The 221,267-nt window shown below is 69.3% G+C and carries 232 protein-coding genes, 5 tRNA genes and 1 riboswitch (2 of these 238 cut by a window edge); of the genes, 144 read left to right on the top strand and 93 right to left on the bottom strand.

Going from position 1 to position 221,267, the window contains the following annotated elements; genetic code table 11:
- Positions 1-182: the final stretch of a helix-turn-helix transcriptional regulator gene (locus tag Q5716_RS09230; protein WP_305002780.1), read on the top strand. 799 nt of this gene lie to the left of the window's left edge; only the last 182 of its 981 coding nucleotides appear in the window; the start codon falls outside the window, past its left edge; the stop codon is at positions 180-182.
- Here the strand turns inward: Q5716_RS09230 and Q5716_RS09225 are convergent.
- Together Q5716_RS09225 and Q5716_RS09220 are read right to left on the bottom strand one after the other, a co-directional pair.
- Positions 166-660 (bottom strand): FBP domain-containing protein, encoded by a 495-nt coding sequence (locus Q5716_RS09225; protein WP_305002779.1) that lies wholly within the window; start codon positions 658-660, stop codon positions 166-168. The genes Q5716_RS09230 and Q5716_RS09225 overlap by 17 nt on opposite strands.
- 13 nt (positions 661-673) lie before the next feature.
- Positions 674-1,324, bottom strand: coding sequence for a TetR/AcrR family transcriptional regulator (locus Q5716_RS09220; protein ID WP_305002778.1), 651 nt, complete (start codon positions 1,322-1,324; stop codon positions 674-676).
- 68 nt (positions 1,325-1,392) lie between these two features.
- Here Q5716_RS09220 and Q5716_RS09215 point away from each other — a divergent pair, with 68 nt between their 5' ends.
- Both Q5716_RS09215 and Q5716_RS09210 read left to right on the top strand, forming a co-directional pair.
- The gene (locus Q5716_RS09215; RefSeq protein ID WP_305002777.1) at positions 1,393-1,779 is read left to right on the top strand and encodes a VOC family protein; all 387 of its coding nucleotides are present in this window, start codon (positions 1,393-1,395) and stop codon (positions 1,777-1,779) included.
- Positions 1,780-1,791: 12 nt separating this feature from the next.
- Positions 1,792-3,267 (top strand): DUF7059 domain-containing protein, encoded by a 1,476-nt coding sequence (locus Q5716_RS09210; RefSeq protein WP_305002776.1) that lies wholly within the window; start codon positions 1,792-1,794, stop codon positions 3,265-3,267.
- Here the strand turns inward: Q5716_RS09210 and Q5716_RS09205 are convergent.
- Positions 3,245-4,012, bottom strand: a complete 768-nt coding sequence (locus Q5716_RS09205) for an NAD(P)H-binding protein (protein WP_305002775.1) — start codon at positions 4,010-4,012, stop codon at positions 3,245-3,247. The genes Q5716_RS09210 and Q5716_RS09205 overlap by 23 nt on opposite strands.
- A 198-nt stretch (positions 4,013-4,210) precedes the next feature.
- Here Q5716_RS09205 and Q5716_RS09200 point away from each other — a divergent pair, with 198 nt between their 5' ends.
- The 9 genes from Q5716_RS09200 (at position 4,211) to Q5716_RS09160 (ending at position 12,168) form a co-directional block, all read left to right on the top strand.
- A complete protein-coding gene (locus tag Q5716_RS09200) occupies positions 4,211-5,626 on the top strand; it encodes a sugar porter family MFS transporter (protein ID WP_305002774.1) in 1,416 nt (471 codons plus the stop codon).
- A 32-nt stretch (positions 5,627-5,658) separates the two neighbouring features.
- Positions 5,659-7,389 carry an alkaline phosphatase family protein gene (locus tag Q5716_RS09195; protein ID WP_305002773.1) on the top strand — a complete coding sequence of 577 codons (1,731 nt, stop codon included), beginning with the start codon at positions 5,659-5,661 and terminating at the stop codon, positions 7,387-7,389.
- 95 nt (positions 7,390-7,484) lie between these two features.
- Positions 7,485-7,874, top strand: coding sequence for a VanZ family protein (locus tag Q5716_RS09190; protein WP_305002772.1), 390 nt, complete (start codon positions 7,485-7,487; stop codon positions 7,872-7,874).
- Between the two features lie 157 nt (positions 7,875-8,031).
- The gene (locus Q5716_RS09185) at positions 8,032-8,712 is read left to right on the top strand and encodes a M23 family metallopeptidase (RefSeq protein WP_305002771.1); all 681 of its coding nucleotides are present in this window, start codon (positions 8,032-8,034) and stop codon (positions 8,710-8,712) included.
- Positions 8,713-8,773: 61 nt separating this feature from the next.
- Positions 8,774-9,358: a hypothetical protein gene (locus tag Q5716_RS09180; protein ID WP_305002770.1), complete on the top strand. Its 585-nt coding sequence runs from the start codon at positions 8,774-8,776 to the stop codon at positions 9,356-9,358.
- Between the two features lie 91 nt (positions 9,359-9,449).
- Positions 9,450-10,244, top strand: a complete 795-nt coding sequence (locus Q5716_RS09175; RefSeq protein WP_305002995.1) for a DUF3097 domain-containing protein — start codon at positions 9,450-9,452, stop codon at positions 10,242-10,244.
- A gap of 14 nt (positions 10,245-10,258) precedes the next feature.
- Complete coding sequence (locus Q5716_RS09170; RefSeq protein WP_305002769.1) at positions 10,259-10,753, top strand: PaaI family thioesterase; 495 nt, start codon at positions 10,259-10,261, stop codon at positions 10,751-10,753.
- 59 nt (positions 10,754-10,812) lie between these two features.
- A complete protein-coding gene (locus Q5716_RS09165) occupies positions 10,813-11,043 on the top strand; it encodes a PspC domain-containing protein (RefSeq protein ID WP_305002768.1) in 231 nt (76 codons plus the stop codon).
- A 9-nt stretch (positions 11,044-11,052) separates the two neighbouring features.
- Entirely contained in the window at positions 11,053-12,168 is a 1,116-nt protein-coding gene (locus Q5716_RS09160) for a M20/M25/M40 family metallo-hydrolase (RefSeq protein WP_305002767.1), read from the top strand.
- Between the two features lie 9 nt (positions 12,169-12,177).
- Here Q5716_RS09160 and Q5716_RS09155 read toward each other — a convergent pair whose 3' ends face one another.
- On the bottom strand, positions 12,178-13,014 hold the full coding sequence (locus tag Q5716_RS09155) for a polysaccharide deacetylase family protein (protein WP_305002766.1): 837 nt from the start codon (positions 13,012-13,014) through the stop codon (positions 12,178-12,180).
- Positions 13,015-13,085: 71 nt separating this feature from the next.
- Here Q5716_RS09155 and Q5716_RS09150 point away from each other — a divergent pair, with 71 nt between their 5' ends.
- Positions 13,086-13,889 carry a glycosyltransferase family 2 protein gene (locus Q5716_RS09150; RefSeq protein WP_305002765.1) on the top strand — a complete coding sequence of 268 codons (804 nt, stop codon included), beginning with the start codon at positions 13,086-13,088 and terminating at the stop codon, positions 13,887-13,889.
- Between the two features lie 12 nt (positions 13,890-13,901).
- Here the strand turns inward: Q5716_RS09150 and Q5716_RS09145 are convergent, their stop codons facing one another.
- Both Q5716_RS09145 and Q5716_RS09140 read right to left on the bottom strand, forming a co-directional pair.
- Positions 13,902-14,624 (bottom strand): cache domain-containing protein, encoded by a 723-nt coding sequence (locus tag Q5716_RS09145; RefSeq protein ID WP_305002764.1) that lies wholly within the window; start codon positions 14,622-14,624, stop codon positions 13,902-13,904.
- The gene (locus tag Q5716_RS09140; RefSeq protein WP_305002763.1) at positions 14,621-15,370 is read right to left on the bottom strand and encodes a FadR/GntR family transcriptional regulator; all 750 of its coding nucleotides are present in this window, start codon (positions 15,368-15,370) and stop codon (positions 14,621-14,623) included. The genes Q5716_RS09145 and Q5716_RS09140 overlap by 4 nt, the downstream gene beginning before the upstream one ends.
- Positions 15,371-15,476: 106 nt before the next feature.
- On the opposite strand from Q5716_RS09140, the gene Q5716_RS09135 reads away from it, so the two are divergent.
- The 4 genes from Q5716_RS09135 to Q5716_RS09120 are packed head-to-tail and all read left to right on the top strand — an operon-like array spanning position 15,477 to position 19,449.
- Positions 15,477-16,529, top strand: a complete 1,053-nt coding sequence (locus tag Q5716_RS09135) for an ABC transporter ATP-binding protein (RefSeq protein ID WP_305002762.1) — start codon at positions 15,477-15,479, stop codon at positions 16,527-16,529.
- 10 nt (positions 16,530-16,539) lie between these two features.
- Positions 16,540-17,709: an extracellular solute-binding protein gene (locus Q5716_RS09130; protein ID WP_305002761.1), complete on the top strand. Its 1,170-nt coding sequence runs from the start codon at positions 16,540-16,542 to the stop codon at positions 17,707-17,709.
- A 34-nt stretch (positions 17,710-17,743) separates the two neighbouring features.
- Positions 17,744-18,640, top strand: a complete 897-nt coding sequence (locus tag Q5716_RS09125; protein WP_305002760.1) for an ABC transporter permease — start codon at positions 17,744-17,746, stop codon at positions 18,638-18,640.
- Positions 18,641-18,648: 8 nt separating this feature from the next.
- A complete protein-coding gene (locus Q5716_RS09120) occupies positions 18,649-19,449 on the top strand; it encodes an ABC transporter permease (protein WP_305002759.1) in 801 nt (266 codons plus the stop codon).
- Between the two features lie 84 nt (positions 19,450-19,533).
- Here Q5716_RS09120 and Q5716_RS09115 read toward each other — a convergent pair whose 3' ends face one another.
- Genes Q5716_RS09115 through Q5716_RS09105 form a run of 3 tightly spaced genes read right to left on the bottom strand, consistent with a single transcriptional unit; the run spans position 19,534 to position 21,229 of the window.
- On the bottom strand, positions 19,534-19,773 hold the full coding sequence (locus tag Q5716_RS09115) for a hypothetical protein (protein ID WP_305002758.1): 240 nt from the start codon (positions 19,771-19,773) through the stop codon (positions 19,534-19,536).
- On the bottom strand, positions 19,774-20,286 hold the full coding sequence (locus Q5716_RS09110) for an EXPERA domain-containing protein (protein WP_305002757.1): 513 nt from the start codon (positions 20,284-20,286) through the stop codon (positions 19,774-19,776).
- 19 nt (positions 20,287-20,305) lie between these two features.
- Positions 20,306-21,229: an LLM class F420-dependent oxidoreductase gene (locus tag Q5716_RS09105; RefSeq protein ID WP_305002756.1), complete on the bottom strand. Its 924-nt coding sequence runs from the start codon at positions 21,227-21,229 to the stop codon at positions 20,306-20,308.
- Positions 21,230-21,250: 21 nt separating this feature from the next.
- A riboswitch (TPP riboswitch) is annotated at positions 21,251-21,358 on the top strand.
- 112 nt (positions 21,359-21,470) lie between these two features.
- Here Q5716_RS09105 and Q5716_RS09100 point away from each other — a divergent pair.
- From Q5716_RS09100 to Q5716_RS09075, 6 genes are read left to right on the top strand one after another with little or no spacing between them, the layout of a single operon-like run.
- Positions 21,471-22,073 (top strand): ECF transporter S component, encoded by a 603-nt coding sequence (locus Q5716_RS09100; RefSeq protein ID WP_305002755.1) that lies wholly within the window; start codon positions 21,471-21,473, stop codon positions 22,071-22,073.
- 5 nt (positions 22,074-22,078) lie between these two features.
- On the top strand, positions 22,079-23,572 hold the full coding sequence (locus Q5716_RS09095) for an ABC transporter ATP-binding protein (protein WP_434056610.1): 1,494 nt from the start codon (positions 22,079-22,081) through the stop codon (positions 23,570-23,572).
- Complete coding sequence (locus Q5716_RS09090; RefSeq protein WP_305002753.1) at positions 23,569-24,351, top strand: energy-coupling factor transporter transmembrane component T family protein; 783 nt, start codon at positions 23,569-23,571, stop codon at positions 24,349-24,351. Before Q5716_RS09095 ends, Q5716_RS09090 begins: the two co-directional genes overlap by 4 nt.
- A complete protein-coding gene (locus Q5716_RS09085; RefSeq protein WP_305002752.1) occupies positions 24,338-24,856 on the top strand; it encodes an AAA family ATPase in 519 nt (172 codons plus the stop codon). The genes Q5716_RS09090 and Q5716_RS09085 overlap by 14 nt, the downstream gene beginning before the upstream one ends.
- A 53-nt stretch (positions 24,857-24,909) precedes the next feature.
- The gene (locus tag Q5716_RS09080) at positions 24,910-25,815 is read left to right on the top strand and encodes an ABC transporter substrate-binding protein (RefSeq protein ID WP_305002751.1); all 906 of its coding nucleotides are present in this window, start codon (positions 24,910-24,912) and stop codon (positions 25,813-25,815) included.
- The gene (locus Q5716_RS09075) at positions 25,812-26,696 is read left to right on the top strand and encodes a sulfurtransferase (RefSeq protein ID WP_305002750.1); all 885 of its coding nucleotides are present in this window, start codon (positions 25,812-25,814) and stop codon (positions 26,694-26,696) included. The genes Q5716_RS09080 and Q5716_RS09075 overlap by 4 nt, the downstream gene beginning before the upstream one ends.
- Before the next feature lie 19 nt (positions 26,697-26,715).
- On the opposite strand, the gene Q5716_RS09070 is transcribed toward Q5716_RS09075, so the two are convergent.
- The 7 genes from Q5716_RS09070 to Q5716_RS09040 all read right to left on the bottom strand — a co-directional run bounded on the left by Q5716_RS09070 (position 26,716) and on the right by Q5716_RS09040 (position 30,066).
- Positions 26,716-27,297, bottom strand: coding sequence for a hypothetical protein (locus Q5716_RS09070; RefSeq protein WP_305002749.1), 582 nt, complete (start codon positions 27,295-27,297; stop codon positions 26,716-26,718).
- 91 nt (positions 27,298-27,388) lie between these two features.
- Positions 27,389-27,739 (bottom strand): metallopeptidase family protein, encoded by a 351-nt coding sequence (locus tag Q5716_RS09065; RefSeq protein WP_305002748.1) that lies wholly within the window; start codon positions 27,737-27,739, stop codon positions 27,389-27,391.
- The gene (locus Q5716_RS09060) at positions 27,739-28,191 is read right to left on the bottom strand and encodes a DUF2017 family protein (protein ID WP_305002747.1); all 453 of its coding nucleotides are present in this window, start codon (positions 28,189-28,191) and stop codon (positions 27,739-27,741) included. The genes Q5716_RS09065 and Q5716_RS09060 overlap by 1 nt, the downstream gene beginning before the upstream one ends.
- Positions 28,188-28,472: an ATP-dependent Clp protease adapter ClpS gene (clpS, locus tag Q5716_RS09055; protein ID WP_305002746.1), complete on the bottom strand. Its 285-nt coding sequence runs from the start codon at positions 28,470-28,472 to the stop codon at positions 28,188-28,190. Before clpS ends, Q5716_RS09060 begins: the two co-directional genes overlap by 4 nt.
- 61 nt (positions 28,473-28,533) lie before the next feature.
- A tRNA-His gene (locus Q5716_RS09050) sits at positions 28,534-28,609 on the bottom strand.
- 38 nt (positions 28,610-28,647) lie between these two features.
- Entirely contained in the window at positions 28,648-29,268 is a 621-nt protein-coding gene (gene orn, locus Q5716_RS09045) for an oligoribonuclease (RefSeq protein ID WP_305002745.1), read from the bottom strand.
- Positions 29,269-29,277: 9 nt separating this feature from the next.
- Positions 29,278-30,066 carry an SGNH/GDSL hydrolase family protein gene (locus Q5716_RS09040; RefSeq protein ID WP_305002744.1) on the bottom strand — a complete coding sequence of 263 codons (789 nt, stop codon included), beginning with the start codon at positions 30,064-30,066 and terminating at the stop codon, positions 29,278-29,280.
- Between the two features lie 128 nt (positions 30,067-30,194).
- Between Q5716_RS09040 and Q5716_RS09035 the strand changes: the two genes are divergently transcribed.
- The 4 genes from Q5716_RS09035 (at position 30,195) to Q5716_RS09020 (ending at position 31,785) form a co-directional block, all read left to right on the top strand.
- Complete coding sequence (locus Q5716_RS09035; RefSeq protein ID WP_305002743.1) at positions 30,195-30,467, top strand: oligoribonuclease; 273 nt, start codon at positions 30,195-30,197, stop codon at positions 30,465-30,467.
- Positions 30,468-30,504: 37 nt separating this feature from the next.
- Positions 30,505-30,765 (top strand): thioredoxin domain-containing protein, encoded by a 261-nt coding sequence (locus Q5716_RS09030; protein WP_305002742.1) that lies wholly within the window; start codon positions 30,505-30,507, stop codon positions 30,763-30,765.
- 28 nt (positions 30,766-30,793) lie between these two features.
- Positions 30,794-30,866 (top strand) — tRNA-Arg (locus tag Q5716_RS09025).
- A 514-nt stretch (positions 30,867-31,380) separates the two neighbouring features.
- Positions 31,381-31,785: a BP74-related protein gene (locus Q5716_RS09020; protein WP_305002741.1), complete on the top strand. Its 405-nt coding sequence runs from the start codon at positions 31,381-31,383 to the stop codon at positions 31,783-31,785.
- On the opposite strand, the gene Q5716_RS09015 is transcribed toward Q5716_RS09020, so the two are convergent.
- The 4 genes from Q5716_RS09015 to Q5716_RS09000 form a co-directional block, all read right to left on the bottom strand.
- On the bottom strand, positions 31,782-32,369 hold the full coding sequence (locus Q5716_RS09015) for a hypothetical protein (protein ID WP_305002740.1): 588 nt from the start codon (positions 32,367-32,369) through the stop codon (positions 31,782-31,784). The two genes, Q5716_RS09020 and Q5716_RS09015, sit on opposite strands and share 4 nt — an antisense overlap.
- A 47-nt stretch (positions 32,370-32,416) precedes the next feature.
- Entirely contained in the window at positions 32,417-32,659 is a 243-nt protein-coding gene (locus Q5716_RS09010) for a hypothetical protein (RefSeq protein WP_305002739.1), read from the bottom strand.
- Positions 32,660-32,722: 63 nt separating this feature from the next.
- Positions 32,723-33,664, bottom strand: coding sequence for a DMT family transporter (locus tag Q5716_RS09005; RefSeq protein ID WP_305002738.1), 942 nt, complete (start codon positions 33,662-33,664; stop codon positions 32,723-32,725).
- Between the two features lie 2 nt (positions 33,665-33,666).
- The gene (locus Q5716_RS09000) at positions 33,667-34,674 is read right to left on the bottom strand and encodes an aldo/keto reductase (protein ID WP_305002737.1); all 1,008 of its coding nucleotides are present in this window, start codon (positions 34,672-34,674) and stop codon (positions 33,667-33,669) included.
- A gap of 191 nt (positions 34,675-34,865) precedes the next feature.
- Here Q5716_RS09000 and Q5716_RS08995 point away from each other — a divergent pair, with 191 nt between their 5' ends.
- From Q5716_RS08995 to Q5716_RS08980, 4 genes are all read left to right on the top strand, one after another.
- Positions 34,866-35,363 (top strand): single-stranded DNA-binding protein, encoded by a 498-nt coding sequence (locus Q5716_RS08995; protein ID WP_305002736.1) that lies wholly within the window; start codon positions 34,866-34,868, stop codon positions 35,361-35,363.
- 71 nt (positions 35,364-35,434) lie between these two features.
- Positions 35,435-35,908, top strand: coding sequence for a DUF6993 domain-containing protein (locus tag Q5716_RS08990; protein ID WP_305002735.1), 474 nt, complete (start codon positions 35,435-35,437; stop codon positions 35,906-35,908).
- 67 nt (positions 35,909-35,975) lie between these two features.
- Positions 35,976-37,658: an energy-dependent translational throttle protein EttA gene (ettA, locus tag Q5716_RS08985; protein ID WP_305002734.1), complete on the top strand. Its 1,683-nt coding sequence runs from the start codon at positions 35,976-35,978 to the stop codon at positions 37,656-37,658.
- Between the two features lie 78 nt (positions 37,659-37,736).
- Positions 37,737-38,213 carry an acyl-CoA thioesterase gene (locus tag Q5716_RS08980; RefSeq protein WP_305002733.1) on the top strand — a complete coding sequence of 159 codons (477 nt, stop codon included), beginning with the start codon at positions 37,737-37,739 and terminating at the stop codon, positions 38,211-38,213.
- A gap of 5 nt (positions 38,214-38,218) precedes the next feature.
- On the opposite strand, the gene Q5716_RS08975 is transcribed toward Q5716_RS08980, so the two are convergent.
- Together Q5716_RS08975 and Q5716_RS08970 are read right to left on the bottom strand one after the other, a co-directional pair.
- Entirely contained in the window at positions 38,219-38,971 is a 753-nt protein-coding gene (locus Q5716_RS08975; RefSeq protein WP_305002732.1) for an SDR family NAD(P)-dependent oxidoreductase, read from the bottom strand.
- Positions 38,968-39,846 (bottom strand): acyl-CoA thioesterase, encoded by an 879-nt coding sequence (locus tag Q5716_RS08970; protein WP_305002731.1) that lies wholly within the window; start codon positions 39,844-39,846, stop codon positions 38,968-38,970. The genes Q5716_RS08975 and Q5716_RS08970 overlap by 4 nt, the downstream gene beginning before the upstream one ends.
- 21 nt (positions 39,847-39,867) lie before the next feature.
- On the opposite strand from Q5716_RS08970, the gene Q5716_RS08965 reads away from it, so the two are divergent.
- Positions 39,868-40,551 carry a DUF8185 domain-containing protein gene (locus Q5716_RS08965; RefSeq protein ID WP_305002730.1) on the top strand — a complete coding sequence of 228 codons (684 nt, stop codon included), beginning with the start codon at positions 39,868-39,870 and terminating at the stop codon, positions 40,549-40,551.
- 16 nt (positions 40,552-40,567) lie between these two features.
- Here Q5716_RS08965 and Q5716_RS08960 read toward each other — a convergent pair whose 3' ends face one another.
- The 4 genes from Q5716_RS08960 to Q5716_RS08945 form a co-directional block, all read right to left on the bottom strand.
- Positions 40,568-41,116 (bottom strand): DUF2510 domain-containing protein, encoded by a 549-nt coding sequence (locus tag Q5716_RS08960; RefSeq protein WP_305002729.1) that lies wholly within the window; start codon positions 41,114-41,116, stop codon positions 40,568-40,570.
- Complete coding sequence (locus Q5716_RS08955) at positions 41,116-41,742, bottom strand: DUF2510 domain-containing protein (RefSeq protein ID WP_305002728.1); 627 nt, start codon at positions 41,740-41,742, stop codon at positions 41,116-41,118. The genes Q5716_RS08960 and Q5716_RS08955 overlap by 1 nt, the downstream gene beginning before the upstream one ends.
- 37 nt (positions 41,743-41,779) lie before the next feature.
- Positions 41,780-43,444 (bottom strand): FAD-binding dehydrogenase, encoded by a 1,665-nt coding sequence (locus tag Q5716_RS08950; RefSeq protein ID WP_305002994.1) that lies wholly within the window; start codon positions 43,442-43,444, stop codon positions 41,780-41,782.
- 108 nt (positions 43,445-43,552) lie between these two features.
- Positions 43,553-43,915 carry a winged helix-turn-helix transcriptional regulator gene (locus Q5716_RS08945; protein WP_305002727.1) on the bottom strand — a complete coding sequence of 121 codons (363 nt, stop codon included), beginning with the start codon at positions 43,913-43,915 and terminating at the stop codon, positions 43,553-43,555.
- Positions 43,916-44,010: 95 nt separating this feature from the next.
- Between Q5716_RS08945 and Q5716_RS08940 the strand changes: the two genes are divergently transcribed.
- The gene (locus Q5716_RS08940) at positions 44,011-44,868 is read left to right on the top strand and encodes an SDR family oxidoreductase (protein ID WP_305002726.1); all 858 of its coding nucleotides are present in this window, start codon (positions 44,011-44,013) and stop codon (positions 44,866-44,868) included.
- A 3-nt stretch (positions 44,869-44,871) separates the two neighbouring features.
- On the opposite strand, the gene Q5716_RS08935 is transcribed toward Q5716_RS08940, so the two are convergent.
- Genes Q5716_RS08935 through Q5716_RS08920 form a run of 4 tightly spaced genes read right to left on the bottom strand, consistent with a single transcriptional unit; the run spans position 44,872 to position 49,560 of the window.
- The gene (locus Q5716_RS08935) at positions 44,872-45,309 is read right to left on the bottom strand and encodes a globin (RefSeq protein WP_305002725.1); all 438 of its coding nucleotides are present in this window, start codon (positions 45,307-45,309) and stop codon (positions 44,872-44,874) included.
- A complete protein-coding gene (locus Q5716_RS08930) occupies positions 45,306-46,319 on the bottom strand; it encodes a mechanosensitive ion channel family protein (RefSeq protein WP_305002724.1) in 1,014 nt (337 codons plus the stop codon). The genes Q5716_RS08935 and Q5716_RS08930 overlap by 4 nt, the downstream gene beginning before the upstream one ends.
- A gap of 3 nt (positions 46,320-46,322) precedes the next feature.
- Complete coding sequence (pepN, locus tag Q5716_RS08925; RefSeq protein ID WP_305002723.1) at positions 46,323-48,875, bottom strand: aminopeptidase N; 2,553 nt, start codon at positions 48,873-48,875, stop codon at positions 46,323-46,325.
- 37 nt (positions 48,876-48,912) lie between these two features.
- On the bottom strand, positions 48,913-49,560 hold the full coding sequence (locus tag Q5716_RS08920; RefSeq protein WP_305002722.1) for a hypothetical protein: 648 nt from the start codon (positions 49,558-49,560) through the stop codon (positions 48,913-48,915).
- A 94-nt stretch (positions 49,561-49,654) separates the two neighbouring features.
- On the opposite strand from Q5716_RS08920, the gene Q5716_RS08915 reads away from it, so the two are divergent.
- The 5 genes from Q5716_RS08915 to Q5716_RS08895 are packed head-to-tail and all read left to right on the top strand — an operon-like array spanning position 49,655 to position 53,927.
- Positions 49,655-50,143, top strand: coding sequence for a ribose-5-phosphate isomerase (locus Q5716_RS08915; protein ID WP_305002721.1), 489 nt, complete (start codon positions 49,655-49,657; stop codon positions 50,141-50,143).
- The gene (locus tag Q5716_RS08910; RefSeq protein WP_305002720.1) at positions 50,143-51,114 is read left to right on the top strand and encodes an Fpg/Nei family DNA glycosylase; all 972 of its coding nucleotides are present in this window, start codon (positions 50,143-50,145) and stop codon (positions 51,112-51,114) included. The genes Q5716_RS08915 and Q5716_RS08910 overlap by 1 nt, the downstream gene beginning before the upstream one ends.
- 3 nt (positions 51,115-51,117) lie before the next feature.
- The gene (locus Q5716_RS08905) at positions 51,118-51,741 is read left to right on the top strand and encodes an FMN-binding negative transcriptional regulator (protein WP_305002719.1); all 624 of its coding nucleotides are present in this window, start codon (positions 51,118-51,120) and stop codon (positions 51,739-51,741) included.
- Entirely contained in the window at positions 51,728-53,122 is a 1,395-nt protein-coding gene (locus tag Q5716_RS08900) for an amidohydrolase (protein WP_305002718.1), read from the top strand. Before Q5716_RS08905 ends, Q5716_RS08900 begins: the two co-directional genes overlap by 14 nt.
- Before the next feature lie 10 nt (positions 53,123-53,132).
- Positions 53,133-53,927: an MBL fold metallo-hydrolase gene (locus tag Q5716_RS08895; RefSeq protein WP_305002717.1), complete on the top strand. Its 795-nt coding sequence runs from the start codon at positions 53,133-53,135 to the stop codon at positions 53,925-53,927.
- Between the two features lie 3 nt (positions 53,928-53,930).
- Here the strand turns inward: Q5716_RS08895 and Q5716_RS08890 are convergent, their stop codons facing one another.
- The gene (locus Q5716_RS08890) at positions 53,931-54,416 is read right to left on the bottom strand and encodes a Dps family protein (RefSeq protein ID WP_305002716.1); all 486 of its coding nucleotides are present in this window, start codon (positions 54,414-54,416) and stop codon (positions 53,931-53,933) included.
- Positions 54,417-54,612: 196 nt separating this feature from the next.
- Between Q5716_RS08890 and Q5716_RS08885 the strand changes: the two genes are divergently transcribed.
- Together Q5716_RS08885 and Q5716_RS08880 are read left to right on the top strand one after the other, a co-directional pair.
- A complete protein-coding gene (locus Q5716_RS08885; protein ID WP_305002715.1) occupies positions 54,613-55,956 on the top strand; it encodes a sensor histidine kinase in 1,344 nt (447 codons plus the stop codon).
- Between the two features lie 59 nt (positions 55,957-56,015).
- Positions 56,016-56,669 (top strand): response regulator transcription factor, encoded by a 654-nt coding sequence (locus Q5716_RS08880; protein ID WP_305002714.1) that lies wholly within the window; start codon positions 56,016-56,018, stop codon positions 56,667-56,669.
- A gap of 13 nt (positions 56,670-56,682) precedes the next feature.
- On the opposite strand, the gene Q5716_RS08875 is transcribed toward Q5716_RS08880, so the two are convergent.
- Positions 56,683-56,844 carry a DUF2510 domain-containing protein gene (locus Q5716_RS08875; protein ID WP_305002713.1) on the bottom strand — a complete coding sequence of 54 codons (162 nt, stop codon included), beginning with the start codon at positions 56,842-56,844 and terminating at the stop codon, positions 56,683-56,685.
- Between the two features lie 145 nt (positions 56,845-56,989).
- Between Q5716_RS08875 and Q5716_RS08870 the strand changes: the two genes are divergently transcribed.
- The 5 genes from Q5716_RS08870 to Q5716_RS08850 all read left to right on the top strand — a co-directional run bounded on the left by Q5716_RS08870 (position 56,990) and on the right by Q5716_RS08850 (position 59,732).
- On the top strand, positions 56,990-57,163 hold the full coding sequence (locus tag Q5716_RS08870; RefSeq protein ID WP_305002712.1) for a hypothetical protein: 174 nt from the start codon (positions 56,990-56,992) through the stop codon (positions 57,161-57,163).
- A 9-nt stretch (positions 57,164-57,172) separates the two neighbouring features.
- Entirely contained in the window at positions 57,173-58,045 is an 873-nt protein-coding gene (locus Q5716_RS08865) for an alpha/beta hydrolase fold domain-containing protein (protein ID WP_305002711.1), read from the top strand.
- A 24-nt stretch (positions 58,046-58,069) separates the two neighbouring features.
- A complete protein-coding gene (locus tag Q5716_RS08860) occupies positions 58,070-58,450 on the top strand; it encodes a VOC family protein (protein WP_305002710.1) in 381 nt (126 codons plus the stop codon).
- An 11-nt stretch (positions 58,451-58,461) separates the two neighbouring features.
- A complete protein-coding gene (locus tag Q5716_RS08855; protein ID WP_305002709.1) occupies positions 58,462-58,806 on the top strand; it encodes a cupin domain-containing protein in 345 nt (114 codons plus the stop codon).
- Between the two features lie 341 nt (positions 58,807-59,147).
- Positions 59,148-59,732, top strand: coding sequence for a hypothetical protein (locus Q5716_RS08850; RefSeq protein WP_305002708.1), 585 nt, complete (start codon positions 59,148-59,150; stop codon positions 59,730-59,732).
- 774 nt (positions 59,733-60,506) lie between these two features.
- Here Q5716_RS08850 and Q5716_RS08845 read toward each other — a convergent pair.
- From Q5716_RS08845 to Q5716_RS08835, 3 genes are read right to left on the bottom strand one after another with little or no spacing between them, the layout of a single operon-like run.
- Entirely contained in the window at positions 60,507-61,223 is a 717-nt protein-coding gene (locus tag Q5716_RS08845) for a hypothetical protein (RefSeq protein ID WP_305002707.1), read from the bottom strand.
- Between the two features lie 39 nt (positions 61,224-61,262).
- Complete coding sequence (locus Q5716_RS08840; RefSeq protein ID WP_305002706.1) at positions 61,263-61,436, bottom strand: hypothetical protein; 174 nt, start codon at positions 61,434-61,436, stop codon at positions 61,263-61,265.
- Between the two features lie 5 nt (positions 61,437-61,441).
- Positions 61,442-62,389 (bottom strand): GAF domain-containing protein, encoded by a 948-nt coding sequence (locus tag Q5716_RS08835; RefSeq protein WP_305002705.1) that lies wholly within the window; start codon positions 62,387-62,389, stop codon positions 61,442-61,444.
- 184 nt (positions 62,390-62,573) lie between these two features.
- On the opposite strand from Q5716_RS08835, the gene Q5716_RS15940 reads away from it, so the two are divergent.
- Both Q5716_RS15940 and Q5716_RS08830 read left to right on the top strand, forming a co-directional pair.
- Positions 62,574-62,843, top strand: coding sequence for a recombinase family protein (locus Q5716_RS15940; protein WP_369523975.1), 270 nt, complete (start codon positions 62,574-62,576; stop codon positions 62,841-62,843).
- Between the two features lie 83 nt (positions 62,844-62,926).
- Positions 62,927-63,547 (top strand): hypothetical protein, encoded by a 621-nt coding sequence (locus Q5716_RS08830; protein ID WP_305002704.1) that lies wholly within the window; start codon positions 62,927-62,929, stop codon positions 63,545-63,547.
- A gap of 246 nt (positions 63,548-63,793) precedes the next feature.
- Here Q5716_RS08830 and Q5716_RS08825 read toward each other — a convergent pair.
- Positions 63,794-63,864, bottom strand: a tRNA-Gly gene (locus Q5716_RS08825).
- A 110-nt stretch (positions 63,865-63,974) separates the two neighbouring features.
- On the opposite strand from Q5716_RS08825, the gene Q5716_RS08820 reads away from it, so the two are divergent.
- The 3 genes from Q5716_RS08820 to tig all read left to right on the top strand — a co-directional run bounded on the left by Q5716_RS08820 (position 63,975) and on the right by tig (position 67,457).
- On the top strand, positions 63,975-65,864 hold the full coding sequence (locus tag Q5716_RS08820; protein ID WP_305002703.1) for a CASTOR/POLLUX-related putative ion channel: 1,890 nt from the start codon (positions 63,975-63,977) through the stop codon (positions 65,862-65,864).
- 73 nt (positions 65,865-65,937) lie between these two features.
- Positions 65,938-66,011, top strand: a tRNA-Pro gene (locus tag Q5716_RS08815).
- Positions 66,012-66,047: 36 nt separating this feature from the next.
- A complete protein-coding gene (gene tig, locus Q5716_RS08810) occupies positions 66,048-67,457 on the top strand; it encodes a trigger factor (protein WP_305002702.1) in 1,410 nt (469 codons plus the stop codon).
- 75 nt (positions 67,458-67,532) lie between these two features.
- On the opposite strand, the gene Q5716_RS08805 is transcribed toward tig, so the two are convergent.
- Together Q5716_RS08805 and Q5716_RS08800 are read right to left on the bottom strand one after the other, a co-directional pair.
- Positions 67,533-67,697, bottom strand: a complete 165-nt coding sequence (locus Q5716_RS08805) for a hypothetical protein (RefSeq protein WP_305002701.1) — start codon at positions 67,695-67,697, stop codon at positions 67,533-67,535.
- Between the two features lie 41 nt (positions 67,698-67,738).
- Positions 67,739-68,230 (bottom strand): tetratricopeptide repeat protein, encoded by a 492-nt coding sequence (locus Q5716_RS08800; protein ID WP_305002700.1) that lies wholly within the window; start codon positions 68,228-68,230, stop codon positions 67,739-67,741.
- Between the two features lie 106 nt (positions 68,231-68,336).
- Between Q5716_RS08800 and Q5716_RS08795 the strand changes: the two genes are divergently transcribed.
- A complete protein-coding gene (locus Q5716_RS08795) occupies positions 68,337-68,930 on the top strand; it encodes an ATP-dependent Clp protease proteolytic subunit (protein ID WP_305002699.1) in 594 nt (197 codons plus the stop codon).
- A 20-nt stretch (positions 68,931-68,950) separates the two neighbouring features.
- Complete coding sequence (locus Q5716_RS08790) at positions 68,951-69,613, top strand: ATP-dependent Clp protease proteolytic subunit (RefSeq protein ID WP_305002698.1); 663 nt, start codon at positions 68,951-68,953, stop codon at positions 69,611-69,613.
- Positions 69,614-69,677: 64 nt separating this feature from the next.
- Here Q5716_RS08790 and Q5716_RS08785 read toward each other — a convergent pair whose 3' ends face one another.
- From Q5716_RS08785 to Q5716_RS08775, 3 genes are all read right to left on the bottom strand, one after another.
- Positions 69,678-70,361, bottom strand: coding sequence for a copper resistance CopC family protein (locus tag Q5716_RS08785; protein WP_305002697.1), 684 nt, complete (start codon positions 70,359-70,361; stop codon positions 69,678-69,680).
- The gene (locus Q5716_RS08780) at positions 70,358-71,038 is read right to left on the bottom strand and encodes a YcnI family copper-binding membrane protein (protein WP_305002696.1); all 681 of its coding nucleotides are present in this window, start codon (positions 71,036-71,038) and stop codon (positions 70,358-70,360) included. The genes Q5716_RS08785 and Q5716_RS08780 overlap by 4 nt, the downstream gene beginning before the upstream one ends.
- 93 nt (positions 71,039-71,131) lie before the next feature.
- Complete coding sequence (locus Q5716_RS08775) at positions 71,132-71,701, bottom strand: hypothetical protein (RefSeq protein WP_305002695.1); 570 nt, start codon at positions 71,699-71,701, stop codon at positions 71,132-71,134.
- A gap of 147 nt (positions 71,702-71,848) precedes the next feature.
- Between Q5716_RS08775 and clpX the strand changes: the two genes are divergently transcribed.
- Entirely contained in the window at positions 71,849-73,126 is a 1,278-nt protein-coding gene (gene clpX / locus Q5716_RS08770; RefSeq protein WP_305002694.1) for an ATP-dependent Clp protease ATP-binding subunit ClpX, read from the top strand.
- A 14-nt stretch (positions 73,127-73,140) separates the two neighbouring features.
- Here the strand turns inward: clpX and Q5716_RS08765 are convergent, their stop codons facing one another.
- Positions 73,141-73,917 carry a hypothetical protein gene (locus tag Q5716_RS08765; RefSeq protein WP_305002693.1) on the bottom strand — a complete coding sequence of 259 codons (777 nt, stop codon included), beginning with the start codon at positions 73,915-73,917 and terminating at the stop codon, positions 73,141-73,143.
- A 93-nt stretch (positions 73,918-74,010) separates the two neighbouring features.
- Between Q5716_RS08765 and Q5716_RS08760 the strand changes: the two genes are divergently transcribed.
- The 9 genes from Q5716_RS08760 (at position 74,011) to Q5716_RS08720 (ending at position 84,648) form a co-directional block, all read left to right on the top strand.
- Positions 74,011-75,231 (top strand): ROK family transcriptional regulator, encoded by a 1,221-nt coding sequence (locus Q5716_RS08760; protein ID WP_305002692.1) that lies wholly within the window; start codon positions 74,011-74,013, stop codon positions 75,229-75,231.
- A complete protein-coding gene (locus tag Q5716_RS08755; protein WP_305002691.1) occupies positions 75,228-76,172 on the top strand; it encodes a carbohydrate ABC transporter permease in 945 nt (314 codons plus the stop codon). Before Q5716_RS08760 ends, Q5716_RS08755 begins: the two co-directional genes overlap by 4 nt.
- On the top strand, positions 76,165-77,016 hold the full coding sequence (locus Q5716_RS08750; protein ID WP_305002690.1) for a carbohydrate ABC transporter permease: 852 nt from the start codon (positions 76,165-76,167) through the stop codon (positions 77,014-77,016). The genes Q5716_RS08755 and Q5716_RS08750 overlap by 8 nt, the downstream gene beginning before the upstream one ends.
- A gap of 55 nt (positions 77,017-77,071) precedes the next feature.
- Positions 77,072-78,313: an ABC transporter substrate-binding protein gene (locus Q5716_RS08745; protein ID WP_305002689.1), complete on the top strand. Its 1,242-nt coding sequence runs from the start codon at positions 77,072-77,074 to the stop codon at positions 78,311-78,313.
- A gap of 77 nt (positions 78,314-78,390) precedes the next feature.
- The gene (locus Q5716_RS08740) at positions 78,391-79,500 is read left to right on the top strand and encodes a glycoside hydrolase family 15 protein (protein ID WP_305002688.1); all 1,110 of its coding nucleotides are present in this window, start codon (positions 78,391-78,393) and stop codon (positions 79,498-79,500) included.
- Positions 79,497-81,677, top strand: a complete 2,181-nt coding sequence (locus tag Q5716_RS08735) for a glycoside hydrolase family 31 protein (RefSeq protein WP_305002687.1) — start codon at positions 79,497-79,499, stop codon at positions 81,675-81,677. The genes Q5716_RS08740 and Q5716_RS08735 overlap by 4 nt, the downstream gene beginning before the upstream one ends.
- A 9-nt stretch (positions 81,678-81,686) precedes the next feature.
- Complete coding sequence (locus Q5716_RS08730; RefSeq protein WP_305002686.1) at positions 81,687-82,877, top strand: benzoate/H(+) symporter BenE family transporter; 1,191 nt, start codon at positions 81,687-81,689, stop codon at positions 82,875-82,877.
- 9 nt (positions 82,878-82,886) lie between these two features.
- Positions 82,887-83,624 carry a hypothetical protein gene (locus Q5716_RS08725; protein WP_305002685.1) on the top strand — a complete coding sequence of 246 codons (738 nt, stop codon included), beginning with the start codon at positions 82,887-82,889 and terminating at the stop codon, positions 83,622-83,624.
- A gap of 28 nt (positions 83,625-83,652) precedes the next feature.
- Positions 83,653-84,648: an LLM class flavin-dependent oxidoreductase gene (locus tag Q5716_RS08720; RefSeq protein WP_305002684.1), complete on the top strand. Its 996-nt coding sequence runs from the start codon at positions 83,653-83,655 to the stop codon at positions 84,646-84,648.
- On the opposite strand, the gene Q5716_RS08715 is transcribed toward Q5716_RS08720, so the two are convergent.
- Entirely contained in the window at positions 84,645-86,666 is a 2,022-nt protein-coding gene (locus Q5716_RS08715) for a M3 family metallopeptidase (RefSeq protein ID WP_305002683.1), read from the bottom strand. The genes Q5716_RS08720 and Q5716_RS08715 overlap by 4 nt on opposite strands.
- Before the next feature lie 230 nt (positions 86,667-86,896).
- On the opposite strand from Q5716_RS08715, the gene Q5716_RS08710 reads away from it, so the two are divergent.
- The 7 genes from Q5716_RS08710 to Q5716_RS08680 all read left to right on the top strand — a co-directional run bounded on the left by Q5716_RS08710 (position 86,897) and on the right by Q5716_RS08680 (position 95,376).
- Positions 86,897-88,489 carry a peptide ABC transporter substrate-binding protein gene (locus Q5716_RS08710; RefSeq protein ID WP_305002682.1) on the top strand — a complete coding sequence of 531 codons (1,593 nt, stop codon included), beginning with the start codon at positions 86,897-86,899 and terminating at the stop codon, positions 88,487-88,489.
- A gap of 20 nt (positions 88,490-88,509) precedes the next feature.
- Positions 88,510-89,913, top strand: a complete 1,404-nt coding sequence (locus tag Q5716_RS08705) for a M14 family zinc carboxypeptidase (RefSeq protein ID WP_305002681.1) — start codon at positions 88,510-88,512, stop codon at positions 89,911-89,913.
- On the top strand, positions 89,913-90,839 hold the full coding sequence (locus Q5716_RS08700) for an ABC transporter permease (RefSeq protein WP_305002680.1): 927 nt from the start codon (positions 89,913-89,915) through the stop codon (positions 90,837-90,839). Before Q5716_RS08705 ends, Q5716_RS08700 begins: the two co-directional genes overlap by 1 nt.
- Positions 90,832-91,719 carry an ABC transporter permease gene (locus tag Q5716_RS08695; protein ID WP_305002679.1) on the top strand — a complete coding sequence of 296 codons (888 nt, stop codon included), beginning with the start codon at positions 90,832-90,834 and terminating at the stop codon, positions 91,717-91,719. Before Q5716_RS08700 ends, Q5716_RS08695 begins: the two co-directional genes overlap by 8 nt.
- 19 nt (positions 91,720-91,738) lie before the next feature.
- Positions 91,739-93,148 (top strand): serine hydrolase domain-containing protein, encoded by a 1,410-nt coding sequence (locus tag Q5716_RS08690; RefSeq protein WP_305002678.1) that lies wholly within the window; start codon positions 91,739-91,741, stop codon positions 93,146-93,148.
- Between the two features lie 65 nt (positions 93,149-93,213).
- Positions 93,214-93,735, top strand: coding sequence for a GbsR/MarR family transcriptional regulator (locus Q5716_RS08685; RefSeq protein ID WP_305002677.1), 522 nt, complete (start codon positions 93,214-93,216; stop codon positions 93,733-93,735).
- A 9-nt stretch (positions 93,736-93,744) separates the two neighbouring features.
- Entirely contained in the window at positions 93,745-95,376 is a 1,632-nt protein-coding gene (locus tag Q5716_RS08680; protein ID WP_305002676.1) for a dipeptide ABC transporter ATP-binding protein, read from the top strand.
- A gap of 1 nt (position 95,377) precedes the next feature.
- Here Q5716_RS08680 and Q5716_RS08675 read toward each other — a convergent pair whose 3' ends face one another.
- Positions 95,378-95,869: a hypothetical protein gene (locus Q5716_RS08675; RefSeq protein ID WP_305002675.1), complete on the bottom strand. Its 492-nt coding sequence runs from the start codon at positions 95,867-95,869 to the stop codon at positions 95,378-95,380.
- A gap of 48 nt (positions 95,870-95,917) precedes the next feature.
- On the opposite strand from Q5716_RS08675, the gene Q5716_RS08670 reads away from it, so the two are divergent.
- The 3 genes from Q5716_RS08670 (at position 95,918) to Q5716_RS08660 (ending at position 97,697) form a co-directional block, all read left to right on the top strand.
- A complete protein-coding gene (locus Q5716_RS08670) occupies positions 95,918-96,721 on the top strand; it encodes a methyltransferase domain-containing protein (RefSeq protein WP_305002674.1) in 804 nt (267 codons plus the stop codon).
- Positions 96,722-96,800: 79 nt separating this feature from the next.
- Positions 96,801-97,433 carry an ArsR/SmtB family transcription factor gene (locus tag Q5716_RS08665; RefSeq protein WP_305002673.1) on the top strand — a complete coding sequence of 211 codons (633 nt, stop codon included), beginning with the start codon at positions 96,801-96,803 and terminating at the stop codon, positions 97,431-97,433.
- A 27-nt stretch (positions 97,434-97,460) separates the two neighbouring features.
- The gene (locus tag Q5716_RS08660) at positions 97,461-97,697 is read left to right on the top strand and encodes a hypothetical protein (protein WP_305002672.1); all 237 of its coding nucleotides are present in this window, start codon (positions 97,461-97,463) and stop codon (positions 97,695-97,697) included.
- A 104-nt stretch (positions 97,698-97,801) separates the two neighbouring features.
- On the opposite strand, the gene Q5716_RS08655 is transcribed toward Q5716_RS08660, so the two are convergent.
- The 7 genes from Q5716_RS08655 to Q5716_RS08625 form a co-directional block, all read right to left on the bottom strand.
- Positions 97,802-98,029 carry a hypothetical protein gene (locus Q5716_RS08655; protein ID WP_305002671.1) on the bottom strand — a complete coding sequence of 76 codons (228 nt, stop codon included), beginning with the start codon at positions 98,027-98,029 and terminating at the stop codon, positions 97,802-97,804.
- Positions 98,029-98,466, bottom strand: coding sequence for a GNAT family N-acetyltransferase (locus Q5716_RS08650; RefSeq protein ID WP_305002670.1), 438 nt, complete (start codon positions 98,464-98,466; stop codon positions 98,029-98,031). Before Q5716_RS08650 ends, Q5716_RS08655 begins: the two co-directional genes overlap by 1 nt.
- Positions 98,463-101,036 carry a valine--tRNA ligase gene (gene valS, locus Q5716_RS08645; protein WP_305002669.1) on the bottom strand — a complete coding sequence of 858 codons (2,574 nt, stop codon included), beginning with the start codon at positions 101,034-101,036 and terminating at the stop codon, positions 98,463-98,465. The genes Q5716_RS08650 and valS overlap by 4 nt, the downstream gene beginning before the upstream one ends.
- Positions 101,037-101,126: 90 nt before the next feature.
- A complete protein-coding gene (locus Q5716_RS08640; RefSeq protein ID WP_305002668.1) occupies positions 101,127-102,011 on the bottom strand; it encodes an aminoglycoside phosphotransferase family protein in 885 nt (294 codons plus the stop codon).
- A 10-nt stretch (positions 102,012-102,021) separates the two neighbouring features.
- On the bottom strand, positions 102,022-102,666 hold the full coding sequence (locus Q5716_RS08635; RefSeq protein ID WP_305002667.1) for a hypothetical protein: 645 nt from the start codon (positions 102,664-102,666) through the stop codon (positions 102,022-102,024).
- A gap of 95 nt (positions 102,667-102,761) precedes the next feature.
- Positions 102,762-104,051, bottom strand: coding sequence for an MFS transporter (locus tag Q5716_RS08630; protein WP_305002666.1), 1,290 nt, complete (start codon positions 104,049-104,051; stop codon positions 102,762-102,764).
- A 70-nt stretch (positions 104,052-104,121) separates the two neighbouring features.
- Entirely contained in the window at positions 104,122-105,300 is a 1,179-nt protein-coding gene (locus Q5716_RS08625; RefSeq protein ID WP_305002665.1) for a phosphotransferase, read from the bottom strand.
- A gap of 285 nt (positions 105,301-105,585) precedes the next feature.
- On the opposite strand from Q5716_RS08625, the gene Q5716_RS08620 reads away from it, so the two are divergent.
- The 6 genes from Q5716_RS08620 to ndk all read left to right on the top strand — a co-directional run bounded on the left by Q5716_RS08620 (position 105,586) and on the right by ndk (position 112,534).
- On the top strand, positions 105,586-105,933 hold the full coding sequence (locus Q5716_RS08620; protein ID WP_305002664.1) for a GntR family transcriptional regulator: 348 nt from the start codon (positions 105,586-105,588) through the stop codon (positions 105,931-105,933).
- Positions 105,934-105,937: 4 nt separating this feature from the next.
- Complete coding sequence (locus Q5716_RS08615) at positions 105,938-106,918, top strand: DUF1648 domain-containing protein (protein WP_305002663.1); 981 nt, start codon at positions 105,938-105,940, stop codon at positions 106,916-106,918.
- Between the two features lie 193 nt (positions 106,919-107,111).
- The gene (gene ileS, locus Q5716_RS08610) at positions 107,112-110,372 is read left to right on the top strand and encodes an isoleucine--tRNA ligase (RefSeq protein WP_305002662.1); all 3,261 of its coding nucleotides are present in this window, start codon (positions 107,112-107,114) and stop codon (positions 110,370-110,372) included.
- The gene (locus tag Q5716_RS08605; RefSeq protein ID WP_305002661.1) at positions 110,365-111,735 is read left to right on the top strand and encodes a bifunctional folylpolyglutamate synthase/dihydrofolate synthase; all 1,371 of its coding nucleotides are present in this window, start codon (positions 110,365-110,367) and stop codon (positions 111,733-111,735) included. The genes ileS and Q5716_RS08605 overlap by 8 nt, the downstream gene beginning before the upstream one ends.
- A complete protein-coding gene (locus Q5716_RS08600; protein ID WP_305002660.1) occupies positions 111,732-112,124 on the top strand; it encodes a DUF4233 domain-containing protein in 393 nt (130 codons plus the stop codon). The genes Q5716_RS08605 and Q5716_RS08600 overlap by 4 nt, the downstream gene beginning before the upstream one ends.
- Positions 112,121-112,534, top strand: coding sequence for a nucleoside-diphosphate kinase (ndk, locus tag Q5716_RS08595; protein ID WP_305002659.1), 414 nt, complete (start codon positions 112,121-112,123; stop codon positions 112,532-112,534). Before Q5716_RS08600 ends, ndk begins: the two co-directional genes overlap by 4 nt.
- Before the next feature lie 11 nt (positions 112,535-112,545).
- Here ndk and Q5716_RS08590 read toward each other — a convergent pair whose 3' ends face one another.
- A complete protein-coding gene (locus Q5716_RS08590; RefSeq protein WP_305002658.1) occupies positions 112,546-113,145 on the bottom strand; it encodes a vitamin K epoxide reductase family protein in 600 nt (199 codons plus the stop codon).
- Positions 113,146-113,522: 377 nt separating this feature from the next.
- Here Q5716_RS08590 and Q5716_RS08585 point away from each other — a divergent pair, with 377 nt between their 5' ends.
- The 4 genes from Q5716_RS08585 to Q5716_RS08570 all read left to right on the top strand — a co-directional run bounded on the left by Q5716_RS08585 (position 113,523) and on the right by Q5716_RS08570 (position 119,240).
- Positions 113,523-116,015 carry a ribonuclease E/G gene (locus Q5716_RS08585; protein WP_305002657.1) on the top strand — a complete coding sequence of 831 codons (2,493 nt, stop codon included), beginning with the start codon at positions 113,523-113,525 and terminating at the stop codon, positions 116,013-116,015.
- A gap of 178 nt (positions 116,016-116,193) precedes the next feature.
- Positions 116,194-117,138, top strand: a complete 945-nt coding sequence (locus Q5716_RS08580; protein ID WP_434056609.1) for a permease — start codon at positions 116,194-116,196, stop codon at positions 117,136-117,138.
- Positions 117,125-117,871, top strand: a complete 747-nt coding sequence (locus tag Q5716_RS08575; protein ID WP_305002655.1) for a TIGR03943 family putative permease subunit — start codon at positions 117,125-117,127, stop codon at positions 117,869-117,871. The genes Q5716_RS08580 and Q5716_RS08575 overlap by 14 nt, the downstream gene beginning before the upstream one ends.
- On the top strand, positions 117,852-119,240 hold the full coding sequence (locus tag Q5716_RS08570) for an Ig-like domain-containing domain (RefSeq protein WP_305002654.1): 1,389 nt from the start codon (positions 117,852-117,854) through the stop codon (positions 119,238-119,240). The genes Q5716_RS08575 and Q5716_RS08570 overlap by 20 nt, the downstream gene beginning before the upstream one ends.
- 24 nt (positions 119,241-119,264) lie before the next feature.
- Here the strand turns inward: Q5716_RS08570 and Q5716_RS08565 are convergent, their stop codons facing one another.
- On the bottom strand, positions 119,265-119,531 hold the full coding sequence (locus Q5716_RS08565; RefSeq protein ID WP_305002653.1) for a DUF4031 domain-containing protein: 267 nt from the start codon (positions 119,529-119,531) through the stop codon (positions 119,265-119,267).
- Positions 119,532-119,669: 138 nt separating this feature from the next.
- On the opposite strand from Q5716_RS08565, the gene rplU reads away from it, so the two are divergent.
- The 9 genes from rplU to rsfS all read left to right on the top strand — a co-directional run bounded on the left by rplU (position 119,670) and on the right by rsfS (position 126,658).
- Positions 119,670-119,978, top strand: coding sequence for a 50S ribosomal protein L21 (rplU, locus tag Q5716_RS08560; RefSeq protein WP_305002652.1), 309 nt, complete (start codon positions 119,670-119,672; stop codon positions 119,976-119,978).
- Positions 119,979-119,992: 14 nt separating this feature from the next.
- Positions 119,993-120,244, top strand: coding sequence for a 50S ribosomal protein L27 (rpmA, locus tag Q5716_RS08555; protein WP_305002651.1), 252 nt, complete (start codon positions 119,993-119,995; stop codon positions 120,242-120,244).
- A 73-nt stretch (positions 120,245-120,317) separates the two neighbouring features.
- The gene (obgE, locus tag Q5716_RS08550; RefSeq protein ID WP_305002650.1) at positions 120,318-121,859 is read left to right on the top strand and encodes a GTPase ObgE; all 1,542 of its coding nucleotides are present in this window, start codon (positions 120,318-120,320) and stop codon (positions 121,857-121,859) included.
- Positions 121,849-122,658 carry a glutamate 5-kinase gene (gene proB, locus Q5716_RS08545; protein WP_305002649.1) on the top strand — a complete coding sequence of 270 codons (810 nt, stop codon included), beginning with the start codon at positions 121,849-121,851 and terminating at the stop codon, positions 122,656-122,658. Before obgE ends, proB begins: the two co-directional genes overlap by 11 nt.
- On the top strand, positions 122,651-123,916 hold the full coding sequence (locus Q5716_RS08540; RefSeq protein ID WP_305002648.1) for a glutamate-5-semialdehyde dehydrogenase: 1,266 nt from the start codon (positions 122,651-122,653) through the stop codon (positions 123,914-123,916). Before proB ends, Q5716_RS08540 begins: the two co-directional genes overlap by 8 nt.
- A 10-nt stretch (positions 123,917-123,926) precedes the next feature.
- Positions 123,927-124,130, top strand: coding sequence for a hypothetical protein (locus Q5716_RS08535; protein ID WP_305002647.1), 204 nt, complete (start codon positions 123,927-123,929; stop codon positions 124,128-124,130).
- A gap of 15 nt (positions 124,131-124,145) precedes the next feature.
- Complete coding sequence (nadD, locus tag Q5716_RS08530; protein WP_305002646.1) at positions 124,146-124,745, top strand: nicotinate-nucleotide adenylyltransferase; 600 nt, start codon at positions 124,146-124,148, stop codon at positions 124,743-124,745.
- The gene (locus Q5716_RS08525) at positions 124,746-126,257 is read left to right on the top strand and encodes a hypothetical protein (RefSeq protein ID WP_305002645.1); all 1,512 of its coding nucleotides are present in this window, start codon (positions 124,746-124,748) and stop codon (positions 126,255-126,257) included.
- Between the two features lie 23 nt (positions 126,258-126,280).
- Positions 126,281-126,658, top strand: a complete 378-nt coding sequence (gene rsfS / locus Q5716_RS08520; RefSeq protein WP_305002644.1) for a ribosome silencing factor — start codon at positions 126,281-126,283, stop codon at positions 126,656-126,658.
- Here the strand turns inward: rsfS and Q5716_RS08515 are convergent.
- Entirely contained in the window at positions 126,655-127,212 is a 558-nt protein-coding gene (locus tag Q5716_RS08515; RefSeq protein ID WP_305002643.1) for an antibiotic biosynthesis monooxygenase, read from the bottom strand. The genes rsfS and Q5716_RS08515 overlap by 4 nt on opposite strands.
- Positions 127,213-127,290: 78 nt before the next feature.
- Here Q5716_RS08515 and Q5716_RS08510 point away from each other — a divergent pair.
- Both Q5716_RS08510 and Q5716_RS08505 read left to right on the top strand, forming a co-directional pair.
- A tRNA-Ala gene (locus Q5716_RS08510) sits at positions 127,291-127,363 on the top strand.
- Between the two features lie 242 nt (positions 127,364-127,605).
- Complete coding sequence (locus Q5716_RS08505) at positions 127,606-127,920, top strand: hypothetical protein (protein WP_305002642.1); 315 nt, start codon at positions 127,606-127,608, stop codon at positions 127,918-127,920.
- A 7-nt stretch (positions 127,921-127,927) separates the two neighbouring features.
- Here Q5716_RS08505 and Q5716_RS08500 read toward each other — a convergent pair whose 3' ends face one another.
- From Q5716_RS08500 to Q5716_RS08475, 6 genes are read right to left on the bottom strand one after another with little or no spacing between them, the layout of a single operon-like run.
- On the bottom strand, positions 127,928-129,307 hold the full coding sequence (locus tag Q5716_RS08500) for a hypothetical protein (RefSeq protein ID WP_305002641.1): 1,380 nt from the start codon (positions 129,305-129,307) through the stop codon (positions 127,928-127,930).
- 8 nt (positions 129,308-129,315) lie between these two features.
- Complete coding sequence (locus Q5716_RS08495) at positions 129,316-129,753, bottom strand: DoxX family protein (RefSeq protein WP_305002640.1); 438 nt, start codon at positions 129,751-129,753, stop codon at positions 129,316-129,318.
- Positions 129,750-130,106 carry a DUF2200 domain-containing protein gene (locus Q5716_RS08490; protein ID WP_305002639.1) on the bottom strand — a complete coding sequence of 119 codons (357 nt, stop codon included), beginning with the start codon at positions 130,104-130,106 and terminating at the stop codon, positions 129,750-129,752. Before Q5716_RS08490 ends, Q5716_RS08495 begins: the two co-directional genes overlap by 4 nt.
- Before the next feature lie 21 nt (positions 130,107-130,127).
- Positions 130,128-130,766, bottom strand: a complete 639-nt coding sequence (locus Q5716_RS08485; protein WP_305002638.1) for a Type 1 glutamine amidotransferase-like domain-containing protein — start codon at positions 130,764-130,766, stop codon at positions 130,128-130,130.
- Complete coding sequence (locus Q5716_RS08480) at positions 130,763-131,962, bottom strand: cation:proton antiporter (RefSeq protein WP_305002637.1); 1,200 nt, start codon at positions 131,960-131,962, stop codon at positions 130,763-130,765. The genes Q5716_RS08485 and Q5716_RS08480 overlap by 4 nt, the downstream gene beginning before the upstream one ends.
- 6 nt (positions 131,963-131,968) lie before the next feature.
- Complete coding sequence (locus Q5716_RS08475) at positions 131,969-132,463, bottom strand: cation:proton antiporter regulatory subunit (protein ID WP_305002636.1); 495 nt, start codon at positions 132,461-132,463, stop codon at positions 131,969-131,971.
- A gap of 55 nt (positions 132,464-132,518) precedes the next feature.
- Between Q5716_RS08475 and Q5716_RS08470 the strand changes: the two genes are divergently transcribed.
- Both Q5716_RS08470 and Q5716_RS08465 read left to right on the top strand, forming a co-directional pair.
- Positions 132,519-132,794, top strand: a complete 276-nt coding sequence (locus Q5716_RS08470) for a TFIIB-type zinc ribbon-containing protein (protein ID WP_305002635.1) — start codon at positions 132,519-132,521, stop codon at positions 132,792-132,794.
- Positions 132,795-132,826: 32 nt separating this feature from the next.
- Entirely contained in the window at positions 132,827-133,303 is a 477-nt protein-coding gene (locus Q5716_RS08465) for a hypothetical protein (protein ID WP_305002634.1), read from the top strand.
- Here the strand turns inward: Q5716_RS08465 and Q5716_RS08460 are convergent.
- The 3 genes from Q5716_RS08460 to Q5716_RS08450 form a co-directional block, all read right to left on the bottom strand.
- Entirely contained in the window at positions 133,300-134,094 is a 795-nt protein-coding gene (locus tag Q5716_RS08460) for a ferritin family protein (RefSeq protein WP_305002633.1), read from the bottom strand. The two genes, Q5716_RS08465 and Q5716_RS08460, sit on opposite strands and share 4 nt — an antisense overlap.
- Positions 134,084-136,357 carry an SDR family oxidoreductase gene (locus Q5716_RS08455; protein WP_305002993.1) on the bottom strand — a complete coding sequence of 758 codons (2,274 nt, stop codon included), beginning with the start codon at positions 136,355-136,357 and terminating at the stop codon, positions 134,084-134,086. The genes Q5716_RS08460 and Q5716_RS08455 overlap by 11 nt, the downstream gene beginning before the upstream one ends.
- A gap of 83 nt (positions 136,358-136,440) precedes the next feature.
- Complete coding sequence (locus Q5716_RS08450) at positions 136,441-137,256, bottom strand: hypothetical protein (RefSeq protein ID WP_305002632.1); 816 nt, start codon at positions 137,254-137,256, stop codon at positions 136,441-136,443.
- Between the two features lie 82 nt (positions 137,257-137,338).
- Between Q5716_RS08450 and Q5716_RS08445 the strand changes: the two genes are divergently transcribed.
- The 3 genes from Q5716_RS08445 to Q5716_RS08435 are packed head-to-tail and all read left to right on the top strand — an operon-like array spanning position 137,339 to position 140,525.
- Positions 137,339-138,163 (top strand): SDR family NAD(P)-dependent oxidoreductase, encoded by an 825-nt coding sequence (locus tag Q5716_RS08445; protein ID WP_305002631.1) that lies wholly within the window; start codon positions 137,339-137,341, stop codon positions 138,161-138,163.
- Entirely contained in the window at positions 138,163-138,849 is a 687-nt protein-coding gene (locus tag Q5716_RS08440; protein ID WP_305002630.1) for a lysophospholipid acyltransferase family protein, read from the top strand. The genes Q5716_RS08445 and Q5716_RS08440 overlap by 1 nt, the downstream gene beginning before the upstream one ends.
- Positions 138,849-140,525, top strand: a complete 1,677-nt coding sequence (locus Q5716_RS08435; RefSeq protein ID WP_305002629.1) for an FAD-binding oxidoreductase — start codon at positions 138,849-138,851, stop codon at positions 140,523-140,525. The genes Q5716_RS08440 and Q5716_RS08435 overlap by 1 nt, the downstream gene beginning before the upstream one ends.
- On the opposite strand, the gene Q5716_RS08430 is transcribed toward Q5716_RS08435, so the two are convergent.
- The 3 genes from Q5716_RS08430 to Q5716_RS08420 are packed head-to-tail and all read right to left on the bottom strand — an operon-like array spanning position 140,522 to position 142,788.
- Positions 140,522-141,082 (bottom strand): TetR/AcrR family transcriptional regulator, encoded by a 561-nt coding sequence (locus Q5716_RS08430; protein WP_305002628.1) that lies wholly within the window; start codon positions 141,080-141,082, stop codon positions 140,522-140,524. The genes Q5716_RS08435 and Q5716_RS08430 overlap by 4 nt on opposite strands.
- A gap of 9 nt (positions 141,083-141,091) precedes the next feature.
- Positions 141,092-141,313, bottom strand: a complete 222-nt coding sequence (locus Q5716_RS08425) for a hypothetical protein (RefSeq protein WP_305002627.1) — start codon at positions 141,311-141,313, stop codon at positions 141,092-141,094.
- Positions 141,307-142,788 carry an SDR family NAD(P)-dependent oxidoreductase gene (locus tag Q5716_RS08420; protein ID WP_305002626.1) on the bottom strand — a complete coding sequence of 494 codons (1,482 nt, stop codon included), beginning with the start codon at positions 142,786-142,788 and terminating at the stop codon, positions 141,307-141,309. Before Q5716_RS08420 ends, Q5716_RS08425 begins: the two co-directional genes overlap by 7 nt.
- Before the next feature lie 21 nt (positions 142,789-142,809).
- On the opposite strand from Q5716_RS08420, the gene Q5716_RS08415 reads away from it, so the two are divergent.
- The 4 genes from Q5716_RS08415 (at position 142,810) to Q5716_RS08400 (ending at position 148,245) form a co-directional block, all read left to right on the top strand.
- Entirely contained in the window at positions 142,810-143,742 is a 933-nt protein-coding gene (locus Q5716_RS08415) for a nucleoside hydrolase (protein ID WP_305002625.1), read from the top strand.
- Complete coding sequence (locus tag Q5716_RS08410) at positions 143,742-146,234, top strand: DEAD/DEAH box helicase (RefSeq protein ID WP_305002624.1); 2,493 nt, start codon at positions 143,742-143,744, stop codon at positions 146,232-146,234. The genes Q5716_RS08415 and Q5716_RS08410 overlap by 1 nt, the downstream gene beginning before the upstream one ends.
- A 73-nt stretch (positions 146,235-146,307) precedes the next feature.
- The gene (locus tag Q5716_RS08405; RefSeq protein ID WP_305002623.1) at positions 146,308-147,276 is read left to right on the top strand and encodes a hypothetical protein; all 969 of its coding nucleotides are present in this window, start codon (positions 146,308-146,310) and stop codon (positions 147,274-147,276) included.
- 18 nt (positions 147,277-147,294) lie between these two features.
- A complete protein-coding gene (locus Q5716_RS08400) occupies positions 147,295-148,245 on the top strand; it encodes an LAVTG motif-containing sortase-dependent surface protein (protein WP_305002622.1) in 951 nt (316 codons plus the stop codon).
- Here Q5716_RS08400 and Q5716_RS08395 read toward each other — a convergent pair.
- On the bottom strand, positions 148,242-149,474 hold the full coding sequence (locus Q5716_RS08395; protein ID WP_305002621.1) for an FAD-binding protein: 1,233 nt from the start codon (positions 149,472-149,474) through the stop codon (positions 148,242-148,244). The genes Q5716_RS08400 and Q5716_RS08395 overlap by 4 nt on opposite strands.
- Positions 149,475-149,497: 23 nt before the next feature.
- Between Q5716_RS08395 and Q5716_RS08390 the strand changes: the two genes are divergently transcribed.
- Genes Q5716_RS08390 through Q5716_RS08380 form a run of 3 tightly spaced genes read left to right on the top strand, consistent with a single transcriptional unit; the run spans position 149,498 to position 152,377 of the window.
- The gene (locus Q5716_RS08390; protein WP_305002620.1) at positions 149,498-150,325 is read left to right on the top strand and encodes an alpha/beta fold hydrolase; all 828 of its coding nucleotides are present in this window, start codon (positions 149,498-149,500) and stop codon (positions 150,323-150,325) included.
- The gene (locus Q5716_RS08385; protein ID WP_305002619.1) at positions 150,322-150,966 is read left to right on the top strand and encodes an esterase/lipase family protein; all 645 of its coding nucleotides are present in this window, start codon (positions 150,322-150,324) and stop codon (positions 150,964-150,966) included. The genes Q5716_RS08390 and Q5716_RS08385 overlap by 4 nt, the downstream gene beginning before the upstream one ends.
- 28 nt (positions 150,967-150,994) lie before the next feature.
- Positions 150,995-152,377, top strand: a complete 1,383-nt coding sequence (locus tag Q5716_RS08380; RefSeq protein ID WP_305002618.1) for an MFS transporter — start codon at positions 150,995-150,997, stop codon at positions 152,375-152,377.
- On the opposite strand, the gene Q5716_RS08375 is transcribed toward Q5716_RS08380, so the two are convergent.
- Positions 152,342-153,160 carry a UbiA family prenyltransferase gene (locus Q5716_RS08375; RefSeq protein ID WP_305002617.1) on the bottom strand — a complete coding sequence of 273 codons (819 nt, stop codon included), beginning with the start codon at positions 153,158-153,160 and terminating at the stop codon, positions 152,342-152,344. The two genes, Q5716_RS08380 and Q5716_RS08375, sit on opposite strands and share 36 nt — an antisense overlap.
- A 71-nt stretch (positions 153,161-153,231) precedes the next feature.
- On the opposite strand from Q5716_RS08375, the gene Q5716_RS08370 reads away from it, so the two are divergent.
- From Q5716_RS08370 to Q5716_RS08350, 5 genes are all read left to right on the top strand, one after another.
- Entirely contained in the window at positions 153,232-154,236 is a 1,005-nt protein-coding gene (locus Q5716_RS08370) for a LacI family DNA-binding transcriptional regulator (RefSeq protein ID WP_305002616.1), read from the top strand.
- A gap of 106 nt (positions 154,237-154,342) precedes the next feature.
- Positions 154,343-156,016 (top strand): glycoside hydrolase family 13 protein, encoded by a 1,674-nt coding sequence (locus tag Q5716_RS08365; protein WP_434056595.1) that lies wholly within the window; start codon positions 154,343-154,345, stop codon positions 156,014-156,016.
- Positions 156,017-156,075: 59 nt separating this feature from the next.
- Positions 156,076-157,431 (top strand): ABC transporter substrate-binding protein, encoded by a 1,356-nt coding sequence (locus tag Q5716_RS08360; protein ID WP_305002615.1) that lies wholly within the window; start codon positions 156,076-156,078, stop codon positions 157,429-157,431.
- 64 nt (positions 157,432-157,495) lie between these two features.
- Positions 157,496-158,404, top strand: coding sequence for a carbohydrate ABC transporter permease (locus Q5716_RS08355; RefSeq protein ID WP_305002614.1), 909 nt, complete (start codon positions 157,496-157,498; stop codon positions 158,402-158,404).
- A complete protein-coding gene (locus Q5716_RS08350; protein ID WP_305002613.1) occupies positions 158,401-159,306 on the top strand; it encodes a carbohydrate ABC transporter permease in 906 nt (301 codons plus the stop codon). The genes Q5716_RS08355 and Q5716_RS08350 overlap by 4 nt, the downstream gene beginning before the upstream one ends.
- On the opposite strand, the gene Q5716_RS08345 is transcribed toward Q5716_RS08350, so the two are convergent.
- The 4 genes from Q5716_RS08345 to Q5716_RS08330 are packed head-to-tail and all read right to left on the bottom strand — an operon-like array spanning position 159,303 to position 166,553.
- Positions 159,303-160,013 carry an ABC transporter ATP-binding protein gene (locus Q5716_RS08345; RefSeq protein ID WP_305002612.1) on the bottom strand — a complete coding sequence of 237 codons (711 nt, stop codon included), beginning with the start codon at positions 160,011-160,013 and terminating at the stop codon, positions 159,303-159,305. The two genes, Q5716_RS08350 and Q5716_RS08345, sit on opposite strands and share 4 nt — an antisense overlap.
- The gene (locus Q5716_RS08340) at positions 160,010-160,912 is read right to left on the bottom strand and encodes an ABC transporter ATP-binding protein (RefSeq protein ID WP_305002611.1); all 903 of its coding nucleotides are present in this window, start codon (positions 160,910-160,912) and stop codon (positions 160,010-160,012) included. Before Q5716_RS08340 ends, Q5716_RS08345 begins: the two co-directional genes overlap by 4 nt.
- Positions 160,909-163,578: an FtsX-like permease family protein gene (locus Q5716_RS08335; protein WP_305002610.1), complete on the bottom strand. Its 2,670-nt coding sequence runs from the start codon at positions 163,576-163,578 to the stop codon at positions 160,909-160,911. Before Q5716_RS08335 ends, Q5716_RS08340 begins: the two co-directional genes overlap by 4 nt.
- Entirely contained in the window at positions 163,575-166,553 is a 2,979-nt protein-coding gene (locus Q5716_RS08330; RefSeq protein ID WP_305002609.1) for an FtsX-like permease family protein, read from the bottom strand. The genes Q5716_RS08335 and Q5716_RS08330 overlap by 4 nt, the downstream gene beginning before the upstream one ends.
- Positions 166,554-166,630: 77 nt before the next feature.
- Here Q5716_RS08330 and Q5716_RS08325 point away from each other — a divergent pair, with 77 nt between their 5' ends.
- On the top strand, positions 166,631-167,101 hold the full coding sequence (locus tag Q5716_RS08325) for a hypothetical protein (protein WP_305002608.1): 471 nt from the start codon (positions 166,631-166,633) through the stop codon (positions 167,099-167,101).
- 16 nt (positions 167,102-167,117) lie between these two features.
- On the top strand, positions 167,118-168,317 hold the full coding sequence (locus tag Q5716_RS08320) for a glycoside hydrolase family 3 N-terminal domain-containing protein (RefSeq protein WP_305002607.1): 1,200 nt from the start codon (positions 167,118-167,120) through the stop codon (positions 168,315-168,317).
- Here the strand turns inward: Q5716_RS08320 and Q5716_RS08315 are convergent.
- The 3 genes from Q5716_RS08315 to Q5716_RS08305 are packed head-to-tail and all read right to left on the bottom strand — an operon-like array spanning position 168,307 to position 171,162.
- Positions 168,307-169,404 (bottom strand): winged helix DNA-binding domain-containing protein, encoded by a 1,098-nt coding sequence (locus Q5716_RS08315; RefSeq protein ID WP_305002606.1) that lies wholly within the window; start codon positions 169,402-169,404, stop codon positions 168,307-168,309. The genes Q5716_RS08320 and Q5716_RS08315 overlap by 11 nt on opposite strands.
- On the bottom strand, positions 169,379-170,413 hold the full coding sequence (locus Q5716_RS08310; protein ID WP_305002605.1) for an App1 family protein phosphatidate phosphatase: 1,035 nt from the start codon (positions 170,411-170,413) through the stop codon (positions 169,379-169,381). The genes Q5716_RS08315 and Q5716_RS08310 overlap by 26 nt, the downstream gene beginning before the upstream one ends.
- A gap of 26 nt (positions 170,414-170,439) precedes the next feature.
- A complete protein-coding gene (locus Q5716_RS08305; RefSeq protein ID WP_305002604.1) occupies positions 170,440-171,162 on the bottom strand; it encodes an SOS response-associated peptidase in 723 nt (240 codons plus the stop codon).
- Positions 171,163-171,260: 98 nt separating this feature from the next.
- On the opposite strand from Q5716_RS08305, the gene Q5716_RS08300 reads away from it, so the two are divergent.
- The 5 genes from Q5716_RS08300 to Q5716_RS08280 all read left to right on the top strand — a co-directional run bounded on the left by Q5716_RS08300 (position 171,261) and on the right by Q5716_RS08280 (position 175,145).
- Complete coding sequence (locus Q5716_RS08300; RefSeq protein WP_305002603.1) at positions 171,261-171,917, top strand: TetR/AcrR family transcriptional regulator; 657 nt, start codon at positions 171,261-171,263, stop codon at positions 171,915-171,917.
- A 111-nt stretch (positions 171,918-172,028) separates the two neighbouring features.
- The gene (locus Q5716_RS08295; protein WP_305002602.1) at positions 172,029-172,850 is read left to right on the top strand and encodes an ABC transporter ATP-binding protein; all 822 of its coding nucleotides are present in this window, start codon (positions 172,029-172,031) and stop codon (positions 172,848-172,850) included.
- Positions 172,847-173,491 (top strand): ABC transporter permease, encoded by a 645-nt coding sequence (locus tag Q5716_RS08290; RefSeq protein WP_305002601.1) that lies wholly within the window; start codon positions 172,847-172,849, stop codon positions 173,489-173,491. Before Q5716_RS08295 ends, Q5716_RS08290 begins: the two co-directional genes overlap by 4 nt.
- A complete protein-coding gene (locus tag Q5716_RS08285) occupies positions 173,488-174,234 on the top strand; it encodes an ABC transporter permease (protein ID WP_305002991.1) in 747 nt (248 codons plus the stop codon). The genes Q5716_RS08290 and Q5716_RS08285 overlap by 4 nt, the downstream gene beginning before the upstream one ends.
- Before the next feature lie 2 nt (positions 174,235-174,236).
- Positions 174,237-175,145 carry an ABC transporter substrate-binding protein gene (locus tag Q5716_RS08280; protein WP_305002600.1) on the top strand — a complete coding sequence of 303 codons (909 nt, stop codon included), beginning with the start codon at positions 174,237-174,239 and terminating at the stop codon, positions 175,143-175,145.
- A gap of 31 nt (positions 175,146-175,176) precedes the next feature.
- Here Q5716_RS08280 and Q5716_RS08275 read toward each other — a convergent pair whose 3' ends face one another.
- Together Q5716_RS08275 and Q5716_RS08270 are read right to left on the bottom strand one after the other, a co-directional pair.
- On the bottom strand, positions 175,177-175,911 hold the full coding sequence (locus Q5716_RS08275) for a DedA family protein (protein ID WP_305002599.1): 735 nt from the start codon (positions 175,909-175,911) through the stop codon (positions 175,177-175,179).
- 9 nt (positions 175,912-175,920) lie between these two features.
- Positions 175,921-176,697 carry an aminotransferase class IV gene (locus Q5716_RS08270; RefSeq protein ID WP_305002598.1) on the bottom strand — a complete coding sequence of 259 codons (777 nt, stop codon included), beginning with the start codon at positions 176,695-176,697 and terminating at the stop codon, positions 175,921-175,923.
- Positions 176,698-176,708: 11 nt separating this feature from the next.
- On the opposite strand from Q5716_RS08270, the gene Q5716_RS08265 reads away from it, so the two are divergent.
- From Q5716_RS08265 to Q5716_RS08250, 4 genes are all read left to right on the top strand, one after another.
- Positions 176,709-178,028: an anthranilate synthase component I family protein gene (locus Q5716_RS08265; RefSeq protein WP_305002597.1), complete on the top strand. Its 1,320-nt coding sequence runs from the start codon at positions 176,709-176,711 to the stop codon at positions 178,026-178,028.
- A 57-nt stretch (positions 178,029-178,085) separates the two neighbouring features.
- Positions 178,086-180,632, top strand: coding sequence for a leucine--tRNA ligase (gene leuS / locus Q5716_RS08260; protein WP_305002596.1), 2,547 nt, complete (start codon positions 178,086-178,088; stop codon positions 180,630-180,632).
- A gap of 62 nt (positions 180,633-180,694) precedes the next feature.
- The gene (locus tag Q5716_RS08255) at positions 180,695-181,273 is read left to right on the top strand and encodes a ComEA family DNA-binding protein (RefSeq protein ID WP_305002595.1); all 579 of its coding nucleotides are present in this window, start codon (positions 180,695-180,697) and stop codon (positions 181,271-181,273) included.
- Positions 181,273-183,570, top strand: coding sequence for a ComEC/Rec2 family competence protein (locus Q5716_RS08250; RefSeq protein WP_305002594.1), 2,298 nt, complete (start codon positions 181,273-181,275; stop codon positions 183,568-183,570). Before Q5716_RS08255 ends, Q5716_RS08250 begins: the two co-directional genes overlap by 1 nt.
- Before the next feature lie 657 nt (positions 183,571-184,227).
- Here Q5716_RS08250 and Q5716_RS08245 read toward each other — a convergent pair.
- Positions 184,228-185,568, bottom strand: coding sequence for an AAA family ATPase (locus Q5716_RS08245; RefSeq protein WP_305002593.1), 1,341 nt, complete (start codon positions 185,566-185,568; stop codon positions 184,228-184,230).
- Between the two features lie 168 nt (positions 185,569-185,736).
- Here Q5716_RS08245 and holA point away from each other — a divergent pair, with 168 nt between their 5' ends.
- On the top strand, positions 185,737-186,741 hold the full coding sequence (holA, locus tag Q5716_RS08240) for a DNA polymerase III subunit delta (protein ID WP_305002592.1): 1,005 nt from the start codon (positions 185,737-185,739) through the stop codon (positions 186,739-186,741).
- A 64-nt stretch (positions 186,742-186,805) separates the two neighbouring features.
- Here holA and rpsT read toward each other — a convergent pair whose 3' ends face one another.
- Complete coding sequence (gene rpsT / locus Q5716_RS08235) at positions 186,806-187,066, bottom strand: 30S ribosomal protein S20 (protein WP_305002591.1); 261 nt, start codon at positions 187,064-187,066, stop codon at positions 186,806-186,808.
- A gap of 80 nt (positions 187,067-187,146) precedes the next feature.
- On the bottom strand, positions 187,147-187,866 hold the full coding sequence (locus Q5716_RS08230; protein WP_305002590.1) for an alpha/beta fold hydrolase: 720 nt from the start codon (positions 187,864-187,866) through the stop codon (positions 187,147-187,149).
- Between the two features lie 26 nt (positions 187,867-187,892).
- Here Q5716_RS08230 and Q5716_RS08225 point away from each other — a divergent pair, with 26 nt between their 5' ends.
- Positions 187,893-189,032, top strand: a complete 1,140-nt coding sequence (locus Q5716_RS08225; protein WP_305002589.1) for a pyridoxal phosphate-dependent aminotransferase — start codon at positions 187,893-187,895, stop codon at positions 189,030-189,032.
- Positions 189,033-189,085: 53 nt separating this feature from the next.
- Positions 189,086-189,424, top strand: coding sequence for a hypothetical protein (locus Q5716_RS08220; RefSeq protein WP_305002588.1), 339 nt, complete (start codon positions 189,086-189,088; stop codon positions 189,422-189,424).
- 10 nt (positions 189,425-189,434) lie between these two features.
- Here Q5716_RS08220 and Q5716_RS08215 read toward each other — a convergent pair whose 3' ends face one another.
- Positions 189,435-191,390 (bottom strand): hypothetical protein, encoded by a 1,956-nt coding sequence (locus tag Q5716_RS08215; protein WP_305002587.1) that lies wholly within the window; start codon positions 191,388-191,390, stop codon positions 189,435-189,437.
- Between the two features lie 158 nt (positions 191,391-191,548).
- On the opposite strand from Q5716_RS08215, the gene lepA reads away from it, so the two are divergent.
- On the top strand, positions 191,549-193,399 hold the full coding sequence (gene lepA, locus Q5716_RS08210; protein ID WP_305002586.1) for a translation elongation factor 4: 1,851 nt from the start codon (positions 191,549-191,551) through the stop codon (positions 193,397-193,399).
- Positions 193,400-193,409: 10 nt separating this feature from the next.
- Here lepA and Q5716_RS08205 read toward each other — a convergent pair whose 3' ends face one another.
- Positions 193,410-194,231 (bottom strand): NAD-dependent epimerase/dehydratase family protein, encoded by an 822-nt coding sequence (locus Q5716_RS08205; protein ID WP_305002585.1) that lies wholly within the window; start codon positions 194,229-194,231, stop codon positions 193,410-193,412.
- Positions 194,232-194,346: 115 nt separating this feature from the next.
- On the opposite strand from Q5716_RS08205, the gene Q5716_RS08200 reads away from it, so the two are divergent.
- Positions 194,347-196,101 (top strand): acyl-CoA dehydrogenase family protein, encoded by a 1,755-nt coding sequence (locus Q5716_RS08200; RefSeq protein ID WP_305002584.1) that lies wholly within the window; start codon positions 194,347-194,349, stop codon positions 196,099-196,101.
- A gap of 10 nt (positions 196,102-196,111) precedes the next feature.
- The gene (locus Q5716_RS08195) at positions 196,112-196,783 is read left to right on the top strand and encodes a DUF1990 domain-containing protein (protein WP_305002583.1); all 672 of its coding nucleotides are present in this window, start codon (positions 196,112-196,114) and stop codon (positions 196,781-196,783) included.
- On the opposite strand, the gene Q5716_RS08190 is transcribed toward Q5716_RS08195, so the two are convergent.
- Positions 196,755-197,438, bottom strand: a complete 684-nt coding sequence (locus Q5716_RS08190) for an HAD family hydrolase (protein ID WP_305002582.1) — start codon at positions 197,436-197,438, stop codon at positions 196,755-196,757. The two genes, Q5716_RS08195 and Q5716_RS08190, sit on opposite strands and share 29 nt — an antisense overlap.
- A 27-nt stretch (positions 197,439-197,465) precedes the next feature.
- On the opposite strand from Q5716_RS08190, the gene Q5716_RS08185 reads away from it, so the two are divergent.
- A complete protein-coding gene (locus Q5716_RS08185; protein WP_305002581.1) occupies positions 197,466-197,936 on the top strand; it encodes a nitroreductase family deazaflavin-dependent oxidoreductase in 471 nt (156 codons plus the stop codon).
- Positions 197,936-199,168 carry a radical SAM family heme chaperone HemW gene (hemW, locus tag Q5716_RS08180; RefSeq protein ID WP_305002580.1) on the top strand — a complete coding sequence of 411 codons (1,233 nt, stop codon included), beginning with the start codon at positions 197,936-197,938 and terminating at the stop codon, positions 199,166-199,168. The genes Q5716_RS08185 and hemW overlap by 1 nt, the downstream gene beginning before the upstream one ends.
- On the opposite strand, the gene Q5716_RS08175 is transcribed toward hemW, so the two are convergent.
- Together Q5716_RS08175 and Q5716_RS08170 are read right to left on the bottom strand one after the other, a co-directional pair.
- Entirely contained in the window at positions 199,165-199,539 is a 375-nt protein-coding gene (locus Q5716_RS08175) for a DUF4870 domain-containing protein (RefSeq protein WP_305002579.1), read from the bottom strand. The genes hemW and Q5716_RS08175 overlap by 4 nt on opposite strands.
- A gap of 61 nt (positions 199,540-199,600) precedes the next feature.
- On the bottom strand, positions 199,601-199,999 hold the full coding sequence (locus Q5716_RS08170; RefSeq protein ID WP_305002578.1) for a DUF4870 domain-containing protein: 399 nt from the start codon (positions 199,997-199,999) through the stop codon (positions 199,601-199,603).
- A gap of 162 nt (positions 200,000-200,161) precedes the next feature.
- Between Q5716_RS08170 and hrcA the strand changes: the two genes are divergently transcribed.
- The 12 genes from hrcA to Q5716_RS08110 all read left to right on the top strand — a co-directional run bounded on the left by hrcA (position 200,162) and on the right by Q5716_RS08110 (position 211,204).
- The gene (hrcA, locus tag Q5716_RS08165) at positions 200,162-201,184 is read left to right on the top strand and encodes a heat-inducible transcriptional repressor HrcA (RefSeq protein WP_305002577.1); all 1,023 of its coding nucleotides are present in this window, start codon (positions 200,162-200,164) and stop codon (positions 201,182-201,184) included.
- A gap of 25 nt (positions 201,185-201,209) precedes the next feature.
- Complete coding sequence (gene dnaJ / locus Q5716_RS08160) at positions 201,210-202,310, top strand: molecular chaperone DnaJ (protein ID WP_305002576.1); 1,101 nt, start codon at positions 201,210-201,212, stop codon at positions 202,308-202,310.
- A gap of 3 nt (positions 202,311-202,313) precedes the next feature.
- On the top strand, positions 202,314-203,042 hold the full coding sequence (locus Q5716_RS08155) for a 16S rRNA (uracil(1498)-N(3))-methyltransferase (RefSeq protein ID WP_305002575.1): 729 nt from the start codon (positions 202,314-202,316) through the stop codon (positions 203,040-203,042).
- A gap of 14 nt (positions 203,043-203,056) precedes the next feature.
- Positions 203,057-203,407 carry a histidine triad nucleotide-binding protein gene (locus Q5716_RS08150; RefSeq protein WP_305002574.1) on the top strand — a complete coding sequence of 117 codons (351 nt, stop codon included), beginning with the start codon at positions 203,057-203,059 and terminating at the stop codon, positions 203,405-203,407.
- Positions 203,408-203,459: 52 nt separating this feature from the next.
- Positions 203,460-204,431 (top strand): PhoH family protein, encoded by a 972-nt coding sequence (locus Q5716_RS08145; RefSeq protein WP_305002990.1) that lies wholly within the window; start codon positions 203,460-203,462, stop codon positions 204,429-204,431.
- Between the two features lie 3 nt (positions 204,432-204,434).
- Entirely contained in the window at positions 204,435-204,896 is a 462-nt protein-coding gene (ybeY, locus tag Q5716_RS08140) for an rRNA maturation RNase YbeY (RefSeq protein ID WP_305002573.1), read from the top strand.
- A 7-nt stretch (positions 204,897-204,903) separates the two neighbouring features.
- Complete coding sequence (locus Q5716_RS08135) at positions 204,904-206,208, top strand: hemolysin family protein (RefSeq protein WP_305002572.1); 1,305 nt, start codon at positions 204,904-204,906, stop codon at positions 206,206-206,208.
- On the top strand, positions 206,205-207,101 hold the full coding sequence (gene era / locus Q5716_RS08130) for a GTPase Era (protein WP_305002571.1): 897 nt from the start codon (positions 206,205-206,207) through the stop codon (positions 207,099-207,101). Before Q5716_RS08135 ends, era begins: the two co-directional genes overlap by 4 nt.
- 71 nt (positions 207,102-207,172) lie before the next feature.
- Complete coding sequence (locus tag Q5716_RS08125; RefSeq protein WP_305002570.1) at positions 207,173-208,321, top strand: sensor histidine kinase; 1,149 nt, start codon at positions 207,173-207,175, stop codon at positions 208,319-208,321.
- Positions 208,318-208,974 (top strand): response regulator, encoded by a 657-nt coding sequence (locus Q5716_RS08120; protein ID WP_305002569.1) that lies wholly within the window; start codon positions 208,318-208,320, stop codon positions 208,972-208,974. The genes Q5716_RS08125 and Q5716_RS08120 overlap by 4 nt, the downstream gene beginning before the upstream one ends.
- A gap of 74 nt (positions 208,975-209,048) precedes the next feature.
- Positions 209,049-209,810 carry an ABC transporter ATP-binding protein gene (locus tag Q5716_RS08115; protein ID WP_305002568.1) on the top strand — a complete coding sequence of 254 codons (762 nt, stop codon included), beginning with the start codon at positions 209,049-209,051 and terminating at the stop codon, positions 209,808-209,810.
- Positions 209,807-211,204: an ABC transporter permease gene (locus Q5716_RS08110; protein WP_305002567.1), complete on the top strand. Its 1,398-nt coding sequence runs from the start codon at positions 209,807-209,809 to the stop codon at positions 211,202-211,204. The genes Q5716_RS08115 and Q5716_RS08110 overlap by 4 nt, the downstream gene beginning before the upstream one ends.
- A gap of 51 nt (positions 211,205-211,255) precedes the next feature.
- Here the strand turns inward: Q5716_RS08110 and Q5716_RS08105 are convergent, their stop codons facing one another.
- Together Q5716_RS08105 and Q5716_RS08100 are read right to left on the bottom strand one after the other, a co-directional pair.
- Positions 211,256-212,773, bottom strand: a complete 1,518-nt coding sequence (locus Q5716_RS08105) for a S1C family serine protease (RefSeq protein WP_305002566.1) — start codon at positions 212,771-212,773, stop codon at positions 211,256-211,258.
- Between the two features lie 110 nt (positions 212,774-212,883).
- Entirely contained in the window at positions 212,884-213,510 is a 627-nt protein-coding gene (locus Q5716_RS08100) for a hypothetical protein (RefSeq protein WP_305002565.1), read from the bottom strand.
- Positions 213,511-213,706: 196 nt separating this feature from the next.
- Between Q5716_RS08100 and leuA the strand changes: the two genes are divergently transcribed.
- Positions 213,707-215,473: a 2-isopropylmalate synthase gene (gene leuA, locus Q5716_RS08095; RefSeq protein WP_305002564.1), complete on the top strand. Its 1,767-nt coding sequence runs from the start codon at positions 213,707-213,709 to the stop codon at positions 215,471-215,473.
- On the opposite strand, the gene Q5716_RS08090 is transcribed toward leuA, so the two are convergent.
- From Q5716_RS08090 to Q5716_RS08070, 5 genes are read right to left on the bottom strand one after another with little or no spacing between them, the layout of a single operon-like run.
- A complete protein-coding gene (locus Q5716_RS08090) occupies positions 215,463-216,143 on the bottom strand; it encodes a trimeric intracellular cation channel family protein (RefSeq protein ID WP_305002563.1) in 681 nt (226 codons plus the stop codon). The two genes, leuA and Q5716_RS08090, sit on opposite strands and share 11 nt — an antisense overlap.
- Positions 216,140-216,910 (bottom strand): SDR family oxidoreductase, encoded by a 771-nt coding sequence (locus Q5716_RS08085; RefSeq protein WP_305002562.1) that lies wholly within the window; start codon positions 216,908-216,910, stop codon positions 216,140-216,142. Before Q5716_RS08085 ends, Q5716_RS08090 begins: the two co-directional genes overlap by 4 nt.
- A 43-nt stretch (positions 216,911-216,953) precedes the next feature.
- Positions 216,954-217,835: a hypothetical protein gene (locus tag Q5716_RS08080; protein WP_305002561.1), complete on the bottom strand. Its 882-nt coding sequence runs from the start codon at positions 217,833-217,835 to the stop codon at positions 216,954-216,956.
- Entirely contained in the window at positions 217,826-218,509 is a 684-nt protein-coding gene (locus tag Q5716_RS08075; RefSeq protein WP_305002560.1) for a hypothetical protein, read from the bottom strand. Before Q5716_RS08075 ends, Q5716_RS08080 begins: the two co-directional genes overlap by 10 nt.
- Positions 218,510-218,559: 50 nt before the next feature.
- The gene (locus Q5716_RS08070) at positions 218,560-219,423 is read right to left on the bottom strand and encodes an RNA polymerase sigma-70 factor (RefSeq protein WP_305002559.1); all 864 of its coding nucleotides are present in this window, start codon (positions 219,421-219,423) and stop codon (positions 218,560-218,562) included.
- 48 nt (positions 219,424-219,471) lie between these two features.
- Between Q5716_RS08070 and recO the strand changes: the two genes are divergently transcribed.
- Together recO and Q5716_RS08060 are read left to right on the top strand one after the other, a co-directional pair.
- A complete protein-coding gene (gene recO / locus Q5716_RS08065; RefSeq protein WP_305002558.1) occupies positions 219,472-220,200 on the top strand; it encodes a DNA repair protein RecO in 729 nt (242 codons plus the stop codon).
- A complete protein-coding gene (locus Q5716_RS08060) occupies positions 220,197-221,000 on the top strand; it encodes an isoprenyl transferase (RefSeq protein ID WP_305002557.1) in 804 nt (267 codons plus the stop codon). The genes recO and Q5716_RS08060 overlap by 4 nt, the downstream gene beginning before the upstream one ends.
- Here Q5716_RS08060 and Q5716_RS08055 read toward each other — a convergent pair.
- Positions 220,990-221,267: the 3' portion of a P-loop NTPase family protein gene (locus Q5716_RS08055; RefSeq protein ID WP_305002556.1), read on the bottom strand. Its footprint extends 241 nt past the window's final position; 278 of the gene's 519 nt are visible here — the last part of the coding sequence; its start codon lies off the right edge, out of view — the gene reads right to left on this strand; it ends in the stop codon at positions 220,990-220,992. The two genes, Q5716_RS08060 and Q5716_RS08055, sit on opposite strands and share 11 nt — an antisense overlap.

The following is a 221,267-nucleotide window of genomic DNA, read 5'->3' as shown; positions in this document are numbered from 1 at the left end:
TCGACGACGGCACGGTCCGCTGGCCGATCTCCGGCGCGAGCCTGGAAGAGCTCGCCGCCGCGCTCGTGTGGATCCCCGCCGGAGTCGGCTACCGCATCCGCGGCAACGACGACCTCGCGGCCTTCGTCGCGGAGGCGGCGGAGCGGATGGCGGTGTCGACGCGGGCTACGCCGTCCGCATGACGTCGGACGTGAACGCCTCGACGCGCGCGACGAGGCTCTCCGATCGGCCGGCCAGGATCTCCTCGGGCGAGGGCTGCATGTCCGACGCGGGCGGCAGGATCCGGATGAGGTGCGAGCAGGCCAGGTCGTCGCAGATGTAGGTGCCGACCGTACTGCCGTCGCGCCCCGCCTGACCGGCCCGCGGGGCCGAGAACAGCGTCACCTGGTCCGACGGCTGGGTGATGCGGCACAGCGAGCACATCGCGGAGATGCCCGGCCGCAGCGCCGACTCGGATGCTCTCAGCACGATGCCGACGGGCGTGTCACCGCGCCAGTACACGAGGTAGCCGCGCTGCCGCGCCTGGGGATCGCGCCAGCCGAGGTATTCGCGGTCGTCCCAGAGCACTTCGTGCAGGCCCGGCAGCGGGATGCGCTCGGACTCGCCCTGACTGGCGTTGACGAAGCTCTCGCGGATTTCGGTCGGCGACAGCGGCTTCATCCGTCCAGCCTAACTACGGCGCGGTGAATCCGGCTTCCACCATGTCGACGACCCGCTGGGTCACGGCGTCCGCCTGCGCTCTCGGCAGCCCCCGGAGCGGGCCGTCGATGAGCAGCATCGCGAGTCCGTGCACCGAGGACCACGCGAGGAACTCGGCCTGCGGTCGTCGCTCGTGCGGCATGAGCCCGGATGCGACGAGCTCGTCGATCGCGTCGCCGACGAGCTCGAACGGCGTCCTGCCGCTCGGACCGGCCTTCGTGGGGACGGCCGCGAGCTCCAGGTCGGTCGGGACGAAGAACGCCGTGCGGAACAACCCCGGCTCATCGAGGGCGAACGCGACGTAGGCGGTTCCGACCGCCCGCAGGTGGCCGCGGGCGCGCTCGCCGGGGTCGTCGGTCACGACGGCCGCGAACTGGGCGTCGATGGCCTCGGCGAGGAGCGCTTGGGCCGCATCGCACACGGCGGCGAGCAGCGCTTCGCGGTCGGCGAAGTGGCGGTATGCGGCGTTCGGGGAGACGCCCACCCGCCGGGTCGCCTCGCGGAGCACGACCGCGTCGGGACCGCCGTCGCGGGCGAGGCCGACTCCCGCGGCGAGGAGCGCGTGGCGCAGGTCGCCGTGGTGGTAGCTCGCTCGAGCGGTCGGGTGCGCTTGTGGAGTGGCCATTCGTCTCCCCTGTGGACGGTTACCCCATCCTATGACAGTGTGGACACCGTACACATGAGGAGGTTGCCATGCTCGCCGATTCCGCCGCCTTCAGCGGCTTCTCCGTGAACGATCTCGACGCCGCGCGCGCGTTCTACCGCGACGTGCTCGGGCTCGCGCTCGTCGACAACCCGATGGGGATGCTCGAGCTCGAGTTCCCCGGCGGCGGACACGTCATCGCCTATCCGAAGGGGGAGGCGCACCAGCCGGCGACCTTCACCGTCCTCAACTTCCCCGTCGACGACATCGACGCCGTCGTCGACGAGCTCTCGGCCCGCGGTGTCGTCTTCGAGCGCTACGAGGGGATGCATCAGGACGAGAAGGGCATCTCGCGCGGACGAGCCGCCGGCCAGGGCCCCGACATCGCGTGGTTCACCGACCCGTCGGGCAACATCCTGAGCGTGCTCAGCTCCTGAGACACTAGGGGCGTGGACCTCGCCCTCATCGCCGCCCTCGCCCGCGACCTCGACGCGGCGGGGTTCACCGTCGACGGTCTCACCGAGCTGTGGGGCGAGGATGCCTCCGCCGCCCTCCACCGCGGCCACCGGGTTCCCGCCCTCCGCGCCCTCGAGCGGTCCGGTGGCGCGCCCGCGGCCGTACTCGCCCGCGCCTTCGTGCTCGGGATGCCCGTGGACCCCGCCGCACTTGACTCGGCCCTCCCGTCCCTCACCGCCGCGGGCGCCCGATCGCTCGGCCTCGTGGACGCCGCCGGTGCGCCGCTGCTCGACCTGCGACCGTACAGCGTCGTCGACGCCCACGGGGTCGTGAGCTGGTGGATCGCGTCGGACCTGGGGGAGCTCGCACTCGGGCACGCGATCCCCGAGCACCACGTGCTCGGTGTGGGCGGGGCATCCATGACGCTCAGCGGGCTGCTCGTCGACCGGGACGTGGACGTGGCGCTCGACCTCGGCACCGGCTGCGGCATCCAGGCGATGCACGTCGCGCGTCACGCGAAGCGCGTCGTCGCGACGGACATCTCGGAGCGCGCCCTGGAGCTCGCCGCACTCAACGCGGCGCTCAACGGATTCGACAACATCGAGTTCCGGCTCGGCAGCCTCTTCGAGCCCGTCGCGGGGGAGAGATTCGGCCACATCGTCTCCAATCCTCCGTTCGTGATCACCCCGCGCGCGACCGGGGTGCCGGAGTACGAGTACCGCGATGGCGGCATGGTCGGGGACGCCCTCGTCGCGACGGTCGTCGCCGGCCTCGAGGAGCACCTCGAACCGGGCGGCGTCGCACAGCTCCTCGGCAACTGGGAGTACCGCGGCGACTCCGGGCTCGACCGCGTCCGCGCCTGGGTGGAGTCCACGGGACTCGACGCGTGGGTCGTCGAGCGCGAGCGCCAGCGCGTCGAGCAGTACGCCGAGACCTGGATCCGCGACGGCGGCACGCGCTCGGGCGCGGAGTTCGACCGGCTGTACGCCGCGTGGCTCGACGACTTCGAGGAGCGCGGGGTCCGCGAGGTCGGCTTCGGCTATCTCACCCTGCGCCGGCCGCTGAGCGGCCCCCCGACGCTCCGGAGGTTCGAGGAGTACGGGGCGCCGCTCGGCGGCTCCCTCGGCGGCCACATCGAGAGCGTGCTCGCTGCCCACGACTGGCTGCGATCCGCGTCGCTGCGGGATGCCCGCCTCACCGTCGCCCCGGACGTGACCGAGGAGCGGCACTACTGGCCGGGCGCCGACGACCCCACCATGCTCATCCTTCGGCAGGGCTCGGGTTTCGCCCGGAGCATCCCCGTCGACACCGCGGTCGCCGCCGTGGTGGGGGCCAGCGACGGCGACCTGAGTGTCGAGGCGATCTGCTTCGCTGTGGCGGATCTGCTCGGCGTCGACGGCTCCGCGCTCCGGGACGAGGTGCTGCCCGAGCTCGCGGAGCTCGTTCTCACCGGCTTCGTGCGTCCGTGAGCCGCGCCGCGACGGCGGCGATGTCCTCGGGTTGCCGGTCGAGCAGCGCGGCGAGGTCGGCGCCGGACTCGGCCAGCACTTCCGCTCGCACGAGAGGGAAGAGCACCGCGAACGGCCCGGTCTGCTCGTCGGAGACCTCCTCGAGCGGCGAGCCGAGCACGGCGGCGAGCTGCGCGAAGCCCCACGCCGGTCCCCGGAGTTCGAGCACCCGAGCCTGCGGCGGGGCGACGAGTGCGCGGGCGGCCGCCTCGCCGAGGTCGGCGATCGACGCGGTCGAGATCAGCGCGCCCGCGGCGGCCGAGCGCACGACGCCGGCGTCGAGCGCCGCCTCGATCCACGGCTCGGTGTACAGGGTGTTGCGGAGCACGGTCGCGCTCATGCCGTCGAGGGCGGACTCGGTCGCTCGGTGCGCGGGATCGTGCTGGGCGCCGCGAGCACTCGTGTAGACGAGGTGCTCGACGCCGGCATCCCGGGCCGCGCCCACGACCGCGAGGTGCTGTCGCGACCGGATCGCCGGGTCGAGCTGCGGGCTCGAGACGAACAGCACGCGGTCGATCCCGTCGAGGGCCTGCCGGAGCGAGCGCGGGTCGTCGTAGTCGCCCGTGACGCGGCGGACGTCGGCCGCGGGATGCCCCGCGCCTCGCACTAGCGCGGTGACGGCATCCCGACCGACGCGCTGGACGAGAGCTCCGAGCGCTGCGGACCCGAGGCGGCCAGTGGATCCGGTGATGAGGTAGGTGGTCATGAGTTTTCTCCTGGTTCGGTGATGGGGGTGCGGAGGCGGGGACGCAGGGCGTCCCTTCGCCGGCGCAGGCCGACACCGCCCGAGAGGGCGCGACACATCGCGATCGGGTCAGGGAAATCAGGCTGAGAAGCGGAGCATGTCGTTCCAGGCTAGCGCGTTCACCCTGCCACACTGGTGCCACCCGCTCGAAGGAGACCCGTGAACGCACCGACCGCCGTCCGCTCTCAGGCCGTGGGCCTCGCCGTCGCCGGCGCCGTCGGCGGCTTCCTGTTCGGCTTCGACTCGTCCGTCATCAATGCCGCGGTGAACGCCATCCAGAAGGACTTCGCGCTCGACACGACCGCGATCGGCTTCACGGTGGCGATCGCCCTCCTCGGGTGCGCGATCGGCGCGTTCCTGGCCGGCCGACTCGCCGACCGGCTCGGTCGAATCCCGGTCATGCTCATCGGGTCGGTGCTCTTCGTCGCGAGCGGGATCGGCGCGGGCCTCGCCGTCGGAGTGATCGACCTCATGGCGTGGCGCGTCGTCGGGGGACTCGGCATCGGCATCGCGTCGGTCGTCGCGCCCGCCTATATCGCGGAGGTCTCTCCCGCGACTCTGCGCGGCCGGCTCGGCTCCCTCCAGCAGCTCGCGATCACCGTCGGCATCTTCGTCGCCCTCCTTTCCGGTGCCGTCCTCGCCGACGCCGCCGGCGGCCCGGACGCTCCGCTGTGGTGGGGACTGCACGCCTGGCGCTGGATGTTTCTCGTCGCGGTCGTGCCGGGCCTCGTCTACGGCTTCATCGCCCTCCGACTGCCGGAGTCGCCGCGCTATCTCGTGCTCACGGGCAACGAGGCGCGTGCCCGGTCCGTCTTCGAGAAGTACTGGCCGGGCGAGGACGCGGATGCCGCGATCGCCGAGATCCGCGACTCGATCACCGCCGACGCGGACGCCGCCCGGTCGGGCACTCTCCGCGGGTCCCGCTTCGGCCTCAAGCCGATCGTCTGGATCGGTATCATCCTCTCGGTGTTCCAGCAGTTCGTCGGCATCAACGTGATCTTCTACTACTCGACCGAGCTCTGGGACGCCGTGGGCTTCACCGAGAACGACTCGCTCGCGATCTCCGTCGTCACGGGAATCGTGAACATCCTCGTGACCCTGGTCGCCATCGCTCTCGTCGACCGCATCGGTCGCCGCCCCATCCTTCTCACCGGGTCGATCGGTATGGCCGCATCGCTCGGCACGATGGCCCTCGCGTTCAGCCAGGCGACGGCGGGAGCATCCGGCCCCCAGCTCTCGGGGGCGTGGGGCCCGGTCGCGCTCGTCGCAGCCAATCTCTTCGTCGTGTTCTTCGGCGCCTCGTGGGGCCCTCTCGTGTGGGTGCTGCTGGGCGAGATCTTCCCGAACTCGATTCGCGCGAAGGCGCTCGGTGTCGCGGCCGCGGCGCAATGGCTCGCGAACTTCGCGATCACCATGACTTTCCCCTCGCTCTCCGCCTGGTCGCTGCCGCTCACCTACGCGGCCTACGCCGTCTTCGCCGCGCTGTCGTTCGTCTTCGTGCTTCGAGTCGTGCCGGAGACAAAGGGCATGTCGCTCGAGGACGCCGACACGCTCCTCGAGCGCTCGACCCCGTAATGAGCCCGACCCGTGCGGGTTAGAGTGCTCTCGTGACTGACAACGACCCCTCGACGACCGACCCGACGAAGGCCTCGCGGAGGGCGTTCCTCAAAACCGCCGCCGTCGGCGTGGGCGGATTCGCGGCGGGGGCAGCGGTGGCGGGCGGCACGGCGGCGGTCATCGCCTCGCAGCAGTCGATTCCGGGATTCGACCCCCTTGCGCCGCGGAGCGAGCCGGGATTCGACCACGTCGTCACCCTTATGTTCGAGAACCGCTCGTTCGACAACATCCTCGGCTGGCTCTATTCGAACGACGAGCTGCCTTCGGGCGCGACCTTCGACGGACTCGCCCAGGGCAGCTACTCGAACCCGGGCCCGGCGGGCGACTCGATCGAGGCGCACGTCTACGAGGGCTCCACCGACGAGGTCATGCGTCACCCTCAGCCGGACCCCGGCGAGACCTACCCGCACGTCAACACGCAGATATTCAACGTCGTCGACCCCGCGACCAACGCCGACCTCTACGCCAACGGGCTGCAGTCGCCGTTCAACGCTCCGTCGTCGACATCGAAGCCGGAGATGTCCGGCTTCGTCACCGACTACGTCATCAACTACAAGGAGCTCAAGAAGGGCACCGCTCCGACGGCGGAGGAATACCGGGTGGCCATGGGCAGCTTCTCGCCCGACATGCTCCCCGTCTTTTCCGCGATCGCGAAGGGCTTCGCGGTCTATGACGCGTGGCACGCCGGGGTGCCGTCGCAGACCTTCTGCAACCGCTCCTTCTTCCACGCCTCGACGTCGCACGGCTTCGTGACGAACAAGGACGGCGGCGGCTACTCCAAGTGGATCGACGCCCCGCCCGCGCCCACGATCTTCAACCGACTCGAGGAAGCCGGCCTCTCCTGGCGCGTCTACTACGACATCAGCCAGATGGTGTCCTTCACCGGAATGCTGCATGCCGCGGTGCTCGAGCCGTACTGGAAGACGAACTTCCGCAGCATGGACCAGTTCTACGAGGACGTGAAGAACGGCGCGCTGCCGGCCTACTCGTTCGTCGAGCCCCGCATGGTGTTCAACCACAACGACATGCACCCGCCGTTCGGCACGCTCAAGGAGAACGAGTACGAGGGCCAGGAGTTCTACGACAGCGCGCTCTCCGACGTGCGCGCCGGTGAGACGCTCCTGCACGACGTCTACTCGGCGCTGCGGTCGGCGAAGTCCGAGACCGGCTCCAACGCCATCAACACCGCGTTCCTCGTGACCTTCGACGAGCACGGCGGCACCTTCGACCACGTCCCGCCGCCGTCCGCCGTCCCGCCCACCCCAGAGGCCCCGGCGGGGGAGATGGGCTTCACGTTCGACCGGCTGGGATGCCGCGTGCCCGCGCTGCTCGTCAGCGCGTACACGGCTCCCGGCACGATCATCCATGACGAGATGCACCACGGCTCGCTCATCGCCACGCTCAACCGCCTGCACGGCCTGAGCCCGCTCACGAGGCGCGACGCGACCGCCAACAACGTGTTCAACGCGGTGAACCTCCAGACCCCGCGGCAGACGTGGGAGTGGCCTGTGACGCACCCCGCTTACACCCCGAAGAACCCGGAGGACGTTCCGAAGCCGAACGAAAAGCACAAGCACCGGCCCCTCTCCGCACCGGCGAAGGGGCTGCTCGGACTGCTGCTCGCGAAGTACGAGCCCGACCTGCCCGTGCCGGAGACCTACGGTGACGCCTACGACGTGCTCGTCAAGCACGGCAAGGGACTGTTCGGCGACCGCGACTAGGTCGAGCGGCGGGCCGGGCGATCGTTCGGCTCGCAGTCAGGCAGCATCCACGCCACTCCCATCGAACGCGAAGGAGGGATTGCCACACTGGAGCCATGTTCCGGCGGCGACACTTCCTCAGCGTTGTGGCCGCCCTGTACTTCGGGATGCTCGTCGCCTTGACCTTCACTCCTGGCTCCGCCGCGGCGCGCGAATCCTGGGCACTCCCGCTCGTCCTCTTCATCCCCGTCGGCCTGCTGCTGACCCTCCTGATGGGACGCCGCCGCTGGTGGGTCGCCGTCGGGTTCGGGATGCTCGGAGCGGCGTGGGTGGAGGCGGCGCAGACGATCTGGATGCCGCCCGGATACGCGTCGGCGCTGGACATCCTGTGCTCGAGCGCGGGTGCCGTATTCGGTGTCCTGCTCGGCGTCGTGCTCCTGACGGTTCGCCAGAAGTCCATGCATTCTCATGAGCTTCCCAGAATCGTCACTCACCCTGGTAAGTAGGGAACTTCCCAGGACCGAGACCGAGCCGGTGTGACCGTACCGCCGGAGGACCTCCCTCTCGGGTCCGTCGAGAGCATCCTTCGATGCTGCAGACCTGTCCGTGCCGCGACGCACACCCGATGCGCCGTCGCGCGCCCGCCCCCGAGGAATCTCCGCCGTGCCCCCACGCTATTACCGCCCTGCCCCCGCCGCTGCCCTCCCCGAGTCGAGCCGCCATCGTGGCTTCCTCGCCGTCAACCGCCGGTTGCTCGCGGTCGGTTCGCTCGCCTCGAGCGGCCTTCTGATGTGCATCCCCGCCCTTCCCGCCTCGGCCGACGCGATCGTCGCCGAGGTCGAGGTGCCGAACCTGCAGAGCTACGCCGCACCGGCCTTCGCGCCCGCGCCCGTCGTGGTGCGCGACGCGTTCGGCGTCACCGAGTACTCGCTCGTGCAGTGGCCGGTCCCCGCGATCACCACGATGACGAGCGGCTTCGGCTATCGGGACTGCGCGGGCTGCTCGAGCGACCACAAGGGCATCGATCTCACTCCCGGCGAGGGCTACCCGGTGCAATCGATCGCGGACGGCGTGGTCGTGCTCGCCGAGGAGAGCGACACCGGACTCGGGGTGCACGTCGTCGTCGAGCACGTCATCGACGGGCAGACGGTGCGCAGCGTCTACGCGCACATGCAGTTCGGCTCGCTCCAGGTCGCCGAAGGCGACTCGGTCGCGATCGGACAGCAGCTCGGCGCCGTGGGCAACACGGGTGCGAGCACCGGTCCGCACCTGCACTTCGAGATCATCGTCGACGAGATCCAGATCAACCCGCTCGACTGGCTGCTCGAGCACGCGAATAGCTAGCTCCCAGGCAGCGTTCCTACAGTGGAGGGAAGCGGGCGAGCGCCCGCGGAGGGAGCGCGACATGGGACTCTTCGATCGACTGTTCGGCACGGAAGACCAGGCAGCTGCACAGCCGCCGAGGCGCCCGCGCACCGATGACGAGATCGCCGTCGAGCGCTACCGCTACCTGCTGCGCACCGCCCCGCCCGAGACCATCGAGCAGGTGCATGCCGAGGCATTCTCCAAGCTCACCGACGAGCAGCGCGCGATGGTCTTCGCCGAGCTCAGCCGCAACGCTCCCGCTGGGGAGGCCCCCCGCGGACAGGACGCTCAGTCCCTCGCCCAGGCCGCCACACGGTCGGAGCTGCGCCAGCCCGGCACGATGGAGCGCTCGTTCCAGGGCCCGAGCTTCGGGGCGATGGTCGGCAGTTCGCTGCTCGGCACGGTTGCCGGCTACGTGATCGGTTCGGCGATCGTGAGCGCCTTCCTGCCGATGGACGGCGGGGCGGATGCGGGTGCCGACGGCGGCGCGGACTCCGCGGACACGGGCGCGGACGCGGGGGCGGATGCCTCAGCGGATGCCGGCGGCATTGGAGACGGCGGCTTCGGCGACGGCGGCTTCGGCGACTTCGGGGGCGGCGACTTCGGGGGCGACTTCGGCTTCTAGCCGTGTCCGCCCGGGGGCCGCGCGGCCCCGCGGTTAGCATCGACCGGTGAGCGACGACCGGTACGGCAGCGACGTTCTCGCCGACTTCAGGATGCAGCGGGGCGTGAGTAAGCCCGCTCGGGTGCCCGTCGAGCCCGACCTCGTTGTGGAAGACGCCGCGAGCGGGTTCACGGGAGCCGTCGTGTCCGTCGGCGGCGGACTGGTCCACCTCGAGGACAGGCACGGCGCCGTCCGCGCCTTCCCCCTCGGCACGGGATTCCTCATCGATGGAGCCCGCGTCGAGCTCGTGAAGCCCGTCGCCGGTGCCCCGTCGTCACCGAGGCGCACGGCATCCGGCTCCTTCGCTGTCGAGGATGCGCGGGCCCGCGTCGCTCTGCCGAGCCGCATCTTCGTCGAGGGGCGACACGACGCAGAGCTCGTCGAGCGGGTGTGGGGCGACGACTTGCGCGTCGAGGGCGTCGTCGTGGAGTACCTCGCCGGCGTCGATCACCTCGAGGAGGTGCTGCGCGAGTTCCGCCCGGCGACCGACCGGCGCGCCGGAGTGCTCGTCGACCACCTCGTTCCGGGCTCGAAGGAGAGCAGGATCGCGGAGTCGGTGGCGCGCGGCCAGTTCGGCGCCCACGTCCTCGTGGTCGGGCATCCCTTCGTCGACATCTGGCAGGCGGTCAAGCCCGCCCGACTCGGTATGACGGCCTGGCCCGCCATCGACCGGGGCACCGAGTGGAAGCACGGGGTGTGCGAGGCGCTCGGCTGGCCGCACGCCGATCAGGCGGACATCGCTCGAGCTTGGCAGCGCATCCTGTCGCGAGTCGACAGCTTCGCCGACCTCGAACCCGCCCTCCTTGGCCGGGTCGAACAACTCATCGACTTCGTCACCGCACCCTGACGCAGACTGGGTGCATGACCGACCGCACCCGTACCGTCGCCTGGCAGGATCCCACGATCGGCGCCGCGGCGATGGCGACCATGACCGGCCTCGACTACCTCCGAGCGATGGCCTCCGGCGAACTGCCGCCCCCGCCGATCGCCGTGCTCATGGGCATGACGATCGCGTCCGTCGAGGAGGGGCAGGTCGTGTTCACCGCGACGCCCGACGAATCCCACTACAACCCGATCGGGATGGTGCACGGCGGGTTCGCGTGCACCCTTCTCGATTCGGCTCTCGGCTGCGCCGTCCAGTCGACCCTGCCGCAGGGGTTCGGCTACACGTCGCTCGAGATCAAGGTGAGCTACCTCAAAGCGCTCAGCTCGGAGAGCGGCGAGCTCGCGTGCACCGGTCGCGTCGTCAAGCCCGGCAAGCGCGCCGCGTTCGCCGAGGCGGACGTTCGGGATGCCTCGGGCGCTCTCGTCGCGACGGCGAGCAGCACCCTCCTCGTGTTCCCCGTGCAGGGTTGAGGGGCGATTCGGGGGTTTCCCCGATACCGCGGCGGGGAGCATCCGGCCACGATTTAAGCATGACCACTTCGACTCTTCAGCGTCCCCGCACCGGCCGAGTGATCGCGGGGGTGTGCGCGGGACTCGCGCGGCGTTTCGGCTGGAACGCGAACGTCGTCCGACTCCTGTTCGTGCTCTCGTTGCTCATCCCCGGTCCGCAGGCGATCTTCTATGTCGTCGCGTGGATCGTGATCCCGAACGAGCCCGAGCGCATCGTCGCCCCCGCGCCGCAGGACACTCGCAGCGCCTAACCTGAGGGGATGGATCCGGTCGCCCTCGCCCAGCAGCTCATTGCGATCGACTCCGTGAACCCCACCCTCGTGCCGGGATCCGCCGGCGAATCGGCGATCGCGGACTTCTGCGCGCAGTGGCTCGAGCGCCACGGCTTCGAGGTCGAGCGCCTCGAGCGCGAGCCGGGGCGCCCGTCGCTCGTGGGTATCTCACGCGGAACCGGCGGGGGCGCCTCCCTGATGCTGAGCGGCCATCTCGATACCGTCGGTATCACGACCTGGCCGGGCGATCCGTTCTCCGGCACAGTCGTCAACGGTCGGCTCGTGGGTCGCGGCGCCTTCGACATGAAGGGCGGGCTCGCCGGTCTCCTCGTCGCCGCCGCGTCGGCGCCCGAGCGGCGCGGAGATGTGCTCGTCGCCCTGGTCGCCGACGAGGAGTTCGGCAGCCGCGGCACGGAGGACGTGCTCGAGCGCTACTCGGCCGATGCCGCCATCGTCGCCGAGCCGTCGCAGCTCGAGGTCACCGTCGCGCACCGCGGGTTCGCGTGGTTCCGCGTCGACATCGACGGACTCGCCGCGCACGGCTCCATGCCCGAGCTCGGCATCGACGCGATCGCCCACGCCGGGCGGATCATGCGGCGGCTCGACGAGTTGCAGTCCCGGCTCGCCGCGAGGGGTGCGCACCCGCTGCTGGACCCCGGCACGGTGCGGGTCTCGACGATCGCCGGCGGGGTGGATGCCGCGACCGTCGCCCCGTCCTGCACGCTGACCATCGAGCGGCGCTTCCTGCCCGGCGAGTCGCCCGACGCCGTCGAGGCTGAGCTGAGGAGCAGCCTCGGCGAGCTGCTGGGGGAGCGGGCCACCCTCACCCGACTCGTCGCACGCGGGGCGTTCGAGGCGACCGCGGACTCCTCTATTCGCGCCGTGGTGCGAGAGCAGCTGTCCGCGGTGACGGGATCGCCCGCGGTGGAGCGCGGTGAGCCGTTCTGGACGGACGCCGGGCTGTTCGCCGAGGCGGGCATCCCGACCGTCCTGCTCGGTGTCGTGGGCGGCGGCGCTCACGCGGACGACGAGTGGGCGAGCACCGAGTCCATAACTCAGCTCACCGAGGTGCTGCGCCGCACCATCGCCGAGTTCTGCGCCTAGAGCCCGCGGCTACGGCCGCTCCCACACGTCGTCGAGCGTCACCGGTTGCAGCCCGCGGGCTCGCAGGATGTCCGCGATCTCGCGGAAGTGGTACGTGACGGTCGGGTAGTTCGCGTGCCCGATGACGATGTGCTGGGGCAGCAGCCACTCGTTCGCCATCGCGAGCAGGTCGGCGTCGCTGATGGGTGTCGCGTCGGCGAGCGACCCATACCACAGCACCGGGACGGTGTAGCCGATGGATGCCGCTGCCGCCTGCACCCGGTCGTCGAGGTGCCCGAACGGCGGTCGGAAGTAGGGCTTGGCGTCCACGCCGAACGTGTCGCGGATGAAGGCGTCGTTGATGCCGAGGTCGTCGCGGATCTGGTCGTCGGTGAGCGTCGGCAGGCTCGAGTGCGTCCACGTGTGGTTGGCGAGCTGCACCTGTCCGTTCTGGACGAGGGGCAGGAGCAGGTCGGCGTGCTGCGCCCAGCCCGCGAGGGATCCGGTGACGAAGAAGGTCACGCGCATCCCGCACTCCGCCATCCACCGCGCGTAGGCGGCGATGACGTCTCCGTCACCACCGTCGTCCACGGTGAGCGCGAGGAGGTTCCCCTCCCCGGGCAGGTCGCTGATCGTCCCGTAGGGCGACTCGCGCTTCTCGAGCGTCGGGGCGAAGAAGTGCGGCGGGAGCGCGGCCGCGGCCGGTTGCGGCCGCAGCGGGAGCCGGGGCGTGCGACCGGCGCGCAGCAGCGGCGGCGCGGCGGCCGGGGCGGGGGTCGCGGCTCCGAAGAGTGCTCCACCGCCGAAAGCCGCGAGCGCGCTGAGGCCCGTGAGGCCGAGGGCCGCGAGCACAGAGCGTCGTCGCACGCGCTCACCCTACAGACACGAATCCGTTTCGTATAGTTCCCGTTCGGGTGCCGCGCGGTAGGTTGGCTTGCATGTCGCCCGCGAGCGTGTCGATCGTCATTCCCGCCTACAACGAGGAGGACACGATCCGGGCGTGCCTCATCGCCGCGCTCCAGCAGACCGTCCCCGCTGACGAGATCATCGTGGTCGACAACAAGTCGACGGATGGCACGGCCGCCATCGTCCACGCCTTGCAGGCCACCTACCCCGACGCCCCCATCGTGTACCTCCAGCAGTTCGAGGTGCAGGGCCTCATCCCCACCCGCAACTTCGGCCTCGACCACGCGACCGGCGACGTCATCGGGCGCATCGATGCGGACTCCGTGCTCGAACCGACGTGGGTGGAGGCCGTCCAGCGCGCCTTCGAGGACCCGGAGGTGGCGGCCTGCACCGGACCGGTGCTCTACTACGACATGCCGCTGCGGCGGTTCGGCCTCAAGGCCGACGATGCACTGCGCCGAGCCCTCATCAAGGTCACGCGGGAGTACCACCTGCTCTTCGGCAGCAACATGGCCCTTCGAGCGAGCGCGTGGCGGGCGATCCGCGACGAGGCGTGTCTCGACCCCGAGGACGAGCTCCACGAGGACATCGACCTCTCCCTGCACCTGCACGCGAACGAGTTGAAGATCGCCTACTCGTCGGAGATGGTCACCGGCATGTCGGCGAGGAGGCTCGATGACTCGCCCCTCAAGTTCTACAACTACGTCATGCGCTTCGAGCGCACGTACCAGAAGCACAAGATCCGGCGGCTGTCCGTGCGGGCGCCGATGGCGATCTTCCTGTCCGTGTACCCCGCGCTCAAGACCGTGCGGGAGATCACGCAGCTGCAGAGGTAGCGCGCGCCCGAGTCATCCGACGACGAGCAGCAGGCTGGAGGCGCCGACGGGAAGCACGTGCGAGTCTCCCGCGTCGCGCAGCAGCGAGCCGGTCGGCCGGTGCGGGTCGGTCGAGACGAGTACGCGGCGCGAGGCGTTCATGAGCGTCGCGCTGCCCCCGATCGAGCGCACCGGCGGCAGGAGCGCGCGCTCGACGTCGTTGACGTAGAGGTCGGCGCCCACCACCCCGACGAGCCGATGCTCGAACCGCACGGGCATGGTGAGGGTGAGCGTGTAGTCGTCGGTGCACAGGTAGTCGACGTAGGGCCCCGTGATGTGTCGGGTGCCGGTCTCGGCCGGAACGCGCCACCACTCCAGCGCGGTGTAGTCGCGGAAGCTGTCCGAGGCAGGATCCTCCTCGGCCTCGAGCCGCCGAACGGACGGGTCGGCCGAGCCCAGCCCGAAGGTGTTCGCATGGCCGAGCCACCACGCCAGGTGCCAGGGGGCGTCGTCGAGGAAGCCGGGGGCCGCGACGGCACCCGCTCCGATGATGAGGGCACCAGGGGCGGCGAGCTCGGCGACGACGAGGTTCTCGACAAGCGCATCGAGCTCGGCGGCGCGCAGCATCCCGGCCGCGTCGGCGATCCGCTGCTCGATCACGGCGCGCCAGCCCTCGATCTCCGCGAAGACGGAGTCGAACGTCGTGGCGATCGCGTCGAGGCACTTCTGCAGGGCGAGGTCAGCAGTCGTCGTCATGTCGCTGTCCTCTCGAGGTCCGCCTTGGTGTCGAGCAGCCACTCTATGGCCTGACCGATGTGCGCAGTAGTGGCGCGGCGCGCCGCCTCGCCGTCCACGGCCTCGATCGCCGCGACGACGTCGAGGTGAGCGGCGCGGCTCGCCACGCGGTACTCGCCATCGCGCAGGCACAACCACAGCAGCGGGGCGAACTCCGCTTGCAGTCGTAGCTCCTCGCGCACGAGTCGCGCGGACTGCGCGAGCGCGGCGACCTCGAGCCGGAAGGTGCCCTCTCCTCGGCGCATCGACTGCTGCGAGTCGACATCCGCTGCATCGACGGTCGCCCGCAGGTGGGCGATGTCGTCGTCGGTCGCGCGGTCGGCCGCGAGCTCTGCCGACATCGCGGCGATGGCCGTGTAATAGACGCCCATGTCGCGCAGCTCGACGCGGGAGAGGGATGCCACGCGCCGTGTGATCCTCGACTCGGGGCTGCCCGCGAGCACGTAGCTGCCCCCGTCGCGACCGCGCTTGGTCTCCACGAGACCGGCCTCGCGCAGCGCCTCGAGCGCCTCGCGGGCGGTCACGATCGCGACCCCGAACTGCCGCGCCATCTCCGCCTCACTGGGCAGTCGCTCGCCGGAGGAGAGCAGTCCGAGCTCGATCGCATCGGTCAGTCGTTGGGCGACGAGTTCCGCCCTGCCCGCCCCGCCGAGCGGCGCGAACACGGCCGCGCGGGCGGCAGTGGTCGAGCGGATGGACTGCGGCATGGGGCGTTCCTCGTCGTCGGGGCCGTGACACGACCGTAACATCCCCGAGACTTGCAAGACATCTGCTTCCATATGATTTACTACAGGACAGGCAAGGAGGCCCTGGGTGACATCGGTTACGCCTGCGATCAGGCTCACAGCTCTGACCAAGACTTTCGGGGAGGTCCACGCGGTCGACAACCTCGATCTCGACATCGCCGAGGGGGAGTTCTTCTCCATGCTCGGGCCGTCGGGCAGCGGCAAGACCACCGTGCTGCGGCTCATCGCCGGCTTCGAGCTGCCGACGTCGGGCACCGTCGAGCTTCAGGGTCAGGATGTCACCCGCCGCGCTCCCTTCGACCGAGACGTCAACACGGTCTTCCAGGACTATGCGCTCTTCCCGCACATGACGGTGCTCGACAACGTCGCCTACGGTCTGCGCGTGCGGGGAGTGGGCAAGAAGGAGCGCCGGGAGAGGGCCGAGGCGGCACTCGCATCCGTCGCCCTCGCCGGCTACGGCGGTCGCAAGCCGACTCAGCTCTCCGGGGGTCAGCGGCAGCGCGTCGCGCTCGCGCGCGCGACGGTCGTACAGCCGAAGGTGCTCCTCCTCGACGAGCCCCTCGGGGCCCTCGACCTCAAGCTCCGCGAGCAGATGCAGGTCGAGCTCAAAGAGCTGCAGCGCTCGCTCGGCATCACCTTCATCTTCGTGACGCACGACCAGGAGGAGGCGCTCACGCTCAGCGACCGCATCGCGGTGTTCAACCAGGGGCGCATCGAACAGCTCGGCACCCCCCGCGAGATCTACGAGCACCCGCAGTCTCCGTTCGTCGCCTCCTTCGTCGGCACGTCGAACATCTTCGACGCCGAGCAGTCGCAGCAGTTGCTGGGGATGCCCGGCTCCCGTTCGATCCGGCCCGAGAAGATCACGCTCCACCCGCCCGGCTCCGCCGCGGCGAAGGGCTCGATCTCCCTCGAGGGGACCGTCGTGGAGGCGGTCTACGTGGGCACGGCCACGAGACTGCTCGTCGAGCTCGCCTCGGGCAAGCGCATCTCCGTGCTGGAGCAGAACGTGTCATCCCGCTCCGAAGACGACCGGCGCGGCGACGCGGTGAGGGTGCAGCTCGCTGCGTCCGACCTCGTGTCGCTCGACCCGGTTCCCGCAAACACCGCGACAAGTTAGGAGCACAGCAATGCGATTGACAACAGCACGACGGTCGACGCTCTTCGCCGGACTGGCGATCGCGTCCGTGGCCGTCCTCACGGCCTGTGGAACGGCGTCGGGCGGCGGCGACTCCGGCGAGGAGGCCACCGAACTCGGCGACTACGAGGGCAGCGTCTCGATCCTCGCCTGGCCCGGCTACGTCGAGGACGGCAGCAACGACCCCTCGGTCGACTGGGTGAGCGCGTTCGAGGAGGAGACCGGCTGCATGGTCGAGTCGAAGACCTACGGCACGTCCGACGAGGCCTTCAGCCTCATGAAGACGGGCGACTACGACGTGGTCGCGGCATCTGGCGACGCGAGTCTGCGGCTCGTCGCGGCCGGCGAGGTCGCCCCCGTCAACACCGACCTGCTCAAGAACTACGACGGCATCTTCGACTTCCTCAAGATGCAGTCGTGGAACAGCGTCGACGGCGTCTCCTACGGCATCCCGCACGGCTACGGTGCGAACCTGCTCATGTACAACACGGACGTCTTCCCCGACGGCCTCACCTCGTGGAGCGCCGTCTTCGATGACGCAGCCGCCAACAGCGGCAAGGTGACGGCGTACGACTCGCCGATCTACATCGCCGACGCGGCCGTGTACCTCATGGCGACCCAGCCTGAGCTCGGCATCGAGAACCCGTACGCGCTCGATGAGACGCAGCTCGCTGCCGCCGTCGAGCTGCTCAAGGCCCAGCGCCAGCACATCGGCGAGTACTGGAGCGACTACCTCAAGGAGATCCAGGCGTTCGAGACCGGTGACTCGGTCGTCGGTACGACGTGGCAGGTCATCCAGAACTCCATCACCACCGGCAACACCGAGGTCGTCCTGCCCGACGAGGGCACGACCGGCTGGTCGGACACCTGGATGATCTCCTCGCAGGCGAAGAGCCCGAACTGCGCCTACGCGTGGCTCGACTACATCGCGAGCCCCGAGGCCAACGCCCAGGCGACCGCGTACTTCGGCGAGGCCCCGTCGAGCCAGGCCGCGTGCGAGTTCCGCGACGACTGCGAGGCGTACCACGCCGGCGACGCCGACTACGCGTCGCAGATCTGGTACTGGTCGACCCCGATCGCCGACTGCCTCGACGGCCGGACCGACGTGGAGTGCACCGACTACGCCGCGTGGACGACCGCCTGGCAGGAGATCAAGGGATAACTGAGAGCAGATGAGCAGCGCGGCGACGCCACACGTGACCGCCGGGGTTCCGCAGCCGCGGGACACTCCGGCGAGGAGGATCTCGGTCTTCCTCAGCCAGCACGCCCGGGTTCGACTGGGGCTGCTGCTGACAGCACCCCTGTTCTGGTTGGGGCTGGTCTACGTCGTGGCGCTCGCCGCGCTGCTCATCACCGCCTTCTGGACCGTCGACAGCTTCACCGGTCAGGTCCGCACCGAGTTCACTCTCGACAACATCATCACCGTCGTGACCGGCTCGCTGTACCAGACGGTGACACTGCGCACGGTCGGCGTCGCACTCCTCGTCACGGTCATCGACATCGCGATCGCCCTCCCTGTCGCGTTCTTCATGGCTAAGGTCGCGGGGCCGAGGTTGCAGCGCATCCTCGTCATCGCCGTGCTCATGCCGCTCTGGGCGAGCTACCTCGTCAAGGCGTACGCGTGGCGCTCGGTGCTCGCGGAGGGCGGCGTCGTCGACTGGATGACCGCGCCCTTCGGCGGCTCGTCCCCGGGCTACGGGCTTCCGGCGGTCGTCATCACGCTCTCGTACCTGTGGCTGCCCTACGTGATCCTGCCGATCTACGCGGGACTCGAGCGGGTGCCGGACTCGCTTCTCGAGGCATCCAGCGATCTGGGGGCGAAGACGTGGCGCACGATGGGCTCCGTGGTCATGCCGATGCTGTGGCCGTCGATCATCGCGGCCTCTATCTTCAGCTTCTCGCTGTCGCTCGGCGACTACATCACCGTCAACATCGTCGGCGGCGCCAACCAGCTGCTCGGCAACCTCGTGTACACGAACGTCGGTGCGGCGAACAACCTGCCGCTCGCGTCGGCGATCGCCCTGATCCCGGTCGCGATCATGATCGTCTACCTGACCGCAGCCCGCCGCTCCGGCGCGCTCGAGAACCTGTAGGGAGAGGCATGAGGCTCAGCCGCACCGCCCGGGTCACGCTCGGCGTCGTCGTCGCGATCGTTCTGGCGGTCGTCTACCTGCCCCTGCTCATCGTGTTCGTCAACTCGTTCTCGACGAGCGTCAACCTCACGTGGCCGCCGCCCGGCTTCACCCTCGAGTGGTGGGGCAAGGCGTTCCAGAACCCGGGGGCGCTCGAGGCGATCGGCACGAGCGCGCAAGTCGCGCTCGCCGCGACGGCGATCTCGCTCGCGCTCGGCACCCTCATCTCTCTGGCGCTGCAGCGCTACCGGTTCTTCGGTCGGGATGCGGTGAGCCTGCTCGTCATCCTCCCGATCGCCTTGCCCGGCATCGTCACGGGTATCGCGCTCAACAACTTCTTCCGCACGATCCTCGACGTGCGGCTCGGCCTCTTCACGATCATCGTCGCGCACGCCACGTTCTGCATCGTGACGGTGTTCAACAACGTGCTCGCGCGGCTACGGCGCATGGGCACCTCGTTGGAGGAGGCATCCGCCGATCTCGGAGCGGGAGTGTGGACGACGTTCCGCTTCGTGACGTTCCCGCAGCTGCACTCGGCCCTCCTCGCGGGGGCGCTGCTCGCGTTCGCGCTGTCCTTCGACGAGATCATCGTGACGACGTTCACGACGGGCAGCGGGGTCACGACGCTGCCGATCTGGATCCTCAACAACCTGTTCCGACCCAACCAGGCGCCCATCGTGAACGTCATCGCGGTGGTGCTCGTGCTCGTGTCGATCATCCCGATCTACGTCGCGCAGCGCATCGCGGGCGCGGAGCAGGTGCAGAAGTAGCGCGCTGCGCGCCATCTCTGCCGCGAGTGTTCCGATTGTGCCGCTATGGACGCCCGCTGAGCGGCACTTTCGGAACACTCGCGGTCACGGCCACGAGCGAGCCGACTTCTCGCACGCCGTGAGCTCCGGTGACCCAGGCGGGAACGTCACCGAGCACTCCCGGACGAGGTTGCCGCGATGCACCTCGAAGCCAATGGCCACACCGAAGTAGACCGCGACGGCAAGGGCGAAGGGCGTGACAACGAGCACGATCGGCCACAACCGAAGTGGGGCGATCGCGGCGTACGCCAGGAACTGTCGGTTCGGACCTTCCAGCTGGGCCATCTAGAACGCCCGCGTGAACGGCAGCGGCTTGCGCATCCGGATGAGGAGCAGCAGCGGCACGAGCACGTAGGGCAGGTTGAAAGCGAGGAACTTGGCGGGGTTCTGGGTCTGGAACTCCGGCTCGCCGAAGAACTCGACGCCGAACACGATGATGCCGGTGATGGACGCGATCATGGTCGCGTAGATGACCGCGGGCAGCTGGATCCAGTTCCAGCCGCGCAGCAGCGCCGGCACGAGCACGACGTAGAACAGCATGTAGACGAACGCCGACAGCCCCGTGACGATCCGCATCCACACCGGCGGGTTCATGAACAGTGGGTCGGCGTCGTGCGCGTACCAGTAGTTCGAGTCGACGAGGAAGCTGCCGTTCGGCTGCGTGAAGTCGATGCCGAGGGTCGGCAGCATGTCCGCGATGCACGACGTCACGATGAAGAGCGTGAAGAACACCGCGAAGACGATGTCGATCGGGCGCCGCCTGAGCGGCAGGTTGACGGGGGCAGTGGTCGCGGTCACGTCCTCACCCTAGCGAGGCTCACCGCAGCTGCGGCAGCACCTCGCGGGCGATGAGCTCGAGCTGGTCGAGGTCGTGGAAGTCGCGGATCTGCAGATAGAACCGGGATGCCCCCGCCTCCGCGAGTTCACCGAGCACGTCGACGACCTCTGCCGGGGTGCCCGCGAAGCCGTTGCCCCGCAGCACGTCGGACGTGGTGTTCGCGGCATCCGCGCGACGGGAGATGTCCGCTTCGGTGAGCCCGACCGCGGTCGTCCCGGCGACCGACCAGACGAGCTCCTGCTCGCGGCCGATCTCCTCGCACGCCGCGCGCACCCGGGCGATCCGCTCGCGCACGGTCGCGAGCGGGGCGCGCCACTGGTTGTACTCGGAGGCGAAGCGGGCCGCGAGCGCGGGTGTCTTCGACGGGCCGGCCCCGCCGACGATGATGGGCACAGCGTCTTGTGCCGGCTTGGGCAGAGCGGGGGAGTCGACGAGCGTGTAGTGCTCGCCCGAATAGCTGAAGCTCCCGCCGACCGGAGTCGACCACAGCCCCGTGATGATCTCGAGCTGCTCCTCGAACAGCCCGAACCGCTTGTCGGGGAACGGGATGCCGTACGCCTCGTGCTCGGCCGCGAACCATCCCGTCCCGAGTCCCAGCTCGACCCGCCCACCGGACATCTCGTCGACCTGGGCCACCTGGATCGCGAGGATGCCCGGGTGGCGGAACGTCGCCGACGATACGAGAGTGCCCAGCCGGATGCTCGTGGTCTCGCGGGCGAGACCCGCGAGCGTGGTCCACGAGTCCGTTGGTCCGGGGAGGCCCCCGCGGCGGTCATCCATCGTCAGGTAGTGGTCGGAGCGGAAGTAGGCGTCGAAGCCGAGCTCCTCCGCAGCCTTGGCGAGCCCCAGCTGCTCGAAGTAGGTGGCGCCGTTCTGCGGCTCGGTGAAGATGCGGAAGTCCATGGATCGAGCCTATGCTGGGTGGGCAAACACGGGAGCCCGGTGAGCCGGGCTGAGAGGGAGCTTCTCCAAGCTTCGACCGTCGAACCTGATCTGGGTAATGCCAGCGCAGGGAGGAGTATCGGATGGCGATCATTACGTCACACATCGACACAGGTCGACACACACGTTGTGCTTCGCGCCTGTCCTCCGGCACGCTGGCGACTCCCGATCACCAGACCGCCGCACGGCAGGAAAGACACCCATGAGCACTGCATACGGAAACCGCTTCACCCACTGGCGCGTCGTCGATATCGTCGTCGCCGCAGCCCTCGGCGTCGCCGTGGGCCTGATCTACTTCGCGTGGAACCTGGTCTACAGCCCGGTCACCGCACCGCTCGAAGCCGCACTGCCGGGACTCCAGGCGCTCCTCTACGGCGTGTGGCTCATCGGCGGTGTTCTCGGGGGTCTCGTGATCCGCAAGGTGGGTGCGGCCGTCTTCGTCTCGATCGTCGCCGCGAGCGTCTCGGCACTCCTCGGGGCGCAGTGGGCGCTGCTCACGCTCGAGTCCGGTCTCGTCCAGGGCCTCGGCGCCGAACTCGCGTTCGCGATCTTCCTGTACCGCAACTGGCGGCTCCCGGTCGCCGTGCTCGCGGGGGCTCTGTCCGGTCTCGCCCTGGCGATCAACGACCTCATCCTCTGGTACGTCGGCGCCGCACCGACGTTCGCGGTCGTGTACTCGATCTCCGCGATCATCTCCGGTGCCGTCATCGCCGGGGTCGGCTCGTGGGCGCTCACCAAGGGCCTCGCGCGCACGGGAGCGCTCAGTCGCTTCGCGTCAGGGCGCGAAGCCGCCAAGGCGGCGTAGTCGTGGTGGCCTCGCCCCGGCTCCCGAGTGCGCAGCCTGCGGGCATCAGCGCTCGGGGCTGGGGCTGGCGCCACGCAGGTCGCACCGAGTGGGCCGTGCGCAACCTCGACCTCGACATCCGGCCGGGGGAGCGGGTGCTGCTGCTGGGGGCGTCCGGTGCCGGCAAGTCGACGGTCGTGCACGCCCTCGCAGGGGTCCTCGGGGGAGACGACGAGGGCGAGCGGGAGGGCACCCTCGAGCTCGACGGGCTTCCGCCCGAGGCATCCCGAGGTCGCGTCGGCCTGGTGCTGCAGGACCCGGACTCCCAGGTCATCCTCGCCCGAGTGGGCGACGACGTCGCGTTCGGCTGCGAGAACCTCGCGGTGCCGCGCGCCGAGATCTGGTCGCGCGTCGCGGAGTCGCTCGATGCGGTCGGACTCGATCTGCCTCTCGACCATCCCACGAGTGCGCTCTCCGGCGGGCAGAAGCAGCGCCTCGCGCTCGCCGGGGTCCTGGCGATGCGACCGGGCCTCCTGCTGCTCGACGAGCCGACCGCGAACCTCGACCCCGAGGGCGTCGCCGAGGTGCGGGATGCTGTCGCTGGAGTCCTCGACCGGACCGGGGCGACGTTCGTGGTCATCGAGCACCGAGTCGAAGTGTGGCGGGACGTCGTCAATCGCGTCGTCGTTCTCGATCCGGACGGGGGCATCCGCGCCGACGGACCCCTCGAGGAGGTGCTCGCTCGCGAGGGAGAGGCGCTCGCGAGAGAAGGGGTCTGGGTGCCCGGACACCATCCCGGCGCGCCGGAGCGGACTCGGGATGCGGGAGCCGTCGTACTCCGCACCGAGGACCTCGCGATCGCGCGAGTGAAGGACACCCCGCTCGGCACGGGGATCGACCTCGAGCTGCGCGCGGGAACCGCCCTCGCGGTGAGCGGACCGAACGGTGCGGGCAAGTCCACCCTCGGCCTCACCCTCGCCGGCTTGCTTCACCCGGAGCACGGGCGGGTGCTCGCCGAGGCCATCGCGGGCGATCTGCCCCCCGACCCGATCCGCTGGAAGTCGCGCGACCTGCTCACCCGCATCGGCACGGTGTTCCAGGACCCCGAGCACCAGTTCCTCGCCCCCACGGTGCGCGAGGAGCTCGCTGTGGGGCCGCGCGCCCTGGGGCTGCCTCCGGCGGAGATCGACGAGCGCATCGAGGGGGTCGCGAGTCGTCTGCGCCTCAGCCGGCTCCTCGACGCGAACCCTTTCACCCTCTCCGGCGGGGAGAAGCGCCGCCTCTCTGTGGCGACGGTGCTCGTGACGCGACCCGCGGTACTCGTGCTCGATGAGCCCACGTTCGGCCAGGACGCGCGCACGTGGGCGGAGCTCGTCGCCCTCCTCGCCGAGCTGCTCGATCGGGGCAGTGCCATCGTCGCCGTCACCCATGACGCGGAGTTCATCGCCGCTCTGGCCGACACCGAGGTCCGCCTGGCTCCGTGGTCGCACCGCCCCGGCCTCGTCGAGGTCGTGCGATGACCGTCCTCGAACCGATCGCGGGGGAGCGGGTCATCCACCGCATCAACCCGGTCGCGAAGCTCGCGGCGTCGGCGGTCATCGCCGTCGCGCTCGTGCTGTCGATCGACTGGGTGTCGGCCTCCGTCGCCCTCGCGCTCGAGTTCGCCCTGTTCCCGTGGGCGGGTCTGTCGGCACGGCAGTTCGTTCGCCGCACCTGGCCCGTGTGGATCGCCGCGGCGCTGGGCGGTCTCACGATCCTGCTGTACGGGCAGCCCTCGGGCGACACCTATCTCCGGTTCCTGCTCGTCCACGTGACGGACGGGTCGATCGAGCTGTCCATCGCGACGGTGCTGAGGATGCTCGCCATCGGCCTGCCCGCGATCGTCCTGTTCGCGACGATCGACCCGACCGAGCTCGCCGACGGACTCGCCCAGATCGTCCGACTGCCTGCCCGATTCGTGGTCGGCGCGCTCGCCGGACTGCGGCTCGTGGGGCTGTTCATCGGCGATTGGCGCGCGCTCGAGCTCGCCCGGCGAGCCCGCGGGGTCGCCGACCACGGCCGCATCCGGCGCTTCTGGGGGCAGGCGTTCGCCCTCCTCGTGCTCTCGATCCGGCGCGGCAGCAAGCTCGCGACGGCGATGGAGGCCCGCGGCTTCGGCTCGGCACCGCGCACGTGGGCTCGTGAGTCGCGCCTGCACGGTCGGGATGCCGTACTCATCGTTCTCGGGCTGCTGGTCGCGTCCGCCGCCGTGTCCGTCTCCGTCGCCACCGGCCAGTGGAACTTCATTGCCGGGCGCTGAGCTGGGGCGGCGGGTCTCCGCCGTCCTCGGCGAGCCCCGCGCCGTGATCCTCGTCGACGGTCGCTCGGGGTCGGGCAAGTCGACGCTCGCGCGTCGGCTCGTCGACGAGCATCCGTCGCTGCAGCTCGTGCGCCTCGACGACCTGTATCCCGGGTGGGACGGACTCGCTGCAGGCAGTCGCCACGTCGTCGACTACGTCCTCGATCCGGTGCGGCCGCGCTGGTTGGAATGGGACTGGGCTGCGGGGGCGCCGACCCGTTGGCACGAGCTCTCCGCGGATGCCCCGCTCCTCGTCGAGGGCGTCGGAGCAATCAGTCGCGCGAGCCGAGCGCGTGCATCCCTCGCCATCTGGGTCGACACCGACGACGACGTCCGTCGCCGGCGTGCCCTCGACCGGGACGGGGCGGCCTACGAGCCGCACTGGGAGCGCTGGGCCGCCCAAGAAGCCGCTTTCCTCGAGCGGGAGCACCCCCGCAAGCTCGCCGATGTGGTCATCGCCGAGTAGTCATAGAGCGACATCTAGCCACTGGCCCGGGCGCGGCTTTGTAGCGTGGCGGCATGCGCCGCGCCCGACTCGTGCTCGAGTACTTCCATCCCTGGCCCAACTCCGCGGGGTTCTATGTGGCTCGCGCCAACGGGTGGTTCGAGGAGGCGGGCATCGACCTCGATATCCGCACCCCCGATCCGGGCCGCGGCGACTCGCTCGCGGCGCTCGTGCGCGGCGACGTCGACTTCGCCGTCTTCCCTAGCAACCGGATGCTCGTGCGTCGCGAACGCGGGGAGGACATCCGAGCCCTCGCCGCCGTGAACCAGCGCGGACTGGAGACGGTGCGCACTCGAGTCGACAGTGGTATCGAGCGGTTGCGAGACCTCGAGGGCCGGCGTATCGCGCTCAACCCGACGCCGCGAGGACTCGCGGTCGTCCGCGACCTCGTAGTCCGCGACGGCGGCGACCCCGACCGCGTGATCATCGTCGATGCCGGGGTGCGCGAGCTGGACCCCGCCGACGGTTTCGGGGGACGCGCGGATGCCACGTTCGGCTCCTACTGGGCCTGGGACAACCTGCTCACCGACTACCCACCCCACCACGAGCGCGTCTGGCGGGTCGACGAGCACCTCGGGGTCGGCTACCACAGCTACCTCCTCGGTGCGATGGGGTCGGTGGACCCGTCTCTCGCCTCGGCGGTGACCTCGGTAGCGGCCCGCGGCTATCGTGCCGCGGCGGACGACCCCTCCGCGGCCGCGGAGCTTCTCGACTCCGTCATCCCGTACTTCCCGGAGCGCGTCATCGCTCGATCCCTGGAGGAGATCACGCCCACGTGGTTCGCCGACGGTATCTGGGGTACGGTCCGACCGGAGCTGCTGGGGCCGTACGCCCGATGGCTCGCCGGGCACCGGATCCTCCAGCGCCCGGAGGAATGGGCGGGTGCTCTCGAGCCGCTCGGCGTAGCGTTGAGCGCATGACCGGTCCGTTCCTCTCCGTCTCCGAGCTCGCCGACGCCCTCGGCGGTTCCAACCCGCCCGCCGTGCTGGATGCGAGCCTCGTCCTGCACTCCGCCGCCTTCGACGGCGACTACCGCAAGGAGTCGGGCCGCCCGCGCTGGCTGGAGGCGCACATCCCCGGCTCGCAGCACGTCGACGTCGCGTCGCAGTTCAGCGACACCGACTCGCCGCTGCACTACACGCATCCCGAGCCTCAGGCGATCGCCGACGAGCTGGCACGACTGGGGATCGCGAAGGGTCGCGAGGTCGTCGTATACGACTCGACGGGCACGCTCTGGGCCGCGCGACTGTGGTACCTCTTGCGCTGGATCGGCGTACCCGCTCGGGTTCTCGACGGCGGTCTCGCCGCGTGGCAGCGCGCGGGCGAGCGCGTCGAGTCCGGCGAGAGCGCAGCGCCGAAGCCGGTAGCCCCGTGGCGCGCTGAGGCGGTGCGGCGGGCCTGGGTGTCTCAGCAGGAGCTCGTCGAGCGGGGGGTGGACGACGACCGCGCCCTCGTCTGCGGGCTCCCCGCCGGCGCCTTCACCGGAGCCGACCCGACGAGGTATTCGCGTCGCGGCCGCATCCCGGCCAGCGTCAACGTCTCGAGTCGCGACCTGTTCACCGCCGACGGCCACGTGAAGAGCCGCGTGGAGCTCATTCTCGCCTATGACAAGGCCGGGGTGGATGTCTCGGGCCCCGACGCCCCCGAGGTGCTCCTCTACTGCGGGGGCGGCATCTCCGCCGCGGCCAACGCGCTCACCCTCGCGGCGATCGGGACCACGGCGGTGCGCATCTACGACGGCTCGCTCGAGGAGTGGTCGGCCGACCCATCGCTGCCGCTGGAGATCGGCGAGCCCGCCTGATCCCGTCTGACCTGTCGAGCTAGGAGCGGGTCCAGAGCTGGGTGATGCGCTCGCCCCGCGGGTGGATCGTCAGGGACTCGCCGTCGCACGTGAGCTCGAGGCCCACGGAGTCGTCGATACCCACCCACGGAAGCTCCCAGGGGATGGTCTCCAGGGGCGTGCCGTTGTTGTCCCCGGTCGTCTCGATGTTCTGGCCGGTGCCATCCCACTTGCGAGGGATCGCTACCTCGCCGTTGATGTACGCCGCGCCGGTAGCCGTGCCGTCGTGGTGCTCGACGATCGTGATGGTCTGGTCGGCGGCGGGGGCCGCGGTGACGGTGACGTCGAAGTCGCTCGTCAGCACGACACGGCCCTGCTCATCCCACTCGAGCGTCTGCGTGCCAGCTGCGGTCACCGCGGTCGCCGGTACGCCCTCCTTCTGCAGCTCGGCGAGCACCTTTGCAGACAGGTCCTCGAAATCCAGCTGCCACGTGTGACCGAGTGCGCATGCGGCGATGCCTGTGAGGGGCTCCTTGCTCCCCGACTCGAGGAGCGAGCATCCGCTCAGGGCGAGTACGAGAGCCGACGATCCGGCGAGGATGGCGAGACGCCTGTGGAACATGAGACCTCCTCCGAACACCCTAACCGCCCCAGGGCTGTCCGAAGTCTACGGTGCCGGGGCGGTCGCGGCATCATCCTCCAGGACGAACCGGCTAGTCCCACCCGAGTTCGTGCAGCTGATCGTCGTCGATGCCGTAGAAGTGCGCGATCTCGTGGACGAGCGTGACGTGGATCTGGTCCTTGAGGTCGTCGAGGTCCTCTGCGATTGCCAGCAGCGGCTCGCGGTAGAGCACGATACGGTCGGGCAGCTCTCCGAAGCCGTAGTTGCCGCGCTCGGTCAGGGCGGTGCCGTCGTAGAGGCCCAGGAGGTCGAGCGAGCCGTCCTCGGGGCGGTCCTCCGTCACGAACACCACGTTGTCGAGGCCGTCGATCATGTCGTCGGGGAGCAGATCGAGCTCGTCGACCACGAGCCGCTCGAACTCGTCGGCGGGGATGTCTCGCATCAATCCTCCAGAGCGTCCAGGATGCTCGACTGAACATAGCCGAGCCAGCCGTACACGTCCTGCAGGAACGGGTCGTCGGCGCCCCGGTCGTCGTCGTTCTCGATGCCGAGCCTCGACGCGATGACAAGCCTGAGGTCGGTGAGGGATCGCAGCCACGACTGCACTTGGGCAGGGGAGAGGCGCACCCGGCCCTCGGCGAGCGAGTCCCGAAGGGCGCGCGCGTTCGCCTCCTTGCGGCCCACGAGCTCGTCGGCCATGAGCCGTCGGAACTCGGATGCGGCCTCCGGGTCGTCGCGGTAGGCGTCGGGCACCAGGCGCGCAAGCGCCGGGTCCGAGTCATCCCGGAATGCCAGCAGCTCGCCGAGCTGGTCGAGCAGCTCCGACAGGAGTCCGACCTCGACGGTCGTGAACGAGGCGACGAGGTCGTCGCCTTCTCTCGAGAACGGAATCACGAGTCCGCCCGGGCCACGGTCGCCCACAGTCCGAAGTCGTGCATCGCATCCACGTGGCGCTCCATGAGCTCGCGGCCGCCGGTCGCGACGACAGCCTTGCCCTCGTTGTGGACGAGCAGCATGAGGCGCTCCGCCTCCGCGGGCGGGTAGCCGAAGTAGCTGCGGAAGACCCAGGAGACGTACTGCTGCAGATTCACCGGGTCGTTCCAGACGATCGTCACCCACGGGGTGTCGACGGCAGCGATCTCCTCGAGCCGGGGGCTCACGGTCGTCTGGCTCACACCGCTCTCGATTCGATCGGGAACAGAAACGGCCCGGCGTTGAAGCCGGGCCGTGTTCTCTTGGGGTGGACGACGGGACTCGAACCCGCGACTTCCGGCACCACAAGCCAGCGCTCTACCAACTGAGCTACGCCCACCAAGCTCGTCACCCGAATCGGGCAACCGGACAAGTGTATTACAGGCGCGAGGCGAAAGACTCCACGACCTCGGCGGAGATCGTCTGCACCTGCTCGGAGGTCGGACCCGGGTCCTGGACGAAGACGGCGCGCCGGTAGTACTCGAGCTCGCGGATCGACTCCAGGATGTCCGCGAGCGCCCGGTGCCCCCCGTCCTTCGTCGGCGCGTTGAAGTAGACGCGGGGGAACCAGTGGCGCGACAGCTCCTTGATCGAGGAGACGTCGATGCTGCGGTAGTGGAGGTGGCTGTCGACCCTCGGCATGTACTTCGCGAGGAAAGTCCGATCCGTGCCGATCGTGTTGCCGGCCAGCGGCGCCGACTTCGGTGTGGGAACGAAGCGGAGGATGTACTCGTTGACCGCGAACTCGGCGTCGGCCAGAGTCATCCCGTTCGGGATCTCCTCAAGCAGCCCGCTCTCGCGATGCATGTCGATCACGAAGTCGCTCATGTTGTCGAACGCCGACTGGTCGGGCTTGATGACGACGCTCAGGCCCGGATCGACAGGCTTCAAGTCGTAGTCCGTGATGACGACCGCGACCTCGACGAGCTCGTCGATCGAGACATCGAGACCGGTCATCTCGCAGTCGATCCAGACAAGCAGGTCGGTGTTCGATGGCATTCTCGCAGTCTACCGGCGGGGACTGACCGGGATGAGATGGGGGAGCTTCGGGGGCATCCCATCGCCGGTCGAGACGCCGCGCAATCGCCTGCCGATCCATGGGAGGGCGTAGTGCTGCGTCCACGAGAGCAGGGTGCTCGGCGTCGAGGGCGTCGGTGCGGTCGGAGCATCCGGAGTCCGAGGCGCGAGCTCGAAGTAGGGCACGCCGAGCGAGTGAGCGGCACGCAGGGCCAGCAACCGGTGCCCCGCTGGCGCGAGGTGCACGCGATCCTCGGCCCACATCGACCGGGCCTGGAGCTCGCGGACGCCCCACAGATCGAGAGTGAACGTTCCGTGCGTTCGCGCGATGCTCCAGAGATTCGCGTTGTAGACGGCGGCGCGGCCCCGCAGAGGTTTGAGGAAGAACGCAAACCTCGGGTCAAAGCACGTCGCGAGCAGGACATCCGCGCCCGATCGACGCAGCGCCGCGACACCGGACTCGACCTCGGCCGCGAGGGAGTCCGGATCGGCCTTCGGCGTCATGAGGTCGTTGCCGCCGATGAGGATCGAGACCAGATCGGCGCCCAATCCGATCGCCGCGGGAACCTGGTCGTCCACGACGTGGCGCACCCGTCGACCGCGCACCCCGAGGTTGGCGAACGCGAAGGGTGCCCCGCGCAGTTTCGCATTGCCGTCCAGGATGCCCGCCAACCGGTCAGCCCAGCCCAACCACGGCTCTCCCGATCCGACGATCGGGTCGCAGAACCCCTCGGTGATGGAGTCGCCGAGGGCCACGAACCGCGTCCAGTGCAGAGCCACGAGTCCAGTGTCCGCAGTGCCGCCCGCAGTCGCCAGGGCGACGAGCGCACCAGCACCGAGTGTCAACCGAGAGTTCGCTGGGCGTATACCGCCGAGCGCTCGGCCCGGTTGTCTGGTAGGACTGGAGCATGTCTGGAACTCCTGAACTCACCCGGGGCGACGAGTACGTCGTCTTCTACAGCGGCGGACCGTACAGCGGCCAGTCGGACACCCGCATCTCCACGGACGGGTCGTGGGACGACGAGGTGACGGTGATCGCCGCCGTCGACGGCAAGGAGACCCAGCTCGTCTACTCGAATCCCGTGGCCCACCTCGTGGGCTCCCAGGTGCAGGTGACCTACTCGTGGGACCAGCCCGACAGCGAGCCCCTCGAGGCTCTCGACGAGCGGAACGACGACTAGCGGGAATCCGAGCGCTCTCAGCCGGGTTGCACCCCGCGTGGACGTCCGATTCTTCTCCTCCGCTTTCTGCGAGCCCTGCATGAGCACGCGCGCGGTGCTCGCCGAGGCGGTGCGGCTCGTGCCGGCAGCGCACGTCGAGGAGCTCGACGTCGCTCGCCATTCCGCCCAGGCGGAGGCGGCGGGCATCCGCTCGACTCCCACCGTGGTGGTGCTGGATGACTCGCAGCGGGAGGTGTTCCGCGCCGAGGGCGCTCCGACACTCCAGCAGGTCCTCGTGGCGCTTGCCAAGGCCGTGTGAGGTCGCTGCGGTAGTGTGGGGGCGCCTTCCCCCCGTAGCTCAGTGGACAGAGCACGCGGTTTCTACCCGCTTGGTCGGGGGTTCAAATCCCTCCGGGGGGGCCTGTATCGAATTGGTCATGCCAGGAACCGCCGCGTCGACGAATAGTCGCGCGAGCGTGACAATTCCTGCACCTCAGTTCACACTTCTTGATTTCCTCGCGGAGAACCCTCTCTGGCGCGCCTCGACGTACCAGATCACCATAGATCTGATCTTCGTGCCCACCACGTGATCGAACTCGAGAACGCGGATGTCGCGTTCCCCGCAGTCCACGCAACCGCCGGACATCGCAGCGAAGACGATCGAGCGCAGCTGCTGAGTTCGAAGCGCCGCAGAGCGGCGGACGTTCGCTAGGTGGCGATCGTAGTTTTCGCGATAGTAGGCCTTCTGGCACTCGCGACAGAGTGCAGCCCGTCACGGTTCTTCGGGGACCCGTTGAAGTCCGTTGATTCTTTGGCTTCCCCGCAGCGCCTACACAGCTTCATGCGCCGAGGTTAGGTCCGTGTGGACCAGTCGCAGCTGTCGCGCGCACCCTGGGGACCGATAGATTGCCCTCAGGAGAGTGGAGGAGGGGTCATGTCCGCACACCGGTTCGTGTTCGTCGGGATGCTCGTGTCGGGAGCCCTGACTCTCGTCGGCTGCGCGCCGAGCGGTCCGACAGTCGCTACCTTCGAGGTGGCCGGCGAGCAGACCTACAAGATCGAGCTGGCCACGCCCGAGCTCATCGAGCACGCGAGAGAGCTGCTCGACGGGTCGACCGAGGAGGGGCGCATCCCGGTCGGGCGCATCGTGCGCGACGACCCGAGCGTCAACGCCCCGTGGTCATGGCACATCGACCCGGCGACGCTCGAGTTCGCTGACGCCACGACGGAGGTATGCGACGGGCTCCCCGAATACGTCGAGGATGGCACGCTCACCTCGGACTACTACTGCCCGTGGATCGCGGAGGTCATCGCGATCGAGGGTCCCGGAGCGGATTAGGCCTTCGAGGTCTCGAAGACCGCGGTCTCCTGCTGGGCGGCCCACGCGTTCTGCTTATCGATGAGCTCGTCCTCGGGCTTCGCCGTCTCGTACTTCCACGCGGCGAGGTCCTGAGAGAAGAGCTTCTTAGCGCGCGATGGCTTGAACTGCCACTCGATGAGGCCGTCCTGCATCTCGGCGAGCGACTGCTCGGCCTGGAAGCTGTAGGCGGCGGAGTTGCGCTTCATCGACGCGATGTGGTGCGCGGCCCAGTCGGCGGCGAGCGTCGACCCGGAGACGGGAAGGAGTCGCACGCGGACCTCCGCCTCGCTCGTCTGGTGCTCGATGTGGGACTTCTCCTGCGCCGAGAGCGAGTTCCACACGGCAGCCTTGCGGCCCGAGGCGATGAGGGCCGCGACCGCTGACGCCTTCGCCTCGCGATCCTGATGGGCGACGAAGCGCTTGATCGCCCCGCGCGTGATGAGCCCCGCGAACAGGCCCGCAGCGAGAATCGCGACGAACGGCAGGATCACGGTCGTCGTGATCGTCCGTCCCTGAGCCGACGCGAACCACTGGACAATATCGTTCCACCACTCCAGCACCATGCTGGCACTGTAACCCCGCTAGTCACACGCGTAACTAGCGACACGCGCTAGAACCGGAAGCAGTCGAGCGCGTCATCCACCGACCAGAAGTCGCCGATCGGCAGGAAGCGCCGCTGACGCTGGAGCATTCGCTTCGCCGTGAATCGGCTGCCCGCGGCCGTTGTGTGCCGCTCGACATAGCCCAGCACCTCGCCATCGGCGCGAGTCACTCGCCACAGGTCTTCGTGCAGGCGCACGGACGCGATGCCATGGCGAATGGGCGCTGTGCCCAGGAAGTCAAGCGTGGTCATGTCAGCTCCTCGAAGCGGTCGTTCGGTTTGATTAGAACATAGCTTCGACCACTGACACGCCGGTCAGGTGATACGGTCCGACGAAAACGCGAGGTCGGCGTCGAGCGCTCGATCCGGTCGAGCGGTCTGCGCGAGCACGATACCGGCGAGCACGATGGCCGCCCCGATCACTTGGAACGGCGAGAGCGCCTCGCCCAGCCAGAGCCAGGCCACCGCGAATGCGAACACGATCTCCGACGAGGCCACGATGCCTCCCGCGGTGGCCTTGAGCCGTCCGAGCGCGGCGAAGGAGAGCAGGAACGGCAGGAATGAGCCCATGACGATGAGCCAGCCGAAAGGCACCCACAGCGGAACGACGACGGCCTCCAGTTGACCTCCGAGGGACACCGGCGCCCCGAACGCTGCGGGGTCGACGCGCCACCAGCCGCTCAGCGGGGCCCAGAACAGGGTGGCGAATCCGCTCGTCCAGAACGCCACGGCGAGCGGGGACGTCGCGGTGACCTGGCGCTCGCCGACCAGGAAGTAGATCGCGAGCGTCACTGCGGCCGCGAGCGCCATGAGCACACCCAGCCCGTCGAGGGTCGTCGCCCAGATCTGCGCGACGACCGCGAGCCCCAGCAGCACGAGGCCGATGGCGATCCAGATCCTCGCTCGCACTCGCTCCTTGAGGAAGAAGAACGCCACGAGCGCGACGATCAGCACGGCCAGGTACTCGAGGAGCAGCGCGATGCCGACGGGAAGCACCTGGATGGCGAACGCGTAGGTCGCCTGCAGCAGAGCCACGCCGACGACCCCGAGGACGGCCATGACGCCGACTTGCCGCCAGCCGATGCGGAACGCCGATCGGTCGAGCAGCAGGAGCAGCAGACCGGAGATCAGGCATGTGCCGAGCGTGCGGAACTGCGTGACTTGAAGCGGGTCGAGCCCGTTGGCGAGGACGACCTTCGTCACGCTCCCGTTCGCGCCGAAGAGCAGCGCGGCGAGGAATCCGTAGATGTAGCCCACGACTAGTGGCGTGAGCCGGTGCCGTGCACCGCGAGCGGCTCGATGGCCGCGATCTCGTCGGCGGTGAGCGCCGGGAAGTCCAGCGCCGCCACGTTGTTCTCCAGCTGCACGACGCTCGAGGCGCCGATGAGGGCCGAGGTCACCTGCGGCACGCGCAGCACCCAGGAGAGCGCGAGCTGGGCGAGGGACTGGCCCCGGGCATCCGCGATCTCCTGGAGCCCGCGGGCGCGTTCGAGGTACGTGTCATCGATGTTGTCGCCGGTGATCCAGCGGCCCTCGGCGGCACGGGAGTCGGCGGGGATGCCCGCCATGTAGCGGTCCGTGAGAAGGCCTTGAGCGAGCGGGGAGAAGACAATGCTGCCCATGCCGAGTTCGTCGAGCACGGGGAAGAGCCCGTCCTCGATGTGTCGGTCGAACATGTTGTAGCGGGGCTGGTGGATGAGCAGCGGCACCTTGTGCTCGGCGAGGGCGGCGGCCGCCGCGCGCGTCTGCTCCGGCGAGTAGTTCGAGACGCCGACGTAGAGCGCCTTCCCCGAGTGGACCGCGTGGGCGAGCGCACCCATGGTCTCCTCGATGGGGGTGTCCGGGTCCGGGCGGTGCGAATAGAAGATGTCAAAGTATTCGAGACCGGTCCGGGCAAGGCTCTGGTCGAGAGAGGAGAGCAGGTTCTTTCGGGACCCCCACTCCCCGTAGGGGCCGTCCCACATGAAGTAGCCGGCCTTCGAGGAGATGATGAGCTCGTCCCGGTAGGGCAGCAGGTCCTGCCTCAGGATCGTGCCGAAGTTGCTCTCCGCCGACCCCGCTGGCGGTCCGTAGTTGTTGGCGATGTCGATGTGGGTCACACCGAGGTCGAACGCCCGACGGATGATGGCCCGCTGGGTCTCGAGCGGGCGGTCGTAGCCGAAGTTGTTCCAGAGGCCGAGGGAGACGCGGGGGAGCCTGAGTCCGCTCCGTCCCACCCTCGCGTAGTCCGTGGTCTCGTAGCGGTCGGCGGCGGCGGTGTACGGCATGCGACCAGCCTAGGGCGCATCGAGGGCACTGCTCCCCAAGGCGAGCGCCGGGCATCCGGCTGTCCCCAGTCCGGTCGTCGGCAAGAGGCCGGGCTGCTCGCTGCGCGGAGACTTGCTGCCACGGGCCGGAGAGGCGGCTTCCCGGCACGAGTGCCTCCTCCCGGCCCGTCCACCTCGAAACGGAGAAGACTATGACCGACTCGATCAGCCTCACGGGCCTCGTGGCCACGGACCCTCGCAACATCGTCACGAGCGAGGGGCTCGCTATTACGTCCTTCCGGTTGGCTTCGACCCAGCGGCGCTACGACAAGACGCAGAGCAAGTGGGTGGATGCCGAGACCAACTGGTACACGATCACGACGTTCCGGCAGCTCGCCCTCAACGCGGCGGCGTCGGTGCACAAGGGGGAGCGGGTCGTCGTGAGCGGCCGGCTGCGCATCCGATCGTGGGACAACGGAGAGAAGACCGGGATGAACGTCGACGTCGAGGCCGACGCGTTGGGCCACGACCTCGCGTGGGGCACGACGGCCTTCAACCGCACGATGGTGTCGTCGTCGTCGGCCGGCGGCGATCCCGTCGAGTCGGCGCCTCTCGCGACCGGCTCGCCGGCGGAGGGGATGGCACACGCCCCGGTCTCGGACGAGGCGCAGCCACTCGTCGACGCGGGTGCGACACCGGTGCCTTTCTAGCCGGGCTCCCAGCCGCGCCGCCCTATGATGTGCGATGCGAGGCACGCTCGCGAAGAGGAAGAGGTCACGACATGCGCCGCACCCTGGGGGGCACTCTCGCGGCTGGTGCCGCGATCGCCGTGCTGCTCGCCGGATGCGTTCAAGAACCCGAGCCGATGCCGGTACCCACCGTGTCCGGCAGCCCCTCGGCAACGCCGACACCGGAGCCCACGCGCATTCCCGAACTCCACCCCGAGGGCGGCGCCGCCGCCAATCACCAGTTCTTCGACTACGTGAACTCGACGTACTACAACGGTGTCGGTCGGGGTTCGGGCTCCGAGATCGTGCAGAACCTGGCCAACAACGGCTTCAACAAGGCCGACATGGAGGTCACCTTCGACGACACGGCGATCGGTATTCCTGCCGACTCCATCGTCGTCTCCGTGCGCATCAAGGGGGAGTGCCTTCTCGGTCAGTTCGGACCCATCCGCTACACGAGCACCATCGCACCGGTGCTGGGCACGGGCCGGTGCCTCGTCGGCGTCACGCGACCCATCGACTGGTAGAGCGCCCCCATCGAGGCGGTCCTCGCCTTTGCCGAGAGGCTGTCTCCGCCCTGCCTAGAATGGACCAATGGCCGAATACATTTACTCGATGGTCCGCGCCCGCAAGGCCGTTGGCGACAAGCTCATCCTCGATGACGTCACCATGTCGTTCCTCCCCGGCGCGAAGATCGGCGTCGTCGGCCCGAATGGGGCGGGAAAGTCAACGATCCTCAAGATCATGGCCGGGCTCGACACCCCCTCGAATGGAGAGGCGCGCCTGTCGCCGGGCTACAGCGTGGGCATCCTCATGCAGGAGCCCGAGCTCGACGAGTCGAAGACGGTTCTCGAGAACGTCCAAGAGGGTGTGAAGGACATCAAGGCGAAGGTGGACCGCCACGCGGCGATCGGCCTCGCGATGGCCGAGCCCGACGCTGACTTCGACGCGCTCCTCGAGGAGATGGGCAAGCTTCAAGAGGAGATCGACGCGGCCGACGCGTGGGATCTCGACTCCCAGCTCGAGCAGGCGATGGATGCTCTGCGCACGCCGCCGTCCGACGCGGTCGTCTCGAACCTCTCCGGTGGTGAGAAGCGCCGCGTTGCGCTCACCAAGCTGCTCCTCGAGAAGCCGGATCTCCTGCTCCTCGATGAGCCCACCAACCACCTCGACGCCGAGAGCGTGCTGTGGCTCGAGCAGCACCTCGCCAAGTACCCCGGCGCCGTGCTCGCCGTCACCCACGACCGGTACTTCCTCGACAACGTCGCGCAGTGGATCGCCGAGGTCGACCGCGGAAAGCTCTACCCCTACGAGGGCAACTACTCGACCTACCTCGACACGAAGGCCAAGCGGCTGGAGATCCAGGGCAAGAAGGATGCCAAGCTCGCCAAGCGCCTCGCGGAGGAGCTCGAGTGGGTCCGCAGCAACGCCAAGGGACGCCAGGCCAAGTCGAAGGCGCGCCTTGCGCGGTACGAGGAGATGGCGACCGAGGCCGAGAAGACCCGCAAGCTCGATTTCGAGGAGATCCAGATCCCCGCCGGCCCTCGTCTCGGGTCGGTCGTGATCGAGGCCAAGAACCTCCAGAAGGGCTTCGACGGCCGTCAGCTCATCGACAGACTGAGCTTCAGCCTCCCGCCGAACGGCATCGTCGGCGTTATCGGCCCCAACGGCGTGGGCAAGACCACTCTGTTCAAGACGATCGTCGGCCTCGAGCCGCTCGACGGCGGCGACCTCAAGATCGGCGAGACGGTCAAGATCTCCTACGTCGACCAAACCCGAGGGGGGATCGATCCCAACAAGACGCTCTGGGAGGTCGTCTCCGACGGGCTGGACTTCATCGAGGTCGGCAAGACCGAGATCCCGTCGCGCGCCTACGTCAGCAAGTTCGGCTTCAAGGGGCCCGACCAGCAGAAGAAGGCGGGCGTGCTGTCCGGTGGTGAGCGCAACCGCCTCAACCTCGCGCTCACCCTCAAGCAGGGCGGCAACCTCCTGCTTCTCGACGAGCCGACGAACGACCTCGACGTCGAGACCCTCTCGAGCCTCGAGAACGCGCTGCTCGAGTTCCCGGGCTGCGCCGTCGTCATCACGCACGACCGGTGGTTCCTCGACCGCATCGCGACGCACATCCTCGCCTACGAGGGCACGGAGGAGAACCCGGCGAACTGGCACTGGTTCGAGGGCAACTTCGAGGCCTATGAGGCGAACAAGATCGAGCGCCTCGGTCCGGACGCCGCGAAGCCGCACCGGAGCACCTACCGCAAGCTCACGAGGGATTAGCTCGCTGAGGCGGAGGCCACTTCTGGCCTCCGCGCGGCTAATCCCCGGGCGCGTCTCGCGCCCGGCTACGGTGGACCCATGACCCGCATCCACGTCGCCATCCCGCTCCGCTGGAGCGACTTCGACGCGTACGCCCACGTCAACAACGCCGAGATGCTGCGGCTCTTGGAAGAGGCGCGCATCCAGGCGTTCTGGCGCCCCGACGAGGGCGGCGCCGCCAGCCACGACACGGCCATCCTCGACGCGCGCCCGGGGGCTGAGGTCATCAGCCTCATCGCACGCCAGGAGATCGAGTACCTCGCGCCGATCCCCTACATGCGCACCCCGATCGACATCGAGATGTGGATCGGCCGTATCGGCGGAGCAAGCCTGGAGATCTGCTACGAGCTGTACTCGCCCCAGGGAGTGGAGCCGCGAGTGCTGTTCACGCGCGCCGCGACGACGCTCGTGATGGTGACAGCCGCGACAGGTCGCCCTCAGCGTATCGACGACGAGTTGCGAGCGACGTGGGCGCCCTACGTCGAGGAGCCCGTCGTCTTCACCAAGCGCGGCTAGCGCGGCTAGCGGGGTCCCATCCGCAGGGCTCCGTCGATGCGAATCGTCTCGCCGTTGATGAGTTGGTTCTCGATGATGTGCGCGGCCAGAGCCGCGTACTCCGACGGCCGACCGAACCGGCTCGGGTTCGGGATCGAGGCCGCGAGTGATTCACGCACGGGGTCCGGCAGCCGCTCCACCATGGGGGTGTCGAAGATTCCGGGAGCGATCGCGGCGACCCGGATGCCCCGCGAGGCGAGGTCGCGAGCGGCGGTGAGCGTCAGCCCCACCACTCCCGCCTTCGACGACGCATAGGCCGCCTGCCCGATCTGGCCCTCCCACGCCGCGATCGAGGCGGTGAGGATGCACACCCCGCGTTCCCCGTCGACCGGCTCGGTGGCGCTCATCGCCGCCGCCGCGAGCCGCAGCACATTGAATGTGCCCGTGAGGTTGGTGCGGATGACGTCCACGAAGGCGTCGAGAGAGCCGGGCGAGCCGTCACGGTCGACGAGCCGAACTGCTCCGTCGCGGCCGGCGCAGTGCACGAGGATGCGTAGCGGGCCGAGTTCGCTCGCCGTCGCCACGGCGGTGGCCACGGCATCCGGGTCCGCGACGTCCGCCGTCGCGGGCACCGCGCCGGTCCTGCTGATGGCGTCCTCGGTTCCCGGCAGATCGATTCCGACGACAACCGCCCCGCGGTGGACGAGTTCGAGGGCCGTGCCGCGCCCGAGTCCGGACCCGGCGCCCGTGACGATCGCGACCGAGCGCTCGATCCTCACCGAGGCGACCCGTCCGGCACTCGAACCATGCCCTCTTGCGCAACGCTCGCGAGCAGCACCCCGTCGCGGCTGTAGAGGCGACCGAGGGAGAGACCCCGACCTCCCACGGCTGTCGGCGACTCCTGGGTGTACAGGATCCACTCGTCCACGCGGCCGAATCGATGCCACCACATCGCGTGGTCGAGGCTCGCGACGCGGATGCCCGGCCGCGACCACGGCACGCCATGACGGCGCAGGATCGGCTCGAGGATCGAGTAGTCGCTCGCGTAGGCGAGAGCGGCTCTATGGAGGTTGGGGTCGTCGGGCAGAGGACCGATCGCCTTGAGCCACACGGCCTGGTGCGCGACGTGCTCGCCTTCGACCGAGAAGTAAAGGGGAGACGGCACGTGCCGCATCTCGAACGGCCTCTCGTTGGCCCAGAAGCTCGCGACCGGGTGATCGACTCCCGCGAGCGATTCGGCGGCGGCCGGGAGGGATTCGGGGTCGGGCAGATCGTCGGGCATGTCGACCTGGTGATCGAGGCCCGGGTCCTCGTCCTGGAACGAGGCGATCATCGAGAGGATCGGCTGGCCGTTCTGATAGGCCTGAGTCCGCCGCGTCGAGAACGAGCGGCCGTCGTGGATGCGGTCGACGGAGAACGTGATGGGCAGGTTGACGTCGCCCGGCCGGAGGAAGTAGCCGTGCATCGAGTGCACGACACGGTCGTCGGGGATGGTCCGCTGCGCGGCGACGAGCGACTGGGCGAGCACTTGCCCACCGAACACCCGGCCCTGGGGCATCCACTGACTGGGCCCGGTGAAGATGTCCTCGCTCGTCCGGGCACCGGTGTCCTGGAGGGCGAGAGCGGCGAGGAAGCCTTCGAGAGGGTCGCTCATGCCATGTAGTTTAGAAGACTGATGACCCGGACCTTCCGACTGATCGACGCGCTCGCGCTCGACGACCTCCACGTATTCCTCGGTCGTGCCCTGCGTGTGCAGGACGGGTCGGTGCGCCTCATCGGAGGTTCGGGGGTGCTCGCGGTCTACGTCTCGGTGCTTCATCCCGCGGGACTGCTCGACGAGAGCCCCACCGTGCTTGGCCTCAGGACCTTTGCGATCGCGCCGCAGGACGACTTCGACGCCGTGGTGCCGGTGCGCTCGCTCCTCGTGCGCGTGGAGGGCCAGCGAGAGGCGGCTGGGCTCGCCGATCCCTCGGAGGGGGTGACGGTGACGCTCCCCATGGAGGTGAACACCGTCACGTGGGCGGCGATCTCGCCGCCGCGGGGAGGATGGTTGGCGCTCGGCTCGCTCGACGGCGATCTGCTCGAGTCCGTCGCCCGGGCCGGCATCGATGAGGTCGCCCAGGCGGTTCCGGGCAGCGCGGGGGAGCAGATCGTGCACCGCGTGCGCACCGAGGTGTGGGGTCGTACCCTCGACGGCCATGACAACATCCCGGCGGGGGCGGCGTTCGCCGCGGTGAGCCTCGGCTTCCTCAGCGACGGCGACTCGGTCTGCATTTTCGAGTCGGGCCCGTGGACCCGGCTCACGACCAAGCGAGGACACGTGCTGGTCAAGCGCCGCGCGTGGAACCTCGCGCGCTGAGGCGCGTCGGAGCGCGTCAGAGTCGGGCGGCCACGCCGTTGGCCATGAAGGACACCACCGCGATCGCGGAGGTGATCCAGAGCGGGAGCATCCCGGTTCCGATTCCGCGCCTCCCGAGCACCACGAAGCGGCCGATCACGTAGACCAGCGGGGTGGCGAGGGAGAAGAGCATCCAGGCCCAGTGGAACGGCCTGGGGACGCCGCGTGCCGTGAGCGACCGATAGTCGAGCCAGGCCGATAGCGTGTGCACCGCCGAACCGACCAGCACGGCGCCGACGGTCATGAGGTCCCCCACGGTGAGATAGTTCCGCTCGGTGGTCGGGGTCCCGGTTGCCGACAGGAAGGTCACGACCGCGACCGCCGCCGCAGTGACGACGATCACCCAGATCCAGGGCGTCGTGGGATTCGTCCCGGCGGGAGCCACAAGAACCGGGCGCGGGGCTGCCGGTGGCAGGGGCTGCTGGTACGTGTCGGTCCACGCCGTGCCATCCCACCATCGGGCCCGTGGGGTGCCCGCGGGGTCGGGGTACCAGCCGGCGGGCGGCAGTGGCGTCGAGCCGCTCATCAGCGCATGGTGGATGCGGCCTGAACGATCTGGGAGACCAGCGCCGCCGTCCAGCCGATCACGACGACGATGCTCAGCACGATCATCCCGATCGTCACCCACAGCACGGCCGAGCCGTGCCCGGTGCGGCGCTTGACGACGACCGCGCGGCCGATCGCGTAGACGGGTCCCACGGCGAGGTTGAGGAACGCGAACGCCCAGTGGAAGGGCTGGGGGACTCCGCTCGCGAGAAGCGACTTCCAGTCCCGGTAGGCGAAGAAGATCGTGAACGCGGATGCGGCCCAGCCGAGGATCGTCGAGACCCAGATCCAGGGGTTGAGGTAGAAGGCGAACTGCGCCTCGAGGGCCGCGTCCGAGTCGGAGAGGACGCGGGGGTCGACGAGGGAGGAGAGGTCGATCGCGAAGAGGAACGGGAGCGAGATGTAGGGGAGCAGCACGACGAGCCAGATCCACACGTTGTACGCCTTGGTGCCCTCGGGTGCCTTGAGGGCGGTGCCAGTGGCGGCGGAGTAGGGCTCCTGGAACGTCTCCGTCCACTGCGTGCCATCCCACCACCGGCTCCGGGGGCCGCCAGCGGGGTCCGGGTACCAGCCGGCGGGGATGGGCGCGTTCGAGGGGTTCGTCATGGTGACGGCCTTTCTGTGACGGATGCTCGACTGAAGTCTACGGGCGACCGGCGGCAGCGCGCCCCGCGGTGCGCCCGCTGAACAGGCACCCGCCCAGGAACGTCCCCTCGAGCGCCCGGTAGCCGTGGACGCCGCCGCCCCCGAAGCCGCTCGCCTCACCGGCGGCGAAGAGCCCGGGGATGACGGCGCCGTCGGCGGAGAGCGCACGACCCGACAGGTCGGTCTCGATGCCGCCGAGACTCTTTCGCGTGAGGATATTGAGCTTGACCGCGATGAGCGGCCCGGCCTTGGGGTCGAGGATCCGGTGGGGTGCCGCGACCCGGATGAGCTTGTCGCCGCGGTAGTTCCTCGCCTGCCGGATCGCGTTGATCTGCGAGTCCTTCGAGAAGCGGTTGGTGAGCTCGCGGTCGCGAGCCTCGATCTCGAGCCGCACGCGCTCCGCGTCGATCGGCACGTCGGGAGTGAGCGCCTGCATGCCGGCGAGCAGCTCGTCGAGCGTGTTGGCGACGACGAAGTCCTCGCCCTTCGCCTTGAAGGCCTCGACCGGCTCCGTCGCCCCCTTCCCGAGGCGCTGCCGCAGCAGCTCTCGAACGCTCTTGCCGGTCAGGTCGGGGTTCTGCTCGCTACCGGAGAGCGCGAACTCCTTCTCGATGATCGACTGGGTGAGCACGAACCACGAGTGGTCGTAGCCCGTGGTCACGAGGTGCTCGAGCGTGCCGAGCGTGTCGAAGCCGGGGAACAGGGGCACGGGCAGTCGCGAGCCCGTCGCGTCGAGCCAGATGCTCGACGGGCCCGGCAGGATGCGGATTCCGTGCTTCGGCCACACGGGGGCGTAGTTGGTGATCCCCTCGACGTAGTGCCACATCCGGTCGCCGTTGATGAGGTGTGCGCCCGCTCGCTCGCTGATGCCGAGCATCCGGCCATCCACGTGCGCGGGGACGCCGCTGATCATGTGCTTCGGCGGCTCGCCCATTCGCGTCGGCCACTGCTGGCGGACGAGGTCGTGGTTGCCGCCGATCCCGCCGCTCGCGACAATCGTCGCCTCGGCCCGGGCCTCGAAGTCGCCGACGACGTCACGGTTGCTCGCCGCGCCGCGCTCGGCCGCGTCATCCGCGAGCACGGCTCCGCGTGCTCCCACGACGGCCCCGTTCTCGACGACGAGCTCATCCACGCGGTGGCGGAACTTGAGCGTCACGAGCCCGCGATCGACGCCCTCGCGCACGGCGCGGATGAACGGCTCCAGGATGCCCGGGCCCGTGCCCCACGTGATGTGGAACCGCGGCACGGAGTTGCCGTGCCCCGTCGCGGTGTACCCGCCGCGCTCGGCCCAGCCGACGACCGGGAAGAACGACACGCCGCGCTCGCGCAACCACGCGCGCTTCTCGCCCGCCGCGAACTGCAGGTAGGCCTCAGCCCACTGCCGGGGCCAGTTGTCCTCGGGGCGGTCGAAGCCCGCGCTGCCGAACCAGTCCTGACGAGCGAGCTCGTAGCTGTCGCGGATGCCCATCCGCCTCTGCTCGGGGGAGTCGACGAAGAACAGCCCGCCGAACGACCACCACGCTTGTCCGCCGAAGCTCGCCTCGGGCTCCTGCTCGAGGATCGTCACCGTCTTGCCCGCCGCCACGAGCTCGGCTGCGGCGACGAGGCCGGCGAGCCCGGCCCCGATGACGATCGCGTGGCTGGTCGAGGGGGCAGCGGGCATCTCGGACTCCTTCGTCGCAGGGTGGATGCTCATAGCTTAGGCAGCTGAGCGACGATCAGCTCATCGTTCCGACAAGGTGGGGGTGCTCAGCAGAACCGCGGCGGCGCGTTACCTCGACAGGATGTCGTCCGCGTTGTCGGCGATCCAGTCCATGAGGGGCAGCAGTCGAGCGGCGAGCGCCCGCCCCCGCTCGGTCAGGCTGTAGTCGACGCGCGGGGGAATGGTCGGCTGGGCATCCCGGTTCACGAACCCGTCAGCCTCGAGCGTGCGCAGCGTCTGGGCGAGCATCTTCTCGCTGACGCCCTCGACGACGCGGCGGAGTTCGCCCCAGCGGAGGTCCTGCTGCGAGAGCGCGACGATCACGAGCACGCCCCACTTGCTCGTGACGTGGTCGAGGACGGTGCGCGTCGGGCACTGGGCGGGAAGGATGCCCGCCGTGAAGCCGTGACGATTGAGGGTGCTCACCTGCATGTGGGTAGCTTACCAAAAAGTGGGTACGCTCATCCGGGAAGCATTACGTCCAGCGCGGGGTTGAGCCGGTCGAAACCCTACGAAAGGACACCCCCATGACCATCGTCGTCACCGGCGCCACGGGCCACCTCGGCCGCCTCGTCGTCGACGCGCTCCTGCGCGACGGCACCCCCGCCTCCGAGATCGTCGCCGCCGGCCGTTCCGTCGAGAAGCTCGACGACCTCGCCGCGGAGGGCGTTCGCGTCGCGCAGATCGACTACACCGACCGCGCGAGCCTCGAGGCCGCCTTCGCCGGAGCAGACGTGCTCCTTCTCGTCTCCGGCTCCGAGGTCGGGCAGCGCGCCGCCCAGCACGCCAACGCGATCGACGCTGCGAAGGCCGCGGGGGTCGGGCGGATCGTCTACACGAGCGCGCCGGGCGCCACGACCTCGGCGCTCATCCTCGCGCCCGAGCACAAGGCGACCGAGGAGTACCTCGAGGCCTCGGGCATCCCGTTCACGATCCTCCGCAACGGCTGGTACACCGAGAACTACCTCCAGTCGGCGCGACAAGCCGTCGAGTCCGGGACCCTCGCCTCCAGCACCGGAGCCGGGCGGGTCGCGAGCGCTCCGCGATCGGACTACGCGGATGCCGCTGCCGTCGTGCTCGTCGGCTCGGGCCACGAGGGCCGCGTGTACGAGCTGGCAGGCGACTACGCCTGGACCCACGCCGAGCTCGCCGAGGCGATCGCCGAGGTCACGGGCGCGGAGGTGGCCTTCGCCGACCTCAGCCCCGAGGACTACGCGGCGGCCCTGACGTCGGCCGGCCTCGACGAGGGAACCGTCGGATTCATCGTCGGCCTCGACAGCAACATCCGAGACGGGCTGCTCGAAGGGGGATCGGGAGACCTCAGCGGGCTCCTCGGCCGCCCGACGGTGCCGCTGCGCGAGACCCTCGCGGCGGAGCTCGCCTAGGGGCTACTCCTCGAACGTGTTGACCATGGCGTGCGCGGCCCGGTCGAGGTAGGCCCACAGCGTCGCGTCCTGCAGCGGGGGGAGCTGCAGCTCGTCGAGCGCGGCCCGCATGTGCTTCAGCCAGCGATCCCGAGCGTCGGGGTTCACCTTGAAGGGGAGGTGGCGCATCCGCAATCGCGGGTGCCCCCTCTCCTCGCTGTAGGTCGTCGGGCCGCCCCAGTACTGCTCGAGGAAGCCCGTGAGGCGCTGGATCGCACCCTCGAGATCCTCTTCCGGGTACATCGGCAGGAGCACCTCGTCGTGTCGGATCCCCTCGTAGAACGACCGCACGAGCCTCTCGAAGGTGGGGCGACCGCCCACCTGCTCCCAGAAGTTGCCTTGGGCCGACTCGCCTCCGGCGCTGAGGCGCAGAGTGACGGGGTTGGGCTCGTGCGCGGTCATCCGTCGCCTTTCGCGGTCTTCGGAGCGTTCTTCTCGGCGTTCTCCTGCGCGATCTCGTCGAGGCTCGGCAGTCGCTTCTGGCGTGCGGCGCGCTGGCTCCGCAGCCCCGCCGCCCCTTCGAATCCGGTCAGCTGGATCGAGTTGAGCGCGGGCAGTCGCACCCCCATCTCGTCGAGCGCCTTCTTGAGCCGGGCGCGCAGCTCGCGGGCGACGTCGTCCTTCGCCGTCGAGCGGGTCTTGACGACGAGTCGCACGACGATGGCCTCGGCGGAGATCGACTCGATGCCCCACAGCGCGGGCTTCTCCAGGATGCGGTACTTCCACTTGGGTGCGGCCGCGAGCTCCGTCGCGACGGCGAGGATGCGGTCCTCGATCGCGTCGACGTCGGAGTCGTACGGCACGGCGAGGTCGATGATGACGCGCGCCCAGCCGTGCGACATGTTGCCGAGGCGGAGTATCTCGCCGTTGCGCACGAACCACAGCGTGCCGTTCACGTCGCGCACCTGGGTGATCCGGATGCCCACGTCCTCCACCACTCCGGTCGCGAGCCCGAGGTCGACGACGTCGCCGATGCCCAGCTGGTCCTCGGAGACGATGAAGATCCCGTTGAGCACGTCCTTGACGATGTTCTGCGCGCCGAAGCCGAGACCTGCGCCCAGCGCGGCCGTGATGAGCGCGAAGGCGGCGGTCGCGTTCGGCACAGCCGCCGTGAAGATCAGCAGAAGGGCCACGACGACGATGAGGGCCGTCGTCGCGTTGTTGAGCACGCTCCCGAGCGAGCGCGTCCGCTGGACCAGGCGGACAGCCGCGAGCGGGGATGCCTCGAGCTCTCGAGTGTCGTCGACGTTGTGCTTCCTCTTCACGCCGGACACCACCCGGTTCACGACGCGCCGGATCACGAACTGGAGGACGACGCGCAGCAGCACGGCTCCCACGATGATCAGCGCGACCTGGATGAGCACCTGCACGAGGTGGGGCAGGCTCTCGAACAACGCGATCGGGTCGAACACCCGCTACTCCCCGGCGGTATCCCGCGCCTGCGCCTTGAGCGCCCGCTCCACGCCGGCGAGGTTCTCGACGACCAGGCGGCGGAGTGCAGCCGGAGCGGCGGCGTTCGCGTCGAGCCACGCGGTCGTGGCATCCGCGAGCTCCTGCGAGGCGAGGGGCGTCGGGTACAGGCCGAGGATGAAGTGCTCCGCGATCTTGTAGCTGCGGCTGTCCCAGATCGTCGTGAGTGCGGCGAAGTAGGGCGCGACCTGCCCGGCGAGCGACGACGGGTCGTTCGTGTGCTGGTAGCCCATCGTCACCGCGCGCACGATCGCGTTGCTGAGGGCGTCGCTGTCGGCGAGCGAGTCGAACGCGGCGGCCTTCGCCTCGGCGGTCGGGAAGGTCGCCCGCGCCCGAGCCGCGGCCTGCTGGCCGTTGGAGGTGTTGTCCGCCTGGAGTGCGGCCTCGATCTCGGCGTCGGTCGCGGCGTTGTTGAGCACGAGGCCTTCGAGCAGCTCCCAGCGCAGGTCGGTGTCGATCTCGAGCCCATCGAGCACGACCGAGCCGTCGAGCAGACCGCGGAGCGCCTCGACGTGGGCGGGAGTCGACGCGATGCTCGCGAAGAACTTGACGAACTGGAACTGGGCGTCGGACGCCGCATCCGCCTGCCGCGCGAGCGTCCACAGCCCGTCGCCTACCGCCGTGATCGTCACGTCGCGCACGGCCGGGTCCACGTAGACGCGGGCGACCGTGGTGAGCTGGGTAAGCGTCGTGCGGATGGTCGTCGACTCGGTCTCCGCGGCGATGTTGCGGAGCACAAGGTGCACGTAGTCGCTCGGGCGGGTCTCGGCGTCGCGCGTGGCATCCCACGCCGCACCCCAGACGATCGCGCGGGCGAGCGGGTCGTCGATGTCGGCGAGGTGGTCCATCGCGACGGCGAGCGAGTCGGCATCCAGGCGGATCTTCGCGTAGGCGAGGTCCTCGTCGTTGACGAGGACGAGGTCGGGGCGCTTCTGGCCGACGAGCTCGGGCACCTGGGTGCGCTCGCCGTCGACGTCGATCTCGACGCGGTGGTCGCGGCGCAGTTTGCCGTCACGGAGGTTGTAGAGGCCGATCGCGAGTCGGTGCGGACGGATGGTCGGGTAGTCGGCGGGAGCCTCCTGGAGCACGGCGAACGCGGTGATCGTGCCATCCGCGTCCGTCTCGATCGCGGGGCGCAGGGTGTTGACGCCCGCCGTCTCGAGCCACTTCTTGCTCCAGCTCGTCAGCTCGCGGCCGGACGTCTTCTCGAGCTCGGAGAGCAGGTCGGTGAGCTCGGTGTTGCCGAACTGGTGCTTCTGGAAGTACGCCGCGACGCCGGCCATGAACTGCTCGAGGCCGACCCACGCGACGAGCTGCTTGAGCACCGAGCCGCCCTTGGCGTAAGTGATGCCGTCGAAGTTGACCTGCACGTCCTCGAGGTCGTTGATGGTCGCGACGACGGGGTGCGTGGAGGGCAGCTGGTCCTGGCGGTAGGCCCAGCTCTTCTCCATCGCCTGGAACGTCGTCCAGGCCTCGTTCCACTCGGTTGCCTCGGCGGTCGCGAGCGTGGATGCCCACTCGGCGAACGACTCGTTGAGCCACAGGTCGTTCCACCACTTCATGGTCACGAGATCGCCGAACCACATGTGGGCGAGCTCGTGGAGGATCGTGACGACGCGCCGCTCCTTGATCGCGTCGGTCACCTTGGAGCGGAAGACGTAGGTCTCCGTGAAGGTGATCGCGCCGGCGTTCTCCATCGCGCCGGCGTTGAACTCGGGCACGAACAGCTGGTCGTACTTCTCGAACGGGTACGGGAAGGCGAAGTGCTTCTCGTAGAACGCGAAGCCCTCGCGGGTCTTCTCGAAGATGTAGTCGGCGTCGAGGTATTGCGCGAGCGACTTGCGCGCGAAGATGCCGAGCGGGATGACGCGGCCGTCGCTCGAGGTGAGCTCGGAGTGCACCGCCTGATACGGTCCCGCGATGAGGGCCGTCACATAGCTCGAGAGCACCGGCGTGGGCGCGAAGCTCCAGCGGGCGACGCCCTCGGAGACATGCTCGGACGCCGGGGTGGGGGAGTTGCTGACGACCGCCCAGTTCGAGGGCGCGGTGACGGTGAACTGGAAGGTGGCCTTGAGGTCGGGCTGCTCGAACACCGCGAAGACGCGGCGGGAGTCCGGCACCTCGAACTGCGTGTACAGGTACACCTCGTCGTCGACCGGGTCGACGAAGCGGTGGAGGCCCTCGCCCGTCTTCGAGTACTCGAAGTCGCCGACGACGACGAGTTCGTTCGACTCGGAGAGGTCGTCGAGCTGGATGCGCGTGCCGTCGCTTACCGCGGCCGCGTCGAGCGCGACGCCGTTGAGCGTCACCGAGTGCACGGCCCTCGTGATCGCGTCGATGAAGGTCGACGCGCCGGGCGTCGCGGTGAAGCGCACGGTCGTCGTGCTCGCGAAGGTCTCGGGACCGGTGGTCAGGTCGAGGTCGATCTCGTAGCTGGCGACGTCGACGGTGGCCTTGCGGCTCTGGGCTTCGATCCGCGTGAGGTTCTCTCCGGGCACTGTGCTCTCTCCCTAGGGGTCGGTGGGAGCCTCCAGCCTAGCCGGGGATGAGCTGTGCCTCCCGGGTGAGTCGGGGCGCGGGCATCCGTCGCTCGGCGGCTTCGATGGCGGCGACGAGGGCCGAGCGGAGTACGGCGTCGGGGTCGTCGATGCACGCGAGCGCGATGCCCACCGCGGCGGTGTGCACGATCGCCTCCGTCGCGCGGGCCCACGAGCCGTGCGGCGCGCGCGAGCGGTCGAGGTACCGGACCGCCCAGCGCTCGGCGTCGGGCGCCGAGTCGAACGCCGACCGCGTGAGGTCGGAGATCCGCGGGTCGGCGCTGCGCCGGGCGAGGGACAGCAGCCCGACAGCGAGCGCGCGCTGCCGCTCGAGGCTCACGACGGGGAGCGCCGCAGCGGCCGCGAGGGCGGCGATCTCGTCCCCGTACTCGGCGTCCGCCGGGTCGAGCCCGACGACGCGGGGGATGAGGGGCACGAGCGCGCCTCGACCCTCGGCCGTGGTCAGGTCGTTCACGTCGCGAGCGAGCGCGGCCAGCAGTGCGTGGGTGCACGCGGGATGGTCGCTCCAGCGCTCCCCGGCGAGGTAGGAGGCGTACTCCATGAAGCACGCTCCGCGAGCGGCGGATCGGTGGCGCCCGGGCGACAGGATCGGCATCAGGTCGGGCGCAGCGGTTGTCCGTCTCATGGCGGCCTCCTCACGAAAGAGTGACGCATCCAGTGTGCTCCTGCTGGTGGGAGCCGCACCAGGGGTAGCGGTTCGCCGACCATAAACTTGCTGCATGCGCATCCACATCGCCACGGACCACGCGGGACTCGAGTTCAGCGAGGACCTCCAGGAGCACCTCCGCGCCCGGGGGCACGAGGTCGTCGATCACGGACCGACGAGCTACGATCCGCTCGACGACTACCCGCCGTTCTGCATCAACGCCGCGCTCGCCGTCGCTCGCGACCAAGCCGCGGGCGTCGAGTGCCTCGGGGTCGTCTTCGGAGGCTCGGGCAATGGCGAGCAGATCGCCGCGAACAAGGTCACGGGCATCCGCGCCGCCCTCGTCTGGAACGAGTCGACCGCCCTTCTCGCGCGGCAGCACAACGACGCCAACGTCATCTCGATCGGTGCCCGGCAGCACACGGTGGACGAGGCCAAGCACTTCATCGACGTCTTCATCGCCGAGCCGTTCTCGGGCGAGGAGCGCCATGCCCGTCGGATCGCGCAGCTCGCCGAGTACGAGCAGACCGGCCTCATCGCGGGCCACCCGATCGGCGCGTAATGCCCGAGGGCCATTCCGTCCACCGCATCGCGCGCCAGTTCGCGCTGCACTTCGTCGGCAAGCCCGTCGCGGTCTCGTCGCCGCAGGGCCGCTTCGCGGAGGGCGCCCGGATGCTCGACGGCCACGTCATGACGGATGCCCGGGCCGTGGGCAAGCAGATGTTCCTCGAGTTCGAGCACGGCCTGTGGCTGCGGGTGCACCTCGGCATCTACGGGGCATGGGACTTCGCCGGCGACATCACCGCGGATGCGACTATTGCGTCGGCGAACGGCCGGATGGGCCAGACCAATCAGCGCGGCACCGTCGTCGGGGCCTTCGAGGACTCGCTGTCCTCAATCGGCGCGCCGAGACGGACCCGACTGCGGATGGCCGAGCAGGAGAAGCTCGAGGCTCCGCTGGAGTCCTTCCCGCCCGACCCCGTCGGGGCCGTCCGAGTGCGCCTGCTCACCGACGTCACGTGCGCCGACCTCCGCGGTCCCACCGCGTGCGACGTCCTCGGCCCGGAGGAGGTCCAGGCGGTCATCGACAAGCTCGGGCCCGACCCGCTCGTCGACTCGCCGAAGAAGGCGGAGGAGCGCTTCACCGAAACCGTACTGCGCAAGCCCACGCCGATCGCCCTCCTGCTCATGGACCAGTCGGTCGTGAGCGGCATCGGCAACGTCTACCGCGCTGAGCTGCTCTTCCGGGCGCGGCTCAACCCGCACACTCCCGGCCGGGATGTGCCGGAGGAGCTCGTGAGGGCGCTCTGGAAGGACTGGTCGAAGCTCCTGAAGATCGGCGTCCGGACCGGCCAGATGCTCACCATGGACGGCCTTCGGGGCAAGGCCTACGAGGCCGCGCTCGCCAGCCGCGCCGACCGGCACTGGGTCTACCACCGCACCGGTCTGCCGTGTCGCGTGTGCGGCACGCCGATCCTCATGGAGGAGATCGGCGGCCGCAAGCTCTACTGGTGTCCCGTCTGCCAGGCTTAGAGCATGAGACACACCCCCGGCTACGTGCTCACCGACCCCGACGAGGTCAAGCGGCTCGTCCGCGAGAACCCCTGGGCGACGATCGTGTCCTCTACGGCCTCGGGCCTCGTCGCGAGCCACTACCCGGTCATGCTCGAGGAGGGCGAGGACGACATCGTCCTCGTGTCCCACGTGGGGCGGCCGGATGAGACGCTCCACGAGCTCGGCGAGCACGAGGTGCTCGTGATCATCCAAGGGCCGCACGGGTACGTCTCTCCCGGCTGGTACTCGCCCGGCGACTTCATCCCCACGTGGAACCACGTCACCGCGCACCTCTACGGCACCCCGGAGATCCTCAGCGAGGAGGAGAACTTCCGCGTGCTCGGCGAGCTCGTCGACCACTTCGAGGACGTCATGCCGCACCCCGTGCGGCTCGACACTGACGAGGCGGCCGCACGGCGCATCGCGAAGGGCACTGTCGGCATCCGCCTCCGCGTCACGCGGTTCGACGCGCGGCTCAAGCTCAGCCAGAACAAGGCCCCCGAGGTCGCCGACCGCATCATCGACGAGCTGCAGTCCGGCGAGAACTACTCCTCGCCGGAGCTCGCCCGCGAGATGCGACGGGTGCACGGGCATGCTGCTCAGTAACGCCCGGCTCGGCGATCGGGATCGCGACATCCGCGTCGAGGGCGGTCGCATCGTCGAGATCGGCTCGATCGGCACGGGGGACATCGACCTCGCCGGCCGATGGGTGGTGCCGGGTCTGTGGGACAACCACGTCCACTTCACCCAGTGGGCGCTCACGTCCCAGCGACTCGACGTGTCGGGGGCGCGATCGGCACGGGAGGCGGCGCTGCTCGTCGCCAGCGCGGTGGGGGAGGCCCCGGGCATCCTCGCGGGTGCCGGCTTCCGCGACGGGCTGTGGCCGGATGCCCCCACCGCCGCCCTCCTCGACGAGGCGGGCGGTCGGGTGCCGGTCGTGCTCGTCAGCGGCGACCTCCACGCGGCGTGGCTCAACACGGCCGCCCTCGAGCGATTCGGCGTCGCCGGTCATCCGACGGGGCTCCTGCGCGAGGACGACGCGTTCGACGTGACGCGGCGCCTCGGGGAGGTCGAGGACTCCGTGCTCGACGGCTGGGCGCTCGCGGCGGCGCGGGAGGCGGCGAGCCGCGGAGTCGTCGGGATCGCCGACCTCGAGATGGACTGGAACCGGGACACGTGGGAGCGGCGTATCGCCGCGGGCAACGACCTGCTCCGGGTGCAGTTCGCGGTGTACACGCAGCACCTCGACCGCGCGATCGACGAGGGCCTTCGCACGGGGCTCGAGCTCGGCCCGCTCCTGTCGGTCGGCGGTTTCAAGGTCCTCACCGACGGATCGCTCAACACGCGGACTGCCTACACCCACGAGCCCTATCCGGACGGCGGGCACGGCATGCTCACGGTGCCGCCTGCGGAACTGCTGCCGCTACTGCGCCGCGCGACGGATGCCGGGCTCGAGCCCTGGGTCCACGCGATCGGCGACCACGCCAACACGCTCGCCCTCGACGCGTTCGCCGAGCTCGGGGTCGGCGGGCGCATCGAGCACGCGCAGCTTCTCAGCGAGACGGACTATCCGAGGTTCGCGGAGCTCGGCGTGGTCGCGAGCGTGCAGCCCGAGCACGCCATGGACGATCGCGACGTCGCTGACGCCCTGTGGTCGGACCGGACGGGGCGGCTCTACGCGTTCCGCAGCCTCCTCGACGCGGGAGCCGAGCTCGCCTTCGGGTCCGATGCCCCCGTTTCCGCGCTCGACCCGTGGGCGACGATGGAGGCTGCCGTGACCCGCTCCCGCGATGGTCGGGAGCCGTGGCATCCGGAGCAGCGCATCTCTTCCGGCGAGGCGCTCGCGGCGAGCACGCGGTCGTCGGTGGCGGAGGGCGAGCCCGCCGACCTCGTCGCCGTCGAGCGCGATCCGGGCGGGACGCAACTGCGCGGCATGCCCGTGGCCCTCACTCTGGTGGCTGGACAGGTGTCTCACCGCACCCTCTAGAATTTCGAGAATGACGCTCACTTACCTCGGTACCGCGAGCGTGCTCATCGACACCGGCAGCGTCCGCGTCCTCACCGATCCGGTGCTCGACGAGCCCGGCGGCACCTACGACATGGGACCGGCCTGGGCGCCCGCCGGCTGGTTCGGCTCAACCCGCAGCCACCCCACGCCGATCCCCGCGGCCGCCCTCGGCGCGGTCGACGTGGCCCTCCTCAGCCACGACCACCACTTCGACAACCTCGACTACGCCGGCCGCGCGTTCGTACTCGGCAGGTCGGTCGACACGATCGTCACGAACACCGCGTCGGCGCGTCGCCTCGCGCCTCTCAAGCGCGACGTGCGCGGACTCGCCACGGGGGAGTCGACGACAGCCGCGGGCATCCGCATTACGGCGACGCCCGCGCGTCACGGTCCTCGCCTGACACCGCAGGTCGGCCAGGTCTCGGGCTTCCTCCTCGAAGGCAGCCACATCCCGACTATCTGGTTCTCCGGCGACACCGTCATGACACCGCGGCTGCGGCACTGGCTCACCGCCGAGCGCCACATCGACGTCGCGATCATCGCCTGCGGGGCGGTGCGCTTCCCGTCTGCTCCGATCCTGTCGAAGGCGCGCTTCACCTTCGACCCCGCGGAGGTCGTCGACGCCGCCCTCGCCCTCAACCCGCGGATGCTCATCCCCGTGCATCGCAGCGGGTGGACCCACTTCGCCTCGGAGGGACCGCTGCGCGACGCCATTAACGCCGCCGGGCTCGAGCCGCGCACGCGCTGGCTCGAGCCCGGAGAGTCGGTCTCTATCTCGACCTGACGATCAGCCCGCAAGGTGGGCGAACAGGAACCAGCGGTCCTTCTCGAGGCCGCGGGCGATCTCGATGACGACGTCCTGGCTGACCGGGTCGAGTTCGGCGAGCTCGTCGACGGCGGTACGGACGGTGACGAGGGTGGCGTCGATCGCGGCGATCACCTCGCGGATGATCGCATCGGACTGCTGGAATCCAGCGGTCATCGCGGGCGTCGTCGCCTTCGCACCGATGGTCTGCGTGCGCGCGTCGATGGGGAGGCCGAGGGCCACGACCCGCTCGGCGGCCGTGTCGGCGTAGTCGCGCGCGTGCTCGACGACCACGTCGAGGAGCTCGTGAACGGCCTGGAAGTTCGCACCGCGTACGTGCCAGTGCGCCTGCTTGCCGTCGATGGAGAGGGCGGTGAGATCGACGACGACGGGCCCCAGGAATTGGGCGACGCCGCTCGTGACGTCAGGGTCGGCGGAGGTCTGCGGGGTGGCGGTGATCTCGGTCATTGTGTGACTCCTTCTCTTCCTACGTATGTCAACGCTACGCACGCTCATGAATTCCGCAAGGAAGCTGAGGCAACGCTAAGAACCGTGTCGGCTCGCGCTCAGGCGGGGGATAGCCCCACCTCGGACTCGGAAGGCAGCAGGATGCCGCGACGTGCGCCATCGCGGGAGGCTGGCTGAGACAATCGAGAGGACCACCATGACCGACGCCACCTTCACCCCGACCGCCGCACCGGGAGCAGTCGCGCCCGAGCGCCGCGGATACGGCGCCCTCTGGCGCAGCGTGCCGCGAGAGCTCCTGTACCTGCTCATCGCGTTCCCGATCTCGCTGACGGGGTTCGGTGTCACGATCGGCTTGTTCTCGGCCGGCATCGGCACGCTGTTCACGTTCTTGATCGGGGTCGTGCTGATCATCGCTGCGCTCTACGTCGCGCGGGGATTCGGCGTCGTCGACCTCGCGCTCCTCGAGTTCGCCGGCCGACCGCGCATCCCGCGACCCGACTGGCTCGACGACCGAGCGCGCACCGGGTTCACCGGCTGGTTGCGCGCGACCCTCGGCAACGGGCACTACTGGCTGTACCTGCTGCACGTGATGATCGTGGACTTCATCGTCACGACGATCACCTGGTCGATCACCGTCACCTGGCTCTCGATCTCCCTGGGCGGGCTCACCGGGTGGATCTGGGGACCCGTCACGGGAGACACCTGGTTCCTCTCGGACTGGTTCGCCTCGACCAACGGCTGGGCCGCGCCGGAGAACCCGTGGCTCATTGACACCATCGTCTTCTTCCTGCTCGGGGCGGTGTTCCTCGCCCTCCTGCCCTTCGTCACTCGTGGTCTGACACAGCTGCACTGGCTGATCGCCCGCGGGATGCTCGGAGCCTGGCGGTCGGCCGAGCTCGAGCGCGAGGTCCGCTCCCTGTCCGAGTCCCGCGGCGCGGCGATCTCGGCCGAAGGCCAGTCCCTCCGACGGCTCGAGCGGGACATCCACGACGGCCCGCAGCAGCGGCTCGTGCGGCTCCAGATGGACCTCGCCGCCGCAGAGCGCCAGCTCCAGGCCGACCCGGAGAAGGCGAAGACGCTTATCTCGGAGGCGCGGCAGCAGTCGAAGGAGGCCCTCGATGAACTGCGGGCGCTCTCGCGCGGCTTCGCGCCGCCGATCCTCCTCGACCGCGGGCTCGTCGCGGCGATCGAGTCGGCGACCGTGCGCAGCGCCATCCCGGCCCGCCTCGTCGACGAGCTGCCGCCGGGCACGGCGGTGCCGCAGGAGATCGAGCGCAACGCCTACTTCGTGGTGAGCGAGGCGCTCGCCAACGCGGTCAAGCACTCCCGCGCGACCGACATCGAAGTGCGCGTCTCCCTCAGCGAGGATGCCCGCTGGCTGGAGGTATTCATCGCGGACAACGGCGACGGCGGAGCCCAGGCGATCGCGGGCCATGGGATCGCCGGGCTCGAGGAACGCCTTCGCGGCGTCGGCGGGACCCTCGCGGTGTCGAGCCCGACCGGTGGGCCGACGCTCGTGTCCGCCCGGCTTCCCCTGTGACCCTGCTCGCGCCGACCCGCCCAGAAGAGCGGATCATCGCCTCCCCTACGATGGTGGCCATGCCCACCCGTGTGGTCGTCGCCGACGACTCTGTACTACTCCGCGAGGGACTCGTTCGAGTGCTCGAGGAAGCCGGCGTCGAGGTGGCGGCGTCGTACGGAGACGCGGAACGGCTCCTCGAGGAGCTCGTCGACGTGGCCCCGGACCTCGTCATCCTCGACGTCCGGATGCCGCCGACGTTTCGCGACGAGGGCGTGCGGGCGGCCATCCGAGTCCGAGCCCTCCTGCCGGAGGCGGGCATCCTGCTGCTCTCGCAGTATGTCGAGGTCGCCTACGCGCAGGAGCTCCTGTCCGGCGGGCGCGGGGGAGTGGGTTACCTGCTGAAGGACCGGGTCGCCTCGCTCGACGAGCTGAAGGACGCGGTTCAGCGCATTGCGAGCGGCGGGACCGTCCTCGATCCCGAGGTGGTCGCTCAGCTGCTCGGGCGCCGGCAGAACCCGCTCGAGCGCCTCACTCCGCGCGAGCGGGAGGTGCTCGCCCTCATGGCGGAGGGGCGCACGAACGCGGCGATCGCGGACTCCCTCGTGATCGGTACGGGCGCCGTGGAGAAGAACGTGACGTCGATCTTCCAGAAGCTCGCGCTGGATGACTCGGGCAGCGACCACCGGAGGGTGCTCGCCGTGCTCGCCTGGCTTCAGCGCTCGGGCGAGTGATCGCTCGCGAGCGTCAGGACGCGAGGCGCGAGGAGTACCCGAAAGCGGGCTGCACCTCGGGGCGGGGGCGCTCGAGGCGCTCCGTCCACGATGAGCCATCCCACCAGCGCAGCAGTCCGCTGCCTGCGGGGTCGGGGTACCAGCCAAAGGGCGCGAGCGTAGGCGCGTCAAGCATGAGGGTAAGCCTTCGGGTAAGGACTAGTGACTCGGGATAAGCGAGCGCGCTTCGGGTCAAGCTCGCGGTCCTCATATTAGGTGACCCCGGGGTACACGCGTTACGCCCCCGAACGGGGGTCGCGTGGCCCCGGTAGGATGATCCCGTGAAGATCATCGTGTTCCTCGTCTCCCTCGCCATCTTCATCGCGGGCATGTACCTCATGGGATCCGCCTTCTACGTGCCCGGCTGGGAGGCCGCGGTGTTCCTCGGCGGCATCCTGGCGTCGAGCATCGGGCTGGCGATTCCCGTCCACGTGCTCAAGCGCATCGACGGCTAGTCCTGCGCCGTGGCGAGTCTGCTGAGCCGTCTCGCCCCTCTTGTCATCACTCTGCGCGGCTCCAAGCGCCAGTTCCGCTCGGCGGAGCGGACCCTCGCTGCCGTGCGACGGGCGCGCGAGCATCCCCACCCCTTCGAACCGCGGCCGCGTCGGGGCGTCGACTTCGATCGCTCCGAGTTCGCGGGGTGGCCCGTCTTCACCGTGCGAGCGACGGATTCTCCCGCCGGCCGCCGGGCCGTCTACCTGCACGGCGGCGTCTACTCCTTCGAGATCGACCCCGTCCACTGGACGTTCCTCGCGAAGCTCGCCTCGGAGTCGGGAGCCGAGTTCGTCGTGCCGATCATGCCGCTCGCCCCGCTGGGTACCGCCTCGACGGTCGTGCCGGTCGTGGCCGATCTGATCGAGTCGAGCGGGGCGACCGCCGTGCTCGGCGACTCCTCGGGCGGCGGGATGGCTCTCGCCGTCGCCCAGGTTCTCCGGGATCGCGGCGCCTCGCCCCTCAGCGCGACCGTGCTCATCGCCCCGTGGCTCGACATCTCGGGCAGCGATCCGCGCCTGGCCGAGATCGAGCCAAGCGACCCATGGCTCGCCGTGCCCGGCACCCGAGCGGCGGGCGCCCTCTACCGCGCGGAGCTCCCCGTGGACGATCCGCTCGTGAGCCCCATCCACGGCGTGCTGCGCGGCCTCGGCCCGATCACGATGTTCAGTGGCACGCGCGACATCCTCAACGCGGACGCGCATCGACTCGTCGCGCGGGCGGCGGAAGAGGGCATCCCGCTCGATTTCCACGAGGGGGTGGGCATGATCCACAACTACCCGATCCTGCCGATGCCCGAGGGGGATGCGGCACGCGCGGTCATCGCGCGGGCCTTGGCCATGTAAACACCGTCCACATATGCTGGACGAATGACCTTTCCCGGCCCCATCACCGCTATCACCCTGTTCGTCGACGATGTGCCCCGCGCGCGCGACTTCTACGCGGAGGTCTTCGGGCTTCCCGTGCACTACCAGGACGAGGCATCCGCCGTCTTCGACTTCGGCAACACGCTCATCAACCTGCTGCAGGCGGAAGAAGGCCGCGGTCTCATCGAGCCGGCACTCGTGGGCCGCTCGGTCGACGGCGCGACGGCCCAGTACACGATCACGGTCGAGGACGTGGATGCCACGGCGGAGCTCGTAGTGTCGCGCGGCGCCCAACTCCTCAACGGGCCGCAGGACCGCCCGTGGGGCATCCGCACCGCGTGCTTCCGCGACCCGGACGGGCACGTGTGGGAGATCGCGAGCTAGTCTTCGGAGGCATGGAGCAGCACCCCGTCGTCCGCATGACCCTCGCCGATCACGTCCTCGCGAGCCCCGCAGAGATCGGACACGTCGAGGTTCGGCGGATCACGCTCGCCCCGGGCGTCCAGCCGGGAGCCCACTGGCACAACGGTCCGGTATTCGGCGTCATCGAGAGCGGCTCCGTGCACTTCCAGGTCGGCGACGGCCCGGAGCGGATGCTGGGCCCGGGCGACACCTTCTTCGAGCCCGGTGATGAGACGATCGGTCGCTTCGACGCGACCGACGAGGGAGTGACGTTCCTGGGCTGGTTCCCTATGCCAATGGGAGAGGCGCCTGACCTCATCATGGGGCCGAGAAACTGACGCGCGGCGACGAGTGTTCCCATTTCGTCGGAATAGCCGACTGTATAGCGACACAATCGGAACATTCGCCGCAGGGGCCGATGTCGGAGAGGATTCCGGGAATCGAATCCGCGTAATCCGTTTGGATCACTGATTCGCGAGCAGTTCTCAGGCCAGAGGGCCACCCAGTTTCCAGTCATTCAGGAAGATGAGGCCTTCGTGCCGAGACTCGTTGTAGCCAGTTGGGGAGCAACTAGGGAGCAGGGAGAGAGTCGATCTACGAGCTATGGAAGGATTTCAGCACCCGAGTCCCCGCCACGATTGGAGCGCCGCCGTTGGCCGGTCAGAGCCTAGAGCTGGTCGTGAAGTCGCCTATCGATGTGAGCGACGGGTGGGAGCTGGCGCGTGACATTGCCGTCGTGCTGGAGAGAGCTGTAGCAGACGGGGGCAATCACTTCGAGCTCGGCGAGTACATCGCCGAGACGCACGAGCTACGGGCCGAGGTAAGTGCGGCAACGTTCGATGCGCTGACAGACAAGCTCGTCGCGCTGAGGCTGGTCCCGGACAAGCTGACTGGGGACATGTTCAACTTCGAGTCTGAGTGGGAGGGGCCCTCGGGGATAGAGCTGGAGGCCACGTTCGCCGCAGAGGAGACGCGCATTGTCGTGAACGTGGACCACAACGATGAGCGCGGACTCGCCATACGGGCCGCTCTGGAGAATGCCCTTGCTACTTTGCTCCGCGAGAACGAAGGACTCCGCTTCGAATCCTCTTGGCGCTTGATCGACCCGCCCTCCCTGCCTTCACATGGCCCGAAGGCTCGAAGGCGCGGCGCACGCTACAGACTCGGGTGGACGCGCGCGGGGAGGGTGGTCAGCGGACTGGTGCTAGCGGTCATCGCTGGTTTGATCGTGGCATTCCTTGCGGCGCTCTTCGGGTGGGTTTAATACCCTTCCTTAGGGGCGCGATCCACGTATCACCAAGGCGGGAGTAGCTTTGGAACCCACTCGTTCGAGGCATCACTCCGAGGTCGACCACACACAGAAAACGCACCGCCCCAACCGCCTAATTTGGGCGATGCTCGTGGAGATTTCCGATGACCGTTCTACCTTCGGGTGCTAATTAGTGGATTGGCGCTGATGAGCCCTCTGAAAGTCATGAGGATGGGCGACTCTTCCATGCCCGATGATCCCAACAGGCACTAGCCGAGTTGGACAAGCACGTCGAGGCAACGGATGCGGGGTGGTTCGGCGGAGCGCTCATCAGTCCCGCCGACGGTCGGCCCATTTGGGACAACTCCGTCCTGATGACGCAAGGGACGTTCTCCCACATGTACGACCCACGTGTTTGGGTTCGGTGACCATCACGCTTCAGCGTTCACCATCTCTCGCGGGCACGGACGTGCCAATCAAAGTGGGCAAGCTACCGGTGGGGTGAGATTCGCCAACTCCGCCCGGAAGGGCTCTAGGTCCTGCACGCACTCGACACGACGGAAGATCGGGTGAGCCGCTTCGTAGAGCGAGGCGAGGTCATGAATATCCCTGCCGGCCGCTGCGTGATGTATTGGGCGTCCTGTTTGACGAAGATTCGGGTCGAGGGACCAGCATCCCTGCCGGTCCGGTTGCTGCGCTAATGGCCGAGGAGAAAAACTAGCCAGCGGCCGGGGCCGTCCTCCCCCACCGAGGCACGCTCTGTTCGTGAACCCCAGAGCGGGCTTCGACCTATCTCCGCGTCTGTCTCATAGATGCAACGTCCGGGGCGACGTGACTTGTAATCACTGGCAGCGCTAGAAGCTCCTCTTGGGACATATCGTGCAGCTCGTCCATAACGGCCTCTGAGAGGGAGCCGTGACGCTCCTGAGCTTGATGGAGCAGTGTTTCCGCCAGCCGCTTTAGTGTGTTGGATCCTTGCTCGTTCAGAGGGTTAGAACTGATCTGAAAGGTCCCCGGCCCGCGCGCGACGACAGTCTCGCCGCGGTCGTTTGTCAGGAGGGCATAGGTCATGTTCATCTCCAGTGCGTTGACCGAATGCGCGACGTACTTCGAGCGCAACGTCATGAAGTACTCATGCGCCTTCCGTGCATCGCCTAAGTCGTCCAGAACGCTGAGATCGGGTCGCTCGGACTTGCGCACTCCAGCCTCAAAGCAGCGTGCGTATGTGACGAGCGCCGCTTTCCATAGCGCGTCTTGAACTGCTGGGTCCAGCGCGCTTTCGAAGCTCGATTCATAGACGATGCAGTAGCGCACCGTCGCCTGCAAATCGTTGATAATTCCGGTGAGGTGCTCAAGCGCCCTCGCGTTCTCCGATGTCAAGCGGACGATTTGCGTCCCCGCTGCCGGTCGAAACTCGAGCACTCGTCCAGCGACTTCGCGGTACAGGAAATCGCTGTACTGGATCCACCCGCCCTCAAGTTCAAGACGAACATCGTCGCCGTCCATGTACTCGTCCAAGATGATCGCGCGCCTGCGCCGACCGAGCTACTTGTGTTTGATGACTTGCGTGTTAGGGCTGTTTCGAGCCTCTTTGTCGGCCTTCGCCCAGATGGCTTCGACTACCTTCCGATCCGACAAATCACGCTCGTAGCGCCCCGTGCGAGCAGCTCGAATCACGCCAAAACCGGCGTGCGAATTGTGCACCGTGATGTCGCTCATGTCGCTCATCCTACGCTCCCTGACCTTGAAGTTACAGGCTTAGCTGCGGCATTCTCAGCTATGGCAAAGGCGGTCGCGACCATATCCGCGACCAGTTCGACAGTATGAAGATCCACGTCCCTCAGTGAGTTCGCTTGACACGAATCCACAGTGACCATGCCGTACACGGAGTCATCTCCGACGCTGCGTCTCGCAAAGATCGGCACCGAGATGAACGTCTTGTAACCAGAGCGAGAGCCGGGCCAAGTTGGCGGGGCCTTCACGTCCAGATTCTCATAGAGGACCGACTGCTGCCCCGCGATGAACTCGATAGCGGCCTTTCCATTTGGCGTGCTCGCGAGGAAGGCACTGGGCGTGCCCCCTCGACCGCTGTGCGCACTGTTCCTCATTTGCTTGCCATCGGCATTCAGGACAAACACGTTCGTCCGCACATCGGGGACGCGCGTGGCCAACAATGCGTAAAGCGCGCCCGTCGCTGATGTTGCAACGGTGCGCAAATGGCTCCTGCCGACCGATGGCTTCATCGACGGCATCTCTGCGATGTTCTCCGCGAGAGGTTGCAGCGCGTCCCGCATCGCCACGGTGAGCGCGCTCGTTGCCTGCACAGCGGCCTCTCCGGATACAACAGCGTTGCTCTTGGCTTCGCTCAAGAGCACTGCCTGAGATCGCTTCTTGTTGACGTCGTACACGACCTTCACGATCTGTGCCGCGACTGCGAGAACCGAGAGCGCGAGGCCCACGATGAACATGGGCACGTCCCACCACTCCTGCGGCGGCGGTCCTACAGGCGGATTCTTGGACGCGGCGGCGGCTTTAGCAACCAAATCCAAGAAATAGGTTCGGAGCGTAAACGACGTCGCAGATAGGACAGCGAGCACCAGCGGAAGGATGGAGAAGAACAACTCCGCCTTGATCGGAACCTTCTTGGCGGCGTCATCGACACTCTTGAGCATTCGGCAAGCATAGAGGTGTGAGTGCTTCTCAGCTCGTCAATCGGGTCTATAAAAACATTCCGAGTGTGCGACATGAGAACCGGAGTTCACATCCGCACGTTTGCTGGCCCTCCCGATTCTCAACACTTGTTCCAACACCTCTTCATCCTGACGCTCTCCGACCTCCGAGAGCGCGGCATCATCGTTGAGAGCATCGAGGACTGCGTGGACTCCTCCACGGGAGGCATTCACGGGCCTGCTGGCGGTCATCGCCAAAGTGGAGCGCCGATTCATCCAGCGCCGCACGCGCTCCGGCCTCGCGGATGCTCGCGCTCAGGGTTGCGTAGGAGGGCGTCCTCGCCCTATCGGCTCCAAGAAGGCCGCGCTCGATGTGGGCCTTTCCGATGCCGACATTGCTAAGACGCTGGGTGTGAGCGCGCCGACCATCTACCGCTATCTCAACGCCGCGAGGTGAACTGGCGGCCTCTCGGCGCTCATTGAGCCTGAATTGTCTTCGGTATCTGTCAGCATTGACTGGACCCAACCGAAGGGAATTTCATGAGACGTATTCTTCCTTTGTTGCAGGGCTCTGTAATTCTCATCGTCGTGCTGGCCGGACTTGCGTTCATCGGATGGTTTGTTGCGTCATGGTTCTTGGCCCTGCCACCGGCGACGCAGACGCCAGTGGCCGCCCTGACAGGCGTCGTTCTCGTGCCTGTCATCACTTACCTAACTACGCGCTCGCTGGAGCGTCGTCGTCTGATGGAAGCTGCCCTTCGCGACAAGAAGACCGCCCTTTACGACGACATGGTGAGGGGCCTCATGAGCATCTTCAACCTATCGAATTCCAAAGCTCAGCAAGTCAAGAGCATCGCGAACAATCCTGCTGAGATGGGCAAGTTTTACGCGAACATCACGCCCCGCCTTATCACCTACGGTTCGCGCGGAGTCATCAGAGCTTGGAACACCTTCCGCAATGGGGCGGCCCACAATCCGCCTGCACCTCTCACCATGCTCAGGTTCGAAAACATCCTCAAGGCGATGCGTGCTGACCTCGGTCATCCCACTCGGATGCAGTCGCAGGGTGAACTTCTGCGCTTGTTCGTCAACGACGTGGAGAACATCGACTTCAAGTCCTTCTCTTTAAAGAATGCTGACTCAGACGACCAAACGAGCTAGCCCTTGAGTACTAGGCATCTTGTGCAGGAGGCAGGGCGTCTCGCGTCAGCTCGAGTCGCGCAAGCGGCCGGGATAGGACAAGGGCTGTTGAGCGAGATTCGGAGGGGATGACGGGATCCCCTACTGAGCCGCCGACCGAGCGCTGCGCGCCCGTCCGGACTGCTCAGCGGGGGCCCATTCGATTCGCAGCACCAGCAGTACATGCGAAGAGCGCCCATCCTGGCGGACAGGCGCTCTTCGCATGAGAGGGGATGACGGGAATCGAACCCGCGTAATCAGTTTGGAAGACTGAGGCTCTACCATTGAGCTACATCCCCGTGAGCGGCTCGAGACCGCGCGGGTAGAACTCTACCCGAAGTTGGGTCACGGGCCGGTCACCCCTTCTGCCATTCTTAGTCGCACACTTCTGTACGACGAGGAAAACCCGATGGACAAGCCCAGCTTCGCGGAGCGATTCCGCTATTGGTTCGACAACTGGATGTCGCGCGGCACGATCGCGCTCATGGCCCTCCTGGGCATCGCGACGGTGCTGCTCGTCGCGGTCGTCGGCGGCGTCACCGTGCTCGTGCTCTGGCTGCTCCCGGACAAGTACAACCAGTTCGGCGAGGACTTCACCCCGTGGGACGTGTTCTGGGGCGGTCTCATGCGCACCCTCGACCCGGGAACGATGGGCGGCGACCAGGGCTGGCTGTTCCGCATCCTCATGCTCATCATCACGATCGGCGGACTCATCATCGTGGCGAGCCTCATCGGCATCGTCTCGGGCGCGTTCGACTCGAAGGTCGAGGAGTTGCGCAAGGGCCGCTCCCGCGTGCTCGAGAAGGACTACACCCTGATCCTCGGTTGGAGCAGCAAGGTCTTCCCGATCATCAGCGAGATCGTGATCGCGAACGAGTCGCGCACCCGCCCCGTCATCGTCGTGCTCGCCGACAAGGACAAGGTCGAGATGGAGGACGAGATCAAGGCGGAGGTCGGCTCCACCGGCAAGACCAAGGTCATCTGCCGCACGGGCGACCCGATGAACCTCACCGACCTCGAGATCGCCAACCCCAACGCGGCCCGCAGCATCATCATCGTCGCGCCCGAGGGCAGCCCGGATGGCGACGCCGACGTTCTCAAGTCCGCCCTGGCCCTGACGAACAACCCGCGTCGCCGCGCCGAGCCGTACCACATCGTGGGGGAGCTGGAGCATCCGTCGGCGCTGGAGGCGGCGCGACTGATCGGCGGTCGCGAGGCGCACTGGGTGCTCGGCGACGAGCTCATCGGCCGCATTACGGTGCAGAGCTGCCGGCAGAGCGGGCTGAGCGTCGTCTACTCCGAGCTGCTCGACTTCGACGGCGACGAGATCTACTTCACCGAGCAGCCGAGTCTCTACGGGCGCAGCTACTTCGAGACCCAGCTCGCCTTCGCGTCGTGCGCCGTCATGGGAATGGTCAAGGGCGGCGAGGTCATGCTCAACCCGGCCGACGAGGCCCGTTACGAGGCGGGGGACCAGCTCATCGTGATCGCCGAGGACGACAGCGTCATCGCCACGAGCGCGCCCGGCACTCCGGATGCCTCCGCTGTCAGCACCTCCAAGGCGGAGACCCCCCGGCCCGAGCGCACGCTCGTGCTCGGCTACAACGCGGGGCTCGCCGCAATGCTGAGGGAGCTCGACGAGTACGTCGCCCCTGGCTCGGTGGTGGCGCTCGTCGCCGACGTGGATTGGCCCGAGCTCCCCGACTTCGCCAACCTCTCCGTCGAGTTCACTCGCGGGGATGCCACGAGCCGGACGCTCCTCGACCGCATCGACGTGGCATCCTTCGACCACATCATCGTGCTCGCCTACAAGGAGCTGCTCGACACCCAGCGCGCGGATGGCAAGACCCTCATCACTCTCCTCCAGCTGCGCGACATCGAGGAGAAGACCGGCGTGGATCTGAACATCGTCAGCGAGATGCTCGACGACCGGAACCGAGAGATCGCCGAGGTCACCAACGCCGATGACTTCATCGTGAGCGACAAGCTCATCAGCCTGATGCTGTCGCAGGTCTCCGAGAACAAGCGCCTCACCGAGGTGTTCGACCAGCTCTTCTCGAGCGTGGGCAGCGAGATCTACCTCCGTCCCGCGGATCTGTACGTCGCCGACGGGGCATCCGTCGACTTCTACACCGTGCTCGAGGCGGCTCGGCGGCGAGGGGAGACGGCGATCGGCTACCGCATCGAGGAGTTCGCCCACTCGAGCGACAAGGGCTACGGCGTGGTCGTGAACCCCCGCAAGGCCGAGGTGACGCGATTCTCCGCGTCCGACAAGATCATCGTGCTCGCCGAGGGCTGAACCGACTGTCAGTGAGGGCCGCCTTCTTCCAAGCTATGCTTGGTCGGTTGGACCCACCTTGCTCGCGCTCGCGCGGGGCGTAGCTCAGCTTGGTAGAGCGCTCGGTTTGGGACCGAGAGGTCGCAGGTTCAAATCCTGTCGCCCCGACAATCTTTGCCCACACAACACCAGGAGAACCACGTCGTGAAGACCACTGTTGAGAAGCTGAGCCCCACGCGCGTCAAGCTCAACATCTCGGTCAGCCCTGAGGAGCTGCAGCCGAGCATCAAGCACGCCTACGAGCACATCGCCCAGCAGGTGAACATCCCCGGCTTCCGCAAGGGCAAGGTGCCGCCGCAGCTCATCGACCAGCGCGTCGGTCGCGAGGAGGTGCTGAACCACGCCGTGAGCGACGGCCTCGACAAGTTCTACCGCCAGGCCGTCTCCGAGGAGAAGATCCGTGTGCTCGGCCGCCCTGAGGCCGACATCACCACGTGGCCCGAGGTCAAGGACTTCTCGGGCGACCTCGTCGTCGCCGTCGAGGTCGACGTGCGCCCCGAGTTCACCCTCCCCGCCTACGACAAGCTCACCCTCACGGTCGACCCGGTCGAGGTCTCTGCCGACGACGTCAAGGACGAGCTCGACAACCTCCGCAGCCGCTTCGGCACCCTCAAGACGGTGGATCGCCCGGCCAAGACGGGCGATTTCGCCCAGCTCGACCTCACCGCCTCGATCGGCGACACGGAGGTCGACTCCGCATCGAGCATCTCCTACGAGGTCGGCTCGGGCGAGCTCATCGAGGGCATCGACGAGGCCCTCGACGGCCTCAGCGCCGGCGAGACCACGACCTTCGAGTCGACCCTCCTCGGCGGCGACCACGAGGGCGAGAGTGCGCTCATCACCGTGAGCCTGCTCGCGGTGAAGGAGCGGGAGCTGCCCGAGGCCGATGACGACTTCGCCCAGATCGCGAGCCAGTTCGACACGATCAAGGAGCTCAAGGCCGATATCAAGGAGCAGGTCGAGAAGTCGAAGGTGTTCGGGCAGGGCGCTCAGGCGCGCGACCAGATCGTCGACGAGCTGCTCAAGAAGGTCGACATCCCCGTTCCCGCGAAGCTCGTCGAGGACGAGGTCCACCGCCACCTCGAGAACGAGAACCGCCTCGACGACGACGTGCACCGCGCCGAGGTGACGGAGTCGAGCGAGAAGACGTTCCGCTCGCAGATCCTGCTCGACTCGATCGTCGAGGCCGAGGAGATCAAGGTCAGCCAGAACGAGCTCACGAGCTACCTCGTGCAGGGCGCCGCCCAGTACGGCATGGAGCCGAGCGAGTTCATCCAGGTGCTCAGCAGCAACGGCCAGATCCCGGGCATGGTCGCCGAGGTCGCGCGTGTCAAGGCGCTCGCCGTGGTGCTGTCGAAGGCGAAGGTCGTCGACACCAAGGGCAAGGCCGTCGACGTCACCGCCTTCACCGACGCGATCGTCGGCCAGGCCGGCGGCGACGAGGTCACTGCGGCCGACTTCGAGGGTCAGGGCGATGACCACGACCACGGCGGTGCGAAGGACTCGCACGGGCGCAAGCCCGGCCACGAGCACTACGGTCACGACCACAAGTAGCTCGCTCCGATCACGACGAGGCCCGCGCATCCTGGAGGGGATGCGCGGGCCTCGTGCTGTCGTCGGAGCTCGGCGCTAGCTCGCCTGGGCGACCTCCGCGCTCGCTGCGGCCGTCGCGCAGTCGTGCGCTTGCTCCCACGCGAAGGCGAGGAACGCGCTCGTCTCGATGGGGCCGGACTCGCCGCAGTCGGCGCAGTACGGCTCGTAGGCCCGGAGCTCGCGAATGTCGATGTCTGCCATGACTCCATGGTGCCCCCGGCCGCCGACATCGGGCGGTTGCGCTATCCGCGTGCCGCGAGTTCGACGGCGTAGGCGCGCACCGAGTTGCCGTACACCGGCAGGTAGTCGGCGAGGGCGGCGAGGGCGACGGATGCCGCGTCCCGCTCGTCCCCGCGGCTCGCGAGGGCGAGCGCCAGGAAGGCCGCCGTCGGGCCCGTCCACTCGTCGCCGGGATGCTCGTGCAGCTGCTGCTCGAGCATCCGCACCGCCTCCTCGGGTCGACCCAAGTTGCGCAGGGTGCTCGCGAGCTGGATGACGGCGCGGGGAAGGGTGGCGTCGTCGAGGCCGGCGTCGATCGCGCGCCGGTAGAGCGGCTCCGCCTCCGTCTCGAGGTCGGCGTAGTCGCGTGCCGACGCGGCCTCGAAGAGCGCGGCCGGGTCGTCCGGGTCGCGTTCGGCGACGAGCTCGTCGATTGCGGCGAGCACATCGAGGTCGGCCATCTCGCTCGCGGAGGCCCATACGGCGCTCACGCGGGCATACCAGTCGTCGGTCACGTCAGACAGGTTAGACGCGCGACTCTGCCCAGGGCGAACAGCCCGATACGGCCGCACGCGCTCGGATAGATTCGTGGGCAAGCGATAACTGAATGGAGCGCATCACATGGCCGAACCGGCACTGGTCTCATCTGTCTTCGACAGGCTGTTGAAGGACCGCATCATTTGGCTCGGGTCGGAGGTCCGCGACGAGAACGCGAACGAGATCGCGGCGAAGCTGCTGCTGCTCGCGGCGGAGGACCCGAAGCGTGACATCTCCCTCTACATCAACTCTCCCGGTGGATCGATCACCGCGGGCATGGCGATCTACGACACGATGCAGTTCGTGCCGAACGACATCGTCACCGTCGGCATCGGCATGGCGGCCTCGATGGGCCAGCTCCTGCTGACCGCGGGCACCAAGGGCAAGCGGTTCATCACCCCGAACGCCCGCGTGCTGCTGCACCAGCCGCACGGCGGGTTCGGTGGAACCGCGAGCGACATCCAGACCCAGGCGCAGCTCATCCTCGACATGAAGCGCCGCCTCGCGGAGATCACCGCGGCAGCGACCGGCAAGACGGTCGAGCAGGTCAACGAGGACGGCGACCGCGACCGCTGGTTCACCGCCCAGGAGGCACTCGAGTACGGCTTCGTCGACCACATCCGCGAGACCGCGATCGACGTGGCCGAGGTCACCGCCGGCGAGTCGACGAACAAGTAGTCACAGGAGAACAGGAACCCATGGAAACCCCCACCTTCCGCGCTGCCGGAAACCTTCCGTCCTCGCGCTACATCCTGCCCTCCTTCGAGGAGCGCACGGCCTACGGCTACAAGCGCCAGGACCCCTACGCGAAGCTCTTCGAGGACCGCATCATCTTCCTCGGCGTGCAGGTCGACGACGCGTCAGCGGACGACGTCATGGCCCAGCTCCTCGTGCTCGAGAGCCAGGACCCCGACCGCGACATCGTCATGTACATCAACTCGCCCGGTGGCTCGTTCACCGCGATGACGGCGATCTACGACACGATGCAGTACATCCGTCCGCAGATCCAGACGGTCGTGCTCGGCCAGGCGGCGTCGGCTGCGGCCGTCATCACCGCCGGCGGCACGCAGGGCAAGCGACTCGCGCTGCCGAACGCCCGCATCCTCATTCACCAGCCGGCGATCCAGGGTCAGGGTGGCGGTCAGGCCTCGGACATCGAGATCCAGGCCAACGAGGTGCTGCGCATGCGCACGTGGCTCGAGGAGACGCTCGCGCGCCACTCGAACCGCACCATCGAGCAGGTCAACAAGGACATCGAGCGCGACAAGATCCTGGGCGCGGAGGAGGCCGTCGAGTACGGGCTCATCGACCAGGTTCTGACGACGCGCAAGAACGCCCCGGCGGCGATCACCGCGAAGTAGTCCGCGCACGAACGCGAGAGGGCCGCATCCCGTCGGGGATGCGGCCCTCCGTCGTTCGACGCGATCAGCTCGAGGGCGGAGCGTTCCAGTTGTCGTCGTCACGGTCTGAGCTCTTGCCCATTCCGCGCAGAGCGCGCACCGCGAGGAGGATGACGGCGACGGCGCCGAGGAGCGCGAGCACGCTCAGGCCGATGGTGGTGAAGTCGAGGGGCACGCCCTCATTCTCGTCGACCGGGGCGGCTGTCGCACTCGGCTCGGGTTCGGGAGCCGTCGTGGGCTCCGCCGTCGGGGTGGGCTCGGGTTCGGCATCCTGTCCGCACACCGGAGGGGATGCGAGTCCCGTCGCCTCGCCCGTGCCCGTCCAGGAGAACGCGAGTTCGCCGGACACCGGGTGCCCGTCGTCGGAGATCACCTGCCAGTACATGCGGTAATCGCCGGGAGCGCCGAGGCTCGCGCCCATCGAGAGGGTCGAGCCGGAGACGACGAAGCAGCCGTCGCCGTAGAACGCTCCCGCCGCGTCCACGACCTGGATGGCGAAGCCGCTCGCGTCGCCCGAGAGATCGAGCAACGGCTCGTTCGCGGTCACCGAGAACTGCGCGGGCAGTGTCGCGAGCACCTCGCCGTCGCCGGGCGTCGATGAGACGAGGTAGCTGTGCGCGCTCGCCGGGAGTGCGACGGCGACGGATGCCGCGACGAGGGCCACCGCGCCGGCGAGGGCCGCGCGGCGCGCGAGGGTCGAGCGGGTCATGACTGTGCCGCCTTCCGACGAGCCGAGATTCCGAGGACGAGGCCGATCGTACCGAGCACGAGTCCGAGTCCCCCGAGAACCCGGGCGAGAACGTCGTCGCCGGGGCCCGCGGTCGCGGACACCGGGGCCGCCGCGTCGTCCTCGTCGGTCTCTGCGTGCTCGACTGCTGCGTCGTGGCCGTCGTGGTCATCGGCTTCGGCGGCGGTGAGAACGATCATCGGGACCTCCTCGCCATCCCACACGGTCTCGCCCGCCACGCACGACTGGAGGACCGGGAACTCGACGGTATCGCCCGGCTGCCCGTCGGGGAGCCGGAGAGACAGCTCGAACGCGTCTCTCAGGTCCGCGTCGAGCGGCGTTGCGGCGGTGTACGTCACGGAGGCCGTCCGCTCCGTGCCGTCGTCGGCACCCTCGAGCGGCTCGAGCTCGCGAGAGATCGACCAGTTCGGGTTGACGGTCGGGGTGACCGTGTCGATCCCCTCGGGGATCTCGATGGTGATCGCCGTGGTCGGCGATCCGTCGCAGCCGTGGGGCACGCTGAACGTGATGACGCTGTACGAGCCCGCGGCGGTCGAGGTGGCCGATGCCGAGACGTGGGCGCTCGCCGAGAGGGGCACGGCAAGGGCGAGGACGAGGCCCGCCGGAATAGCACAGGCGGACAGGAGGAACTTGTTCATAGGGCTTTCTTTCGATGACGGGCGCGATCGAGCGCGCGAGAATGCGCCGCGGATTCGCGGCTGGCCGGAGGCCGGGGGAGTCGAGGGCGCCGCTCAGGCGGCGCGGAGCTCCCGGGGCGGGCCGCGGTACGTCATCGGAGTGGCGTCGAGCAGGCGAGCGCGGGGGCGGAGTGCGCGAGTCCCGGGCACGAGCGGCAGCGCGGGCAGCGGCTCGACGGCGGTGGGGAGCGCGAGCATCCGGCCCGCGGCGAGGCGGAGGGATGCCGCGAGCCCGAGCACCGCGGACTCGGCGTGCCTCAGGAGCACGACTGTGACCAGGCCCGCGAGCAGGTGCGCGAGCCACATGTCGGCGGCGGCGTGGTCGTGGATCGGGGAGACGGCGGCGAGCGAGTGCCCGTGCACCGCCGCGGTCGGGGTGCCCATGCCGCTGAAGAGCGAGTGGAAGAGCACCTGGCTGATCGCCACGGAGGCGGTGAGCCGCCACAGCGACTGCCGACGCCCGCTCAGGAGCGCGCTCGCCGTGCCCGCGAGGACGAGGGATGCTCCGAAACCGAACGCCGTGGGCGGCACGCCCGCCGCGAGAGTGTGCGAGACCGCGGCCACCACGGTGGCGGCGAAAGCGACCAGCCAGCCCCGGCCGGCGCGCGACGCGCGTGCGCTCATCCCGCTCTTTTCTACGTTTTGTAGACAATCGTGCCACAGTGCGGCACGCCGAGCGGGATTCGACAGGGTGCGTGGTCCCGCCGAAAAGTCGGGTTAGGCTCGGGGTATGCGCACCTCTAAGCGCGGAAGCTGGGGAGAGGACACGACATGGCTCGGATAGGCGAGAGCGCCGACCTGCTCAAGTGTTCCTTCTGCGGCAAGAGCCAGAAGCAGGTCCAGCAGCTCATCGCGGGCCCCGGCGTCTACATCTGCGACGAGTGCGTCGAGCTCTGCAACGAGATCATCGAGGAGCGACTCGCCGAAGCGGGCGAGGAGGTGTCGAGCGAGTTCGACCTCCCGAAGCCGCGCGAGATCTACAACTTCCTCGAGGAGTACGTCATCGGCCAGGAGCACGCGAAGCGCTCGCTCTCCGTGGCGGTCTACAACCACTACAAGCGAGTTCGTGCCCGCAACACGATCACCTCCGTCGACGCGACGATCGACGACGTGGAGATCGCGAAGTCGAACATCCTGCTCATCGGCCCCACGGGCTGCGGCAAGACCTACCTCGCCCAGACCCTCGCCAAACGGCTCAACGTGCCGTTCGCGGTCGCGGATGCCACGGCGCTCACCGAGGCCGGCTACGTCGGTGAGGACGTGGAGAACATCCTCCTCAAGCTCATCCAGGCCGCCGACTACGACGTCAAGCGCGCCGAGACCGGCATCATCTACATCGACGAGATCGACAAGATCGCGCGCAAGGCCGAGAACCCCTCGATCACGCGTGACGTCTCCGGCGAGGGCGTGCAGCAGGCGCTGCTGAAGATTCTCGAGGGCACCGTCGCCTCCGTGCCGCCGCAGGGTGGCCGCAAGCACCCGCACCAGGAGTTCATCCAGGTCGACACGACGAACGTGCTCTTCATCGTCGCCGGTGCCTTCGCGGGACTCGAGGACATCATCTCCAACCGCGCCGGCAAGAAGGGCATCGGCTTCGGTGCCCCCCTGCACAGCAAGGGCGACGATGTGAACCTGTTCGGCGAGGTGCTTCCGGAGGACCTCCACAAGTTCGGCCTCATCCCCGAGTTCATCGGCCGACTGCCCGTCGTCACGACGGTCACGCCGCTCGACCGCGAGGCTCTCATGGAGATCCTCACGAAGCCGCGCAACGCGCTCGTGCGCCAGTACCAGCGCATGTTCGAGATCGACGGCGTCGAGCTCGACTTCGACCAGGAGGCGCTCGAGGCCATCGCGGACCTCGCCGTGCTGCGGCAGACGGGCGCTCGCGGCTTGCGCGCGATCATGGAGGAGGTGCTCGGACCGATCATGTTCGACGTGCCCTCCGACGACGAGGTGGGCCGCGTGGTCGTCACGCGTGCCGCCGTGCTCGAGAACGCCGCTCCGACGATCGTTCCCCGCTCGGCGCCGCGCGCCGAGAAGTCGGCGTAGCCCTCCCGGTCGGTCTAGCCCCAGCCGAGCCGGGCCCGCACCGCTGCGAGCCCTCGGTGAGGGAACTCGTCCCACCCGGGCGCGAGCTGCTCTTCGGTGACACGCAACAGCTCCTGCGCCCCGCTCTCCAGGTCACCTGACAGCGCCTCGGCGATCCGAGCTCCGAGCGCCGGATGCACGAGCTCGAAGCGTCGCCGCGGGTCGAGTGTGTCGAGCCGGGCGGTGTCGCCCGGGAGACGGTTCCCCAGCACGCGCAGCAGGTGCTCGACCGCTTCGGAGCGGATGCTCTCACCCGCGCTCAGCACCTCGCCGCGTCGGTACCGGCCCATCCCGATGAGCACCTGGGTGAGCACGAGGGTGGCCTCGGCTCGGTCGTCCCGCGGACCCGAGGGGAGCGGGCGGGAGAGCATCCTGTCGATTGCCTCGCCGAGGCCGCCCTTGTCGACGAGGACGTCGACGGCGTTGCCGGCCCAGCCCTCGAGCCCGGCGAGGTCGGTTACGCCGAACTCGAGCACGTGGCCGTCGTCGTAGATCGCCTTCACACCCCCGTGGTGCTCGACGACGCTCGCCGCGATCGACTCTGCGGCGGGAAGCCACGACAGGTCGTGGCGGTAGCCGTCCTCGGCACCGGGCACGGTGACGAGGGCGAAGTCGTGGTCGGACCACTCGTCCACTCGTGAACGGTCCGCGGTCGACCCCATCGCCGCGAGGCCGACGATGTCGTCGCGCTCGGCCGCGGTGGCGGTGAGCAGGTCGAGGAACCGGTCGAACCGGTGGCGGGGGTGGGGCATCCGTCTCTCCTTCGAGTGCGGGCTTGACGACCGGGCGAACATACTTCTATGGTTAATTTAGTCCTGAACAAAGACGATCAGCAAGGAAACCCGATGGCGCTCCGCCCCACCTCGCGCACCGACGTGAACCGCTCGGCGATCCTCGCGCACCTCGGGGCCCACGGCCCGGCGTCGCGCGCCGACCTGGCCCGCGTGCTCAACGTCTCCCCGGCCCTCATGACCTCACTCACCAAGGACCTCCTCGCCGAGGGGCTGCTCGTCGAACTCGACCACTCGCCGTCCCAGGGCGGTCGACCGGCCCGGATGCTCGGCCTCGCGTCCTCCGCCGGTCGTGCCATCGGCGTCAAGGTCGTCGCCGACCACGTCGCTTTCGTCGAGGTGGGCATCGAAGGCACCGTGCGCCGCTCGGCGAGCGAGCCGTTCGACGCGTCAGCGACAACGCTCCTCGCCGACCTCGCCGTCCTCCTGCGCCGGTTCATCGCGGGCGGGTCGAACGAGCCACTGCTCGGCATCGGCGTGGGGGTCCCGGGCAGCGTCGATCGCCAGGGCAACGGCCTCGTCGATTCCGCGCAGCTCGGCTGGCAGCAGGTTCCCGTCGGGGCGACGCTGCGACGGGAGTTCTCCCTGCCGGTCCTCGTCGAGAACAACGTCAACGCGCTCGCCGTGGCCGAGCGGCTCTACGGCGTCGGGCGTCAGCACGAGAACTTCCTCGTGGTGACGATCGGTACGGGCGTCGGCGCGGGAATCGTCGTCGACGGCGTGGTGCTGCGCGGACACGGCGGGGGAGCGGGCGAGATCGGCCACATCCCCGTGCTGGAGGACGGGCCGCTGTGCTCGTGCGGCAACCGGGGGTGCCTCGAGTCTCTCATCGGCGAGGCCGCTCTCGTGCGGCGGGCGCGCGAGCAGGCGGTGATCGGCGGCGGGAGCGGGATGTCTGCGCTGCGCGCCGCGGCCGACGCCGGCGACTCGGCCGCGAGCGCCCTCTTCAGCGAGGCAGGCCACCTCCTCGGCCGAGCGCTCGCCGGGATCGTGCACACCCTCGACCCGGAGATCGTCATTGTGCTCGGCGAAGGCACGGCGGCGTGGTCGCACTGGTCGTTCGGATTCGAACCGGCGCTGCGATCCTCGCTCATGCCGAGCCGCCGAGCCGTTCCGGTCGCGGTGGAGACGTGGGCCGATGAGAGCTGGGCGCAGGGCGCCGCGGCGATCGTGCTCGCAACGCCGTTCGACTCCGAGGGTGTCGCGGGCGACCAGGGCCGCCTCGTGCGAGCCCGACTCGTCGAGCAGTCAGCTCCGACCGGGGAGCCCTCGTGAGTCTCTCCAACGCGCAGACCTCGCTCCTCGACCGCTCGCGTCCGGCAGCGCGCCCCCGCACGGCCGGCAGCCGCAAGCGGCGCTACGCGCTCACCGTCCTCGCCTTCCTGCTCCCGAGCGCCGTGCCCCTCGCGCTCTTCACCCTCGGCCCCATGGTCGCCGCACTGTGGATCAGCCTCCACGAGTGGAACCTGCTCTCGGCGATGCGCTTCGTGGGCCTCGGCAACTACATCGACCTGCTCGGCGACCCGCAGACGGGCGCGGTGTTCCTGCACACGCTCTACTACATCGCCGGGTACCTGCCGCTCGTGTACGTGGGCGGGCTCGCCCTCGCCCTCGCGCTCAACACCGCGCTCAAGGGGCGCTCGTTCCTGCGCGGGATCTACTTCCTCCCGGTGGTGACGAGCTGGATCGTCGTCGCCCTCGTGTGGCGGTGGCTGCTCAACCCGTCGAACGGCATCGTCAACGCGGTGCTCGCCGCTGTCGGAATCCAGGGCCCGGGCTGGTGGACCGACCCGGCCTGGGCGATGCCGTCGATCATCCTCGCGTCCGCGTGGAAGGACCTCGGCTTCGTCATGGTCATCCTGCTCGCCGGGCTCCAGGCGATCTCGCCCGACCTCTACGACGCCGCGAAGGTGGACGGAGCGGGATGGTGGCGCCGACTGTTCAGCGTGACGCTGCCCCTGCTCAGCCCCTCCACGTTCTTCGTGTTCGTGATCTCGCTCATCAACGGCTTCCAGGTCTTCGACCAGGTCTACGCGATGACCGGGGGCGGGCCGAACGGCGCGAGCGAGGTCGTCGTGCAGCGCATCTACGACCTGACCTTCCGCTACGGGGCTGCGGGCGAGGCATCCGCGCTCTCCTGGCTGCTCTTCGTCGTCGTCCTCGCGATCACTCTCATCCAGGTCCGCGGCCAGCGGAGGTGGGTCAACTATGGCTGACACCGCCCTGTCAGCGCGCCGGATGCCCGGGCCCCGCCTTGCGGGATGGATCGTGCTCCACGTCGTCATCGTGCTCGGCGCCGTCGTCATGTTCTTCCCGTTCCTCTGGACGCTCATCACCTCGATCAGCCCCGGGGTGGGCCTCACGGTGACGCCGGCCCTGTGGCCCGAGAACCCGTCGCTGTCGGCCTACGAGACGCTCTTCACGGAGCTGCCGTTCGCGAGGGTGGTCGGCAACAGCCTGCTGCTCGCCGTCATCACGACGGTCGTGCAGCTCGTGACGAGCTCCACCGCGGCGTACGCGTTCAGCAGGCTTCCGTTCCGGGGAGCGGGCATCGTGTTCTCCGTCTACCTCGCGACGATGATGATCCCGCTGCAGGTGCTCATCGTTCCGCTCTTCGTGGAGCTGAAGACGTTCGGGCTGCTCAACACCTACCTCGGAGCGCTCCTGCCCACCTTCGCGAGCGCGTTCGGCATCTTCCTCCTCCGGCAGGCGATCAACCAGGTGCCGCGGGAGCTCGACGAGGCGGCGACGCTCGACGGGGCCGGCCACTTCCGGATCTTCTGGACGATCATCCTCCCGAACATCCGGCCGGCCCTCGCGACCCTGACGGTCTTCGCGTTCATGGGGAGCTGGAACAGCTTCCTCTGGCCGCTCGTCGTGCTCCGTACGCCCGAGCTGCAGACGCTCCCGATCGCCCTCGCGAGCCTCCAGGGTCAGTACACGACCGAGTGGGACGTCATCATGGCCGGCTCGGTGGTGAGCATCCTCCCGATGCTCGCCCTCTACATCTTCGCCCAGAAGTACGTCATCCAGGGCGTCGCCAGCTCCGGGATCAAGTGACACCCGAGGCATGGAATCACAGCACCACCCCCACTATCAAAGGAGATACAGCACCATGAACCGCAGACTGCTCGGACTCGTCGGCGTCGCCGGCGCCGCAGCGCTCGTGATGACCGCGTGCGCCCCCGCGGGCGACTCGGACGGCCCTGTCACGATCACCTACACCAACTTCATCTCGAACGACGGCAACGAGGACAACCTCCAGACGATCATCGACGCGTTCGAGGAAGAGAACCCCGACATCACGGTCGAGGTCACGACCCTGCCCTATGGCGACTACGGGACCGCGCTCCAGACCGACCTCGCCGCCGGTACCGTCTCCGACGTCTTCGACATCGAGTACGCGAACTACAAGGCGTACCAGTCGAGCGGAGTGCTGGCCCCGCTCGAGGTCGCGAACCCCGACGCCTACCGCGCGTCGCTCCTCGAGGCGTACTCGACCGATGGAACGTCCTACGCGCTGCCGAGCTCCTTCTCGACCGTCGTGCTCTTCTTCAACAAGGACCTCTTCGACGCCGCGGGCCTCGACTACCCGAGCTCCGACTGGACGTGGGCGGACGAGGAGGCCGCGGGTCTCGCACTCACCGACCAGGCGGCAGGCGTCTGGGGCGACCACCAGCCCGTGAGCTTCTACGAGTTCTACAAGGTGCTCGCCCAGAACGGCGGACAGTTCCTCAACGAGGACGGCACGGCCGTCGCCTTCAACAGCCCGGAGGGCATCGAGGCCGCCCAGTGGCTCGTCGGCAAGAGCGGCACGACGATGCCGACGATCGAGCAGGGCCAGGGCACCCCGGACTTCGACACCAACCTCTTCAAGGACGGCAAGCTCGCCATGCTCCACACCGGGATCTGGATGTTCGGTGCCTTCGCCGACGTGCCCTTCGGCTGGGACATCGCCGTCGAGCCCGGCAACACCACGCAGGCGAGCGCGGTCTTCTCCAACGCCGTCGGCGTCTCCGCGACGTCCGAGCACATCGAAGCCGCGACGAAGTGGGCCGAGTTCCTCACGTCGTCGACGACGATGGTGGACGTCCGCCTCGACTCGGGCTGGGAGCTGCCGCCCGTCTCCGACGAGGCCGCGCTCGCGACCTACCTCGAGAAGGACAACCCCGCGAACCGCCAGGCGGTGTTCGACTCGCTCGACAACGTCGCGCTGCCCCCGGTCGTCGCCGTCGGCCAGACCGAGATGCAGGACATCGTGACGGAGGAGCTGATCGAGGCGCAGGCCGGTCGCAAGACGGTCGAGGAGGCGCTCGCCTCCGCCGAGGAGCGCATCAACGCGGTCATCGGCGGCTGACGCCCGACCCATCCGTCGGGGCTCCGGGACGATCGTCCCGGAGCCCCGCCCATCCACCACGAGAGGCACTGTCACCCATGACCACGAGCGCGCCCACCGACGTCGAGCTCGCCGAGCTGTCGAGGCACAGCGTCGAGCTGATCCTGCGGCTGCAGGACCCCAGCGGCGCCTACCCGGCCAGCCCCACGTTCTCCGCCTACCAGGGCTACTCCTGGTTCCGTGACGGGGCGTTCATCGCCGACGCGGTGTCGGCGTACGGGGAGGAGGGGTCGGCCTCGCGGTTCCACGACTGGTGCTCGGGCATCCTGACCGCTCGGTCGGGGCGAATCCGGGAGGTCGTCGACGCGGCGGCCGCGGGCTCGCCCGTGCCCGACGAGCGGATGCTCGGCACACGGTTCACGTTCGACGGGGCCGAGGGCTCCGACGAGTGGTGGGACTTCCAGCTCGACGGCTACGGCACGTGGCTGTGGGCCGTCGTCGAGCACGCGCAGCGCCATGAGCTCGGTATCGACCGCTGGCTGCCGGCGATCGAGCTCGCGGTGGACTACCTCGCGAGCTCGTGGGAGCGCCCGTGCTTCGACTGGTGGGAGGAGCACGCCGAACACGTCCACGTCTCGACTCTCGGCTGCATCGCGGCGGGACTGCGCGCCGCCCAGGCCGTCGTGGACCCGGTGCGCGCGGATGCGTGCGCCGACGCGGTCGCCCGCATCCGTGCGCTCATCGCGAGGAACGGAGTGGTCTCCGGCCACCTCGCGAAGTGGCTCGGTTCGACCGACGTCGACGCGAGCCTCGCCGCGCTCGTCGCACCGTTGCGGGTGTACCCGGCCGACGGTGCTGTGGGGGCCTCGACGATCGCCGCGCTCGACGAACAGCTGACCGTCGACGGGGGAGTGCACCGCTACCTGCTCGACACGTTCTTCGGCGGCGGCCAGTGGCCGCTGCTCAGCTGCTTCCTCGGTCTCGCCTACGCCGACGCGGGCGACACCGCTCGGGCGCGCGAGCTGCTCGAGTGGGCGGCGTCGACCGTCACCGCGGACGGCGACCTGCCTGAGCAGGTGCCGCACCATCTGCTCTTCCCCGATCGGCGCCAGGAGTGGATCGATCGCTGGGGCACCGTCGCCACACCGCTGCTGTGGTCGCACGCGATGTTCGTCCGACTGCAGGTGCGGCTGGAGGTCGGGCGATGATCCGGCACCGTCCGCTCGGCAGCGGCCACCCGTACTCGGTCGACACCGAGCAGAGGCATCCCGTCGTCCCGGTCGCGGGGGAGCCGCTCGTGCTCGGCGTCCGCAGTTCCGGCGACGTGGATGCCGTGGACCTCGAGTACTCCGTCGACGGTGGGCCGCTGCACCGCGTGCCGCTGACGCGAGCCCAGCGCCGCTCGCGAGGCCAGACGATCGACGGCGGCCATCTCGCGTCCGCCCAGGCTCGCCTCGCTCGTGCTCAGGCGGGGTGGGAGACAAGGCTCGACGGCCTCGCGGCCGAGAACCGCGTGCGGTACCGCTTCGAGGGAGGCGGCCAGTCCACGCGCTGGTTCGAGACCGCGGTCGCGGGCTGGGCGCCGGCACCGGATGTCACGGGGGCGCTCCCGGGCACCACCACGGCGCTCTCCGACGGCGAGCGGGTGCACCGCGTGCGGTTCGCGCTCCCGCTCGAGCCGGGCGAGCACGTCGCCGGTTTCGGCGAGCGCTACGACGCCCTCGATTTCCGCGGGGCAAGCCTTGACTCCGTCGTCTTCGAGCAGTACAAGAGCCAGGGAGCGGAGCGCAAGACGTACCTGCCGATGCCCTTCGCCCACGTCGTCGGCGGCCGCGGGTGGGGCTTCCACGTCCGCACCTCCCGACGGGTGTGGTTCGACATCGGCGAGTCCGACTCGAACCGCCTCTGGATCGATGCGGAGACCGGGCCCGACGGGATCGTCGACCTCGGACTCTTCGAGGGCGACCCGCGGGCCGTGCTCGCCGCGTTCCTCGATGAGGCGGGCCACCCCGAGGAGCTGCCCGACTGGGTGTTCCGGCTGTGGGCGAGCGGCAACGAGTGGAACACGCAGGCGGAGGTGATGCGCCAGGCGGACGCGCACCGTGACTCGGGCATCCCGATCGGCTCCATCGTCATCGAGGCGTGGAGCGATGAGAGCACCTTCACGGCGTGGCGAGGGGCGCGATTCGAGCCCGCGGACCGACCCCACGTCCTCGCCGACTTCGACTTCCCGGCCGACGGTCCGTGGCCGGATCCGAAGGGCATGATCGACGAGCTGCACGACCGGGGCATCCGGCTCGTGCTGTGGCAGATCCCGCTCATCAAGATGCGCCCCCACCCGCGGGACCAGGTCGCGATCGATGCCGAGTCGGCGATCCGCGACGACGTGCTCGTGCGGGAGGTCGGCGCGGATGGTCGGCTCCGGCCGTACCGCAACCGCGGCTGGTGGTTCCCGCTCGGGCTCATGCCCGACCTCACCGACGAGCGGGCGGCGCGCTGGTGGACCGACCGTCGCCGCTACCTCGTCGAGGAGATGGGTGTCGACGGCTTCAAGACCGACGGCGGCGAGCACGCGTGGGGAGCGGACCTGCGCTACCTCGACGGCTCCTCGGGCGACGAGTCCAACAACCGCTTCCCCGTCGCGTACGCGAAGGCGTTCGGCGACCTGCTGCGCTCGGCGGGCAAGGCGCCGGTGACGTTCAGCCGGTCCGGCTTCACCGGCAGCCAGGCGCACGGCGCGTTCTGGGCCGGGGACGAGAACTCGACGTGGGAGGCGTTCCGCTGGTCGATGTTCGCCGGGCTCTCCGCGTCGGCGAGCGGCATCCTCTACTGGGGGTGGGACTTCGCCGGATTCTCCGGAGACGTGCCCACCGTCGAGCTCTACCTCCGATCCGCCGCAGCCGCCGCATTCGTCCCGATCATGCAGTACCACTCGGAGTTCAACCACCACCGGTCGCCCTCGCGCGACCGGACCCCGTGGAACATCGGGGAGCGCTGGGGCGACGAGTCGGTCATCCCCGTCTTCCGTCGGTTCACCGAGCTGCGGGAGCGGCTGGTGCCGTACCTCGCACAGTCGGCGCGGTCGGCGATCGCGGCCGGAGAGCCGCTCATGAGGCCGCTGTACTTCGACCACCCGCACGATGAGAACGTGTGGATGCACCCGCTCCAGTGGATGCTCGGCCCCGACCTGCTCGTCGCGCCGGTGCTCGAGCCCGGAGCTACCTCGTGGGGTGTGTACCTTCCCGCGGGCGACTGGGTGGACGCGTTCACCGGCGAGCCGGTCGCGGGCGGTCGCGTCGTGGATCGGCCGGTCCCCATCGACGAGCTGCCGGTTTACGTGCGAGCGGAGGCGTGGCCGACCATGGGGGCGGTGTTCCAGCCCTAGGCTTGCGGGGTGCTCCAGTCCATCTCCGCAGGTTTCGTCGCGGCCATCTCCGGGTTCGCGACCTCGTTCGCTCTCGTCATCGCCGGTCTCATCGCCGTCGGCGCGACACCGGAGGAGGCGGCGTCCGGGCTCCTCGCGCTGTGCCTCGCGATCGCCGTCGTGAGCACGGTCGGGGCGCTGTGGTTGCGGGTTCCGCTCGCGATCGCGTGGTCCACCCCGGCCGCGGCCGTACTGCTCGCGGCGTCGGGGCACGGCATCACGTTCTCGAACGCGGTCGGGGCCTTCCTCGTGAGCGCTGCGCTCGTCGTGGTCACGGGGTTGTGGCCGTGGCTCGCGCGGGCGGTGACGAGCATCCCGAAGCCGCTCGCGAGCGCGATGCTCGCGGGAGTGCTCTTCCCGATCTGCCTCGCGCCGATCCAGGCAGTCGCGACTCTCCCGCTGCTCGCAGCGCCGATCGTGATCGTGTGGCTTGTGCTGTACCGGCTCGCGCCCCGGTGGGCGGTGCCGGCGGCGATGGTGGTGGCGATCGGCGCCATCCTCTACTCGGCCGGCACGGGGTGGATCGCCGATGCGCAGATCGCTCCCCAGCTCGTGTTCGTGGCGCCCACCTTCGACTTCTTCACGATCCTGAGCCTCGGGCTGCCCCTGTACATCGTGACGATGGCGGGGCAGAACATCCCGGGATTCGTCGTGCTCCAGTCGAACGGATTCGAGGTCCGACCGCGCTTCGCCCTGGTGAGCACGGGTCTCGGCTCGGCGGCGGGGGCCTTCTTCGGCGGCCACGCGATCAACCTCGGCGCGATCACCGCGGCGATCATGGCGGGGGACGAGTCGCACCCCGACCGGGCGAAGCGGTGGACATCCACGCTCACCAATGGGCTGCTGTACATCCCGCTCGGCCTGGGGTCGGGCGTCGCCGTCGCGCTCATCAACGCGGCCCCGACCATCCTCGTCACGGCCGTCGCCGGACTCGCGGTGCTGGGGGCCCTCATCTCGAGCGTCGTGGGCGCCTTGGAGCAGCCGGAGCACCGGCTCACGGCGATCGTCACGTTCCTCGTCGTCGCCTCCGGAGTCGTCGTCGTCGGCATCGGGTCGGCGTTCTGGGGCCTCCTCGTCGGCGGGGTCGTCATGCTCTGGCTCGGGTGGCGGCGGCGGCCGAAGCCCGGGCTCGGCGAGGACACCGAGAAGCCCGACGCGTAGGCTGACGGGATGACTGCGCCGTCGCTCAAGGGATTCCGCCGCACCGCGATCGTCTTCATCGTCGTCTCGCTGTCGATCGCCGCCCTCTTCGGTATCGTCACGCTCCTCACGGGCGAGTTCGGCGAGCTGCAGGGCAAGATCCTGCTCACGACCCTGCTCCTCGCGGGGTTCTCGATCACCGCGTTGTGCCACCTCGCCGTCGTCGGCCGCGCCCAGCGCATCGTCGGCTTCGTGGGCATCGCCGTGTCGGCCCTCGCGTTCGTGCTGGGCGCTGTGCTCATCTGGCGGAGCTGGGAGAGCTGGGGCGACGAGTGGGAGGCGGCACTCAAGGCCTTCGCCGTGCTGTCGATCGCGGCGCTGAGCCTCGCCCACGCCAACCTCCTGCTCCTGCTCGGCGATCGCCGCAACGGCGGCGTGCGGGCGGGACTCGCGGCCACGCTCGTGCTGATCGCCCTCGTCGCCGTGCTGCTGTCGATCCCGATCCTCACCGACGGGCGCATCCCGGGCGATGACGGCGACGGGTACTGGAGGGTGTTCGGCGTGCTCGCGATCCTCGACGTGCTCGGCACGATCGTGCTGCCCGTGGTCGGGCGGGTGACGCGCGACGGCGCGGCGGCGATCACCGTCCGGCTCGAGGGAGAGGCCGCCGAGCGGCTCGCGCGCATCGCGGCGGAGCGGGGAGTGGCTCCGAGTGCGGTCGTCGGCGAGCTCGTGGCATCCCTCGACCCGGTGCCGCCTACGGAATGACCCGCGGGGGCCGGGTGTTGCCCCTGTCATGACCGCCCCGCTCTCCGTCCTCGATCTCGCCTCCGTGTACGAGGGGATGTCACACGCCGAGGCACTGCGCGACACCATCGCGACGGCGCAGGAGGCCGAGCGGCTCGGGTACCGCCGGTTCTGGGTGGCGGAGCACCACGGGATGCCCGCCGTCGCGTCATCCGCCCCCGCCGTGCTCATCGGGGCGGTCGCCGCGGCGACGTCGACGATCCGTGTCGGATCGGGCGGCGTCATGCTGCCGAACCACTCCTCGCTCGTCATCGCCGAGCAGTTCGGCACGCTCGTGGCCCTGCACGGCGACCGCATCGATCTCGGCCTCGGCCGGGCACCCGGCACCGACGGACTCACCGCGGCGGTGCTCCGGCGCGCGGCGCAGGAGTCGGTGGACGACTTCCCGAACCAGGTCATCGAGCTGCTCGCGTGGTTCGGCACGATCCCGCCGCTCGAGAACGGCATCGGGTCGCGCATCGTCGCGGTCCCGGGCCTCGGCGACTCGCCCGAGCTGTGGCTGCTCGGCTCGAGCGACTTCAGCGCGCGCCTCGCGGGCATGATGGGGCTCCCGTTCGCGTTCGCCCACCACTTCGCGGGAGGGCCGAACACCCGTGTCGCATTCGACCTCTACCGCGAGGCGTTCACCCCGTCGGTCGTGCTACGGGAGCCGCACTCGATGGTCGCTGTCTCGACACTCGTCGCCGAGTCGGCGGACGAGGCCGAGCGACTCGCCCTGCCCAACGGGCTGCTCTTCGTGCGCATGCGGTCGGGCGAGCGGCCCGGTCGCATCCCCACTCTCGCGGAAGCCGAGGCGTACCCGTGGTCGGAGGTCGAGCGGGAGTGGGTGCGCGAGCGCAACTCGCACCAGGCGATCGGCACTCGCGAGTTCGTGCGACAGCGCATCGACGACCTCGCCACGGCGACAGGTGCCGACGAGGTCATCGTCGCTCCGCAAGGCCCCGATCTCGCCACGAAGCTCGGGACCCTGCGCGCGATCGCCTAGTTGAGTCCTCGGCGGTCGAGCAGCGGCTGGATGTCCGCGTCACGGCCGCGGAAGTCGCGGAACGCCTCGAGCGGATCCTTGGAGCCCCCGACGCCGAGCAGGCGCTGGCGGAACCGGTCGCCGTTCTCGCGGGTGAGTCCGCCGTTCCCCTTGAACCAGTCGACGGTGTCGGCGTCGAGCACCTCGCTCCAGATGTAGGAGTAGTAGCCGGCGTCGTAGCCGCCCGAGAACGTGTGGGCGAAGTAGGTGCTCGAGTAGCGCGTCGGCACCGCGGGGTTGTCGAGGCCGACGGCGGTGAGCGCTCGCGACTCGAAGGTCGGCACGTCGTCGATGACGACCCCCGCGCCGAGCGCGTGCCACGCCTGATCGAGGAGCGCTGCGGCGAGGTACTCGCTCGTCTGGAACCCCTCGTTGAAGGCGCTCGAGGCCTGGATGCGATCGACGAACTCCTGGGGCATCGGCTCGCCGGTCTGGTAGTGGATGGCGTAGTTGGCCAGGACCTCGGGCCAGAGCATCCACATCTCGTTCACCTGGCTCGGGAACTCGACGAAGTCCCGATAGGTGTTCGTTCCCGCGAACTTCGGGTAGGTGACGCGCGCGAACAGCCCGTGGAGAGCGTGGCCGAACTCGTGGAAGAACGTGTTGACCTCGTCGTAGGTCAGCAGGGTGGGCTCGCCCGCGGCAGGCTTGGGCACGTTGAGGTTGTTGGTGACGACGACCGGGTGGTCGAGCAGCGTCGACTGGGCGATGAGTGAGTTCATCCACGCTCCGCCACGCTTGGAGTCGCGGGTGTAGAGGTCGAGGGTGTAGAGGCCGACGGGGGAGCCGTCGTCGTTGGTCACCTCGAACACCCGGACGTCAGGGTGGTAGGCGACGATGTCGTCGCGCTCGGTGAACTGGATGCCGTAGAGCTTCGTCGCGGCGAAGAACACGCCGTCCCACAGCACGCGCTCCGCCTCGAAGTAAGGGCGCATCGCCGCCTCGTCGACGTCGTACTTCGCCTGACGGACCTTCTCGGTGTAGAAGGCCCAGTCGTGCGCCGCGATGGGGTGACCGGCTTGCGCCTCGAGGTCGGCCTGCTCCTCGCGGGCGTTTCGGGCGGCGGGCACGGCGAGCCGGTCGAGCATCGCGCGAACGTTGCCGGGGTTCTTGGCGGTCTCGTCGGCGGTGACCCACGCCGCGTGCGAGTCGAAGCCGAGGAGCTTGGCCCGTTCGGCGCGCAGCCGCGTGATCTCGAGGACGATGTCGCTGTTGTCCCACTCGTTCCCGCGGTTGCCCCTCGCCCGCGACGCGGCCATGATGCGCTCGCGGACCGTCCGGTCGGTGAGCGCCGAGAGGAACGGATGCCCGGTCGGCAGCACGAGCGTGATGAGGTACTTCCCCTCCAGCCCGCGCTCCCTCGCGGCCTCGGCCGCGGCGGAGATCTCGCCGGGTTCGAGCCCGTCGAGCTCGGCGACATCCTCGATGACGACCGCGAGGTCGTTGGTGTCGGCGAGCAGGTTCTTCTCGAACTTGGTGGTGAGGGTGGAGAGACGCTGGTTGTACTCCTTGAGCTTCTCCTTGTCGTCGTCGCTGAGTCCTGCTCCGGCGACCGTGTACTCCATGTAGTAGCGCTCGACGAGGTAGCGCGACTCGGCGTCGAGGCCGAGGCTCTCGACCGTGTCGTACACGGTCTTGATGCGCCAGTAGAGCTGCGGGTCGAGCTTGATCGCGTCGGAGTGGGCAGCGAGCAGGGGCGCGATCTCCTCCTCGAGCTCGTTCGTGTAGTCGTTACTGTCGGCCGAGGCCTTGTTGAAGAAGACCGCGGCGACGCGCTCGAGGAGCTGCCCGCTCTGCTCGAGCGGGATGAAGGTGTTCTCGAAGGTGGGCATGTCGCGGCGGCGGGTGATGGCGGCGATCTCCGCGAGCTGGTCGGCCATCCCCTTCTCGAATGCCGGCTTGTAGTGCTCGTCCCGGATCTCGGCGAACGGCGGCATGCCGTAGGGGAGGGTGCTGGGCTCGAAGAAGGGGTTGCTCATGACTCCACCCTATGCTCCGCGTCATCCGTCGGGTTGAGCCGAAATCAGCACCCGGGGCGGTTTGTTAATCGCACGTTTCCCCGCCGTAAAAGATTCATTGCATATTGAAACTTCGATAACTTCAAGTGGTCAACCGGTCCTAGAGTGAGGATCAGCACCACGGGGACGCCGACCGGCACCCCCGAATCCGACGACGGCCGCGGCAGCCGCCGGCGGCCAAGGGAGGCTCCATGCAATTCCCCCGCCCCGCGCGCGCTCTCGCTATCGCGACCGTCGCGCTTCTCGGCCTCACCGCCTGTGCCGCAGGAGGGTCGGACTCCGACGCCTCCTCCGACATCCTCATCTTCGCCGGTGGGGAACCCGATCACCTCACGCCCGGCCGCCAGACGGTCGCGTTCGACCAGGTCATGAGCGTCTTCTCGCCGCTCGTCGACCTTGACGCCGAGGGCAACACCTCGATGCTCGCGGCCGAGTCCGTCGAGAGCGAGGACGCCACGACCTGGACGATCACGCTCAAGGACGGCTGGACCTTCCACAACGGCGAGCCGGTGACGGCGCAGTCGTACGTCGACGCGTGGAACTTCACCGCCTACGGGCCGAACGCCTGGGAGAACAGCTGGGAGCTCGCCTCCATCGTCGGCTACACCGACCTCAATCCCGCCGAGGGCGAGCCGACCACGGACGCGATGTCCGGGCTGACCGTCGTCGACGACCTCACCTTCACCGTCGAGCTCGTGGGACCGGACAGCCAGTTCCCGCTTCAGCTCACGGGAGCGCAGACCGGTTTCTACCCCATGCCCGAGGCCGCGTACGACGATCTCGACGCGTATGACCGCCAGCCCATCGGCAACGGGCCGTTCGAGATGACCGAGGCGTGGGAGGACACCGAGGAGTACACGGTCACCGCGTACGCCGACTACGCCGGGCCCGCCCCGACGATCGCCGGGATCACGTTCCGCCCGTACACCGACAACCTCACCGCCTACACCGACGTCCTCGCCGGTAACGCCGACGTCCTCTACCTGCCGACCGCGAAGATGACGAGCGCGATCGCCGACTTCGGCGACGACCACGTCTACTCGCTGCAGGCGCCCGGAGTCGACTACATCGGCTTCCCCCTGTGGGACGAGAAGTGGCAGAACCAGGACCTGCGCGAGGCGATCTCGATGGCGATCGACCGAGAGGCGATCAACGAGGCGATCTACGGCGGACTGTACGCCCCGGCCAACTCGCTCACCTCTCCCAACATGAACGGCGACCCCGCGGGCATCTGCGGCGAGCTGTGCGAGTTCGACGTCGACGCGGCCCAGGCCAAGCTCGAGGAGGCCGGCGGTTTCGAGGGCACGATGACGATCGTCTACCCGGGCGGCAGCGGACTCGACGAGCTCTTCGAGGCGTACGCCAACCAGATCCGGCAGAACCTCGGGATCGACGCCGTCGCCTCGCCGACGACCGACTGGGCCGAGTACTGGCAGTCGCTCGTCGACCACACCGTGGCCGGTCCGCACTTCGGCCACTGGGGCGCGCTCTACCCGAGCCAGCAGAGCACGCTCCGCGCGCTCTTCACCGAAGGCGGCGGCTGCTACCTGTGCACCGGCTACAGCTCCGACACGGTGGACGAGCTCCTGCTCGCGGCTGACGCCTCGCAGACGCTGGATGACTCCTACGAGGGCTACGCCGCCGTGCAGGAGTTCGTGCTCAGCGAGTTCCCGACGGTGCCGACGTTCTCCAACACGTACAACTACGTGACCTCGGAGCGCGTCCTCGAGCTGCCGGCAGTCTCGGGCAGCCCGGTCCTCTCGAAGATCGTCCTGGCCGACTAGGCGACCGGAGCAGTTCGACAGTGACAACCCGCACCACCCCGCCGGTGGGTACCGCACCGGGCTCGGCGGAGGACATCCTCCGCCGAGTCCGGGCGGTGCCCGCCGCCGAGGGCTTCCCCGCCATCGACGAGCTGCTCGGCTCGTTCGCCGCCCTCGCGGCCGAGCATCCGGACCTCGTCCAGTCACGCCGGATCGGCACGAGCCGGCGAGGCGAGCCGATCCCGGGCTACACCATCGGCGCGGGCGAGCGCTCCTACCTCGTCGTCGGCGGGGTCCACCCCAACGAACCCATCGGCTTCCTCACCGCGCTGCACCTCGCAACCGAGCTGATCTCCGACCCGGGGCTGCTCGAGGCGTCCGGCGGGGCATGGCACATCGTTCCCTGCATCGATCCCGACGGCGCCCGCCTCAACGAGGGCTGGTACGCCACCCCGCAGGACCGCAACTTCTACTCGCGGCGCTTCTACCGCCCCGAGCCCGACCAGCAGGTCGAGTGGACCTTCCCGACGTCCTACAAGAACGCCTACTTCGACCGGATGATGCCGGAGACCCAAGCGCTCGCTCGGGAGATCGACCGCACCCGTCCCGACCTCTACGTCGCCCTCCACAACGGCGAGATGGGCGGTGTCTACTACTACCTCTCCCGCCCGGTTCCGGCGCTCCACGACCTCCTCCACGCGATCCCGGCCGAGGTCGGCCTGCCGCTCAACACGGGCGAGCCGGAGTCCCCGTACCTCGAGACCTACGCGCCCGCGATCTACGGGACGGGGTCGATCACCGACGCGTACGACTACCTCGAGGGGCTCGGCCTCGATCCGACGTCGATGGTCGGCGGGTCGAGCTCGAGCGAGTACGCCGAGCGCTACGGGACGCTTTCGCTCGTCGCCGAGCTGCCGTACTGGACTCATCCCGACTCGGACGACCAGTCGCCCGCGGGAGAGACCTACCGCGACCTCGTCACGCGCACGAGCGGTCGCCTCATCGACGCGTCCGAGCAACTCGGCGCCATCCTGGCTGAGGCCGAGGAGCACGTCTCCATCGTCTCGCCGTTCCTCACGGCGTCCCGGGTCTTCGTGCCCATGCTCGCGGAGATCGGCGCGATGGACCGCGCCCGGGCAGCGGAGCCGGAATCGGAGCGGGGGGCCACCATCGCCGAGCGCTTCGGCAACGAGGACCTCGTGCACTGCTTCCGGCTGCGCTACGGAGGGATGCTCCTGCGAGCCCTCGAGGCGGAGTCCGTGGCGGGCGTCGCCCCGGCGCCGCTGCGCCGGCTCGTCGCCCGGCTCGAGTCGCTCTACGCCGAGTGGCAGGTCGAGGCGGCGACGGCGACGACCGCCACCGTCATCCCGGTCGCCGATGTCGTCGGGGTGCAGTACGGGGCGCTCCTCGCGGCGGCGTTCCACGGACTGGGGGCCGACGACTGATGGCCAAGGTGATCGGCGGGCGGGTCCTCGAACTCGTCATCGTCTTCTTCGGGGTGACGTTCGTCATCTACGCGATGGTCTTCGCGCTGCCGGGGGATCCGATCCGCGCGCTCGCGGGGGAGCGCCCGATCGCCGAGTCCACGATCGCGACCCTCCGTGCCGCCTACCACCTGGACGACCCGCTCCTCGTGCAGTACTTCCGCTACCTCGGCGGTCTCTTCACGGGGGACTTCGGCACCGACTTCTCCGGCCGACCGGTGGGAGCGCAGATCCTCCGCGCGTGGCCCGTGACGCTCGTGCTCGCGCTCTCGGCGTGGGCGATCGAGATCGTCGTCGGTCTCGGTCTCGGCCTCGTCGCCGCGCTCAAGCGCAACACCTGGATCGATCGCACGATCCTCGTGACGACGATTCTCGCCACAGCGATCCCTGTTTTCGTCGTGGGGGTGTCGGCGCAGCTGCTGTTCGGCGTGCGGTGGGGCATCCTGCCGGTGGCGGGGGACAAGGCGGGGTGGCCGGTGGCGTTCATCCTGCCCGCCGCAGTCATCGCGCTCTACGGCCTCGCGGTGGTCTCCCGGCTCATGCGCTCGTCGGTCATCGACAACCTCGGAATGGACTACGTGCGCACCGCTCGGGCGAAGGGCCTCAGCCGGCGGCGGGTCGTCGGCGTGCACGTGCTGCGCAACTCGGCGATCCCCGCGGTCACGTTCCTCGCGACGGACCTCGGCTACCTCCTCGGCGGCGCGGTCGTCGTCGAGGGCATCTTCAACCTCCCCGGCATCGGCAATCTCCTCTTCGGGGCGATCCGCTCGCACGAGGGCCCGACCGTCGTAGGTATCTCGACGGCGCTCATCCTCGTCTTCCTGGTGACGAGCGTGCTCGTCGACCTGCTCCACGCCGCCCTCGACCCGAGGATCCGCCATGACTGAGGCCCTGTTCGACACGACAGCGCCCGCGCGCAGCGGCCGCGGCATGTGGGTGCGCATCCTGCGCCGACCGAGCGTGATCGTCCCGCTCGCTGCGCTCGGGCTGCTGCTGCTCATCGCGCTTCTCCCGGCTTTCTTCGCGGGGCTCTTCGGCAACGGAGACCCGAGGGTGTGCGACCTGTCACGGAGTATCGACGGACCCGAGCCGGGTCACCCCTTCGGCTTCGACGTCCAGGGCTGCGATGTCTACGCGAATGTGATCTACGGGACGCAGTCGTCGATCGCGGTGGGCGTGCTGACGACGGTCTTGTCGCTGCTCGTTGCGGTCGTGCTCGGAACGATCGCCGGAACGCGCGGCGGGTGGGCGGACAGCGTGATCTCTCGGCTGACCGACATCTTCCTCGGGTTCCCGTTCCTGCTCGGAGCGATCGTCGTGCTCAACAGCGTCTCCGAGCGCACGGTGTTCTCGGTCTCCCTCGTGCTCGCCCTGTTCTCGTGGCCGCTGCTCGCCCGCCTCGTCCGGAGCTCGGTGCGCGGCATCACCGGTTCGGAGTACGTGCTCGCGGCCCGCACGATGGGGCTCAGCTGGTGGCGGGTGGTGACGCGCTACATCCTGCCGAACGCGCTCGCGCCGGTGATCGTCGTCGCCACCATCATGATCGGCTCCGTCATCGTCTCGGAGTCGACCCTCACCTACCTCGGCATCGGACTGGAATCGCCCGCGATCTCGTGGGGCCTGCAGCTCGCGAGCGCGCAGTCGAAGTTCCAGCTCGCTCCGCACCTGCTGCTGTTCCCGTCGATCTTCCTCGCCGTGACCGTGCTGAGCGTCATCGTCCTGGGGGACTCGCTGCGCGCCGCGCTCGACCCCCGCCGCAACACCTGAGACAAGAACGGACCCCGCAGTGACCCCCACCCCGCCCTACACCGCCGAGCAGCTCGCGAGCCTGCGCGCCGCCCTTCCCTACGTGGAGTCCTGGATCGCCCACCGGGCGTGGGCGCTGCGCGTGCCCGGGGTGCAGTACGCGGTGCGCTTCGACGGCGCCGTCCAGCTCTCGGGTGCCGTCGGTGTCGCCGACATCGAGACGGGCGCTCCGCTCACCACGTCGCACCTGTTCCGTGTCGCCTCGCACTCCAAGACCTTCACGGCGACCGCGATCATGCAGCTCGCGGAGTCCAAGGCGCTGCGCCTCGACGACCTCGCCTCGTCATTCGTGCCGGCCCTCGAGTCATCGCCGCTCGCCGAGGTGACCGTCCGCGACCTGCTCGGGCACTCCGCGGGCATCATCCGCGACGGACTCGACGGCGACTACTGGCAGCACTCACGGCCCTTCCCCGACGAGGACGAGCTCACGGGCATCCTGCTCGACGAGGGGAAGGTGCTCGAGCGCAACGAGAAGTTCAAGTACACGAATATCGGGTACTCGCTGCTCGGGATGATCGTCGCCGCCGCGTCCGGCCGCAGCTACAACCAGTACGTCGCTGAGGAGATCTGCACGCGGCTCGGTCTCTCCAACACGGGGCCGGAGTGGGATGCCTCGCGAGCGAGCGAGTACGCGGCGGCTCACACCGGGCTCCACACCTCGCGCTCCCGCATCCGCGTCGACCACGTCGACACTCGCGCGATGGCGGCGGCGACCGGCTTCTACTCGACCGCCGAGGACCTCACGGCCTACTTCGCAGCCCACGCGTTCGGCGACGAGACGATGCTGACGGATGCGAGCAAGCGCCTGCAGCAGCGCCGGGAGTGGCACTCTGACCCCGACGAGCCGACCGCCGCCTACTACGGACTCGGCATGATCTCCGAGACGATCGGGTCGCACGACGTGATCGGCCACAGCGGCGGATACCCGGGCCACATCACCCGGACCATCCTCGACCCCCACACCGGCCTCGTCGTGAGCGTGCTCACGAACGCGGTCGACGGCCCCGCCGCGGAGCTCTCGCAGGGCATCCTCGCGCTCCTCGATCACGCGACCGAGAAGCCGGCCACGGCATCGACGCCGGACGCCTCCCGCTTCACGGGTCGCTTTGCGAACATGTGGGGAGTGATGGATGTCGCGCAGCTCGGGGAGCGGATCCTCGCGATCCACCCGGGTGCGCCGGCGCCGCTCGTCGGGACGGACACGCTCGAGGTCGTGGGCCCGGATGCCCTCCGCTTCGTCTCCGGCAGCGGCTTCGGGTCGCCCGGCGAGCTGATCACCTACGAGTTCGATGGCGACCGGGTGGTGTCCATCCGAGGCGGCGGCGGCATGTCGATGCGCCCGTTCCAGACGCCCGCGGGGGCCGTGGGCGCGGTCGCGGAGGGCCCGTGAGCGCCCCGGAAGTGCTGCTCTATGCTGAGTTTTCGGAAATCACTGAAGACTCGAACGGGGTGGGCATGTCGACTGACGATGCAGCGGCAACGGCGGAGGTCGTCGACGAGAAAGAGGCGGCTCGCAGAGCATTCGCTGAAGATTTCGGGCTCTTCTGGGAGGCCGCCGGCTCCCCGCGGATGGAGGGTCGCATCCTCGGCTACCTCCTCATCATGGACGCTCCGTACATCTCCTCGGCCGACCTCGCCTCCGTGCTCAACGCGAGCGCCGGATCGGTCTCGACCACCACTCGTCGTCTCGTCGAGGGCGGGTGGGTGCGCCGGCACGCCATCCCGGGCGACCGCAGCCACTACTTCCGCATGGAGAACGACGTGTGGGGCGGCTGGCTCGCGGGGGAGCGCCGCTTCCTCGAGAAGCAGCGCGACCTCATGGAGCGCGGGCTCGAGCTCGGCTTCACGGATGGCGACGCCCGCCAGCGCCTCATCAACGGGCGCGACTACATGACCTGGGTGATCTCGTATCACCGCAAGATGCTCGTCGATTGGGAGGCCGCCAAGGCCGAGCGCGACGGCACCCCGAAACCCTAGCGAGATGACATGACCGACCCCCTGCTCACGATCGACGGCCTCAGCATCGACTTCACCGTGGATGGCTCCACGTCGCGAGCCGTAGACCGGGCGAGTCTCGAGGTCATGCCCGGCGAGGTCGTCGCCCTCGTGGGCGAATCGGGGTCGGGCAAGAGCGCGACGGCCATGGCGGTGCTCGGACTCCTGCCCCGCACGGCGACGGTGGCGGGCAGCATCCGTCTCCGCGATCTCGAGCTGTCCGGTCTCGACGACGAGCAGCTGCGGTCGGTGCGGGGGCGACGGGTCGCGATGGTGTTCCAGGACCCGCAGGGGGCGCTCAACCCGGTCTTCTCGATCGGGTTCCAGCTGATGGAGGCCGTGCGCCAGCAGGACCCGTCACTCGACCGGGCCGGGCGCCGTGCCCGCGCCATCGAACTCCTCGGCCAGGTGGAGATCCCCGACCCCGAGTCACGCCTCGGCTACTACCCGCACCAGCTCAGCGGGGGTCAGTGCCAGCGGGTCATGATCGCGATGGCGCTCGCGAGCGAACCCGAGCTGCTCATCGCCGACGAGCCGACGACCGCGCTGGATGTCACGGTGCAGGCCGAGATCCTGGAGGTGCTGCGGCGCCTCCGAGACCGGCTCTCCACCGCGATCCTTCTCATCACGCACGACATGGGCGTCGTCGCCGACCTCGCCGACCGCGTCGTCGTGATGCGCCGGGGCGAGATCGTCGAGACCAACACGGCCGTGGAGCTGTTCGAGCGACCGCAGGCGGACTACACACGCGAACTGCTCGCGGCGGTGCCCCGAATCGGGCTGCGACCCTCGCCGACCGCGCTCGACCCGGCGGCTCCGGTGCTCGAGGTCGCCGACCTCGTCGTCGACTACCGCTCCCGGCTTCGCGGCACGTTCCGCGCGGTCGACCACGTGAGCTTCACCGTCGGCCCCCACGAGATCGTGGCGCTCGTCGGGGAGTCCGGATCCGGCAAGACGACCGTCGGCCGCTGCGCGATCGGCCTGGCCCCGATCAGCGGCGGTCACGTGCGCGTGGGCGGGATCGACGTCGTCGGCGCGTCCGTGGCGGAGCGGCGCACGATGCACCGGACGGTGGGCGTCGTCTTCCAGAACCCGGCCGCGTCACTGAACCCCCGCTATACCGTCGAGCAGACCGTGTCCGAGCCCCTCAGCGTGATCCTGGGTGTGCGCGGTCGCGAACTGCGCGAGCGAGTGGTGGGGCTGCTGGAGTCCGTCGGGCTGTCGGGCGACTGGATGTCCCGCTACGCGCACGAGCTCTCCGGCGGTCAGCGCCAGCGCGTCTCCATCGCTCGAGCGGTCGCTCTCGAACCGAAGCTCCTCATCGCGGACGAACCCACGAGCGCTCTCGACGTCTCGGTCCAGGCCCGCGTCCTCGACGTGTTCCGCGAGCTGCAGTCGTCCCTCGGATTCGCGTGCCTCTTCATCAGCCACGACCTCGCCGTCGTCGACAGCCTGTGCGACCGGATCGCCGTCATGCAGCGGGGCCGGCTCGTGGAGTACGGCGACCGCGAGGATGTGCTGACCCGCCCCGGAGACGACTACACCCGTCGGCTGGTCGCCTCGGTCCCCGTCCCCGACCCGGTGCTGCAGGCGCAGCGGCGTCAGGAGCGGCTCGCGAGCTGAGTCATCCCGTCACGACGCCCACGGCGATGACCGCGGCGGCGTCGGACTCCACCGTGAACGTATAGGGTCCGGCGATGTCGTACGCGGTCTCCTGGGTCACCAGGGTGACGTTCGGCGCCTCGCCGCACTCCACGTCGAACGAGCCGCGGTCTATGCCGTCGATCTCGACGCGCACGGTCACCGGTGCACCTCCCACCGACGAGCATCCGACTCGAACTTCCGCGCTGCCCGTGACCTGCGCCCGTGCATCCGAGAGAGTCTGCGGCTGCCCGGGTTCCAGGACGACCCCGAGTCGGGTGGTGGGTACCCGCGAGTCGTCAGCGCTGCTGTCGAGGAGGGAGAGCACGGTCTCGAGCTCCGGGAGGGCGACGGCTGTCGGTTCCGGGGACGGCGCCGACGGCGCAGGGTCGGGCGTCGAGGGCGCGGGTGCCGGGGCGCTCGTGCACCCCGTCAGGAGCGCGGCGGTCAGGATGAGCACTGGCGCTGATCTCATCACTCCACGCTAACCCGCGGTCCGCTCGGGAGCCGATACTCTCAGGGAATGCAGCGCGACAGCACGGAGAAGTACACGCACGGCCACCACGAGAGCGTCCTCAAGTCGCACACCTGGCGCACGATCGCCAACTCGGCGGCATACCTCGAACCGCACCTCGAAGAGGGGCTCTCCCTCCTCGACGTGGGATGCGGTCCGGGCACGATCACAGTCGAGTTCGCCGACCGCCTCGCTCCGGGGCGCGTGGTGGGGCTGGATGCCTCCGCCGAGGTCATCGCGCGAGCATCCGGTGAGTTCTCGCGCGACTCCCTCGAGTTCGTGACGGGCGACGCCTACGCGCTGCCGTTCGACGACGACTCGTTCGACATCGTGCACGCCCACCAGACCCTCCAGCACGTGGCCGATCCTGTCGCCGTCCTGCGAGAGATGCGCCGCGTCGCCAAACCCGGGGGTATCGTCGCCGCGCGCGACGTCGACTACGCGGGGACGTTCTGGTTCCCGCAGTTGCCGGGGCTCGATGCGTGGATCGATCTGTACGAGAAGGTGCACCGCTCCAACGGGGGAGAGCCGGATGCGGGGCGCCGACTCAAGGCGTGGGCGCGCGAGGCCGGCTTCACCGAGGTCGAGACGACCGCCTCGATCTGGAACTTCGCGGGCGCCGCCGATCGGGAGTGGTGGGGGAGCATGTGGGAGGCCCGGGTGCTGCAGTCGGCGTTCGCCGGGGATGCCCTCGCCAAGTATCTCGCCACGCAGAACGACCTCGAGCTCATCAGCACGGCGTGGCGAGCATGGGCTGACGACGAGGACGGCTGGCTCGCGATGCCGCACGGGGAGCTCATCGCTCGCGCGTAGATCGGCAATGACTTCTCTGCAAAGAATCAGTTGCAAAGGGATGCTTGCAAAGAAATGGTTGCAATGGTAGCTTTGCATCATGAGCGACGACACCCCGACGATGGCCGAGCGCAAGCTCGACATGGTGAGCCTCAAGGCGCTCGCGCACCCGCTGCGGGTGCAGCTGCTCGACCACCTCTCCGTGCACGGGGCGTCGACCGCGAGCGCGCTCGCTGACAAGCTCGGCGAATCGAGCGGCGCCACGAGCTACCACCTCCGGCAGCTTGCGAAGCACGGCTTCGTCCGGGAGGTCGAGGGCCGCGGCACCGGTCGCGAGCGCTGGTGGGAGAGGGTTCCGGGCGGAATCGCGCTGACGCCCGAGGGCATCGCCGACAGCGAGGCGGGTCGCGCAGCATCCGCGCTCGTCATGCGCGAGTGGGAGCAGAACCGCGCGGTGCTCCTGCAGGACTTCGTCAACCGCGGGTACGAGGAGCTCGACATGGACTGGATCCTCGCCGGCACCCTCGCGACCGCCAACCTCCGACTCACTCGCGAGCAGCTCGCCGCCGTTGTCGAGTCCTGGGACGCCTGGGCCAAGGCGACGCTCGAACCCCTCCGCGGCCGCAACGATCCGGGCTCCCGCCCGGTGCAGTTCCACTTCAACGCCTTCCCCGTTCTCGGGGGAGCGGAGACCCCTCTCGACCCCGACGGGAACGTCGGTGGTCGGGCCTAGTTTGAGACCCAGGAAGAGGTGACAGACATGACCGCAACTCCCGCCTTCGCGAGCCGCAGCTACTCCGCGCGCAGCCGTCGCGCCCAGGCTCACGGCATCGACCGACTCGTCATGCGACTGAGCATGGCGGCCCTGCTGTGGGCTCGCCGTCGAGCAGACCGCGCCGAGCTCGCGCGTGACGACCTCGTGCGACTCCGGCAGCAGTCCGAGGCCGCCGAGCGTCGGGAGCACGAGTCAGCGCTGCTCGCTGCGCGCGTGCGCTGAGAGCGCGCATCCAGCCCCGGCCCCGTTCCACCGCCCCTAGAGCACTCGGCGTCCTAGCGCCATCCTCCTGTGCACGATCGGCCCGCGGTGGGCCGGGGCCGGCCCTATTCCTCGACCGAGACGACGACGTCGCCGTCGTGCGAGACCCGGATGACCGTGCCGTCGTCGAGCTCGACCACCGGTCGGCCCTCCAACCAGGTGAGCGTCCAGCGCCAGCCCGCGGTGTCGATGCCCGCGAGCTCCGCCTCGACCGAGGCGATTGCGTCTCGAACGGGCGCCTCCAGTCTCGCGGGCGGCTCGTCGCCGACGCTCCAGCGTGTTCCGAGCTGCATCAGAGCCTCACCTCGTAGGTCACCCAGGTCGTCTTCGTGGCGAGCCGGTCGTACACCCGCTGCGCTCGCGCATTGTCGGCGGCGGTGATCCAGCGCAGCGTGCCGGCGGGGGAGTGCTCGCGCGCGAGGGCACTGAGGTGCTGGATCAGGTCGGTCGCGTGGCCGGCGCCCCGGGCATCCGGGTCGACGTAGAGGTCGTCGAGGAACCAGTCGCGGCCCCCGGTGAAGGTGTCGGGGTGCGACCGGTAGTGCGCGAAGCCGACGACCTCGCCGTCCTGCTCCGCCACGAGTGCGTCGATTCCCGAGCCGCTCGTCGTGAGCAGTGCCCACACCCGGTCGAGGAGTTCGTCGGAGAACTCGGTCTCGTAGAACGCCCCGTAGGCGCGGAACAGCGGGCCCCAGGCATCCCGGTCGCCCGCCTCGATCGCGCGGATCACTCGGCCGCCTCGGCGAGCACGATGTCCGATACGGCGATCTCCTCGGCGTCGACGAACGTCGCGGCCGCGATGCGACCGACGGCGCTCAGGTCGCCGAGGGCGAGCCGAAGGATCTCCGGACCGGCGATCGTGGCCGAGACCACCTCGGTCTTCTGCGACGCCTTCGCGTCGGTCTTCGCCCGGCGAATCCCGATGAGCGCCTCGCTCACGGCGGGCAGCAGCCCGGTCGGTGCGCCGACCTCGCCGAGCTCGGCGGCCGTCGGCCACGCCGAGGTGTGCACCGAGCCCTCGTGGGTCCAGCTCCACACCTCCTCCGTCGCGAACGGGAGGTAGGGCGCGAAGAGCCGCAGGAGCACATCGATCGCCGTGCGCAGCGCCACGACGGCGCTCGCTTGGCCGGCTCCGCCCTCGGCGTCGTATGCGCGCTCCTTGACGAGCTCCAGGTAGTCGTCGCAGAAGGTCCAGAAGAACTGCTCCGCAGCCTCGAGGGCGCGCGCGTGGTCGAACGACTCCAGCGCGTCGGTCGCCGTCGACACGACCGAGGCGAGCTCGGCGAGCATGTCGGTGTCGAGCGGCTCGGTGACGGATGCACCCGCCGCCGCCTCGGGGAACGAGTACACGAACTTCGCGGCGTTCAAGACCTTGATCGCGAGCCGGCGCCCGATCTTGATCTGCTTCGGGTTCTGCGGGTCGAATGCGGCATCCGTTCCGAGCCGCGACGACGCGGCCCAGTAGCGCACCGCGTCCGAGCCGTGGTCGTCGAGCATCCCCTTCGGCGTGACGACATTGCCCTTCGACTTCGACATCTTCTTGCGGTCGGGGTCGACGATGAAGCCGGAGATCCCGGCGTTGCGCCACGGCACCGAGCCGTGCTCGAGCTCGGCGCGCAGCACCGTCGAGAACAGCCACGTGCGGATGATGTCCTGGCCCTGGCTGCGCAGCGAGTACGGGAACACGAGGTCGAAGAGCTCGGGGTCGGTCACCCAGCCGCCCGCGATCTGCGGGGTGAGCGACGAGGTCGCCCAGGTGTCCATGATGTCGAGCTCGCCGACGAAGCGGATGCCCCGGTCGGCCTCCGTGTACCCGGGGGGAACGTCGCTCGACGGGTCGATCGGCAGCGAGTCCTCGCTCGGCACGAGCACAGCGCCCCGTTCGCCGTTCTCGTCGAGCTCGTACCAGACCGGGATGGGCACGCCGAAGAAGCGCTGGCGGGAGATCAGCCAATCGCCCGTGAGTCCGCCGACCCAGTTCTCGTAGCGCACGCGCATGTGGTCGGGGGTGAACGAGATCTCGCGGCCGGCCTCGACGAGGCGGTCGCGCAGCGCGGTGTCGCGCGCCCCGTTGGTGATGTACCACTGGCGGGTGGAGATGATCTCGAGCGGCTTGTCGCCCTTCTCGAAGAACTTCACCGCGTGGGTGATGGGCTTCGGATCGCCGATGAGCTCGCCCGACTCGCGCAGTAGTTCCACCACTCGGCCCTTCGCGCTGAACACGGTCTTGCCGGCGAGCTCGGCGTAGTGCGCCTTCGCCTCGTCGGTCGCGATCGCCTCGGGGGCCTCGGCGACGATGCGGCCGTCGGCACCGATGATCGTGCGGTTCGGGAGGTCGAGCTCGCGCCACCACACGACGTCGGTGACGTCGCCGAACGTGCAGATCATCGCGATGCCGGAGCCTTTGTCCTTCTGGGCGAGGCGGTGGGCGACCACCGGCACCTCGACGCCGAACAGCGGCGTGCGCACGGTCGTGCCGAAGAACGGCTGGTATCGCTCGTCGTCGGGGTGGGCGACGAGGGCGACGCACGCGGGCAGCAGCTCGGGGCGGGTCGTCTCGATCTCGATGTCGCCCTGGCCGTCGGTGCGGTGGAACGCGACACGGTGGTAGGCCGCGGGCTGGTCCTTGTCCTCCAGCTCGGCCTGCGCGACCGCGGTGCGGAACGTGATGTCCCACAGCGTCGGCGCGTCGGCCTGGTAGGCCTCACCGCGGGCGAGGTTGCGAAGGAAAGCGCGCTGTGCCGTGGCCTGCGCGTCGTTGCCGATCGTGCGGTAGGTGAGCGACCAGTCCACGCTCAGGCCGAGCTGGCGCCACAGCTCCTCGAACTGCTTCTCGTCCTCGATGGTGAGCGCCTCGCAGAGCTCGATGAAGTTGCGCCGCGAGATCGGCACCTGGTCGGCGGCCTTGCCGCTCGACCCCTCGCCGCCCTGCTGCGGGGGAACGAAATCCGGGTCGTAGGGCAGCGTGGGGTCGCAGCGCACGCCGTAGTAGTTCTGCACCCGGCGCTCGGTCGGCAGGCCGTTGTCGTCCCAGCCCATCGGGTAGAAGATGCTCTTTCCGCGCATGCGCTGGAACCGGGTCACGAGGTCCATGTGGGTGTAGCTGAAGACGTGCCCGATGTGCAGGCTCCCGGAGGCGGTCGGCGGGGGAGTGTCGACGGAGAAGACGGTCCCCCCGCCCGCCGCATCCTGAGCCAGAGCTGCGGCACGATCGAACCGGTAGGTGCCCTGGGCCTCCCAGGCCGCCCCCCACTTCTCTTCGAGTCCTTCGAGGGCGGGGCGCTCGGGAATTGTCGGCATGGGGGTCTCCGGTTCGATATGTGCGGCACCGTGTCGGTTGGTGAGGTGCCTGAGTGTTGGACTGCCCCCGATTCTACCGGCGGCGCGGCGTCACTCGGCGATCGGGTCGGCGAGCACCCGGGTCACGATCGGGAGGCCGCCCGAGTCGTGGATGCCCCGCTCCCGGGCGATGAGGAGCGCCTTCCACAGTGCCCAGCCACGGGCGCGCGCCCACGTGCCCGCATCGAGGTCGACGGCCTCGACGAAGAGCCGCCGGTCGTCATCGTCGAAGTAGGTCCACGCCATGACGAGGTCGCACGCCGGGTCGCCGACGCCGCTCGTGCCGAAGTCGATGAGGCCCGAGAGCCGACCGTCGGAGACGAGGAGGTTGCCGTGGGCGACGTCGCCGTGGAACCACACCGGCGCCTGTCCCCACCGTGACTCGAGCGCGGCATCCCAGACGCGCTGCGCTTCGCGAAGGACCTCGGATGCCACGACGCCCCCCAACTCGGCGAGAAGGCGCCTCGTCTCCTCGTCGTAGTACTCGGGCGGGGCACCTCGGAAGAAGCTGTGGGCCCCGGCGGCCGGGCCGTCCGCGGCGTCGGCCCGGCGCAGGGCGACGAGCACACCGGCGAGGTCGGCGGCGAGCGCGCGCCGGTCGATGTCGGGCCCGCTCAGGAGGTCGCGGCCGGGCATCCAGCGATTCACCGTCCACGGCCAGGGATAGCCGTGCCCGGGCTCGCCGAGCGCAACGGGTTCGGGAATCGCGACCGGAACAGCTGCCGCCAGCCGGGGAAGGTAGCGGTGCTCCTTCTCGACGGCGGCGACGTATCCCTCGGCGCTCGGCAGCCGAGCGCTGAACTCGTCGCCTACCCGGAAGGTCCGGTTGTCGTTGCCCCCGGGCTCGACCCGGCGCACGGTCAGGTGCGCCCACTGCGGGAACTGATCGGCGATGAGCCGGGTCACCAGGTCCTCGGTGATCGAGCGGGAGTCCATCTCCCCGAGGCTACTCGCGGATCGTGATCGTCTGGCTCTCGACGTCGGACCCGTCCTGGACGGTGATCGTGTAGATCTGCTGCCCGGAGGACTGGCCGCACTGGTAGTCGAAGTCCATCGTGTAGTTGAGCGGGAACTCGCTGTACGGCTCGTTCTTCGCGTTCGTCGTGCCGACGCCGAACCACAGCGTGTCGCCGGTCGCCGCCCAGCTGAAGGTCACCGGCACCGAGTCCTGCCCGTCGCAGTTCACCGACGTCGTGGACGCGCTGTACGAGGAGATCAGCGGAGCGGGCGGCGGCGGGGGCGGCGCGACCGTCTGTGTCGGCGTCGGGGTCGGCGTGGGGGTGGGGGTCGGCGTGGGCGACGGGGTGGGGGTCGCGGAGCTCGCCGTCGGTGTGGGCGTCGGCGAGCCGGTCGGCGCGGGCGCGGGGGAGCCGCCGCGCGTGAGCAGCAGGATCAGCAGGATGATGAGCGCGATGAGGAGCGCCCCGCCCACCGAGGCGAGGATGATGATGGTGCGCCGGGATGACCGCTCGCGCGGCGTCTCGACGGTGCCGGCTTCGGCAGGTGCGGCGTCGGTCTGCGGGAGCAGCTCGGTGGGTGCATCCTCGGCCGGCTGCTGGTCGAACCGCTGGGTCGGAGTGTCGTCGCTCATCTGGTCCCCGTGCTGTGGTCGCGAACCGGGAGTGCCCCGGACGAGGACAGCCTAGGGGGCCGTCCCCGCCCGGGACAACAGGATGCGAACGCGATTCAGAGCGCGGACGGCCGCCGCATCCGCGCCGCCGCGATCGCCGACACGAGGGTCAGCGCGGAGAGAACGGCGAGCACGATGCCCGGGTGCCACCACGCCGTGTCCGTCGCCTCGGCGAGCAGGAGCGTGATGGTGGGCACGAACGCGGTGAGCGTCGCCGCGATGGAGTAGGCGAACGACAGCGCCGAGTAGCCGAAGCGGTGCTCGAAGAGGTCGTTCATGAGCCCGCCGAGCGCGGCCCAGCTGAGTGTCGGCAGGATGCCGCCGATGATCATCGTCGCCACGAGGATCGGGAACGTCGCGAACTGCAGCAGGAAGTACATCGGGAACGTCACGAGGAGCGTGCCGATCGCGCCGATCGCGACCACTCGCGCCGATCCGATGCGGTTGGCCCACGCGCCGAACAGCGGAATGGTCACGAGCTGCAGGAGCCCGCCGATCGTGGTCGCGACGAGAAGGTCCTGGAAGCTGAAGCCCAGCGCGGTCGTGCCGTAGTTGATCGTGTACGTGTTCATGAGCGAGTACGACCCGATCCCGAGCAGCGCGGCGCCGATCGCGACGACGAGCGCGACGGGCTGGGCGCGGAACACCGCGAGCAGCGGCACGCGCGGCTTGAGGCCCTCCTGGTCGATCCGCTTGAAGACGGGCGTCTCCTCGATCGACCAGCGCAGGTACAGCGAGACGGCCAGCAACGGGATCGCGGTGAGGAAGGGGATGCGCCATCCCCACGCCACCATGTCCTCCGTGCTCACCGAGAGCGTCATCACGATGAAGAGCGTCGCAGAGAGGATCGAGCCGACCGGCGAGCCGAGCTGCGGGATCGCGGCATAGAAGCCGCGCTTGCTCTCCTCCGAGTGCTCGGTGGCGAGGAGGATGGCCCCGCCCCACTCGCCGCCGAGGGAGAGCCCCTGGGCGATCCGCAGAATGATCAGCAGGACCGCGGCGAGCCATCCCACCGAGTCGTAGGTGGGCAGCACTCCGATGAGCCCCGTCGCGACGCCCATGAGGGTGATCGTGACGATGAGCGTCCCGCGGCGACCGAGTCGGTCCCCGAGGTGGCCGAAGATGATGGCGCCGATGGGGCGGACCACGAAGGCGATCGCGATCGAGAGGAAGCCCGCGAGCGCCCCGCCGAAGACGCCGAGCGGCTCGAAGAAGAGCGGCCCGATGAAGAAGGCGGCGAAGTACGCGAAGACGTAGAAGTCGTAGGACTCGAGAGCGGTCCCGACGAACGATGCCCAGACGACCTTGCGGGAGGTCCGGACCGAGGAGGGCGATGTGGTTGGCACTTTGCCACTATCGGTGATGGTCACAAGTACTCAAGCCTAGGGGTCGCTCGGTTCATTCCCCGGCAGGGCGTCAGTCCCGCAGCATCGACTCCGCGAGTTCGAGGCACCGGTGCGCCTCGAGCGAGCCCGACAGGCCGTGACCGAGCAAGTGGGTCGCGGCGATCGCTCGCGCCCGGATGGCGAGTGCCGCATCCGGATTGTCGTCCCACGCCTCGACGAACGAGAGCGCGAGTCCGCGGGCGCGTCGCGCGGCAGGCGCTCCGACGGTGCGCTCGGTCAGGTCCGCCGACGCCAGGAGGTGCGCCACGAGTGCCCCGGCGTCATCAGCCGGGTCGCCGAGTCCGGCGGTGTCGATGTCGAGGACACCGGTGACCGTCAGCGGGTCGTCGCGGAGAGCGAAGAGCTGGGCGAGGTGCAGGTCGCCGTGGATCGTCACGGGCGCCGGTGCCGCGGGGGCGGCGGCGAGGGTGAGTGCGACGATGTCGCACACGGAATGCGTCCGAGACTCGTGCTCGGGGGCCAGCTGCGCGAGTCGTCCGCGATACCAGTCGATTCGGTGCGCCAGCGACGGGCGGGCGGGCTCGGTGGAGGGCACCCCGGCGATGCGCCGGGAGAGCTCGCACACCGCGGACACGAGTCCGTCGTCACCGGGCAGTCGGTCGAGCATCCCGATGATCTCGGAGCCGACGAGGGGGTCGAGCACGAGCATCCCGTCGGAGTCCCACGATCGAACTGCGGGCACGGGGATGCCGTGCTCCCGCCACATCGCATGCCGCTCCCGGATGGCCTCCACGCGGTGCGGCCCCACGACCTTGAGGAACACCGTGCCGCTCGGGGTTGTGGCCCGGATGACCGCCCGCCTGCCCGCGCGATACGAGAGCACATCCATCTCGAGCTGCTCCGGCTCGAGGCCCAACGGCGAGACGAGCGCGGCGGCGGTTTCGGGGGTCACGGCGGTTGCGAGCGCAGGCAGCGCGGGGTCGGCGGGGTAGAGCCACGCGGTGAGGCGCTCGCCTGCGGCGCTCTCGACGGGGTATCCGGACTCGGGGGAGTCGAGCTCGCCCTCGAGGTAGACCGTGTGCTGTCGCGGGCTGCCGTCCCCGTCGACGACGTCGACGACGTGGCCGGTGACGAAGGAGTCCCCGCGAGCGTCGAGGCTCGCGAGACGAACCGCGATCGCGGTCCAGCCGAGTTCGGCTGCGAGGGAGCGCACCGCGTCGGCGCGGTCAGGGAAGGGGTCAGTCGTCATCGTTGTCGGCACGTCCGTCGTCTCCATGGTCGTCTGGGCCGCTGGGCGGCTCGGGCGGCTGGGGCGCGACGGGTTCTAGCGCCGAACTGAGCGCAGACCACGACGCCAGGGAGGGCGCCGGAGCGGATTGGGGGTGTGTCGTCGGGACGACGATGTCCTCCGCTGCTCGGTACTGCACCGACTCATTCTGTCTGCTGTCACGGCTCGCGCTGGTATTCGTGACCGGATCGTGTCGTGTCGCGTCGGGAGCTTGTTATAGTTCTTCTATAACAATAGAATAGACACATGCTCTTCACCGTTGACCCCGGGTCGTCCAGCCCGCTCTTCGAGCAGCTCGCGGCGAGCATCCGTGGCGCGATCCTCTCAGGCCGTGTCGCGGTGAACGAGCGGCTTCCCGCCGCTCGGGACCTCGCGGTAGCGCTCGACATCAATATCCACACGGTCCTGCGGGCGTACCAGGAGCTTCGCGACGAGGGGTTCATCGAACTGCGTCGCGGTCGTGGCGCCGTCGTGACCGACCGCGCCCGCGACTACAGCGCCCTCGCGAGGGACATCGACACCATCGTCGCCGAGGCCAAACGGCTCGAGCTGACCCCCGGCGCCGTGAGCGCCATGATCCGAGAGGCCTGGTGATCCCATGGCAGACCGCACCCGCATCCTCCTCGTCGCCGTCGTCGTCCCGGCGGTCATCGCCCTCGGCGGCGCGCTGCTCATCGTGCTGGCGCTTCCCGACCTGCCGGACCCGGTCGCGATCCACTGGGGCGCTTCGGGAGCTCCCGACGGCTTCGGGCCAGCCTGGCCCTCCCTTCTCCTCCTCGTTGTCCTCGTGCTCGCCTACTCGGCGTTCGCCCTCGTGGCTGCTCGCGGGAAGGGACTCAGCATCGTGCAGCGGCTCGTCGTCGCCACGTCGCCCTTCCTCTCCGTCCTGCTCACGGTGACGCTCGCGGGCTCGCTGTGGATGCAGCGCGGCCTGGATGACGCGGCGGCCGCGCCCGGCGTCGAGCTCCTGCCGCTCGGCGGAACCCTCGGCGGCCTCGCGCTCGGCGTGGGCGCGTGGTTCGTCCTCCCCGCCGCGACGCCCCTGGACGACACTCGCGTGACCCCGGAGACGCTCCCGCTCGGGGCGACGGAGCGGGCGGTCTGGATGCAGCGGATGGAGCCGTCCGGGGTGCTCGCGGTCTTCGCCGTCGGCACACTCGCCCTCGTGACCGTGGTGGGTGTCGTGTCGCTGGCCCTCTCCGCCCCGCTGCCGGTCACGCTCGTGTACGGAGCACTCCTCCTCGTCATCGCCCTGCTGGTGGCCGCGACCCTGTTCTGGCGGGTGCGCGTCACCGAGGAGGGATTAGAGGTGCGGTCGGCCGTGGGCATCCCGCGCTTCCGCATCCCGCTCGCCGACGTCGACAGCGCGTCTCTCGTCGAGGTGGAGCCCGTGCGCGACTTCGGGGGCTGGGGCCTGCGCTGGGGCGGCCCGGGTCGGTTCGGCGTGGTCACGCGACGCGGTGACGGCCTCGAGGTTCGGCGCCGCAGCGGCAGGGTGTTCGTCGTTACGGTCGACGACGCGCGCACCGGCGCGGCACTGCTCAACTCACTCGTCGCGCGACGCGGTACGATGTCTTGACCAGCGTCGATCCGGCCATCACCGGGGAGCTTTCGGAAGAACGCCGCACAGCACTCGGGTGCGGTCACTAGAACCGAACGGGTAAGCCCGTCACAGCAGTATTGAGCGGTCGGCGCCTGCGGGTGCCGGCAAGCGGGGTGGTACCGCGGCCGACAGGTCGTCCTCGTGCGAAGCACCGCACTGGAGGAGACCGATGGGCTACCCGCTGAACACGCCGGACGACGGAGTCGTCCCCTCGCCGCGATTCCCGGAGATCGAGAAGCGCATTCTCGAATTCTGGAAGCAGGATGGCACCTTCCGGGCGTCCATCGACCAGCGCGAGGGTGCCCCGGAGTGGGTGTTCTACGACGGCCCGCCCTTCGCGAACGGCCTCCCGCACTACGGCCACCTGCTCACCGGCTACGCGAAGGACCTGTTCCCGAGGTTCCAGACGATGCGCGGCAAGCAAGTGCACCGCCGCTTCGGCTGGGACACCCACGGCCTCCCCGCCGAGCTCGAGGCGATGAAGCAGCTCGGCATCAACGAGAAGCGCCAGATCGAGGAGATGGGCATCGCCGCCTTCAACGAGGCGGCACGGGCATCCGTGCTGCGCTACACGGAGGAGTGGGAGCGCTACGTCACGCGGCAGGCGCGCTGGGTCGACTTCGAGAACGACTACAAGACGCTCGACATCTCCTTCATGGAGTCCGTGATCTGGGCGTTCAAACAGCTGTACGGCAAGGGGCTCGCGTACGAGGGATTCCGCGTGCTGCCCTACTGCTGGCACGACGAGACGCCCCTGTCGAACCACGAGCTGCGCATGGACGACGACGTCTACAAGATGCGCCAGGACCAGGCCGTCACCGTGACCTTCCCCCTCGACGGGCCGAAGGCGGAGGCGCTCGGGCTCACGGGGGTCAACGCCCTCGCCTGGACGACGACGCCCTGGACGCTCCCGACGAACGCGGCGCTCGCGGTCGGCCCGGACATCGAGTACGCCGTCGTGCGCTCGGGCCCCCTCGTCGACGGCGCGGCCGAGTACCTGCTCGCGGCCGACACGGTCGGGGGGTACGCGAAGGAGCTCGGCTACGCGAGCGCCACGGAGGCGGTCGAGTCCATCCTGCGTCGCATCCCGGGCCGCGACCTCGACGGCGTGCGCTACGTGCGGTTGTGGGACTACTACGCCGACGTCGAGGCGTGGGGCATGGAGAACGCCTGGCAGATCCTCGTGGCCGACTATGTCGCGACGGGCGAGGGCACGGGCATCGTGCACCAGGCACCCGCGTACGGCGAGGACGACCAGGTGGTGACCGCGAAGGCGGGCATCCCGGTCATCCTCTCTGTCGACGACGGCGGCAAGTTCCTTCCGATGATCACGGATGTCGCCGGCCTTCAGGTGTTCGAGGCGAACAAGCCCCTCACCCAGAAGCTCCGCGCCGACGGTCGGCTGTTCCGCGTGGCGAGCTACGAGCACTCGTACCCGCACTGCTGGCGGTGCCGCAACCCGCTCATCTACAAGGCGGTGTCGAGCTGGTTCGTGCGCGTGCCGGAGTTCAAGGAGCGCATGGGCGAGCTCAACCAGGACATCAACTGGGTGCCCGAGAACGTCAAGGACGGCCAGTTCGGCAAGTGGGTGGGCAACGCGCGCGACTGGTCGATCAGCCGCAACCGGTACTGGGGCAGCCCCATCCCGGTGTGGAAGAGCGACAACCCGGAGTACCCGCGCGTCGATGTCTACGGCTCTCTCGACGAGCTCGAGGCCGACTTCGGCGTGCGCCCCACGGACCTCCACCGCCCCTACATCGACGAGTTGACGCGGCCCAACCCCGACGACCCGAGCGGCCAGTCGACGATGCGGCGCATCCCCGACGTGCTCGACGTGTGGTTCGACTCCGGGTCGATGCCGTTCGCCCAAGTGCACTACCCGTTCGAGAACCAGGACTGGTTCGACAGTCACAACCCTGCGGACTTCATCGTCGAGTACATCGGGCAGACGCGGGGGTGGTTCTACGTGATGCACGCCCTCTCGACCGCGCTCTTCGACCGGCCGGCGTTCACCAACGTCATCAGCCACGGCATCGTGCTCGGCTCCGACGGGCAGAAGATGTCGAAGTCGTTGCGCAACTACCCGGACGTCTCGGAGGTCTTCGACCGGGACGGCGCGGATGCGATGCGCTGGTTCCTCATGTCGAGCTCCGTGATCCGCGGCGGCAACCTCATCGTCACGGAGGAGGGCATTCGCGAGGGCGTGCGCCAGCTGCTCCTGCCGCTGTGGAGCACGTACTACTTCTTCACCCTGTACGCGAACGCCTCGGACTACACCGCGACGTGGCGCACCGACTCCGAGAACCTCCTCGACCGGTACATCCTCGCCAAGACGCGCGAACTCGTCGAGGCGGTCACGGCAGACCTCGAGGGCCTCGACAGCCCGCTCGCGGCGGAGAAGCTGCGCGACTTCGCCGACGTGCTCACCAACTGGTACGTGCGCCGCAGCCGCGACCGCTTCTGGGACGGCGCCGGCACGGACGCGTTCGACACGCTGTACACCGTGCTCGAGACGGTCACGCGCGTCGCGGCGCCACTCCTGCCGCTCGTCGCCGAGGAGATCTGGCAGGGGCTCACCGGAGGCCGGAGCGTTCACCTGACCGACTGGCCGGACGCGACGTCGTTCCCCGCGGACCACGGCCTCGTGACGCAGATGGATGCCGTCCGCGAAGTGGCTTCGGCGGGCCTTGCCCTGCGCAAGACGCGGGGGTTGCGCGTGCGCCTTCCTCTCTCGGGACTGACCGTGGTGACGAGCTCGCCGCTGTTCGACGGCGCCGACGCGATCCTGCGCGAGGAGCTCAACCTCAAGTCGGTCACGGTCGTGCCCCTCGAGGAGGGCTCCGTCGACGCCTTCGGGATCTCCCGGCGGCTCACGGTCAACGCGCGAGCGCTCGGCCCGCGGATCGGCAAGGACGTCCAGCGCGTCATCCAGGCGGCGAAGGCCGGAGACTGGTCGGCCGACGGCGACCGGGTCGTCGCGGGCGGTGTCGAGCTCGTCGATGGCGAGTACGACATGGTGCTCGAGGCGGCGGACCCGGCCTCGGCGATCGCGTTCCTCGGCGACGGCGGCTTCGTCGTCCTGGACACGGTCACGACACCCGAGCTCGAGGCGGAGGGCCTCGCCCGCGACGTCATCCGAGCCATCCAGGACACCCGCAAGGCGGCCGGGCTCGACGTGAGCGACCGCATCCGCCTCGTCGTCGCCGGTGCCGACGCGGACGACCTCGCCGCACTCACCGCCTTCGAGGAGATGATCGCGGGCGAGACGCTCGCGGTGTCGAGCGTGTTCGAGCACAGCGCCGACCCGCAGGCTGCCGCAGCGCTCACCGCCCAGGCAGGCGGTCACCGGACGACGGTGGGTTCCGGGCAGTACGCGAATGCTGGTGTACTGGTCATCGACGTCGTGAAGTCGGGAGCGGTGGATGTCTGACGAATTCGAGCTCGATGACTCGGAGTACCGGGAGGATGCCGACCGCGCCTACGCCGAACTCCTCGAGCGCATCGGCGAGGCCGCGCCCCAGCCGCGGCTGAACGCCACTCGGCGCGCGGTCGAGCTGCTCGGCGACCCGCAGCGCAGCTACCCGATCATCCACATCACCGGCACCAACGGCAAGACGTCGACGAGCCGGATGATCGAGTCGATCCTGCGCGCCTATGGACTGCGCACCGGCCTCGTGACGAGCCCGCACCTCGTACGACCGAACGAGCGCATCGTGATCGACGGCGAGCCCATCTCGAACCGGGCGTTCGCCGACAACTGGGCCGACATCCGCCCCTTCCTCGAGCTTGTGGATGCCGAGCTCGCCGACAACGGCGAGGAGCCCCTCACCTACTTCGAGGCGTTCACGGTGCTCGCGTTCGCGGCGTTCGCGGACGCCCCCGTCGATGTCGCCGTCGTCGAGGTCGGCATGGGCGGCGAGTGGGACTCCACGAACGTGGCCGACGGGCAGGTCGCCGTGTTCGCGCCGATCGCCCTCGACCACACCCAGCGGCTCGGGTCGAGCATCCAGCAGATCGCGCGCACGAAGGCGGGCATCATCAAGCCCGTCGCGAGCGTCGTCTCGGCGGCCCAGGTGCCCGAGGCGCTCGCCGAACTCGAGCGGGCGGCCGACCTCACCGAGTCCACGCTCAAGGTCGAGGGCACGGCGTTCGCGCTCGAGAGCTCGACGGTGGCCGTCGGAGGCCAGGTCATCTCGGTCCGCGGCATTGCGGGGGAGTACCGCGACCTCTTCCTGCCCCTGTACGGCGACCACCAGGGCCACAACGCGGCGCTCGCGATCGCGGCCGTGGAGTCCTTCCTCGGCGAGGGCAGCCAAGCGCTCGTCGGCGACGTGCTCGCAGAGGGCCTCGCGACGGCGACCTCGCCGGGGCGCCTCCAGCTCGTCGGCACGGAGCCGACGGTGCTCGTGGATGCCGCCCACAACCCGCACGGGGCGCTCGCGCTCGCCGATGCGCTGCGCACCTACTTCACGTTCGACGAGATCGCGATCGTGCTGGGTGTCCTCCAGGATAAGGATGCCGACGGCATCGTCTCGGCACTCGCCCCGGTGGCCTCGACGTTCTTCGTGACCCAGTCGGGCTCCGACCGCGCCATTCCGGCCGACCGGCTCGCGGACCTCGTCGCCCGCGACGCGCCCGAGCACGCGGTGCAGGCGTTCGAGAGCCTCGAGTTCGCGGTCCAGGATGCGCGGATCTGGGCATCCCAGGCTCCGCGCCGAGCGGTCGTCGTCACCGGCTCGATCACGCTCATCGGCGATGTCATGGCGCTCGCCGAGTCGGAGGGCTGGAAGTGACCGACGCCCCCGGCGCCGCCCCTGCCGGTCGACCCCGTCGCGAACGCAGCGCGACGGAGTCGCTCACGAGCATCGCCCTCGGACTCGAGGCGTTCATGGTCTTCTTCGCCGCGCTGACGGCGTTCGGTCTCAAGGCTGTGTCCCCCGCCGTCGCCTTCGGAGGGGGAGCGGCGCTCATCCTGCTGCTCGTGCTCACCGCCGGACTCGTGCGCTATCGGTGGGGTCTCGCGCTCGGCTGGGTGCTCCAGGCGGTGCTCATCGCCCTCGGCATCGTGCTGCCGATCATGTACGTCATCGGGGCGGGGTTCGCCGCCATCTGGACTTTCTGCTTTCTCAAGGGCCGGCAACTCGACCGCGCCAAGACCACGATCCTGAAGGAGACCCCATGACCGTCGAAGAGACCCTCGTCCTGATCAAGCCGGACGGCGTCGCCCGCAACCTCACCGGCGAGATCCTGCGCCGCATCGAGGCGAAGGGCTACCAGCTCGTCGACATCCGGATGCTCGAGGCCGACCTCGACCTCCTTGCGGCGCACTACGAGGAGCACCAGGGCAAGCCGTTCTACGAGCCGCTCGTCGAGTTCATGCAGTCCGGCCCGGTAGTCGCGATCCGAGTCGCGGGCAATCGTGTCATCGAGGGCTTCCGCTCCCTCGCCGGCACGACTGACCCGACGGCGGCGGCACCCGGCACGATCCGCGGCGACCTCGGCCGCGACTGGGGACTCAAGGTGCAGCAGAACCTCGTGCACGGCAGCGACTCGCCCGAGTCGGCCGCGCGCGAGCTCGCTCTCTGGTTCTGAGGGACGTGTAGCTAGACGAACAGGTACGACAGCACGTCCAGTCGCACCTGGGCGATGATCGCGACGATCAGGTAGCAGGCGAAGACGATCACGGGCGTCCAGCCGAAGAGCACGGACCCCGCTCTCTCGAGGCGCTCGCCGAAGACGCCGCTGCGGGCGTTGTCGAGGGTGAGAGTCCAGAACATGATGTAGGTCACCGCCCACACGAGCATGCACCAGGGGCACAGGGTGCCCAGCGAGAAGATGCTCTGCGTCATGAGCCAGATGCAGAACCCGAAGGCCGCGGCGACGCCGACGTTGAAGGCGATCCAGAACCAGCGCGCGAAGCGAGCACCGGCGAGGAGGCCTACTCCGACGGCGATCGGCGCGACGAACCCGCCGAGCCCGAGGATGGGGTTGGGGAAGCCGAGCAGGGAGCCCTGCCACGACTGGAGGTTCGCCCCGCACTGCACGATGAGGCTGAAGTTGCAGTCGAGGTCGGCCTCCGGATTGAGGAGGACCGCGAGCTTGTCGAGCGTCAGAGCGAACGAGGCGTACCAGCCGATCACCCCCGTGATGATGAGCACGATCGGCAGGACGAGAGTCCTTCGGGCGGGGACGACGACGGTCATGTCTCGGATTATCGCAGTCGCCACGGAGCGTTCGCTGGGGCGAAAGTCCCGATTTCGGCTCATCGTGCGATAATTTGTAGACACGTCGACCGGGCCGCGCCCGGGCAGACACCAAGACAGCTTTACCGGGCACCCGCGAGCGGCACCAGCCGAGCGGACAACCGGGCCGGGAATGCAGCAGTGCTGCGCAAGGCGGATGGCCAGTTCCGCGCAATAGTGACAGAAGAAGCCGTGCAGTGAGAGGGCACGCGAGCACCGCGAGACTTGAGCCCGGTGCATGACCTGAAGGATTGGTAGCGGCTCCGCCACAGGCGAGTCAGCGCACGAGAGAGTACCCGCCCGGGGCGCGGTCCCGGCGGGGTAGGAGTACACCAGCGATGGTGAATGACAACGAAGTACGTGACGAGAACCCGAACAGCGGTACGACGGACGCCCCGAAGAAGCGGCGGCTCTTCGGCCGCAAGGGGGCGGATGCCGCGGCTCCCGTGACGCCCGCGCCCGAGGCATCCCCTCAGGAGCCTGCAGCGGCAGCCGACACCGCACCGACCGCGGAGCCCGTCGCCCCGTCGACGGCGCGCAAGCGCCCCGCGGCGAAGAGCGCCGCGTCGCACGTGTCGGCGAGCGCCGAGACGGGTGTGGAGCCGGTGGAGGCCGCCGAGGCATCCGTCGACGACACGCCGAAGCGCTCGCGCTCGAAGGCCGCGCCAAAGCCGGCGGTGGTGAGCGCCGACGCGCCCGTCGAGGAGGGCGACGAGGTCGAGGACAGCGAGGCAGCGGTCGTGCCCGAGCCCGCCGCCCCGGTGCGGTCCACGACCTCCCTGCTCTTCCAGGCACCCGACCTGCCGACGATCGTGCCGCCCGTCCGCGGCGGCGGAGCCGACGCCGAGGAAGGCGCGGGCTCGGTCCGTCGCCGCTCGCGCCGCCGCTCCGGCGAGGCGCCCCGTGACAACGAGGACGCCCCCAACACGGTCGTGCGCGTGCGCCAGCCGCGCCCGGCGCCGGAGCCCGTCACCGAGCCGCAGCGCGTCAAGGGCTCCACCCGCCTCGAGGCGAAGAAGCAGCGCCGCCGCGACGGTCGGGATGCCGGCCGTCGGCGTCCCGTCGTCACGGAGAGCGAGTTCCTCGCCCGCCGCGAGTCCGTCGATCGCGTCATGGTCGTGCGCTCGAAGTTCGGCCGCATCCAGATCGCGGTTCTCGAGGACGGCGTGCTCGTCGAGCACTACGTCGCCAAGTCGCAGGAGGCGAGCCTCATCGGCAACGTCTACCTCGGACGTGTGCAGAACGTGCTGCCGAGCATGGAGGCCGCGTTCGTCGACATCGGTCGCGGCCGCAACGCCGTGCTCTACTCGGGCGAGGTCGACTGGGACGCCGCGGCCGCCGAGGGCGAAGGCAAGAACCAGGCCCGCCGCATCGAGCTCGCGCTCAAGCCCGGCGACCGCGTGCTCGTGCAGGTCACGAAGGACCCCGTCGGTCACAAGGGCGCCCGCCTCACCTCGCAGGTGAGCCTGCCCGGCCGGTACCTCGTCTACGTGCCGAACGGCTCGATGTCGGGCATCAGCCGCAAGCTCCCCGACACCGAGCGCGCCCGACTCAAGAAGATCCTCAAGGAGGTGCTGCCCGAGAACGTCGGCGTGATCGTGCGCACCGCCGCGGAGGGCGCGACCGAGGAGCAGCTCACCCTCGACGTCAACCGGCTCACGAGCCAGTGGGCCGAGATCAGCCGGCTCGTGGAGACCCAGCAGGCGCCGGCGCTCCTGCACTCGGAGCCCGACCTGCTCATCAAGATCATCCGCGATGTGTTCAACGAGGACTTCCAGTCGCTCGTCATCGAGGGCGACGACGCCCGCGAGACGATCGAAGGCTACCTGCGCTCGGTCGCCCCGGACCTCGTCGACCGCGTGTCGAAGTACGAGGAGAGCGTCGACTCGTTCGACAAGTACCGCGTCTCCGAGCAGATCGAGAAGGCCCTCGACCGCAAGGTGTGGCTGCCGTCGGGTGGCTCGCTCGTGATCGACCGCACCGAGGCGATGACCGTCGTCGACGTTAACACCGGCAAGTTCGTCGGGTCGGGCGGCAACCTCGAAGAGACCGTAACCAAGAACAACCTCGAGGCGGCTGAGGAGATCGTGCGCCAGCTCCGGCTGCGCGACATCGGCGGAATCATCGTGGTCGACTTCATCGACATGGTGCTCGAGTCGAACCGTGACCTCGTGCTGCGCCGCCTCGTCGAGTGCCTCAGCCGCGACCGCACGAAGCACCAGGTCGCCGAGGTCACCTCGCTCGGCCTCGTGCAGATGACGCGCAAGAAGCTCGGCCTCGGTCTCCTGGAGACGTTCAGCGAGTCGTGCGAGGTGTGCGCGGGTCGCGGAATCATCGTCCACCACGACCCCGTCACGAAGCACCGTCCGCAGCAGTCGCAGCCCGAGCAGGGCGGCGGCGGTCGGCGTCGCAACCGCGGGGGCGGAGGAAACAGCGCGCCCGCGTCATCCGGCGTCAAGAACGGTGTCGGCAGTGCGGGAACGCACGCGATCACGGAGGACGTGCGCAACGCGCTCGCCCGGGTCGCGTCAGTGACGGTGCACCACGACGAGCCGACGGCGACGGATGCTCCGGCCGGCGAGACCGCCGGCACGAGCACTCCGACCGAGGTGCCCGAAACCGGCCCCGTGGCGATCCTCGACATCCCGGTGACGAAGCAGCCGCGCCAGAAGCGCGCGGTGGCGGCGCCGGAGGCGGAGCAGATCCTCGAGTCGGTGCTCGACGCGCTTCCCGAGCCGAAGCAGCCCGGACAGGGCCGCTCTCGCGTCTCGCGGCGCGCCGGCAGCGCGGGCCAGGTCGTGAGCGCCCCGGCGGAGCCGACCGCGGAGTAGCCTGCGCGGGCATCCCAGCATCCCCGAATAGGATGCCGGGGTGGGGACGCCGACCGAGACCGCAGCGCACGAGCATCCCCCTTCGCACGGCTACGACCACGGGCATGACCATGGCCATGACCACGGCGCCCCCGCGAGAGGGTTCAGCCGCGCCCGCGCGATCTGGCTCGTCGTCGGAGTGCTCGGCGTGGCGGGCCTCCTGGCACTCCGATCGCTCGCAACCGAGGGTGGCGTCCCGCTGCCGAACCAGCTGCAGGACCTGCTGACCCTCGCCTTCAGCGTCATCGTCGAGTCGCTGCCGTTCGTCATCCTCGGCATCCTGCTGTCGATCGTCGTGCAGGCCTGGCTTCCCGACGACCTCCTCCAGCGCTACCTGCCGCGCAACGCGGTGCTGCGCCGCTTCTGCATCTCCCTGTTCGGCATCGCGCTGCCGGTGTGCGAGTGCGGCAACGTGCCTCTCGCTCGCGGACTCGTCATGAAGGGCTTCACCGTCTCGGAGTCGATGACGTTCCTGCTGGCGGCGCCGATCGTGAACCCGGTGACGATCATCACGACGCACGCCGCCTTCGGCTTCGACGACGGCATCCTCGTCGCTCGCATCCTCGGCGGGCTCGCGATCGCGAACATCGTCGGGTGGCTCTTCAGCCTGCACCCCCGCCAGGACGACCTCCTCACGCCGAGCTTCGCCGCCGAGTGCGCGCGAGGCGACCACTCCGAGGGCTCCCGGCCCCAGCGCAGTCTCGCGATCTTCGTGCGCGAGACGAGCGTCATCATGCCCGCTCTGTTCATCGGTGCGCTCATCGCGGGGGCGATCCAGGTCGCCGTGCCGCGCGAGGTGCTCGTCTCGCTCGGCTCCAACCCGCTGTGGTCGGTGCTCGCGATGATGGTGCTCGCGTTCGTCATCGCGGTGTGCTCGAGCGTCGACGCGTTCTTCATCCTCCCGTTCGCGAGCACGTTCCTCCCGGGGTCGATCGTGACCTTCCTCGTCTTCGGTCCGATCATCGACGTCAAGATGCTCGCGATCATGCGCACGACCTACACGACCCGCACGCTCGTGCAGCTGACGGTCGTCGTCGGCCTCCTGAGCGCCCTCATCGGATTGGTGGTCAATGTCCTGGCTTAGCATCCAGCGCTGGCGCGGAGTCGTGCTCGTCGGGCTCGCGGCCGTCGCGACAGTCGTGCTCGCGGCGACGGGGCAGCTCGTGCTGTACATCCACCCTCGCTACGTGGTCTTCACCGTGATCATGGTCGTTCTCGCCTTCCTCCTGGTGCTCGCGAGCGCGCTCCTGTCGAAGCCCGACGACGAGGATGCTCCGGCCTCGCCGTTCTCGAAGGCGCTCAGCGTCGGCGCCGTCGCCCTCGCCGCTCTTCTCGCCGTCGCCATGGTCGCCCTTCCGGCGGCGACGCTCTCGAGCGCGACGGCCGACCAGCGCGACATCAACAGCACCGCGATCGGTGCGAGCGACACCGACCTCGAGGACGCCGCGGCGGTGCCGACCGCCGAATTCGCCGCCTTCACGGTGCTCGATTGGGCTTCGCTGCTGCGCCAGACGACTGATCTCGCCTTCTACCGTGACAAGCCCGTCGACGTGGTCGGCTTCATCACCCCCGACGCGAGCGACCCCGACGTGTTCTACGTCTCGCGCTTCTTCGTCACGTGCTGCGCGGTCGACGCCCAGCCCGCTGGCGTTCCCGTGTACCTGCCGGGGTGGGCATCCCAGTTCGAGGCCGACGACTGGGTGCGGGTGACGGGGCAGTTCGCGGCCAACCCCAGCTCGGGGAGCGCGGAGCCGCTCGCGATCGACCCCGACGACGTCCTCGCGGTTGAGCAGCCCAGTGAGCCGTACCTCTTTTAGCCGGCGCGCCGCCGCCCACTACTTCACCCGTGCGTTCGCGTGGGTCACCGGCGTGCTCGTCGCGCTGTGCGCCGTGTTCCTCACGCTCGCCTACTTCCAGGGGCCGAAGCTCGCGGATGCCCAGCTCGACGCCCGCGCGGCCATCGAGCAGCCCGACCAGCAACTGCGCCTGTTCCTCAACCAGCCCGTCGCCGACGTCGGAGCCGATCAGGTGAGCGTCGAGCCCGCCGTCGGCACGAGCGTCTCGTCGTCGGGCGACGTGCTCGCCATTCAGTTCGAGGCGCCGCTGCGGTACGCGACCGAGTACACCGTCACCGTCGCCGATGTGCGCAGCACGACGCTCCCGCAACCTGCGACGATCACCTACCGCTTCACGACGCCCACGCCCGAGCTGTACTACCTCGACCGCGGCGACCCCGTCGACGAGATCGTGCGCACGGGCCTGATGGGGAGCGACCGCGAGGTCGCGTACTCGGGGGAGAGCATCCAGTCGTTCGCGACGACCGGGCAAGTGCTGGTCGTCGCCTCGCTCGAATCGGACACGTCGAGCCGCCTCGATCTGGTGAGCCTCTCGGACGGCGCCGTCGAGCAGCTCCGGTTGCCCGCCGAGGGTCTCGTGAGCGACCTCGAGGTGTCCGATGTCGGATCGGTCGTGGCCTTCACGTTCACTCCCGCCGTGCGCGATACGGCGGACGTCCTCGGCGGTCGCCGCGTCCTCCTCATCGACCTGGAGAGCGGTCGGGATGTCATGCCCGTGGGCGACCTCGGGGGAGCGCCGCTCCCCGTCACCGACTGGCGATTCGTGCCGGGCACGACCTCGCTCGTCGTCCAGGGCGTCGAGGAGACCGTGTTCGTCGTGGATTCCGCGCCGGGGAGCGTGCCCGTGCCGCTCGGCCGCTATACCGAGCTCGTGAGCGTCTCGCGGGACGGATCCCTTCTCGCGGCGCGCGGAACGCTCGGGGGAGTGTTCGTCTCGCTCGCCGATGGGGCTGAGGAGCCGTACGAGCCGTCGCTCATCGAGGGCGGTCAGCCTTTCGTCGGTCAGTTCGAGCGCCTCGCCGACGGCTCGGTGATCGAGAAGGCTGCTCTGCAGACGACCGACGGCCGTTTCGTCGTGGTCGTTGCCGTCGACGACGGCTCGAGCGGTCGCATCGTGTACCAGACGCCGAATCTGGCGGGCAGCATCGAGGAGTTCCGAGTCTCGCCGAATGGCCAGTACGTCGCGATCGAGGTCGTGCCCGTGGTCGCCGACTCGGTCTCCGACGGTTACGCGGAGAATCCGCGCTCGACGACCATCACGACGGTCATCGTGGACATCGACTCCGGCCTCGTGGTGCGCAGCGTCGAGGGCTTCGACCTCGCGTGGTGACTCCGACGTCCGGCGTCGGTCGCGCTAGTGCCGGTCGCGCTGGGGGACCCGCAGGCCGCTCGCCTCGAGCCGCTTGACGAACTCCCGCACCCCGACGGGCTGGGCCCCCAGGGCGACGAGCTCTCCCCACATCCGTGCGGGAACGTCGTAGTGGTCTCGATCGAAGCCCCGCTTCGGGATGCCCGCCCTCGCCGCGAACTCGTGGAGCTCCTCCAACGACGCGTCGCTCACGATGTGCGCCCACAGGGTGTCGTGTGCGGGCCAGATAGGCTGGTCGATGAGCACGGTCATGGGCCGATTCTAAGAGCGTCGTCGGCTCGGACCTCGTTTGACCGGGGTGCCGTTCATCGCGTATTGTTGACTCTTGGTGTCTGCTGGGCCAAGCCCGCCATCGAACACCAACAGCTTCCGATAGTTAGGGAAACCACAGTGGTTTACGCAGTTGTGCGCGCCGGAGGGCGTCAGGAGAAGGTCGAGGTCGGCTCGATCGTTGTGCTCGACCGCCTCGCGGCCGAGCAGGGTGGCACCGTGGAGCTCGCTCCCGTGCTGTTCGTCGACGGCGACAAGATCACTCACGACGCCAAGGCGCTCGAGAAGATCAAGGTCAAGGCTGAGGTCATCGGCAACGAGCGCGGCCCGAAGATCGTCATCCAGAAGTACAAGAACAAGACCGGGTACAAGAAGCGCCAGGGCCACCGCCAGGAGCTCACCCGCATCAAGATCACCAGCATCGCGTAAGGGGCTGAGCACTAATGGCACACAAGAAGGGCGCAAGCTCCACCCGTAACGGCCGCGACTCGAACGCGCAGCGCCTCGGCGTCAAGCGCTTCGGCGGCCAGGTCGTCTCGGCCGGCGAGATCCTCGTCCGCCAGCGCGGCACCCACTTCCACCCCGGCGCCAACGTCGGTCGTGGCGGCGACGACACGCTGTTCGCCCTCGCCGCTGGCTCGGTCGAGTTCGGCGCGAAGGGCGGCCGCAAGGTCGTCAACATCGTTACCCAGTAACGCACCAGCATCCGGCGACGAGCGAGCTTCGGCTCGCTCTCGCTGTTTAAGCATCATCCAAGGAGCAGTCCGCATGACGACGTTCGTCGATCAGGTGACCCTTCACCTGCGCGCCGGGCACGGCGGCAACGGCTGCGTCTCGGTGCGCCGCGAGAAGTTCAAGCCGCTCGCGGGCCCGGACGGCGGCAACGGCGGTGACGGCGGCGACATCGTGCTCGTGAGCGACCCGCAGGTCACGACGCTCCTCGGCTTCCACCGCGCCCCGCATCGCAAGTCCGAGCACGGCCAGCCGGGCATGGGCGACCACCGCGCCGGCACGTCCGGCCAGACCCTGGAGCTCGCCGTCCCCGTCGGCACAGTGGTCAAGGATGCCGACGGCACCGAGCTGATCGACATGGATGCCCCGGGCATGCGCTTCGTCGTCGCGCCCGGCGGACAGGGCGGCCTCGGAAATGCCGCCCTCGCGACCACGAAGCGCAAGGCGCCCGGTTTCGCGCTCCTCGGCACGCCCGGTTTCGAGGGCGACGTCCGGCTCGAGCTGAAGACCGTCGCGGATGTCGCGCTCGTGGGGTACCCCTCGGCCGGCAAGTCGAGCCTCATCGCCGCCTTGAGCGCTGCCCGGCCGAAGATCGCGGACTACCCGTTCACGACGCTGCATCCCAACCTCGGCGTCGTCGAGTCGGGCGACGTGCGCTACACGATCGCGGATGTCCCGGGCCTCATCGAGGGGGCGAGCGAGGGCAAGGGGCTGGGCCTCGAGTTCCTCCGCCACGTCGAGCGCTGCTCGGCGCTCCTGCACGTGCTCGACTGCGCGACTCTCGAGCCCGGGCGCGACCCGCTCTCCGACCTTGACATCATCCTCGGCGAGCTCGCCGCGTACCCCGTCCCGGAGGGTCAGCTCCCGCTGCTCGAGCGACCGCAGCTCATCGCCCTGAACAAGGTCGACGTGCCCGAGGCGAAGGACCTCGCCGACCTCGTGCGCCCCGACCTCGAGGCGCGCGGCTACCGGGTGTTCGAGGTGTCCGCGGCGACGCACGCGGGCCTCCGCGAGCTCTCGTTCGCCCTCGCCGAGCTCGTCGAGTCGGACCGCGCGGCCCGCGCCCTCGCGGAGACGGTGAAGCCGCGCATCCTCATCCGTCCGCGCGCCGTCGACGAGCGCGAGTTCGTCATCAAGGTCGAGGGCGGCACCTACGGGGACACCTACCGCATCCTGGGCGCGAAGCCCGAGCGGTGGGTGCAGCAGACCGACTTCGCCAACGAGGAGGCTGTCGGGTTCCTCGCGGACCGGCTCGCCAAGATCGGCATCGAGGACGAGCTGTTCAAGGTCGGCGCGGTGCCCGGCTCCACGGTCATGATCGGCGCCGGCGACGGCATCGTCTTCGACTGGGAGCCGACCCTCTCGTCGGCCGCCGAGCTCATCACGAGTCCGCGCGGCACCGACAGCCGCTTCGACGACAACGACCGGCAGACCAACCGCGAGCGCCGGCAGAGCTACAAGGAGCGCATGGACGCGAAGGCAGCCGCGCGAGCGGAGCTGGATGCAGAGCGCGAGTCGGGTCTGTGGACGGACGACGAGGGGTTCGCTGTGCGGCGGGAGCGCGACGATGACGAGTGACGTGGCATCCCACGCGGACATCCCGACGGCGAAGCGCATCGTCGTCAAGGTGGGCTCGTCGTCGGTGAGCGGCGAGAACGTCGGCCAGATCGCGTTTCTCGTGGATGCTCTCGCCGCCGCCCACGGACGCGGGTCGGAGGTGATCCTCGTGTCGTCGGGTGCCATCGCCACGGGCATCCCGTACCTCAAGCTCGATGCGAGGCCGACCGATCTGGCGACGCAGCAGGCCGCTGCCGCGGTCGGGCAGAATGTGCTCATCTTCCGCTACCAGGACAGCCTCGACCGCTACAACATCGTCGCCGGGCAGATTCTCCTCACCGCGGGCGACATGGAGAACCCCACCCACCGCAGCAACGCTCAGCGCGCCATGGAGCGCCTCCTCGGCCTGCGGATCCTGCCCATCGTCAACGAGAACGACACGGTCGCGACGCAGGAGATCCGGTTCGGCGACAACGACCGGCTCGCGGCCCTCGTGTCCGTGCTCGTCCACGCGGACGTGCTCGTGCTGCTGAGCGACATCGATGCCCTCTACACGCGACCGCCGGGGGAGCCGGGGGCGACCCGCATCGATCGCGTCCCGTTCGATGACGACCTCTCCGGCGTCACGTTCGGCGATATCGGCGCCGCGGGTGTCGGCACCGGGGGAGCGGGCACGAAGGTCGCCGCTGCGAAGCTCGCGGCGGCAGCGGGCATCCCCACGCTCCTGGCGGCGACGGGAAGCGTCGCGGATGCTCTTGCCGGCGTCGAGCTCGGCACGTGGTTCGAGGCTGCGCCGGTCGTAGACTCGACGCATGCCTGATTCCGCCCTTCTCGTCTCCCTGACCGACAAGCTCTCCGCGTCGCGGGATGCGGCTCGAGTGCTCGCGACCGCGACGACGGCGCAGAAGAACGACGCCCTTCGGGCGATCGCCGCCTCGATCGGCCAGCACGAGGCCCGCGTCCTGACGGCGAACGAGCTCGACCTGGCGAATGGGCGCGAGAACGGACTGAGCGAGGCCCTCCAGGACCGCCTCCGCCTCGACCCGAGCCGCCTTGCGGGCCTCTCCTCGGCGGTGCTGGACATCGTCGCGCTTCCCGACCCGGTCGGCGACGTCGTCCGTGGCTCCCGGCTCGAGAACGGACTGCAGCTCACGCAGGTCCGCGTACCGTTCGGTGTCGTCGGAGCGATCTACGAGGCTCGTCCCAACGTGACCATCGACATCGCCGCCCTCGCTCTGAAGAGCGGCAATGCAGTCGTGCTCCGTGGCGGTTCGGCGGCCGAGAACACCAACCGCGTCCTGGTCGAGGTCATCCAGTCGGCTCTCGCCGAGGTGGGCCTGCCGATCGAGTCGGTGCAGACCATCGACGAATTCGGTCGCGAGGGTGCGACGGAACTCATGCAGGCCCGTGGCTACGTCGACGTGCTCGTTCCTCGCGGCAGCGCGCAGCTCATCGACACGGTCGTCCGCGAGTCGAAGGTGCCGGTCATCGAGACGGGTGCGGGAGTCGTGCACGTCTATCTGGATGACTCGGCCGACCTCACCACGGCCGTCGACATCGTCCACAACGCCAAGGTGCAGCGCCCGAGCGTCTGCAACGCCCTCGAGACGCTTCTCGTGAGCGCCGCATCCGCTGACCGGCTGCTGCCGGACGTCCTCGCGAAGCTGCGCTCCTCGGGCGTGACGGTGCACGCGGATGCCCGTGCGCGCGCGATCTTCCCCGACTCCGTCCCCGCCACCGAGGAGGACTGGGGCACCGAGTACATGTCGCTCGACATCGCCGTGCGCGTCGTCGACTCCCTCGACGAGGCGCTCGAGCACATCCGCGACTATTCGACGAAGCACACCGAGTCGATCATCACCAACGACATGGCCCGCGCGGAGCGGTTCCTCGCCGAGGTCGACTCCGCGGTCGTCATGGTCAACGCCTCGACCCGGTTCACCGACGGCGGCGAGTTCGGTTTCGGCGCGGAGGTCGGCATCTCCACCCAGAAGCTCCACGCCCGCGGTCCGATGGGACTGCCCGAGCTCACGAGCACGAAGTGGATCGTGCGCGGCAGCGGCCAGGTGCGCGGATAGGATGGGCACCATGAATCTTCTCGTCACCGTGCTCACCGAGACCGACGCTCACGAGCTCGCGCCGCTGATCATGCCGCCGCTCGCGTTCGCGGGCATCGCCGTCGCCGTGTTCGCGGCCCTCGGTTTCGTGACCTGGAGCTACCGCGACGTCGCCAACCGGCACTCGAACAAGTCGGCCAAGGGCGGCCACGACGCGCACGGCGCGGGCCACTAAGGGATCCCAGCCCGGATGACGTCGGTTGCACAGCGCCGTGCCCGAATCGGAATCATGGGCGGCACGTTCGACCCCATCCACAACGGCCACCTCGTGGCCGCGAGCGAGGTGCAGCAGCAGTTCGACCTCGACGAGGTGATCTTCGTCCCGACGGGACAGCCCTGGATGAAGGGCGAGGTGACCGAGAGCGAGCACCGCTACCTCATGACCGTCATCGCGACGGCGGCTAACCCGCGGTTCACCGTGAGCCGCGTCGACATCGAGCGGGATGGCCCGACGTACACGGTCGACACCCTGCGCGACATCCGTTCTGCCCGCCCTGATGCCGACCTCTTCTTCATCACTGGAGCCGACGCCGTCGCCCAGATCCTCGACTGGAAAGACGTCGCCGAGGTGTGGGAGCTCGCGCATTTCATAGCTGTTTCACGGCCAGGGCACCGGCTCACCATTAGCGGATTGCCAGAGCAAGGCGTAAGCTCGCTTGAAGTGCCGGCACTGGCGATATCCTCCACAGATTGTCGAAGCAGAGTCAGTCGGGGCTTTCCGGTTTGGTATTTGGTCCCAGATGGAGTCGTCCAGTACATCGCCAAGCACCACTTGTATCGGAGTAGCTAGATGACCACTTTCCAGGACCAGCAGCCGCAGTCGCGGCGTGCAGCCCGGCAGAGTGAGCGCGCGGAGAACGCGGAGCCCGCCGTCGGCGTGTACTCGGACCCGTCGGCGCCTCGCGAGATGTGGGACACCACCGCCCGCCGCGCCGCTCAGCTCCAGCAGACCCCGGCGCAACCCGGTTCGGCGCCGCAGTCGGGCGGCCGTCGCGCCGCGGCCCCCTCCGGCGAGCCCCTCGACTACGTCACCCAGCAGAAGCCGGCGATCCCCACCTATGACGGCCCCTCGTTCCGCCCGCGCGGCACCACGCCCGAGCCGGGTCAGGATGCTCTCCCGCCCACCCAGGCGATGCCGGTGGCCGACCGTCCCGCCTTCCGACCGCGCGACTTCAGTCCGGAGGGGCGTCGTTCCGCCGCGCCGGATGCCCCCGTCACGGCGATCCCCGGGTGGACCGAGCCGATCGAGCCGCTCGCCGCTGCCGACCTCGACTATCAGACCGAGGGGCGCGTGACCCCATCCGCCGCGGTTGCTCCGTCGGTTCCCGAGGCACCCATCGCGGCCGTCCCGCCGACCATCGCTCCCGCGGCGGTCGCGCCCGTGGAGCACATCGAGCCGCCGATCTCGGCAATCCCTGAGTCGGTCGCCCCCGAGCACACCCTCACTCGTCGTGAGTTGCGCGCCCTCCAGGCAGCCGAGGCTGCAGCGGCGGTCCCGGAGCTGCAGGAACCTCCGCGCCCTGAGCCGGTAGCGCCCTCGGACGAGGAGCAGGCGTGGCCGTTCGCGAACCTCGTCGCCGGGAGCGCTCCGTCTGGGACGGAGCCGCCCGCGGCATCCGCTCCGGCTCCCTCGGTGGCCCCCGAGTCGGCCCAGCCGATCTCGACGCTGCCGACGTCGGCTCCCGAGCCGGAACCGAACACGGGCCTCACGAACGCGCTGAACGAGTTCGACTGGCTGGCCGGGCAGCACGACGCCCCGAGCATCCCGCCCGTCGTCCCCGCCGCTCCCGACCCCGCTCCCGCGCCCGTCGCGGAGGAGGCCAGTCCTTGGACGCCGCCGCAGGGCCACTGGTCGACCCAGCTGCAGCAGGACGACCCGTCGCAGCCCATCGAGACCACGCTCAGCCGCACCGTCGGCAGCGGGTCGGCGACGACGAGCGCGCTCGTGCTGCCGATCATCCCGGATGGCGACATCCGCGGCCCGCTCACCGGCACCGGCGAGATCATGCTCACCGGCTCGATCGACCTCCCGCACTCGCTCGCGGCCACGGGCGCCTCGGCGCGACTCGAGCACGAGGGCATCGACCGGCTCTTCGAGTCGCACGACGCGGAGCTCGTCTCGACGGACTCCGCTCCTGTGAGCGCCATCAAGGCCGTCAGCACCCAGTCGGGTTCGAACATCGGCCACGCTCCGAAGCCGAAGGGCAATCGCGCCCTCACCGCCCTGCTGATCGCGGCCGCATCGATGGCCGTCGTCGTCGTCGGACTCCTCGTGGTCGCGCTGGCGGTCGGCGTCTTCTAGATGACCCGCAACCGAAGGACCCTGTGACTGCATCCGAACACGCCCGCGATCTCCTGGCGGTGGCCGCTCGAGCCGCCGACTCCAAGCAGGGCGAGGATCTCGTCGCTCTCGACGTGTCGGGTCCGCTTCCGCTGACGGACGTCTTCCTTCTCGTCACGGGTCGCAACGAGCGCAACGTGCAGTCGATCGCGAGCGAGATCGAGGACAAGCTCATCGAGGCCGGCTCGAAGCCGCTGCGCCGCGAGGGGCGCGCCGAGGGCCGGTGGGTGCTCCTCGACTTCGGCGATCTCGTCGCCCACATCTTCCACGAGGAAGACCGGATGTACTACTCGCTCGAGCGCCTGTGGAAGGACTGCCCGGTCATCCCGCTCGACCTCGAGCCCGTTCCGGTCGCCGACTAGGCCTTCTTCTTCATCAGCCAGGGCCGCAGTGCCCGGGTGACGAACGGCATGGCCAGGTAGGTCATCACCGGGGTGATGAGCACGACCGTGAGCAGTACGCGGAAGACGAGCGGCCACGTCGACGTGAGCGGCGAGAGCGCCCAGTTCGCGAACAGGCTCAACGGGAAGAACACGACGAAGATCGAGATCATCTGCTTCCAGCGCGGTGGCGCCGGGGGAGTGCTCGCGATGACCTCGACCGACGAGGGATGATCGAACCACCCCTCGATGCCGGTGAGGCGCTCTTCAGGCGTGTGCTCGACGATCCCGAGAGCGGACGCCATCCACCAGCGCCGCTCGTCGGACTCCTGCCAGGTGGCGAGGGACGCGGCATCCGCGAACCGGAACAGCATGTGCCACTCGGGGCTCGCCGGGTCGGGGCGGATCCAGCCCGACCCCAGGTAGCCGGGGTAGGTGCTCATGAGGTCCTCGCCCGATCTCGCCCACGCCGCGAACTGGCGGGCCTGCGCGGGGTCGACGATTCGGGTGATGGATACGGTGATCGGTTCGCTCACCCCTCCAGTCTGCGGGATGCTCCGGCCGTGGTCATCCGCACCCCCGGGCTTCGGGTATAGTGGTCAAGCACGTTTCACGGGCCCGTGGCGCAGTTGGTAGCGCACCTGCATGGCATGCAGGGGGTCAGGGGTTCGAATCCCCTCGGGTCCACAAATGAAGAAAGCCGCCTCCGGGCGGCTTTCTTCATTTGTGCACCCCAGTAGGATCCGATCCACCGGGGTCCCCGCCGGCGCAGTCCGTCGCGTCGCCCCGTCGTGACCTGCCACGGTCCGGTTACCGCGACGTGGCGGCGGCACCGGTGGGGCGTCGAATCCCCTCCGGTCCACAAATGCAGAAAGCCGCCTCCGGGCGGCTTTCTTCATTCTGTAGGCTCCGTCCGCCAGGATGGTTGGATGACCGAGCCGGATCTCTACGCCGCCACCCTCGTCGTTCCCGTTGCACTGAGCCGCGTGGATGCTCTGGCGGTGGTCGCGCTCGCGCGAGACGAGTCGGTTGAAGGCATCGGCTCGTCGAGGCCGAGAGTGCAACTCGGCGGAGGTGCGTGGGTGGAGGTGGAGATCCCGAAGTTCGGTGACCCTCCGCCGGTCGCGCTGGACGTCTATTCGACCCGGAGCGACGATCACGCACGACTGGAGGCGCTGCGGCTCGCCGCCGACCTAGAGAGGGTCGCGGGATGGAGCATCCATCCCGACTTTGAGCTCGACTGAGCGGGCGCTAGTTGGCTTCTGGGTTTGCCGAGTTATCCGACGCCTTCTTGGGCCGCAGAGTGTTGCCGATGGTGCCCGTGAGCCCGGAGACGGCGGCTTTGACGGCGCTGCCAGCGTGCTGCGCCGCGATAACGGCAGGGACCTCGTCGGCAATACCGTCACCGTTCGCATCAACGGGGCGGAAAGGCTCGCTCACCCGGTTCAGAGCTTGGCTACCCAGACGCTTGGCTACCCCCGCGCCGCCAACAGTGCCCTCTTTGATCTTTTCCACCATCTCACCTGCGGCCTGGCTCCAGCGCTTAGCAGCGATGCCGTCGCTACCCGCCGCGATCCCGAGTCGGTCGCGCAGGCCGTGGACTCGCTCGACCACATTGTTGCTCGACTTCACCGCAGCAGGCGAATCGAACGGGTTGAGCAGCACCGCAGCGTTTGCCTTTCGAACGGTTTCGTCCATCTGCGCAAGCAGAGTTCCGGTGCACCGCTCGATGTGGCGGAGGCGGTTGTGCCGGGCCGCGAGCAGTCCAGCGTGATGGTCCTCGAGCTCCTCTGGCGAGGCGTCCAGCACGCGATCCAGTTCAAGCACTGACACGCCCTCTTGGAGTTGGACGGTCCGCGCGAGTACGGCCAGCCATTCTGCAACCTGAGGCTCCAGCTCCCGCGTGACTCGGGCGATATCGCCCATGTCGGCCTTTTTTCTCAGCTTCTCTGCGATCGCATCCAGTTCCCGGAGCGCGTAGGCCTGCGTCCGGGCGAGCGTCTGGGAGGTTGCCTGCACCTTCGACCACGTGATTTCCGACACGCGGCCGACCTGATCGCGGATCGTCATGGCTTCCTCGATCACCAGATCCACGCCGATCATGTCGGCGAGGACCGCATTCTTCTGCCCGCGGAGGATGTCGTCGACCTTCTCGTTGATCGTCTTGAGGTAGTCGGCGATCTCGTCCATCTGGTGCTGCATCGCGTACTGCGACATGACCGCTGCGGCGCCGGCGAGGACGGCCGGATTGGTGAGAACCGTGCCTGGTTTGGTGACGATCTCAAGGATGTGCTTCGCCGTGCTCTTGTTTCTGAGAGCAATGGCCCGCACGACTCCCTCAGTCGAGCCTGTCATCATCTGGGACTTCTGGAACATGCGCGCGGACTCTTCCGTCAGCTTCACCCAGCGGCCCGCGGAAGCACCAGCGGTTGCAGCAGCCTCGGCTACCGTTCCTCCCACGGTCGCGATCGACCAGACGCGGTGGAAGTCGACCGGCCTCGACGGTAGACGGTCGAGGCCCGACATGAGGAAGAAGCGCTCCACGTCGTCCACCGAGCCGATCACCGCGATTCCGGTTCCGTCGCTGACAATCTCGATTTCACCCTCCACGCGCGCGCTCTCCTCCAGCATCTCGGACGCTACCGCCGCACCTGACGGGCGAGCGCCGCCCGATCCCGCCACGCGCCGGTCGACCACAACGCCGCCGCCACCAGGACAGGCTGGAAGGGCAGTCGCGCCCAGCGCTTCGCGTCGGTGTCGAGCCCGAAAGCGTCGCGGCGGTGGATGAGCTGGGAGATGTTGCCGGGGAACACGGCGATGAAGAAAGCGGCGGCGAGCCATCCGACGGGCACTCGCCGGCGTCCGGCAGCGAGAAGCGCCGAACCGAGTCCGATCTCGGCAGCACCCGAGCCGACGACCACGAGGTCCTCATCGAAGGGCAGGGAAGCGGGCACTTGCGCCCGGAATCCGCGACGGCCGAACGTGAGGTGGGCGATGCCCGCGAACACGAGGGACGCCCCGAGGAGCATCCGAACGGCCGTGCGCGCCGTCGATGTGGGCTGGGTGCCGTCGATCATGCGGGAACCGCCGGGGTGCGCAAGACCTTCTCCATCGGCTTGCCCCTGTAGAGCTCGTCGACGAGCTTGTCGAGGTAGCGGATCTTCTGCATGAGCGGGTCGTCGATCTGCTCGACGCGCACCCCGCAGATCACGCCGGTGATGAGATCCGCCGCGGGGTTGAGTTCGGCCGCGTCGAAGAACTCGCGGAACGTCGAACCCGCCTCGAGGTGGTGCCGTAGTTGCGCGTCGTCGAAGCCCGTGAGCCAGCGGGTGACCTCGTCGAGCTCCTCCGGCGTGCGGCCCTTGCGCTCGAGTTTGGCGACGTACAGGGGGTAGACCGAGGAGACGGGCATCCCGAAGATCCGGCTCATGGGCCTAGCGTACCCCGCGCCTCATCCGACGACCCGGGAGGATGCCCCGTCTACGAGCAGCGCGTCTCCGTCGCGCAGGGCGAGCACTGGAACACCTCGGGAAGTGAATTCCGCGACCATGGCCTCGACGGCCGCAGACTCCGGGTGCGGCGATCGATAGTGCGGAGCCAGGGCTGTCTCGACGAATCCCAGCCCCTCCCAGACGACCTCCCGCGGGTACCCCGGCGGCACGTCGTCCGGCGGATCGACGGACTCGATGCCGCGGAGGGTGGACGTCGCCACGACAGCTCCCGCGCTGAACCCGCCGTAAACGAGGTCGCCTGCGCGGACCCTCTCGGCGATCGCGCCGTCGAATCCGCTCTCGCGCATGGCTCGCCGCAGGACGAATGAGTTTCCCCCAACGGCCCACACGACTCCGAACTCGGCCAGATCGCGCTCGAGGTCGCCTGCCCGACCGAAGTAGTCGCGCAAGTCGACCTCACTCGCGTGCAGCCCGATCGCGGCGAGAGCCTCGACGTTCTCCGCGATCTGGCGCGTGAGACGGTCACCGTACCCGTCGAGCGCGTTCATCACGAGCGCGGTTCGCGTGCGGCTCCCGGCGAGGGCGGCCAGCTCGTGGCCCGCGTTGCCGAGCCCGTAGGAGGAGAGGTAGAGCTTCACGAGCTCGCCGCGGCGCGGGCCTCGGCGGCGAGACGACGGCGGCGGACGGCATCCTTGAACCACTGCGCGTCGGGGATGCGGGCCAGCAGGGGTCCCGCGATAACGGTGATGAGCACGTAGGCGGTCGCGAGCGGGGCGAGGGCGGGTTCGAGGCCTGCGGTGACCGCGAGTCCGGCGATGACGATCGAGAACTCCCCGCGCGGAGTGAGGGAGAGTCCCGCTCGCCAGCGGCCCGGGATGCCAATGCCTGCGCGCCGGGCCGCCAGGTAGCCAGCCAGCGTCTTCGTGGCCATCGTCACGATCGCGAGGACGAACGCGGGCACGAGCACCGGCACGATGTCCGCCGGGCTCGTCGAGAGGCCGAAGAAGACGAAGAAGACGGTGGCGAACAGGTCGCGCAGCGGCGAGAGGATGACCGTCGCGTTGTGCGCGACCTGGCCCGAGATCGCGATCCCGACGAGGAACGCGCCCACGGCGGCCGACACGCTCACCTGCTCGGCGAGGCCGGCGACGAGCATCGTGAGCCCGAGGACGCCGAGTAGCAGGGGCTCGGGAAGGTGCGCGGGGAAGAGCCGCGACAGCTGCTTGCCGAAGCGCACGGCGATGAACAGGATGACCGCCACCACCCCGACCGCGAGAGCGACCGTGAGCGAGCCCTGCAGAAGTCCGGTGCCGATCACGAGGGCGGAGAGGATCGGCAGGTAGAACGCCATCGCGAGGTCCTCGATGACGAGCACCGAGAGGACGACGGGGATCTCCCGGTTGCCGAGTCGGCCGAGGTCGCGCAGCACCTTCGCGATCACTCCCGACGACGAGACCCACGTGATTCCGGCCAGGGCGACCGCTGCGAGCCATCCCCACCCCATGACGAGTCCGAACAGGGCACCCGGCACGGCGTTGAGCAGTCCGTCGAGGAGTCCCGCGACGCGCGACTGCTTCAGGCTCGCCATGAGCTCGCGCGGCGAGTACTCCAGGCCGAGCATCGCGAGGAGCAGGATGACGCCGATCTGGGCGCCGATCTCGAAGAACTCCTCGCTCGCATCGAGGGGCACGAGACCGCCGTGACCGACGGCGAGGCCCGCGAGCAGGTAGAGCGGGATCGGGGAGATGCCGAAGCGCAGCGCGAGACGACCCAGAACGCTCAGGACGAGGAGGAGGGCTCCGACCTCGATCAACAGGAGTGTCGTCTCGTGCACGGCGGTCTAACCCGGCCCGCGGTCGATGAGCTTGGCGAGGGCATCGAGCCCGGCGCGTGTTCCGACGGCGACGATCGTGTCACCGTGCTCGAGCAGCACGTCCGGAGTGGGGGAGGAGAGCACCTGGCTGCCGCGCACGATCGCGACGATCGACGAGCTCGTGAGCGTGCGCGCCTTCATGTCGCCCATCGGGCGCCCGATGTAGCCCGAGCCGCCGGGCAGCGAGAACTCCTCCGTGTAGAGGCCGAGTGCGCGGTCGCTCAGGCTCGACAGCCGGGAGAGCTGGATGCTCGCGCCCAGGACTTCCGCGAGAGCGGCGGCCTCATCGTCCGTCAGTGCGATGGAGTCGGTGCTCGCGTCGGGGTCGTCGGCATCGAAGAGCGCCACCTCGCGCTCGCCCGATCGCAGCGACACGACGCTGATGCGGCGCCCGTTGGCGGTGATGACGTCGTTGCGCACACCCATGCCGGGCAGGTCGACGCGTTCGATTCGTACGCTCACGGTCTTACGGTAGTCCATCCAGTTTCCTCCAAGTCGCGCACGACAGGATGGGGGCATGAAGTGCCCCACCGACTCCGCAACCCTGGTCATGAGCGAGCGAAACGGCATCGAGATCGACTACTGCCCCGAATGCCGGGGAGTGTGGCTCGACCGCGGCGAGCTCGACAAGATCATCGATCGCGCGGGAGCCGCGGCATCCGCCCCGCAAGCGCCCGCCTACCAGCCGCCCGCTCCCCAGTACCGCGAGCAGGGTTACGGCCAGGGCCACAACGGCTATGCGCAGCCGTACCGCAAGAAGAAGGACAACTGGCTCTCCGAGCTCTTCGACTGACGCGGGTTTCGCGCCGCCGCTAGGGTGGCGGCATGGAGATCGCCGAGTGGAGTGACCTGTTCGTCGCGGTCGCGGGAGCGTCGGCCGCTCTCGCCGGGCTCATCATCGTCGCGATGAGCGTCAACATCGACGTCATCGTGAGGTTCCCGTCGTTGCCCTCCCGAGCGGGGGCGACGATCTCGGTGCTGGTGCTCGCCACCGTCGTGTCGGTGCTGGGCTTGATCCCGGCGATCCCGCTCGCGTGGCTCGGAGCCGCGACAATCCTCTTCGCCCTCGTCTGCCTCGGCTTCGCCCTCGAGTCGACGCTGCGGCTCGTGCGGGATGACGCGCGCGCCGGCATCCTCAAGGGCGCCGTCCTCGTGGTGCCGGCCCTCGCCTTCCTCGCCGGGGGAGCGGTGCTTGCCGCCGGGTCGGTCGCGGGGCTCTACTTCGTTGTCGCCGGGATGGTCCTCGGCTTCGTCGGCACCGTGCTCAACGCGTGGGTGCTGCTCGTGGAGATCCGCCGCTAGGCGGCGACCCCGTACTTCTTCATCGAGGTCTCCACGATCGTGAGTCCCTCGAGGCCGGGCATCCGGGAGATGTGCTCGTCGAGCTTGCGGATCTCGCGCAGCCCCTCGTCGCCGGCGAAGAGGTGGCCCATCACGTGGGTGACCTCCTCGGGCTCCATGACGCTGGACCCGACGGGGCCCCACGCGTTCTTGAGGGCGAAGCGCGCGAGCACCTGGGCCTTCTTGCTCTTCGCGAGCCGCTCGCGAGCCTGGGTCGCGTAGAACGCGACGTGCCGGGCCTCCTGCTTGGCGATGCGGCGCAGCAGCTCGGCGAGCACGGGGTGGCCCTCGAGGTCGGCAAGGCGGTTGTACGCCGCGACGGCAGACCACTCGTTGGCCGCGCCCCAGATCATGTGGACGGCGATGAAGTCCTTGCCCACGATGTTGCCCAGCAGCGACTGCTTGATCGGGTCGAGGCGGTCCTTCCAGCCGAGCTTGAGTCGGGTGGCCTTCAGCTGGTCGAAGTCGACGACGACGCCGTGCTTGCCGAGGACGGCGGCGAGAGCCTCGCCGTGCCAGAACTCCTCACGGTTCCACATCGTCATGAAGGCGCTCACGTCGGCCTCCTTGTGGGAGGGCGTGACGAGAAGGTCGCGGAGGTAGCAGACCGTGTGGTACTCGATGTCGCACATGTAACGCAGGCTGCGCAGCGTCGACTCGGGCAGCGGGTTCGACTCGAACTCGTCGAAGTCGAGGTCCTGCCACGCCACGCTCACCGACGTCGCGGTGTACTTGTCGATATCAAACGCCATTGCCTGCTCCTTCGGTGAGGGCCACTGATGCTTCGGAGTCCTGCGGCTGGGCGACGGGTGCTGCCCCGCGTTTCCAGTCAACCACGTTCCAGTGCTTCTCCCGCGCGTGCCGGTAGAGGTGGATGTCGGGGTTCACCGCCGTCGGGTTTCCGAGCAGCTGCAGCCACACCAGGTCGGCGTGGCTGTCGCCGTACCCGTACGACTGCGTGAGGTCGAATCCGTTCTGGGCGGCGTAGTGCCGCAGCCACGCCGCCCGAGCCTCGTCGACGAGGGGCGGGTCGGCGAGGAAGCCGGTGAGGATGCCGTCGCGCTCGTGCATCCGGCCGGCCACGACCTCGTCGAAGTACGGAACGAACGGCTCGACCATGAGGTCGATCGTGCCGGTGACGAGGATCGTGCGGTGGCCGGCGTCCCGGTGCTGCTGCACTCGAGCGAGCGCCTCGGGCAGCGCCCGGCGCATCATCGCCTTGCCGAACGAGCCGCGCACGTCGCGCTGGATTTGCGCGACCTTGAAACCCTCGTAGCGCCGCATGAAGGTGCGGATGAACTCGCCGCGGTCGCGGCGCTCCGCCCGCCAGTACTTGCGCAGGGAGAACGCGAAATCTGCGAGATCGTGAGCGACGCGCTTGCGCGGCACGGTTCCCGACCACAGCTGCAGGTACTGCTTGACGAGGTTCGACTCGAGGACGGTGCCCTCGAGGTCGAAGATCGCGACCACGTCGCTGCGCTCGGGCAGTGCCCGCGTGACCTTCGCCTTCGCGGCGGGTCGCTTGCCGAACGCGCGCGTCAGGGTCGTCACCGCGGGGAAGTGGATGTTCTGGAAGTAGTGCTCCCAGTCGATCTCAGTGACGTCGAAGCCCTCGTCGCGCTGAACGTCCGCGGGAAGCGTCGCGAGCAGCGCGCGGGTGTTGGTGTCGTCGAAGATGATCTCCGTCTGCACGTAGGCGCGGTAGAGCTCCGTGAAGGCGCGGAGTTGTGCGAGGCCGTGCTGACCCTTCACGACGCCGTCCAGCCACGTGCGGGTGCGGGGCGTCGCGGGCATCCGCTCGATGAGGCGCTCCGCGCGCTCGGCCTGGCGCTCGCGCTTCACGAGCGCCTTCTCGACCTTCTGCCCTCCGGGGAAGCGCCACGACGGCACGCGGATGTCGCCCTTCTCGTCGGGCAGCGGGTTGGCGGTGAAGTACGTGTTGACGTTCTCGTACATGCGGTGGAACGGGAGCGGGTTGCTCTTGCCTGACACGACCTGGAAGTACCGCGGCTCCTTCGGCACGGCGGGCCGCGCGGCGACGGCGAGCGTCGCGTTGACGACGAAGTCGACGGGGATGACGTCGAGCACCGAGTCCGGCAGGCCGGGGAAGTCCGGGAGTTGACCGCGGCCGTAGGCGATGATGAGCGGGTCGGCGACCTTGAACCCGTCGATCCAGCCCGGGAACGGGTGGTGGAGTGCGCTCTCGATGATCGACGGGCGCACGATCGAGAGCCGATGTCCGGCCTCCGCCCACAGCTCCTCGGCGGCGCGCTCGGCGAACGCCTTCGTGAGCGTGTACACGTCGGTCCAGCCGAGGCTCTCGGCACGAGTGCGGCCGTAGTCGACGAGTCGCTCGCGCACCCACTCGGCGCGCGCGGCCTCGGCGAACTGCGCGACCGCTTGCGGGCCGGTCTTGCCGTGGCGGGCCTTCGCGCGCTGCAGCTGTCGGCGGAGCGCCTCCGGCTGGCGCGACTCGAGCTCGACCCGCTCGCGGGCGGACTTCGCGGCGTCGGACTCGGCGCGCCAGTCGACATCGTGGCTGAGGGACGCCTCGGGGACGATCCCCTTGCGGATCCCCCCGACGTAGGCCGTGGAGATGTGGACGACGTGCGGGTCGCTGCCGCTCGCGAGGAGGGCGCCGTAGACGCCGTGCGCGCCGCCGACGTTCGTGTCGAAGGCCTCGTCGATGGGAGGGTCGAAGGAGACCGTCGAGGCGGAGTGGATGACGACGTCGAGATCGCCGGGCAGGGCGCCGACGTTGCTCAGGCTGCCGTCGACGACGGAGACCCGCTCGGCGAACTGGCGTCGGGCCTCCTCCTCTCCCACCCGGTCCATCCAGGCCTTGAAGACCGGCTTGCGGAGCATGTTCTCGAGGCGGGCCTGCGCGGATTGGCTGCCCTTGCCCCGCACGAGCACCGAAATGCGGGTGCCCGGATGCGACGACAGCAGTCGCTCGAGGATCGCCTGCCCCACGAACCCGGTCCCGCCGGTGAGGAACACGTGCTCGTCCGTCAGGACGGGCGCGTCCGCGGTCTTCTTCGCCGAGCGGGACGGCGCCGAGCGGGCGGTAGTCGAGCGGGTGGTCGTGCGAGCTGGGGTCACAGCCGGGCGGCCTTTCGGATGAGGCGCAGCCCGGACTGGCCGGGCAGCGTGTCGACGCGCGCGTCGATCTCGTCGACGACCTCGGGGGCGCCGCTGAACAGGTGGGTGAGGAACCAGCGGGTCTCGGAATCCGGCTCGGCCTTCGCGCCGATGGGCCACGGGGTGCGAGCGAGCCGCTTTCGGGTCAGCGAGCGGGCCCGCGGCGACTCCGTGAGCCGGAATCGGGCCTGAGCTTCGAAGAAGTCGAGCTGCCGCTCCTTGACCTCGAGGAACTCGGCGATCGTCTGGGCCAGCTGCGGGTTGCCGTCAAGGTCGGCGAGCCGGCGGTAGGCCGCCTGGGTGAGCCACTCGTCGACCGTGCCGAGCGCCATGTGGACGGCGATCATCGGGACGCCGATGATGTTCGCGACGATGGACTCGCGGATGGTGCGCTCGACGGGCGTGATGAAGGGGGAGCGGTCCGCCTCCGCGCCCTCGGGCTGGTGGGCGAGGATGATCTGCTCGAGTGCGTCGGCGATCCAGTACTTCTCGTACGCCCACGTGACGAGGAACGCGGTGATGCGGGCATCCTTGTGCGTCGCGGTGACGAGCACGCTGCGCAAGTGGGTCATCGTCGCGCGCTCGATGATCTGCAGGTAGCGCAGCGCGCGCAGCGTGTCGTCGGTGAGCCGGGCGGAGCGGTAGGACTCGAGCCCGAGCCTCTCACGATGGCTTCCCGCGGCTGTCCGCGCGAAGTCGCGAACGTCGAAGTGAGGCGCCGGGAAGGCCCCGCCCCCGGCCGTCTCCACGGACGCCTCCGGCTGTTCGGGCATCCGTCATACCTCCGAGACCTGGTCGCTGTGCGAGCAGTCTACCCGCCTTACGCTACGGGGCCCGTAGCGTAAGGTATCGACCATGGCAACGGCTCTCGTGACCGGCGGCACCTCGGGCATCGGCGCCCAGTTCGCCCGGCAGTTGGCCGCGCGGGGATTCGACCTCGTGCTCGTCGCCCGTGATGAGGAGCGCCTCGACGCCGTCGCGGCCGAATTGCATGCCGCGAGCGGCATCCATGTCGAGACGTTGCGCGCCGACCTCGGCGACCGGTCGGACGTCGACCGCGTCGCGCGGCGCATCGAGGACCCCGATCGGCCCATCGACGTCGTCATCAACAACGCCGGCTTCGGCGTGCACCAGGGCTTCACCGAGGGGGATCCGGCGGTGCACGACCATGCCTTCGAGGTGATGTGCCGGGCGGTGCTCGTGCTGTCCTCCGCGGCCGCCCGCGCCATGGTGCCCCGCGGCTCGGGCACGATCCTCAACGTCTCGAGCCTGCAGACGTACCTCGCCACCGGCTCGTACGCCGCGATCAAGGCCTGGGTCACCGCGTTCACCCAGGGTCTCGCGGTCGAGCTCCACGGCACGGGGGTGACGGTGACGGCGCTGCTTCCCGGGTGGGTCTCGACCGAGTGGCACGCTCGGGCGGGAGTGCGCACGAGCTCCATCCCGGACTGGCTCTGGACGGAGCCCGACGTGGTGGTCCGGCTCGCGCTGCGCGACGTCGACCGGGGTCGCGTGATCTCCATACCGACGGTTCGGTACCGGGTGCTCGGGTGGTTTGCCCGGCACCTGCCCCGGTTCACGGTGCGGTGGATCTCCCGCCGCCTGACGGCGAGGCGACGGGCACCAGGCCCGCAGTCGGTCGGCTCCGAACATCCCGTCGTGGATCGGAAGGACGACTAGTGGACCGCTTCAGGTCGAAGCCCGTGGCCGCCGTTCGCTTCGTCGCGCAGCGGGGCCTCCTCAAACCCCTCGTCTGGTCGCTCGTGCGCGTCTCGACGCGAGGACTCGATCGGCTCGACTCGGTCGATGCCCCCTTCATCCTCGTCGCGAACCACTCGAGCCACCTGGATGCCCCGCTCATCTTCGGGTGGTTGCCCCGCCGACTGTCCCGATACCTCGCGGCGGGCGCCGCGGCGGACTACTTCTTCGATGTCGCCTGGCGGAAGTGGCTGACGACGCTCTTCTTCAACGCGTTCGCGATCGAACGGAACTCCGAGGGCAAGCGGACCGGGTCATCCCGGTCGCTCCTGGAGCGCGGGGTGCCGCTGCTGATCTTCCCCGAGGGGGGCCGATCCAAGCACGGCGAGATGGGTCGGTTCAAGCCCGGCGCCGCAGCGCTGTCGCTCGCGACCGGCACCCCGTGCATCCCGGTCGCGCTCGTCGGGGCGAGCACGGCGATGCCGCGCGGCGTGAACTGGCCCAAGAGGGGCCGGTTGCCCGTTACAGTCGTGTTCGGCGCCCCGATCACCCCGACCACAGGCGAATCGACCGAGGAGTTCTCGGTCCGCCTCGCTGCGGAAGTGCGACGCCTCCACGAGACCGTGCAGCCGATGCCGTCGCGCGAGCACGCAGAGAAGGGACGCTGATGACCGCCGTCAAGCACATGAAGTGGTGGGGCTGGGGAAACGAAGGCGTGGGCTTCCACCACGAGGACAAGCCGGGCTTCGCACCGTTCGTCCTGCAGGCGGTCGGCCTCGACCTCCTCACCGCGACTCGCGCGGGAGAGCCGTCGTTCGCCGACCTCAAGGTCGGCAAGTCCAAGGCGACGGCCGCCTTCGTCAAGCAGCTCGCCGCGATCGTCGGCGCCGAGCACGTCTCGACCGACGACATGCTGCGCGTCATCCACACCTACGGCAAGAGCCTCCGCGACCTCGTGCGCATCCGCGGGAACCAGATCCAGCGCAGCCCCGACGTCGTCGTCTACCCGGCGGATGAGGCGCAGGTGCAGGCGATCGTGGATGCCGCGGTCGCCGCCGACGCCGTGATCATCCCGTTCGGGGGCGGCAGCAACATCGGCGGCAGCCTCGAGCCGCACCGCGGGGAGAAGCGCGTCGTCATCTCCCTCGACCTCGGTCGGCTCCGCGAGGTCGTCGCCATCGACGCCGAGTCGGGGCTCGCGCGCATCCAGGCCGGTGCCCAGGGTCCGGACCTCGAGGCTCAGCTCAACGCGAAGGGCTGGACCATCGGTCACTTCCCGGACAGCTTCACCCACTCGACGGTCGGCGGCTGGGTCGCAACCCGGTCCTCGGGAATGCAGTCGGACAAGTACGGCGACATCGCCGACATCTGCCGCGGCCTCCGGATGGTGCGCCCCGGCGGCACCCTCGTGCTGCGGCCCTTGCCCTCCACGTCGAGCGGTCCGAGCGTTCGCGAGATGATCCTCGGGAGCGAGGGGCGGCTCGGCGTCATCACCGAGGTCACCGTGCAAGTGCACCGCGTCCCTGAGAAGCGCAACATCTACGCCTACTTCTTCCCGAACTGGGCCGCCGGCATCGAGGCGATGCGCGAGATCTCCGAGTCGGATGCGACGCCGTCGATCACGCGAATCTCCGACGCACGCGAGACCGGCTTCACCCTCGCGACGAGCAAGGAGCGGCACGGTTTCTCGAAGTTCACCGCCGAGACCGTGCTCCCGGCTCTCATGAAGCGCAAGGGCTGGAATCTCGACGACATCTGCATCTCCTTCATCGGCTACGAGGGCGGCACGGCGCACGCGAAGCGCCAGAAGAAGCTCACCGATGCGATCGTGAAGAAGCACGGCGGCATGGGGGTCGGTGAGGGGCCGGGCATCCTCTACGACCAGAAGAAGTTCGACACGCCCTATCTGCGCGACTTCCTGCTCGACATGGGTGCGGCCGGCGATGTCTCCGAGACGGCGGCACCGTGGTCGCGGCTGATCGACGTGCACAAGAACGTCTACGCGGCCGCGCAGAAGGCCTACGACGAGATCGGGGTGAAGGGGTGGATCATGTCGCACCTCTCGCACTCGTACCACTCGGGCGCGTGCCTGTACTTCACCTTCGCGTTCGTCTTCAAGAACGACCCGCTCGGGGAGTACAACATCGTCAAGAACGCCATCCAGCAGGCGTTCGTCGACACGGATGCCACGATCTCGCACCACCACGGGGTCGGTCGCGAGCACTCGCCGTGGCTCGCCGAGGACATCTCGCCCGAGGGCGTCGCGGTCATGCAGGCGCTCTTCGACGGAGCGGACCCGGGGTCGAACTTCAACCCCGGCAAGATCATCGACGCGGGCTACTAGCGAGCCCTGCGGCCCGGGCCGGACAGCCCGGGCCAGAGCAGCCCGAGCACCGATTCGACCCACTCGTCATCGGTGGGGCGCCCGCGGATCATCTCCGCGATGACCGCGCCCATGAGCACGGACAGCACGAGTTCGATGTCGAGGTCCGCCCGAAGCTCGCCGTCGGCGACCTCGGCGCGCAGGTCGTGGCGCAACGGTCCGATCGAGGCGCGGATCATCCCCAGCAGCACGTCGCGGAAGACCGGGTCGCCGTCGGCCATGACCGCCGCGAGCGCACCCCGACCGACGACGTTCTCGATCATGTCGCGCGCGTGCCGGAGCGCCCAGCGCACCGTGTCCTCGGCGCTCAGGCCCTCGGGCAGGTCGATCGGGCGGGTGGCCGACACGACCGCGGCGGCGAGAAGCTCGTCGCGGTTCTCGAACCGCCGGTAGATGGTCGTCTTCGCGACCCCGGAGTGAGCCGCGACCGACTCCACGCTCACGGCGGAGGGACCGCGGCTGCGCAGCAGGTCGAGCGCGGCGAAGGAGATCCGCTCATCGACTCCGGCCCGCGACATCCCCTCAGCCTACTGACGCTCCCGCGGGGGAGGCGGGGGTGGCACTTCCTTCGCGGCGATGATAGCCGCGAGCTCGATCGTCTCGAGGCCGCGCTTCGTGGCGACGACCACGTGGGTGTCGTCGGAGAGGTGCACCCAGCCGACGGCATCCGTCGCCATGCCGTCCGGCAGGAGCCGCCGGATCGAGACGCGGGTGCCCGACGGGAACGGGAACGGCGACCAGCTCACCACTGCCCCGGCCGGTAGTCCTTGAGGAAGACCCCGAAGAGGTCCTCGCCCGCCTCGCCGCGCACGACCGGGTCGTACACGCGGGCGGCGCCGTCGACGAGGTCGAGCGGGGCGTGGAAGCCCTCCTCGGCGAGGCGCACCTTCGTCGGGTGCGGTCGCTCATCGGTGATCCAGCCGGTGTCGACGCTCGTCATGAGGATGCGGTCGGTCTCGAACATCTCGCGCGCGCTCGTGCGGGTGAGCATGTTCACAGCGGCCTTCGCCATGTTCGTGTGCGGATGCCCCGGCCCCTTGTACCCGCGATTGAACACCCCCTCCATGGCGCTCACGTTGACCACGTACTTGCGCCGCGCGGGGGAGGCGGCCATCGCGGGACGGAGCTTGGAGATGAGGATGAACGGAGCCGTGGAGTTGGCGAGCTGCACTTCGAGCAGCTCGAGCGGATCGACCTCGTCGACACGCTGCGTCCACGAGTTGACGTCGTCGACATCGGGGATGAGGCCGCCGGCATCGATCGCGGTGCCGGCGGCGAGCCGTTCGAGCGAGCTCGACCCCGCAGCCATCGCCTGCTCGGTGAGCTCCTCCGCTCGCGCGGCCGCCGCAGCGAGGATCGGGTGCGAGCTCACGGACCGCTGGAGCGCGAGCGGGTGGGCGTCGTTGGTGTGCCCGAACGTCTCGATCTCCGGCAGCGGTCCGTCGGGGAGCGGCGCGAGCTCCGCGTCGACGAGGGGTTGGTAGGCGCCGGGGGAGCGGCGCACCGTCTGGGTCGCGTTGTTGATGATGATGTCGAGGGGGCCCTGCTCGGCGACGGAGTCGGCGAGCCCGATCACCTGGGCGGGGTCGCGAAGGTCGATGCCGACGATGCGGAGCCGGTCGATCCATTCCTCGGAGTCCGGCAGCGAGGTGAAGCGGCGCACGGCGTCGCGGGGAAAGCGGGTCGTGATGGTCGTGTGCGCGCCATCCCGCAGCAGGCGCAGGGCGATGTACATGCCGATCTTGGCGCGACCGCCGGTGAGCAGGGCGCGCTTGCCGGTGAGGTCGGTGCGGGCATCCCGCTTCGCGTGGTTGAGGGCGGCGCAGTCGGGGCAGAGCTGGTGGTAGAACGCGTCGACGAGCGTGTAGTGCTGCTTGCAGATGTAGCACGCGCGCGACTTGATGAGCGTGCCGGCGGTCGGGGATGTCGTGCGGGTGGAGATCGGGATGCCTCGCGTCTCGTCGTCGATCCGATCGGGTGCCCCGGTCGCGGTCGCGGCGACCACGGCCCTGTCCGCTTCGGCTACCGCGGCGCGGAGGGCGAGCCGCCGCTCCTTCTTCACGGCTTTGAACATGCGAGCCGTGGCGCGGCGCACCGCGACGAAGTCCGGGTGCTCCTCGTCGAGGCCCGCCATCGATTCGAGCACGCGCAGCGTCGTCTCGAGATCGACGGGATCGATGCCGGGGCCGTTGGTCGCGGCGGGGTCGGTGGGCTCGGAGGTCACAGAAGATTGTAGCTTTGAGCCATGGCCCGACAGCTCCTGCTCGACTGCGACCCCGGTCTCGACGACGCACTCGCCATCCTGCTCGCGCACGGCGACCCGAACCTCGACCTCGTGGGAGTCACGACCGTCGGGGGCAACGTCGACCTCGCGACCGTCACGAAGAATGCGCTCGAGCTGCGCGAGTACCTCGGCTTCCCCGCGGTCCCCGTGGTGGCCGGGGCGGCGCAGCCGCTCACTCGGGCGGCCCGCGACGCCGCCCACGTGCACGGCGCCGGGGGCCTGGGCAGCGTCATCCTGCCGCCCGCGACGCTGCCGGCGCATGACGGCCACGCGGTCGACTTCATCATCGAGACGGTGCGGGCCCGCCCCGGCACCATCCATCTCGTCGCGACGGGCCCGCTCACCAACATCGCGCTCGCGGTCGAGCGCGAGCCCGCCCTCGCCCGCTGGGTCGCCTCGTTCACGATCATGGGAGGCTCCTACTCCCGCGGCAACGCGACCCCGGCGGCGGAGTTCAACATCTGGGCGGACCCGGAGGCCGCGCGAATCGTGTTCGACGCCGACTGGGATGTCACGATGGTCGGCCTCGACCTCACGTTGCAGGCGCAGGCGAACAAGGGCGTCATCGAGCGGTTCACGGCGCTCGGCGCCCTCGCCGACGAGCTGATCGTGCCGCTCTCGACGTTCTACTTCAACCCGAACGTTCCCGATTGGGACGGCCAAGCAGTGCACGACGTCTGCGCCGTCGCCTACGTCGCGCGCCCCGACCTCTTCGAGTCCCGGCCCGCGCGCGTCGACATCGAGACGCAAGGCGAGTTCACGACGGGGATGACGGTCGTCGATTTCGATCCGGCCCTTCCCAACGCGACGGTTCCGACGCGGCTCGACGTGCCGGGCTTCTGGGCCTACGTCGAGTCCGTCTACGCGCGGGTGGCCGCGGCGCACTCCACCTGATGGCCTCGCTCCTCGACGCGCTCCCGCGACCGTGGGACCCGGATGCCGCGTGGCCGGCCTTCATCGACTGGGTCAGCGAGTCCCGTGGACTCGAGCTGTATCCGGCGCAGGAGGAGGCGCTTCTCGACCTCGCGGCGGGAGCGAACGTCATCCTGAGCACGCCCACTGGCACGGGCAAGTCGCTCGTCGCCGTCGCGGCGCACTTCGTCGCGCTCGGCCAGGGACAGCGCACCTACTACACCGCGCCCATCAAGGCGCTCGTGAGCGAGAAGTTCTTCGCGCTCGTCGAGATCTTCGGTGCGGAGAACGTCGGGATGGTCACGGGCGACTCCTCGGTGAACGCGGATGCCCCGATCGTGTGCTGCACGGCGGAGATCCTCGCCAACCTCGCCCTCCGCCACGGGGCCGACGCCGCGATCGGGCAGGTCGTGATGGACGAGTTCCACTACTACGCGGACCCCGACCGGGGCTGGGCGTGGCAGGTGCCGCTGCTCACGCTCCCGCGGGCCCAGTTCCTGCTCATGTCGGCGACGCTCGGCGACATGTCCGCCATCGCGGAGGACCTCACGGCGCGCACCGGGAGGCCCACCAGCCAGATCACGGGCGTCGAGCGGCCCGTGCCGCTGCACTACAGTTACGCGCTCACCCCGGTGCACGAGACCGTCGAAGAACTGCTCCACACCGGCCAGTCGCCCGTCTACATCGTGCACTTCTCCCAGGCGGCCGCGCTCGAGCGGGCCCAGGCTATGACGAGCATCAAGGTCATCAGCCGCGAGCAGCGCGACGAGATCGCCGACGCGATCGGATCGTTTCGGTTCACGACGACGTTCGGCCAGACCCTCAGCCGGCTCATCCGCAGCGGCATCGGCGTGCACCACGCAGGCATGCTCCCCAAGTACCGGCGCCTCGTCGAGCAGCTCGCCCAGCGCGGGCTGCTGCGGGTCATCTGCGGCACCGACACGCTCGGCGTCGGAATCAACGTACCGATCCGCACCGTGCTACTCACCGCGCTGACGAAGTTCGACGGCACCCGGATGCGCCAGCTCACCGCGCGCGAATTCCACCAGATCGCGGGCCGGGCGGGACGCGCAGGTTACGACACCGCCGGAACCGTCGTCGCGCAGGCGCCGGAGCACGAGGCGGAGAACGCGAAGCTCGTCGCCAAGGCGGGCGACGACATCAAGAAGATCCGCAAGATCGTGCGCAAGAAGCCCCCGGAGGGCTTCGTGTCGTGGAGCGAGACGAGCTTCGAGCGGATGATCGCGGCGGCACCCGAGACCCTCACGTCGCACATGCAGGTCAGCCACTCGATGATTCTCAACGTGATCGCTCGCGGCGGCGACGCGTTCTCCGACATGCGCGATCTCATCTTCTCCAGCCACGAGTCGTGGAACGGCAAGCTCGCTCTCGCGCGCCGCGCCCTCGCGATCTACCGCACCCTGCGCACCGCGGGCGTCGTGACCCAGGATGCTGACGGCCGCATCGCGCTCACCGTGGATCTGCAGCCCAACTTCGCCCTCAACCAACCGCTTTCGCCGTTCGCGCTCGCCGTGTTCGAACTCCTCGACCCTCAGTCGCCGACCTACGCGCTCGACATGATCTCCGTGCTCGAGGCCACCCTCGACGACCCGCGGCCGGTGCTGTCCCAGCAGCAGTTCCAGGCGCGCGGCGAGGCGGTCGCCGCGATGAAGGCCGAGGGCATCGAGTACGAGGAGCGCATGGAGCTGCTCGAGGCCGTCACGTGGCCGAAGCCGCTCGAGGAGCTGCTGGATGCCGCGTTCGAGACGTACAGCGCCAGCCAGCCGTGGATCGGCGACTTCGCCCTGAGTCCCAAGTCCGTCGTGCGCGACCTGTTCGAGCGAGCGATGACGTTCGCGGACTACATCGGCTACTACGGGCTCGCCCGCAGCGAGGGCCTCGTGCTGCGCTATCTCTCGGACGCCTACCGCGCCGCGCGCCAGACGATCCCCGATGATGACAAGACCGACGAACTCCGCGACCTCATCGAGTGGCTCGGGGAGCTCGTCCGCCAGGTCGATTCGAGTCTCATCGACGAGTGGGAGGCGCTCGTGAATCCGTCGGCGGAGCCGGGCGCGCCCGTGCTGCCGCCGGAGCCGGCGTCGGTGCTCTCGAACCCGCGAGCGTTCCGGGTGCTTGTGCGCAACGAGCTCTTCCGGCGCGTGCAGCTCGCGGCCCTCGAGGACTGGGAGGCGCTGGGCGAGCTCGATGCCGCATCGGGGTTCGACGCCGACGCGTGGGCCGACGCGATGGACCCCTACTTCGACGCGCACGGGGCGGTTCCGACAGGACCGGATGCCCGCGGCCCGGCGCTCCTGCGGATCGTCGAGCATCCCGACCGCTGGGAGGTCCGCCAGACCTTCGACGACCCGCAGGGCGACCACGACTGGGGCATCAGCGCCGAGATCGATCTCGCGGAGTCCGCCGAGAGGGGGACAGCGGCGGTTCGCGTGACGCACGTGGGGATGCTCTAATCGCGAAAAGACTTCAGCGTCCGGTATAGTGGGCGAAACTGTCGCACCCCTAGCACCGCAACCTGGGAGTTCCATGAAGTCGCTCGCCGTCCTGACCGCCGCGTCCGCCGCGGGTCTCCTCGTTCTCGCCTCTGCGGCCCCGGCATCCGCCGCCGGCAACGCTATCGACCCCGGTGACTCGCTCTACGCCCTCAACTGCGACAACGTCTACAACGACTGGCAGTTGTTCGGCGTCGACTCCACCACCGCGTTCTCGACTCCGATCGGCGACGGTGATGGCTACGACGCGGACCTCGACTCGTGCGCGGGCCAGGCGGCATACAACCCCGCGACAGGCAAGTCCTACTACCTGCAGTGGTTTGACGACGTCGACGACCTCGGCTACGACGAGGCGCTCGCGTCCGTCGATGTCGTTACCGGCGAGAGCACGCAGATCGGCGGCTTCTACTACAACAACGGCGAGTTCCCCGAGTACATCGACGTCGACTCGATCGCCATCGGGGGCGACGGCGCTGCTTACGCGCTCGCGGACGGCTCCCTGTGGGAGCTCAACCTCGAGACCGCGTTCGTCACGCCGGTCGGCGAAACCGAGCCCGACATGTACTCGTTCGCGTGGGATTCGAAGACCGGTGGTTTCTACGGCATCACCTACCTCAACGAGGTCTACCAGATCGACGTGACCGACGGATCCACCGTCGACCTGGGGGAGATCGTCTTCCCGCAGGACGGCTACACCTGGCGCGTGTACTCGCTCCAGTTCGACAAGGCCGGAACGCTGTGGGTCGAGGTGGATCAGTCGGGCAACAGCATCTTCCAGGCGACGCTCTGGAGCCTGACGTTCGACACCTTCACCGCCCCGGTGTACTCGGGCGTCTTCACGGACGACCCGTTCTACACCGAGTCGCTGCTGATCATTCCGGGCACTCCGGCTCCCGCACTCGCGGCGACCGGAGTCGACAGTGCTCCGATCGCCGCAGGTGGAGCAGCGCTCCTGCTTCTCGGAGCGATCGCTGTCGGTGCCGTTCGTCGACGTACCGCCTAACCGTCAAGGACAAGACACATGAAGCGCATCCCCGCCCTGCTCGCCGGAGCGTCGATCGTCGGGCTCTCCCTGATCGCCGCGGCACCCGCATCCGCAGCAGGCAACGCGATCGACCCTGGTGACTCGCTCTACGCCCTGGCGTGCGACGACGTCCCTGCTTGGCAGCTCTACGGCGTCGACGCCCCCAGCGCGGTCATGACGGAGATCGGCGCTGGAACGACGAGCGACAGCGAGAACTACGGATGCTCGTACCAAGCCGCCTACAATCCCGCGACGGGTGTCTCGTACTACATCCAGACGAACATGGGCTATAGCGCTCTCGCGACGATCGACGTCACGACGGGGTTCTCGGGCACGATCGCCGAGTTCTATTTCCCCAACAACGAGTTCCCGGAGTTCCCGCAGGTGCAGGCCATGGCGATCGGCGGTGACGGGTCTGCCTTCGCGCTGAGCGACGGCAGGCTGTTCTCGATCGACCTGGAGACGGCCATCGTGACGTATGTCGGCGAGACTGTCGACGACACCTACGCGTTCGCGTGGGACAGCGTGACCGGCGGGTTCTACGCCGTCGATGACTCCAACGAGCTCTACCAGGTCGACGTCACCGACGGCTCCGTCGTCGACCTCGGTCCGATTGTCTTCCCCAACGAGGAGGACAACAACTACTACACGTACTCGCTGCAGTTCGACGAAGCGGGAACCCTGTGGCTCGAGGTCGACTTCGACTACCCGGACGGCTATGACTCGAGCCTGTGGAGCCTTTCCCTGTCGGCGATCGACGCGACGGTCTACTCCGACCTGACGACGGTGGCGGGCGAGCCGGTGTACATCGAGTCGCTGCTGATCGTCCCCGGCACTCCCGTCGCTCTCGCGGCGACCGGCTCGGAGGTCGCACCGATCGCGGCTGGTGCCCTCGCGCTCCTCGTGCTCGGCGGCGCGGTGCTCGTGATGCGGCGCCGCACCGCCTAGAACAGGAACCGGTCCAGGAACTCGTTCCTGAACTTGGCTGACGGGTCCATCCGGCCCGCCAGGTCCACGAAGTCGCTGAGGCGCGGGTACAGCTCGCGCCTCACGTCGTGGAACAGCTTTCCCCAGTGCGGGCGGGCGTCGAAGGGGGCGAGCGCCTCCTCGATGACGGGGAGCAGGGGCAGCACGTGCTCGGGCTGCTTCTTCCATGTGAAATGGATGCCGAGGGCATCCGTCTCGAAGGCACCGCTCAACCACAGCGAGTCGGCCGCCATCGTCCGCAGCTCGGTGACGTGCAGGTGCGGGGCGATGCGATCGGCGAGCGAGCGCACCGCGACGAGCGCCTCGGCGGCGTAGCGGCGGGGCACGAGGTACTCCGACTGCAGCTCGTCGCCGTTGGACGGGGTGAACTCGAGCCGGAAGTGGGGCAGTCGCTCGATCCACGGACCCGGCACGCCGCCCTGCTGGGTGGTGTTCTCGGTCGGCATGTCGGCGAGAGGATGACGCGGCGCGAGCACGGGCGAGGCGCCGTACAGCGACTGCGGCGGTCGGCGCTCCCCGATGACGGACTTGAGCCACACGCGGCCCACGTCGTCGCCCGACCAGTTCGTGAATACGCTCACGCTGTAGGCGCGCGAGAACACGCCCTCGAGGTTGTCGAGGAGGCTCGACCAGGTGAGCCCCTCGTACACGTCCTGGCGCACGTCGAAGGTCGGCTCGACATCCAGGGTGATGCGGTGGACGACTCCGAGGGCTCCGAGCGCGACGACGGCGCCGTCGAAGTCGTCGTCGACGGGCGAGATCGTCCGCAGGCTTCCGTCGGCCAGCACGTACTCGATGCTCGACACGGCGCGGCTGAGGGTGCCGTTGCGATCGCCGGAGCCGTGGGTGCCGGTCGCGATCGATCCCGCCACGGAGATGTGCGGGAGCGACGCGAGGTTGCGCAGCGCCCAGCCCGCGGACTGGAGCACGGGGCCGAGGTCGCCGTAGCGCACCCCGCCGGAGAGCGAGACCGTCTCGCTCTCCCCGTCGATGCGGATCGCCGCAGGCATCGCCTCGAGGCTCACGAGCTCGGCCGAGTCGGCGATGTCCGAGAAGCTGTGGCGGCTGCCCAGTGCCCGGATGCGCGGGGCCCGGGCCACCACCTCCTGCAGCTCCTCGAGCGATCGCGGACGGTGGACGGTACGGGCCCGGAACTCGTGGTGGCCCGACCAGTTGAAGCCGACGGTCATGAGCCCCAGCCTAGACTTGGGCGATGCCCCGGGTGCGAAGAAGGATGCTCGCGCGTCCCGAGTCGAGCTACCGCATCCGCCGAGTCGACGGCGCGACGTACTTCACGAGCCGCCGCCGGTTCGACGACCTCACGATCGTCGTGCAGCGCTTCCCCGGCCCGCCGGTCCCCGGCCCGGACTTCGTCCTGGTCCACGGCGTCGCCGTCTCCTCCCGCTACTTCACGCCCGCGGCCGCGCGGCTGTCACAGCTCGGCCAGGTCTACCTCGTCGACCTCCCGGGCCACGGCGCGGCACCCGATCCGCGACGGGATGTCTCGATCGCCGACCACGCGGCGGTACTCGGCGCATTCCTATCCGAAGCCGGCATGCGCAACCCCGTGCTCGTCGGTCACTCGTGGGGCTCGCAGGTGGTCTCGCAGCTCGCGGTCGACCATCCCGAGGTCTCCGACCGCATCGTGCTCATGGCGCCCACTCTCGAGCCGCAGCGCCGCACCTTCTGGAGCGCGGTCGGGCGGCTCGTCGTCGATGGGACCCGCGAGCCCCCCACGGTCGTCCTGCTCAACATCTGGGAGTACTGGGTGCGCTGCGGGCTGCCGTTCGCCCTCGCGCAGATGAGGCACCTGCTCGCAGACCGCATCGAGGAGAGGCTCCCGCAGGTGGCCGCGCGCACCCTCGTGATGCGCGGCGACGCCGATCCGATCGTCTCGGACGAGTGGTGCGCGCGCGTCACGGCACTCCTGCCCGACGCGCGGTTCGAGACGGTCGTGGGCCCGCACGTCGTCATGCACACCGATCCGGTGCGCGTCGCGGAGCTCATCGCCGAGCACGCGCAGCTCGCGGAGCGGTCGTGACGCGCTACTGGCTCTGGTCCCTGGACTACTGGTACGTCGCGTGGCACCAGTGGCGCGCGCTGTTCATCCGCCGCGTGCCCGACTCCTTCTCGAACGGGGACAGCGCGCCCGTGCTGCTCATCGCGGGAGTGTGGGAGCCGTGGTACTTCCTCCGCGGCGTCGGTCGGCGGCTCAACCGGGCAGGGCACCCGGTGCACGTCGCGCGCGAGATCGGCTACAACCGGGCGAGCGTCGCGGATGTCGCGGCGATCGCCGGCGACTACCTCGACGCGCACGGCCTCGAGCACGTCGTCGTGGTTGCGCACAGCAAGGGCGGCCTCGTGGGGAAGCGGCTGCTCGCGCACCCCCGCGTCGAGCGGCTCATCGCGATCGCGACGCCGTTCTCCGGCTCGGTCTATGCCAACTATCTCCCGGGCCGGGCGCTGAGGGAGTTCCGTCCTTCGAACGATGCGCTCCTCGAGCTCGCAGCGGATGTCGCATCCAACGCCCGAATCGTCTCGATCTACCCCGCCTTCGATCCGCACATCCCGGGCGGCAGCGCCCTCGAGGGCGCCGTGAACATCGAAATACCGACGACGGGGCACTTCCGCATCCTCAGCGACGAGCGCGTGCTGCGCGCGATCGAGACCGCCCTCGAATGAGGTCGGCGGGCGGGTGTTGAATGGCAGGATGACCCGCTCGGAGCGACTCGTCCTCGTCATCGCCGTCCTCGCCTCGTTCGTGGCCTTCCTCGACGGATCGGTGATCAACGTCGCCCTCCCAGCGCTCGGGGAGGAGCTCGGCGGCGGACTCAGCACCCAGCAGTGGGTCGTCGACGCCTACCTCATCACGCTCGGCTCACTCATCCTTCTCGCCGGCTCGCTGTCCGACCTGTTCGGCCGCATCGTGATCCTGCGGGCCGGGCTCATCGGATTCGGAGTGGCCTCCGTGCTCATCGCCGTCGCGCCGAGCGCGGAGCTCGTCATCGTGCTCCGCGCTCTGCAGGGGGTCGCCGGCGCGCTCCTCGTGCCGAGCTCGCTCGCCATCATTACCTCGACGTTCCGTGGGGGCGCGCAGGCCCGGGCGATCGGCTCGTGGACGGCCTGGACGAGCGCGGCGTTTCTCGCCGGCCCGTTCCTCGGGGGTCTCTTCGTGCAGTTCTTGAGCTGGAGGTGGGTCTTCGCGATCAACGTCATCCCGATCACGGTGACGCTCGTACTGCTCGCCGCACTCGGGCATCGCGACGAGCGCCGCCCCGGCGCCCGCGTCGACGTACTGGGCGCGATCCTCGGGGTGGTGGGACTCGGAGGACCGGTCTTCGCTCTCATCGAGCAGCAGAACTTCGGGTGGGGGAGTCCCGTCATCCTGGTCCCCTTCATCGTGGGCGTGGTGAGCTTCGCGGCATTCCTGTGGTGGCAGTCTCGCGCTGCATCGCCGATGCTGCCGCTCAGCCTGTTCCGCGAGCGCAACTTCTCCGCGGGCAACATCGCCACGGCCTTCGTGTACGCCGCGCTCTCGGTGAGCGGCTTCATTGTCGTCATCTACCTGCAGCAGGTCGCGGGCTTCCCACCCACGCTCGCCGCCTTGGCCTTCTTGCCCGTGTCGATCGCCAACGTCCTCCTGTCACGAGTGTTCGGCGGGCTCAGCGCCCGCTTCGGCCCGCGCTTCTTCATGACCGTCGGCCCGCTCCTCGCCGGCGTCGGGCATCTGCTATTCCTGAGCATGGGCGCCGAGGTCGATTACTGGACACAAGTGCTTCCGGGGGTGCTCGTGTTCTCGGTCGGTATTTCCATGACCGTCGCACCGCTCACTGCCGCGATTCTGGGAGCCGTTCCCGCCGAGCAGTCCGGGATCGGTTCGGCGGTCAACAATGCCGTGGCCCGCGTCGCGGGGCTCGTGGCGATCGCGCTGCTCGGCATCATCATCGCGACAACCCTCGACGTGGAGTCGTTCCACCGGGTTCTGATCGTGACGGCGGCACTGTTCGTCGTCGGCGGCCTCGTGAGCCTCATCGGCATCCGCAATCCGGCCCGCGGGTCACGCGAGGACGCGGGTCCCGGAGCCGAGCAGTAGCAGCACGGCGACGAGGGCCGCGGCGATGGTGAGGAGGAACGCCGCTCGGCTCGAGGATCGCCGAACGACGAGCGCGGCACACGCTACGGCGATTGCCAGGCTCAGCCCGAGTCCCGCGAGGCGCAGTGGGTCGGGATCGCCGGGTCCGAGCACCAGCAGCAGGGATGCCGCGGCCAGCGCCACGGCGACGACACCGCCGCTCGCCTGCGCGCCGATCCGGTGCGGCAGGCCCCGCACGCCGGTCGCGCGGTCGTCCTCGAGGTCGGGGATCACGTTGGCGAAGTGCGCGGCGACGCCGAGGAGTGCCCCCGCGGCGGCGGCCCACCACGTCGCCGCGGCGGGGTCAGGGCGGGAGAGGGTGACGACGAAGGGGAGCGCGCCGAAGCCGAGGGCATAGGGGAGCACGGAGACGGGGGTCGACTTGAGTCCCAGGTTGTACGCCCAGCCCGCGCCGAGGAAGACCAGGTTCGCGACGGCGGCCGGCCACCCGAGAGCGAGGGAGGTGAGAATCGACGCGGCTGCCGTGCCGAACGCCCATGCCCGCGCCACCCGTTCGGGCACTTCGCCCGTCGCGATCGGCTTGTCCGTGCGGCCCACGCGACGGTCGCGCGGGGCGTCGAGCCAGTCGTTGGAGAGCCCCACGGAGAGCTGGTTGAACAGGATGACGGCCGCGAGGACGGCGACCCGCCACGGCTCGAGTCCGCTCGCCACGCCGAGAACGGCGGCGATGAGGGTCACTCCGAGGGTCGGAGCGGGGTGCGTCGAGCGCGCGAGGGCGAGCATCCGGCTATCGTAGCGGCCCGGTTTTGCAAGAATTTGCATGGATTGCGAAGTTCTTGCGTTAGCGTGGTGCCATGTCGAAGCGACTCGCCGAAGTGGCGCGAAAGGTAGGGGTCAGCGAGGCCACGGTCAGCCGGGTTCTCAACAACAAGCCCGGCGTGTCCGAGGCCACGAGGCAGACGGTGCTCACGGCCCTCGATGTCCTGGGATACGAGCGGCCGACGAAGCTCCGCGGCGAGCGCGCCCGACTCGTCGGCCTGTTCCTTCCCGAACTCCAGAACCCTATCTTCCCAGCGTTTGGCGAGGTGCTCGCCGCCGCGCTCGCCCAGAACGGGTACACACCGGTGCTGTGCACCCAGACCGCGGGCGGCATCTCCGAGTCCGACTACGTGGATCTGCTCCTCACCCAGCAGGTCTCGGGCGTCGTGTTCGTCGGCGGTCAATACACCCAGCAGAACGCTCCCCACGACCACTACGTGCGCCTCGCCGAGCTCGGACTGCCGACGGTGTTCGTCAACGCCCCGGTGCCTGAGCTGGAGTTCGCGACCGTGTCGACAGACGACGCCGTGGCGACCGAGCAGGCCTGGAACCACTTGCGCCAACTGGGACACGACCGCATCGGGCTCGTGCTCGGACCGCCGGACCACGTCCCCTCGCAGCGCAAGCTCGCGGCCGCCAGGCGCGCTGCTGAGCGGGCGGGGATGCCCCTCCCGGACGACCGCGTCGTGCACTCCCACTACTCTCTCGAGGCTGGGCAGGCGGCCACCTCTCGGCTGCTCCAGTCGGGTGTGACCGGAATCATCTGCATGTCGGACCCGATAGCGCTCGGGGCGATCCGGGCAGTGCGCCGCGCGGGACTGAGTGTGCCGGACGACGTGTCGGTGATCGGCTTCGACGACTCGGCGCTCATGAACGCGACAGACCCGCCACTCACGACGGTGCGCCAGCCCATCGAGCCGATGGGGCGAATGGTGATCGAGCTCCTCGTGAGCCAGATCGCGGGTACGGGTACGGCGTCCGATGAGTATCTGTTCGAGCCGGAGCTGGTGGTTCGGGGATCCACCGGCCCTGCAAGCTGACGCAATTTCTTGCATTTTGTTTAGTTCTTGCATCTTCTTGTAGCAAAAGCTACTTTTCATCTCGACCGCACTGCCAACACTGGCGTTGACACAGAGATGAGCCCCCGTGGACGCACCCGTCCTCGCCGAGACCGCGACCGAGCCTCCCGTGGCGCCCGTCGTCTCGCCGCCGACCACCGACCCGGACTGGTGGCGCACCGCCGTCATCTACCAGGTGTACGTGCGCAGCTTCGCCGACGGCGACGGCGATGGCACCGGTGACCTCGCCGGCGTACGGTCGCGACTCGGCTACCTCCGCGACCTCGGCGTCGACGCGCTCTGGTTCACCCCGTGGTACGCGAGCCCGCTCGCCGACGGCGGCTACGACGTGAGCGACTACCGCGCCATCCACCCGGCGTTCGGGCAGCTCCGGGACGCGGAGGCGCTCATCGCGGAGGCCCTCGAGCTGGGCATCCGCACCATCGTGGACATCGTCCCGAATCACGTCTCGAGCGAGCACGAGTGGTTCCGCGCCGCCCTCGCTGCCGGACCGGGATCACCCGAGCGCGAGCGTTTCTGGTTTCGGCCGGGGAGGGGCGAGGCCGGCGAGCGGCGGCCGACCGACTGGATCTCCAACTTCCAGGGTGAGACGTGGACCCGCACCGCCGACGGCGAGTGGTACCTGCACCTGTTCACCCCCGAGCAGCCCGACCTCAACTGGAACCACCTCGACGTGCGGCGCGAGCACGAGGACGTGCTGCGGTTCTGGTTCGACCGGGGCGTCGCGGGAGTCCGCATCGACTCCGCCGCCCTTCTCGTGAAGGATCCCGCCCTGCCGGAGGTTCCCGAGAATCCCGGGCCGGGGGAGCATCCCAACACCGACCGGGACGAGGTGCACGACATCTACCGCTCGTGGCGCGCGGTCGCCGACTCCTACCCGGGCACCCGCGTGCTCGTCGGAGAGGTATGGATGCCCGACCCGCAGCGGTTCGCGAACTACCTGCGACCCGACGAGATGCACACCGCCTTCAACTTCGACTTCATGGCCCGGCCCTGGGACGCCGATCAACTGCGCCAGTCGATCGACGAGATGCTCGCCGCGCACGCCCCCGTCGGCGCGCCCTCGACGTGGGTGCTCTCCAACCACGACGTCACTCGCCCGGTCACCCGCTACGGCCGGGTCGACTCGTCGTTCTCGTTCGCGAGCAAGCGCTTCGGCGTGCAGACCGACCTCGCGCTCGGCACCCGCCGGGCGAGGGCGGCCGCGCTCCTCACGGCGGCGCTGCCCGGCTCGCTCTACCTCTACCAGGGCGATGAGCTCGGGCTCCCCGAGGTCGAGGACCTTCCCGAGGGTGCCCGGCAGGACCCGATGCACTTCAGATCCGGGGGAATCGACCCGGGCCGCGACGGATGCCGCGTTCCCCTGCCCTGGTCGGGCACCGCGGCCCCGTTCGGCTTCTCGCCGACCGGCTCGAGCGACCCGTGGCTGCCGCAACCGGCCGACTGGGCGAAGTACACGGTGGAGCAGCAGGAAGCCGACCCGGACTCGATGCTGTCCCTGTACCGGGCGGCTCTCGGCATCCGTCGGCGCACCGCCGACCTCTCGACCGGCGGCTTCGACTGGCTCGACTCCGAGCCGGGCGTGCTCGCCTTCCGCCGGGGGAGCGGCTTCGTGTGCATCGCGAACCTCTCCGACCGGCCCCTCGATCTGTCCGGGCGGGGAACCCTCCTGCTCGGCAGCGCCCAGCTCGCCGGAGACGGAGAGCTGCCCCCGGACTCCGCGGCGTGGCTGGCTCCCTGAGCCGGCACCGTCCCGAGACCCGCACCACCCCGCGTCACACACACCAGAAAGGCAAGACAATGAAGTCACGATCGAAGGCCCTCGCGGCCTCCCTCGCCGCAGTGGGGCTCGTCGCCTCCCTCGCCGCCTGCTCGGCGGGCAGCAGCAGCGGCAAGACCGAGCTGCGCGTCGCCACTTTCCCGCCCGGCGCCGACGCCGCGGCCTACGAGGCGTTCGCCGCGCAGGAGGAGCAGTTCGAGAAGGCCAACCCCGACATCGACATCATCGGGGTCGAGTACGAGTGGGAGGGGCCGACGTTCGCGGTCCAGCTCGCGGGCGGCAGCCTCCCCGACGTGTTCACGGTTCCGTTCACCGACTCGAAGACGCTGCTCGAGAACGGCCAGCTCATGGACGTCACCGCGGAGGTCGAGGAGCTCGGCTACGCGGACAAGTTCAACCCGATCATCCTCGAGCAGGTGCAGGACGCCGACGGCAACATCTTCGGCTTCCCCCGCCAGGCCTACGCCATGGGCCTGCACTACAACCGCGACCTCTTCGAGCAGGCGGGCCTCGACCCCGACGCCCCGCCGACCACGTGGGACGAGGTGCGCGAGGCCGCGAAGGCGATCTCGGAGGCGACCGGCAAGGCGGGCTTCGCGCAGATGTCGATGAACAACACGGGCGGCTGGCAGCTGACCGCCGCGACGATCGCGCACGGCGGACGTACCCAGGAGGGTACGACCGGCAGCTACACCTCGACGATCAACAACCCCGGTACCGTCGCCGCCCTGGAGTTCCTCCACGACCTGCGGTGGGAGGACAACTCGATGGGCAGCAACTTCCTGCTCGACTGGGGCACGATCAACCAGGAGTTCGCCGCCGGCAACATCGGCATGTACACCTCGGGCTCGGACGTCTACACGGCACTCGTGCGGGACTTCTCGCTCGACCCCGCGGTCTACGGGCTCACGGTCATCCCGCTCGAGGGCGACGACGCGGGGGTCCTGGGCGGCGGCGACATCGCCGTCGTGAGCCCCACGGTCTCCGAGGCCGAGAAGGCCGCGGCCGTGAAGTGGATCGACTGGTACTACATGCAGAAGCTCCTCAACAAGGACGCGGCGGTGCTGGATGCCCAGACCCTCGTCGACAGCGGACAGGCCGTGGGCACCCCCGTGCTCCCCGTGCTCGACCAGGAGACCTACCTCGAGTCGCGCGAGTGGATCGCCGACCTCATCAACGTGCCGCTCGACCAGATGACCGGCTTCTTCGACGGCATCTTCGAGCAGACCCCCGTGGGTGAGCCGAAGGGCAAGACGCAGGAGATCTACGCGCTCCTCGACACGGTCGTGCAGGCAGTGCTCACCGACCAGAACGCCGACATTGACGCCCTCCTCACGAAGGCGGACGCCGACGCCCAGGCCCTGCTCGACGAGTAGCGCACGACAGCCGGGTGGCGACGCGGCCCCTCGCGCCGCCACCCGGCATCCCTCGGAGGAATTCATGACCCGCACCCCCAAGCGCACCCCGGCCACCTGGCTCCGGGGCGGCGGCCTGTCCACCCTCGTCTTCGCCCTGCCCATGGTGCTCGTCTTCGCCGTGTTCAGCTGGTCGCCGATCGTGCAGTCGTTCGTGATGAGCCTGCAGAAGACGAATCTCATCACGTCCGAGTGGGTGGGGCTGGACAACTTCGTCCGAGTGCTCTCCGACCCCCTCCTGGGCACAGCCGTCGTCAACACTCTCTACTTCGCCGCCCTGGCGCTCGTCTTCGGGTTCCCGCTGCCGATCCTGCTCGCGGTCCTGATGAGCGAGGTGCGCCGCGGCAAGGGCGTGTACAGCGCGCTCGCGTACCTGCCCGTGATCATCCCGCCGGTCGTCGCGGTCCTGCTGTGGAAGTTCTTCTACGACGCGAGCCCCACCGGGGTGTTCAACTCGGTCCTGGGGTGGGCGGGCATCCCGCCGCAGCCGTGGCTGCAGGCTCAGGCCACGGCGATGCCCTCGCTCGTGCTGGAGGCGACCTGGGCCGCGGCAGGCGGAAGCATCATCATCTACCTGGCCGCGCTGCTGAGCGTGCCGCCGGAGCTCTACGACGCCGCGGAGGTCGACGGCGCCTCGATCTGGCACAAGATCTGGCACGTCACCCTGCCGCAGCTTCGCGGGGTCATCTTCATCATGCTGATCCTTCAGGTGCTCGCGACCGCGCAGGTCTTCCTCGAGCCGTTCCTCTTCACCGGGGGAGGACCGAACAACGCGACAGTGACCGTGCTCCTGCTCATCTATCGCTACGCGTTCCAGAACAGCCTGGGCGGCAACTACGGCGAGGCGACGGCGCTGAGCGTGCTCCTCGCCATCGTGCTCGCGCTGCTGTCGTTCGTCTACTTCAAGCTCACCGACAAGTGGAGCGCCTCATGAGCCGCCGAACCCCCGCCCCCGAACTGGAAGCGGATCGCGGCATCCTCTCGGCCTTCGACCGCCGCCGCGGCGGCGTGCGGATCGGGATGACCGCGGTGCACGTCGTCCTCGCCGTCGGCCTCGTCGTCGCGGGGCTCGGACCGATCCTCTGGCTCGCAAAGGCTGCCGTCACCCCCACTCAGGACACCATCCAGCAGCCGCTCGCGTTGTTCCCGAACGGCATCGACTGGGCCAACCTCTCCCAGGCGTGGATCGACGTGCAGATCGACCAGTACTTCCTCAATACGATCGTGATCGCGGTGGGGTCGTGGTTCATGACCCTGCTCGTGGCGACGACCGGCGGCTACACGCTCTCAGTGCTCAAGCCCCGGTACTGGAAGGTGCTCAACGGCGCCGTGCTCGCGACTCTGTTCATCCCGTCCGTCGTCCTGCTCGTGCCGCTCTATCTCACCGTGGTCCGCCCCGTCACGGGCGGTTCCCTGCTGAACAACTACTTCGCCGTCTGGTTGCCGGCGGCCGCGAACGCCTTCACCATCCTCCTCGTGAAGCGCTTCTTCGACAGCCTCCCGCGCGAGGTGTTCGAGGCGGCGCGCACCGACGGCGCGGGGCCGTTTCGACTGTTCTGGTCGATCGTGCTGCCGATGTCGCGGCCGATCCTCGGCGTCGTGTCGGTGTTCGCGATCATCGCCGCGCTCAAGGACTACCTGTGGCCCTCGCTCGTGCTGCCCGACCCGCGGGTGCAGCCTCTGTCGGTTCGGCTGCCTGCCATCCAGTCCCAGGTCGAGCTCGACGTGTTCCTCGCCGCGCTCGCGATCTCGACGATCATCCCGATCGTGCTGTTCCTCGTGTTCCAGCGGGTCTTTCTGCGTAGCGCCGGGCTCGGCGGGGCGGTGAAGGGCTAGAGCTCGGGCGCGACGTGGCGGCCGTGGTGTCGACCGTCGGCGACCGCCGAGCCGTCGTGCAGCTCCAGAACCGCGTCGGCCCGCTGAGCGAGAGCCGGATCGTGCGTCGACACGACGGCCGCGATCCCGTCGTCGTGCACGAGCCGCACCATGAGGTCCATCATCGCTGCGGCCGTCGCGCTGTCGAGCTGCCCGGTCGGCTCGTCGGCGAGCAGGATGCCCGGTCGCGCCACGAGGGCCCGTGCGAGTCCGACCCGCTGCTGCTGCCCGCCGGAGAGCTCGTAGGGACGCTGCTCGGCGTGCCCGCCGAGGCCCACGCGGTCGAGCATTTCGGCGACCCGGGCGTCGCGCTCCACTGGCGGTACGCGCAGGATGCGCAACGGCACCTCGACGTTCTCGGCCGCGGACAGCACGGGGATCAGCCCGAACCCCTGGAAGACGTAGCCGAGCCGCTGGGAGCGGACGTCCGCGAGCGCGTCCTCCGAGAGCGATGCGAAGTCGGTCCCGTCGAGCTGAACGGAGCCGGACGTGGGCCGGTCGAGTCCGCCGAGGAGGGTGAGGAGGGTCGTCTTGCCCGAGCCCGACGGCCCGCGGACGACGAGCAGCTGGCCCGAGGAGACCTCGAGGGAGACATCCGTGAGCGCGTGCACGTCGCCGGCCTCGCTCCGGAACGTCCGCGACAGATTCTCCGCGCGCAGGGTCGTCATCGCTCGTCCTCCTCCGGGTCGGAAGGCCGGACCGGGGGTGCATCGGGGTAGACGCCGATGTGATCGTCCTCCAGCGACAGCCGCACGCGGTCGCGCAGGCTCAGGCTCGCCATGAAGTCCTGCGGGAGCTGCAGCCGGCCCACCCGGTCGAGCACGGCGAACTCTTCCGCGTGGTGCTGCTCCCGGCCCGACTCGTCGACAGACACGCGCCGCAGCACCTCGGTGGAGGTGCGGCCGTCGCGGATCTGCACCGTGCGGCGCACATGGCGCGACACGCTCGGGTCGTGGGTGACGATGAGAGTCGTCACCCCGAGCTCCCGATTGACGTGCTCGATGGCGCCGAGCACGTCGGCGCTCGTCGCCTCGTCGAGCTCGCCCGTGGGCTCGTCGGCGAGGAGCACCCGCGGCGAGTTGGCGATGGCGACGGCGATCGCGACGCGCTGCTGCTGGCCGCCGGAGAGCTGGCCGGGGCGGCGGTCGGCGATGTCGGCGATGCCGAGCAGGTCGAGGAGCTCGGCGGCACGGGCATCCCGAGAGCGCGTCCTCGCCACGATCATGGCGGCGTAGATATTCTCCACGGCAGTCAGGTACGGCAGGAGATTGCGGGCCGTCTGCTGCCACACGAAGCCGACGGTATGGCGCTGGTAGTCGACCCGCTCCCGTCCGGTCATAGCGAGCAGATCGGTGCCCGCGACCCTCGCGGAGCCGGCCGTCGGGGTGTCGAGGCCCGAGAGGATCGAGAGGAGGGTCGACTTGCCCGAGCCCGAGGCGCCGACAACGGCGACGAGATCGCCCGGGTCGACGCGCAGCGTGAGCCCCTGCAGCGCCTGCACCTCGACTCCCTTCGCGGTGAAGATCCGCACGAGGTCGGTGCAGAGGATGTCCGGTTCGGTGGTCATTCGTCTCCCATCCTGAGCGCCGCCGCGGTGCTCGTCCGGCGCCCGACTGACGCCGCGACGAGCACGGCGACGGCAGCGAGGGCTGCGAAGCCGCCCACGAGGAGCAGCACGAGGCCCGGGTCGATCACGATCGTCGGCTGTCGCGATCCGCCGGTAAAAGGGCGCAGGTCGACGCCCCCGAGCACGATCCAGGGCAGCGCTAGTCCGAGCGCGGTCCCTGCGATAACCGCGCCGAGTCCGACGGGGGCGAGCTCCCACGCCACGAGCGCGCGGGAGCCGCGGGGCGGCAGGCCGAGCGTGGCGAGGAGAGCGAGCATCCGCGTTCTCGATCGCGCGCCGACGACGGCCGTCATGACGACGGCGATCGCCGCGAGGACCGCCGCGAGAATCAGGGCCGTGACGAGAGCTGATCCGAGACCCGAGACGGCGGGGGATGCTCGGAGCGCCTCGGCGACGGACGCTGGATCGCTCGACAGCACCCCGGGGCCGCTCTGCTCGGACACCGCGCTCGCGACGTCCGCCGAGTCCGCTCCCGGGTCGAGGCCGATGAGCACCGTTCGCGGCCGGAACTCCACCCCCATAACGGAGAGCGACGCCGAGGCGTCGATCATCACCCAGTTCGTCGGGATGCCCACGCCGTCGTCCGGCGACCCCACGGCCACCACCTCGAGCGCGTCTCCCTCGAGGCTCGGCTGCTGATCGCCGATCTCGAGGGCGAGGTCGGCGGACACGATCGCGGGAACCGGCTCGGCGGAGCCGTTCTCCGCTCCCGCGGGCACCGCCGACTCGCCGCGGAGCTCTCGGAGACCCGCGAGGTCGGTGACGAGGACGGTGACGGTGCGGCGATCGCCGCCGAACGCGAGGACGGCCGGCCCGGCGTCGTCGACGCCCGAGATCGCCGCGACGCCGGGGAGGCTCGCGATCGCCTCGAGCCGGGTCTCGTCGAACACGGGTCCGCGCACCTGAAGGTCGGCCCCGACGACGCCGCGGGCGGCGCTCGAGACGCCCGAGTCGATCGTCGAGACAAGCACTCCGGAGAACACGGCGACCGAGACCCCCACGACGAGGGCGAGCACCGGCGCGACCGACGCGGCCGGGTCTCGAACGGCGCGCGTCGCTCCGAGGAAACCGGTGAGCCCCGCGCGTGTCCGCAGCGCGCCCGCGAGGGCCTGCAGCGGGTACGGGGCGACCCGGAGCACCACGACGCACACGGCGAGGGCGAGCAGCAGGGGAGTGGCGGCGATCAACGGGTCGAGCGCCGGACCGCCGGATGCCACGCCACGCTGGAGGACGACGATCACCGCGGCGACGGCGAGTCCGACGACCACGGCCTCCCCGAGGAGCCGGGCTCGGCTGCCGCGACCCGGCTCGAGGTCGGCACGCTCGATCCGCAGACCCCGAGCCGGGGCACGGGCGGCGAGGAGGACGGCAGGGGCGAGCGCGAGCGCGACGGGTACGACCGTCGCCTCGACCCCGACGGGCGCAGGCAGGAGCAGGGCGGCGCCGAGCATCCCGAGGGCCGCCGCCGGAACACCGGCAAGGAGTCCCTCGAGGGCGAGCGCTCCACGCAGTTGAGCGGGGGAGGCACCCCGGGCCGACGCGAGGGTGATCCCGGATCTGCGGCGCTCGAGGATCGCGCGCGATCCGAGGGCGATCACCGCGAGCACCACGCCGAGCGGGCCGGCGATCGCCATCGAGAGCACCGCGACCGTCGACGCGGCCCGGCCCTCGGCCCGCTCGAGCGCGGGCAGGAGGCCGGTCGAGAAGCTCAGGAACGAGAGCTCGCCCTCCTGGCCGTCCCCGGCGATGTCGTGGGTGGAGCTCGTGAACTGCCGCAGATCCTGGAGGAGGGCGGTCGACTGGGTGAAGCTCAGGCCGGCCGGGTCGAGCGAGAACCAGGCCGTCGTCGAGAGGGACCCCATGACCGCCCACGCCGCCGCGGTCGCGCTCGGGTTCACGAAGCCGGTCGCGGTCACCGTCGGTGTGCTGTTGCCATCGTCGAAGAGCTCCGGCTGCAGGACGGAGGTGGTCACCGACCAGTAGTCGCTGTCGGGATCCACCGCCTCGACGATGCCCGAGAGCACGAACTGCTGCGACGCTCCTCCCGTCGCGCGCACGGTCCGCACCTCGCCGACCGACCAGCGCATCGCGTCGGCCGACTCCGTCGACAGCACGAACGAGATCGGTTCGAAACCCCCGGACTCGAGGGGCGTCACGGGCTCGGGCGCCGCGCCCTCGACGACGGTGATGCGGTCGGCGACGGCTGGGTCGATCGCGACCGAGAGGAGGGTGATCGGCGCGTCCGGAAGCGGGGCGTCCGCGATCGCTCCGAGGGCGGGAGTCCTCGAGACGAATCCCGCTGCGCCGGCGCTCGCGCGCAGCACGTCGCCCATGTCTGCTCGGAGGGCGTCGAGCTGCGCTTCGAACCCGGTCGGCGGGGCGCCGATCGTCGTACCGATGAGGTCGCGCTGCGTGGCGGCGACGCTGCTGACGCCGTAGCGCAGCTCGTCGGTGAACACGCGGTCGAGCGCTCGGGGCGCGAGCGCCGCCGCGAGGGATGACACGAGCACGATCGCCGCGACGGCGAGCGTGGCCGCGGGCGCCGCTGCCACCTGGCGCACGACGAGGCGCGCGGGACCGAGCCGCGCGCGCGACGGCGCGGTCACGCGTCCACCTCCCGGCCGGTCGACCGTCTCGCCATCGCGAGAACTGCCGAGCTCGTCACGGCGGCGGTGGCCGCGGTGAGGACCGCGACGACGGCGACGGCGACGGAGAGCGCCGGGACGTCGAGGAGCACCGGGGCGGGGAGAGATCGCGGGGCATCCAGCACCGCGGATCTCGCGAGCTCCCCGACGGTCAGCTGCGCGACGACAAGGCCCGCGGCGGTGCCCGCGAGAGCGCCGAGGACGAGCACGAGGACGAGCTCGACGCCGCGCGCGGTCGAGGAGTCGCGGTCGCGCATCCCTATCGCCCGGAGCGCGACGGTCTCACCGCGCCGGGATCGCAGAAGAGCCACCGAGACCGCGATTGCGGCGGCCGCAGCGAGCAGGAGCGATCCGGCCGCCCCGATCCACAGAGCCGCGACCACGGGTCGCTGGAGCTCCTGACCCGATCCCGACTCGACCGTCGTGAGCACCGCGCCGCTCGGGAGGACGGGCTGGAGCGCCGCGGCGGCGGCCACCGGGTCGTCGGCGTCGATCCAGATCTGGTCGGGTCTTGGCACGCTCGAGGTGACCCGCAGAACCGAGTCGGTCAGTGCCCGCAGGTCGACGAGGGCGGTGAGGGCCTCCGTCGTACCGGGCAGTTGAGCGACGATGCTCGACACGACCCCCTCGACGGCGAGCCCGCTCCCGGCGAACCGCAAGCGCACAGGGCTGCCCTCGTCCAGGCCGAGTCGGTGGGCGAACGCCGCCGAGACGGCGAGGCGGGGGGAGTCCCCGGCCGGGGCCATGAGTCGCACCGTGAGCGGTGCTGACGGCTCCGTTGCCGTCAGCACGAAGCCGAGACCCGCTCCCGGGTCGGCCGGCGTGCCCGCCTCGGACTGCACGACCCAGTCCGCCGGGGTCTCCGCGTCGTCGAACTCGACGGAGGCCGCGTACCGAGCGGGGATGGGGCCGGTGGCCACGGCCGCGTCGATCGCGACGACCGTCCACGGGGCAACCCCCTCCGGGAGCGCCGTCGACAGGACACCCGACCCGTCGTCATCGAGAGCGAGCCGCGCGAGTGCACCCTGCGCATCCGACACCCAGGCCGTGAGCGACAGCTCGCCCTGTCGCGGGGCGAGAGGTGCTCCGGGATCGAGGGGTGTCGTCGAGACGCTCGCCCGCACCGACAAGCGGGTCGCGGTGGCATCCAGCTCCGCCCCTGCGCTCGGCGTGGCGATCGCGGCCGCGAGCGCAGCCCGGTCGAGCTCTCCGCCGAGCGGCGAGACGACGTCGAGGTCGCTCCCGGCGAGGGCGATGAGGGTCACCTCGTCCTCGCCGGACTCGGTCGGCGCGACGAGGACGGGAGCGGCCGAGGCGTCGTCGAGGGCGAAGCGCGGCGAGCTCGCGATGGTCGCCGCACCGCCGACGGTGCTGGCGCCGGCGAGCTGCACGCGCAGTGCGGCGCCGTTGCGCAGTTCTCCGGCGCGTTCGGTGAGGTCCGCCCAGCTCGCCGAGTACGAGGAGGCGAGAACGGCGGAGGCGACGGCGAGGGCGGTCAGCACGACCGGTACGGCGAACTCGCCGGGGCGCCGCGCGAGCTGGCGGGCGATGAGCGTCGGAGCGAGCCTCGGCGAACGGGCGGCGAGCCGCTCGCCAGCGGAGAACGCGAGCGGCAGCGCGGCGGCGGCGACGAGCGAGAGGGCGAGCACTCCGAGCGGGGCCGCGAGCACGGCGAGGCCGTCGACGGCGGTACCACCGTCAGGGGTCGCGATCACCGGCGACCCGAGAAGGCGCAGCCGCCACAGGCCCAGACCCGCCGCGACCGCGGCGAGGACCACGGCAGCGACGTATCCTCCGAGGGCGGCGCGACCGGGAGCTCGAGCAGAGCGGGCGGCCGCCGCCGACAACCCCGTCGCGATGAGGACCGCGGCGGCGACGACGCCGATCGCGGTGAGGGCGCTCCCCAGCGCTGAGGGCCCCGGCACAAGGAGCACCGCGAGCAGTGCGCCCAGCGCAGCGGCCGGGATGCCGATGACGGCGCTCTCGAGTGCAGCCGCGAGCGCGGCGGACCGCGGCGAGCGCCCTCGCGCTCGAAGCAGCAGCGTCTCGGCCGATCGCACTGCCGTCAGCAGCCGGGTCAGTTGCGCGAGCGCGATAGCGCCGACGACTCCCACGACGACGAGCGGTAGCGGGGACACGCCGCGAGCAGAGGCGATCGCCCGCTCGATCGTGGTGACAGTATCCGCAAGTCCGCCGGCGTAGAGGACCCCGCCGCGAGCGAGCTCGGAGTCGGCGCGGATCGCCGCCTCCCACGATCGAGCAGCCACGCCGAGTCCGCCGACCCGGGCGGCATCCAGCGAGTCGAGTTCCGGGAGAAGCGTCCACACCGCGAAGGGATTCACGTCGAGCGCGACGAGGTCCGCCTCCGACAAGAGCGCGGCCTCTGTGTCGGTGCCGAACCACGCGGGCGCCCCGGGATCGATGGGCTCCCACAGCGCCGAGACCGTCAGCTCGTGGTCGCCGACGGCGAGCACGTCGCCCACGGTGAGGCCGAGCTCGGCGGCGAGCGCTTCCGGGAGCGCCGTCCCGTCGCTCGGCCAGGCGCCCTCCGCGACATCGATGCGCGCTGCGGCGAGCGGGTCGGCGAGGAATCGGATGCCCGCCTCCCGGCCGTCCGGGAGTGCGACCGTCACGGCGTCGGACTGCACCGACCGCAGCACCTCCGCGTCGACGCCCTCGAGCAGGGGGTCGAGGACGGAGTCCATCGCGGCCGACTGCGCCGCGGCATCCGAGGACAGCCGCACTTGCGCGCGCGCGGCCGCGTCCGTGGCATCCGCCGACTCGAGGGCGGCTCGAGCGCTCGCCGTCGATGCCGCTTCGAGAAAGCGCGGGATGCCCGCCAGGAGCCCTGTCACGACGAGCACGATCGCCCCGATGGCCGCGAGGAGGGGAGCCTGCGCAGCCATGCCCCGGGCCGCGAGCCGGGCTGGATGCACTGCGGACCCCCTGCACTCACACGTCGCTTCCCGGAAGCGTAACAGCGAGTTCTCCTCATGCGGCTATCGTGGGATCAGTGCACGAGCTGACCGAGACCGAACTGGCCGAGATCCTCCCGGGGACCTGGCGCATCGCGGCGACCAACTTCCCGATGTGGCTGTCGGGGGAGCGGCTGCAGCCGCAGTTCCGCTACGGACTGCTGTCCGAATCCCCGCTCACCCTCTCCGACGAGGTCGCCTACGTGACCACCGAGGGCGAGGAGAAGCAGATCCTCGGCAAAGACGTGCTGCGCCGGGGCGAGTTCGTCTGGCGGGGCAAGGGGCTTCTCTCCTTCGCCCGGAGCCGGTGGCACGTGAGCGGCGCCGACGAGCAGCGCACCCTCCTCGTCATCCGGTTCTCCAAGTCCATCGCGACTCCCCCCGGGATCGACCTCGTCGTGCGCGAGGGAAGCAGCTACCCCCACCTGCGCCGTGTCGTCGCCTCCTCGACGGAGGAGCTCGGCCTCAGCCCCGAGGACTTCGCCTCGCTCGGCTGGCTCGGCGTCTAGCGACTACCATCGGGCCATGGCCAAGGGCGGCGCCCGACGGTCGCGAGCCGCGTTCGGCGCCGCGGCCCTCGTCGGCGTGCTGCTCTCGGGATGCACGGCTCCCGCCGCCCCGGAACCCGCTCCGGCACCCACCGTCCGTGAGAGCCCGCCCCCCGTCGATCCCGTCGTCCAGTACGCAGCGGACCGCCTCAGCACCATGACCCTCGACGAGAAGATCCGCTCGATGCTCATGCTCCACCTGCCCGGGCTCGATGCCCCAGCGCTCGGGGCGATCGCCGCGGCGGAAGGCGTCGGCGGCCTCATCCTCATGGGCAGTAATGTGCCGGACCCGCCCGAGGCGCTCGCCACCCTCACCCCGGCCCTCATCGTGGAGGACGGGCTGCCGCTGCTCCTCGCGATCGACCAGGAGGGCGGGGTGGTGCGCCGCGTGCCGACCGACACCGCACCGTCGGCGATCGATCTGCGCTCCCTCGACCCGTCCGCGGCGCGTGACGCGTTCGCGACGCGGTCGGCGATGCTCGCACGGCTCGGGGTGAGCGTCAACTTCGGCATCGTCGCCGATGTGACCGGCGACCCGGCATCCTTCATCTTCGATCGCTCGATGGGCGCGACGGCGGCGGAGGCCGCGCCGCGAGTCGCCGCCGCCGTCGAAGGGGAGCACGGGACGGTGCTCTCGACGCTCAAGCACTTCCCGGGCCACGGCGCGGCGCCGGGGGATTCGCACTCCGGCATCCCGACGACCTCCATGGGTCTCGACGAGTGGCGGTCCACCCAGGAGGAGCCGTTCCGAGCGGGCATCGACGCGGGCGCGGAGCTCGTCATGATGGGTCACTTGCAGTTCGACGCCATCGATCCGCAGCCCGCAAGCCTCTCGGCGACATGGGTGGGGATCCTCCGCGACGAGCTCGGCTTCGACGGGGTCATCATCACCGACGACCTCGGGATGCTGTCCGACTCGGGTCGCGCCGACCTCGCCGACCCCGGCTCGAACGCGGTGCGCGCCGTCGCTGCCGGCACCACCATGCTCCTCTTCGTCCACCCCGTCGACGTGGCGGGGATCGTCGCGGCGATCCACGCGGCCGTCGACGACGGGCGCATCGACGAGGCGCTCATCGACGACGCCGCCCGACGCCTGCTCGAGCTGCGGCGCACCCTCTCGGGCCAGACGGGTCGCTTCGTGCACTGCTTCGAGGAGTGCCAGTCGATCATCGAATGATCGCGGGCACCCCGAGGAACCGTCCCAGGTGCCGCGCGGCGCGGCCGAGACCGGCTCGCGTCGTCGACGAGAGCTCGCCGAACGGCTCGATCTCGACCGTCGCCGCCCGAGCGCTCGTCGATCGCCGCCAGGTGCCGGCGACGAGGCCGCCGACGACGATGGTCGGCTGGAAGATCCCGTTGCCGCCGGGCACGATCCGCGGGGCGAACTCGGCAGACAGCGGTGCGGATCGGTCCTGGTAGCCGAGCAGGAACTCGTCGAAGCCGGGGAGGAGCTGGATGCCCCGAGCCGCCGGTTCGAGGCCCTCCGCGAGGTAGTACCGCTCGCCGCCCCGCTCGATCGACCGGGCCTGGGCGATCTCCAGAGCCCGCCGGGCTTGGCCGAGGGTGAGCGACGACCACCACGCGAAGTCCCGATCCGTCGCCGGGCCGCGGCTCGCGACGTAGCGCGCGGCGAACTCACCGAGGGCCTCGTCCCCCTCGAAATCGCGCGGAGCCCGGATCCACTCCTCGACGAGCGCGAACGTCGGGTGCGCCCCATCCGGCGGTCCGAACACGAGGACGCCGTCCTGGGCGAGATTCCAGAGCAGGTGGTAGCCCCGCTGGCCGGTGGTCGGGATGCCCGCCCCCTCGAATCGGCCCAGCAGCACGTCGCGGCGCTCGACCCGGCCGCCCTCCAGGGCGGCCACGGCGGTCCTCCGGGCGGTGGCCATGTCGTCGTCCGTGATGCCGAGAGCGCGGCGGCGGGTGGCGGCGAACGTCGCCTGGCGAGGACGGGTGAGCCGCAGCATCCAGCCGAGGTCCTCGGGGGCGACGAGGTGCAGCGTTCCCCGCATCGGCCAGGACCGCACGACGGCGCCGGAGGCGAGGGCGGCGCCCACGTCGGCGTCGGTCGCACCCCGCGATCTGAGTCCGACCGACCAGCGCGCGCCCGGGAGGTCCTGCGCCTGGACGGCGAAGAGGTACCGCACGGTCTCGGCAATGGTGGCGGTCGTCGGGCTGGCGACCCGCTGGGCGGTCAGCCTCAGGGCGGTGAGCTCCCGCCGCGTCCGCAGGTCCACGTCAGCCCCGAAGGAGGCCCGCTGCACGGAATTGCTCGTCCAGGCCCGCGCCATCGGGCGCGTAGAACCACGGGGCTCCCGCCTCCTCCGGCTCGCCGGGTCGGCTGCGGCCTCCCGCGAGCACCGCTTCACCGGGGGACAGCTGCCGGATCGCGACGGCCGCGACGTTCTCGGGGTGGGCGGCCGCGAACTCGCGGTAGATCTCCTCGTCGTGCTGGCCGTCATCCCCGATGAGCAGCCACCGCATTCCGGGGAACTCGCGCGCGATCCGCTCGAGGCTCGACTTCTTGTGCTCGCGTCCGCTGCGGAACCAGCGGTCGTGGGTCGGTCCCCAGTCGGTCAGCAGGAGCGGCCCGCGCGGGTAGAGGTTGCGGCCCATGAAACGGCTGAGCGTCGGGGCGACGTTCCAGGCTCCGGTCGACAGGTAGATGACGGGGGCGCCGGGGTTCGCTCGGGAGAGCCGGTCGTACAGCACGGACATCCCGGCGACCGGTGTTCTCGCGTGCTCGTCGAGTACGAAAGTGTTCCACGCGGCCAGGAACGGCCGCGGGAGGGCGGTGACCATGACGGTGTCGTCGACGTCGGAGATGATGCCGAACTCCGACTGGGGGTCGACGACGAAGATCCCGGCGGTCACGGGTTCGGTGCCCTCCGTGTGCAGGCTGATCGTGTGCCAGCCCGGTTCGAGGTGCACGTCGACGACCTCGTCGACGATCCCCGCGCGGTCGGGGCGCACACGGAACTCCTCGCCCTCGATGCTCACCACGACCTCGTCGTCGACCGGGATGCTGAAGAAGCTCCTCCACCCCCGGACCTTCTCGACGCGAGTGGGTGCGGCGGCTCCGCGGGCGAGCACCACCCGGCAGAGCACGCGCGCCCAGCCCGGAGCCGCATAGCCGGTGTAGGGGATGACCGTGGTGATGAGTCCGCGTCGGCGGCCGAGCCGCTCGCGCCACGCGTGCACCCGGTCCTCGACCCTCGCCGCCCAGTGGAGGAGGATCGGCTCGCCCTCGGGCGAATCCTGGGTGCGGGCCATGGTTCCAGTCTTGCAGAGTCCGCCGACTAGGCCGGCTCGATGAGCTCGGGGCCGTTGTTGCGCACATTCCCGACGGCCGGGGAGACCGCGTAGAACTCTGCGTCGTCGGCGAGCTCGATGCCGCCGAGGCTCACCGCTCCCAGCAGCTCCGCGCTCGCGGGCTCGTGCGGGTCAAGCCAGTCCTCGGCGACATCCGGGGACAGGAAGACGGGCATCCGGTCGTGGATGCTCGCGAGCTCGCCCGTGGCGGCCTGGGTGAGGATCGAGGTCGTGAGGAGCCACTTGTCGGGCGCGTCCTCGGCGGCAGCCGGGTTGCGCCACCACTCGTAGAGGCCCGCGAAGGCCATCACTTGGCCTTCGCCCAAACTGATGAAGTACGGCGTCTTGACCCCGTCGGCCGTGCGCCACTCGTAGTAGCCCGTCGCGGGCACGAGCGCGCGACGCTTCTGCACGGCCGTCTTGAAGGTCGGCTTCTCGATGACCGATTCGATGCGCGCATTGATCGCGCTCGGGCCGCTCTTCGGGTCCTTCGACCACGCCGGCACGAGCCCCCATTTCGCCGACTCCATGCGCCGGATCGGCTCGGAGCCCGCATCGGGCCCCTTGGGGACCGCGTCGAGGATGATCGCTACCGGATCGGTGGGCGCGATGTTCCAGCTCGGGCCCGGGAGCGACTCCGCGGGGAGGTCCACATCGAACAGGCTCACCAGGTCGCCGGTGGCCCCGGCTACGACGAATCGACCGCACATATGAGAATTCTCTCAACTACCTCCGTCACTGCCGCGCCCTACTGTCCGAGAACCGCTCACGGGTCTACCATTGAGCGAACCTAGAGTTAGGAGTGGCCGTGACCGCACACGACACCATCGACCAGGTCGAGACCCGAATCCCCCTCCGCAACGAGCCCGTGCAGGCCCGGAGCACGGCGCGACTCGGCACCCTTCTCGACGCCGCCGCCGCCGTCGTCGACGAGATCGGCTTCGAGCGACTGACGACCGCCATGGTCGCCGAGCGCGCGGGCGCCTCGATCGGCACCGTCTACCGGTACTTCCCGGACCGCATCGCTCTTCTGCAGGCGCTGGGAGCCCGCAACCTCGAGCGGGTGCTCACGCGCGTGGGCGACGAGGTCCGCCGCCCCGAGCACGAGAACTGGGTCGCGGCGCTCAGCGCGGCGATGGGCATCCTCGTCGGCGCGTTCCGCACGGAGCCCGGTTTCCGCGGGCTCCGCGTCGGGGACGTGATCGACCTGCGCCCGACTCCCACCGAGCGCACGTTCAAGTCGATCGTGGCCGGGCGCATGCTGGACGGGCTCATCGAGCGCTTCGGTTTCGAGGACAGCCCGCAGCTGCGCGTGCTCTTCGAGTCGGCGGTGGAGGTCTCCGACGCGCTCGCGACGCGCGCCTTCGCCTTCGATCCCCAGGGGGAGGAGCAGTTCCTCCGCATCGGCTTCGAGGTCACGTACGGCATGCTCGCGCCTCACCTCGGCGAGGTCGACCTCGGCTGAGGTCGTCCCCGCCCGCGGCAATCCGGAATGTCCGCGGCCGCGAATAGTGTTTAGCTGGATGCACTGGCAAGTGTCGATCCGTGCCCACGCACGAGGAATGAGCCGCTAAACATGATCGAGTTCCGTTCGGTGTCGAAGGTGTTCCCCGACGGAACTCACGCCGTTGACGACTTCAGCCTCGTCATCCCCGCCCGCAAGACGACTGTGCTCGTCGGGTCCTCGGGGAGCGGCAAGACGACGCTGCTGCGGATGATCAACCGCATGGTCGAGCCGAGCTCCGGCGAGATCGAGATCGACGGGGAGAGCATCCTTTCCCGCGATCCTGTTCAGCTCCGGCGCAGCATCGGCTACGTCATGCAGAACTCCGGTCTGCTGCCGCACTTCAAGGTCATCGACAACGTCGCGACCGTGCCGATCCTCACCGGCGTCCCGCGGAAGACGGCTCGCGCCCAGGCGCTCGAGCTGCTCGACACCGTCGGCCTCAACCGGGACCTCGCGAATCGCTACCCGAGTCAGCTCTCCGGCGGTCAGCAGCAGCGCGTCGGGGTCGCGCGTGGGCTCGCAGCGAATCCGAACATCCTGCTCATGGACGAGCCCTTCGGCGCGGTCGACCCGATCGTGCGCGCCGACCTGCAGCAGGAGACGATCCGCCTGCAGCGCGACCTCGACAAGACGGTCGTGTTCGTCACCCACGACATCGACGAGGCATTCCTGCTCGGCGACCAGGTCGTCATCCTCGAGAAGGGGGCGAAGATCGCGCAGGTCGGCAGCCCGACGGAGATCGTCGAGAACCCCGCGAGCGACTTCGTGGCCGACTTCATCGGTATCAAGCACGGCAAGCGCGCCCTCACCATCAAGAAGACCGCGCACGGTTCGATCCTCGTCGACAGCGAGGGTCGCGCCGCGGGGGTGCTCGCGGGGGAGGCGCCGTGACCTGGGTGCTGAACAACCTGGGGCTCCTGTGGGAGCTGTCGGTCCAGCACGTGGTGCTCGCGATACCGCCCATCCTCGTGGGCTTCGTGATCGCTGTGCCGCTCGGCTACCTCGCCTACCGGTTCCGGCTGACACGCGGCCTCATCCTCACCATCACGGGACTGCTGTACACGATCCCGTCGCTCGCCTTGCTCGTCGTCCTGCCCGTCTTTCTCGGGATCAGTCTGCTGAGCCCGCTCAATCTGAGCGTCGCGCTCACGATCTACGCGGTCGCGATCATGGCCCGATCCGTCTCCGACGCTCTCGGCTCGGTCGACCCCGCCATCCGCCAGTCGGCGACCGCAGTCGGCTTCGGCTCCGCCCGCCGCTTCTGGACGGTCGATTTCCCGCTCGCCGGACCGGTCATCCTCGCGGGAGTCCGGGTCGCCGCGGTGAGCACGATCAGCCTCGTCACGGTGGGCATCCTCATCGGGGTGCAGAGCCTCGGCTACCTCTTCACGAACGGCTTCGAGCGCCGGATCATCCCGGAGATCCTCGCGGGAGTCGTGCTCGTCGTCGTCATCGCGCTCGTCATCGACTACCTGCTCGCCCTGCTCGGCCGGGTGCTCATGCCGTGGTCGCGGATGGGGGTGTCGGCCTGATGCTCTTCTGGGACGCCATCCTCTGGATCTTCTCGCCGGACCGGCTCACCGGTTCGTCGCCGCTTCCGCTCCTGATCGGCCAGCATCTCGCGTACACCCTCGTCTCGGTCGCGATCGCGGCCGTCATCGCGATCCCGGTGGGCTACCTCATCGGCCACACGGGGCGCGGCCGCGAGATCGCCGTCGGAATCTCCGGCGCCGCGCGGGCGCTGCCGTCCTTCGGCCTCATGCTCCTGCTCGTCCTGCTCATCGGCGTCACCCAGAAGCCGCTCGCCGCGACCATCGCTTTCGTGATCCTCGCGATCCCGTCGATCCTCGCCGGCGCCTATGCGGGACTGGAGCAGATCGATCGCCGCGTGATCGACGCCGCGCGCGCCGTCGGGATGACCGAGTGGCAGATCCTCTGGAAGGTCGAGGTGCCCCTCGGCCTGCCCTTGCTCATCGGCGGGCTTCGGTCCGCCGCGCTCCAGGTCGTCGCGACGGTGACGATCGCCGGCTACATCGGCCTCGGTGCCCTGGGCCTGCCCATCATCGCCGGTCTCGAGCTGCGCGACTTCACGCGCATGCTCGGAGCCGCACTGCTCATCGTCGTCCTGGCGCTCGCCATCGACGGCGTGTTCGCGGTCATCCAGCACCTCGTCGTCCCGCGTGGAGTCACCGCGGGACGCGTCGCAGACCTCCGTCCGACGTCATCCCGGCGTCGGGCGGTGATGGGAACCCCCATCGAAGAAGGAAGAGGATAGAAATGTTCACAGCACGGAACAAGGGCCGGCTCGCTCTGGGCGCAGTCGTGGTCGGGGCGGCATTGGCCCTGTCAGGGTGCGCTACCGGGGACCCGCTGGACTCGGGCAGCACGGATACCCCGTCGGACACCATCGTCGTCGGCTCGCAGGCGTACTACTCCAACGAGATCATCGCGGAGATCTACGCTCAGGCCCTCGAGAACGCGGGCTTCGATGTGGAGCGCCAGTTCCAGATCGGCCAGCGTGACGCGTACCTGCCGTCCCTCGAGTCGGGCGAGGTCGACCTGTTCCCGGAGTACACCGGCAACCTTCTGCAGTACTACAGCCCCGACACCACGGCGACGACGTCCGAGGACGTCTACGCCGAGCTTCAGGACGCCCTCCCGGAGGGCCTCGTCGTGCTCGACCAGTCGTCGGCCACCGACCAGGACTCCTACAACGTCACCGCCGCCTTCGCGGAGGAGAACGGCCTGAGCTCACTCGCTGACCTCGCCGGCGTCTCCGTGCCGCTCACGCTCGGTGGCCCGCCGGAGCTGGAGGAGCGCCCCTACGGCCCCGCGGGTCTGCTCGAGAAGTACGGCGTGACCGTCGCCTTCACCGCGACCGGTGACACCACCGTCGAGGACCTCCTCGCCGGCACGGTGAACATCGCCAACGTGTACTCGGCCGACCCCCGCATCCAGACCGAGGGCCTCGTCACGCTCGCTGACCCGGAGGGGCTCTTCCTCGCGTCGAACGTCGTGCCGCTGGTCAACGCCGACGTCGCCGATGAAATCGCCGACGTCATCAACGCGGTGTCCGCCAAGCTCACGCCGGAGGGCCTCGTCGCCCTCAACGTGCAGTCGACGGTAGACCAGCTCTCCTCCGCAGAGATCGCCACGCAGTGGCTGACGGACAACGGGCTGATCTAGTCCCGAACCACCCTGGAGCCGGTCGAGAACATCACTCGGCCGGCTCCATCGTGTTCGCGTCCCCGTCGCCGGGTGTTGCCATGTGGCGCTTCTCCGAACGCTCGAGGAGCTTCTTGACGACGAAGACGCCTAGCAGGAACACGGCGATGATGGCGACGAAGATGTAGCCCGCGTAGTGCAGCTGGTCGAGAAGGTCGCGGAAGCTGCCGGCCGCGAACGCCCCGACCGAGACGTACGCGAACGTCCAGATCACGCACGCCGGGACGGTCCAGGCCATGAACTTGCGGTAGCTCATCGTGCTCATCCCCACGGTGAGGGGGATCACCGAGTGCAGCACGGGGAGGAACCTCGAGATGAAGACGGCGATGCCCCCGCGCCGGTCGAGGTAGTTCTCGGCTCGTCGCCAGTTCTGCTCGCCGATGCGCCGGCCGAGTCGCGACGCACGGATCTTGGGGCCGAAGAACCGGCCGAGCGCGAAGCCGATGCTCTCCCCCGTGAGCGCGCCCGCGATGACCGCGAGCACGAGGGCGAAGTACTCGATCCACCCGTCGACCGCGGTCGACGCGACGATCACGATCGTGTCACCGGGCACGACGAGCCCGATGAGGATGCTCGTCTCGAGAAGGATGCCGACACCCGCGAGCACCGTCCGGAGCAGGGGGTCGACCGACTGCACGAGGTCGAGCAGCCAGAGCAGTGCCCCGTTGAGCCACGACGAGAACCCGTCGGCGGGAGCGGCGGCGATGACGGCCGAGAGGTCGAGCATGCCGTCAGCCTAGAGCGGTCGCCTGAGCGCTGACATCCGGGATCTCCACGATTCCAGCCGTCCGGGAAGTTCAGCGAGGGCGGGGCCGTCGACCCAGGATGTCGCGATCCGGATGCCGTGCAGCGCCGAGAGCACCCACAGCTCCGTGCCGTCGAGCTCGGCCGGGGTCACCGCCTCGTCGAACGTCTCGATGCCCAGGGCCGCGGCGAGCGTCAGGACGCTCCTCGCGGTGACGCTGTCGACCCGGGCGAACTCGGCCGGGGGGCCGCACAGGATGTTCCCGCGCCACCACAGCAGGGCGCTGTACGCCCCCTCGACCACGTAGCCGTCGGGGGAGAGGATGACTGCTTCGGTCGCCCCCCGGCCCTGCGCCGCCGTACGCACGCCCTGCAATCGCTCGAGGTCGGGGCCCTTGACGGTCGGCACCGTGCGAGGGTCGTCGCCGCCCCACGTCGCAAGCACGGCGGTGCGCGATCGCTCGGGCGCAGTTCTCAGGCGGAACACGAACTGGCGCGCGCCGCCCCTCGAGTGGAGCTCGACTCGCGGGAACCAGTCGCCCTCGCGAGGGATCAGCCCGAGCGCGGCATCCCAGAACTGCTCGAACTCGTGCTCGAGCTCGACGGGCACGGCCGCGGCGAACCGGGAGCGGTGCAGGTCGATGCCCAGCACGAGTCCGTCACTCACGAGCCACGAGTCGGCGGCCTCGACGACGGTGAGGGTCATGTCGCAGTACTCGAGGGGGTCGAGCACGCCCTCGTGCCACCGGTAGATGGACTGCACGCTCATAGGCTTAGGGTATGCGCCAGCGTGTCGACACCGCGTCATTCGACCGGTGGATCGATCCCGCGGACGCGTGGGCGGCGCTGTGCGAGGGCAGGGATGCCGCGTTCTGGCTCGACAGCGGCCCGAACGCGACCACCGGCCGCAGCTACCTCGGTGTCGCGTCGGCTCTCACGACCGATTTCGAGGGCCCGGTGCTCGACTGGCTTCGCGATCAGGCCCACGATGTCGACACGACGGCGGCACCCGAGGGCTTCCGGCTCGGGTGGGTCGGCTGGCTCGGGTACGAGCTGCGCAGCGAGACGATGGGAACGCCGCGCACGCGCCGGTCGCGTTATCCGGATGCGGCCTGGATGCTCGCCGAGCAGTGCCTCGTCTTCGACCACGCGACCCGCTCCGTCAGTGCCCTGAGCCTGGGTGACGCGGGGGAGTACGCGGCCGCGGTCGTGGAGGCTCTCGATGCGGCTGTTCCCCCGGCGCCGCCCGCTGAGGCTTTCGACGCGGTCCCCGCCGACGTCACCTGGGCCTACGCCGACGCCACCTACCTCCAGCTGATCCGCGACTGCCAGTCCGCGATCCGCAAGGGCGACGCTTACCAGTTGTGCCTCACCACGGAGGCTCGCGTCGACGCGCGCCCGGACCCGTTCTCCACCTATCGACGACTCCGGGCATCCAGTCCGACGCACCACGGCGCGCTGCTCGTCGCCGGGGGAGTAGCGCTGCTCAGTGCATCCCCCGAGCAGTTCCTCGCGGTGTCGCCGGACGGGGTCGTTACGACCAAGCCGATCAAGGGCACTCGGCCGCGCGGCGAGTCGAGTGCGGTCGACGACGAGCTGCGCCACGAGCTCGAGGCGAGCGACAAGGAGCGCGCCGAGAACGTCATGATCGTGGACCTCATGCGCAACGACATCGGGCGCGTCTCGAAGGTCGGCACGGTCGGCGTCACGAGCCTCCTGACCGTCGAGAGCTATGCGCAAGTGCATCAGCTCGTGAGCACGGTGTCGGGCGAGCTCGCCGACGGACTCACCGGAATCGACGCGATCGAGGCGTGCTTCCCCGCGGGATCGATGACGGGGGCGCCGAAGCGCTCGGCGACCCTCATCCTCGACAAGCTCGAAGATCGGCCCCGGGGCATCTACTCCGGCGCGTTCGGCTATGTCGGCTTCGATGGCGCGGTGGACCTCGCGATGGTCATCCGCTCCATCGTCGTCGACGAGTCGGGCTGCACGATCGGCACCGGCGGCGGCATCACGGCGCTCTCCGTGCCCGAGGAGGAGCTCGCCGAGGCGAAGCTGAAGGCGGCGGCCCTCCTCGCCGTGCTGGGCGCCCAGCCCTGAGCCGCCCACGACTTTCGGTACCCTTAGTACTTCCCCTTGCAACGAATTGGATTCTCCGTGACCGAGCACGACGACGCACCCGAGTACGACATCGCCGCCATCGAGCAGAAGTGGCGTGCCGTGTGGGACGAGCTCAAGCCGTGGGCGACGGATGATCCGGCCGACAAGCGGCCGCGCAAGTACATCCTCGACATGTTCCCGTACCCTTCGGGCGAGCTGCACATGGGCCACGCCGAGGCGTTCGCGTTCGGCGACATCGTGGCGCGCTACTGGCGGCTGCGCGGCTTCAACGTGCTGCACCCGATCGGGTGGGACTCCTTCGGGCTCCCCGCCGAGAACGCGGCCATCCAGCGCGGCGCGAACCCCGTGACGTGGACGTACGACAACATCGCCGAGCAGCGCGGCAACTTCGAGCGCTACGGCGTCTCGTTCGACTGGAGCCGCGTGCTCCACACGAGCGACCCCGAGTACTACAAGTGGAACCAGTGGCTCTTCCTCAAGCTCTACGAGAAGGGCCTCGCCTACCGCAAGGAGAGCTGGGTCAACTGGGACCCGGTGGACCAGACGGTGCTCGCCAACGAGCAGGTGCTGCCGGATGGCACGTCCGAGCGCTCCGGCGCGATGGTGGTCAAGAAGAAGCTCACGCAGTGGTATTTCAAGATCACCGACTACGCGGACCGGCTGCTCGACGACCTCAACCAGCTCGAGGGCTCGTGGCCCCCCAAGGTGCTCGCGATGCAGCGCAACTGGATCGGCCGCTCGATCGGTGCCGACGTCGACTTCGTCGTCGAGGGTCGTGACGAGCCCGTGACGGTGTTCACGACCCGTCCGGACACCCTCTTCGGTGCGACCTTCATGGTCGTCGCCCCCGACTCCGACCTCGCCGCGGAACTCGCGGCCGGCTCGACCCCCGAGGTGCAGGCGGCCTTCGCGGAGTACCTCGCGCAGGCGCAGAAGAACACCGAGATCGAGCGGCAGGACGCCACTCGCGAGAAGACGGGCATCCCGCTCGAGCGCTTCGCGATCAACCCCGTGAACGGCGAGCGCATCCCGATCTGGACCGCCGACTACGTTCTCGCGGACTACGGGCACGGCGCCGTCATGGCCGTGCCCGCCCACGACCAGCGCGACCTCGATTTCGCCCTCAGGTTCGGTCTGCCCGTCCGGCAGGTCGTCGACACGCTCGCGCCGGTGACCGGGGCGATTCCCGTCATCACTGAGGAGATGCTCAACGAGCCGATCCCGGTGCTCGACCCGGCGGTCACCGGCGAGGCGCTCGCGGGCGAGGGCCGGATGATCAACTCCGGCCCCCTGGACGGACTGAGCAAGCAGAACGCCATCAAGCGAGTCATCGAGATCCTCGAGGCGGCGGGCACCGGCCGCGCGGCCCGCACGTTCCGCCTGCGCGACTGGCTCATCAGCCGCCAGCGCTTCTGGGGCACGCCCATCCCGATCATCCACGGCGCCGACGGCGAACTCGTGCCCGTCCCGGAGGACCAGCTGCCGGTCGTGCTCCCGCCGACGGAGGGTCTCGACCTGCAGCCGCGCGGCGAGTCGCCGCTGAGCGCCGCGACAGAGTGGGTGACTGTCGCCGACCCGCGCGACGGCAGCCCGGCGCGCCGCGACGCCGACACGATGGACACGTTCGTCGACAGCTCCTGGTACTTCCTGCGCTTCCTGTCGCCGAACGACGACTCGAAGGCGTTCGACCTCGCCGAAGCCGAGAAGTGGGCCCCCGTCGACCAGTACGTCGGCGGTGTCGAGCACGCGATCCTGCACCTGCTCTACGCGCGCTTCATCACGAAGGTGCTCTTCGACCTCGGCTACGTGAGCTTCACGGAGCCGTTCAGCGCCCTCCTCAACCAGGGCATGGTGCTGAGCGAGGGCAAGAAGATGTCCAAGCGCAGCCCCAAGGGCACGACGTTCACGGCCGAGGTCGACAAGCACGGGGCGGATGCCCTGCGCCTGACCCTCGCCTTCGCCGGCCCGCCCGAGGACCACATCAACTGGGAGGACGTCTCCCCGGCGGCCTCGGCGAAGTTCCTCGCGCGCGCGTTCCGTCTTGCGAAGGACGTCACGAGCGCCCCCGAGGTCGAGTGGAAGTCGGGGGATGCCGCCCTCCGCCGCATCACCCACCGCTTCCTCGCCGACGTGCCGGGCCTCGCCGAATCGCTCAAGTTCAACGTCGTCGTGGCGCGCATCATGGAGCTCGTCAACGCGACCCGCAAGGCGATCGACACCGGTGCCGGGCCCGCTGACGGCGCCGTGCGCGAGGCTGTCGAGGTCATCACGATCGCTCTGTCGATGTTCGCCCCCCACACCGCCGAGGAGATGTGGGAGATCCTGGGCTACGAGCCGACGGTCGCCCTCGCGGGCTGGCGCAAGGCCGACCCGACGCTGCTCATCGAGGAGTCGGTGACCGCGGTCTTCCAGGTCGATGGCAAGGTGCGCGACAAGGCCGAGGTGAGCCCCAAGGTGACCGCGGCCGAGCTCGAGGAGCTCGCGCGCGCCTCGGCGGGGGTGCAGCGCGCGATCGGCGACCGCGAGATCGTGAACGTCATCGTGCGCGAGCCGCGACTCGTCAACATCGCCACGCGCGGCTGACGCGTCCACCGTCGCTCCTGCCTTCGCGGAGGGGATGACGCGGCGCGCCTAGCGTCGACGGGATGGACGACCCCGAGCCCCGCCGAGCCCGCATTCAGGCCCGCGCGGGAGCGGTTGTCGTGCTCGTCCTCGTCGGGCTCGGCTGCGCCGTGCTCGTGTCCGCCCTCGCACCGCGAGGTGGGGGCGGAGAGCTCGCGCCGCCGACACCCTCGGCGACGGAGGCCGCGAGTGCGGGCATCCTCGTCCACGTGCTCGGCGCGGTCGTCGCGCCCGGACTCTACGAGCTGCGCGAGGGCGACCGTGTGGTCGATGCCGTCGCCGCGGCGGGGGGATTCGCTGAGGGTGCCGACCAGGCGGGGGTGAACCTCGCGCGGCCGGTCGCCGACGGCGAGCAACTGCTCGTCCCGCTCGTGGGTCAAGCCCCCGTGCCCGGCGCACCGGCGGCGGATGGCCGTGTCAACCTGAATACGGCGGATGCCGCGGCCCTCGAGACCCTACCCCGGGTCGGCCCCGCCCTCGCCGACCGCATCATCCAGTGGCGCGATGCGAACGGCGGATTCACCGCGGTCGAGGACCTCCTGAACGTCTCGGGCATCGGCGACAAGACGTTCGAGGGGCTGCGGGACCTGGTGACCGTGTGATGGTCGACCTGCGCCTGGCGATCCCCGCCGCTGTGGGCTGGGCGGCCGCGGCCGTGCTGGTGGGCCTCCCGGGCGCGGCATCCGGGTGGTCGATCGGCCTGTGGGCCGTGGCCGGGCTGCTCGCGGTGGTCGGGCTCCGGGTCCGACCGCTGGCCGTCCTTGCGCTCAGCGTGGCGGCCGCCGCCCTCTGCTCGACGGCGATCGCCCTGCAGTCGCCCTCGCGGTCACCGCAGTGGGCACTGTCCATCGCGGAGTCCGGTCGGTCGGTCGACGTCGTGCTCGTCGCCGAGAAGCCCGTTCTGCCCGGGGCGCGATCGTGGCGAGCGCGGCTCGTGGTACTCGATGACGGATCGCTCGACTCGCCCGTCGTCGTCTTCGGCGGGGTCCCCGAGGCGCGCGTCGAGCCCGGGACGACCCTCGAGGTCGCTGCCTCCCTCGAGTCCACCGACGCGGGCGACGATCGTGCGTTCGTGGTCTTCCCTGATGAGGCTGCGCGGCCCACCCGGGCACCGCCGCCGACGCTCGAGTGGGCGAACGACCTCAGATCGGGGTTCCGGGATGTCGCGGCTCGACTGCCCGGCGCCGGGGGCGAGCTGCTCGCCGGTCTCGCCCTCGGCGACACGACTCTCGTGTCGTCCGAGTTGGATGCTGCGATGAAGACGGCGTCCCTGACCCACCTGACGGCGGTGTCGGGCGCGAACTGCGCGGTAGTCGTCGGGCTCGTCATGCTCGTGGGCGGGGCGCTGGGCATCCCGCGCATTCTTCGCGTCGTCGCGTCGCTGCTGGTGCTCGCCGCGTTCGTGGTCCTCGTCACACCCGAGCCGAGTGTGCAGCGCGCCGCCGTGATGGCGGGAGTGGTGCTCGTGCTTCTCGCGGCGGGCCAGCCGGTGCGAGGGGTCCCGGTGCTCGCGCTCGCGGTGATCGGTCTGCTCATCGCCGATCCGTGGCTCGCCCGGACCTACGGCTTCGTGCTGTCAGTCCTCGCGACGGCGGGCCTGCTGCTACTCGCGGGGCCGCTCGCGGCGGTGCTCGAGCGGGGGATGCCGCGCGGGATAGCCCTCGTGATCGCCGTGCCCGTGGCCGCTCAAGTCGCGTGCCAGCCGGTGATCGTGCTCCTGGACCCCTCCCTGCCGACGTACGGCGTCGTGGCGAACGTTCTCGCGGCGCCTGCAGCCCCGATCGCCACGATCGTCGGGCTCGTCGCGTGCGTGGTCCTCGCCGGGATCCCGCCGCTCGGCAACGCTCTCGCCGCGATCGCGTGGGCGCCTGCCGCGTGGATCGGCGCGGTCGCCGAGTTCGTGCAGCAGCTGCCCGCCGCTCGACTCCCGTGGCCGCCGGGACCGCTGGGGGTCGCGCTCCTGGCCGCGGTCGGAACCGTGGGCGTCGTCGTCGTTCTCGCGAGGGGCAGGATGCGGCGGCTCGCCGCACTCGTCCTCGCGGCGAGCGTGGTCGTCTACACCGTGCTCGTCGGGGGAGCCCGACTCATCGACCTCGGCTCGCGGCCTCCGGACTGGCAGTACGCGGCGTGCGATGTCGGCCAGGGCGACGCGATGGTCGTGCGCAGCGCGGGGGAGGTCGCTCTCGTCGACACCGGGCCCGAACCTGCGGCCGTCGCATCCTGCCTGTCCGACCTCGGCATCGACCGGCTCGACCTGCTCGTGCTCACGCACTTCGACCTCGACCACGTGGGCGGCAGCTCTGCGTTCCTCGGGCGCGTGGACACCGTCATCCACGGGCCGGTGAGCGGGGCGGAGGACCAGGCGATGCTCGACGGCTTCGCGTCGGCGGGCGCGACAGTCGAGCAGGTCTCTCGGGGCCGTCAATCCCTCCTAGGCGACTTTCGGTGGACGGTACTCTGGCCACCCGTGCGCGGTGCTCCCGAGCCGGGAAACGCCGCGAGCGTCACAGTCCGGTTCGACGGCGTAGGCGAATGCGTGTCGGGATGTCTCTCCGGCCTGTTCCTCGGCGACCTCGGTGAGGAGGCGCAGTCCGCCCTGTTGCGCCTCGGGCCCCTGGAGCGCGTCGACGTCGTCAAGGTCGCGCACCACGGCTCCGCCGACCAGGATCCGGAGCTCTACGCCGAGGTGCGCGCCACCGCGGGGCTCGTCGGCGTCGGGGCGGACAACGGGTACGGGCATCCGACGAGTGAGGCGCTGGGGATGCTCGCCGCGGCGGGCACAGCGGCCCTGCGCACCGACGAGAACGGGCTCATCCTCCTCGCGCCCGGAGATGCGGCGGGTGCGGTCACCGCGTGGACGCAGCGCGCCGCCAACCCCGGTGAAAGAACGCGACGGTAAGTCAACGACGCGATTAGCACGCGAGCGTCGAACCGGGTATGCCTCGATCGGCAAATGCATGGGGACCCAGACTTCGCGTTCAAAGGTGCGCGGATCAATAGAAGTCCAGAGTGGCTGACCCAGGCGACTATGTCGCGTGCACCTTGAACGCGGTCGGATCCACACAACCAGCCTGTACCCAAGGCTGCCATTCGGTAGGTGAGTCAGATATCGGGCTGAACCATTGGATTCGGCCGACCGTTGCGTAGCGCGCTGACACCCGTGCCAGGTAGCGGCGTTGCTTTCCGTCGTGTGAGGCAACTGGGATCCCATGGAGAATTGCCGCTTCCGTCAAGTGCAAGTCTTTCTCTAGCGCGGCCCGGATACCTGCGTCCGACTCAGCTGCGACCGCGGCTCGCAGATCGCTCACATGACGATCTCCCTCCCGGCGCAGTCGTCCCCGCGACTCCATCGCCGCGAGCCAACTAACCATCACCCGCGGTGCGTGCTTCTTCCACTCTTCTTGCAGTGCCGGCGTGATCGCTGCTCCTGTTGCGCAGTCCTTTTGGATCAGCTGCCGCGTCAACGATAAACATGCGGCACTTATCGGGCCTCTCGCCGGGTCGCTCACACTTCGTGCGACGGATGCGTCGACCAAGAGGTGGTTCGAAGGCCCCGTCATCGTTCGTTGCCAGCGTCCAGATCCTGTACGGCATCCAAGTACTGCCAGTCCGCTTCTCGCGAGATATCGTCGAAGTCGACGGGCCATTCGCCAAAACGGCCGGCTTCGTCCACTTCGGCCTCGGTTATCACCTGGAATCCGGTGACTGGGTCCCGCGCGAACCAATTTAGAGAGAGCGATTCCGCAGGAAGGTGACCGCGAGCAATCTCTGTCTGGATACCGCGTATCAAAAGCGAACTATGCGTTTCGGCGACCACATTCACGCCGCGATTCGCGGCGCTGACAAGCGTGCTTGCCAGGGCTAACTGCGCACGCGGATGCAGGTGGATCTCGGGTTGTTCGATGTACACGAGCTGCCCCGGCTTTGCGGCTAGCAATGCAACAAGAACTGGGAGAGTTTGGCTGACACCGAAACCGACATCCGCAACGCTCACCAGATCCTGGGCCCCACCCTGTTGGGCATGCTGCGTCCGACCGACCAGTAGCTCGATGGATGCATCATTCAACCTCCTGGCGAGTAGCTTCCATGTGAGCCCGAGCTCGCGAAGCTGAGCGGACAGCTGGTTGAGGAGCGGGGAGTCGGCAACTGACCATTCGTAGACGATGCTTGCCACGTACGTCTCGAAGGTGCCGGGGTAGGTTGCCCCCACCGCCGAACGGCTGTAAGCACGCTCAGGGTTTCCCCGAAGCCCGGGGACGTGAATAATTCCGCGCAGGAATTGGACCCACCGATCATCATCCGCGTCTTCCGTGATCGCGAAGTTATAGCTCCGCTTGGATCCTCGCAAGATGAGTGAAGCTTCCAAGAAACACCTATTGCGATAGACCGAGAAATCTACTTTCTCCGCTATCGGATCACCAAGGTCTTTCTCAAATATTCGGCTGTAGCGCTCGACTCGGTCTCGGTGCGCTTCCCTTAGGCGGTCGATGTTCTTCTTCGTGAGCGGGTCGGACAAGACTGTTTCCGCGTCGCCAGACCGAGCGGTGTCGGAAGCAATCGAGATGCCGTTCTGAGTCGCCACAAATCTGACTTCGCGGGATGCGTCACCCTGACGGATCGCCACGGTGAAGTGGTCTACGACGTCGGTACGCGCCTTCCCCCTGCTGAGAATCTGGCCGTACTCAGTGACTTTTACGTTCGGGCCGTATAGCAGAAGTGGGCCGGGATCGAATGCAGAGTCGAGGGTTTGCTTCATCATCAGAAACGGCTGGAAAAAGCTAGACTTACCTGAGCTGTTGGCGCCACTTATCACCGTGAGTGGCTTGACAGCGATTTCGCTCCGGTCGCGAATTGCTTTGTAGCCTTCCACTGTCAGGGCGAGGGGCGTCGTGTGCAAGGACCGCGTTATCAAAGCCACGATTTTGAACTCCCGACTGTGAGCGAACGTTCTTCCGTCGCGACGATACCGCTAAAACGAGCCTCCGTCATGCAGCGGATGCGACGTCCCGTCACCGCGTGGACCCAGCGCGGCACCGCTGACGGCGGCCGCGACTAGGCTCGATCCGTGCCCGCTGCGAAGACCGCCATCCCCGTCCTGAACTGGCACCAGGTGCGCCCGGCCCCGGTGGTGCTCGTGACCGGCACGGAGGGGTTCCTCGCCGATCGGGCGATCCGCTCACTGCGCGATCTGCTCAAGGCGGAGGACCCGAGCCTCGAGGTTTCCGACATCGAGGCCGACCAGTACGGGCCGGGCGAGCTCATGACCCTCGCGAGCCCGTCGCTGTTCGCCGAGCCGCGCATGATCCGGGTGACCGGCGTCGAGAAGTGCACCGACGCCTTCATCGACGAGACGATCGCCTACCTCGCTCAGCCCGCCGACGACACCTACCTCGTGCTGCGGCACGCCGGGGGAGTGCGCGGCAAAAAGCTCCTCGCGGCGATCCGCGGGGGAGCGGGCGGAGGCGTCGAGATCGCGTGCCTCGAGCTCAAGAAGGACACCGAGAAGCAGGACTTCGTCGCGGCGGAGTTCTCCTCCGTCGGCCGCCGGATCACCGGCTCGGGCATCCGAGCCCTCGTGTCCGCGTTCTCCGACGACCTCGCCGAGCTCGCGGCCGCGTGCCAGCAGCTGCTCTCCGACTCCAGTGACGAGATCACCGAGGTCACGGTCGAGCGCTACTACTCGGGTCGAGTGGAGACGAACGCGTTCAAGGTCGCGGATGCCGCGATCGCGGGCCGGCGCGGAGAAGCCCTCGTGCTGCTCCGCCACGCCCTCTCCACGGGTGCCGACCCGGTGCCGATCATCGCGGCCTTCGCGATGAAGCTGCGCACGATGGCCAAGGTCGCGGGGTCGACGGGATCCGGCGGGCAGCTGGCCTCGAAGCTCGGCATGGCGCCGTGGCAGGTCGACCGCGCCCGCAAAGACGTACAGGGCTGGTCGGACGCCGGGCTCGGCCGGGCGATCGAGTCGCTCGCCGACGCCGACGAGCAGGTGAAGGGACTCGGTCGCGACCCCGTGTACGCCCTCGAGCGGATGATCGGGATCATCGCCACCCGGGGCGAGGGGCGCTGAGCATCCCGCGCCGTTAACGACGAATGCCCCGCCGGAGCGGGGCATTCGGTACAGCTGGGGTGGCTTAGAGCGCCGCGACCTGCTTGGCGATGGCCGACTTGCGGTTCGCCGCCTGGTTCTTGTGGATGACGCCCTTGCTGACGGCCTTGTCGAGCTTCTTCGACGCGAGCGCGAGGGTCGTGGTGGCCTTGTCCTTGTCGCCGGCCGAGATGGCCTCGCGGGTGGCGCGAACGGCGGTCTTGACCTCGCTCTTGACGGCCTTGTTGCGCTCCTGGGCCTTCTTGTTGGTGCCGATGCGCTTGATCTGCGACTTGATGTTTGCCAAAGTAATGCCTTCTCGTTGGATGGAAGTGTGATCTCGCGGAGCTTCGAAGTGCGAAACTACGCGGAAGCCAAGGGTCTACGTTACCACTTCGGTGCGGTCGAGTCGAGCGCATCGAGGAGGATGCGGTCGAACTCCGCCGGCCTTGTGAGGCTGACCATGTGGGTCGCGCCTCGCACGTGCAGGAGCCGGGCATCCGGAGCTGCGGCCGCGTAGCGGCGCTCCTCGAGCCGGAAGTGGTCGAGCGTCCCGTTGACGAGCCACACCGGCTGCCGGATACGCCGCAGCGACGCGACCGGGTCGAGGGCGCGCAGCTCGCGCAGGGCGTCGTCCATGACCTCGAGCGCGACGCCCCCGCGGATGACGTCGTCCGCGAGCTCCGGGTCGCGAACGGCGAGGCGCACCGCCCAGTTGTTGAGCGCGAGGCCGCGGTCGGGGAAGGCGTGGATGATTCGAGCTGCCGCCCGCCACGAGTCGAGCACGACGCGGTACGGCCGTGTGCCGCAACTAGCGGCGAGAAGCCCCACCACGGGCGAGTCGGGCGCCCCGCCGAGATAGTGGATCGAGGTATAGCCGCCGAGCGAGAACCCGCACAGCAGCACCGGATGCGACGCACCCGCGACTGCCTCGGCGATGGTGTCCACGGCACCCTGCAGCGTGAACCGCTCCGACAACCGGGCGCCGTGCCCCGGGAGGTCGACCGCGATCGCCTCGTGCCCCAGTCCCTCGAGCAGCTCGACCTGTCGGCGCCACATCGTCGCGGACGTGCGCAGCCCGTGCACGAGCACGACGGACTGGACCATGTCCGTCAGCGTAATAGCGTGGGGTCATGCCCACCCTCGCGCAGCACATCCTCTCGGTGCCGGGCAGCGGCATCCGGCGCATCCACGAGATCGCGATCCACCTCGATGACGTCGTCATGCTCGCGGTGGGTGAACCCGATGTGCGCGTCGCTCCCCACATCGCCGCGGCGGCGAAGGCCGCGTGGGACGCCGACGAGACGAACTACACCGCCAACGGCGGCATCCTCGCGCTGAGGGAGGCGATCGTCGCCAAGCTCGCCCGCGACAACGCCATCCACGTCGACACGGAGCGCGTCTGGGTGACCGTGGGCGCGACGCAGGGACTGCACCAGGCGATGGCCTTGACGCTCGGCCCGGGCGACGAGGTGCTCGTGCCCGACCCCGGGTACACGACCTTCACCATGAACGCCCGCATGATCGAGGCGGTGCCGGTGCCCTACCCGCTGCGCGCCGACGCCGGGTTCATGCCGGATGTCGCCGAGCTCGAGCGACTCGTCACCGGCCGCACCCGCGTACTCATCGTCAACTCGCCCTCGAACCCGCTCGGCACGATCTTCCCGCGGGAGACCCTGCAGGAGCTGCTCGACTTCGCCCGGCGGCACGATCTGTGGGTGATCAGCGACGAGGTGTACGAGGCCTTCACGTGGGCGGGCGAGCACGTGAGCATCGCGAGCCTCGACTCCGACGACCGGGTGTTCAGCGTCTTCTCGTTCTCGAAGACCTACGCGATGACGGGCATCCGCGTCGGCTACCTCGTCACGCCCCCGGGCCTCGCGGCGACCATGCGCACCGTGCAGGAGGCCTCGATCAGCTGCGTCAACGCACCGGGCCAGTTCGCGGCGATCGCCGCGATCACGGGCGACCAGTCGCACGTGGCGGAGGCCCGCGAGCACTACCGCGAGAACCTGGCCGCGGCGACCGAGCTGCTGGATGCCCGGGGCATCCGCTATCTCGCCCCCGGCGGCGCCTTCTACCTCTGGGTGGACGTCTCCTTCGCCTCGGGCGGGGATGTCGCGGACTGGGCCGAGGGCTTCCTCCTCGAGCACCACGTGGCCGTCGCCCCGGGCAACGCGTTCGGACACTCGGGGGAGGGGTGGATCAGGCTGTGCCTGGCCGCCACCCGCGAGGACCTGCTCGAGGGCATCCGGCGGTTGCCTGCCCCGTGAACCCGGGGGTTACCCCCATACCGTCGCCCGGCCGCCGTGCCTAGCGTGGAGGCATGACTACAGCACCCGACACCACGACCCCGGCCACGACGACTCCTGCGGCAGTGCCCGTGACCGCGGCCCCCTCCGACAGCCCGGTCCTCAGCATCCTGGCCCTCGTCTCGTCGCTCTCGGCGATCCTCTTCGGCCTCGTGTTCCCGCTCTCGATCGTCGCGATCGTGCTCGGCATCCTCGGGCTTCAGCGTGAGCCGCGCGGTCGCACCATGTCGATCTGGAGCATCGTCCTCGGGGCCGTTCCGTTCGCGGTCGGCATCCTCTTCGCGCTCGTGGGTCTCGCGTTCGCCCTCCCGTTCGGCCTGTTCTGGGCTTTCGACGGGTTCAGCGGCTTCTAGGCCCCGGCCGTCAGGCTCGCTTCAACGTCCGGCGACGGGCGAGCCCGACGAGGGTTCCGAGGGCGAGTAGCAGCACTGCCGCGGCGAGCGACGGGCCGATCTCGAGGCCGGTCGACGCGAGCGGCGCGGCTGGGGGTACTGCGGCCGGCGGGACCGCGGCGGCGACCTCGACCTGGACGGAGGCAGTCCACCCCGAGGCCTCACCGACGAGCTGGATGGTGTGCTCGCCCGCGGGCAGTCCGGCGGGAAGCGTGACCGTCGCCTCGACGACGCCGTCGGCATCGGCCTGGAGCCAGCCGGCGAAGGTCGGCTCGGAGTAGAACACCACGTACACGTTCTCGAACGGGTCGAAGCCCTCCGCCCGGATGGTGACGGTCGGTCCCGTGATCTCGCCCTCGGGCGCCTCGACGGGAGCGTCGGGCATCGGCTCGGGGGCGGGCGGAAGCGTCGTCGGCGGTTCAGTCGGGAGCGGCGGAGCGCTCTTCGTGAATGTCGCCGACGCCACCCAGCCGGAAACCGATCCGGTGAACTGAACGGTGTGCGATCCGAGCGGGAGCTCCGCCGGCAGGGTCGCGACGCCCGAGACGGCACCCGACGCGTCCGCCTGGAACCAGCCGCCGAAGGCCGGGGTCGAGAACACGGCGGCGTACACGTTCTCGAAGGCCCCGAATCCGCTCGCGCTGAACGTCACGCCCGTGAGCGTCGGGGTACCGAGCGTGGCCGCAGCGTCCGGCGTCGGATCCGGCGAACTCGGTAGCGTCGGCGGGTCCGTGGGCAGCGGCACCGGGATCTTGGTGAAGTCCGCGGATGCCACGCGACCGGTCTCTGCGACGAGTTGCAGGGTATTGGCGCCGTACGCGACCGACCCGGGCACATCGACGGTGCCGGAGACGGCTCCACTGGCGTCGGCCTGGAACCAGCCGCCGAATGTCCCGGTCCCGTAGAGGGCGGCGTACACGTTCTCGTAGGCGAGGAACCCGGTCGCGCTGAACTCGAGCTCGTCGACCACGCTGTCGTCGACGAGGGCGATCGAGGCATCCGGAGTCGCGTCCGGCGCCGCGGGCACGGTCGGGGGAGCCGTGGGCACCGGGGGAGCGCTCGTCGACGAGGCGAAGGAGATCCCGGAGAACAGGAAGCCCTGTCCGGCCGCCGACGGCAGGGCCGGCAGGCCCGATGTGTAGGCGATGCCGTCGGCGCTGGGGGCGCTCGAGCTCGACTTGAACGAGATGCCGTCGACGGACTTGTCGCCACCGGTGCCGGCGTGCACGTGGTAGAACTCCCATGTCGTGAGCCCGGAACCGCCGGACACCAGCTGCCCGTCGACGAAGATCTGCAGGGAGTCGGCGCGATCTTCGAGGAACACCGCGACCAGGCGGATCGTGTGCGGCACGGCGGCGTCGACCGTCGTGAAGGCCGCGGAGCGCCAGCTCGAGAGCTCGGCGTCTGGCGCGCTCTGGGGCACCCAGTAGGAGCCGATCTCCAGACCCGCGGCGGTGTGCCGGAGCTTGACCACTCCGCCGTACCTCGACGAGCCGTCGAGCGCGACGTCGACGTTGAGGCCGGTCTGGAGGGCACCCGTTGCTGACGCGACGGTGAACTGCGCCTCGAACGTGTTGTAAATCGCACCGGTGCTCGGCTCGCCGGCCGCCTCGATTGTGGGGCTCACGAGGTGCGCCCCGCCGCTCGGGATCGTCGAGCTGGAGAACTGCAGGCTCCGGCCGCCCGACGGCAGACCCGAGTTCGGGAACGAGGAGTTCTCGACGAGCGAATAGTCGGCGACCTTGGCCTGCACCCAGCCGTTCTGCCCGGCGGGCTTGAGCGCACCCGTCGTGTAGCCCGACGCGGCGAAGTCGATGGTCGCGGAGGTCGCAGCGGAAGCAGAGGAGGGTACAGCCGCGAGCGCGAGAATCGCGGCCCCGGTGAGCGCGACGAAGGCGCGAAAACGAGCAGGACGAGCGAGCGACATGGGATTCCCCCCGGAATCTGGCGCGGCGTCTGCGGCGACGCCCCTGAGTGACGTCCGCTCCCCGGCGGACTGCTCTTGAACTCTACTCAAAGATCGCGGCGAATACGAGCGAGAATCGCGTAATCGGGGTACAAATCGGCATGTCAGAATTACTAGTCATGTCTCCCCGCGCTGTGAAGTCCCTCGAGCCTGCCTCGACGGCGCCCGCGAGCATCCGCAACTTCTGCATCATCGCCCACATCGACCACGGCAAGTCGACGCTCGCCGACCGGATGCTGCAGATCACCGGTGTCGTCGCCGAGCGCGACATGCGCGCCCAGTACCTCGACCGCATGGACATCGAGCGCGAGCGCGGCATCACGATCAAGAGCCAGGCCGTGCGCATGCCGTGGCAGGTGGGCGGCGACACGTTCGCCCTCAATATGATCGACACCCCCGGTCACGTCGACTTCACGTACGAGGTGTCGCGGTCGCTCGCCGCGTGCGAGGGCGCGATCCTGCTCGTCGACGCGGCCCAGGGCATCGAGGCGCAGACGCTCGCGAACCTCTACCTGGCGCTCGAGAACGACCTCACGATCATCCCGGTCCTCAACAAGATCGACCTCCCGGCCGCGGACCCCGAGAAGTACTCCCGCGAGCTCGCGCAGCTCATCGGCGGTAGCCCGGACGACGTGCTCAAGGTGTCCGGTAAGACGGGCGTGGGCGTCGAGGCGCTCCTCGACAAGGTCGTCGAGCGCATCCCCGCACCGGTGGGGGTCAAGGATGCCCCGGCCCGCGCGATGATCTTCGACTCCGTGTACGACAGCTACCGCGGTGTCGTGACCTACGTGCGCATGGTCGACGGCCAGCTGAATCCGCGCGAGCGCATCCAGATGATGTCGACGAAGGCGACGCACGAGATCCTCGAGATCGGCGTCTCCGCGCCCGAGCCGACCCCGAGCAAGGGGCTCGGCGTCGGCGAGGTCGGCTACCTCATCACGGGCGTGAAGGACGTGCGCCAGTCCAAGGTCGGCGACACGGTCACCACACAGGCGAAGCCGGCGACGGATGCCCTTCCCGGCTACACCGAGCCGCTGCCCATGGTCTTCTCGGGCCTGTACCCGATCGACGGCTCCGACTACCCGGACCTGCGCGAGGCCCTCGACAAGCTGAAGCTCTCGGACGCCGCGCTCAACTACGAGCCGGAGACCTCCGTCGCGCTCGGCTTCGGATTCCGGTGCGGGTTCCTGGGACTGCTGCACCTCGAGATCGTCACGGAGCGCCTGGAACGCGAGTTCGGCCTCGACCTCATCACGACGGCGCCGTCGGTGATCTACGAGGTGACGACCGACGACAAGAAGACGGTGACCGTCACGAATCCGAGCGAGTTCCCCGCGGGAAAGATCGCGAGCGTCTCCGAACCGGTCGTGAAGGCGTCGATCCTCGCTCCGAAGGACTACGTCGGCACGATCATGGAGCTCTGCCAGAGCCGCCGCGGCACCCTCCAGGGCATGGACTACCTGGGCGAGGACCGCGTCGAGCTGCACTACACGATGCCCCTCGGCGAGATCGTCTTCGACTTCTTCGACAACTTGAAGAGCCGCACCCAGGGGTACGCGAGCCTCGACTACGAGCCCGCCGGATCGCAGGAGGCCGACCTCGTGAAGGTGGACATCCTCCTGCAGGGTGAGACCGTGGATGCGTTCAGCGCGATCGTGCACCGCGACAAGGCCTACGCGTACGGCACGATGATGGCGGGGCGCCTCCGCGAGCTCATCCCGCGCCAGCAGTTCGAGGTGCCCATCCAGGCCGCGATCGGCGCCCGCATCATCGCCCGCGAGAACATCCGCGCGATGCGCAAGGACGTGCTCGCCAAGTGCTACGGCGGTGACATCACCCGCAAGCGCAAGCTCCTCGAGAAGCAGAAGGAGGGCAAGAAGCGCATGAAGATGGTCGGCCGCGTCGAAGTCCCCCAGGAGGCATTCATCGCCGCGCTCTCCGGCGACGTGGAGAAGAAGGACAAGAAGTAGGGTTCTTGCCCTACGCGTCCCGCCAGCTGTACTTCGGCTCGTACCCGAGCTCGCGTCGTGCCTTGGCGATCGACAGCAGGGAGTCGTGCTCGCCGAGTTCGCCGCGCACTTCGACGCCCGGGAACACCTCGGCGACGAGCGACTCGTTCGACCGGGTCATCACGGTGTCGGCCGCGGCGATGATGAACACGTCGAACCCGGGCGCCCCGCGCTCGAGCGAGCGCAGCACGGCCTGCGCGCCGTCGCGCGCATCGATGTAGCCCCAGAGGTTCCATTTGCGCAGGGTCGCGTCATCCTGCCACGAATCGAACTCGGCGTAGTCGGACGGCGCCATAACGTTCGAGAACCGCAGGGCGGTGATCGAGAGCTCGGGGTCCCACCGCACGAGCTTGCGGGCGAGCTCCTCCTCGAGGTGCTTGCCGAGCGAGTACACCGACTCGGGCCGGGCGTCGTATTCCTCGTCGACGGGGATGTACGGCGGCGGCACGTCGAACGGCAGTCCCAGCACGGTCTCGCTCGACGCGAAGACGATGCGGCGGATGCCGACGAGCCGGGCGGCCTGCAGCACGTTGTAGCTCGACAGGATGTTGTTCTCGAAGGTCGCAGCATCCGGCACGATCCCCGGCGCGGGAATCGCGGCCAGGTGCACGACGGCCTCACTGCCCGCAAGAGCATCCACGACGTGCCCGTAGTTCGTGAGATCCAGGGCGAGGGATGACTCGTCCCGCTCAGCCACGCGGTCGAGCACGAGCACCTCGTGCCCCCCGTCCCGCAGGTGGGCCACGACGGCCCTCCCGAGCTTCCCACTGCCTCCGGTGACCGCGATCTTCATGTACTCAGTCTCCCACTGGAGCCTCCCGACAAATCGTCAGCCGAGGCGTCGCCGCCGCTTTGACGCTCCGCACCAAGTTCGCAGGCCGGGGGATGCCCCGTCGTAGCCTGTGCCCATGAGCGACTTCCGACCTCCCGCATCCGAGACCGCGTTCATCCTCGAGCACGTGGTCGGCTACCGGGACCTGGCAGAGCTGCCGGGCTTCGAGCACGCCGACCTCGACACCGTCGTCGAGCTCCTGGACGAGGCCGCGGACTTCATGTCCAAGGTCGTCGCCCCCACGAACCGGGTGGGCGACACCGAGGGCGCCCGCCGCAACCCGGACGGCACCGTGACCCTTCCCGACGCCTTCCGCAAGGCTTACGACGCCTACGTGGACGGCGGCTGGGGATCCCTCCCGTTCCCCGAGGAGTTCGAGGGCGGCGGCTTCCCGTCGGTCGTGGGACTCGCGCTGCAGGAGATGGTGCAGTCGTCGAACATGGCCTTCGCCCTGTGCCCGCTGCTCACCCAGGGCGCGATCGACGCGCTCCTGCACTACGGCAGCGACGACCAGAAGGCCACCTACCTGCCGAAGATGGTGACGGGGGAGTGGACCGGCACGATGCACCTCACGGAGCCGCAGGCCGGCTCCGACGTCGGGGCGCTCACGACGAAAGCGGTGCCCAACGGAGACGGGACCTACTCGATCACCGGGCAGAAGATCTTCATCACGTGGGGAGAGCACGAGCTCACCGACAACATCGTGCACCTCGTGCTCGCGCGAACCCCCGGTGCTCCTGCGGGAACTCGCGGCATCTCGTGCTTCATCGTGCCGAAGTACCTGGTGAACGAGGACGGGAGCCTCGGCGAGCGGAACGGTACGACCTGCCTCTCGATCGAGCACAAGCTCGGCATCCACGGCTCACCGACCTGTGTCATGCAGCACGACGGCGCGACCGGGTACCTCATCGGGGAGGAGAACCAGGGGATGCGCATCATGTTCGTCATGATGAACGTCGCCCGCCTCTCGGTGGGGATGCAGGGGGTCGCGCTCGCGGAGCGCGCGTACCAGCAGGCGCTCTCGTACGCGAAGGAGCGCCGCCAGGGCCTCGCGGTCGGCCAGACCGGCACCGACTCGCCGATCATCGACCACCCGGACGTGCGCCGGATGCTCATGACGCAGCGGGCCTCGATCGCCGCGATCCGCAGCATGATGCTGCTCAATGCGAGCCAGATGGACATCGCGAGCCACCACCCCGACCCCGAGACCCGGCAGCGCGCGAGCGAGATCGTCGGCCTCCTCACGCCGATCTGCAAATCGTTCGGTACCGACATCGGCAACGAGGTCACCTCGTCCGCGATCCAGGTGCACGGCGGCATGGGCTACATCGAGGAGACAGGTGTCGCCCAGCACTTCCGCGACGTGCGCATCGCCGCGATCTACGAGGGCACCAACGGCATCCAGGCAGCGGACCTCGTCGGTCGCAAGCTCGGTGTGCGGGACGGGGCATCCGTCATGGAGTACATCGCGCACATGCGCGGGATCCTCGGCGAGCTCACGGCCGCGGACGACGACTTCGCCACGATCAGCGCCGAGCTCGGGAAGCAGTTCGACGCACTCGAGTCGGCGACGACGTGGATGCTCCGCACCGGCATCGCCGATCCGCAAGCCGTTCTGTCTGGCTCGAGCCCGTACCTGCGCATGTGGGGGCTCGTCCTGGGCGGCTGGCTCCTGGCGAAGGGAGCCATCGCGGCGGCGGACTCCGGCGACGAGTCGCTCGCGAAGGAGAAGCTCGTCATCGCGCGGTTCTACGCCGAGCAGATCCTCCCGCAGGTCTCGGGCCTGTCGGGCGCAGCGACGGCGGGATCGAGGGACCTCTTCGCGCTGTAGGGTCGGTGCCATGGCCGAACCGGAGCTGTGGCAGCGTCCCGTCACGTACGCGGCGGTCGGTGCCACCCAGGCGCCCGATCTGTTCGCCTACCCGCCGGCCGGCTATCGACCGATGTCGCGTCGCGCGCGTATCGGTCACGGGGATGCCCGCTTCCAGTGGGCCTGGGCGGAGACGATGTCGTGGGGCATCCAGAAGCGCAGCGGTTTCGGCGTCGAGCTGACGTCGACCCCTCGCGAGGTCGTCGAGCAGACCTACAGCCCTCTCGCGTTCGACGACGACGGCGCGCCCGTCGCCCCGGCTGTGCGCGAGAGCGCGATGTTCGGCAGCGACGGCACCCCGTTCGTCGTGCCGGGCGACACGGCCTACCTGGTCATCCCGGTCCTCGGTGGCCTGTGGGGCATCAAGTCGCCCGCACGGGTCGTGTACGTCGTAGACGAGCCGAGTCGCAAGGGCTTCGCGTACGGCACGCTGCCGGGGCATCCCGAGTCCGGCGAGGAGTCGTTCATCGTCGACCAGACCGAGGACGGCTCGGTGTGGCTGACGATCACCGCGATCTCCCGGCCCTCGTCGTGGTTCTGGTGGATGCTCGCCCCGGTGCTGCGACTCTTCCAGGAGTACTACACGCGCCGCTACCTGAGGGCGCTCGCCGGGCCTATCGCGGCGCCGGTGCCCGAACCGTAGCGATCGCCTCGAGCACGTCGTCGAGCCCGCTCTGGAAGTCGTCGACGACGACCAATGCGCTCGACTTGCGAAGCTCGTCCGCGGTGTACGCGCCGGTCGCGACGGCGATGAACGGGATGCCCGCACTGTCAGCGGCCTCGCCGTCCTTCGGGGTATCGCCGATGATCACGGCGGCCCGGTCCGCGAGCTTCTCCCGGGCGCCGGCCGTGAGGTGGTGCCGGGTGGGGGACTCGTGGCCGAAGAACGAGTTCTCCCAGTCGAAGAGGGAGTCGTCGATCCCCGCGGCGATCACCTTGTAGCGCGCGCGGTTCGGGCCGTTGCCGGTCAGCAGGGCATTGCGCCATCCCCGCTCGGCGACCGCGGCGAGGGCGACGTCCACGCCGACGCAGCGCTCTCTCAGGGCCCCGGCCTCGTGCTCGGCGAGCGAGAGCTCCTCGAGCCGCTCGTACACGGCGGGCACGAGCGCCACATCGATGCCGTTGACCTTGAGGATCTCGGCGAGCAGCTGCCCCTCGGTCATCCCGTGCGGGCTGCCCACACGCACCGTCGGCCGGATGCCCGTCACCTGCTCGATCGAGTCGAGGTACAGCGTGCCCGCCTTCGGCCCGTTGTAGATGAGGGTGCCGTCGATGTCCCAGAGGACGAATGTGCTCACCGCTCCATTGTCGCGGACAATGGGGGGATGAACCGCACGGTGCGAGCCTTCACCGCGGCACTGATGCGCAGTCCCGCGCGCCACGTGCTGCGCCCCCTCATCACGCCGCTCGACCGGTTCCTCTTCCACGTCTCGGGCGGGCGTTGGAAGCTCTCGGCGCCGATGATCCCGTCGCTCGTCCTGTACACGATCGGAGCGAAGACGGGCATCCGCCGCGAGATCCCGCTGATGTGCTTCCCGCAGGCCGACGGCTCCTTCTTCATCGCCGGCAGCAACTTCGGTCTGGAGAAGCACCCGGCCTGGAGCGGCAATCTGATCGCGAACCCGGAGGCCGAGGTCCACTACCGCCGTCGTCTCATCCCGGTGCGCGCGCGGCTCCTGCCGCCCGCGGAACGGGAAGCGACGTGGCCCGCGCTCGAGGAGCAGTGGCCGCACTACCGCGACTACGAGAAGACGGCGCACCGCGACATCCGGGTCTTCCACCTGGAGCCGCGCTGATGCCGGGAGCCCTCCCTCTCGGCGACCCGGCACCCCGCGACGGCGCGCTGCCCGCCTCGGTCGCCGACGGCGCCGAGCACCGCCACTTCGGCGTGTACCTGCACGTGCCGTTCTGCCGAGTGCGCTGCGGGTACTGCGACTTCAACACGTACACCGCCGACGAATTGCGTGGGGCGAAGCGCTCCGACTACGCGAGCCAGGCGGTGGCAGAGGTCGCGCTCGCGGCCGGAGTGCTCGAGCGGGCCGAGGTGCCGGCGCGGCGGGCATCCACCGTCTTCTTCGGTGGCGGCACGCCCACGCTGCTGCCCGCGGCGGACCTGACCCGGATGCTCTCCGCCGTCGTCGACACGTGGGGGCTCGAACCGGGCGCCGAGGTGACGACGGAGGCGAACCCGGACTCGGTGGACGCCCGGTACCTCGCGGACCTCGCTGCCGCGGGCTTCACGCGTGTGTCCTTCGGCATGCAGTCCGCGGTGCCGCACGTGCTCGCGACGCTCGACCGCACCCATGACCCCGAGCGAATCCCGCTCGTCGTGCAGTGGGCTCGGGATGCCGGGCTCGACGTCTCCCTCGACCTCATCTACGGCACTCCGGGCGAGTCGCTCGACGACTGGCGCGTCTCGCTCGAGCAGGCGCTCGCCCAACGACCCGACCACCTGTCGGCGTACGCCCTCATCGTCGAGGAAGGCACGAAGCTCGCCTCGCGGATCCGCCGCGGCGAGCTGGAGATGCCCGACGACGACCTGCAGGCCGACATGTACGAGCTCGCCGACGAGCTGCTCGGCGCCGCCGGCTTCTACTGGTACGAGGTCTCCAACTGGGCTCAGGAGGACTCGCACGCGTCCCGCCACAACCTCGCCTACTGGCAGGGCCACGACTGGTGGGGCGTCGGTCCGGGCGCCCACAGCCACGTCGGGGGAGTGCGGTGGTGGAACGTCAAGCACCCCGCGGCCTACGCAGACCGCATCGTCGCGGGAGAGTCGCCCGCCGCGGGTCGGGAGTCGCTGGACGAGCGCACGCGCTACGTGGAGTCCGTGCTCCTGCGCTCGCGCATCCGCGAGGGTCTGCCCATCGCCGGGCTGGATCCGACCGCGCGCACGGCGGTCGCCGGCCTCATCGCGGATGGGCTCGTTAACGGAGCAGCCGCCCTCGCGGGTCGGATCGAGCTGACCCTGCGGGGGCGGTTGCTGGCCGACGCCGTCGTCCGGCGCCTGACCGAGTCGGTCGACTAGCTGACGAACTTGATGGTCAGCGGGTAGGTGTACGCCTGCCCGTTGTTGGCGGCGATCGCGGCCATGATGCTGAAGACCACGATGACGACCGCCACGGCGAGGAGGATCACGAAGCCGATCAGCAGGATCGCCGTGATCCCGCCGACCGCCGAGGCGATGAGCATCGTGAGCTGGAAGTTGAGGGCGGTCGCCGTGTGCTGGCGGATGAACGGGCCGCGGTCCTTGAGCACGAGGTAGCCGATGAGCGCGGGCAGGAATCCGAACAGGATGCCGCCGATGTGGATGAGCGTGGCCCAGAGCTTCTCGTCGCTCGGGCTGAGCGGCTGGACGGTCTCGTACGGGTTGACGGGAGGAGGCGTGGATTCAGACATGCCGTCATTAAAGCAACGTGCCCGGTACCAGCGGTACCGGGCACGCCAGAAGTCCGCGCGATTACTTGATGAGGCGCAGCGCGAAGGGGTAGCGGTAGTGGTTGCCGTCCTTCGCCTTGAGGAAGCCCTGGATCGACCAGATGAGGCTGATGACCCACACGGCGAGCGGGAAGAGCCAGGAGATGAAGCCCCAGAAGCCGAGGGTGACCGCGATGAGGATCGAGTTGACGATGAACACGGCCACCTGCGCGATCGCCACGGTGATCTGGAAGTTCAGCGCCTCCTTGGCCTCGACGTTCGTGAAGGAGCCACGGTCCTTGAAGACGAGCCAGATGATGAGTGCGGGGAGGAACCCGAGGATGCCGCCGAGGTGGGCGAACGAGGCCCACTGGTTGTCCTCAGCGGTGGTGAGGGGAGCAGCCGGCTGCGGGGCAGCGGGCGGAGGGGTCTGTTCGGTCATGGGAGTTCGTTGCCTTTCCGGATAACGAGGGTGTAACGCACAAGGTAGCGCTATGCCGATATTGCGTGCAACGCCTCGCCGGGCCGTGCAATGGGGTTGCAATCGCGCGACGAGTACAATTGGCAGTCACAGCGGCGGAGTGCTAGCAGGAAGGCGGTGGACATGGTCTCGGAACGCGGCCTCGAGGTGCTGCGCGTCATCGTGCAGGACTACGTCGCGTCGCGCGAACCAGTGGGCTCGAAGTCGATCGTGGAGCGCCACTCCTTCGGCGTATCGGCGGCCACGATCCGCAACGACATGGCGCTTCTGGAGGACGAGGAGCTCATCGCCGCTCCCCACACCTCGTCGGGGCGCGTGCCGACCGACAAGGGGTACCGGGTTTTCGTGGACCAGCTGGCCGACCTGCGCCCGCTGAGCGCGGCGCAGCGCCACGCGATCGAAACCTTCCTCGGCCAGTCGGCCGATCTGGACGACGTGCTCGCCCGCACCGTCCGTCTGCTGTCGCAGCTCACCAATCAGGTGGCGCTCGTCCAATACCCCTCCCTCGCGACCTCGCGAGTGCGGCACATCGAGCTCGTACCGCTGACCCCGACGCGCGTCATGACCGTCGTCATCACCGACTCCGGCCGAGTGGAGCAGCGCCAGGTCGACCTCTCCGCCCCGGCGGACGAGTCGGTGCTCGCCGACGTTCGCGCCCGGATCAACGCCGCGCTGGGCGGGGCGGGGCTGTCGGATGCCGCGGCTCGCCTCTCGACCCTCGCCGAGGACTTCCCCCCCGAGCGCCGCAGTCTCGTCGCCGAGATCGCGACCGCCCTCACCGAGCAGGTGCTCGCCAACCGCCAGGACAAGCTCGTCATGGCGGGCGCTGCGAACCTCGCCCGCACGGAGCAGGACTTCACCGGCAGTATCTACCCGGTGCTCGAGGCGATCGAGGAGCAGGTCGCCCTGCTGCGCCTCTTCGCCGAGATGGAGGTCGATCCGGGCGGCGTTTCCGCCCGGATCGGCCGCGAGAACGAGGGATTCGGCTTGGGGGAGACCTCCGTCGTCACGAGCGGATACTCCTCGCCCGGCGGCAGCGTCGCGCGCCTCGGCGTGCTCGGCCCGACCCGCATGGACTATTCGAACAACATGGCCGCCGTCCGAGCGGTAGCGCGCTACCTCTCGCGCGTGCTCGGCGACGCCTAGCCAGAAAGCAGCAGACAGGACACCCGTGCCCGACCACTACGAGGTGCTCGGCGTTGATCGCAACGCGAGCGCCGAAGACATCAAGAAGGCCTACCGCAGGCTCGCGCGCGAGCTGCACCCGGACGTGAACCCGAGTGCCGAGGCATCCGAGCGCTTCAAGCTCGTGACGCACGCCTATGACGTGCTGAGCGATCCGCACGAGCGCCAGCAGTACGACCTCGGCCCGCAGCCGGGCTTCGGGGGCGGCAACTTCGGCGGCTTCGGGGACATCTTCGAGACGTTCTTCGGGGCGGGCCAGCGCACGACGGGTCCCCGGTCGCGGCGCGAGCGCGGACAGGACGGACTCGTGCGCGTGGAGGTCGACCTCGACGAGGTCATCTTCGGCACGACTCGCGAGGTCGAGGTCAACACGGCTGTGGTGTGCGGCACGTGCGAGGGCTCGTGCTGCGCCCCCGGCACCGCCCCGGTGCGCTGCGACATCTGCGGCGGCACGGGGCAGATCCAGCGCACGATGCGCTCGCTGCTCGGCAACGTCATGACCTCGAACCCGTGCGGGACGTGCCGCGGCTACGGCACGATCATCCCGAACCCCTGCCCGACCTGCGCGGGCCAGGGCCGCGTCCGCGCGACGCGTTCGATCCCTGTGGACATCCCCGCCGGTGTCGACACGGGCCTGCGACTTCAGATGCCCGGGCAGGGCGAGGTGGGCCCCGCGGGCGGTCCGGCGGGCGACCTGTTCCTCGAGATCAAGGTCCGCCATCATGACGTGTTCAGCCGCCAGGGAGACGACCTCCTCGCGACCGTCGAGGTGCAGATGACCGATGCGATCCTGGGAACGACCACGACTCTCAAGGGCCTGGACGGCGATGTCCAGGTCGAGATCCGCCCCGGCACGCAGAGCGCCGAGGTGCTGACGATCAAGGACCGCGGTGTGACCCGCCTCCGGGGCAGCGGCCGCGGCGACCTGCGCATCGGGGTCCAGGTCGTCACTCCGGTCAAGCTCTCCGGCAAGGAGCAGGAACTCGTGCGTCAGCTCGCGGCCTCCCGCAAGAACCAGCCCCCGCACTTCGCCCAGTTCCAGCAGGGACTCTTCGCGAAGCTGCGCGACCGCTTCCTGGGCCTCTAGCGCGTGGCGCACTTCTACCTCGTCGAGCACCTCGAGTCGGCCGCGCCCGGCGACCGGGTGTCGGTGACGGGCGCGGAGGCGCGCCACGCGGTGACGGTGAGCCGCATCGGCGTCGGCGAAGAGCTCACGATCGGCAATGGGGCGGGACTCGTCGTGACGGGGTCGGTCGTCTCGGCGGAGCACGCCGAGCTCGTTCTCGAGGTGGGGTCGGTTCTCGAGCATCCCCGCCGCGATCCCGCGTTGTTCCTCGTGCAGGCGCTCGCGAAGGCCGACCGCGACGAGCTCGCGGTGCAGGCGGCAACCGAGCTGGGCGTCGACGGCGTCGTGCCCTGGCAGGCGGCGCGCAGCATCTCCCGGTGGGAGGGCTCGAAGGTGGCCAAGGGCCGCGACCGCTGGGCGGCGATCGTCCGGGAGGCGAGCAAGCAGTCGTTGCGCCCGTGGATCCCCGATGTGCTCGACCTCGTCTCGACGAAGCAGCTCGCTTCGCTCGCGTCGGGCGCTCGGATGCTCGTGCTCGAGCCCACCGCGCTGCAGCCGCTCACGGCTCTCGAGCCCGACGGCCGCGACCTCCTCGTCGTCGTCGGACCGGAGGGCGGCGTCTCCCCGCAGGAGTTGGAGCAGCTCGTCGCCGCGGGCGCGGAGCCCGTCCGGCTGGGCCCGGAGGTGCTGCGCACCTCGACGGCCGGCCCTGCGGCGATCGCCGTGCTCAATGGGGTTCTCGGGCGCTGGTAACTAAACTGGAGTCCATGTCCGACTCGCCCTCGATCTTCTCGCGCATCGTCTCGAGGGAGATTCCTGCCGAGATCGTCTACGAGAACGACGCCGTCATCGCGTTCCGCGACATCGCTCCGCAGGCGCCCGTCCACCTCCTCGTCGTCCCCAAGACCGAGGAGTACCGCACGGTCACTGAGCTCGCCGCAGGCGACCCGCAGCTCCTGGCCCAGCTCGTCGCTGTGGCTCAGGCACTTGCCGACGAGCACGCCGACGGCGACTACCGGCTCATCTTCAACACGGGGGCCGGAGCGGGCCAGACCGTGTTCCACGTTCACGCCCACGTTCTTGCGGGCGGCCTGACGGAAGGCACTCTTGGCCACTAGCGATTCCCCCGCCGAGTCCGTCTCGATCGAGATCGAGGTCGACGGCGTCGCGATGGTGAGGCTTCTCGGTCCCCAGGACCGGTTGCTGTCGACCATCGAGAAGCAGCATCCCGGCGTCGACGTCCTCGTGCGCGGCAACCACGTCACCCTGTCCGGCCCCGCCTCGGACGTCGCCGCGGCGCGCGCTCTCGTCGACGAGCTCGTGCAACTCGTCCGCAGCGGCGCAGACCTCGGCCCGGTCGAGGTCGCCTCCTCCGCGCGCATCCTCGGCTCGGGCTCCGGCAGTCCCGCGGAGCTGTTGAGCCAGGCGATCCTCACGAGCCGCGGAAAGAGCATCCGCCCGAAGACTCTCGGTCAGAAGAACTATGTCGACGCGATCGATCAGAACACGATCGTGTTCGGAATCGGCCCGGCGGGAACCGGCAAGACCTACCTGGCGATGGCGAAGGCGGTGCAGGCGCTGCAGCGCAAGGAGGTCGACCGCATCATCCTCAGCCGACCCGCCATCGAGGCGGGGGAGCGGTTGGGATTCCTCCCCGGCACGCTGACCGACAAGATCGACCCCTACCTGCGTCCGCTCTACGACGCGCTCAACGAGATGATGGATCCGGAGCTCGTGCCGAAGCTGCTCGCGAGCGGCACCGTCGAAGTCGCTCCGCTCGCCTACATGCGGGGCCGCACCCTCAACAACTCGTTCGTCGTTCTCGATGAGGCGCAGAACACCACTCCCGAGCAGATGAAGATGTTCCTCACCCGGCTCGGTTTCGGGTCGCGCATGGTGGTCACGGGCGACATCACCCAGGTCGACCTCCCCGCGGGTGCGAGCGGGCTCCAGCTCGTGACGAAGGTGCTCGCCGGCATCGACGACATCTATTTCGCCCGACTGACGAGCGAGGATGTCGTACGCCACTCGCTCGTCGGCCAGATCGTCGACGCCTACACGAAGTACGACGCGCAGAAGCAGCTCGAGAAGTTCGAGCGCGGCGAGAAATCGCGGCCGGCCGGCCGGAAGAACCGGAGGTAGACCGTGTCGATCGAGCTCAACAACGAGTCGGGTGTCGACGTCGACGAGGCAGCGATCCAGCGCCTCGCGGTGTACGCGCTCGACCAGTTGCACGTGCATCCCGACGCCGACCTCGCGATCGTGTTCGTCGACGAGGCCGCGATGGAGCAGCTCCACGTGCAGTGGATGGACGAGCCGGGCCCGACGGACGTCTTGAGCTTCCCGATGGACGAGCTGCGACCCGGGACCGAGGACGACCCGACGCCCGCGGGACTGCTGGGCGACATCGTGGTGTGCCCGCAGGTGGCGATCTCGCAGGCAGAGGCGGCGGGTCACTCTCCCCTCGAGGAGATGCTGCTGCTGACGACACACGGCATCCTCCACCTGCTGGGCTTCGACCACGCCGAGCCCGAAGAGGAGCGCGAGATGTTCGGCATCCAGCGCGACATCCTCGTCGGGTTCGCCCTCGACGAGCGACGACGGTAGGACCGCCATGATGATCGGCATCTTCATCGCCGCGAGCGTCCTGCTGGTCGTCTTCGGCGGCCTGCTGGCCGCGGCCGACTCGGCGCTCAGCGTGCTGAGCCGATCGGACCTCGTCGACCTGGCGCTCACGAGCCGCGCACGCCGGTCGCTCCTTGCGATCTCGCGCGACACGGGTGCGCACGTCAACGCCCTCAACTTCATGCGCATCGTCTCCGAGACGACCGCCGCCGTTCTCGTGACGCTCGTCTTCGCCTACTTCTTCGAGGAGTGGTGGTGGGCACTGCTGCTCTCGGCGGCGATCATGACCGCGGTGTCCTTCGTGATCGTCGGCTCGAGCCCGCGATCGGTGGGCCGGGTTCACGCGCGCGGGGTCATCCGGTTCGCCGCTCCCGTCGTGCGGGCGACTCGAGTGCTGCTCGGGCCGATCGCCGACGCGCTCGTCGCCATCGGCAACCGGGTCACCCCCGGTCGGCCGCGCACCGCGACATTCTCGAGCGAGGAGCAGCTGCTCAGCATGGTCGACGAGGCGACCGAGCTCGACGTGCTCGAGGAGGACGACCGCGAGCTCATCCACTCGATCTTCGAGTTCAACGACACCGTGGTGCGCGAGGTCATGGTCCCGCGCACCGACATGGTCACCATCCACGGGGACTCGACGGTGGATGCAGCGATGGGGCTGTTCCTCGCGCGCGGGGTCTCGCGCATCCCGGTGATCGGGGAGGACATCGACGAGGTCCTCGGCGTGCTCTACCTCAAGGACGTGACCCGGGTCGTCTTCGAACAGTCGCCCGATTCCGCCTCCCTCACCGCAGGCAGCCTCGCCCGGCCCGCGGTATTCGTCCCGGAGTCGCAGAAGGCCGACTCCCTCCTGCGTCAGCTCCAGCTCGAGTCGACGCACTTGGCGATGGTCGTGGACGAGTACGGCGGGATCGCCGGCCTCGTGACGCTGGAGGACCTCATCGAGGAGCTCGTCGGCGACATCTCCGACGAGTACGACCGCGAGATCGCGGAGGTCGACGACCTCGGTGACGGCCGCTACCGCGTCGCCGCCCGACTGCCGATCGACGAGCTCGGAGACGTGTTCGGCATCGAGCTCGACGACGACGAGGTCGACTCGGTCGGGGGCCTCCTCACGAAGACCCTCGGCAGGCTCCCCGTCCGCGGCGACTCCGTCGACCACTCGGGCCTCGTTCTCACCGCGGAGCGCACCGAGGGTCGGCGCAAGCGGGTCACCACCGTCCTCGTCGAGCGGCAGCAGCCCCTCATCGACGCCCAGACCGCGTTCGGCGAAGCGGAGAAGGAGAGAGCATGAGCGACACCGCCTACCGCGCGGGCTTCGTGACCTTCGTGGGTCGACCGAATGTCGGCAAGTCCACCCTCACGAACGCGCTCGTGGGGGAGAAGGTCGCGATCACCTCCTCCAAACCGCAGACGACCCGCCGTGCCATCCGGGGCATCGTCCACGCGCCGAACGGCCAGCTCGTCATCGTCGACACCCCCGGCATGCACCGCCCGCGGACCCTGCTCGGCGAGCGGCTCAACAGCATCGTGCAGGACACGCTCGCCGAGGTCGACGTCATCGGACTGTGCGTGCCCGCCGGCGACAAGATCGGCCCGGGGGACAAGTACATCAACGAGCAGCTCGACGCCTTCCCGAAGGCCAAGAAGGTCGCGATCGTGACGAAGATCGACGCGACGTCCCGGCCGGGCGTCGCCGAGCAGCTCATCGCGATCAGTCAGCTGCGCGACTGGGACGCCATCATCCCGATCTCCTCCTACGACGGAGTCCAGCTCGATGTGCTCACCGAGCAGCTCATCGCCCTCATGCCCGAGTCCCCGGCGCTCTACCCCGACGACGCCGTGACCGACGAGTCCACCGAGTCGCGCATCGCCGAGCTCATCCGCGAGGCGGCACTGGAGGGGGTGCAGGACGAGCTGCCGCACTCGATCGCCGTCACGCTCGACGACATGGCCGAGCGCGAGGACAAGGATCTCGTCGACATCTTCGCGAACCTGTTCGTCGAGCGCGACAGCCAGAAGGGCATCATCATCGGCAAGGGCGGGGAGCGACTGCAGGAGGTCGGCAGCCGGGCCCGAGCGGAGATCGAGAAGCTCCTCGGCCGCCCTGTCTACCTCTCGCTTCGTGTCAAGGTCGCCAAGGAGTGGCAGCGGGACTCGAAGCAGCTCGGGCGACTCGGCTTCTAGGCGTACATCCAGCGGATGATCTTCGCGCGACCGCACGACGGGATGCTGCGGCGAGGCCTAGCGTGGAGTGCATGTTCCGCCGCCTGACCCCGTTCCAGCTCACGATCGACATCGTCGTCGCGTCGCTGTGCGTGCTCGTGCGGTCGGTGCTGCCGTTCGACTCCTGGGCCGGGTGGAGCATGCTCCTGCTCATGGGCGCGGCGCTGGCCCTCCGGCGGGTGTCGCCGCTGCTCGCGCTCGCGCTCGCCTGGGTCGGGGCGGTGATCCAGATGTCCGCGCAGATGCCGCCGGATGCCGCGAACCTCTCGATCCTCGCTGTCCTCTACGCGACGGCGCGCTACGGCGACCCCCTCGCGAAGTGGCTGGGCCTCGCCTCGGCGGGACTCGGCGCCGTCGTCGCCACCGCGTACCTCATCGCGAACAGCTTCACGGCGATCGACCTGTCGACCGTGTCGATGGCGGCGGTCCTGCCGCGCTTCGGTTTCGCGATCCTCCTCGGCTTCGGCTCGTCCGCTGCGGTGCTCGGCCTGAGCTGGACGCTCGGCTTTCTGGCCAGGACGTGGGCGGATGCCCGCCTGGCCCGGCGCACTCAGCTGGAGGCCGAGCGCGCCGTCGTGGTCGAGCAGGAGCGCAACCGGATCGCGCGCGACATGCACGACGTCGTCGCCCACTCGCTCGCCGTCGTCATCGCCCAGGCTGACGGGGCGCGATACGCCGCCGCGACCGACCCGACCGCGGTCGATTCGGCGCTCTCGGCGATCTCCGGCACCGCTCGCGAGGCCCTCGCGGAGGTCAGGCTGCTGCTCGCCCAGCTCCGCCACAGCCAGCAAGCGGGCCCGCAGCCGGTCCTCGCCGATCTGGAGTCGCTCGTCGACCAGGTTCGCGCGAGCGGACTCGAGGTCGAGGTTCGCGAGCGCGGCGAGCCGCCGACCCTCGGTGCCAGTCAGCAGATCGCCGTCTACCGCATCGCGCAGGAGGCGCTGACGAATGCGCTCCGGCACGGCACTCCGGGGCAACCGGTGACCCTCGAGCTCGAGTGGTCTCCCGACGTCGTCGTGCTCGTGGCGTCGAACCCGGTCGCCGCAACGGCCGACCCGACGGGGGCGGGCCACGGCATCACGGGGATGCGTGAGCGCGCGCACCTCGTCGGCGGTCGCCTCGATGCCGGGCCCGACGGCGACCGGTTCGTGGTGCGGGCGAGCATCCCGGTGGCGTCGTGAGTGTCATCCGCGTCGCCCTCGTCGACGACCAGGCGCTGTTCCGGGCGGGCATCCGGATGCTCGTCTCCTCGCAACCGGACCTCGAGTTCGTCGGCGAGGCGGGCGACGGCCGTGAGGGTATCGCGATGGCGTCCGAGCAGCGCCCCGACGTCGTGCTCATGGACATCCGGATGCCCGTCCTCGACGGCATCGAGTCCACCCGCGGCATCCTCGCCGACGCCGCGCAGCGCGGCGGGCGACAGCCTCGGGTCATCGTCCTGACGACGTTCGATCTGGACGAGGGCGCTGCACGGGCGATCCGCGCGGGGGCGAGCGGCTTCCTGCTGAAGGACACCGATCCGGAGTTCCTCCTCGCCGCCATCCGCACCGTGCACGCGGGTACCTCGGTGATCGCCGCGTCGGCGACGCGCGAGCTGTTCGAGCACTTCGGCGACGTCGTAGCGGAGGCGCCGAGCGAGTTCGAGTCGCTCACCGGGCGCGAGCGGGAGATCTTCCTCCTCGCCGCGAGGGGGCTCAGCAACAGCGAGATCGCCCGCCGCGAGTACCTCAGCGAGGCAACGGTGAAGACGCACGTCAGCCGCATCCTCGGGAAGCTCGGGCTCCGCGACCGCGTGCAGCTCGTGGTCTTCGCGTACGAGCACCGGCTCGTCTGAATCATCCCTGAGGTGTACGCCCCATCGACTGCCGGGCGACGACGTCGACGGGCGCGTCGCGGCACCGTGGAGTCATGGAGATCACAACATCCGACCTCGGCCTCGTCGCCCGGGTCGCCCAGCTGTCCAAGTCCTACGGCTCCGGCGCGACGGAGGTGACTGCGCTCCGGGATGTCTCGATCGGGATCCGCAAGGGGGAGTTCACCGCGATCATGGGCCCGAGCGGCTCCGGCAAGTCGACGCTCATGCACATCATGGCGGGCCTCGACACTCCGACGAGCGGCCGCGTGTGGATCGGCAACACCGACATCAGCGGGCTCGGCGACACGGAGCTCACGATGATCCGCCGTCGCCGCGTCGGCTTCGTCTTCCAGGCGTTCAATCTCGTGCCCACCCTCGACATCGAGGGCAACATCCTCCTGCCGTTCGAGCTCGATGGCCGGCGACCCTCGCCCCAGGAGCGCGCGTGGATCGACGAGCTCGTCGATTCCCTCGGCCTCCGCGACCGGCTGCGGCACCGTCCCCACGAGCTCTCGGGCGGTCAGCAGCAGCGCGTCGCGATCGCCCGCGCTCTCGGCTCGCGGCCGGAGCTCGTCTTCGCGGACGAGCCGACCGGAAACCTCGACTCCCGCACGGGCCGGGAGGTGCTGTCTCTCCTTGCTTCCGCGACCCGGTCCGCCGGTCAGAGCATCGCGATGGTCACCCACGATCCGGTCGCCGCGAGCTACGCGGACCGCATCCTGTTCCTCGCGGATGGCGCCGTGGTAGAGGACCGCGGCCGGTCGTCTGCGGCGGAGATCAGTTCCTTCATGCTCGAGATGGAGCAGGCGGTATGAGCTCGTTCAGCGTCCGCGAGCATGTGCCGAGCATCCTCGTCGCGACTCTCAGCTCGACGTTCGGCGTTGCACTCCTGCAGGGCACGGATGCTCTCGCGACCATGATCGCGGCGGACAGCACCTTCGGTTCGAGCGCGGCCGTGGCCGTCGCCCTCGCCTCGGTCGCCCTCGTCTTCATCGCGATCGCCACGTACGTCGGTGCGGTCGTCACCGCCAACACGTTCTCGACGATCATCGCCGGTCGCACCCGGACGATCGCGCTCCTGCGGCTTATCGGCGCGTCCGCTCGCGGTCAGCGGGCCGCGGTCGCTCGCGAGGGCTTGGTGGTCGGGGTCATCGGCGCGGCCATCGGCGCGCTCCTCGGCACGGCCGCGACCGCGGGCATCCTCGGCGTGGCGTCGCTCGCCGGTGTCGTCCCGTGGTTGCAGTACTCGTTCCTGGAGCCGGTGCTCGCCGTCCCCGTGGTGGGCGTCGTGCTCACGACGTGGATCGCGTCGTGGGTGGGGTCGCGCCGAGTGCTCACGGTGTCGCCGATGCAGGCGATCGGGGCATCCCACGAGCGCAGCGCCGACTCGGTGGCCCATCGCCGGGGTCGCAACGCGGCGGCTCTCGTGCTCGTCATCATCGGCGTGCTGCTGCTCGGTCTCGGCATCCTCGCCGGGCTCGTGAGCCCCGCCGGGGTGCTCATCGGAGTCGTGGGCGGGATGCTCTCGTTCACCGGTGTCGTGCTCGGTGCCCAGGTGATCATGCCGCGAGCCCTCCGCCTCGTCGGCCGAGTGCTCGGGGGATCGGCGTCGGCGCGCCTCGCAGCGGAGAACGCCGTGCGCTACCCGGAGCGCAGCACGCGGACGACGATCGGCATCGTCATCGGCGTGACCCTCATCACGATGTTCGCGGTCGCCGGCGGCACGTTCCAGGCGCTCTTCGACCGACTCCTGAGCGGGGAGGAGGGCGCCGCCGAGGCGAGCGCGACGATCGACGCGGTGGTCGCCATCTTCTCCGTCCTGATCGGCTTCTCCGCCCTCATTGCGGCCGTGGGCCTCGTGAACAATCTGTCGCTCAGCGTGCTGCAGCGTACGAGGGAGCTGGGGCTCCTCCGCGCCCTAGGATTCACCGCTCGCCAGCTCCGGGGGATGATCACCGCCGAGGGTGCCCAGCTGACGGCCGCCGCGGTGCTCGTGGGGCTCGTGCTCGGGTTCTTCTACGGATGGGCGGGTGCGCAGTCCCTGCTCGCGCTCGTCACGGGATCGCCGTCGTTCGTGGTGCCTGTCGTGCCGCCGCTGCTGATCGTGCTGCTCGTGATGGGCGCGGCGGTCGTCACGGTCGTCGCCTCAATCGCACCGTCCCGCCGGGCGACCCGCGTGTCGCCGGTGACTGCGCTCGCGGTCGAGTAAGCACGGCGAAGCCCCCGGGCGCCGATCGGCTCCCGGGGGCTTCGCGATTGTCTAGAACTGCGCGACGAACGAGTTGAGGATCTGCTCGAGAACGACGGTCTTGTCGGTCTCGGTCACCATCTGCACCGTGAGGAGCATCTGGTGCGTGCCATCCGCGTCGACGGCGACGAGCGCGAGGAAGTCGGTGTCCCCACCGCCGCAGCCGGCGAAGTAGATGTACCGGCCCGCGTACAGCCCGTCGTCGTACTCGCCCGGCTCTCCGCTCGCGCACTGGTCGCCGATGCTCGAGGCGTACGAGTCGAGGTACGTGTCGATCGACACCGACATGTCCTGCGTCGCCGAGACGCTCACACCCGGTGTGCTCCAGCTGCTGTTGAAGGACGCGAGGTCAGGTGACGCCGTCACGTTGGCGAACTGGATCCCGTTGCCCTCGACAGGAACACCGACGACCTGTGCCCAGGTGTCGGGCACGGTCACGCCGACGCGGCCCGAGTCGTCCGAGATGTTCACGAACGAACCGACGGGCGGGGGAGTCGGGGTCGGCTCGGAGCCGCCCTCCTTCTCGAGCTGGGCGCCGTTGATCTGGCCCGAGTACATGGCGTTCTCGGACGGGCGGTACACCTCGATGTCGATGACGCCGTCGACGCCCTGGGTGCGGATGACCTCGCAGTACTCCTCGAGGGTCCCCTGCCGGGCGACCACGACTCCGCCGAGCGAGGCGATGATGTCGCCAGGCTCGACGCCCGCGAGGTCGGCCGGTCCGCCGGCCTGGATCGACGAGATCCATACGCCGTTCGAGTTGCCGTCCTCGGTCGGCGGGAGGGCCTGGGCGTTCACGCCGATAGTGAGCACGGGCTCGCCGGCGATGAGCTTGTCGATCACTCCCTTGACCTGGTCGCGGTGGATCGCGAACGCGTAGTCGAAGGTGTCGTCGCCGGCGTAGTTGACCCCGACGACCTTGCCCTTCTCATCGACGAGCGGCCCGCCCGAGTTGCCTCCGCGGATTCGCGCGTCGTGCTCGATCACGTGGTCGAGCGAGGCCCAGTCGAAGTCCTGGGCGACATCCGCCTTCGAGACGATGCCGCGGGTGAGCGTGAAGTTCGGGTCGCCGAGCGGGAAGCCCGCGGCGTACACGTCGAGAGCGGCCTCGATGGGCTCCTCGCGCCAGGACATGAACGGGAACGAGTCGCCGTCGACCTTCACGACCGCGAGGTCGAGGCACTCGGATGCCCCGAGCACCTGCGCACCGTAGGTGGTGTCCTGGCTGCCGCCGACCCACACCTTGAGGGTTCCGGCGCCCGTGACGACGTGGTTGTTGGTGACGGCGATTCCGTCGGAGTTGATGAAGAAGCCCGAGCCGCGCGAACCGAACGCGGTGGGATCGAGCGTTCCGGGGGCGACGAAGCTGCCCTCGGCTTGGAGCTGGATGGTGGCGGACTGCACTCCGTCGAAGTCGACGGCCTGCGGGCCTTGCGGCCCGAAGAAGCATCCGGTGAGCGTCGTCGGGATGACGAGCGCCGCCGCCGTGACGCCGAGGATTCGGCGCGTGCGAGCGGAAGTGGTGTTCATGGTTTTCCTCCGGTTGGGCTGGGATCTGGCATCAGTCTTCCGAGCCGACCGGGGGAGCAGGGGGCGGGCGGGCCCGTTGCAATGTTCGTGCAATGGGCCCGCAACCGCGCTTACTCGAGCACGCGCAAAGCGGGCCGGATCTGCACGACGTCGGGGCCGTAGGCGTCATCCGCCCAGTCCTGCAGCGCACCGTCGTCGAAGAGCACCCGGACGAACAGGTAGCCGTTCTCGACCCAGGTCGACAGCACCTCGACCGGAGCATCGTCCGCGATGCCCGACTGGATCTCGAGGAGCCTCTCCTCCGACGTCGTCCCCGCGTTGTCGGCGTCGAGCGCCGGGTCGGGAACGGGCAGCGGGTCGTAGAGGGCGAGCATGATGGCCGAGCCGACGAGCAGCGAGGTGCCATCCCACTTTCCCGTGACCGCGTAGGTCCCCCACGTGACGTCCCCGCTGGACTCCTCGCCGTCGACCGTGTCCCAGTCCCAGCCGACGAGTTCCGGTCCCGAGCACTGCGGCGGGTAAGACTCGGCGATCGGGCCGAGGCAGAACTGCGGCCGGGCATCCCCGATCTGGATGACGGTGCCCTCCCCGGCGACGTCCACCGCGTCGAGCACGGGCATGTCGTCGACGGGAGTGAGGGTGCTGCCGTCTCCGGGGCCGGCGGCGCACGCCGAGAGCGCGAGCGCGAGCCCGAGGGCGGGGGCGAGCAGGATGCTGCGGGCGCGAAGTGTCGTCATGCTCCCAGTATCGAAACCGGGGGACCGTGACCGCCACCCAACGTTCCGGATGATTCGATCGTCAGCCGAGTGCTACCCTGGAAGCGTGTTCGGCCTGCTTCTTCTTAGCTGCCGCGACGAGTCCTAACCTCAGGCCTCCCTCGTCGCGGAGTTTCGTCGTTCGGTCTGACCCCTCTTCCCAGACGAAAGAACAGCCATGAAGAACACCCAGTCGCCGTCGGCGATGCCGATCCACAAGTACAAGCCCTTCCACGAGATCATCTCCGTCGATCTGCCCGACCGCACCTGGCCGAGCACGCGGATCACCCAAGCGCCGCGGTGGTGCGCCGTCGATCTCCGCGACGGCAACCAGGCCCTCATCGACCCGATGAGCCCGGAGCGCAAGAAGATCATGTTCGACCTGCTCGTGAAGATGGGCTACAAGGAGATCGAGGTCGGCTTCCCCTCGGCGAGCCAGACGGACTTCGACTTCGTCCGCTCGCTCATCGAGGGCGACCACATCCCCGACGACGTCACCATCCAGGTGCTCACGCAGGCGCGCGAGGAGCTCATCACCCGCACCTACGAGTCGCTGCGCGGGGCGAAGAAGGCCATCGTCCACCTCTACAACTCGACGAGCATCCTGCAGCGGGACGTCGTGTTCCGAACCGATCGGCAGGGCATCATCGACATCGCGCTCAACGGCGCTCGCCTGTGCCGGGCCGCCGAGGCGAGCGTCCCCGAGACGGAGATCTTCTACGAGTACTCGCCCGAGAGCTACACGGGCACCGAGCTCGAGTTCGCGCTCGACGTCTGCAACCAGGTGCTGGAGGTCTTCGAGCCGACGCCGGAGCGCAAAGTCATCATCAACCTGCCTGCGACAGTCGAGATGGCGACTCCCAACGTCTACGCGGACTCCATCGAATGGATGTCGCGGCACCTGAACCACCGCGAGAACGTCATCCTGTCCCTGCACCCGCACAACGACCGCGGTACCGCGATCGCGGCCGCGGAGCTCGGCTACATGGCCGGTGCTGACCGCATCGAGGGCTGCCTGTTCGGCAACGGCGAGCGCACGGGCAACGTCGACCTCGTCGCCCTCGGCATCAACCTCTTCACCCAGGGCATCGACCCGCAGATCGACTTCAGCGACCTCGACGAGATCCGTCGCACCGCCGAGTACTGCAACCAGCTCAAGGTGCACGAGCGCAGCCCGTGGGCGGGCGACCTGGTCTACACCGCCTTCAGCGGGTCGCACCAGGACGCGATCAAGAAGGGCTTCGAGGCGATGGAGGCCGATGCGAAGCGCCAGGGCAAGACGGTCGACGAGCTGCTGTGGGCGGTTCCCTACCTGCCGGTCGACCCCAAGGACCTGGGGCGCGGGTACGAGGCCGTGGTGCGCGTCAACTCCCAGTCCGGAAAGGGCGGCGTGGCGTACCTGCTCAAGGCCGATCATGCGCTCGACCTGCCGCGCAAGCTCCAGATCGAGTTCAGCGCGGTCGTGCAGGCCAAGACCGACGCGGAGGGCGGCGAGGTGACGAGCGAGCAGATCTGGGAGATCTTCCAGGACGAGTACCTGCCGGCTCCCGCGGATCGCCCCGAGGACAAATGGGGTCGCTTCGAGCTGTTCTCGACCCGCACGGCGAGCGACATGACCGGCGAGGTCGAGCTCGACGTGCGTCTGCGCATCGGCGACGAGGTAGAGGCGGCCACGGGGATCGGCAACGGCCCGATCGCCGCGTTCCTCGGCATCATGGCCGAGCAGGGCATCGAGGTGAAGCTCTACGACTACGTCGAGCACGCGCTGAGCGCGGGCGGCGACGCCCTCGCGGCCTCGTACGTCGAGCTCAACGTCAACGGCAAGCGCCTGTGGGGCGTCGGCATCGACGCCGACATCTCGACCGCCTCGCTCAAGGCCGTCGTGTCGGCCGTGAACCGCGCCGTGCGCGCGGAAGCCGGCGACCGGGAGCTCGTCAGCGCGTAGCGTCGTCGCCGCGGGATCTGCGCCGGATGCGCGGCACCGTGGTGATCGCCTTCTGCTCCGGCAACGACCAGTTGAAGAGCACGGCGAGCACCCGCACGGTGAACGTGATCGCGACGCAGATCGCCGCGGCGACGAACACGGGGACGCCCGACGACTGGAGCACGACGAGAGACGCCGATCCCGCGATCGCGGCCACCGCGTAGAGCGACCCCACGTGCATCAGTGCGATCGGCCGGTTCAGGAGAAGATCGCGCAGGATCGATCCGCCTACCGCGGAGAGGGCGCCCAGGAACACGGCCGGCACCACGGGGAGCCCGGCAGCGAGCGCCTTCGTCGTCCCGATCGCTGCGAACAGCCCGATCGTGAGCGCATCGAGGACGTTGACGAGGACGCCGAGCCGCGAGATCAGCCGTTCGAGCAGCATCCCGATGAGCGCGGCACCGGTGGCGGTGAGCACATACCAGTTGCTGGAGAACGCTGCCGGAACCTGGGAGAGGAGCACGTCGCGCAGGATGCCGCCCCCGAAGCCGGTCGCGATTCCGATGATGGCGACGCCGAGCAGGTCGAGCCGTCGGTCGCGGAACTGGGCCGCGAACAGTGCTCCCTGGGCCGCCCCGATGCCCACGGCAAGGAGGTCGGCCCACAAGGGGATCGTGAATGCGGCGGTCACGCCTCATTCGTATCACGGGCGCGGTGCGCTGCGTACTCTGCAAAAGTCCCACGTCCATAGCCCGGTAGTCCGGCGAGGTGGTGGCCCGCGCGGAACGCCTTCATGGTCTTGCCCGGGATGCTCACCCGCCACACCCTCTTGTGCGAGCCGTGAGCGCGCTGCCACTGCGCCGCGAGCTCGTCGAGCGTGAGGATCTCGGGGCCGCCGATGTCGGGCACCCGGCCGGAGGGACCGGTCTCGGCGAGCTCCGCGAGCCGGTCGGCCACCTCCTCGACGGCGATCGGCTGGTCGGACACGGGCAGCGTGACGAGGAACGGCAGTCGGCGCGTAGCGAGGAAGAGGTCGGCGACGAACCCGTGGAACTGCGTCGCGCGCAGGATGGTGAACGGGATGCCCGACTCGGCCACGAGGCGCTCGCATTCGGCCTTGTCCCGGTAGTACGCAAAGGGGATTCGGTCGACGCCGACGATGGAGATGTAGACGATATGGCTCACCCCGGCGGTGCGCGCCGCGTCCAGGAGCGTGAGGGTCTGGGCGGCGTCGGACTTGCGGGTCGTGGCGAGGTGGAGCACCGTCTCGACGCCGGTCAGGGCATCCTCGAGCCCCGCGCCGGTCGCGAGGTCGGCGACGACGCGGCCCTCTCCTGCTTGACGGCCCCCTCCCGCGTGCCGGCTCAGGGCGCGCACGTCGTGGCCTGCGGCGCGGAGTCGCTCGACGGTGGGGCGGCCGAGGCCTCCCGTGGCTCCGGTGACGAGGATGGTGGTCATGGGTGTCCTTTCTGACGGGTCACCAGCTACGACCGGGCACGCCTCAGGAGTGTGACGCCTCGCGTCGCCACGGTCGCACGATCACCAGCCAGAGGGCGACGGCGATGAGGGCATAGACCAGATAGAGGCCGACCCACGCCGCGAGGCTCGCCCTGACCTCGTCCCAGGAGAAGGGCATGGGCAGGAGCACGAGGAAGAAGCCGAGGAGCCCCACTGCATACGCGGTGACCCAGACGACGCGGTTCCACGCGAAGACGTCGTAGCCCGAGAGTCCGCGCAGTGGGATGAGGGCGATGGGGAGCGCGGCGATACCGGCGATCGCGGCGGAGGCGAGCGTCTCGCGCACGAGGACGAGCCAGCCGCCCGGGTCATCCACACCCGCAAGGGCGGCATAGCCCAACCAGGCGAGCACCGCCACGACGACTCCCCAGCCGAGCGCCGTGAGCGTCACCCGGGCCTGCTGGGCGGCGGCGAGGGCGGCACCGAAGCCCACGCCGGCGACGAGCCCGAAGACGAGGCCCGGCTCGAAGCCGGTGATCCGCGAGAAGAGGACCGTCGCCACCACGACCAGCAGCGACAGGGGAGCGAATGAGAAGACCGGAGTCGCCCCGGGCACGAATCGCCGCACGAGCAGGACGACGATCAACCAGCCGAGCCCGACGTCGAGCGCGAATGACGCGATCACCGAGGTGAGGGTGCGGACGCTCGCGATGTCGGCGCCGAAAGCGGGGTCGACGAAGCACGAGATGACGGCGGCGGCGAGCACGCCGAGTGCTGCCGCGATCACGCCGCGGCGTTGCCCCGCATCCCGTCGCGGCACCCGGCGGAGCACCGAGCCCAGCCGTTCCCCGCCCTTCTCGACCGCCTGGTTGAGCAAGTGGGTGGGCAGGGCCATGAGGATCACGAGGACGATCGTCAACGCCACGGCCACGAGGACCTGCGACGGAGCGAGAGTCTGCGCAGGCGTCGGCAGGGTGCTGAGGATGCTCGGCTCGTCGAGGGGTCGGGGCGAGTCGGATCCTCCCGACGGTGCCGCCGCGACGGCTCAGCCGTGGGCTCGGGCGGGCAGGGCGCGCCCTCGAGCACGCAGGGATCGCCACCCGCGAATGCACCCACGAAGGTCCGGTCCGATCCCCACTGGTACGACTCGGAGGGGCAGAACTCCGTCGCCGACGGCCCGAGGTGCTGAGTGATGGTGATCTCGTCGGCGGTCGCCTCCGCGGTCATCGTGCCCGCCGCCGCGTAGAACGCGTCGCCGCAGATCGACCCGATGGCCTCCGTCGTCCATGAGCCGCTGGCTCCGGTGATCGCGTGCTCTGCCGAATCGCCGAAGCCGATGCCCGAGAGCACGCAGCTGTCGTCCGCGCAGCGGATCGTCACCGTGAGGGGGATCGGATCGTGGGTGCTGGTCTGTCCGTCACGGCTGTAGTCGGTCGACTGCAGCTCCCCCTCGTAGGAGATGTAGGTCCAGGGATCAGCGGTGGGCGTGGGGCTCGGTGTGGGGCTGGGCGTCTCGGCTGTCGCGGGCAGGGACCCGAGGAGGGCGAGTCCGAGCAGCGTGACGAGCGCTGCAGCGAGCGCGGCACAGATTCGGGTCATGACGCTCCCAGAGGGGTGCGGAGTGGGTGTGCGGAGTGGGTGAGCCGATGCTAGCGCGCGGCGAGCGGCACGAGGGAGGCGATCTTCGCGGGGTTCATGACGATGTAGACGCTCGCAATCCGGGGGCCGTCGAACTGCACCGTCGTGAGCGACTGGGGATGCCCGTCCCGAACGCCGAGGGTGGCGACTTCGCCGTTGACCGCGACCGGCGCGAACTCGACGTCGGCAGCGAGCTTCGTCGCGACGCCGACGAGGAAGCTCGCGACTCGCTCGCGACCGAGGATGGGCTTGCGCGCCGCCGAGACGAAGCCGCCCCCGTCGGACAGGACGAGAACATCCGCCGCGAGAATCTGCTCGAGAGCGGCGATGTCGCCGGAGCGCATGGCGGTGAGGAGGGCGCCCAGCAGTCGTTCGCGATCGGCGGGGTCGACCGGGGCCCGACGGTCCGAATCGAGGTGCTTGCGCGCACGGCTCCCCAGCTGTCGCGCGTTCGCCTCGCTCACCTCGAGGACTTCGGCGATCTGCCGGAAGGGGTAGTCGAATGCCTCGTGAAGCACGTACGCGGCTCGCTCCGCCGGGGTGAGTCGTTCGAGGAGCAGGAGCGCGGCGAGGGACAGCGCCTCGGCCCGCTCCGCGCCGAGGAGCGGGTCGGCGCTCGTGTCGACGGGCTCCGGCAGCCACGGGCCGATGTAGGTCTCCCGCCGCGCCCGCGCCGAGTCGAGCGCGTTGAGGCAGAGCCGGGTCACGACGGTCGCGAGGAACGCGCCCGGGTTGTCCACGACGCCAGTGGTGCCCTGCCAGCGGAGCCAGGCATCCTGCACGACGTCCTCCGCCTCGGCGGCTGAGCCGAGCATCCGGTAGGCGATGCCGAACAATCGGGGCCGCTGCTGCTCGAAGACCTCGACGGATGCCACGCTGCCATTCTGCCGGGTTCTCTCAGTGGTGCGGGGGATACTGGAGCGGTGCCGACCTACCGTGATGAAGCCGTCGTGCTGCGCACCCACAAGCTGGGCGAAGCCGACCGCATCGTGACGATGCTCACGCGGCAGCACGGCAAGGTTCGCGCCGTCGCTAAGGGCGTCCGTCGCACGGGGTCGCGCTTCGGCTCGCGGCTCGAGCCGATGATGGTTGCGGACATCCAGTGCTACATCGGCCGCAGCCTCGACATCGTGCAGCAGGCCGAGACGCTCGGCAGCTACGGCGCCGACATCTCCGACGACTACTCGAGCTACACGGCCGGCAGTGTCATGATCGAGACCGCCGACAAGGTGACGGATGACTCGGGCTCCCTGCAGCAGTACCTACTGCTCGTGGGCGCCCTCCGCTCCCTGTCCCGCCGCGAGCACCACCCGTCGCTCACCCTCGACTCGTACCTCCTGCGGTGCCTCTCGATCGCCGGCTGGGCGCCGAGCTTCGACATCTGCGCGGTGACGGGCGCGCCGGGGCCGCACACCGTCTTCGTGCCGCAGCTCGGCGGGGTCGTCGCCGACGAGGTCGCTCCGCCGGGATCGCCCCGGCTGGATGCCGCGACCCTCGCCCTCCTCGGCGCCCTGCTCGAGGGGCGCTGGGAGGACGCCGAGGCCGCGGAGGACCGCTCCCGCGCCCAGGCGAGCGGGATTGTCGCCGCTTACGCCCAATTCCACCTCGAGCGCACGCTCCGCTCACTCCCGCACGTCGAGCGCACCGCATGACCCCGAAGCCGAAGACCCATCGCGACGCGGTGGACTACGTTCCGATCGACTGGACCGGCGTCTATCCGCCCGACTTCCCCCGCAAGGCGGTGCCGAACCACGTCGCGATCGTCATGGATGGCAACGGCCGCTGGGCGAACGCGAAGGGGCTCACGCGCATCGAGGGCCACAAGGCGGGCGAGGCATCCCTCCTCGACGTCGTCGCGGGCGCGATCCAGGTGGGGGTGAAGCACGTGAGCGTCTACGCGTTCTCCACGGAGAACTGGACCCGCTCGCCCGACGAGGTCCGTTTCCTCATGGGCTTCAACCGCGATGTGCTGCACCGTCGCCGCGACCAGCTCAACGAGTGGGGCGTTCGTGTCCGCTGGGCCGGGCGGGCGCCGCGGCTGTGGGGCTCCGTCATCAAGGAGCTGCAGTTCGCCGAGGAGCTCACGCGCGGCAACGACGTGCTCACGCTCACCATGTGCGTCAACTACGGAGGCCGTACAGAGCTCGCCGATGCGGTGCGTCGCATCGCGGAGGACGTCGCGGCCGGCCGGCAACGTCCGTCGGGCATCTCCGAGAAGACGATCCAGCGCCACCTCTACCAGCCGGATCTGCCCGACGTCGACCTCTTCGTGCGAAGCTCGGGGGAGCAGCGCACGAGCAACTTCATGCTCTGGCAGAGCGCGTACGCCGAGATGGTCTTCCTCGACACCCTCTGGCCGGATTTCTCCCGCCAGGACCTGTGGCGGGCGATCGAGATCTACGCGCAGCGCAACCGCCGCTTCGGCGGGGCGGTCGACGCGCCTAGCGCGTAGGAAGGGTGTCGAGCCAGGCCTCGACCCCCGCGGGTGTCGTCAATCGCACGACCGAGAGCCCCGGGTGGGCGGCCTGTACTGCGGCGATGAGCGGCGGCATCTTCCGCCGCGTGCGGAGCGACCACCGCACGATGTGGTCGCGATCGATCAGAAACCTCCAGAACGGCCCCTCGACATTGCCGTTCCAGAGCACCTCCCGTGTGCGTCGGCGCCGCACGGTCCGTCGAAGGAGGCGGGAGAAGGATGTCCGCCAGGGCAGGTCCAGCC

Origin of the sequence: Antiquaquibacter soli, assembly GCF_030580675.1 — a bacterium.
GTDB classification, from domain to species: Bacteria; Actinomycetota; Actinomycetes; order Actinomycetales; family Microbacteriaceae; genus Rhodoglobus; species Rhodoglobus soli.
This window is presented reverse-complemented; position numbering and strand designations above follow the sequence as displayed.

Excerpts from the sequence above, each read along its gene's own strand:
- Q5716_RS08410 (WP_305002624.1), top strand. The coding sequence starts at position 143,742 with ATGGCCTCGCTCCTCGACGCGCTCCCGCGACCGTGGGACCCGGATGCC.
- Q5716_RS09150 (WP_305002765.1), top strand. The coding sequence starts at position 13,086 with ATGTCGCCCGCGAGCGTGTCGATCGTCATTCCCGCCTACAACGAGGAG.
- Q5716_RS08820 (WP_305002703.1), top strand. The coding sequence starts at position 63,975 with ATGGACAAGCCCAGCTTCGCGGAGCGATTCCGCTATTGGTTCGACAAC.
- Q5716_RS08890 (WP_305002716.1), bottom strand. The coding sequence starts at position 54,416 with ATGACCGAGATCACCGCCACCCCGCAGACCTCCGCCGACCCTGACGTC.
- Q5716_RS08795 (WP_305002699.1), top strand. The coding sequence starts at position 68,337 with ATGGCCGAACCGGCACTGGTCTCATCTGTCTTCGACAGGCTGTTGAAG.
- Q5716_RS09215 (WP_305002777.1), top strand. The coding sequence starts at position 1,393 with ATGCTCGCCGATTCCGCCGCCTTCAGCGGCTTCTCCGTGAACGATCTC.
- Q5716_RS08500 (WP_305002641.1), bottom strand. The coding sequence starts at position 129,307 with ATGCTGGAGGAGAGCGCGCGCGTGGAGGGTGAAATCGAGATTGTCAGC.
- Q5716_RS08450 (WP_305002632.1), bottom strand. The coding sequence starts at position 137,256 with ATGCCCGAACAGCCGGAGGCGTCCGTGGAGACGGCCGGGGGCGGGGCC.
- Q5716_RS09020 (WP_305002741.1), top strand. The coding sequence starts at position 31,381 with ATGTCCGCACACCGGTTCGTGTTCGTCGGGATGCTCGTGTCGGGAGCC.
- Q5716_RS08250 (WP_305002594.1), top strand. The coding sequence starts at position 181,273 with ATGGTCGACCTGCGCCTGGCGATCCCCGCCGCTGTGGGCTGGGCGGCC.
- Q5716_RS09140 (WP_305002763.1), bottom strand. The coding sequence starts at position 15,370 with ATGCCGCAGTCCATCCGCTCGACCACTGCCGCCCGCGCGGCCGTGTTC.
- Q5716_RS08935 (WP_305002725.1), bottom strand. The coding sequence starts at position 45,309 with ATGACCGCGCACGAGCCCAACCCCGTCACTCTGCGCCTCAGCGCCGGA.
- Q5716_RS08170 (WP_305002578.1), bottom strand. The coding sequence starts at position 199,999 with ATGACCGAACAGACCCCTCCGCCCGCTGCCCCGCAGCCGGCTGCTCCC.
- proB (WP_305002649.1), top strand. The coding sequence starts at position 121,849 with ATGACGAGTGACGTGGCATCCCACGCGGACATCCCGACGGCGAAGCGC.
- Q5716_RS08345 (WP_305002612.1), bottom strand. The coding sequence starts at position 160,013 with ATGACGACCCTGCGCGCGGAGAATCTGTCGCGGACGTTCCGGAGCGAG.
- Q5716_RS08460 (WP_305002633.1), bottom strand. The coding sequence starts at position 134,094 with ATGGCGTTTGATATCGACAAGTACACCGCGACGTCGGTGAGCGTGGCG.
- Q5716_RS08255 (WP_305002595.1), top strand. The coding sequence starts at position 180,695 with ATGGACGACCCCGAGCCCCGCCGAGCCCGCATTCAGGCCCGCGCGGGA.
- Q5716_RS08405 (WP_305002623.1), top strand. The coding sequence starts at position 146,308 with ATGAAGTCGCTCGCCGTCCTGACCGCCGCGTCCGCCGCGGGTCTCCTC.
- Q5716_RS08390 (WP_305002620.1), top strand. The coding sequence starts at position 149,498 with ATGCCCCGGGTGCGAAGAAGGATGCTCGCGCGTCCCGAGTCGAGCTAC.
- Q5716_RS08750 (WP_305002690.1), top strand. The coding sequence starts at position 76,165 with ATGGCTGACACCGCCCTGTCAGCGCGCCGGATGCCCGGGCCCCGCCTT.
- obgE (WP_305002650.1), top strand. The coding sequence starts at position 120,318 with ATGACGACGTTCGTCGATCAGGTGACCCTTCACCTGCGCGCCGGGCAC.
- Q5716_RS08320 (WP_305002607.1), top strand. The coding sequence starts at position 167,118 with ATGGCCAAGGGCGGCGCCCGACGGTCGCGAGCCGCGTTCGGCGCCGCG.
- Q5716_RS08075 (WP_305002560.1), bottom strand. The coding sequence starts at position 218,509 with ATGACCCGAATCTGTGCCGCGCTCGCTGCAGCGCTCGTCACGCTGCTC.
- ileS (WP_305002662.1), top strand. The coding sequence starts at position 107,112 with ATGGGCTACCCGCTGAACACGCCGGACGACGGAGTCGTCCCCTCGCCG.
- Q5716_RS08205 (WP_305002585.1), bottom strand. The coding sequence starts at position 194,231 with ATGAAGATCGCGGTCACCGGAGGCAGTGGGAAGCTCGGGAGGGCCGTC.
- clpX (WP_305002694.1), top strand. The coding sequence starts at position 71,849 with ATGGCTCGGATAGGCGAGAGCGCCGACCTGCTCAAGTGTTCCTTCTGC.
- Q5716_RS08665 (WP_305002673.1), top strand. The coding sequence starts at position 96,801 with ATGAGCGACGACACCCCGACGATGGCCGAGCGCAAGCTCGACATGGTG.
- Q5716_RS08370 (WP_305002616.1), top strand. The coding sequence starts at position 153,232 with ATGTCGAAGCGACTCGCCGAAGTGGCGCGAAAGGTAGGGGTCAGCGAG.
- Q5716_RS08110 (WP_305002567.1), top strand. The coding sequence starts at position 209,807 with ATGAGCTCGTTCAGCGTCCGCGAGCATGTGCCGAGCATCCTCGTCGCG.
- Q5716_RS08760 (WP_305002692.1), top strand. The coding sequence starts at position 74,011 with ATGGCGCTCCGCCCCACCTCGCGCACCGACGTGAACCGCTCGGCGATC.
- Q5716_RS08670 (WP_305002674.1), top strand. The coding sequence starts at position 95,918 with ATGCAGCGCGACAGCACGGAGAAGTACACGCACGGCCACCACGAGAGC.
- Q5716_RS09170 (WP_305002769.1), top strand. The coding sequence starts at position 10,259 with ATGACCGACCGCACCCGTACCGTCGCCTGGCAGGATCCCACGATCGGC.
- Q5716_RS08540 (WP_305002648.1), top strand. The coding sequence starts at position 122,651 with ATGCCTGATTCCGCCCTTCTCGTCTCCCTGACCGACAAGCTCTCCGCG.
- Q5716_RS08105 (WP_305002566.1), bottom strand. The coding sequence starts at position 212,773 with ATGAACACCACTTCCGCTCGCACGCGCCGAATCCTCGGCGTCACGGCG.
- Q5716_RS09220 (WP_305002778.1), bottom strand. The coding sequence starts at position 1,324 with ATGGCCACTCCACAAGCGCACCCGACCGCTCGAGCGAGCTACCACCAC.
- Q5716_RS08125 (WP_305002570.1), top strand. The coding sequence starts at position 207,173 with ATGTTCCGCCGCCTGACCCCGTTCCAGCTCACGATCGACATCGTCGTC.
- hemW (WP_305002580.1), top strand. The coding sequence starts at position 197,936 with ATGCCGGGAGCCCTCCCTCTCGGCGACCCGGCACCCCGCGACGGCGCG.
- Q5716_RS08635 (WP_305002667.1), bottom strand. The coding sequence starts at position 102,666 with ATGAGCGACGACACTCCGACCCAGCGGTTCGACCAGCAGCCGGCCGAG.
- Q5716_RS08355 (WP_305002614.1), top strand. The coding sequence starts at position 157,496 with ATGACCCGCACCCCCAAGCGCACCCCGGCCACCTGGCTCCGGGGCGGC.
- Q5716_RS08940 (WP_305002726.1), top strand. The coding sequence starts at position 44,011 with ATGACCATCGTCGTCACCGGCGCCACGGGCCACCTCGGCCGCCTCGTC.
- Q5716_RS08435 (WP_305002629.1), top strand. The coding sequence starts at position 138,849 with ATGACCGCCGTCAAGCACATGAAGTGGTGGGGCTGGGGAAACGAAGGC.
- Q5716_RS08620 (WP_305002664.1), top strand. The coding sequence starts at position 105,586 with ATGCTCTTCACCGTTGACCCCGGGTCGTCCAGCCCGCTCTTCGAGCAG.
- Q5716_RS09115 (WP_305002758.1), bottom strand. The coding sequence starts at position 19,773 with ATGGCCCAGCTGGAAGGTCCGAACCGACAGTTCCTGGCGTACGCCGCG.
- Q5716_RS08220 (WP_305002588.1), top strand. The coding sequence starts at position 189,086 with ATGACTACAGCACCCGACACCACGACCCCGGCCACGACGACTCCTGCG.
- Q5716_RS09075 (WP_305002750.1), top strand. The coding sequence starts at position 25,812 with ATGACCGGTCCGTTCCTCTCCGTCTCCGAGCTCGCCGACGCCCTCGGC.
- Q5716_RS09105 (WP_305002756.1), bottom strand. The coding sequence starts at position 21,229 with ATGGACTTCCGCATCTTCACCGAGCCGCAGAACGGCGCCACCTACTTC.
- Q5716_RS08830 (WP_305002704.1), top strand. The coding sequence starts at position 62,927 with ATGAGACGTATTCTTCCTTTGTTGCAGGGCTCTGTAATTCTCATCGTC.
- Q5716_RS08970 (WP_305002731.1), bottom strand. The coding sequence starts at position 39,846 with ATGAGCGACCCTCTCGAAGGCTTCCTCGCCGCTCTCGCCCTCCAGGAC.
- Q5716_RS08225 (WP_305002589.1), top strand. The coding sequence starts at position 187,893 with ATGCCCACCCTCGCGCAGCACATCCTCTCGGTGCCGGGCAGCGGCATC.
- rpmA (WP_305002651.1), top strand. The coding sequence starts at position 119,993 with ATGGCACACAAGAAGGGCGCAAGCTCCACCCGTAACGGCCGCGACTCG.
- Q5716_RS08860 (WP_305002710.1), top strand. The coding sequence starts at position 58,070 with ATGACCTTTCCCGGCCCCATCACCGCTATCACCCTGTTCGTCGACGAT.
- Q5716_RS08950 (WP_305002994.1), bottom strand. The coding sequence starts at position 43,444 with ATGCCCGCTGCCCCCTCGACCAGCCACGCGATCGTCATCGGGGCCGGG.
- Q5716_RS08905 (WP_305002719.1), top strand. The coding sequence starts at position 51,118 with ATGAGACACACCCCCGGCTACGTGCTCACCGACCCCGACGAGGTCAAG.
- Q5716_RS08685 (WP_305002677.1), top strand. The coding sequence starts at position 93,214 with ATGTCGACTGACGATGCAGCGGCAACGGCGGAGGTCGTCGACGAGAAA.
- Q5716_RS09080 (WP_305002751.1), top strand. The coding sequence starts at position 24,910 with ATGCGCCGCGCCCGACTCGTGCTCGAGTACTTCCATCCCTGGCCCAAC.
- Q5716_RS08415 (WP_305002625.1), top strand. The coding sequence starts at position 142,810 with ATGGCCCGACAGCTCCTGCTCGACTGCGACCCCGGTCTCGACGACGCA.
- Q5716_RS09190 (WP_305002772.1), top strand. The coding sequence starts at position 7,485 with ATGTTCCGGCGGCGACACTTCCTCAGCGTTGTGGCCGCCCTGTACTTC.
- Q5716_RS08085 (WP_305002562.1), bottom strand. The coding sequence starts at position 216,910 with ATGACCACCATCCTCGTCACCGGAGCCACGGGAGGCCTCGGCCGCCCC.
- Q5716_RS08430 (WP_305002628.1), bottom strand. The coding sequence starts at position 141,082 with ATGTCGCGGGCCGGAGTCGATGAGCGGATCTCCTTCGCCGCGCTCGAC.
- Q5716_RS08740 (WP_305002688.1), top strand. The coding sequence starts at position 78,391 with ATGACCACGAGCGCGCCCACCGACGTCGAGCTCGCCGAGCTGTCGAGG.
- nadD (WP_305002646.1), top strand. The coding sequence starts at position 124,146 with ATGACGTCGGTTGCACAGCGCCGTGCCCGAATCGGAATCATGGGCGGC.
- Q5716_RS08885 (WP_305002715.1), top strand. The coding sequence starts at position 54,613 with ATGACCGACGCCACCTTCACCCCGACCGCCGCACCGGGAGCAGTCGCG.
- Q5716_RS08495 (WP_305002640.1), bottom strand. The coding sequence starts at position 129,753 with ATGATCGACGGCACCCAGCCCACATCGACGGCGCGCACGGCCGTTCGG.
- Q5716_RS08695 (WP_305002679.1), top strand. The coding sequence starts at position 90,832 with ATGACTGAGGCCCTGTTCGACACGACAGCGCCCGCGCGCAGCGGCCGC.
- Q5716_RS08680 (WP_305002676.1), top strand. The coding sequence starts at position 93,745 with ATGACCGACCCCCTGCTCACGATCGACGGCCTCAGCATCGACTTCACC.
- Q5716_RS08360 (WP_305002615.1), top strand. The coding sequence starts at position 156,076 with ATGAAGTCACGATCGAAGGCCCTCGCGGCCTCCCTCGCCGCAGTGGGG.
- Q5716_RS09180 (WP_305002770.1), top strand. The coding sequence starts at position 8,774 with ATGGGACTCTTCGATCGACTGTTCGGCACGGAAGACCAGGCAGCTGCA.
- Q5716_RS08790 (WP_305002698.1), top strand. The coding sequence starts at position 68,951 with ATGGAAACCCCCACCTTCCGCGCTGCCGGAAACCTTCCGTCCTCGCGC.
- Q5716_RS08565 (WP_305002653.1), bottom strand. The coding sequence starts at position 119,531 with ATGACCGTGCTCATCGACCAGCCTATCTGGCCCGCACACGACACCCTG.
- Q5716_RS08215 (WP_305002587.1), bottom strand. The coding sequence starts at position 191,390 with ATGTCGCTCGCTCGTCCTGCTCGTTTTCGCGCCTTCGTCGCGCTCACC.
- Q5716_RS08960 (WP_305002729.1), bottom strand. The coding sequence starts at position 41,116 with ATGAGCGGCTCGACGCCACTGCCGCCCGCCGGCTGGTACCCCGACCCC.
- Q5716_RS08230 (WP_305002590.1), bottom strand. The coding sequence starts at position 187,866 with ATGGTCCAGTCCGTCGTGCTCGTGCACGGGCTGCGCACGTCCGCGACG.
- Q5716_RS08700 (WP_305002680.1), top strand. The coding sequence starts at position 89,913 with ATGGCCAAGGTGATCGGCGGGCGGGTCCTCGAACTCGTCATCGTCTTC.
- Q5716_RS08060 (WP_305002557.1), top strand. The coding sequence starts at position 220,197 with ATGACCCCGAAGCCGAAGACCCATCGCGACGCGGTGGACTACGTTCCG.
- Q5716_RS09225 (WP_305002779.1), bottom strand. The coding sequence starts at position 660 with ATGAAGCCGCTGTCGCCGACCGAAATCCGCGAGAGCTTCGTCAACGCC.
- Q5716_RS08575 (WP_305002655.1), top strand. The coding sequence starts at position 117,125 with ATGTCCTGGCTTAGCATCCAGCGCTGGCGCGGAGTCGTGCTCGTCGGG.
- Q5716_RS08380 (WP_305002618.1), top strand. The coding sequence starts at position 150,995 with ATGACCCGCTCGGAGCGACTCGTCCTCGTCATCGCCGTCCTCGCCTCG.
- Q5716_RS08280 (WP_305002600.1), top strand. The coding sequence starts at position 174,237 with ATGTTCACAGCACGGAACAAGGGCCGGCTCGCTCTGGGCGCAGTCGTG.
- Q5716_RS08980 (WP_305002733.1), top strand. The coding sequence starts at position 37,737 with ATGACCCGCATCCACGTCGCCATCCCGCTCCGCTGGAGCGACTTCGAC.
- Q5716_RS09100 (WP_305002755.1), top strand. The coding sequence starts at position 21,471 with ATGAGCACTGCATACGGAAACCGCTTCACCCACTGGCGCGTCGTCGAT.
- Q5716_RS08100 (WP_305002565.1), bottom strand. The coding sequence starts at position 213,510 with ATGACGACACTTCGCGCCCGCAGCATCCTGCTCGCCCCCGCCCTCGGG.
- ettA (WP_305002734.1), top strand. The coding sequence starts at position 35,976 with ATGGCCGAATACATTTACTCGATGGTCCGCGCCCGCAAGGCCGTTGGC.
- Q5716_RS08185 (WP_305002581.1), top strand. The coding sequence starts at position 197,466 with ATGAACCGCACGGTGCGAGCCTTCACCGCGGCACTGATGCGCAGTCCC.
- Q5716_RS08145 (WP_305002990.1), top strand. The coding sequence starts at position 203,460 with ATGGTGAGGCTTCTCGGTCCCCAGGACCGGTTGCTGTCGACCATCGAG.
- Q5716_RS08150 (WP_305002574.1), top strand. The coding sequence starts at position 203,057 with ATGTCCGACTCGCCCTCGATCTTCTCGCGCATCGTCTCGAGGGAGATT.
- hrcA (WP_305002577.1), top strand. The coding sequence starts at position 200,162 with ATGGTCTCGGAACGCGGCCTCGAGGTGCTGCGCGTCATCGTGCAGGAC.
- Q5716_RS09130 (WP_305002761.1), top strand. The coding sequence starts at position 16,540 with ATGCGATTGACAACAGCACGACGGTCGACGCTCTTCGCCGGACTGGCG.
- Q5716_RS08880 (WP_305002714.1), top strand. The coding sequence starts at position 56,016 with ATGCCCACCCGTGTGGTCGTCGCCGACGACTCTGTACTACTCCGCGAG.
- Q5716_RS09070 (WP_305002749.1), bottom strand. The coding sequence starts at position 27,297 with ATGTTCCACAGGCGTCTCGCCATCCTCGCCGGATCGTCGGCTCTCGTA.
- Q5716_RS08605 (WP_305002661.1), top strand. The coding sequence starts at position 110,365 with ATGTCTGACGAATTCGAGCTCGATGACTCGGAGTACCGGGAGGATGCC.
- ndk (WP_305002659.1), top strand. The coding sequence starts at position 112,121 with ATGACCGTCGAAGAGACCCTCGTCCTGATCAAGCCGGACGGCGTCGCC.
- Q5716_RS08525 (WP_305002645.1), top strand. The coding sequence starts at position 124,746 with ATGACCACTTTCCAGGACCAGCAGCCGCAGTCGCGGCGTGCAGCCCGG.
- Q5716_RS08900 (WP_305002718.1), top strand. The coding sequence starts at position 51,728 with ATGCTGCTCAGTAACGCCCGGCTCGGCGATCGGGATCGCGACATCCGC.
- Q5716_RS08780 (WP_305002696.1), bottom strand. The coding sequence starts at position 71,038 with ATGAACAAGTTCCTCCTGTCCGCCTGTGCTATTCCGGCGGGCCTCGTC.
- Q5716_RS08745 (WP_305002689.1), top strand. The coding sequence starts at position 77,072 with ATGAACCGCAGACTGCTCGGACTCGTCGGCGTCGCCGGCGCCGCAGCG.
- Q5716_RS08585 (WP_305002657.1), top strand. The coding sequence starts at position 113,523 with ATGGTGAATGACAACGAAGTACGTGACGAGAACCCGAACAGCGGTACG.
- Q5716_RS08735 (WP_305002687.1), top strand. The coding sequence starts at position 79,497 with ATGATCCGGCACCGTCCGCTCGGCAGCGGCCACCCGTACTCGGTCGAC.
- Q5716_RS08660 (WP_305002672.1), top strand. The coding sequence starts at position 97,461 with ATGACCGCAACTCCCGCCTTCGCGAGCCGCAGCTACTCCGCGCGCAGC.
- Q5716_RS09035 (WP_305002743.1), top strand. The coding sequence starts at position 30,195 with ATGTCTGGAACTCCTGAACTCACCCGGGGCGACGAGTACGTCGTCTTC.
- Q5716_RS09015 (WP_305002740.1), bottom strand. The coding sequence starts at position 32,369 with ATGGTGCTGGAGTGGTGGAACGATATTGTCCAGTGGTTCGCGTCGGCT.
- Q5716_RS08175 (WP_305002579.1), bottom strand. The coding sequence starts at position 199,539 with ATGTCTGAATCCACGCCTCCTCCCGTCAACCCGTACGAGACCGTCCAG.
- Q5716_RS08840 (WP_305002706.1), bottom strand. The coding sequence starts at position 61,436 with ATGAGCGACATCACGGTGCACAATTCGCACGCCGGTTTTGGCGTGATT.
- Q5716_RS08955 (WP_305002728.1), bottom strand. The coding sequence starts at position 41,742 with ATGACGAACCCCTCGAACGCGCCCATCCCCGCCGGCTGGTACCCGGAC.
- Q5716_RS09120 (WP_305002759.1), top strand. The coding sequence starts at position 18,649 with ATGAGGCTCAGCCGCACCGCCCGGGTCACGCTCGGCGTCGTCGTCGCG.
- valS (WP_305002669.1), bottom strand. The coding sequence starts at position 101,036 with ATGCCGACAATTCCCGAGCGCCCCGCCCTCGAAGGACTCGAAGAGAAG.
- Q5716_RS08195 (WP_305002583.1), top strand. The coding sequence starts at position 196,112 with ATGGCCGAACCGGAGCTGTGGCAGCGTCCCGTCACGTACGCGGCGGTC.
- Q5716_RS09160 (WP_305002767.1), top strand. The coding sequence starts at position 11,053 with ATGGATCCGGTCGCCCTCGCCCAGCAGCTCATTGCGATCGACTCCGTG.
- Q5716_RS09145 (WP_305002764.1), bottom strand. The coding sequence starts at position 14,624 with ATGACGACGACTGCTGACCTCGCCCTGCAGAAGTGCCTCGACGCGATC.
- Q5716_RS08400 (WP_305002622.1), top strand. The coding sequence starts at position 147,295 with ATGAAGCGCATCCCCGCCCTGCTCGCCGGAGCGTCGATCGTCGGGCTC.
- Q5716_RS08805 (WP_305002701.1), bottom strand. The coding sequence starts at position 67,697 with ATGGCAGACATCGACATTCGCGAGCTCCGGGCCTACGAGCCGTACTGC.
- Q5716_RS08920 (WP_305002722.1), bottom strand. The coding sequence starts at position 49,560 with ATGAGACGGACAACCGCTGCGCCCGACCTGATGCCGATCCTGTCGCCC.
- Q5716_RS08115 (WP_305002568.1), top strand. The coding sequence starts at position 209,049 with ATGGAGATCACAACATCCGACCTCGGCCTCGTCGCCCGGGTCGCCCAG.
- Q5716_RS08895 (WP_305002717.1), top strand. The coding sequence starts at position 53,133 with ATGACGCTCACTTACCTCGGTACCGCGAGCGTGCTCATCGACACCGGC.
- Q5716_RS08910 (WP_305002720.1), top strand. The coding sequence starts at position 50,143 with ATGCCCGAGGGCCATTCCGTCCACCGCATCGCGCGCCAGTTCGCGCTG.
- Q5716_RS09000 (WP_305002737.1), bottom strand. The coding sequence starts at position 34,674 with ATGCCGTACACCGCCGCCGCCGACCGCTACGAGACCACGGACTACGCG.
- Q5716_RS08445 (WP_305002631.1), top strand. The coding sequence starts at position 137,339 with ATGGCAACGGCTCTCGTGACCGGCGGCACCTCGGGCATCGGCGCCCAG.
- Q5716_RS08640 (WP_305002668.1), bottom strand. The coding sequence starts at position 102,011 with ATGGACTCCCGCTCGATCACCGAGGACCTGGTGACCCGGCTCATCGCC.
- Q5716_RS08305 (WP_305002604.1), bottom strand. The coding sequence starts at position 171,162 with ATGTGCGGTCGATTCGTCGTAGCCGGGGCCACCGGCGACCTGGTGAGC.
- Q5716_RS08675 (WP_305002675.1), bottom strand. The coding sequence starts at position 95,869 with ATGAGATCAGCGCCAGTGCTCATCCTGACCGCCGCGCTCCTGACGGGG.
- Q5716_RS08775 (WP_305002695.1), bottom strand. The coding sequence starts at position 71,701 with ATGAGCGCACGCGCGTCGCGCGCCGGCCGGGGCTGGCTGGTCGCTTTC.
- Q5716_RS08395 (WP_305002621.1), bottom strand. The coding sequence starts at position 149,474 with ATGACCGTCGGCTTCAACTGGTCGGGCCACCACGAGTTCCGGGCCCGT.
- Q5716_RS08200 (WP_305002584.1), top strand. The coding sequence starts at position 194,347 with ATGAGCGACTTCCGACCTCCCGCATCCGAGACCGCGTTCATCCTCGAG.
- Q5716_RS08275 (WP_305002599.1), bottom strand. The coding sequence starts at position 175,911 with ATGCTCGACCTCTCGGCCGTCATCGCCGCCGCTCCCGCCGACGGGTTC.
- Q5716_RS08350 (WP_305002613.1), top strand. The coding sequence starts at position 158,401 with ATGAGCCGCCGAACCCCCGCCCCCGAACTGGAAGCGGATCGCGGCATC.
- Q5716_RS08470 (WP_305002635.1), top strand. The coding sequence starts at position 132,519 with ATGAAGTGCCCCACCGACTCCGCAACCCTGGTCATGAGCGAGCGAAAC.
- Q5716_RS08340 (WP_305002611.1), bottom strand. The coding sequence starts at position 160,912 with ATGACCACCGAACCGGACATCCTCTGCACCGACCTCGTGCGGATCTTC.
- Q5716_RS08915 (WP_305002721.1), top strand. The coding sequence starts at position 49,655 with ATGCGCATCCACATCGCCACGGACCACGCGGGACTCGAGTTCAGCGAG.
- Q5716_RS09205 (WP_305002775.1), bottom strand. The coding sequence starts at position 4,012 with ATGACCACCTACCTCATCACCGGATCCACTGGCCGCCTCGGGTCCGCA.
- Q5716_RS08710 (WP_305002682.1), top strand. The coding sequence starts at position 86,897 with ATGCAATTCCCCCGCCCCGCGCGCGCTCTCGCTATCGCGACCGTCGCG.
- Q5716_RS08945 (WP_305002727.1), bottom strand. The coding sequence starts at position 43,915 with ATGCAGGTGAGCACCCTCAATCGTCACGGCTTCACGGCGGGCATCCTT.
- Q5716_RS08505 (WP_305002642.1), top strand. The coding sequence starts at position 127,606 with ATGACCGAGCCGGATCTCTACGCCGCCACCCTCGTCGTTCCCGTTGCA.
- Q5716_RS08270 (WP_305002598.1), bottom strand. The coding sequence starts at position 176,697 with ATGAGCGTGCAGTCCATCTACCGGTGGCACGAGGGCGTGCTCGACCCC.
- leuA (WP_305002564.1), top strand. The coding sequence starts at position 213,707 with ATGAAGAACACCCAGTCGCCGTCGGCGATGCCGATCCACAAGTACAAG.
- Q5716_RS08725 (WP_305002685.1), top strand. The coding sequence starts at position 82,887 with ATGACTGCGCCGTCGCTCAAGGGATTCCGCCGCACCGCGATCGTCTTC.
- Q5716_RS08590 (WP_305002658.1), bottom strand. The coding sequence starts at position 113,145 with ATGACCGTCGTCGTCCCCGCCCGAAGGACTCTCGTCCTGCCGATCGTG.
- Q5716_RS08875 (WP_305002713.1), bottom strand. The coding sequence starts at position 56,844 with ATGCTTGACGCGCCTACGCTCGCGCCCTTTGGCTGGTACCCCGACCCC.
- Q5716_RS08765 (WP_305002693.1), bottom strand. The coding sequence starts at position 73,917 with ATGCCCCACCCCCGCCACCGGTTCGACCGGTTCCTCGACCTGCTCACC.
- lepA (WP_305002586.1), top strand. The coding sequence starts at position 191,549 with ATGTCTCCCCGCGCTGTGAAGTCCCTCGAGCCTGCCTCGACGGCGCCC.
- Q5716_RS08995 (WP_305002736.1), top strand. The coding sequence starts at position 34,866 with ATGACCGACTCGATCAGCCTCACGGGCCTCGTGGCCACGGACCCTCGC.
- Q5716_RS09010 (WP_305002739.1), bottom strand. The coding sequence starts at position 32,659 with ATGACCACGCTTGACTTCCTGGGCACAGCGCCCATTCGCCATGGCATC.
- Q5716_RS09065 (WP_305002748.1), bottom strand. The coding sequence starts at position 27,739 with ATGCGAGACATCCCCGCCGACGAGTTCGAGCGGCTCGTGGTCGACGAG.
- Q5716_RS08625 (WP_305002665.1), bottom strand. The coding sequence starts at position 105,300 with ATGACGACTGACCCCTTCCCTGACCGCGCCGACGCGGTGCGCTCCCTC.
- Q5716_RS08295 (WP_305002602.1), top strand. The coding sequence starts at position 172,029 with ATGATCGAGTTCCGTTCGGTGTCGAAGGTGTTCCCCGACGGAACTCAC.
- Q5716_RS09165 (WP_305002768.1), top strand. The coding sequence starts at position 10,813 with ATGACCACTTCGACTCTTCAGCGTCCCCGCACCGGCCGAGTGATCGCG.
- Q5716_RS08615 (WP_305002663.1), top strand. The coding sequence starts at position 105,938 with ATGGCAGACCGCACCCGCATCCTCCTCGTCGCCGTCGTCGTCCCGGCG.
- Q5716_RS08490 (WP_305002639.1), bottom strand. The coding sequence starts at position 130,106 with ATGAGCCGGATCTTCGGGATGCCCGTCTCCTCGGTCTACCCCCTGTAC.
- Q5716_RS08845 (WP_305002707.1), bottom strand. The coding sequence starts at position 61,223 with ATGGACGGCGACGATGTTCGTCTTGAACTTGAGGGCGGGTGGATCCAG.
- Q5716_RS09175 (WP_305002995.1), top strand. The coding sequence starts at position 9,450 with ATGCAGCGGGGCGTGAGTAAGCCCGCTCGGGTGCCCGTCGAGCCCGAC.
- Q5716_RS08835 (WP_305002705.1), bottom strand. The coding sequence starts at position 62,389 with ATGCTCAAGAGTGTCGATGACGCCGCCAAGAAGGTTCCGATCAAGGCG.
- Q5716_RS08720 (WP_305002684.1), top strand. The coding sequence starts at position 83,653 with ATGACCGCCCCGCTCTCCGTCCTCGATCTCGCCTCCGTGTACGAGGGG.
- era (WP_305002571.1), top strand. The coding sequence starts at position 206,205 with ATGAGCGACACCGCCTACCGCGCGGGCTTCGTGACCTTCGTGGGTCGA.
- Q5716_RS08265 (WP_305002597.1), top strand. The coding sequence starts at position 176,709 with ATGCGCCAGCGTGTCGACACCGCGTCATTCGACCGGTGGATCGATCCC.
- Q5716_RS08965 (WP_305002730.1), top strand. The coding sequence starts at position 39,868 with ATGACCCGGACCTTCCGACTGATCGACGCGCTCGCGCTCGACGACCTC.
- Q5716_RS08375 (WP_305002617.1), bottom strand. The coding sequence starts at position 153,160 with ATGCTCGCCCTCGCGCGCTCGACGCACCCCGCTCCGACCCTCGGAGTG.
- Q5716_RS09090 (WP_305002753.1), top strand. The coding sequence starts at position 23,569 with ATGACCGTCCTCGAACCGATCGCGGGGGAGCGGGTCATCCACCGCATC.
- Q5716_RS08135 (WP_305002572.1), top strand. The coding sequence starts at position 204,904 with ATGATGATCGGCATCTTCATCGCCGCGAGCGTCCTGCTGGTCGTCTTC.
- Q5716_RS08655 (WP_305002671.1), bottom strand. The coding sequence starts at position 98,029 with ATGCAGCTCGGAACACGCTGGAGCGTCGGCGACGAGCCGCCCGCGAGA.
- Q5716_RS08785 (WP_305002697.1), bottom strand. The coding sequence starts at position 70,361 with ATGACCCGCTCGACCCTCGCGCGCCGCGCGGCCCTCGCCGGCGCGGTG.
- Q5716_RS08855 (WP_305002709.1), top strand. The coding sequence starts at position 58,462 with ATGGAGCAGCACCCCGTCGTCCGCATGACCCTCGCCGATCACGTCCTC.
- Q5716_RS08535 (WP_305002647.1), top strand. The coding sequence starts at position 123,927 with ATGAATCTTCTCGTCACCGTGCTCACCGAGACCGACGCTCACGAGCTC.
- Q5716_RS08990 (WP_305002735.1), top strand. The coding sequence starts at position 35,435 with ATGCGCCGCACCCTGGGGGGCACTCTCGCGGCTGGTGCCGCGATCGCC.
- Q5716_RS08465 (WP_305002634.1), top strand. The coding sequence starts at position 132,827 with ATGGAGATCGCCGAGTGGAGTGACCTGTTCGTCGCGGTCGCGGGAGCG.
- Q5716_RS08310 (WP_305002605.1), bottom strand. The coding sequence starts at position 170,413 with ATGGCCCGCACCCAGGATTCGCCCGAGGGCGAGCCGATCCTCCTCCAC.
- orn (WP_305002745.1), bottom strand. The coding sequence starts at position 29,268 with ATGCCATCGAACACCGACCTGCTTGTCTGGATCGACTGCGAGATGACC.
- Q5716_RS08715 (WP_305002683.1), bottom strand. The coding sequence starts at position 86,666 with ATGAGCAACCCCTTCTTCGAGCCCAGCACCCTCCCCTACGGCATGCCG.